Origin of the sequence: Bacillus cereus group sp. Bce019 (genome assembly GCF_051781745.1) — a bacterium.
GTDB lineage: Bacteria > Bacillota > Bacilli > Bacillales > Bacillaceae_G > Bacillus_A > Bacillus_A cereus.
The window spans coordinates 1-227,214 of the sequence record NZ_JBPWJX010000001.1; the positions used below are offsets into that span (position 1 = coordinate 1).

A 227,214-nucleotide genomic window follows, 5' to 3' on the forward strand; every position below is an offset into this window, starting at 1 on the left:
GAAAAATCGTTGATATATTGCAAGTTGTGATAGATAAATTTGAAAAATCGTTGATATATTGCAAGTTGTGATAGATATATTCGAAAAACCGTTAATATAATTTCATTTACCGATATCTATATATGGTTCACCGAAAACAAACAGGGATGTCACTCAGTTAAAAAAGTGACATCCCTGTTTTTAATTCTCTGCAGAATAAATAATATCTAAATTCCCATTTTGATCGGTTTTGAAAATCGGGGCAATTTGCTCTTCTTGCTCTTCGACTGAAACAAGTTTTCGAGCACGATCCATAATTCGAACAAGCATCGCGTAATCTTCTTCGATTGCTTGTTGTTTTTTTGTGAGTACCGCTAATTTCGTTTCAAGTTCATGATTCGTTTTTTGCAGAGAGGTGAGTTGAGCTTGTAATACATCATTTTCAGTTTGCAACTTTGCAAGTGAAGGATTGTTATGTTCTAAATTTTGTAAAAATGAAATGACATTTTGCATTGTAAGATCTTGTTTACTTGGCGTAATATCTTCTGAAAAATCGGCGTCAATTACGAGTTGTTTCGTTTTCGTGAACCGATTTTTTTCTATATTAGCTTCAGAACGTTTTAATTCTTTACGTTGTTTTTTTGCAAGCTGCACCGCATCTTCGTAATTCGGTCTTACTTCAGCATTCCATCTAAAGCCGCAAGCTGCTGAAGTCCGGTTCAACGCATCGCCAACTTCATCAAATGCTTTTATTTGTGTACTTCCGCTGCGAATATGTCGTAAAACAGTTTCTGCTAAAAGGAGATCATCTTCTTTTGTCCATGCATCTTGACGTGTTTTCATAAGCGAAGCCTCCATAATGGTGACGTTTTCGTTTATGTTACCCTTTATTTTTCGTTTTATTCGAAGTTTGTAATCTTTCATAAACAGTAGAAAGTGCTTGCTCAAATTTTCCTGTCGTTTTCGGTTTATAATATTGCTTGCTTTTTATTTTATCAGGTAAGTATTGTTGCCTTACCCAGCCGTTTGGATGGTCGTGCGGATATAAATATCCAATGCCTCTTCCAAGTGATTCTGCGCCTTTGTAATGACTATCTTTTAAATGGCTTGGAATGTCACCTGTTTGACCGTTGCGTAAATCGTGTAATGCAGCATCAAGTGCTTTATAAGCTGAATTTGATTTTGGTGATAAGCATAGCTCGATAACGGCATTTGCAAGTGGGATGCGTGCTTCTGGGAATCCAACTCGTTCAGCTGATTCAATTGCAGCTAGTGTACGTGGTCCAGCTTGTGGGCTAGCAAGTCCAATATCTTCATAAGCCATAATAAGAAGGCGTCTGCCAATGCTTTGTAAATCACCTGCTTCAATAAGGCGTGCTAAATAATGGAGTGCTGCATTTACATCACTTCCGCGCACTGATTTTTGAAATGCTGATAATACATCATAATGAGCATCGCCGCCTTTGTCGTGGACGAAGCTCTTCTTTTGTAAGCATTCTTCTGCAATCTCGAGTGTGATTTCAGCCGCTTGATCGTCTGTAGTAAAGCTAGATAATACAGCAAGCTCAAGTGCGTTATAAGCGGAACGCATATCACCACCAGAGGCGTTTGCAAAGTGATGTAGTGCTTCATCTGTTACCGTTACTGCATATTCTCCAAGCCCTTTTTCTTTATCTTCTAAAGCTCTTTTTAACCCAATTAAAATATCTTCTTCTGTTAGTGCGTGTAATTCGAAAATTTGACACCTGCTTCGAATAGCGGAGTTTATTGCATGGAATGGATTACTTGTCGTAGCACCAATTAAAGTAAGAAGTCCGCTTTCTAAGTGAGGTAATAGAAAGTCTTGCTTTGCTTTATCTAGACGGTGAACTTCATCTAAAATTAAAACGAGGTGTCGATGCATCTTCGCTTCTTGTACGACAACTTCCATATCTTTTTTATTGTGAGTAACAGCGTTCAATAGACGAAACGGGGTACCGGTACTTCCTGCAATTGCACTGGCAATGGATGTTTTTCCTGTACCTGGAGGACCGTATAAAATCATAGATTGAAAATGATTGGCTTGGACCATTCGCCATAAAATCTTTCCTTCACCAACTAAATGTTGTTGCCCAATAATTTCTTGAATATTTGTAGGGCGCATTCGATGTGCGAGTGGTTGTTTCATTTGGACCGTCTCCCTTAATATATAATCTCGTTCTATCGTATCATTTTTTTCTACGGAATTTGAAATAGGATGCTGTTTTATGGGAAAAATGAAGATTAATATTTTCATTTTTCTTTCAATTGTAATAATTTCCGAGTTTTTCAATGTGATTTTATGTTATCATTTTGATACACAAGTTGAAATTTCTTATAATACTATATTATGCTATAATTTCATAGGATTTTAAATTGTGTTCTCTTTATAAATAAGATATAACCAATAGAAGTGAAAATTTGAAAAGAGGTGCAAAATAGATGAAGATTTCAACAAAAGGCCGCTATGGCTTAACAATTATGATTGATCTTGCAAAAAAGTTTGGTGAAGGTCCGATTTCATTAAAATCAATTGCGCAGGCGCATGACTTATCCGAGCATTACTTAGAGCAATTAATTTCACCACTTCGTAACGCTCGTCTTGTAAAGAGTACGCGCGGGGCATACGGCGGATATGTATTATCTGATCAACCGGCTAACATTACAGCTGGGGATGTAATCCGTGTATTAGAGGGACCGATTAGTGTTGTAGAAATGATAGAAGAAGAAGAGCCAGCACAGCGCCAGTTATGGATGCGTGTTCGTGATGCGGTGCAAGAAGTGTTAGATAGTACAACGTTAGAAGATTTAGTACGTTATGAGGAAGAAAATCACGGGGGCTATATGTTTTACATTTAATTCCTTGTGAAACGATTTGGAAAGAAGGAGATTTAATGGAACGCATTTACTTAGATCATGCTGCGACATCTCCGACTCACCCAGAAGTGGTCGAAAAGATGATTCCATATATGACAGAAATATTCGGGAACCCGTCTAGTATTCACTTTTATGGACGTCAAACTCGCCATGCAGTAGATGAGGCGAGACGAGTGTGTGCACGCAGCATTCATGCGAATCCGAATGAAATTATATTTACGAGCGGTGGTACAGAAGCTGATAATTTAGCGCTTATCGGTGTAGCACGTGCGAACCGTCATAAAGGTAACCACATAATAACGACGCAAATTGAACATCATGCGATTTTGCATACGTGCGAATTGTTAGAGCGTGAAGGGTTTGAAGTGACATATTTACCTGTCGATGAAACAGGGCTTATTCAAGTTTCTGACATACAAAAGGCATTAACAGAAGAGACGATTCTTGTATCTGTTATGTTTGGGAATAATGAAGTAGGGACAATGCAACCAATTGTGGAAATAGGAAAGTTGCTAAAAGATCATCAAGCTTATTTCCATACAGATGCGGTACAAGCTTACGGTTTAGTAGAAATTAATGTGAAAGAGTTTGGAATTGATTTATTATCAATTTCAGCTCATAAAATTAATGGGCCAAAAGGTGTAGGGTTCTTATACGCTGGTGCAAATGTGAAATTTGAACCGTTATTAATAGGCGGAGAGCAAGAAAGAAAACGCCGTGCTGGTACGGAAAATGTGCCTAGTATTGCTGGGCTTCAGCATGCAATTCTTATAGCTGAAAAAACTCGTGAGCAAAAAAATGCCCAATATGAAGAGTTTAAAGATATAATGGTATCTGTCTTCAAAAATGAAGGCATTACTTTCGAGGTAAACGGAAACTTAGAACATCGCTTACCGCATGTACTTAATGTAAGTTTTACAGGAATGAACATTGAACCATTTCTTGTGAACTTAGACCTTGCTGGCATTGCAGTATCAAGCGGTTCTGCTTGTACAGCTGGTTCGATTGATCCATCACATGTATTAGTAGCGATGTTTGGAAAAGACTCCGATCAAATACGTTCATCCGTACGCTTTAGTTTTGGACTTGGAAATACGAAAGAGCAAATTGAAAAAGCGGCGTACGAAACAGTGAAAATCGTGAAGCGATTAACACAAAATTAGCATGGGAGGTGACATGATGAACAAACTACCTCACGAAACACGCGTTGTCATCGGAATGTCCGGTGGCGTCGATTCATCTGTAGCAGCACTTTTATTAAAAGAGCAAGGTTATGATGTAATCGGAATTTTTATGAAAAACTGGGATGATACAGATGAGAATGGTGTCTGCACAGCAACAGAAGATTACAATGATGTAATTGAAGTGTGTAACCAAATTGGTATTCCGTATTATGCAGTAAACTTTGAAAAACAATACTGGGATAAAGTATTTACGTACTTCTTAGATGAGTATCGAGCTGGTCGTACACCAAACCCAGATGTAATGTGTAATAAAGAAATTAAATTTAAAGCATTTTTAGAGCATGCAATTGCGCTTGGTGCGGATTATGTGGCAACAGGCCATTATGCACGCGTTGCTTATATGGACGGCGAATATAAAATGCTTCGCGGCGTTGATGACAATAAAGATCAAACATATTTCTTAAATCAATTAAGCCAAGAGCAATTATCAAAAACAATGTTCCCGTTAGGTGAATTAAAGAAACCGCAAATTCGTGAAATGGCGAAAGAAGCTGGCTTAGCGACAGCGGCGAAAAAAGATAGTACAGGTATTTGCTTCATTGGTGAGCGTAACTTTAAAGATTTCTTAAGTAACTACTTACCGGCACAACCAGGTGTAATGCAAACATTATCTGGTGAAGTGAAAGGGAAGCATGACGGTTTAATGTATTATACAATTGGACAACGTCATGGCCTTGGAATTGGTGGTAATGGTGATCCATGGTTTGCTGTTGGGAAAAATCTAAAAGAAAACATTTTATATGTTGATCAAGGATTCCATAACGAACTTCTATATGGTGATGAAGTTATTGCTACGAATGTAGGATGGGTAAGTAACAAAGAAAAAGAAACAGAATTTAAGTGCACGGCGAAATTCCGTTATCGTCAAGAAGACAATAAAGTAACGGTTCAAATCGTTGATGAAAATACAGTTCGTATTCTTTGTGATGAGCCAATTCGTGCAATTACACCAGGACAAGCAGTCGTTTTCTATGATGGAGATGAGTGCTTAGGCGGTGCTACAATTGATGAAGTATACCGTAGTGGTAAGAAATTGGATTATTTAGGATAAACGAGAAGCCTCTGCCGATTAGCGGTTAGAGGTTTCTTTTACATAAAGCGAATTTTCGTTCGCTTGGAAAATACATTCTTTGTTATAATTTGTTGTAGAGGTGAAGGACATGTCAAACAAACTTGAAACAGGTATTCAATATATGCAAGAAGGAAACTGGGAAGAAGCAGCTAAAAATTTTACAGAAGCAATCGAAGAAAATCCGAAAGATGCGCTTGGATACATTAATTTTGCAAATTTATTAGACGTATTAGGTGATAGCGAGCGAGCGATTTTATTTTATAAACGCGCACTAGAGTTAGATGATAAATCTGCAGCTGCCTATTATGGTTTAGGAAATGTATATTATGGCCAAGAGCAATTTACTGAGGCGAAAGCTGTATTTGAACAAGCAATGCAAGCTGGATTACAATCAGCTGATGTAACATTTATGTTAGGTATCACACATGTACAGCTTGGAAATGATCGTCTTGCACTACCATTCTTACAAAGAGCAACAGAATTAGATGAAAACGATGTAGAAGCTGTATTCCAGTGCGGACTTTGCTTCGCGCGATTAGAACATGTTCAAGAGGCGAAACCTTATTTTGAAAAGGTATTAGAAATGGATGAAGAGCATGCAGATGCGTATTACAATTTAGGTGTTGCGTACGTATTTGAGGAAAATAATGAGAAGGCTCTCGCTTTATTTAAGAAAGCAACTGAAATTCAGCCAGATCACTTTTTAGCGGGTAATGGCGTTCGTTTATTAGAGCAAGAAGCTGAATAAGATAAAAATATAGTTTAATGGGTAGTTATCCCTCATCTAAAAAGGTGGGGGATGTACTGCTCATTAAAGTGAAAATATCGGAAAGGAGAGGAAAGATGGGAAATCAACATGCAATGGATTTGTTTGAGGAAGAGAAAAAGTTTATAAAAGCGCAAGTTCTTCATACCATTTTCCACAACGAAGAAAACCTCTATTCCGTTGTCAGTATGAAAGTCATCGAAACGAATGAAACGTATGACGAAAAGAAAGTAATGATAAATGGTCATTTTCCCCGCATGCATGAAGATGAAGTGTTTACATTGACTGGTCATTTTAAGGACCATCCAAAGTATGGAAAACAATATATGGTTGAAACATTTAAAAAAGAATTGCCGCAAACAAAAGCAGGTATGGTGCAATATTTAGCGAGTGATTTATTTAAAGGGATAGGAAAGCGTACAGCTGAAAAAATTGTGGACCATCTCGGAGAACATGCTATTTCTAAAATTATGGATGACCCTGAGGCATTAAATGGTGTTGTTAATAAACAAAAGGCTCAGGAAATATATGAGACAATTGTTGAACATCAAGGATTAGAGAAAGTAATGAGCTTTTTAAATGGCTACGGTTTTGGAACGAAACTTTCTATTAAGATTTACCAGCAATATAAAGAGATGACATTAGAAGTGATTCGTAATAATCCGTATCAACTTATTGAAGAAGTGGACGGGATTGGTTTTGGAAGAGCGGATGATATAGGGCGTGCGTTAGGGATATCGGGTAATCATGACGACCGTGTACGAGCAGGATGTTTTTACACATTAGAGAATGTCTCATTACAACTTGGTCATGTTTATATGAGGAAAGATCAACTTGTAAGAGAAACGATGTCACTTTTAAACAATCAAGAAGGAAGAGTGACTGAGGAAGATATTATAGGTTGTATTGAAACGATGCAAAGTGAAGGGAAAGTCATCATAGAAGAAGAACGAGTGTATTTAGCAACGTTATTCTACTCTGAAAAAGGTGTTGTAAAGTCTATTCGCAGGCTTATGAATCAAGAAGAAACACCTTCATTTCCAGAAGCGGAAGTGTTAAAAACGTTAGGTGAAATTGAAGAACAACTGAACGTACAATATGCACCGTTTCAGCAAGAAGCAATTCAAACGGCACTTCATAAACCGATGATGTTATTAACAGGTGGACCAGGAACAGGGAAAACAACAGTTATTAAAGGGATTGTTGAAATGTATGCGTCACTTCACGGATTATCGTTAAATCCGAATGAATACAGTGATGATAATCCATTTCCAATACTATTAACAGCTCCAACAGGAAGAGCAGCGAAGCGGATGAGTGAATCGACAGGACTTCCAGCTTGCACAATTCACCGTTTACTTGGTTGGACGCCAGAAGGATCTTTCCAGCGTAATGAAACGGATCCTGTCCAAGGTAAGCTCCTTATTATCGATGAATTTTCAATGGTTGATATTTGGCTTGCAAATCAGCTATTTAAGTCGTTGCCGACGAATATTCAAGTTATCGTTGTAGGTGATGAAGATCAGTTGCCATCTGTAGGACCTGGACAAGTATTAAAAGATTTATTAAATGCAGGCGCAGTTCCGACAGTGAAGCTTACTGAAATTTATCGTCAAGCGGAAGGCTCATCAGTGATTCAACTTGCCCATGCGATAAAAAATGGAACTCTACCACCAGATTTAGCGCAAAACAAAAAAGATCGTTCGTTTATCAGCTGTACAGGGGCTCAAATTGTTGAGGTTGTGAAAAAAGTTTGCGAAAATGCTAAAACAAAAGGCTTTAGTGCAAGGGATGTTCAAGTATTAGCACCGATGTACCGCGGGCCTGCTGGTATTAATGTATTAAACGAAGCGCTGCAACAAGTATTTAATCCGAAGAGGGAAAAGAGTAAAGAAATTGCTTACGGTGATGTTGTGTACCGAAGAGGTGATAAAGTACTGCAACTCGTGAATCAGCCGGAGAGCCAAGTGTTTAATGGTGATATTGGGGAAATTGTTTCGGTGTTTTATGCAAAAGAAAACGTTGAGCAACAAGATATGATTATCGTTTCATTTGATGGAATTGAGGTAACGTATACGAAGCCCGATTTAAATCAAATTACGCATGCATATTGTTGTTCCATTCATAAATCACAAGGTAGTGAATTTCCGATTGTTATTATGCCAATCGTGAAAAGTTACAACCGTATGTTACGTCGTAATTTAATTTACACGGGCATTACAAGAAGTAAGAAGTTCCTTATTATTTGCGGGGAGGAAGCAGCTTTCCAATCTGGTGTAAATCGCCTTGATGATGCAATGCGTCAAACAACTTTAGCTAGTCGCTTGCAAGAATCACAAGGAGAAGTACAGATGGTCACAGTTAATGGCGAGGAAATGGACGTGGAAAACATTTCACCGTATGATTTCATGTAACAAGGTGAAATTATATAGTGAAACTTTCAAACGCATAGCGTTGAAAGGCTCCAGTAATGTATAAATGAATGCAGTTTGGACATAATGGCGAATAGAATCTGGGAGACTGTAAGGAGATGAAAGCCATATGTTCATTTGTCCAAATTGCAAAGGGAAAGACATTGGAAAAATAGGTGTCAACCAATTTTATTGCTGGAATTGTTATATCGAATTATCGGTTTCAAAGGGGAAAATCCATACACATCAAGTTGAGGAAGACGGTTCATTAAGCTCTCTTGATGATTTATTTGATGAGAATGAAAGAACGATCGGATAACGAAAAGGGGGATTTACTTTGAATCTACGCAATTCATTAATCGCATTAGGTGTTGGAGCTGCAGCATATCAATATGCTCGTAAACAAGATGTATTTTCAAAACGCAATATGAAAAAAGCACGTAAGATGATTAAGTCTTACTTATAATCATTTCGATAAATTGAAAAACTCCCTTGTCTACAAGGGAGTTTTTTTATGCACCCATATGCAAATAAAAAAGTCCGATCTCTGAGAAAAGATAAGATAGACCGTAGCAGCCAACGCCAAGTATTCCATACTGCCATAATTGCTTCGCTTTTTCTTTACGTGAGGAATGAATAAAGAACCCCTTCCAAATACCGAACCCGATACAAATCCATTCAAGAATCATAAAAAGTGCTGATAATCCAAGCATAAACAAAACCATAATTAGCCCTCCTGATTATATTAATTCATGCTGTATTCTCAGGGGTGGTTGTCCTTGTTATGTTATTTATATGTACGTCTTTAAAAAACAGTATGGTCCGTATGAAAAGATTTTAAAAGTTTCGCACATAACCTACCCCATTTATTTTCAAAATAAAGGTGGAGGAGGTTTTTCATGTGAAGAATCTTAAAATCATTTGGATATATCGTTTAGGATTATTGTTACTTGTTTTTCTTTGTCTGCTCGTCTTTTTAAAAATTAAGCCGCTATGGGCACCGATTATTTTTGTATTTAAAGTAGCAATCACGCCGTTTCTTATCGCGTGTTTTATTGCGTATTTATTACACCCTTTAATTGAAAAAATTCATAAGGAAGGGATGCCCCGTACACTTGCCATTTTGCTCATTTATATCCTTTTCTTTGGCGGAATTGGTTATGGGATTTATAAAGGAACACCAGTCGTTATTAAACAGTTACAAGAGATTAATGAACAATTTCCCCAGTTTACAAAGATGTACGATTTGTGGATGGATGGCGTTACAGAACAAACAGCTAATTTCCCTTCGTTCATTCATGAAAAGGTGAAACAACTTTTTGTGGGTGTGGAAACGAAGATTCAAGCGCTTTTAAATAAAGTGATGAGTACAGCTCGTGGTGTACTCGATTCATTGCTCATTATTTTCTTAATACCGTTCATTGTATTTTACATATTAAAAGATTATGGTGAGTTTTATCATATCTTTTGGAAACTAGTCCCAAGTAAATGGCGAGGTACGGGGCAAATGCTTGCGAAAGAAATTGATAAGTCACTTGGAAGCTATATTCGAGGACAGTTATTTGTTTGTTTAGTATTAGGGGGAGTATCAGCTCTTTCTTTTTGGTTTATCGGTATGAAATATCCATTATTGCTTGGCATTATTATTGGGGTAACGGATATAATCCCATACTTCGGTCCTATTTTAGGAGCGATCCCGACGTTAATGATTGCAGCAACAGTATCAACGAGTTTACTTATTAAGGCGGGGATCACGATTGCGATTTTGCAATTTGTGGAGAGTAACATTTTATCGCCTTACATCGTTGGTAAGTCACTTCGTATGCATCCCGTTATTATTATGCTTGCCTTACTAGTTGGGGGAGAGGTAGCTGGGATTGTAGGATTGCTAATATCGGTTCCGATTTTAGCAGTTATTCGCACTGTCATTGTTCATGTGAGACCGCTCTTGAAAAAAGAAGATGTGTAAGTATAGAAGCCCTCTATGTAAGAAATAGAGGGCTAATCATATATTTATTTAGAAAGTTGCTCGTGTATTTTTTGAATGAGGGAGCTCACATCATTTGTTTGAATATGTTTTATTTTTTTCCATTCGTTATCATACATAAATATAATTTGATTGTTGAAAAGACGCTTTTGTTCTTTTAGATTAGAAATTTTTGCGAAAGAGTACTCTTCAAATATTGGATTCTTACTTACATCTGGCCCATAAAAGAATAGTCTTTTGTTCGTTAAAATTAGCAATCCTGGCCTTGCGACGGAACGATAAATAAATATGTCTAATGAACATGCTGCGTAAAATAATATCGTTTCGTCAGTCGCTAATATGTTTTTAGCTTTGCTAAGTAAGGTTGTCATTGTGCTCGCTCCTTTATTTTATTAACAATAATTTAATTATAGCAAAAAAAAGTAATATTTAGAAATTTTTATAAATCATTCTTGTAAGGAGATTCCGATTTGTTAATAAACGCATAATATATGAAAAGGCTGTTAAGAATGAATAGTAGAATACCTATGATTAATAAGCAATTAATACAATATAAATAATTATCTACATTGACAAACTTAAGAGAATTCTATTATATTTAGTCATATAATACATTAAATCAATGACGGAACAAGTACGTTACAGTCCATTTCTAGAGAGAAGCTTCCACATGGCTGAAAGAAGCTTTAAATGAAGGGTAACAGAAAGCTAATCCTGAGAGCAGCTAATCACTGCCGTCTTGCCACGTTACGGCACCATGAGGTGATGAATTGATTGTTATTGTAATCAATTCATAATTAGGGTGGTATCGCGAGTTAACTCTCGTCCCTTTTATAGGGACGGGAGTTTTTTATATTTAAGGAGGAAAATACAATGAAACAACTAACAGGCGCACAAATTCGTCAAATGTTTTTAGACTTTTTCCAAGAAAAAGGACATGCAGTAGAACCTAGTGCATCACTAGTTCCGCATGAAGATCCATCTCTTCTATGGATTAATAGTGGTGTAGCTACATTAAAAAAATATTTTGATGGACGTGTAATCCCACAAAATCCACGTATTACAAATGCTCAAAAATCAATTCGTACAAACGATATTGAAAACGTAGGGAAAACAGCTCGTCACCATACATTCTTTGAAATGTTAGGAAACTTCTCAATTGGTGATTACTTCAAAGAAGAAGCAATTACATGGGCTTGGGAATTCTTAACGAGCGACAAATGGATCGGATTCGATAAAGAATTACTATCAGTTACAATCCATCCAGAAGATGAAGAAGCATTCACAATTTGGAATGAGAAAATGGGCGTTCCAAAAGAGCGTATTATTCGCTTAGAAGAAAATTTCTGGGATATCGGTGAAGGACCAAGTGGACCGAATACAGAGATTTTCTATGACCGCGGAGAAGCTTACGGTAATGACTTTAGTGACCCAGAATTATATCCAGGCGGAGAAAACGAGCGTTACTTAGAAGTATGGAACCTTGTATTCTCTCAATTTAACCATAATCCAGACGGTTCATATACACCACTTCCTAAGAAAAACATTGATACAGGGATGGGTCTAGAGCGTATGACATCTATCGTTCAAGATGTACCTACGAACTTTGATACAGACCTATTCATGCCGATGATTGGTGCAACAGAAACAATTTCTGGTGAAAAATATCGTAATGGCGATTTAGAAAAAGATATGGCATTCAAAGTAATTGCTGACCATATCCGTACAGTAACATTCGCTGTTGGTGACGGTGCTCTTCCATCTAACGAAGGCCGTGGTTATGTATTACGTCGTTTATTACGCCGCGCTGTTCGTTATTCGAAGAAATTAAACATCAACCGTCCATTTATGTTTGAATTAGTACCGGTTGTTGGAGAAGTAATGAAAGACTTCTATCCAGAAGTACTTGAAAAGAAAGATTTCATTGCGAAAGTTGTGAAGAACGAAGAAGAGCGTTTCCATGAAACACTTCATGATGGTGAAGCGATTTTAGCTGAAGTAATTGCAAAAGCAAAAGAAGAAAAAACAACTGTTATTTCTGGAGTAGATGCGTTCCGTCTATATGACACATACGGTTTCCCAATTGAATTAACAGAAGAATATGCAGAAGAAGCTGGCATGACAGTTGATCATGAAGGTTTTGAAAATGAAATGGAAAAACAACGTGAGCGTGCACGTGCTGCTCGTCAAGACGTTGATTCTATGCAAGTTCAAGGTGGTGTCCTTGGAGAAATTAAAGTAGCGAGCGAATTCGTTGGTTACGGTACAGTTGCAACAGAAAGTAACGTTGTTGCACTTGTGAAAAACGGCGAATACACAGACAGCTTACAAGCTGGTGAAGAAGGACAGTTAATTCTTGATGTAACACCATTCTATGCTGAGAGTGGTGGACAAATTGCAGACCGTGGTTACCTTCTTGCAGATGGTGTGAAAGTTCTTGTAAAAGACGTACAAAAAGCACCAAACGGCCAAAACTTGCATAAAGTTGTTGTTGAAGAAGGTACATTAACGAAAGATGCGGCTGTAAAAGCTATTATCGATACGAAAAACCGTAGTAGCGTTGTAAAAAATCATACAGCAACTCACTTACTACACCAAGCATTAAAAGACGTACTTGGAACACACGTTAACCAAGCAGGTTCTCTTGTAACTTCTGAACGTCTACGTTTTGACTTCTCTCACTTCGGTCAAGTACAAGCTGACGAATTAGAAAAAATTGAGCGTATGGTAAACGAAAAAATTTGGGAAAGTATTGATGTTGAGATTTCTCAAAAAGCAATCGAAGAAGCGAAAGAAATGGGCGCAATGGCATTATTCGGTGAAAAATACGGAGATGTTGTACGCGTTGTACAAGTTGGCGATTACAGCTTAGAGCTTTGTGGTGGTTGTCACGTTGATAATACAGCTTCTATCGGTATTTTCAAAATCGTTGCTGAGTCTGGTATTGGTGCAGGAACTCGTCGTATTGAAGCAGTAACTGGTAAGTCTGCATACGAATTAATGAACGATCAAGTAGGTTTATTAAAAGAAGCAGCAGGAAAAATGAAAACAAATCCGAAAGATATTTTAACAAGAGTTGATGGTCTATTTGCTGAAGTGAAACAACTGCAAAAAGAAAATGAATCTCTTGCTGCGAAATTAAGCAATATCGAAGCTGGAAACTTAACTGATTCTGTAATGACAGTTGATGGTGTGAATGTATTAGCAGCGAAAGTAAATGTTGCAGATATGAACAACTTACGTACGATGATGGATGATCTGAAAAATAAATTAGAGTCAGCAGTTGTTGTATTAGCGTCTGTTAATGACGATAAAGTAAACATCCTAGCAGGTGTAACGAAAGACTTAATTAGCCAAGGTTACCATGCTGGTAAACTTGTGAAAGAAGTAGCTTCTCGTTGCGGCGGTGGCGGTGGTGGCCGTCCTGATATGGCACAAGCAGGCGGTAAAAACCCAGCTCAAGTCGAAGAAGCTTTAGCATTTGTACAAGAGTACGTTAAATCTGTTTCAAAATAAAGAGATAGTAGTGTACAATGGTAGGGAGAGGAGAAGTTCTTCTCCCTATACTTACTATATAAGTGAGGTGCTTGAAATGGACGGTTTTGATAAAACAATGAAGTTTAGCATTCAAGATGAAAAACAGAGTGTCCATGTAAATGATGTACTTTTAACTGTGTATGATGCACTTCAAGAAAAAGGCTATAATCCGATTAACCAAATCGTCGGTTATTTATTAAGTGGAGACCCAGCATACATACCTCGCCATAAAGATGCACGTAGCATCATTCGCAAGCTTGAACGTGATGAGTTAATTGAAGAGCTTGTGAAGTCTTACTTGAAACATCATCGTGAGGAGTAGTTTATGCGGATATTAGGTTTAGATGTAGGTACAAAAACAGTCGGAGTTGCAATTAGCGACGAAATGGGCTGGACAGCACAAGGATTAGAAACAATTAAGATTAACGAAGAACGAGGTCACTTTGGTTTTGATCGTATTTCTGAGTTAGTAAAACAGTACAATGTGGACAAAATAGTAGTAGGTTTACCTAAAAATATGAATGGTACAATTGGCCCACGTGGCGAAGCGTGCCAACAATTTGCAGAAAACCTACGAGAGCTGTTACAATTAGACGTTGTAATGTGGGACGAGCGTTTGTCAACAATGGCAGCGGAACGTCTACTCATTTCAGCCGATGTAAGCCGTAAGAAGCGAAAGCAAGTAATTGATAAGATGGCTGCAGTCGTAATCTTACAAGGATTTTTAGATAGTAAATAAGAGGTGACCAAAATGGAAGAAAATCAAATTACAATTGTAGACGAAAAAGGTAACGAACATTTATGTGAAATTATTTTCACTTTTGACGCTGAAAAATTTGGCAAAAAATCATACGTAGTCTTCTCTCCAATCGGTGAAGTAGACGAAGATGGAGACCAAATTTATGATGCAATGGCTTATGAGCAAAATGAGGAAGAGGGCGGAACTTTACTTCCAATCGAATCTGAAGAAGAGTGGGAAATGGTACAAGAAATGTTCAACACTCTAGCTGATGAGCAAGAAGCTGAATAATAAGTACTGAAAAGATGGACGACATACAGTCCATCTTTTTTTGTATTTATATGTAAAATGAAAGATTTTTTGTCGAAACTGTGTAAGTCTTTGTAGTATAATGAGACGGATTGTAGAAAAATAAAGTGTCAATTAAAAAAGATAAGTGAATTTGTTGCGTTTTTACATCGTGCTGTATAGAAAGGTGTACATACGGTCTACAATTAAGTAAGGAGGAAATGTTTTGATAGAGAATCAAGTGAAAAAGAAGCGTAGACGCATCTTTTTATTTTCGATTATTGCACTGCTTTTAGTTTGTGGTTCAGTCTATGCGTATATTTCATCCGCATTAGGACCAGTTGATAGCGGGAATAAAAAAGAGATTGAAGTAGAAATTCCGAAAGGATCATCTACAAGTAAAATTGGAGAAATTTTAGAAGAAAAAGGCGCTGTAAAAAACGGTACAGTTTTTAGTTTTTATACAAAGGCTAAATCGAAAAGTTTACAAGCAGGTACATATTTATTAAATCCTTCAATGAATGCTGAAGATGTGATCGAACAAATGTCATCTGGCAACGTGCATCGTCCAGCTCTTTATAAAGTGACGATTAAAGAAGGGGCGCAAGTAACTGAAATTGCAGAAACGATTGCGACAGAATTAAAGTGGAATAAAGATGATGTTACGCGTCAATTAAACGATAAAGCATTTATTCAAAAAATGCAGCAAAAGTATCCGAAGTTATTAACAGATAAAATCTTTGATAGTAATATTAAATACCCATTAGAAGGTTATTTATATCCTGTAACGTATTCGTTTTATAAGAAAGATATGACGTTAGAAGAAATTGTAATTCCAATGCTTGAGAAAACAAATGCAATCATTGTTCAAAATGAGGCGAAAATGAAAGCGAAGAATTGGGATGTTCATCAGCTTTTAACATTATCTTCACTTATTGAAGAAGAGGCAACTGGTTTTACAGATCGTCAAAAGATCTCTAGTGTCTTTTATAATCGTTTAACAAAAGGTATGCCACTTCAAACGGATCCAACGGTATTATATGCACTTGGAAAGCATAAACAACGTGTATTATACGAAGATTTAAAGGTCAACTCACCGTATAATACGTATGTTGTAAAAGGATTGCCGGTAGGGCCGATCGCAAACTCTGGTAAACATTCAGTGGAAGCTGCGTTAGAACCTGCGCAAACAGATTATTATTATTTCTTAGCTGCACCAAGTGGTGAAGTGTATTATGCGAAAACATTAGAAGAGCATAATGCATTAAAGCAAAAATACATTACGAAAAAACAGTGAAATGGGGAGGGATAGCGAAAAAAGTCGCACATCCCTCTTTTTTGTGGTAAAATATATCGGGTTAAAAACTGGCAGAAGAATCGTTTTTAATATCAAAACGGGACGTACAAGCTAAGGGTAAAGCTGGCTTGTATTTTTATTGCATTCTATGTGTGAAAAGACGTCATAGAGGCACTTCTCCATGTAAATAAGGAGGACCATTTATGGAGGATGCAGTTAACGAGTACCTATTATCATTTATTGATCCGAAAGATAAATTAATTCTTGAAATGGAAGAATATGCAACAGAAAATCATGTGCCGATTATGGATCGACTTGGAATGGAATTTATGCTGCAATTTTTACGTTTAATTGGACCGAAAAGCATTTTAGAACTTGGAACAGCAATCGGTTATTCTAGTATTCGTATGATGCAAGCTATTCCAAATTCACGTATTGTGACAGTTGAGCGCAATCGTGAGAGATATGAAAAAGCACTTGAATATATAGAACGTTCCCCAGTAACAGATCGTATTTCAGTTATTTACGGTGATGCGTTAGAGACAGGTGAACAAGTAAAAGAACACGGGACATTTGACGTTATTTTTATTGATGCAGCAAAAGGACAGTATCGTCGCTTTTTTGACTTATATGAACCGTTATTAAATCCTGGTGGAGTAATTATTTCAGATAATGTTATGTACCACGGTCTTGTAACGACAAAAGAGAAAATTGAAAACAGACGTACACGTGGTTTAATCCGTCGTATTAAGACGTACAATGAGTGGCTTATGAATCATGAAGGATATGATACAACGATTTTCCCAATTGGTGATGGAGTAGCTGTTAGTAAAAAGAGAGGGTGACCAAGGTATGAAGAAACCTGAATTGTTAGTAACGCCAAGAGCGGTGGCGGATATCGAACCTCTTGCGAAAGCAGGAGCAGATGCGGTAATGATCGGTGAGCAAAAGTTTGGTTTACGTTTAGCAGGGGAGTTTTCACGTGAAGATGTAAAACAAACTGTGAAGATTGCACATGAAAATGGTGTGAAAGTATACGTAGCCATGAACGCTATGTTCCACAACGATAAAGTAGAAGAATTAACAGATTACGTTTCATTTTTAAACGAAGTAAATGTAGATGCAATTGTTTTCGGAGATCCAGCGGTATTAATGGCTGTTCGCGAAGTAGCACCAAATATGCAGTTGCACTGGAATACAGAAACGACAGCAACAAACTGGTTCACTTGTAACTACTGGGGACAAAGAGGAGCGAAGCGCGCTGTATTAGCTCGTGAGCTGAGCTTAGATGAAATTGTTGATTTAAAAGAAAATGCTGAAGTGGAACTAGAAGTACAAATTCACGGTATGACTTGTATGTTCCAATCGAAGCGTTCATTAGTAGGAAACTACTTTGAGTATCAAGGACGTAATCTTGACATTGAAAAGAAAAAATATGAAGAGAATATGTTCTTATATGACCCAGAGCGTAACAATAAATATCCAATTTATGAAGATGAAAATGGTACTCACATTATGAGTCCGAACGATATTTGTTTCATCGATGAATTAGAGGAACTAATCGAAGCTGAAGTTGATAGCTTAAAAATCGACGGTGTACTAAAAAGCTCTGAATACATTATTGAAGTAACGAAGAAATATCGTCAAGCGATTGATTTATGCGTAGAAGATCGTGATGCATATTATGACGTGAAAGATGATCTATATAAAGAAATAGAAGAAATGCAACCAGTAAATCGTCCGTTAGATACAGGATTCTTCTTTAAAGAAACGGTTTACTAAACGAGGAGGGTGTAGGAAATGACTGTACAAGAAATTTCACGAGTGATCGATGGCAAACGTGTTATTGTGAAGAAACCTGAACTGTTAATCCCTGCGGGTAACTTAGAAAAATTAAAAGTAGCTATCCATTACGGGGCAGATGCTGTATATTTAGGTGGACAAGAATTTGGTCTTCGTTCGAATGCAGGTAACTTTACGCTAGAAGAAATGGCAGAAGGCGTTGAGTTTGCAAAGAAGTATGGAGCAAAAATATACGTAACAACAAATATCTTTGCACATAATGAAAATATGGACGGGCTAGAGGAATATTTAAAAGGGATTGAAAAAGCTGGCGTAACGGGAATTATCGTTGCTGATCCGCTTATCATTGAGACTTGTAAACGCGTAGCGCCTTCTGTTGAGGTGCATTTAAGTACACAGCAATCACTATCCAACTGGAAAGCAGCACAGTATTGGAAAGAAGAAGGTTTACATCGTCTTGTATTAGCTCGTGAAGCAAGCTATGAAGAAATGAAAGAAATTAAAGAAAAAGTGGATATTGAAATTGAAGCATTCGTACATGGTGCAATGTGTATCGCATATTCAGGAAGATGCACATTAAGTAACCATATGACAGCGCGTGATTCTAATCGTGGTGGTTGTTGCCAATCTTGCCGCTGGGATTATGATTTAGTTCAAACAGTATCACAACATAAAGATGCAAAAGAGCTTCCTCTATTCCAAGAAGGAGATGCTCACTTTGCGATGAGTCCAAAAGATTTAAATTTAATTTTATCAATTCCGAAAATGATTGAAATCGGAATCGATAGCTTAAAGGTAGAAGGACGTATGAAATCAATCCATTACGTAGCGACTGTAGCAACTGTATATCGTAAAGTAATTGATGCTTATTGTGCGGATCCAGATAACTTTGAGTTTAAACAAGAATGGTTAGATGAGCTTGATAAATGTGCAAATCGTGATACAGCTCCTGCATTCTTTGAAGGGGTTCCAGGACATCAAGAGCAAATGTTTGGAAATCATAGTAAGAAAACAACGTATGATTTTGCTGGTTTAGTGTTAGATTATAATGAAGAAACGGGCATCGTAACGATTGAGCAACGTAATCATTTCAAACCAGGACATGAAGTGGAGTTCTTTGGGCCAGAAATAGAAAACTTTACGCAAACGGTGGAGAAAATTTGGGATGAGGATGGAAACGAATTAGATGCAGCGAGACATCCGTTGCAAATCGTGAAATTCAAAGTGGATCAACGAGTGTATGTGAATAATATGATGCGCAAAAGCATACTTCAATAAGAAAGAGTGATAGTCGAATGGGGACGAATAAGCCTGTTGTAATTGGAATTGCTGGTGGTTCGGGATCAGGTAAAACGAGTGTAACGAAAGCGATTTTTGACCATTTTAAAGGTCATTCTATTTTAATCTTAGAGCAAGATTATTATTACAAAGATCAAAGCCATTTACCAATGGAAGAGCGTTTAAAAACAAATTATGATCATCCGCTTGCGTTTGATAATGATCTGTTAATTGAACATTTGCAGCAGTTGCTTGCATATGAGCAAATTGATAAGCCTGTATATGACTATACATTGCATACGCGTTCAGAAGAAATTATTCCAGTTGAGCCGAAAGATGTAATCATTTTAGAAGGAATTCTTATTTTAGAAGACCCACGTCTTTGCGAGTTAATGGACATTAAATTATTCGTTGATACGGATGCTGACCTTCGTATTCTGCGTCGCATGCAGCGTGATATTAAAGAGCGCGGTCGTACGATGGATTCAGTTATTGATCAGTACGTAAATGTTGTACGTCCAATGCACAATCAATTTATTGAGCCTTCTAAGAAATTTGCGGATATTATTATCCCTGAAGGTGGACAAAACCACGTTGCAATTGATATTATGGTGACAAAAATTGCAACAATTCTTGAACAAAAAGTAAATTTGTAATAGCATAGTAAAAGATATACGGTAGGAAGGGATTTTTTCCCTTCCTATCGAATACAATGAAACATGCAACCTCATCTATATATAGGTGAGGGCATATTTATATCAACTTTCCATACATATCTTCTTTATATAAAGAAGAATTGGAAATACGGGGTTGTATGTGACAACTCCGCTAGTGCAAGGGTACTAGAAACCTCCGCTAACAATGGAAGCGGAGGAGTTTTCATATGGAACTCCTCTTTTTTTCGGGGGATTGGTATATAAAAGGAGTGGAAAATATGTCAACAGAAAAAACATATCCTATGACGCAAGAGGGTAAGCAAAAACTAGAGAACGAACTTGAGCAATTAAAAACAGTAAGACGTAAAGAAGTAGTAGAACGTATTAAAATCGCACGTAGCTTCGGAGACCTTTCTGAGAACTCTGAGTACGATGCAGCGAAAGATGAGCAAGCGTTCGTAGAAGGACGTATTACACAATTAGAAAATATGATTCGTAACGCAGTTATCATTAAAGATAATGGCGAAGTATCTACTGTTGTTACATTAGGTAAAACAGTAACATTTAAAGAATTACCAAATGGAGATGAAGAAGCGTACACAATCGTAGGTAGCGCGGAAGCTGACCCATTTGAAGGAAGAATTTCTAACGATTCTCCAATCGCAAAAAGCTTATTAGGTAAGCAAATTGGTGAGAAAGTAACAATCCAAACACCAGGCGGAGAAATGCAAGTAGAGATTGTCTCTGTAAAATAAAAAAAAAGATTCTCCTATCGGGAGAATCTTTTTTTTTATCCCGCTATTTGCCAGGCAGTAAGACCACTATCTCAAACTTCAGCGGAAGTAAAGAAGTTAGGTGGGCGTCGGACTGCTCGTAAACGCCCGCTTGGTGAGGGCTAATTAAAGTTTCACTTTATCTGTAGAATAGAAAAAATTGTGTAAACCTTAGAATGATTCGACAAAAAATGTCAAAAAAACATTTTAAACTTTGATATCATAATTGGAGAATATAGGTTTCAAAAGGGAAAAGGGGCTAATTATGAAACATAAAATCTTTACAGGATTGGTTTGTAGTATCTCTATATTAGGACTTGCTGCCTGCGGAACGAAAGAGGAAGCTACATCATCAAAGGGAGAAAAAGTGAAGCAAGAAGAAAAACAGGATATTAAAGCAACTGAGAGTTCAAAAGCCTTAGCAAATCCACAAGATAAAAAGGAATTCAATGATTTTGATGTAGCGTATCAATTAGCTATTGTGATGAAAATATTTCAAGATGTAACGATTAAGTACGATTATGCGATTGGGAATCCAGATTATTTATTGCGAGATTCGATGGATCAAAAAACAATAGATGATATGAAGAATATGTTACAAGAACAGGCGAAAAATAATGATAAAATTTTAAAAGATGAAGTGAATCAAGCATATACATATTTAAAACAATCGAAAGTAAGTAATAAAGATGACGTTCAAAAAATAATAGATGCACAAAATAATTATTTACATATTGTAGATAAGATGATTACTTGTATTGATTCTGTAACAGTTGAGAATGCAAAAGAAAAAAGAAATGAAATGGATAATTTCAGTAAGGACTATTTAAAGGTAGCGGCTAATGTAACAACTACTGTAATTGAAGTTGCTAAAAACACTGGAGTGAATGAAACTGAATTTAAATCGCTTCTTACGAAATTTTTAGAGAAGCCAAAAAAACAATAATAGCTTTATATAATATGTATTTTTATTTTGGAGCTTGTATAAATAAAATAGTACCTCGTCTAAACTACAATAGACGAGGTGTTTTTTTTATGAAAATAAAACGGAGAATTACAATTGTTTTAATTTGTTTTATGAGCGTTATGTTTTTATTGCTTTGTCGTTTAATCCAAATTCAAATTATAGATACAGAATCATTTACTGATCGCAAAATAAATTTAATAGAAAAAAGTGTTACGCAACGCACACAATCCATTACAGTAGACGATGGACGTGGGCAGTTTATAGATCGTAATGGTAAAGAAATAGGTGAGGAAAAATATCCTGTTTTAATTATTTTTCCATTTTTACAAATAAAAAATGACATGTTAGAGAAAATCGCGCATATCATTGGTGTGTCGAGACAAGAGATTAGAAGACAAATGAAAAATAACAAAAATGCATTTACACTACAAGGAGAAACTGCTCCATTTCGAGTGACACGAGAGCAGATGGAGAAGGTAAATGAATTACATGTATTAGGTATTGTAGCAGCTGAAGTGCGATTAAAACAAACTGGAGAGATAAGTCATTTAATTGGTGATGTAGGGGAGAACGAAAGGGAATTTCAAAAGCGATATGGAGAATTGAAAAAAATTTCAAAACAAACGCCGATAGGTATTTCAGGATTACAGCAATCATTTGATGAATTTCTATTGACTGATGGAGAGGCAAAAGTATTATATCAAGTAGATCGGCAAGGAGAACCAATTTTCGGAAAGCAAGCGAAATACACTTCACCAGGAAATCCATTTTATCCAGTTAGGATTCAAACTACTTTACATAAAGAGTTGCAGCAAAAAGCAGAAGAAGTGATTGAAGCAAACGAAATAAAGAAGGGGGGATTAGTATTACTTGATGTAAAGACAAATGAAATATTAGCGATGGTTAGTAAGCCGTCTTTACAAGTAAGGGATGAGAAGCTATATAAAACTACACTTGAAAATCAAATGTTAACGCCACATTTTCCAGGCTCTGTTTTTAAAACAGTAGTTGCAGCTGCAGTCATTGATCAAAAAGTAAATTTGTTTAATCGGACATTTAACTGTAATAAAGATTTATATGGTGAAAACGACCCGCAAGTTAGGATGGGTACACTTAACTTTAAAGAGAGCTTTGCTAGGAGCTGTAACAGGACATTTTCCGAGTTAGGTAACGAGCTATTACAAAAGGATAGGACGGTGTTAGAAACATACGTAGCAGCTCTAGGAGCAAATGAAAAGGTTGGATGGAAAGGTTCTGTATTTCATACACCTCATTTTGAGCAAATGCCAGAAGAGAAAGGCACTACTATTTGGGGGAATGAAGAAAATAAAAGTAATAAAAAAGCGGTAGAACAAACAGCGATTGGACAGAAAGATGTACGTATATCACCTCTAGCAATTGCAAATATGATGGCGACGATTGCGAGGAATGGAGAAAAGATGGAAGTGAAAGCTGTTGAAAAAATAGTATATAAAAATGGAGCGGATTTTTTTACATTTGAGAGCCATACGTTAAATGGAAAACAGCTTTCGTATGAAACAGTGAAAACATTACAAGAGTTATTAAGAGGCGTTGTAACAAGGGAGAAAGGAACAGGAACGGCATTCCGTTCGTTGCCACTAAGTGTCGCTGGAAAATCCGGGACAGCGCAAACGGGGAAAGGGACGAGGGTGAATCGCTGGTTTGCAGGTTATTTTCCGTATGAGAATCCAAGATATGCTTTAGTTGTTGTTGATCTAGAGACTGATAGCAAAGTGAATAAAGTTACACCTACTTTTAAAGATATGGTGGGAGCAATCTATCAATTGGAGAATGAAAAGTAATCTTGCAATTTATAGTGAAATGTCTTCATTTCATGAAAATATCATTGTAAATGTTCAACCTTTCTAGATTTAATGTTACAATAGCAAGTAGGAAAAACTGCATGGAGGTTTGGAGAATGGCAGGAGGATCAAGATTCCAACAGAAACAACAAAAACGTCGTCAAAACGGTGTTTTAAATATTGCAATCGCTATTGTATTACTATTAGTAGCTATTGTAGCATATCAATTGTTCGTTCCTAGTACGAAAGAGCAAGCATCTTCTACTGATAAGAAAGTCTCTCAACAAACAACAAAGAATGAGAAAGCTGGAAAATCAGAAGATAAAGAATCTGCTAAGAAAAAAGAAAAAGAAAAAGAGCAAGCAGAAGCTAAGAAAAAAGCTGAAGAAGAGAAGCTAAAGGCTGAAGAAGAACAGAAAAAAGCTGAAGAAGAAGCGAAAGCTAACGAGAAAGTATCAGCTGAAAAAACTGTATCTAAGGCAAAAGAGGCTTACACAAAACCTTCTTGGAAAGCTGTAGGAACAGAACAAGGTTCATCACCGGCGATGACGTTTAAACAAGGGTCATCAGATTGGAATGAGATGCAAAGTGCAATTGCTGCAGGTGTTGAGATACCGAAAGAGCAATTAGTATTCCATTTTGTTGGAAGAGACAAAACTGGAAAGAGCAAAGCTTATGGTGATGTTCAAGATAAGCAAAGTGGGAAAAGATATTATGTAAATATTGATTGGGTAGACAATGAGGGCTGGAAACCAGTACTTGTTCAAACTCTAAACTAAAAAAGAGAAGCTCCTTAGGAGCTTCTCTTTTTTGTTAACGCAATTTCTTTAATTTAAAATGAACAACCGCGCTATAATACGGTCTTTTGCTTTCAGGATCCATAACCATTTGATGAGAGATGTGATGAACTTCAAGCATAAGTGCTTTATTATTATCAATTTGTTCACTAATTTTTCGTTCTAAAGAAGCTAAGTCTCCCGCTTCAAAAAACTCTACTTTATCTTCTAACATTTCAAAGGTAAATGACATGAAGACGGCCCCTCTCCTATGTAATCAACTATAGTGTAACAAAGAAAAGAAGGAAATACCATGTACATTTCAATTGACATTTTTAGAAAGAGGGAATATCATACTGATAAAACCGATAAGAAAAAGGGGAATTTTTATGGGTACAGAATTTAATGGTTTATTTGATGAGTGGGCTCATACGTACGACTCATTTGTACAAGGCGAAGATATACAATATAAAGAAGTTTTCGCTCATTATGAGGACATTCTAGAGGATGTAGTTAACAAGTCATTTGGTAATGTATTAGAATTTGGTGTCGGTACAGGTAATTTAACAAATAAATTATTACTTGCTGGCCGCACAGTTTACGGTATAGAACCGTCGCGTGAAATGCGCATGATTGCAAAAGAGAAATTGCCAAAAGAATTTTCAATTACAGGGGGTGATTTTCTTTCGTTTGAAGTTCCAAATTCAATTGATACCATTGTAAGCACCTATGCATTTCATCATTTAACAGATGATGAAAAAAATGTAGCGATTGCGAAGTATAGTCAATTGCTAAACAAAGGTGGTAAAATAGTGTTTGCTGATACGATATTTGCAGATCAAGATGCATATGATAAAACTGTTGAAACAGCAAAAGAAAGAGGTTTCCACCAGTTAGCAAACGATTTGCAAACGGAATACTATACACGTATTCCAGTTATGCAGACTATTTTTGAAAACAATGGCTTCCATGTAACGTTCACGAGATTAAATCATTTCGTTTGGGTAATGGAGGCAACTAAGCAATAGAAAGAGGGATTAGATTGAGAATTGCTGTAATTGGAGCAATGGAAGAAGAAGTACGTATTTTACGTGACAAATTAGAACAAGCAGAGACAGAAACGGTTGCAGGTTGTGAATTTACGAAAGGGCTATTAGCAGGGCATGAAGTAATCTTGTTAAAGTCTGGTATTGGTAAAGTAAACGCAGCGATGTCAACGACAATTTTATTAGAAAAATATAAGCCTGAAAAAGTAATTAATACTGGCTCAGCTGGTGGATTCCATCATTCTCTAAACGTTGGTGATGTAGTTATTTCCACTGAAGTTCGTCACCATGACGTAGATGTAACAGCATTTAACTATGAATATGGTCAAGTACCAGGAATGCCGCCTGGATTTAAAGCTGATGAGGCGTTAGTTGCATTAGCTGAGAAATGTATGCAGGCTGAAGAAAATATTCAAGTTGTAAAAGGTATGATTGCAACAGGTGATTCATTTATGAGTGATCCGAACCGTGTTGCAGCAATTCGTGATAAATTTGAAAATCTTTATGCGGTAGAAATGGAAGCAGCAGCTGTTGCACAAGTATGCCACCAATATGAAATTCCGTTTGTTATCATTCGCGCACTTTCTGATATTGCTGGTAAAGAATCAAATGTTTCATTTGATCAGTTTTTAGATCAAGCAGCTCTTCATTCTACAAACTTTATCGTAAAAGTGTTAGAAGAGTTAAAGTAATGTAACAAAAAGGCAACTGTCTCATATAAAGAAAATACATACAGTTGCCTTTTCTTTATTGGCAAACAAGGGGGAGAACACGATGAATGTATATCGTGGAGTTCATGAGTTAATTGGTCATACACCAATTGTAGAAATTACTCGTTTTTCACTTCCAACAGGGGTCCGTTTATTTGCAAAGCTTGAATTTTATAATCCAGGCGGAAGCGTTAAGGATCGTTTAGGAAGAGAATTAATCGAAGATGCGCTAGAAAAAGGGCTTGTTACCCAGGGTGGAACAATTATTGAACCGACTGCTGGGAATACTGGTATTGGACTGGCACTTGCAGCATTAGAACATGATTTACGTGTTATTGTTTGTGTACCAGAGAAATTTAGTATTGAAAAACAAGAATTAATGAAAGCACTAGGTGCAACTGTCGTGCATACACCGACTGAGCAAGGAATGACCGGTGCAATTGCTAAAGCAAAAGAGTTAGTAAATGAAATACCGAATTCATACTCTCCAAGTCAGTTCGCAAATGAGGCAAATCCTCGTGCATATTTTAAAACATTAGGACCTGAACTGTGGGACGCATTGAATGGAGAGATTAACATATTTGTTGCTGGAGCAGGAACTGGCGGTACGTTTATGGGGACTGCATCTTACTTGAAAGAAAAAAATATAGATATTAAAACAGTTATCGTAGAGCCAGAAGGATCTATTTTAAATGGTGGTAAGGCTGGTTCACATGAGACCGAAGGAATTGGACTGGAATTTATCCCCCCATTTTTGAAGACATCTTATTTTGATGAAATTCATACGATTTCTGATCGAAATGCATTTTTACGAGTGAAAGAATTAGCGCAAAAAGAAGGACTTCTCGTTGGAAGCTCTTCAGGAGCAGCATTTCATGCGAGCTTACTTGAGGCAGAGAAGGCAGCACCAGGTACAAATATTGTAACCATTTTTCCAGATAGCAGTGAGCGCTATTTAAGTAAAGACATATACAAAGGATGGGAATAAAAAATGAGAGCAAAGACAAAGTTAATTCATGGTATTCGCATAGGAGAACCTTCAACTGGATCTGTAAACGTACCGATTTATCAAACAAGTACGTACAAACAAGAAGCAGTTGGTAAGCATCAAGGATATGAATATTCACGTACAGGTAACCCAACACGTGCAGCTTTAGAAGAAATGATTGCTGTATTAGAAAATGGGCATGCTGGATTTGCATTTGGTTCAGGAATGGCTGCTATTACAGCGACAATTATGTTGTTCTCAAAAGGTGACCACGTTATTTTAACAGATGATGTGTATGGCGGAACATACCGCGTTATTACGAAAGTATTAAACCGTTTCGGTATTGAGCATACATTTGTAGATACAACAAACTTAGAGGAAGTTGAAGAAGCGATTCGTCCAAATACGAAAGCAATTTATGTAGAAACACCAACGAACCCACTACTAAAAATTACTGATATTAAGAAAATATCTACTCTTGCTAAAGAGAAAGACTTATTAACAATTATTGATAACACATTCATGACGCCATATTGGCAGTCGCCGATTTCTTTAGGAGCAGATATTGTGCTTCATAGCGCAACGAAATATTTAGGAGGTCATAGTGACGTAGTTGCAGGTCTAGTAGTTGTAAATAGCTCACAACTAGCAGAGGATCTTCACTTTGTACAAAACTCAACAGGCGGTATTCTTGGGCCACAAGATAGCTTCTTACTACTTCGTGGTTTAAAAACGTTAGGAATTCGTATGGAAGAACATGAAACGAATTCACGCGCTATTGCTGAGTTCTTAAATAATCATCCAAAAGTAAATAAAGTATATTACCCAGGTCTTGAATCACATCAAAACCACGAATTAGCAACAGAACAAGCAAATGGATTTGGTGCTATTATCTCATTTGATGTAGATAGTGAAGAGACATTAAATAAAGTACTTGAGAAATTGCAGTACTTTACACTTGCTGAAAGTTTAGGAGCAGTAGAAAGTTTAATTTCTATTCCATCTCAAATGACACATGCATCAATCCCAGCTGATCGCCGCAAAGAATTAGGAATTACAGATACATTAATTCGTATTTCTGTCGGTATTGAAGATGGTGAAGATTTAATTGAAGATTTAGCACAAGCGTTGGCATAATAAAAAAATGCACTGCTCTATATTAGCAGTGTGTTTTTTTATTACATCATTTTGTGAAATATTTCACAAAATAGACATACACAAACGAAATGATTTCATGTATATTGAATTCAGGAAATGTTACTCACGAACAAACTTGTGAAACATTTCACAAATAATTAAATTCATGTAGGAAAGCATCTCTATTTTTTTATGTTAATAGGGACTTATTTTGACCTATAGGGACATATAAGGACCGTTATAGTAGAATAGGAGGAAATTTACATGGTAGTCAAAGAGAAAGTTGTAAATGAAATGCAGGAAGTAAAAAAGATGATTGATACGCTAGTAAATAATGGTCAACAAGCTTTACAAGCATTAGAAAGTTTTACACAAGAGGAAATTGACAACATTGTTCATGAAATGGCATTAGCAGGTGTTGATCAACATATGCCGCTAGCAAAATTGGCAGTTGAAGAAACTGGCCGTGGTGTATATGAAGACAAATGCATTAAAAATATTTTTGCCACTGAATATATTTGGCATAGTATAAAGCAAGATAAAACGGTAGGAATTATTCACGAAGATTCTCATGAAGAAATAATAGAAATCGCGGAACCTGTCGGTGTGGTAGCTGGGGTAACGCCAGTAACGAATCCAACGTCGACAACAATGTTTAAAGCGTTAATTGCGATAAAAACAAGAAATCCAATTATTTTCGCATTTCATCCTTCCGCACAAAAATGTTCTGTGGCAGCGGCGAAAACAGTATATGATGCAGCGATGAAAGCTGGTGCACCAAAACACTGTATTCAATGGATTGAAAGACCGTCTGTTGAAGCGACGAAACAATTAATGAATCATGATGGTGTAGCACTTGTTCTAGCAACTGGAGGCGCTGGTATGGTTAAATCAGCTTACTCTACTGGAAAACCAGCGTTAGGCGTTGGTCCTGGTAATGTACCGTGTTATATAGAAAAATCAGCACATGTAAAACGAGCTGTTAATGATTTAATTTTATCGAAAACATTTGATAATGGTATGATTTGTGCATCGGAACAAGCAATCATTGTCGATAAAGAAATCTATGATGATGTTAAAACAGAAATGATTGAAAACAATTGTTATTTTGTAACAGAAGAAGAAAGAAAAAAATTAGAAAAGCTTGTTATAAATGAAAATACATGTGCAGTAAATAGTGATATTGTAGGGAAATCAGCACAGTATATTGCCGATTTAGTTGGGATTACTGTTCCTGAACATACAAAAATGCTTGTAGCTGAAATTCAAGGTATCGGAGCAGCATATCCGTTATCTCGTGAGAAACTGAGTCCAGTATTAGCTTGTGTGAAGGCGAATTCATTAGAAGAAGGATTTACATATTGCGAAGAAATGTTGAACCTCGGCGGTTTAGGACATTCAGCAGTTATCCATTCTACAAATAAAGATGTGCAAAAGCAATTTGGGTTACGTATGAAAGCTTGCCGTCTCATTGTAAATGCACCTTCATCACAAGGTGGAATAGGGGATATATATAATGGATTTATTCCATCACTTACACTTGGTTGTGGTTCATACGGAAAGAATTCAGTTTCCCAAAATGTAACAGCCACTCATTTATTAAATATAAAAAGGCTGGCAAATAGAAAAAAGAATATGCAGTGGTTCAAATTGCCACCAAAAATTTATTTTGAAAAACATGCTACAGCTTATTTAGCAAATATGCCTAACATTTCACGTGCATTTATTGTAACGGACCCTGGAATGGTTGAACATGGCTATGTCGATACAGTCGCGCACTATTTAAACAAGCATGCAAATGATGTGAAAGTTGAAGTTTTCTTTGAGGTCGAACGAGATCCATCAGATGAAACTGTTTTTAAAGGTGCGGAAATGATGAGAAGCTTTAAGCCAGATGTAATTATCGCACTTGGTGGTGGTTCAGCTATGGATGCAGCAAAAGGAATGTGGTTATTCTATGAGCATCCAGAAACGACATTCTATGGTATTAAACAGAAGTTTTTAGATATAAGAAAACGTACATGTAAATATCCGGAATTAGGAAATAAGGCGCAGTTTGTTGCGATTCCAACGACATCAGGAACGGGATCAGAAGTGACACCATTTGCGGTTATTACAGATAAGAAAAATAATATAAAGTATCCGCTCGCAGATTATGAATTAACACCAGATGTAGCAATTGTTGATCCGCAATTTGTAATGACAGTACCACCACATGTAACAGCAGATACTGGTATGGATGTTTTAACACATGCAATTGAGGCGTATGTGTCTGTTATGGCAAATGACTATACAGATGGATTAGCATTAAAAGCTATTGATCTCGTATTCAAATATTTACCGAGAGCATATAAAGATGGAAATGATGAAGAAGCAAGAGAAAAAATGCATAACGCTTCTGCAATTGCAGGTATGGCATTTGCAAATGCTTTCCTCGGTATTAATCACAGCTTAGCACATAAGATTGGACCAGAATTCCATATTCCGCACGGACGCGCAAATGCCATTCTAATGCCGCACGTAGTCCGTTATAATGCTATTAAGCCAAGAAAACACGCATTGTTCCCAAAATATGAGCACTTTGTGGCAGATGAAAGATATGCACATATAGCGAGAATGCTCGGGCTTCCAGCAAGCTCGGTAGCAGAAGGGGTGGAATCACTCGTCAAAGCAATTATTGAGCTTGGAAAAAGCTTAAATATTAACATGAGTATTGCAGGACAAGGAGTAGATAAAGAGCAATTTGAAGAGGTTGTTGGAGTATTAGCAGAAAGAGCTTTTGAAGATCAATGTACAACTGCTAATCCAAAGTTGCCGCTTATTTCAGAACTGAAAGAAATTTATATGGAAGCATATAAAGGTGAATAATGATTAAAAAAGAGCCGCAGTAAAGCGGCTCTTTTTTTATTGGAAAACATCTCCCAGAATGGCTGTATTTACTGGTCTTTCAGTTTCATAGAATATGATACAGTGAAATGGAGGAGTGAGAATATAATGAAAGAATTAAAAGGAAAAATAGAAGACTATACTCGGTTCGGACAAATTCTTCTCGCTGTAAGTACATTGTTAATGGTTGGTTTGTTGATTCCGAATGGAGCAAAAGAGACAATCCAATTTTTTGTTATGATGGGGAGCGTCGTTATATTTTTAAGTTTATCGTTCTTTTTCTTTCAGCGTGTGAAAGTGATGCGTGACCAGCTAGAGGAAAATGAATGTGAATAATATTGTTAACTAGAGCGTGGCGAAAAGAAAAAATCTTTTTGTCACGCTTTTTGTTTTTTGTAGAAAAATGTATGCGTTTCGTGTTGACAATGATAATCCTTATCAATTAAAGTAGAATAGTAGTTAATGATTATCATTATCAATTAGAGGTGAAGGAATGAAAAAATCTATTACGCTATTTACAGCGATTTTATCTATTTTTTTCTTGTTAATAGGTTGCAGTGCCAAAGGGGACGAAAAAGCGTCTGCAACCAAAACAGAAAAAGGAAAAGAGAAAATCGAAATTACCGACCTATCAGGAAGAAAGGTAACATTCGATAAAGTGCCAGAAAGTTTTGCAACATTAAGTCTGGGGGACATGGATATTATTCATGCTTTAGGTGGAAAAATAGTAGGTCGCCCGGATACGAAATTAACTCTTCCAGAGGAGTTAAAGAAAGCACAAGTAATTGGGAATGCACATCAACCGAATTTTGAGCAAATTGCTAGTTTAAAGCCCGATGTACTTGTTGCTAACAATGGATTCCAAAAGAATGTGCCAACGGTTGAAGGACAAGGAACGCAAGTTATCATTTCTTCTGCGAATTCTGTACAAGATATTCAAAAGAATATTGAATTATATGGAACGGTAATGAAGAAAGAAGATAAAGCAAAAGAAATTAATCAAAAAATGAATGATCAAATGAAGAAATATGAGAAAAAGAGCGATGTGAAAGCATTGCTAGTGTATGGCGCACCAGGTACTTATTTAGCGGCATTACCAACATCTTTATCAGGTGATATTTTAGAAAAAACAGGCGGAAAAAATATTGCTTCTGATTTTCCAGAAACGAAAGAATATCCGCAATATGCACAGCTAAGTGTAGAACGTATTATTGAGGCGAATCCAGATGTGATTTATTTAATTACACACGGAGATCCAAAAAGTGTGAAAAAAGCATTCGAAGGCGAAATGATGAAAAATGAAGCGTGGAAAAATTTAGAGGCAGTAAAACAAAACCGCGTAGTTATTTTGCCACCTGATTTATTTGGATCTAATCCTGGTACAAAAGTTACAGAAGCAATGGACTTTATGTATAAAAGTATACAAGATGTAAGGAAATGATACGTATGGAAAGTAGTGAAGTAGTAAGAGAAAAGGAACATCCTTTTGCGAAAAAAAGATGGATAATAGCAGTTACTTTAGTTATATTAACAATCCTAGGTCTCTTGTACGGTCTTTTCGCAGGAAGTTTATCCTTTTCTATACGAGATATTTTAACAGGTATACAAGAGGAAGGTTCGACAGTTCATCGAATTGTATGGGATCTTCGCATACCGAGAGTGCTTATTGGGTTTATAGTAGGAACATGTTTAGCTGCATCTGGTACACTGCTACAAGGGGTTATGAGAAACCCTCTTGCAGATCCTGGTATTATCGGAGTTTCATCTGGAGCAGGCCTTGTAGCAATTGTCATCATGATTTTATTCCCACAGCATCTAGCTTTTTTACCACTAGGGGCGTTTTTAGGAGCTTTCATAACAGCGATGGTTATTTATGCTTTATCATGGCAAAAAGGGGCACCACCTTCAAGAATCGTCTTAGTAGGGGTGTCGATCAATGCATTAATTGGTGCAGCAACGTCAGCATTAATGTTATTACATAGTGACAAAGTACAATCGGTGTTACCGTGGTTAGCGGGCGGTATTGGTGGTGTAAGTTGGGCACATTTAAACATGATTATTTATTATGCAATATTCGCCATTATATTAGCTTTCTTTGGTATTAAGCATATTCGAGTGTTAATGCTTGGAGATGAAATGGCAAAGTTATTAGGACATAATGTGGAAAAAAGTCGGTTTTATTTAATCGTAGTAAGTACATTATTAGCTGGAATTGCAGTAAGTGTGTCTGGTCTTATTGGATTTGTCGGTCTTGTCGTACCACATATGCTACGTTTATTAGTTGGAAATGATTATAGATATTTGCTACCTTTATCATGCCTTGGCGGCGGGGTATTACTTGTTTTTGCGGATGCAATAGCTCGAAGTTGGTTTGACCCAATCGAATTGCCTGTTGGTATTTTACTGTCCTTCTTAGGTGGTCCGTTCTTCTTATATTTAATTCATAGAGGAGGAAAACAAAGTGATTTCCGTTAACAAAGTGTTTTACGCACACTCTGAAAGATTTCAAATGCAAAATATGAATGTACATATTAAGGCTGGAGAAATCGTTAGTTTAGTTGGTCCGAATGGATCGGGAAAATCTACTTTGCTTCGTTTAATAGCAAGGCTACTGAAACAAAGCGAAGGGGACATCATTTTAGATGGGAAAAATATTCATATGATGAAGAGTGCTGATGTAGCGAAGCAATTAGCAATGTTACCACAAATGCATGATCATCAATTAGATTTAACAGTGAAAGAACTAATTGAGTTCGGAAGAGGTCCACATAAATCATGGAGTAGCCGCTTAAATAAAGAAGATGAAGAAATTGTTGATTGGGCATTGTCTGTTACAAATCTTGAAGGGTATGAATATCGTCTTTTACATTCTTTATCAGGAGGGGAACGGCAACGTGCTTGGATTGCGATGACGTTAGCGCAACGTACAAATGTCTTATTATTGGATGAACCAACAACCTTTTTAGATATCGTTCACCAGTTGGAAGTAATGGAACTTGTGAAACGATTAAATGAGGAGTTTGGAATGACAATTATAATGGTTTTACATGACATTAACCAAGCTGCTCAATATAGCGATCGTTTACTTGTATTAAAGCGAGGAAAGATTCAGTATGATGGTATACCAGAAGAAGTACTATGCCATGAAATGTTTCAACATGTATTTGGCATAGATGTAGATATTTTTCAAGGAAGTGACAAGCCTTTTTTTACACCGAAACGAATTTCTAAAAGGGGAGAAGAGCGATGCAAACAGAAGAGCGTATTACCACGGAATTAGTAAGAGAATTTGTTATGGCAGCTCACGGGGATTTAGAGAAAGTACAAGAGCTATTGGTTGAATCACCAAGCTTACTTCACGCCTCTTATAATTGGGGTGGATCAGATTGGGAAAGTGCGTTAGGCGCATCGGCACATGTAGGTCGTAAAGATATTGCTCTTTATTTACTAGAAAAGGGTGCTCGGATGGATATTTTTGCAGCAGCTATGCTTGGTGAATTAGAAGTTGTACAAGCTATTTTAGTAGCTCAACCAGAAGCATTGCGTGCATCTGGCCCTCATGGTATTTCTCTTCTTCAACATGCACGAATGGGTGGAGAGAAATCTAAGTGTGTATATGATTATTTAGCAATACTATCTTAATGAACGAAGGAAGTTCTTATGTGCGGTAAACTTTTCACTTGAAACAATTGGAAAGTTTACCGCCCGTTAGAACGGGATAAGTATCTAGTATATTTGAAAATCCTACACCCCCCTCAATTGTAGTTTTCTTTATGCTAGTTATGATATGGATGCAGTGGACAATAGTTGTCTACTGCTTTTTTTAGTTATTTAGAATGAATATTCTGAATTTTATCGTTGGTTCATTTATCCCGCTATTTTCCAGGCAGTAAGACTCTCGCCTAAAAATTCAGTTAAAGAAAAGAAGTTAGACGGGAGATCCACTGCCCGTAAACGTCGGATTGGTAAAGGCTAATAATCAGTGGGGTGAACAAAATTCCCCACTGATTAAAGTTTCACTTTATAATAAATAGTAACATACCGTATACATACAAAACATGATCGTGAAATGAAGAATAAATTAGTGGAAAGGAGTGCCAGCATGTTTCATACAGAACGTTTACAAATTCGCAAATATACAATGGATGATTTACAGTTCTACGCTTCACTATGGGGGAACGAGAAGGTAATGCGTTATATTGGAAATGGGACATTAAAAACATATATGCAGTGTAAAAAAAGTCTGGAGGAATGGGTGATTCCTAGCTATAAAAACGGTCTCGGTTTATTTGTATTGATTGAAAAGGAAACGGGAACAAGAATTGGTCATGCAGGGCTGGTAAAGCAGAAAATAGATGGAAAAGAGGAAATTGAAATTGGTTATTGGTTACTTCCTCAGTATTGGGGAAAAGGGTATGCAAAAGAAGCGGCGGCAGCATTTCGTGACTATGGTTTCCAAGCATTACGAATGAATAAATTAATTTCTCTTATTAATCCGAATCATCCTGCCTCAATATTTGTTGCTAGAAAAACTGGGCTCAGCTACGAGAAAACAACGTCATTTCATGGAATTGATGCTCTAGTTTATTCTATTAAGCGTGTTGGATGAAAAAATTACTTTTTTAAAGGTAAATTGCATTTTTTGAAGAATGGTATATGAAAATAAAGGGAGGGGTTACATGTACATTTATCATAATGGACTTATTATTCGTGAGGGAACGAGTAGTGTACCAGCATATGCAATTAAAGCTTTATTTGAAGATGCCGGTTGGAGTAATGATAATATCCCTTCTTGGCAAATTGAAAAATTTACGATAGCATTCGAAAATTCAACATGGGCTTTCACAATTTGGGATGAGGAAGAGATGATTGCGATGGTTAGAGTCATTTCTGATGGAATTATGATTGCGAACATAGTAAATTTAGTTGTGAAGTGTGAATATAGAGGGAAGGGATTAGGTAAGAAGCTTGTAGCTCTTTGCCTGCAAAAACTTCCCCACGGTGATTGGTTTGCGCATACATCAGCGAACAATTTTGATTTTTATAGAAGCTGTGGATTTGAAGTTAGAGAGCTATCGAGAAATGGAACATGTGCGTATTATGGATATCAAGTCGCAAAAAGAGATGGTCACCGATAAATGAATGGAAAGTAAAAAAGTATAGCGAGGTAATTTTGAAACTTTTGATAATAGAGAATGGATTGAGGCCCGTTTTATGATAAAATAAAAGAAAATTCTGTTTATTATTAGGGGGATAAAAATGAGTGTAAAAGCTGGGGATGTATTTAAATATGAAAGAAGATTTACTGAGGAAGAAGTTTTTGAATTTGCAAATATTACCGGTGATAAAGGTAGACACCATGTGGAATACGATGAAAATGGAAGATTAATGGTTCATGGTTTATTGACTGCTAGCATTGGGACGAAAGTGGGAGAAGAGTTACATTACATAGCAAGAGAATTAGTAAGTGAGTTTATTAGACCAGTTTTCACAGGAGATACGATCACTTGTGAACTAACTTTAACAAATGTTGAGCAAATGGAAGGCTATAAAAAAGTTTCAATCGAGTCAGTTTATCGCAATCAGCATGAAAAGACTGTACTAGTTGGGACAAGTTATGGAATTATAAGGGGATAAAAAGAAGCCTGTTTAACAGGCTTCTTTTTTATTATTTAGTAAACACGTTTTCGATTTTCTGCATAACTAGAGATGAGTAATAATGCAGTTTCTTCTCCTATATTACGAACAATATGAGGAACGCATGCATTCCATGAGAAAGAATCACCTTCTTCTACAATTGCAATATCTTCACCGTGCTGAACTTCTAATTTTCCGCGTAATACAAGGTGACATTCTTCCCCTTCATGGGCATTTGGTGAATTTTCTTTCGGGAATCCAGTAGGGATTTCTACTAAAGATAGGCGAAGGCCCCCTTGCTCCGCAACATGTTCAATTCTTTGCTCATCTTTGCCGTATACACTGTATTTCCGTTCTTCTTTTTTGACAATTTTTAATCGATCTTTTTGCTCTAACAATAAATAGGGAAGGGGAACGTTTAAAAAATTAGAGATCGTTTCTAAAGTTGAGATAGATGGTGATGTTTTATTATTTTCAACCTGACTCATAAATCCTTTAGAAAGACCTGTTCCCTCACAAATTTGTGCGATTGTTATGCCCCTACGTTGACGAATTTCACGTATTGCAGAACCAATATTCATAAAATCAAGCTCCTTTTTGTAAACAACTATTTGTATCATAGCAAAAAAAATATATTTTTTCCCAGTGAAAATGAATTGACGAATAAAAAAAATTAGTGTATGTTTTGTAATGTGAATAAAAGTTTTGTATAAGAAAACTATAAAGGAGAGAAAGAAATGAATCAACATATTGGTAACTTAATTATTCGTATTGTGTTAGGGGTAACATTCTTCATGCACGGTTTAACAAAATTCCAATCAGGAATTGACAATATTGCAGGGTGGTTTACAAGCATTGGTTTACCAGGAGGACTTGCATACGGTGTAGCAACATTTGAATTAGTTGGAGGCCTATTATTAATTCTAGGTTTAGGTGTAAGATATATTGGATTATTATTTGCGCTTGTTATGGTTGGAGCAATCGTAAAAGTGAAATGGTCAGCTGGTTTATTGGGAGATGGAAAAAATCCTGGTTTCGAATTAGAACTTGCATTATTAGCAATGGGTGCATATTTATTTGTTGCAAAAGCTGATGGTTTTGTAGATAATTTCTTAAAAGAAAAAATGTCAAAGAAGAACTAATTTAAATGGGGGGCTAACAAGATGAGTTTTCAACTTCATCCCGATACAACACTTGATGTTGTTCATTTATACGTATCTAATGTAAAGAAATCACTAGAGTTTTATACGGAAGTACTAAGTATGAAGGTGCTAAGAGAAGAAGAAGCAGTCGTTACATTTGGGAATGAAAATGATGAACCACTTCTTATCATTGAAGAAAAGAAAGAAGCTTTTCCGAAGCAAAGAGGAAGAACAGGGTTATATCATTACGCAATTTTATTACCAAGTAGACAGGATTTAGCGAATGTTCTTCGTCATCTTGTAGAGATGGTATATCCACTACATGGCGGAGCCGATCATTACTTTAGTGAAGCTCTTTATTTAGCTGATCCAGATGGAAACGGGATTGAAATTTATCATGATCGACAAAAAGAAGTTTGGCGTGATGAGAATGGAGAACTCCCATTTGTTAGTAACCCGTTAGCAGGTGAAGAATTATTACAGCAAGGAAGTACATGGAATGGCTTTCCAGCTGGTACTGTGATGGGGCATATTCATTTTCATGTAGCTGATTTAGAGGAAGCGAAACGTTTCTATGTTGATGGTCTTGGTTTTGAAGTAACGATTCCATCTCGTAATGGAGCATTGTTCGTATCTGCAGGTGGTTATCATCACCATATCGGTTTAAATACATGGCAAGGTGAAGGGGTACCACCGCAAATGCCAGGTTCTGTTGGTTTGAAATATTTCACAGTTGTACTAGCGAATGAAAAACAAAAAGAGCAAGTATGTGAAAGCTTAAAAAATATTGGCAAGATTGCTACGTACAAAGATGGAATATTACAAGTCGAGGATCCATTTGGACATTGTATCCATTTCAAAATAAAAGGAGAAGCCTAAAAAGGCTTCTCCTTTTATTTTCTTATAATTGCGTTTTCGTTTTGTAAAAATAGTTCATCAAATTGTTTTGCAAGCTCAAAATCTAGTTTCGTTAAACCTTTTGCATTCCAAGATGACAAAGTAATAATAACTGCTTTATACTGGATAAGGATAAATGGATGGTGATTATGTTCTTCTGATAGTTTGGCGGCTTCAGAGACAAATTCGACTCCTTTTAAGTAGTCGGAAAACATATATTTTCGTTCAATCCATTTCTCATCTTTTACCATCCATTTATCTACCTTCAATAATTCCTCGTGAACTTCTTCTTCAGTTAATCTTAGCATCATTTTTCACATCCTTTACTGGAAGTAACGCAAGACCATTGTTAATAAGGCGTGTTACAGCTTCGTCAGTTGTGAAAGTAGAAAGTTGATGTAGTAATGCTGCAGATGTTTCATGCCCTTTGTTATGCTCTAAAAGTAACTCTAATACTTCAAGGCGCAGCAACCATTCTTTCGCATAAAATTTATTTAATACTTCTTGAATTGCTACTAATTGATCGATATGCGCTTCGTGTAAAATCCCCTCACTTCGAATATCTCGAACTGTTTGATACATACGTTCAAGTTCATTCAGTACAAGTGGAGCAGGAATTTCTTGAACTTCTTCATCCATTGGGAAAAATGCTGCTGCATCTGCGGCACCTGGGAATACTGAAGTGATTTGTGAGCCAACAGCCATATCAAATGCGCCCCATGAAGCATCAAATAAAACGCGGGCATTATAAGTAACTGTGCAATTGATAAAGGAAATAAGAGCAATTTTCTTATCGTTTTTTACAATATCTGTTACTGTTCCTTTTACATGAATACCACTTGCAAAAGTAAACTCAGCGATAGTTCCAATTGTAATTCCTAATGATTGTAGTTGTTCGTCTGTACAATTTTCTAATGCAATATTTTCAGTGAGTAATCCAATTGGTGTTCCAAATCCGTCACTGTGTACAGAAGTAGAATGATTTGCTAACTGTTTATTATGAAGTGCTAATGCCGTTGGCGAATTTGTTCGCATGTAAATTAATTCACCTGCATCGTTTTCAATTGTCTCGCTAAATGTACCTGTAATTTGTAATCCACTATTTAGCTCAGCTGTGGCATAGTTCTCAGAGCGAATTGCTTTTTCTAAACCTTCTTTTCCACCTGTTTTAAAGGCCATTGTTTTAGAAAATGTTTCAAGCGCATCTGTTAATTCTTCAAAGGATTCACAAACAAATAGTTGTGGTTGCATTTTTGTTACGTCATAAGTTGTCCCTATACATGCTTCGATAGAAAATGGAACCTTTTCTACAGCGTCTGTTAAGCAATGTTTGCTTTCGCCAACAGAAGAAAGGAGACCAGCACCATATATCTTTGGATCATCTATATTTCCGATCAATCCATATTCTACTGTCCACCAGAAAAGACGTGAAATTTGTTCAGCTTCTGATAAACCAGAAACTAAGTTTTGTTTTTCAATTACAGCATTTTCAGCAGCCTTAACTTCATCAGGAGTAGAAGTAGGGCTTTCTTTTACTATCGTTAATGTACGAACAGCTTCAAATGCATCATGTTCTTCTTTTGTAGAGAAAGCTTTTGCACCAATTTGCCCAAAACGTTTCACATATTTTGCATATGTAGGATCAAGTAAAATCGGTGCGTGTCCTGCGGCTTCGTGTACGATATCTGGCGCTGGTGTGTACTCGATATTTTCTACTTTCCGAATATCTGTTGCGATCGGTAGTAATCCGTGTCCTTGGAAATCGAAGAATGCTACGCCGGGAATAAGTCCGTCAATCGTTACAGCACCCCAGCCACTTGGTGCCAAACACTCATTCATTTCTTCTACTTTTGGAATTGAATCTATATTAATACCAGATGATTGTAGTCCGTTCACATAGGCTGGATGAGCAACGTCTTTTAAGAAGCTATGATTTTGTCTCATAATATAACGCCACACAGCGTGATTCACCGGTGTGTATTGATCATAATGTTGTGTGGATACGAATGGTTTTAAATGTGATGGAATTTCTGTTTTCTTTGTCATTTAGACATCCTCCTTTTTTTCAATAAAATTGAATATCGATTTCGTATAGCTTGTATCACCTCCTTTCATTTTTGTAAGCGCTTATAAAATTTTATCATAAGATTCGGAATTATTTAACATCTGTTTCTGTGAGAAATAGAAAAAGCCCCTATCGGACTTTCCGATAGGGGCGAAAGAATCGCGGTACCACCCTATTTGTAAGTGAAAATATACTTACATCTCAATTAATGATAACGGAAAAATTCCGTCTTTTCCTTCATGCATAAAAGCACTACGAAAAAGAAGCTCCAGAATTGTAATTCATACTTATATATGTGCTAATTTCCACCGACCATTAGCTCTCTGTAACAGGGATATAAGATACTACTGCGATTCTTTCAACGCGTATATATGAAATTGTGTAAGAGGATGGACGCAAAAAAGTCCCTATCGGAAAATCCGATAGGGACGATAAAAATCGCGGTACCACCCTATTTGTAAACAACTAATTGTTTACCACTCACTTTACGATAACGGAAAGATCCGTCTTTCTCTTCATGCATAAAAAGCATTACGGGAAAGAAGCTCCAGAATTGTAATTCACGCTTGTATATGTACTGATTCGCACCAACCATCAGTTCTCTGAGACAGTGATATAAGTCGCTACTAGTATTCCTTCAAAGCCGATATATAATTCGTTCAACTAAACTATGTTTTGTATTATAAAACTATATTAAAAAAATTGTCAACAAAAATTTTTTATCCCGTGTTAATGAGCAGTAAAATTCCTACCTCAAAATTCGGTTGGAGTAAAGAAGTGAGAGGGGAGATTAACTGCCCGTAACTCCCGATTGGTGAAGGCTAATAATCAGTGGGGATGAACGAAATCTCCACTGATTAAAGTTTCACTTTATTTCACTTCTAAATTAACAGTTAAATTAGAGGTATTGCCAGCTGCATCAGTTGCTACAATGTGAATAGTATTTTTTCCTTCTTGTAATTGAGTACGATCGAAATAAATGTCATAGCTTTTCTCCCAAGGGTTCAGGAATGCTTGGTCCCATACACCATTTCCGTTAATTTCATATTGCATTCTCACTGGAATACCAGGTGCTATCCAACCAGATTCTGACATCCAATCTAGTAGAATATCATCAACTTTTCCTCTAATTACGAGATTTTCTTGGTCAACTTCGTATGTTAACTTAGGTGCAGTTCGATCAAGAAATACAGCAGCTGTTTGTTTTGTTTCTCCGCCAGAATTAGAAGCAACTGCTTCGATTTGATATAGCCCGTCAGCTAAAGGAGTTCCATCGGTTTTTGTACCATTCCATTTGAAAGGTTTGTATCCAGGAGTTGCATTTTTAGCTTGATGGATAATCCCTTGATACGTTACACGTTCTTTCGTAACTAAATTTGCATGCAATGTTACATCATCCACAGGCGCAACTAAATAGTAGTTGATGAGATTATCATCTAGTACGTGGTCGCCATTTGGGCTAAAAGTAGAATTAATAATTTCAAGTCCATCGATACGTTTATAATCTTTAGGATCGATACTAAATGTGAATGGAATTCGAATTTCTTCTTTTGCCCCTTGTTCTTTTACATATACATTTCCAGTATACACACCTTGTGGTAGTGAGCTATCTACAGTGATAGTAAATGGTTTTTCGGTACTACTATTTGGTTGAATGCTAATCGATGAAGGGACAGAAGCTTTTACTTTTGTGTTTGTGTTTGCATCTAGTAACTCCACACGAGTTGAAAAACTTTTCTTTTTACTAGAAAGGTTTTGTAATGTAACATTTTGCGTCAGTTTTACTTTTCCGCTATTTGGCTTAATAAGACCAAAGCTGACATTGTTAGGTTTTACTAATACATTTGTTTGAGCTGCTTTCGGAATGTTAATTAAACCTGATCCTTGTGCCATAACAGGGTATGTATTTTCATTGACATCATGTAATGTTTTTGCATTGTTAGCAAGAGCCGCTTTCAATTGTTCTGTCGTCCAATCAGGATGCATTTGACGCAAGAGGGCAACCGCTCCAGCTACTTGCGGAGCAGCCATACTTGTTCCGTTATGCGATTCATAGCCGCCTCGCGGTACTGTACTAGTAATTTGTACTCCAGGTGCAACAACATCAGGCTTTATTAGCCAACTTCCTTGTGATGGTCCTCTTGAACTAAAGTTACCGATAAGTTCTGTTTGCTTTGGTTGTCCAATTTTTATATTTTTCTTTCGTTTTGTAATTAAAGTTTTTAATTCTTCCCCATTTGTATTTGATAATTGCATTACTGGGACAGCTAGATGTTCACGTGAAAAATATTCCGGCATCATATTAATTTCTTTTTCGCTAGAGATTAATAACACACCAAGTGCCCCAGCTTGCTTCGCTTGTTCTGCTTTTACTAATGTACTAGAAGTACCTTGTAAAATAAGTGCGAATTTCCCTTTCACATCTTGTTTTGCATAATCACTTGGATTGCCATAACCAACGTATACAAGAGGGGAATCATTTCCTATTGGAAAATCGGATTTTGATAACGGTAACCCTTGATATGTTTTGCTGGAACCAGCTACTTGGAATGTTGGAAACGGGATAGAAACCGTAGATGCTCCAACAGAAATGACACTACTTGCGTTACCGGGAGCATCAACAGACCAAGGTTTTGGTCCGTCATTTCCATTTGAAACGACAGTAGTAACACCAAGTTTCGCTGCTCGTTCTAACGTTAATGTTACAGGCTGATCAGGTACATTTAAATCCTGCCCAAGGGAGAGGTTTAACACATCTGCACCATCTTGAATCGCTCGCTCAATCCCTTGGATAATATCATCTGTTGTACCAGTTCCACCGTCATTCATTACACGATAGGCTAGAATAGAAGCGTTTGGAGCAACGCCTTTAATTTTTCCATTACCCGCAATAATTCCAGCTACATGAGTACCATGTACGTTACCATCCATTGGATCGCTATCTTCATCAACCGTGTCATATCCACCGATATAATTTGCCTTTAAGTCAGGGTGTGTATAGTCTACGCCAGAGTCGATAATGGCTACTTTCATGCCTTTTCCATCAAGCGGTTTGCCAGATGGATCTTTTAAATTCCACGCTTCAGGTGCACCAATTGTCGGTCCACCGATATTTGGTGCTTCTTCGTTAGTAGTACTTTTTGATGTTTCATGCAATTTATATGTTAAGTTCGGATAGACTGCTTTTACTTCAGGTAAAGAGGCAAGAGAGGTAATTTGATCTCCAGGAACTGAAATAGAGAATCCGGAAAATAACGTATTATACACTTCTTTAATTTTTGCACCAGGTGCTTTTTCTTTTATTTTCTTAGTCGTATCTTCTTGTGCTTTTTTTAGCTCAGCATGATAAGACTGCGCATTACTATTTTGTAAATCTGGAGCATGCTGAATATTACTTTGAGCAGCGAGAGGTGCATGTTGCAATTCTACAATTACTGATATTTCTTTTGTTGTTTTCGTTTCAACATTTTGAGCAATTTTATGTTCTCCCCACTGTTCAATCGTTGTTTTTAATTGTGGACTAAATTGCTTCTCCTTTTGTAGTGATTCAGCATGAGTGCTTAAAGCTCCAAAACTAGAAAAGACAAGCGCCATACTTAATAGTGTAGATGTAGTTTTTTTCATTGATACTCCCCCTAATAAAAAAGTGCCAATATTCAGAAATGGAATCTTACATTTTAGTTAGAACTTATACATATAAATGTTGGCTAAACTATACTTTCGACATAATTCATACCAATCCTCTATGAATTGAAAATTTCTTGGGAAATTTTTTCTGATTATGTCGAATCGATATTTTTCACATATTGTAGGAAGAAAGTGAGGAATGCTATGAGGGAAATGGAGTGATGGTATGAAAAGGCTAATAGTAAGTAGTAGTGTAGTGTTGTTTATGTTTTTATGTTCTATCACTATTACTAGTGCAGAAAATAATAGTGTGAAAGTTGCTTTTATTCGTCATCATAATCTTTGGATTAAAGTTGATGGGAAAGAAATACAGATTACAAAAGGAGAGTACATAACAGGGCCGAAGTGGTCATATGATGGGGAGTGGCTAGCGTATGTAAAAGGGAAGAAACAAAGTATTCTTGAGTTATATCGGTTGAAAGATGGAAAGAAAGTTACGCCGTTTCACTCAGAAGCATCGAATTATCAATGGTCACCAACAGAAAATATAATTGCATTTATATTTACAGGTACATTACATACATTTGATGTAGAAAAAAAGAATGCAGATTTTGAAAATGTATCGGCTGGTGTAGGAGATTATGCATGGTATCCTGATGGAAAGAAGTTTTTTGTATCCTCTGAAGCACACTTACTTCCAACAGGATGGACAGGGGCTCAGCTATATGAAGTGCAAAAAGATGCACATATGAATCCTCACAAAATGAAGCATTTGTATGCATTACCAAATGAACATGATGATTTCCTAGCATTAGTTGCAAGTGGCTTTCAGTGGTCGCCAGATCAAAAGTGGATTTCATTTTTAGCAGTACCGACAGCTTCATGGTCAGCTGATAGCAATACGCTTTGCTTAGTTCGTGCAGATGGTAGTCGTTTTGAAAAGGTAGATCAAATGTTATTAAACACACAATGGTTCAAATGGGCGCCAGCCAACAATATATTGGCCTATATTGAAGGAAGCGGGAGAGTTGCATTAGAGAATAAACATTTGAAAGTAAAAGAATTGCCAGCACTTCAGCAGAACACATTTACACCGAAAGGATATGTCGATTGGGATTTTACATGGAAGAATGATAACGTAATTATCGTTTCACGAGCAAAAGAGGGAGGGTTTGAAACTCTGCCAGAAAAAAGGCCATTCCCATCTTTATATGAGATAAATAGCACAAGCGATAAACAATATCAAATTACAAAGTCATCTAATAAGCAAGGCGATTATCATCCAATTTTCATGAAGAAGAGCAATCAATTAATATGGATACGTTCAGATCGTAAGAAAGCTAATATATGGATAGCTCATAGTGATGGAAAACATGAAAAAAAGTGGATTAAAAATGTAGATATACCAGAGTGGTATTATGAGAAATGGAATTGGGAAAATGTTATCTCGGTGAAAGAAGAATAAAAAACTGCCTAAAAGATCGTTTTAGGCAGTTTTTACTGTTATTTATGTGTTTTATTTGGCTTTTTTTTCGCTGGGTTTCCGTTCCCTTGGCGCTTTCTATTTTGTTCATCTTTTGCTTGTTTTTCATGTAGTGTATCTAAAAATTCATTCGAGTTACTCATGTTTATATCTCTCCTTTCATTTTGTCATGATTACTATAACCATTTAGGAGGATAATCATGAGTTAGAAGTTAGGCACTTAATTTTCTTCGATAATGTAAGTAAAATATTCCATACATAACAAATAGCATGAGTAAAACTTGTAACTCTACATTTGCCTTTAAAATAGCTGCGATAGGGTCTGGTAAGTACGGTGATTTATCATTTGTGCTTAAACCTAACCATTTATTTAAGAGGCTAATGGTACAAAACATAAAAACACCGGACCAGCTTGCCGTAATTGCTTTTTGTTTAATTTTTGTTTCACGTTCATCATCTGTAATCCAAGGATTAGCAGTTTTATCACTACTAAAGAAGCCGTTTATATATCCCCATATAATCATTCCAATAAAGACAATTATCCATTTCATATATGTAATTCTCCTTTCGGTGTAAAAAGTATTTTACATGTAATATTGTAATATTTTACAAACCTTCGTGTCAAACATTTTTTACATATCGGTTTTTATACAGCAGGAATAAAGAATGCAATAGGGAAGAAATATGTGTGAGGATTTTATAGTAAGAGGAGACTGAATATGAAAATCGTTTTTGTTCGGCATGGTGAAGGTGAACATACAACGGATTTACCAGAAAGTTTACAAGTGTTTGACCCACCATTGACGAGAGTAGGAAAGGCTCAAGCTAAATTACTTCAACGTGATGTACCATTACAGGAAACGGATATATTAATCGCTAGCCCTACACTTAGAACTTTACAAACGGCAGCGATATGGAGTGAGAAAGTAGCTTGTCAAAAAATCGTCCATCCATATGCATCCCCACGTATTTTTCCTTATCGAGAAGGAGCAAAAACATTACCATGTGACCACATAGTAGATCAGGGGGTAATAACAAATTTACTTCCACATTTTTCGATAGAGAAAAGTACAAATAAACAGCTATGGACGGAAGGTATAAATACTATTTCAGAGAATCGTTTTCAGCAAATCGTAGATGAATTTCTTCTTTGGTGTTGTGAGCTAGGCGCTGAAAGAATTTGCATTGTATCTCACGACGGTACAATTACAGCATATAGGCAATATTTACAGAAAGTCGTTTTAACTAGATCTGATTTTTTGCAAGAAACGGGTATATATGAAATGGATGTATCCCTTAAAATTTTGATTGAGGAGATCTAATTATAGGATGGTGGGTGTATGTTGAATGTTGCACTAGTAGTTGGTTTTAATTCGGATTTAGAGGCGCAATCAATCCGAGCATCTCTTGAATATTTTGGTGCAAGGGTTGTGACATATTGGATTGGTAGACCGAAAGATTTTGTGGAAGTTCTTTCTGGAAAGAACTTATTTAACGATATTAATTATATTATTTTTTGCTTTCATGGTGAAGAAGGGAAGTTTGTCATGGAAGAGTTAGGCGAAGAAGTATATGAACAAGATGAACCGAGAGGGTATTTTGGTACAGAAGAAATTTATAAATATGCAAAATTGCATAATACACATATTGTAAATAGCGGGTGCACGTTAGGGGAGCAAAATCTAGCAAAATCTTTTTTACATAGTGGTGCGAAATCATATATTGGATCGATTGATTATGTAGATGGAAATGCAGCACTTATGTTTACTATACGCTTATTTTATGGGGTTATTAACCATGGGAAAACGTTAGAAGAAGCCTTTCAAGAAGCGAGTTTAATTGATGAGGAGACACATACATTTCGATTCTATAATTAGTGTGAAACACGTTTATTCTATATTCGAATAAACGTGTTTCACATTTAACTCACATTTTTTTTACATTTTTTTCAATGAAAATGGTTATCACTTGTGGTATGATATGTTCAAGTTTTTACAGGTAATAAAAGTTACTATATAAACGTTAGTTTTTAATGTTTCATACGCATGTCACAGATTATTCATAATTAACGTTTGAAAAATAAGTAACTAATGTTATTATATTATCTGTAACTAACTTAATTACAACTTTAGGAGGAAGATATGGTTATTCAATTTTTAAGAGAAAACAAAGCAGTTTCTTTTGCATTAGCAGTAATTCGAGTATATCTTGGTTACACATGGTTAATGGCTGGAATCGGTAAACTACAAGGAAAAGGATTCGATGCAACAGGTTATTTGCAAGGGGCAATTGAAAAATCTAAAGGTGCACAACCGGCTGTTCAATCTTGGTGGGCATCATTCTTACAAGAATTTGCAATTCCAAATGTAGATTTGTTTAATACACTTGTAACATGGGGAGAAATTTTAGTCGGAATTGGTTTAATTGTAGGCTGTTTAACAAAAACAGCGGTCTTTTTTGGTCTTGTAATGAACTTTTCCTATATGTTTAGTGGGTCAATTGGTGTGAACCCTGAGATGGTTATCTTATCTATGTTTGTTCTTGTTTCCGGTATGAACGCTGGGAAATTTGGAATGGATGGCTTCGTTATCCCGAAAGTATTAGGATCAAAAACTCCAAAACGTCAAAAGCAAGCTGCTTAATATATGAAAACGGGTATCTCATTTTGAGATACCCGTTTATGTTATTTTTCAACTTTAATCGGATTGTTCTTAAAGAAATCTTTTACATACCCGACAAATTCTTGTGGTTCTTGGCGAAATGGTGCATGATAACCTTTTTCAATAATATGTAAAGTGCTATTTTTTAAGAATTGATGATACGTTTCTCCTTCTTTCCAGGAAACGCTACTATCATTTCTGCCCCATATAATTAAAGTTGGCTGTTTTATTTCATTTGCATTAATTTTAAGACGTCTAGGCCATAATTTCATTTTATTATAATGCTCTTCATCATTACGTTTGAATTTCACTTTGCTTTCATCATAATCTGTAATAGAAGAAACGGCATTTAAATCAGTCGACAATTGTGGTTTTGGTGAGCCTTGTTTATTAACGAATGTATGAGGGCCACCTGTAGCATCAGTTAAAATAAGGTGAGTAACTGCTTCAGGATATAAATATGTTAAATTTAGAGAAATTTCTCCCCCCATGGAATGCCCCAGTATTGCGAATGAATCATACCCTAGTTTTTTCATTAATTTATAATACAAATTTGCATGAGTTGGAAAAGAATAATAAAAATCCATTGGCTTAGATGAGCGCCCGAATCCTAAAGCATCTACAGAAATAATTGTATGATCTTTTGCTAAATCGGAGTAAATCTTTTGAAAACCATCTGATGACCCTCCAAAGCCATGAATCATAAGTAAAGGTGGTTTTTCATTACCAATCTTTTTAAAGTAAATGGTTTGACCATCTATTTCTACCATTTTTTCCTCGGTAGCTAGTTTCGCTGTCATTGTATTTTTAACTTGTTTTACTTGTTCTACTGGCTTTTCTGCTGCACTACATCCTACTAATAGTGTAAGAGTAAGACAACCTCCCATAAAATAGCTAAATCGCTTCAATTAGGTGTCTCCTTTCTAACATAACGCTGTATCTATCATAGCAAATAGCATATTACGATTTCCAGGAAGTTGGCTACCATTTTTTATCATAAGAGGTGACAGGAGCGTTTCTTGGAAATTTTCTGTTTGAAGAAATTGACGAAATGTAAATTGTGAGTGTGGAACATCAATTCGTACTATACCATTCCAACATTCACATATCTTTTTTAATAATTGGATAGCATCTTCTTCTTGCTTGGCGATAAGTGGATTGATACATAATATATTGCCCTTTTGTATGCATAATGAAAAAGCTTCTATACAGTTATTTCTTTCAATTTTAAAAGAGTATACGGCCCTTGGTAATAGCAAAGAGTAAAGTAGAGAACGATTCATACCAGTTGCAATTTGATCCAGAGAAGTAAGAGATATAAGGTCTTCTTCTTGTACTTGTTGTAAGTGAGAAGGATACGTCTTAATAGTCTGCTTTTCAAAACGATGAATCGTTGTTGCTGTTTGAAATCCACATGATGTGTATAGAGGTTCGCCAGCTTTTGTCGCAATAAGTGCAATGGGTTGTTTTGGATGAATTTGTTCCAAGCAATGATTTAGCAACATGCGCCCTAATCCGCGTCCTTGAAAATTAGGGTGAACGATTAACATACCAATGGAAGCGAAGTTACTTGGAAAGGGAAATACTCCTCCAGTCGCAATGAGTTTGTTTTCATGAATGTAACCTACAAGTGTGCCGATAGAAAGATACATTTCGAATTGTTTTTTCATAAAAATTTCATCGTGTAACCATCCAACAGATTTGCAAAGATTAAGTAATTCAAAAATAAAAGACTCATTTAGCTTTACTATTTTCATAAAGGCTCACCGCATTTCTATTTATTTTCATAAAAATAGAGTCAAAATGTAAAAAAAGAGATTTACGTTAAATGAAATCCAACTTGTTTATATTTAAATTGTAAAGGGCGGGATGATTGATACAAAAAGACAAAGTTATACAAATTATAACTGATATTTACATAAGTTAACAAAAAATTTACATACAGCTAATTTTCTCTTAATAGTCTTCCATTAAATTTGATAGTGGGAAATGAATAACCTAATTAGGGGGACAAGACAGTGAAAAAGTTTGTGAAAAAAGCATGGCCATTTGCAGTTGTGGCATCATTAGCAGTTACTTCGGTAGCAACATGGAATTTTACTCGTTCTAGTGAGGTTAATGCAGATGAGAACGGAAGCAATGCAAAGATTAAAAATGTTATCGTATTAATTGGGGATGGTATGGGCCCTTCATATATGACGGCTCACCGTTATATGAAAGATAATCCAAAAACCTTTGAAATGGAATCTACAGAATTTGATAAGCATCTTGTAGGAACACAAAAAACATACCCAGAAGATGAACATGAAAATATTACAGACTCTGCATCGGCAGCAACAGCTATGTCAGCAGGGATTAAAACATATAATGCTGCAATTGCAGTTGATAATGATAAAGCGGAAGTGAAAACAGTTCTTGAGCAAGCGAAAGAAAAAGGGAAATCAACGGGACTCGTTGCAACTTCTGAAATTACACATGCAACACCAGCTGCTTTCGGTGCGCATGACATTAGCCGTAAAAATATGGACGCAATTGCAAATGATTATTTTGATGAGAAAATTAAAGGGAAGCATAAAGTAGATGTTATGCTTGGCGGCGGCGTAAAGAACTTTGTTAGAAAAGATCGTAATCTTACAGAAGAGTTCAAGAAATCTGGTTATAGCTATGTAACGGATCGAGATCAATTGTTAAATGATAAAAATGATCAAATTCTTGGTTTATTTGCACCAGGTGGATTAGATAAAATGATTGACCGTAATGAGAAAACACCTTCATTAGAAGAAATGACTAATGCAGCAATTGAGCGTTTGAACAAAAATAAAAATGGTTTCTTCTTAATGGTGGAAGGAAGTCAAATCGACTGGGCTGGACATGATAATGATATTGTTGGTGCAATGAGTGAAATGGAAGACTTCGAAAAAGCTTTCAAAGCAGCGATTGAGTTTGCGAAAAAAGATAAAAATACGTTAGTTGTTGCAACGGCAGATCACGCTACTGGTGGATTATCTTTAGGTGCCAATGGCGAGTATAACTTTAAAGTAGATCCAATTAAAGCTGCAAAGCGTACACCAGACTTTATGGCAAATGAGATTGCAAAAGGTGCAAATGTAGAAGAAACATTGAAAAAGTATATTGATTTACAATTAACTCCAGAAGAAATTCAAGCTGTAAATGATATAGCTCCTTCAAAAGATGTAACAAAGATTGATAATGCAATTGAAGATATTTTCAATAAGCGCTCGGTTACAGGCTGGACAACGGGTGGACATACAGGGGAAGATGTGAACGTATATGCATTTGGTCCAGGTAAATACTTGTTCTCTGGCGTTCAAGAGAATACAAATATAGCGAAACGTGTCTTTGATATTGTTGGCGGCGGCGATCCGAATAAAGGAAGACGCTAATTAAGAGCGAAAGTGAGGCGAAATGCCTCACTTTTCTTTTTAGGAGTTGGGAATATGAAAAAGTTATTTAGGAAATTAAGATTCCTTTTAGTATTTGTAGTATTACTAGTTGGATGTCAACAAGAAGAGAATAATGTAGAACAAAAATCTACTACTAAAAAAACTGAGGAAAAGGTACAAATAACAAAAGAAGAAGAGAGATCTATTCAAGATGTTATTCATACATTTGTGCGAACGACGAATGAAAAAAATCTTGCAGAACATATGGAGTTATTTTCAAAGAAGATGCCTAGTGCTGAAGACTTAAAAACACAAAAAGAAGCCGCATTTCAAAAGGGAAATAAGAAAATTGAATTGGAACATATAGATATGAAAGTTAGTAAAGTAGGGTATGTTATTGTTGAAACGAAAGAAAAGGAAGTAGACGACAGTATCACTCTTCAAAAGAAAGTACAGTATGCCCTTGGAAAAGAAGAGGATAAATGGAAGATTGAAGAGGTTCGAACAATAGAGAAAAAATAACGTGAAACTTTAATAAGTGTAGGAGTGGTACTTCCCAAAATGGTAGAAAAAAGGTTCTCATTGGCGAGAACCTTTTTTTATAGTGGTAGCATAATTTGATTTGAGCATGCCTCAATATCATCAATATCTTGACGGATTGTGGCCATTTTATTATCAAGATCTTCAGCTTTCATTGCTGCATCATGTAGTTCATCTTTTAAATACTCCGGTATTTTCCCTTCATATTTATAATAAAGTTTGTGTTCTAAACTTGCCCAAAAGTCCATTGCTAGTGTACGTAACTGAATTTCTGCAAATACATCTTTTGTACCAGAATTTAGTGATAAAGGGTATTTAATAATCATGTGTAAACTTTTATATCCGTTTCGTTTTGGGTTAGCGATATAATCTTTTACTTCTATGACTTCCATATCTTCGCGTTTTTGAATGACTTCTTTCAAATGATAGATATCTTCTACGAAGCAACATGTAATACGAATACCAATAATATCTTGTAAATGTGTTTGAGCGTTTTCAACTGTTGGTAATAAGCTTTTGCGCTCTAGTTTTTTAATAATACTTTCAGGTTGTTTTAGTCTTGTTTTTATATGTTCAAACGGGTTGTAATCCTCTAGAAATTGAGCTTCCCGGTTCATAATTTCAAATTTAGTTTTTAACTCTTCTAAAGCAAATGTATATGGTAATACAAAAGCTTTCCAGTAGTTAACTGTTGATTGATTATATTCCATTTATATACACACCTTTTCCTATTTGCAAGTGAGGTCGTTATTATACTAAATACCAAATCATATAAGCGCAAGCAGCAAATGATGAGATCATAAAGCGATATTTAGTTTTCATACTTTCAACTCCTTTCGAGTAAGATTTTATATAAATAAACGTGATTGTTAATAAGTTCACTATGTACAGTTTCTATAGTAATAGATTCGTGTGAATTTCGTATGAACTAATTGTTTCAGCTTTTTGTCTTTTTTGCTGTTAATCATAATTATTATTCGGATTTAAAGTGTTTTTATTTGATTTATCTATTTGTATAAATTAATGTATATTTGAATTTATAGTTATTGAGGAGGATATATGGTGAACTTTGAAGAATTAGCAATTGCTAGACGTTCTGCAATGAAATTTATACAAGGTATAGAAATCCCTAATGAGGATTTTAAAAAAATATTTGAGTTAACTAAGCTTTCTCCATCTTGCTATAATTTGCAGCACACACATTATGTTGTAATTCGTGATCAAGAGCGAAAAGAAAGATTAAAAGAATTAGCTTTCGGTCAATATAAAGTATCGAGTGCATCAGCGGTAGTGCTCGTTTGTGGTGATAAAAAAGCATACCAAAATGTTGAAAATATTTACTTCGGTATGAAAGTTTTAAAAATGATTGATGAATGTGAATATGAAGATACAATTAGGCAAACGAAAGGTTTATATGAAGGAAAAGGAGAGCGTTTCATGGAGGATGAAGCGATTAGAAATGCTTCGTTAAGCGCGATGACTTTTATGTACGCAGCTAAATATTATGGCTATGATACATGTCCAATGATTGGTTTCGATGAAAAAGCAGTACAAAGTGAATTAAATATGCCAGAGCATGTAATACCTGTTTTAATGATTACGATAGGGAAAAGTGATACGACTAAAGTTCGTCCAAGAGGATATCGAAAGCCAATTAGTGAGTTTGTTACATACGAATCGTTTTAATAAAATTTATTTAACTATAAAAACAAGGGGATTCTAAATAGAATCTTCTTGTTTTTGCAATTGACAAATAGAATGAAGTTTTATAATATATAAATCGTAATCATTACGTTTTAGTTGCGATCTTTGAAAGAAAGGAGAATTAAATATGCGTGTAAATATTACATTAGCTTGTACGGAGTGCGGCGATCGTAATTACATTTCTAAGAAAAATAAACGAAACAATCCAGAACGCATCGAACTAAAAAAATATTGTCCACGATTAAAGCGAGTAACGTTACATCGTGAGACAAAGTAAAAGACTAGAGATATCTCTAGTCTTTTTTTGTTAATAAGTTTTAGTTTTCTTTGTTATAATTACCTTAAAATGTAATAAAGGAAGCGGTATGATGAATCAAAAAGATAAAGAAAGAAAAGAGCGAGTGGCTCATATTATTAACATTCCAGATGAATATAGTCTTGTTGTAGATGATCAAGAAGGGGTTGATGACCCGTATCATCTATTATGGTGGGAGCATAAAGAGGATCAGGAGAGAACGATACAAATTACATTGAATAGACATACTGGTAATTTAATTGAATTTAGGATAGATGATGGAAATTATTTTTCGAGTGATAAGGAAGTTATAGAGGAGAATAGGGTAAGAGAGATTGCAAATGTATTTATAAAAAAACATGTGGAAGAAGGATTAGAGTTTTATACATATGTAACTATCCAGGATGATTGGCGTGGCTGGAAAGAAATAAATTATATGCAAGAAGTAAATGGATATCCATTACCGGATACAGGATGTGTGGTGCAAGTGCATCCTTCAGGGAATGTTGTGAATTTTCATTATAACGGACGAGAAAGCATAAAAGAAAAGCCGTTATGGCCAAGTGAGATTGTTGAGGAGAATATCGTTTTAGACAACTTAAAGGCTAAACAAGATATGAGGCTTGTATTTGTAGATTTAACACATTCTTTATGTAAATATGAAAATGGAGAAGAAGTAAAAGGGTACCACCTTGTGTATGTACCAGAACCTAGTCATGTATTTATTGATGCAAGTACAGGTAAAGATTTATTTGGACCAGATCATTATAAATTACCGCCAACAGTGGCTGTTAGAAAACAAAAAAGGGGTAGCCAACAAGATGATGTATTCGATTTATTTGACTGGAATAAAGAAGGTTTTACAAAAGTAGTTGAGACGGAAAATGATGATGAAATAAGGATGAAATTTGTTCCGAAAGAGGAATTACAAAAACAGAAAGAAGAAAAGAATCCGTATTTAATGAATGAATTCTTTAACAAGCATTTACCGATGTTGAAATATAATAATTTAGTTAGCGTTACAATTGATAAATTAACCAATGAATTAACTGGTTTTATAAAACTGACAGATGATAAAGAAGTAAAGCAAATACTGTCTAGAGAGGAATGTTTACAAAAAGCACTTCAATTTTTAGAACGAGTTATTCCAGATATCAAACAATATCTGCGTCTTTGGGAGGAACGTGAAGCAGCAGAAGATGGGATTGAAAGATTTATCTTTTCTGTATATATAAATGATATTCCGGCAGAGTATAACTAATTTATGATCAACATCAATGCAGAAAATGGTGCTGTTATGCACTACTCGGGGGAGTCTAGCAACTTTATAAAAAAATTACTTACATATGAAACAACACCAAAATTAATAAAAGAAAAAGCGTTAGAAATATACAGAGCGGCTATCCGAGTTAAATTAGAATGGTTTGTAGATCATGATGCAGAGGAAACGAAATACAAACTACTGTACAAACAAACGACAGATGAAAAACATAAAGAACCTTTTGATTGTAGTCGGGAAATTCGTTATATTGATGCCCAAACTGGGAGAAAGATTTGGAGTAAGTAAAATAAAAAGAGTTATTTTTCAAAGAAAATAACTCTTTTTATTTTTATAATTTGCCTGTTCGCTTTTCAAAAGTAAATGTGATAGGAAGATTGGAATGAGAACTATCACTTTTAAATATTACTTTCCATTCTTTAGTATGGGCTTTAATTTCAAAATTAAGAAGATTTATCGCTCTACGTTTATCTATTTCTAAAAACATATTATGAATTTCTGGTTCTTGCTGTAAATTAAGAGCCTTTAGTGTGACTGTAAATGTGAAAAAATTCTGCCCTTCATATACTATTTTTGATATTTTTGTTTTTTGTGTATTTAACAGCACATAAAAACGGTCTGATGGAGTTAATTGTACAGAGTCATCAGTAATTTCATTCTCGCTATTATGAAGTTCAACTAAGAAAGATGTACTATGGGAAGAATCTTTTTTGCTTGTAATCTGTAATTCAGTAGGAATCATCGGTATTTCATAAAAGTCATTCCTTATTATGTTATTGTAATCCTCTGAAAATTTACGGACTTCTTTTGGAAAAGAGTCTTCTTGTGTACTTAAAAAAGTTTTATGTTGCTTTGGAATTTTTTTACTAAAATTTAATGTTTCTTTAAAGTAATAATTGGATCCAGTTAAAAATAAAAAACTACAAATTAATAAAAAAATTCGATACAGATTTTGAAAATGAAAGAACAATAGTATACATGTAATAATTCCAATTACATAGAAAATAAAGATAAGTAGTTCTAGTTTTGAGTGAAACAAGAAACCATAGTTATGAAAAAATTTTATTCCAGTTATAATTTGAGCTCCAAAAAATAAAGAAATTCCAAATTGAAAAAATAATAAATCAGGCCCTCTTTTAATAACAAAAGTAATGAACGAAATGAAAAGTAAAAATACTCCTAAATAAATTGTTACATTTAATAATCGTTCTAATGTAATCATGAATAATGTCCCCTTTAATAGCATATTCATATATAAATAACAATTTTATATAATTATAATATAACAATAAATTATTTTAAATGTTGGAAGTGTTGAGTTTTATAAATAAACTGTACAGACACAAACAACCTCACGCCCACATACACATAATAAAGACCACTATTTTGGCGGAGGTGAAAGGTTTGAGTCTATTCGCCGCAATTGGATATATGGTTCGAGAAGTGTTTGTCTTTGTTTCTTATGTGAAGAATAATGCGTTCCCGCAGCCGTTATCATCAGATGATGAGAGAAAGTACTTAGAGTTAATGGAGCAAGGTGATGCTCAAGCGAGAAATCTTTTAATTGAACATAATTTACGGCTTGTAGCTCATATCGTTAAAAAATTTGAGAACACAGGAGAAGATGCAGAAGATTTAATTTCAATTGGTACGATCGGGCTCATTAAAGCGATCGAGAGCTATTCTGCTGGAAAGGGAACGAAGCTTGCGACGTATGCAGCACGCTGTATTGAAAATGAAATTTTGATGCATTTACGTGTACTAAAGAAAACGAAAAAAGATGTTTCACTTCATGATCCGATCGGGCAAGATAAAGAGGGCAATGAAATATCGCTTATTGATATATTAAAATCAGAGTCTGAAGATGTAATTGATATGATTCAGCTTAGTATGGAGTTAGAAAAAATTAAAGAGTATATCGATATTTTAGACGAAAGAGAAAAAGAAGTGATTGTGAAACGTTTTGGACTTGGGCTAGATAAGGAGAAAACACAGCGGGAAATCGCTAAGGCGCTTGGTATTTCTAGAAGCTACGTATCACGGATTGAAAAGCGTGCTTTAATGAAAATGTTCCACGAGTTTGTAAGGGCAGAGAAAGAGAAAAAAGCGAAAGAGTAAAGTGTATTAGAAGCAGCCATATTTAAAATGGGCTGCTTTTCTTATTGTAAATAAGAAAAGAAAACGCGTTATGCTAAGAAGAAATACATGTTCACTGTTGAAAATGACGGATTCTATCTGTAATATTAGAAGGTGCTAAATAATTTAAGAATAATACCATACTTAGTTTTCTGTATGTATAATAAGGTTGCTTTATATGATATGTGGGAATAAGAACCAATTTTACATATGATATAGAAAGAAAAGAAGGGAAAACTAAAGTTATAGACTGATTAGGGGGTTTCGCAATTTGCGACGTACATTATATCGACTTATGATAGAACTTACAAATGGTCGCTTTACTTCTTATATATTACGTAAATTTGCACAATCTCGTTTGAGCTCTATCATTATTCCATCGTATGCGAAAGTTTTTCAAATTAATCAAGATGAGATGGAAAAGGGTTTGAAGGAATATAGAACATTGCATGAATTATTTACGCGTAAGCTAAAAGAAGGAAAGCGTAGTATTGATACAGATGCATCGAGTATCGTTAGTCCTGTTGATGGTGTTTTTGCAGATCATGGTCCTATTGAGGATACAAAAACATTTTATATTAAAGGAAAGCGCTATTCAATTGTGGATATGCTAGGTAATGAAGAACGTGCAACGCGATATGCAGGCGGTACATATATGGTAATTTATTTGAGTCCAAGTCATTATCATCGCATTCATAGTCCGCTTTCTGGTTCTGTGACTGAAAGATTTGTACTCGGTAGAAAATCATATCCGGTAAATGCAGCTGGTATGGAATACGGGAAAGAACCACTGTCAAAAAATTATCGTTCTGTTACAGAAGTAAGCAGTGATGGCGAGCATATGGCTCTTGTAAAAGTAGGGGCCATGTTTGTTAATAGTATTGAGCTTTTACATGAGAGAGACACTGTTCAAAAAGGTGAAGAAATGGCATACTTTACATTTGGTTCAACAGTTGTGTTATTGTTTGAAAAAGATATGATAGAAGTAGTGCAGGAATTAAAGAGTGGACAAGAGCTTCGTCTTGGTGAAAAAATAGCTACTCGCTTAGCTCATAAATAAAGAAAAGCTTTTATAACCGTAAGTAAGAGTTATGGGCAAAGATACTTAATGATGAAATCCCCTAGATGGGAGTACTTGTTTATTCGAGAGCCATCGTAGGATGGCTCTTTTTACAGGGCATCCAATAAATTATCCTTTAACTGTTTAATTGGTAAGGGCTGATTAAACTTTCACTTTATATGTAATCAAGATGATTTGACAAGCTTGTCCTCTAATGAGCGTCTAATGATTTCTTGTTTTATAAGTAAAATGAAGTCGGGATTTAATTTTAGTTCTTTTGCTTTATAATAAGACTCAGTGAGTAACTCAGTGGATAACTGTTCCATATGTTTTGTTTTCAAGGTGAGTCACCTCCTAATAATATAAGGATTGATTCGTTGATGCATTTAATGTACCAAAAAAATATGACAGTCACAAACGAGTGGTTATCCACATACCTAGGTGGATAAAGTGTGTATAGTTTGTTAGTAAATTCCAAATTAACTGAAAAATTAATGTGGAAAATGTGTACAATTTTATCCACAGGTTATATATCGAAAAATGTTGTCGAAAAATTTTATGAAAAATCCTCAAAGAGGTGAAAGAAATTGAAACTATTTTTACCAAATGAATATGTGAAAAATGTATATCATGTTCAACCAGAAGATTTAAAAAAACGTGGGATTAAAGGCGTTATTACTGACTTAGATAACACTTTAATTGAATGGGATCGTCCCAATGCAACACCGCAACTTGAAAAATGGTTCTTGGAAATGAAAGAGCAAGGCATTCAAGTAACGGTCGTTTCAAATAATAATGAGCAACGTGTAAAAGATTTTGCTGATCCATTAGGTATTCCATTTATTCATAGTGCACGTAAACCATTTGTTCGCGCATTTAAGCGTGCGATACAAGAGATGCGTTTGCAGCCAGATGAAGTTGTAGTAATTGGAGATCAGTTACTGACGGACGTGCTTGGTGGCAACCGAGTAGGCCTTCATACAATTTTAGTTGTACCGGTAGCACAAACGGACGGATTAGTAACGCGCTTTAATCGAAAAATTGAACGAAGAATTATGAAAAATATGAAGAAAAAAGGTTTAATTAACTGGGAGGAATAAAGTTTGACTGAAACAATTAAATGTATTGGTTGCGGTGTAGAAATTCAAACAGAAAATAAAAACGAAGTGGGGTATGCTCCTGCCTCATCTTTAGAGAAAGAACAAGTTATTTGTCAACGTTGTTTTCGCTTGAAGCATTACAATGAAATTCAAGATGTATCGTTAACAGATGATGACTTCCTACGCATTTTAAATGGAATTGGAAAATCAGATGCATTAGTAGTCAAAATTGTAGATATTTTTGATTTTAATGGTAGCTGGTTACCTGGCTTACATCGTTTCGTAGGGAATAATAAAGTATTACTTGTTGGAAATAAAGCTGATTTAATTCCAAAGTCAGTAAAACATGATAAAGTAAAACATTGGATGCGCTATAGTGCAAAGCAGCTAGGATTAAAACCAGAAGATGTCTTTTTAATTAGTGCAGCGAAGGGACAAGGAATCGCTGAACTAGCAGATGCTATTGAGTATTATCGCGGCGGCAAAGATGTTTATGTTGTTGGATGTACGAATGTAGGGAAATCGACATTTATTAATCGTATGATTAAAGAATTTAGTGATGAGACTGAAAATGTAATTACAACATCTCATTTCCCAGGAACAACACTTGATTTAATTGATATTCCATTGGATGAAGAGTCTTCTTTATATGATACGCCAGGTATTATTAACCACCACCAAATGGCTCATTATGTTGGAAAGCAAAGCTTAAAGCTTATTACACCAACAAAAGAAATTAAGCCGATGGTATTCCAATTAAATGAAGAACAAACGTTATTCTTTAGTGGATTGGCACGTTTTGATTATGTAAGTGGTGGTCGTCGTGCATTTACTTGTCACTTCTCGAATCGCTTAACAATCCATCGTACAAAGCTTGAGAAAGCAGATGAATTATATAAAAATCATGCCGGGGATTTACTAAGCCCACCAACGCCAGAAGAATTAGCAAATATGCCTGAGCTAGTGAAATACGAATTTAATATTCGTGAACCTAAAACGGATGTTGTATTCTCTGGATTAGGATGGGTTACTGTGAACGAACCAGGAGCAAAAATTGTTGCACACGTACCAAAAGGAGTAAGTGTTTCACTACGTAAATCTTTAATTTAATATGGAGAGGGATTTATGAAACAATTATATGGTGTAATCGGAAATCCAATTGGACATTCATTATCACCCGTTATGCATAACGATGCATTTGAACACTTGAATATGGATGCCCATTATCATGCGTTCCTTGTTGAAGAGGAATTGCTAGGGGAAGCAGTAAGAGGTTTAAAAGCATTAGGTATTTCAGGATTTAATGTAACAACTCCGCACAAGGTTGCTATTATGGAGTATTTGGATGAGATTGACCCATTGGCAAGGAAAATCGGTGCAGTAAATACAGTGGTTCATAAGGATGGAAGATTAATTGGCTATAACACAGACGGGATTGGTTTTGTTCGAGCGCTGCAGTCAATTAGTAATGAACCACTTCAAGGGAAACGTATTTTGTTACTTGGTTCAGGTGGTGCTAGCCGAGCTATTTATTTTTCTCTTGCTGATGTAGGTGTAAAAGAGATTGATGTAGCCAATCGTACAGTAGATAAGGCGAAGGAACTTATTGCTGCACGTACGGCCGATGTTAATTCTGTTGCTTTGTCGTTAGAAAAAGCGACGGAAGAACAAGGAAATTATGATATTATCATTCAGACGACAACGATAGGTATGCATCCACACGTAGAACATACGCCATTACAAATTTGTTCGTTAAAAAAAGGAACGATTGTATCAGATATAATTTATAATCCATTTGAAACGAAAATTTTATGTGAGGCAAAAGAGCAAGGTGCAATCATTCAAAATGGTATTGATATGTTTGTTTATCAAGGAGCACTTGCATTTGAAATGTGGACAGGACGCACGCCAAATATCGAGAGAATGAAACAATTAGTTATAGAAAAGCTTGGAGGCTAACATATATGTTAACAGGAAAACAAAAAAGATTTTTACGTGCACAAGCACATCATTTAACACCAATTTTTCAAGTAGGAAAAGGCGGAGTAAATGAAAATATGATTAAACAAATCGCAGATACTTTAGAAGCTCGTGAGTTATTTAAAGTAAGTGTATTACAAAACTGTGAATTTGATCGCCGTGAGGTTGCGGAAGAACTTGCAAAAGGTGCACGTGCTGAAATCGTTCAAGTAATTGGAAGCACAATTGTTTTATACAAAGAATCAAGAGAAAATAAACAAATTAAGCTTCCTCGATAAAAAGACTAGCATGCGCTATTTTTATCGTTTATGCGTAATGATGTAGAGAGCGAAACCAATTGAACTTTTATTAATAGCAACTCTCTTCATTCCTAACCGAGGAGAGTTGCTGTATGTAAAAGGAAGGGGCGTTTCTTTTGAGAAAAATTGGCATCATTGGCGGTACATTTGATCCGCCTCACTATGGACATTTGCTAATTGCAAATGAAGTATATCACGCTTTGAACTTGGAAGAAGTATGGTTCTTGCCAAACCAGATTCCGCCACATAAACAAGGGCGGAATATTACAAGTGTAGAAAGTCGTTTACATATGTTAGAGCTCGCGACTGAGGCAGAAGAGCACTTTTCTATTTGTTTAGAAGAGCTAAGTAGGAAGGGCCCATCTTATACGTATGACACTATGTTACAATTGACGAAGAAGTATCCGGATGTGCAGTTTCACTTTATTATTGGTGGGGATATGGTTGAGTATTTACCGAAGTGGTATAACATTGAAGCTTTACTTAATCTTGTAACGTTTGTTGGAGTTGCAAGACCTGGGTATACATTGCATACACCATATAAGATTACTACAGTGGAAATTCCGGAATTTGCAGTTTCTTCATCCTTATTACGTGAGAGATATAAGGAGAAGAAAACGTGTAAATATTTACTTCCCGAAAAAGTACAGGTATATATCGAGAGGAATGGGTTGTATGAATCGTGAGAATGCACTGCATATTGTCAAACAACAAATGCATGAAAAACGTTATATACACACAATTGGTGTAATGGAGACAGCGATTGAGCTTGCTAAGTTATACGGTGTGGACGAAAAAAAAGCAGAGATGGCAGCTATATTCCATGATTATGCGAAATGTAGAGCAATTTCAGAGATGGAAGAGATTATTAAACGTGAAGATTTGCCGAAAGATTTACTTTGCTATAACAAAGAGTTATGGCATGCACCTGTTGGGGCATACTTAGTAGAAAAAGAAGTAGGCATTACGGATTCTGAAATTTTGCAAGCTATTACATATCATACAAGTGGTCATGAGAATATGACGATGTTAGATAAAGTGATTTATGTAGCTGATTACATTGAACCTGGGCGAAAGTTTCCAGGAGTGGAAGAGGCTCGTAAACTCGCATATACGGATATAAATCAAGCTTTATTATTTGCGTTAAAGAGAACAATTCAATTTTTAATGGAAAAAGATCAGACGATTTATCCATTAACATTCCAAACATACAATGCAGTTATCAAGGAGGAAATGAGTAAATGAACGATAAAGATTTATTAGTATTAGCGGCAAAAGCAGCTGATGATAAGAGAGCAGAAGATATGGTTGTCCTAAATATGCAAGGTATTTCACCAATTGCAGATTATTTCATTATTTGTCACGGAAATTCAGACAAACAAGTGCAAGCAATTGCACGTGAAATTAAATCAAAAGCACATGAGTTCCAAATCGACGTACAACGTATGGAAGGGTTTGACGAAGCACGTTGGGTATTAGTTGATCTTGGAGATGTAGTTGCTCATGTATTCCATAAAGATGAGCGTAATCACTATAATTTAGAGCGTCTATGGGGCGATGTGCCACGTGAAGATATTACAGAAGAGTTAGGCCAATGAAATACGAACAATTTGCATTGTTGTACGACGAACTAATGAATGATGTCCCTTATGATAAATGGGTGGAATTTACAGAGGAAAGTTTACAGCAGGCAGATATGAAAGAGGCAAAAATTCTTGATGTAGCATGCGGTACGGGTAATGTAACCCTGCCGCTTGTGCAAAAGGGTTACGATTTAATAGGTGTCGATCTTTCAGAAGAAATGTTAACAGTCGCTCAGCAAAAACTAGGAGGAGAGGGATACTTTATTCCTTTTTATCAACAAGACATGCGAGAGCTTGATGTTCCAGGTGAGTTTGATTGTGTAACCATCTTTTGTGATTCATTAAATTATGTATTGCAAGAAGATGGAGTACAAGAAACATTTAGAAGAGTATTTCACCATTTACGTCAAGATGGTTTGTTTTTATTTGATGTACATTCTTTATATAAAATACATCATGTATTTCAAAATGAAACGTATACAGTGAATGGAGAAGAAATATCTCTTATTTGGAATTGCTTCCCTGGTGAAGAATCAAATAGTGTAGAGCATGATTTAACATTCTTTGTTCAAGATCCGGAAGAAGATGTGTACCATCGGTTTGACGAATGTCACGTGCAACGTGCATATCAAGTGGAAGAGTTAACGAAATGGCTTGAAGAAGCAGGTTTTACAGTGCTTCGTGTAACAGGTGATTTTGAGCGACTTGAAGTTACAGAACAAACAGAGCGTATTTTCTTCATGGCGAAGAAAAACGGATAAAACAAAAGCAACCGAGAAGGTTGCTTTTGTTTTATAAAGAAGATGTATTTTTAGTTCTAGCATAATCTGAAGATTGTATGCGTAAAGTGTGGGAATAGTAGTTGAAGTGAAAATGTATTGTAAAAAAGTAAGTATTTATAAAAAGGATTTGGAATGAAAATGACGTATTTATTATGTGTGTTTATTGAATTGCTGATCAACGCATTCTAAATCTTCATCAAATTTTTCATGTGTTCGCTCGATTAACTTATGGAACATATCTCCAACGTGCTCTTCTAAAACCCGAATGCCTTCCCCAGTAACGCCGCCTTTCACGCAAACCTTTTCTTGTAAGGTAGGTAATGTGAAGATTTCTTTTTCAAGTAATTTCCCCATCCCCACGACCATTTCACTTACTAAAGTAGTAGCCTCTTCGTGTGTAATATTTGTTTTATCTACAGCAGCGTTAATGAAGCATTGTAGTAAATAACTAAAGAAAGCAGGACCGCAACTTGCTATATCAGATGAAACGCGCGTTATATCTTCTTCTATTACAAGAGGTGTAGAAATGTTTTTGAATAGACGAAGTAGTTTTTGTTGCCATTCTTCAGAGCAATTATCTCCAAATGTAAATAGTGAGGCGCCAGAGAGCGCGCGATTTGTGATACTTGGAATGATACGCGCGACGTGGCAAGGTACGAGAGTCTCTAATTGTGATGGAGATATTGGACTTGTAATAGAAACTAAGCACGTTTCATCAGAAAAATGTTCAGCGTATTTTTTTAGGATAGGGTATATATCTATCGGCTTGACACAAATAAAAATAAGTTGTGATTGTTCGATTACTTCCGGGATTGTTTTTGCTATATGAACAGAAGGGTATTTTTCTTTTATATGATATGCTTTTGCAGGCGTCCGATTAATGATTGTAAGGCACGAAGGTTTGACAGCACGGGTTTCTAAAAATGCATCGATTAGTATATTCCCCATGTTTCCTGTCCCTATAATTCCTATGTTCAAAGTTTCATCCCTCCTTCGTAACAGCTTTCTCCTAAACAATATGAATGATGTTATAAATTTATGATTAGAGGTGTAAAATGATGTGGGATTTTCCGAAAAAGTGGTTAGGTTTAGTAGCTATTATTGGAACTTTACTTTTTCTTGTTTTTTGGAAAACGAATCAGAGTGTAGAACGAATGCCTATTACAATGAATGTACAAGAGAAGGAAATCGAAAAAAAGGGTAAACCGAAAATATCGGATACAAAGGAACAGAAAAGAACAATTATAATTGATGTGAAAGGAGCGGTTAGTAAAGAAGGGGTATATGAAATGAAGGAAGGAGATCGCGTAAAGGATGCGGTTCAAAAGGCTGGTGGTTTTTTATCAGAAGTAGATATGAAAAAAGTGAATTTAGCACAAATTGTACAAGATCAAATGCTTCTTTATATACCGAGTAAAAATGAATCAGAACAAGGGGTGCTTACTTCTTCTAAGGAAGATGGCAAGATTCGAATAAATACAGCGGCGAAAGAACAACTAGAAAAAATTACAGGGATTGGCTCTCGAAAGGCAGAAAGTATTTTGAAATATCGAGAAGAACATGGTCCGTTTCAGAAAATAGAAGATTTATTAGAGATTGATGGGATTGGTGCGAAGTCTCTTGAAAAGATAAAAGATCAAATTATTATTCCGTAAAAGATTGACGAAGTTTTTCTTCTTTCGCTACACTACAAGTAGACAAAAAAGTAGGTGAAAAATATGGAACGAATTTCATGGGATCAATATTTTATGACGCAAAGCCATCTACTATCTTTGCGTAGTACATGTACAAGGCTTGCGGTAGGAGCGACAATCGTTCGCGATAAACGAATTATTGCTGGTGGATATAATGGTTCAATTAAAGGTGGCGTACATTGTATAGATGATGGTTGTTACGTAATCGATAATCATTGTGTTCGGACAATTCATGCCGAAATGAATGCTTTATTACAATGTGCCAAGTTTGGTGCGAAAACAGAGGAAGCAGAAATTTACGTTACGCATTTCCCTTGTTTACAATGTTGTAAGGCAATTATTCAAAGTGGTATTACAGCGGTTTATTATGCGCAGGATTATAAAAATCATCCATACGCCATAGAGTTATTTGAACAAGCGAATGTAACAGTGAAACACGTTCCGCTAGAATATGATATTGCTGCATTAGAGGATCAAAAACGTTATACAGAGTTGAAAGAATTATTTGTGTCTTTAGAAAAAGATAATTTATCAATGGAAGAATTACAGCATGTATTCACGAAAGCAAAAATGATGCTATAAGGAGTGAGTATAAGTTGCAAGAACAATGGGGGTATGTTGCAATCTCGTTTATAATAGGGATTGCAATTGCCTTTTCCTCGTCACTTTTATTGATAGTTTTTTGCCTCTTTTTAAATGTTTCCTTCTGTTTATATCGCACTTCGCGTAAAACCTTCATTTTTTGTATTGTAGCGTGCTTTAGTAGCGTTATATACACTTCCTATGTTCAAGTGTGGAATAAGCCTCTAGGGAAGCCCTATGCAGTTACAAGAGGGGTTATACAAAACACACCGCTTGTTAATGGGGATCGCCTATCTTTTCAATTTGAAGATCAGAATAAAAATATAGTGCAGTTAAGTTATAGAATAAAATCAGCTTTGGAAAAGAAAAAAATGCAACAATTATACGCAGGGATATCATGTGTATTCGAGGGTGAGAGGAAAGAACCGGAAACAGCTCGGAATTTTCATGGTTTTAATTACCGTGATTATTTATACAAGCAACATATTCATTTCACATTTGAGGCTACATATATTTCTGAATGCTATAAAACATCACTGTCGCTCACGCAATGGATTCTTCTTTTAAGGCAACAAGCAATCTCGAAAGTTACAGAAATGTTTCCAGAGCAATCAGGTGCTTTTATGAATGCATTACTCTTTGGTGATAGACAACAAATGACGTTTGAAGTGGAAGAGCAATATCAACAATTTGGTCTTGTACATTTGTTAGCAATTTCAGGTTCACACATTGTATTGTTGATGGTGATAGTATATTTTATTTTGCTAAGAAGCGGTGCGACGAGGGAGGTAGCAACAATTTGCCTTATCATTTGTATTCCTTTGTATATGGTTTTAGCAGGGGCTTCACCCTCTGTTATAAGAGCTTCTATAACAGGGGTTTTGATGTTGATTGCTTTTATGTGCTCGATTCGTTTATCTAGTTTAGATGCTTTAAGTGTAACAGCTATATGTATGCTTATATATGACCCTTATCTTGTTTTTAATATTGGATTTCAGTTTTCTTTTGTAGGTAGCTTCGCTTTACTTTTGTCTGCTCCGTTATTGTTAGGGAGTAGCAACGGAGTAATCCGAAATTCTATTTATATTTCTATCATTTCACAGCTCGTTAGTACTCCGATTTTGTTATATCACTTTGGTTATTTTTCTCCATATAGCATTCTCCTCAATCTCTTATACGTTCCGTTTTTATCTATCATTGTATTACCATGTAGCATTATTATTTTACTGTGTATGCCAATTGTCCCGTTTCTCGCAAAAGGATTTGCGGATGTATTATCAATAGGCTTGAGTATGTCTAATGATTTTCTAAGTTATTGTGAAAGTTTACCATTTACCCAGCTTAACTTCGGGGAAACGCCCTTCAATCTTGTAGCTGTATATTGCGCGAGTATTGTCAGTATATTGATGGTTTGGGAAAGAAGAGCGCCGAAAAAAATGGTTTGTATAGTTGCGAGTGTATTTCTTTTTATTAGCACATGTCATTATGTATATCCATATTTTAGAGGAAGCGGAAGTGTAACATTTATTGATGTTGGACAAGGTGATGCAATATTAATTCGCCTTCCGTATGATAAAGGGATTTATCTTATTGATACAGGTGGAACGCTTCGTGTGAATAAGGAAGAATGGCAACAAAAAAAGCATGAATTTTCTGTTGGGAATGATGTTTTAATACCCTTTTTACAAAAAGAAGGTATTAAAACAATTGATAAATTAATCGTAACGCATGGAGATGCAGATCATATAGGTGCTGCGCAAGAATTATTATCATATATACCTGTAAAAGAAGTGGTATTTGGCCGAAAGGGAAAAGATGCAGTATTAGAAAAAGTAGTCAAGAAACAGGCATTAGAAAAGGAAATGAAAATAACTGAAGTGGGGGAAGGGGCGAGTTGGAGTGTAAATGAAGCGGAATTTTTCGTTTTAGCTCCAAAAGGAAAAGAAAAAAGCGAAAATAACGCTTCAATTGTAATATGGGCAAAATTTGGAGGGTTGAAGTGGCTATTTACAGGCGATTTGGAAGAAGAAGGGGAAAAGATTTTAGTAGAGGCATATTCAGATTTACAAGTGGATGTTTTAAAAGTTGCTCATCATGGGAGTAATACGTCATCTATAGAGCCTTTTTTGAACGTCATACAGCCTCGTGTAGCGATTATATCTGTTGGTAAGCAGAATAGGTATGGACACCCGCATAAAGAAGTGATAGAGCGTTTTGAGAAGATGGGGAGTGAGATATGGCGCACGGACAAGCAAGGTGCTATTTCCTATGTTTTTAAAGGGGAAAATGGAACCTTTAAAAGTAAAATCACATATGATAAAACACATAATAGATGAAAAAGAGAAGACTGCCATGAAGTGGCAGTCTTTAAGAACCGATAAATTTAATAACAGTTGCAATGATGAAAAGTGTTGCGAAAAAACCAAATGAGACGATAAATCCTACCCCTGAATCAATAGCGTCATTGCGTTTACTTTGAACGTTTTGTTCAAAATCATTCATTTAGAATCCCTCCCCAACATTCCACTTTAGTATAAAATATTGTCAGAAAAAAATCTACAATTTCCATATGAAGAGAAAACGAGCTTTTTTGCTACTTTTAAATCATGAAGTAATGTGAGTTTTTCGTTTCCAAGCATGTTAACAGTTGGCACTTATACTCAAATTTTTATTGCGAATAATAAAGGGAAGGTGATTACCGCACACCAATAAGAAACCCGGGGCTTATTGCGTGGCGTTTAATATAAATAAAGGGACGGGTTATAAAGCCTGTTCCTTTGTACTTGTAAAACAAAAGCTAGGGCATTAGTATAAATATATATTGCCAAGTTAGGGAGTAGGAAAAAGTATGAGTGATATACATAAAAAAATTAAAAAGAAACAGTTTGCTCCGTTATATTTACTATATGGAACGGAAGCTTTTTTTATAAATGAAACGATAAAGCTTATTACGACAGAAGCACTTGAAGAAGAAGATCGAGAGTTTAATGTTGTGACATACGATTTAGAAGAAGCGTATTTAGAAGATGTGGTTGAGGATGCGCGTACGCTTCCTTTCTTCGGAGAACGGAAAGTACTGTTAATAAAATCACCGCTATTTTTGACTTCGCAAAAAGAAAAGTTAGAGCAAAATATAAAAATTTTAGAAGAATACATTGGTGAACCTTCTCCATTTTCTATTCTTGTTTTTGTTGCGCCTTACGAAAAACTTGATGAGCGAAAAAAAATTACAAAACTATTAAAGAAAACAGCAGATGTAGTAGAAGCAAATGCGATGCAAATACAGGATGTTCAGAAGTGGATTGTTGCTCGTGCAGATGAAGTGCATGTGCATATTGATAACGCGGCTGTTAGTTTGTTGCTAGAGCTTGTGGGAAGTAATGTAACAATGTTGGCGAAGGAAATGGACAAGTTAACGTTATACGTTGGTATGGGCGGAGAGATTACGACGAAACTTGTTGCAGAGCTTGTACCAAAATCCGTTGAGCAAAATGTATTCGCTTTGACAGAAAAAGTGGTGAAAAAAGATATTGCAGGTGCAATGCAAATTTTGGATGGATTATTTACGCAGCAGGAAGAGCCGATTAAATTGCTTGCGTTATTAGTGAGTCAATTCCGCTTGTTGTATCAAGTGAAAGAGCTACAGCAACGTGGTTATGGACAAAATCAAATTGCGTCTCATATTGGTGTACATCCGTATCGCGTGAAGTTGGCAATGAATCAAACGAAGTTTTTCTCTTTTGAAGAATTAAAAAAAGTGATTATAGAATTAGCGGAAGCTGATTATAGTATGAAGACGGGAAAGATGGATAAGAAACTTGTGCTCGAGTTTTTCTTAATGCGATTAAATCATATGTGATGATACAAAAAAGTTCATGTACTAAGTACATGAACTTTTTTGTATATAAAAAAACGATCCAAATGGATCGTTTTTTAAACGCCTTACGCGTTTACTTGTTTCGCTAAGCGAGATTTTTGACGAGCTGCAGCGTTTTGGTGGATAAGACCTTTACGAGCTGCTTTGTCAAGTTTTTTAGAAGCAGTTTTGAAAGCTTCTTTAGCATTTTCAAGATCGTTATTAGTAACTAAAGCTTCTACAGTTTTAACAGCAGAACGCATGTCAGACTTGATAGAAGCGTTATGTGCACGACGCTCTTCGCTAAGTTTAGCGCGTTTGATAGCAGATTTGATGTTTGCCATACTTTTCACCTCCCTGGTGCAATCGAATGACTCGATTCTTACATAGAACAAGTGATATTCTATCAAACGGTGAAGAGAATTGCAATAGTATATCCATGAAATTTCACGTAAAGGAAAGAATGACCTTATATAACTTTGGGAAATCTAACGATATTTACTATGAATTACGGAGGAGATACGATGAAAGAACCATTAGATTTAAGTAAATATAGCATTAGAACTGACCTTGCTGTAGAAGCCCATCAAATGTTGCAAGAAAGCCAAGAGGAACAAAAAGGGATACAGGGAGTTATTGTAAAAGAGAGAGAAGAAGAGGGGACTATAATTACAAAAGTAACAATTGATGAAGCTGCCTCTGAAGCGATGGGTAAAAAGCCTGGAAATTATTTAACGCTTGAAGTTCAAGGTATACGTCAGCAAGATACAGAACTTCAACAAAAAGTGGAGCGTATTTTTGCAAAAGAATTTTCTAATTTCTTAGAAGAGGTTGGCGTTACAAAAGAAGCAAGCTGTTTAATTGTAGGTCTTGGGAATTGGAATGTAACACCAGATGCTCTTGGACCGATAGTTGTGGAAAATGTATTAGTAACGAGACATTTGTTTCAATTACAGCCTGAAAGTGTAGAAGAAGGGTTTAGGCCTGTTAGTGCAATTCGGCCGGGGGTAATGGGAATTACAGGGATCGAAACGAGCGATGTTATTTATGGGATTATTGAGAAGACGAACCCGGACTTTGTAATTGCGATTGACGCATTAGCTGCCCGTTCTATTGAACGAGTAAATAGCACGATACAAATTTCTGATACTGGAATTCATCCCGGATCGGGGGTTGGGAATAAACGTAAAGAACTAAGTAAAGACACATTAGGTATCCCTGTAATCGCGATTGGTGTTCCGACTGTGGTCGATGCTGTTTCGATTACAAGTGATACGATTGATTTTATTTTGAAACATTTCGGCCGAGAGATGAAAGAAGGAAATAAACCTTCACGCTCTTTGTTACCAGCGGGATTTTCATTTGGAGAAAAGAAAAAATTAACAGAAGAAGATATGCCGGATGAAAAGAGCAGAAATATGTTTTTAGGTGCTGTTGGTACGTTGGAAGAAGAAGAAAAAAGAAGGCTGATTTATGAAGTGCTATCTCCTCTTGGTCATAATTTAATGGTAACCCCAAAAGAAGTAGATACTTTTATTGAGGATATGGCGAATGTAATAGCGAGTGGTTTAAATGCGGCGCTGCATCATCAAATTGATCAAGATAATACGGGAGCATATACACATTGAGGGGAACAGATGATTATCGTTTGAGTCGCTTTACGCTTTTGTGTATATGTAGTGTGGCTTTATGTTTACTTATGATGATAGCAGGAGTGGCACTTGCTAATCATGGTTTGAAAAGTATGAAAGGCTATCAGCAACTGTCATATGAACAAATAGCTCATATGACAGGGACAGAAAGTACAGGTGCTGAATCAGAAATTTTGGGTAGCTCGTTTTCGGCCTCAGAAAAACAACAACAGTTAGAACGTTTAAGAAGTTTTAATGTTGTAGAAGGAATTGGGATGGCAGTAGCAAGTGTAGCTTATGAAATGACGAAGTTCGGAACGGATATCGTTGTTGGGAAAATAAAAGGAATTTTTAGCTAAGAGTAACATGGGAGGCGGTTGTTTTACTGGTTTGTAAGACAGCCGTTTTAAAATTTGAAAAGGGTTTGTCTCTTATGGTTTATTCGCATAAGATATAGATAGAATGATTTGTATCGTAAGCAGCACGAGTTTTCATTGAATCTTTGTTGCTCTATTGATATAATCAGTGCTAGTGTATATTGGCGAGACTATTAGGAGTTGAGAACATAGATGAATAAAGAAGAAAGAGCAAAAAGACAGTCCAAAATTCGTAATTTCTCTATTATTGCTCATATTGACCACGGAAAATCAACGTTAGCAGACCGTATTTTAGAGAAAACAAACGCGTTAACACAACGTGAAATGAAAGCTCAGTTGCTTGACTCTATGGATTTAGAGCGTGAGCGTGGTATTACAATCAAATTAAACGCAGTACAATTAAACTATAAAGCAAAAGATGGTGAAGAGTATATTCTTCATTTAATTGATACACCAGGACACGTCGACTTTACGTACGAAGTATCTCGTAGTTTAGCGGCTTGTGAAGGCGCGATTCTTGTAGTAGATGCAGCGCAAGGTATTGAAGCGCAAACGTTAGCAAACGTATACTTAGCGCTTGATAATAATTTAGAAATTTTACCAGTTATTAATAAAATCGACTTACCGAGTGCGGATCCAGAACGTGTACGTCAAGAGGTAGAAGATGTAATTGGTTTAGATGCATCAGAAGCGGTACTTGCTTCTGCGAAAGCTGGAATTGGTATTGAAGAAATTTTAGAACAAATTGTTGAAAAAGTACCAGCTCCGTCGGGTGATTCAGAAGAGCCATTACAATGTATGATTTTCGACTCTTTATATGATCCGTACCGCGGTGTAATTGCTTATATCCGTGTTGTAAATGGAACAGTAAAAGTTGGCGATAAAGTACGTATGATGGCAACGGGTAAAGAATTTGAAGTAACAGAAGTAGGTGTATTTACACCGAAAACTACGCAACGTGACGAGTTAACAGTAGGTGATGTAGGTTTCTTAGCAGCATCGATTAAAAATGTTGGTGACACACGTGTTGGTGATACGATTACACATGCGAAACGTCCAGCTGCAGAGCCGTTAGCAGGTTACCGTAAGTTAAACCCGATGGTATTCTGTGGTCTGTATCCAATTGACTCTGCTCGTTATAACGATTTACGTGATGCATTAGAAAAATTAGAGTTAAACGATTCTGCTCTTGAGTTTGAACCAGAAACATCTCAAGCGCTAGGATTTGGTTTCCGTTGTGGTTTCTTAGGGCTTCTTCACATGGAAATCATTCAAGAACGTATTGAACGTGAATTTAAGATTGACTTAATTACAACAGCGCCAAGCGTTATTTATAAAGTTTATTTAACTAACGGTGAAGATGTTATTGTTGATAACCCATCTAATATGCCAGATCCACAGTCTATCGATCGTGTAGAAGAGCCGTTTGTGAAGGCTTCAATTATGGTTCCGAATGACTATGTTGGAGCTGTAATGGAGATTTGCCAAGGTAAACGTGGAACGTTTATTGATATGCAATATTTAGATGAAACGCGTGTTACATTAACATATGAAATCCCGTTATCAGAAATCGTATATGACTTCTTCGATCAATTGAAATCAAATACGAAAGGGTATGCATCATTTGACTACGAGTTAATTGGCTATAAGCCATCTAAACTTGTGAAAATGGATATTCTTTTAAATAATGAACAAGTGGATGCTTTATCATTTATCGTACACCGTGATTCAGCGTATGACCGTGGTAAAGTAATCGTAGAGAAATTAAAAGAATTAATTCCGAGACAACAGTTCGAAGTGCCAATTCAGGCGACTATCGGAAATAAAGTTGTAGCACGTTCTACAATTAAAGCGATGCGTAAAAACGTACTTGCAAAATGTTACGGCGGTGACATTTCTCGTAAGCGTAAACTTCTTGATAAGCAAAAAGAAGGTAAAAAACGTATGAAGTCTGTTGGCTCTGTAGAAGTACCGCAAGAGGCATTCATGGCTGTACTGAAAATGGATGACAACTAATATTTGAAATAAAAAAGAAGTCGTTTGTGCGGCTTCTTTTTTCTGTATAATTACTTTTTAGACATCTGAGCAGCTCTCATTTACAATAATGAGAGAGCTTTTTAGTTCATATAGAGTTAGGAGATTGTTAATGTCCGAAAATATTCGAAAAGATATTCAAGATAAAATACAAAATGGTAATTTTAATTGTGAAAAGGAATTGACGCTTTCTATTATTAGTGGAAAGTGGAAAGTTGTGATACTGTGGCATCTTGGTGTGGAAGGGCCGCATCGTTTCAGTGAATTACAACGGTTATTCCCAAGCATTTCTCATAAAGTTTTGTCGAACCAATTAAAAGAGTTAATGGAAGATGGGATTGTTGATCGGACAGTATATCCCGAAATTCCTCCTCGCGTTGAGTATTATATGACGGAACTAGGCATGTCACTTTTACCGATCGTTGAAATGATGTATGATTGGGGAAAAATGCGAATGGAACAAATTCGTAATACGTTAGAGAAGTAGAGAACCCTCCGGAGTGCGGAGGTTTTCTTTTTAGAAAGGTAGGAGTTATATTTGGTACAAGCTGCATACATTCATATTCCGTTTTGTCAGCACATTTGTCACTATTGTGATTTTAATAAAGTGTTTATTGAACGCCAACCGGTTGATCAATATTTAGATTATTTAGAGAAGGAAATAATAAATACGGTTCAAAAAGTTCCATTTGATAGTATGAAAACGATTTTTGTGGGTGGGGGAACTCCGACAGCGTTAAATATGGAACAGACAAAAAAATTACTCGAGATTATTAATCGTCATTTGCGTCCGTTCGCCCCGAATTGTGAATTAACATTTGAAGCGAATCCAGGAGATTTACCGAAAGAGAAGTTGAATGTACTGCTAGAAGGTGGAGTGAATCGAATTAGTTTTGGTGTGCAAACGTTCCGTGATGAACTGCTTGAGAAAATTGGGCGCAAGCATACGAGGGAAGATGCATTCCTAGCGATTCGAGAAGCACAGGAAGTTGGCTTTAAAAATATTAATGTAGATATTATTTATGCTTTGCCAGGACAGACGATAGAAGATGTAAAAGAAACATTAGATATTGCTTTTACGCTTGGTGTACAACATTTCTCGGCATATTCATTAATTGTGGAACCAAAAACAGTGTTTTATAACTTAATGAACAAAGGGAAATTGCGTCTTCCGGGTGAAGACCATGAAGCGAAAATGTATGAAATAGTAATGGATGAAATGGAGAAACACGGTTATAACCAGTATGAAATTAGTAATTTCTCAAAAGGTGACAATAAAAGTAGACATAATCTCACATACTGGAATAATGAAGAGTATTATGGATTTGGAGCTGGAGCTCATAGTTATGTGAACGGGGAACGTATTCAAAATGTAGGTCCCCTGAAGCAATATTTTAATAAAATTGATGAAACAGGATTTCCATATTTAGATGTTCACAAAGTGACGGAGAAAGAAAGAATGGAAGAAGAGCTGTTCTTAGGGCTTCGAAAAACAAAAGGTGTTTCTAAAACGGCGTTCCGCAATAAATTTAATGTAGAGATGGATCAAGTTTTCACGAAGCAGTTACAAAGCAACCAAGAGAAGGGATTGCTTGAAGAGGAAGATGGACATGTGCGTTTAACGCGAAAAGGAAAATTATTAGGGAATGAAGTATTCCAATCATTTTTGATTGACTAATTAAATGTTCCATAGGCGTGAAAAAGTTTCATTATTTCGTGACGTTTCCGTTGACAATTGAATGTCAATTTTGGTAAGTTATTAATAGATTTAGCACTCAAAGACAAAGAGTGCTAACAGAGGTGATGATGAGATGCTTACGGAACGTCAGCTCTTAATTTTACAAACAATTATTGATGACTTTATTGGATCAGCGCAGCCCGTTGGGTCTAGAACGTTGGCTAAAAAAGATGAAATTACATTTAGTTCAGCTACTATTCGAAATGAAATGGCGGACTTAGAAGAATTAGGTTTTATTGAAAAAACGCACAGTTCTTCTGGACGTGTTCCTTCTGAGAAAGGTTACCGATTTTATGTAGACCATCTTTTAGCGCCGCAAAACTTACCGAACGCTGAAATTGTACAAATTAAAGATTTATTTGCCGAAAGAATTTTTGAAGCGGAAAAAATTGCACAGCAATCTGCTCAAATTTTATCAGAACTTACGAATTATACGGCCATTGTTCTTGGACCGAAGTTAAGTACAAATAAACTTAAAAATGTACAAATTGTGCCGCTTGATCGTCAAACTGCAGTCGCTATTATTGTAACCGATACAGGGCATGTACAAAGTAAAACGATTACCGTTCCGGAATCTGTTGATTTATCAGATTTAGAAAAAATGGTTAATATTTTAAATGAAAAGCTATCTGGCGTACCGATGGAAGAACTTCATAATAAAATCTTTAAAGAGATTGTTACAGTTTTACGTGGGTATGTTCATAATTACGATAGTGCAATAAAAATGTTGGATGGTACATTTCAAGTTCCTTTATCGGAAAAGATATACTTTGGAGGAAAAGCAAATATGCTTTCGCAGCCAGAGTTCCATGACATTCAAAAGGTTAGATCTTTACTTACCATGATTGATAATGAAGCCGAATTTTATGACATTTTACGTCATAAACAAGTCGGGATTCAAGTGAAAATTGGTAGGGAAAACTCTTCGACGGCTATGGAGGATTGTAGTTTAATTTCTGCAACATATTCAATCGGCGAAGAGCAACTTGGAACAATTGCTATTTTAGGTCCTACGAGAATGCAATACTCTCGTGTAATTAGTTTGTTACAGTTATTTACGAGACAATTTACTGATGGGCTTAAAAAGTAAATGAGAGTAATACATTCGCTCAAGTGATGAAATTTTCATTGCTGTGTGTAATATATAATGCTTAGGTAATCATGCTATGCATGATACCTAATACCTTTTAAGGAGGTGAATATTGTGGAAGAGCGTAACGAACAAGTGGTAGAAGAAGTAAAAGAAGCGCAAGTTGAAGAAGCTGTCACGCCAGAAAACAGTGAAGAAACTGTAGAAGAAAAAAGTGAGGCTGCTCTTTTACAAGAAAAAGTAGATGAGTTACAAGCGAAACTAACGGAAACGGAAGGTCGCACATTACGTCTACAAGCTGATTTTGAAAATTATAAGCGCCGTGTCCAAATGGATAAACAGGCTGCTGAAAAATATAGAGCACAAAGTCTAGTTTCAGACATCTTGCCAGCTCTTGATAATTTTGAAAGAGCAATGCAAGTGGAAGCGACTGATGAGCAAACGAAATCCTTGTTACAAGGTATGGAAATGGTGCATCGTCAATTGTTAGAAGCGCTGACTAAAGAAGGTGTGGAAGTGATTGAAGCTGTTGGTAAACAGTTTGATCCTAATGAACACCAAGCTATTATGCAAGTGGAAGATAGTGAATTTGAATCAAACGCGGTTGTGGAAGAATTCCAAAAAGGTTATAAATTAAAAGACCGTGTGATTCGCCCATCAATGGTAAAAGTAAATCAATAATTTACATAAAACTAGGAGGATTCGCCATGAGTAAAATTATCGGTATTGACTTAGGTACAACAAACTCTTGTGTAGCTGTTATGGAAGGTGGAGAACCAAAGGTTATCCCAAATCCAGAAGGAAACCGTACAACACCTTCTGTTGTAGCTTTCAAAAATGAAGAACGTCAAGTTGGGGAAGTTGCAAAGCGCCAAGCAATTACAAACCCAAATACAATCATGTCTGTTAAACGTCATATGGGTACAGACTACAAAGTAGAAGTTGAAGGTAAAGATTATACACCTCAAGAAATTTCTGCAATCATTTTACAAAACTTAAAAGCTTCTGCTGAAGCATACTTAGGTGAAACAGTAACGAAAGCTGTTATTACAGTACCTGCATACTTCAACGATGCAGAGCGTCAAGCAACGAAAGATGCTGGTCGTATCGCTGGTTTAGAAGTTGAGCGTATCATTAACGAGCCAACAGCAGCAGCACTTGCTTACGGTTTAGAAAAACAAGACGAAGAACAAAAAATCTTAGTATATGACTTAGGTGGCGGTACATTTGACGTATCTATCCTTGAGTTAGCAGACGGCACATTCGAAGTTATTTCAACTGCTGGTGACAACCGTCTTGGTGGCGATGACTTTGACCAAGTTATCATCGATCACTTAGTAGCTGAGTTCAAAAAAGAAAATAACATTGATTTAAGCCAAGATAAAATGGCGCTTCAACGCTTGAAAGATGCAGCTGAAAAAGCGAAAAAAGATCTTTCTGGTGTAACACAAACTCAAATTTCATTACCATTCATTAGTGCTGGAGCTGCTGGTCCATTACACTTAGAATTAACGTTAACAAGAGCGAAATTCGAAGAGCTTTCAGCAGGTCTTGTTGAAAGAACATTAGAGCCAACTCGTCGTGCATTAAAAGACGCTGGTTTTGCTCCAAGCGAATTAGATAAAGTTATTCTTGTTGGTGGATCTACTCGTATCCCAGCTGTACAAGAAGCTATTAAACGTGAAACTGGTAAAGAGCCATATAAAGGTGTAAACCCTGATGAAGTTGTAGCATTAGGTGCTGCAGTTCAAGGTGGCGTACTTACTGGAGATGTAGAAGGCGTTCTATTATTAGACGTAACTCCACTTTCTTTAGGTATTGAAACTATGGGTGGCGTGTTCACGAAATTAATTGAGCGTAACACTACAATTCCAACAAGTAAGTCACAAGTATTCTCGACAGCTGCTGATAATCAACCAGCAGTAGACATTCACGTATTACAAGGTGAGCGTCCAATGTCAGCTGACAACAAAACGTTAGGTCGTTTCCAATTAACTGACCTTCCACCAGCACCACGTGGTATTCCACAAATCGAAGTAACATTCGATATTGATGCGAACGGTATCGTTAACGTACGTGCGAAAGACTTAGGAACAAGCAAAGAGCAAGCTATTACAATCCAATCTTCTTCAGGTCTTTCTGATGAAGAAGTAGAACGTATGGTACAAGAAGCGGAAGCAAATGCTGACGCTGACCAAAAACGTAAGGAAGAAGTTGAACTTCGTAACGAAGCTGACCAACTTGTATTCCAAACAGACAAAGTTGTAAAAGATTTAGAAGGTAAAGTAGATGCAGCTGAAGTTGCAAAAGCAACAGAAGCGAAAGAAGCATTACAAGCTGCAATTGAGAAAAACGAGCTTGAAGAAATTCGTGCGAAAAAAGATGCTTTACAAGAAATCGTACAACAATTAACTGTTAAATTATACGAGCAAGCTCAAGCAGCTGCTGGTCAAGCAGAAGGTGCGCAAGGTGCACAAGACGCTGGCGCGAAGAAAGACAATGTAGTTGACGCTGAGTTTGAAGAAGTAAAAGAAGACAAGTAATTCAACTGTAAACATAATAAGTAAGATGACAAAAAGTCAAAGTCAAGCGTGCCTTGACTTTGGCTTTTTTCACGAATGAGAAGCGATGTGTGAGGATCTTAAGTTTTTCGCTTTGCATACTGTAAGTGAGGAAACTTTGTTGCAAAGCACTTTCTTTCGGTGTTAAAATTACGTTTATGTGAAAGATTCGGGGGTTGTAAATTTATGAGTAAACGAGACTATTATGAGGTCCTTGGACTTAGCAAGGGCGCTTCAACAGATGAAATAAAAAAAGCGTATCGTCGTTTGGCTAAAAAATACCATCCAGACGTAAGCAAAGAAGAAAATGCAATTGAAAAGTTTAAAGAAGTACAAGAAGCATACGAAGTGTTAAGTGATGATCAAAAGCGTGCGCAGTACGATCAATTTGGTCATGCTGGTGCAAATCAAGGATTCGGTGGATTTGGCGGCGGAGGAGACTTCGGCGGTGGCTTCGGTTTTGAAGATATATTTAGTTCTTTCTTTGGCGGTGGCGGCGGCAGACGTCGTGATCCAAATGCTCCGCGCCAAGGCGCTGACTTACAATATCAAGTCACTTTAGATTTTGAAGAAGCTATTTTTGGTAAGGAATTAAATGTGGAAATTCCAGTAGAAGATCCATGTGATACTTGTAAAGGTAGTGGAGCAAAACCAGGAACTTCAAAAGAAACATGTAAACATTGTTCAGGTTCTGGTCAAGTGAGTGTTGAACAAAACACACCGTTTGGTCGTATCGTAAACCGTCAAGCTTGTGGTCATTGTTCAGGAACTGGACAAATTATTAAAGAAAAATGTACGACATGTCACGGTTCAGGTAAAGTTCGTAAACGTAAAAAAATTAATGTTAAAATTCCAGCGGGTATTGATAATGGTCAACAAATTCGTGTGTCTGGAAAAGGTGAAGCCGGCGTAAATGGCGGACCAGCAGGAGACTTATATGTTGTTGTTCATGTAAGAAATCATGAATTCTTCGAGCGTGAAGGAGACCACATTATTTGCGAAATGCCATTAACATTTGCACAAATGGCACTTGGTGCTGAAGTGGAAGTCCCTACTGTTCATGGTAAAGTGAAGCTGAAAATCCCAGCAGGAACACAAACTGGAACAGAGTTCCGCTTAAAAGGAAAAGGTGCTCCGAACGTACGTGGATACGGTCAAGGAGATCAATATGTAGTCGTTCGTGTTGTTGTACCGACGAAATTGACTTCACAGCAAAAAGATTTATTACGTGAATTTGCAGGACAAGAAGAGCAGGATGATAGTTTATTCGGAAAGCTTAAACGTGCTTTCAAAGGGGAATAATGGAAATAAAAAATGGAGTTGGTAAATTGTGAAATGGTCAGAAATTAGTATTCATACAACAGAAGAAGCAGTAGAAGCTGTCTCTCATATTTTACATGAAGCTGGTGCTAGCGGAGTTGCGATTGAGGATCCAGCGGAGTTAACGAAAGAGCGCGAGCAACAATATGGTGAAATTTATGCATTGAATCCAGATGAATATCCGGCGGAAGGTGTATTAATAAAAGCATATTTCCCGCAAACCGATTCTTTACATGAAACGATTGCAGGTGTAAAATCATCTATTGATGCGCTTCCATCTTACGACATCGAAATTGGTACTGGAAATATTACCGTTAACGAAGTCAATGAAGAAGATTGGGCTACTGCTTGGAAAAAATATTACCATCCAGTACAAATTTCTGATACATTCACAATCGTACCGACTTGGGAAGAATATACACCATCTTCTCCTGATGAAAAAATCATTGAATTAGACCCGGGTATGGCGTTTGGTACAGGAACTCATCCAACAACAACGATGTGTATCCGTGCTTTAGAAAAAACAGTACAGCCAGGTGACGCTATTATTGATGTAGGAACAGGTTCTGGTGTACTTAGTATTGCAGCAGCAAAATTAGGTGCGTCTTCTGTTCAAGCGTATGATTTAGATCCGGTTGCGGTTGAAAGTGCAGAAATGAATGTACGTTTAAATAAAACAGATGATATCGTGTCTGTTGGACAAAATAGTCTTTTAGAAGGTATTGAAGGTCCTGTTGATTTAATCGTAGCTAACTTATTAGCAGAAATTATTCTATTATTCCCTGAAGATGCAGCAAGAGTTGTGAAGTCAGGTGGATTATTTATTACATCGGGCATTATTGCTGCGAAGGAAAAAGTAATTTCTGAGGCGCTAGAAAAAGCTGGATTTACAATTGAAGAAGTGTTACGAATGGAAGATTGGGTAGCAATTATTGCACGAAATGCGTAATATAGATTTTAGTCTATAATGAAAAGGGGAGTCTCTCACTATAAGGTGAGGGACTTGCCGTTTGTTATATGAAAAATGATAACGTTTCGTTCTTTTCGTAAGTGTTGACTTACGAAAGGAACGAAACTCTACTAAGGTGATTATATGCAACGTTATTTTGTAGAAGAGAAATATGTAAATGAGACAAGTATTCGCATTGTAGGTGATGACGTACATCATATCGCAAGAGTGATGCGTATGTCAGCTGGTGATCATATTTATTGCTGTGTAAATGGAAAAACAGCAGTATGTTCAATTGATGAAATTACCAGTGAATTTATTAATACGGCTATTGTAGAATGGGTAGAGGCGTCAAGTGAACTTCCTGTTTTCGTGACGATTGCAAGTGGACTGCCAAAAGGAGACAAGCTAGAGTTAATTTTTCAAAAAGGAACTGAGCTTGGGGCAGCTGCATTCTTACCATTTCAAGCATCTCGCTCTATCGTAAAATGGGATGCGAAAAAAGCTGATAAAAAAGTTGAGCGTTTAAGAAAAATTGTGAAAGAAGCTGCGGAACAATCACATAGAAGTGAAATTCCAGAAGTACATGCTCCGGCATCATTTAAGCAATTGCTTTCAATGAGTAGTGAGTATGATGTTTGTCTTGTTGCTTACGAAGAGGAAGCAAAACAAGGCGAGAAATCTAATTTTGCGAAAGCTTTAACGACAATGAAACCAGGTCAAAAGCTATTGATTGTATTTGGCCCAGAAGGCGGTTTAGCTGAGGAAGAGATTACAGCGCTTCGTGAACATAAATTTGTACCATGTAGTTTAGGACCAAGAATTTTAAGAACAGAAACGGCGCCGTTATACGCGTTAAGTGCTGCTTCGTATCATTTTGAATTGATGGGGTGATGATCAATGTCAACTGTTGCGTTCCATACGTTAGGTTGTAAAGTAAACCACTATGAAACAGAAGCCATTTGGCAATTGTTTAAACAAGGTGGTTATGAAAGAACAGAATATGAAAAGAAAGCTGATGTATATGTTATTAACACATGTACAGTAACGAATACTGGGGACAAAAAAAGCCGTCAAGTAATCAGACGTGCTGTGCGTCAAAATCCAGATGCAGTTATTTGTGTAACGGGATGTTATGCACAAACATCTCCAGCTGAAATTATGGCGATCCCGGGTGTGGATATTGTAGTTGGTACACAGGATCGTGAAAAGATGTTAGGTTACATCGAAGAATTCCGTAAAGAGCGTCAACCAATTAATGCTGTCCGCAATATTATGAAAACACGTGTGTACGAAGAACTTGATGTACCTTATTTCACGGATCGTACACGTGCGTCTTTAAAAATACAAGAGGGTTGCAATAACTTCTGTACATTCTGTATCATTCCTTGGGCGCGCGGTTTAATGCGTTCTCGTGATGGAAAAGAAGTTATTAAACAAGCGCAACAATTAGTGGATGCAGGCTATAAAGAAATCGTATTAACGGGTATTCATACAGGTGGATACGGCGAAGACATAAAAGATTATAACTTAGCTGGATTACTTCGTGATATGGAAGCGGAAGTAGGCGGATTAAAACGTCTTCGTATTTCTTCTATTGAAGCGAGTCAAATTTCAGATGAAGTAATTGAAGTGTTAGATAAATCTGAAGTAGTTGTACGCCACTTGCATATTCCGTTGCAATCTGGCTCTAATACTGTATTAAAACGTATGCGTCGTAAATATACGATGGAATTCTTCCAAGAGCGTTTAGATCGTTTGAAAGAAGCGTTACCAGGCCTTGCGATTACATCTGACGTAATCGTTGGTTTCCCAGGTGAAACAGAAGAAGAATTCATGGAAACATACAATTTCATTAAAGAGAACCGCTTCTCTGAGTTACATGTGTTCCCTTACTCAAAACGTACAGGAACACCTGCAGCGCGCATGGAAGATCAAGTTCCTGAAGATGTGAAGAACGATCGTGTTCATCGTTTAATTGAGCTATCTAATCAATTAGCGAAAGAGTACGCATCAGCGTTTGAAGGTGAAGTGCTTGAAATCATTCCGGAAGAGCAATTTAAAGAGGGCGACCGTGAAGGGTTATATGTAGGTTATACAGATAACTACTTGAAAATTGTATTTGAAGGATCAGAAGAATTAATTGGTAAGCTAGTGAAAGTGAAAATTACGAAAGCTGGTTATCCATATAACGAAGCGCAATTTGTTCGTGTTCTTGAAGATGATGTGAAAAAAGAATCAGCTAGCGCATAAAAAGAGCGTGCAACCGGAAACGGTTTGCATGCTTTCTTTATTTGAAGCGGTTAAGTAATAGAAGGTGGGGAGGCGTTTCATGCATCCCTGTATGAAAAAAGATGAAATGATAAAAATATAGTTGTCTTCATCAGTGAAGGATACTAGTTATTTGCATAACTTTTGAAAAGGAAATGCTTCTATTCTTCTTTTATTCTGCCAAATAGTTGACCTGAAGTGATAAAATGTATTATAATCGTAAAAGACATGCTGAAGAAGTGTTTCTTTTTGCATGCTGAAGTTAGTATGTAAGTGTGATGTTTCGGAGGGAGGGAAAGAGAATGTCAAAAACAGTCGTTCGTAAAAACGAGTCTTTGGAGGATGCACTTCGCCGTTTTAAAAGATCGGTTTCTAAAACTGGTACACTTGCTGAAGCAAGAAAGCGCGAGTTTTATGAAAAACCAAGTGTAAAACGTAAGAAGAAATCTGAAGCGGCAAGAAAGCGTAAATTCTAAGAGAGGGTGTAAGTTATGAGTCTTCTCGGTCGTTTAAACGATGATATGAAACAAGCGATGAAGAATAAACAAAAAGAAAAATTAACCGTTATTCGTATGGTTAAGGCTGCTTTACAAAATGAAGGTATTAAACTGCAACATACTCTTACTGAAGAAGAGGAAATAACAGTTTTAGCTCGTGAAGTAAAACAGTATAAGGACTCCCTCCTTGAATTTAAAAAAGCTGGTCGTGAAGACCTTGTTAATAAACTGCAAAGTGAAATTCAGATTTTAAGCGCATATTTGCCAGAGCAATTAACTGAAGAAGAACTAGTTGATGTAATCAAGCAAGTTATTTCTGAAGTTGGTGCGACTTCTAAAGCAGATATGGGTAAGGTGATGACTGCTGTTATGCCGAAAGTAAAAGGTAAAACAGACGGATCACTTGTGAATAAGCTGGTTATCCAGCTATTAGCATAAAAAAACGTCTCATTTCGTATGAGACGTTTTTTTATTGTTCTTATTAAGGAGAAACGCTATATTGCTTAAAAAGCGTTTCTGTAAGTGATAAAAACCCCTCTAGTTAAAGTTTCAATTTATTATTTCCTTGTATAATTCCGATTCTACACCTATTCTTACTTCCTTGACTAAAACTTCTTTCGCGAATAAAAGCTAAGTACCGAGCCTTCTGAAACTCAGATTGAAGTTTTATAGCTTGCTCTTCAGTATAATCCTCAAAGGTAACGAAAGAGATTCTAACTATTTTAGATTTTGCATCAGTTGCATAAAATGGCTGGATATTACTGTCGGTAACTTGTTTTATAACATTCAAAATTTCTTGACCAAAGCCGATTTCCTTTCGTATTTCCTCATTTATTAATTCATTTTTTAATGAACCCTAATATTTTTTGAAATTCATATAACAACCATCTATAAAATATTCTTACTTACAACGTAACATTCAGAGCGGGGAAATTTTCTTTTTTGAATTTTATCCCGCATTAACAGGCAGCCCGATTGGTGAGGGTTGATTAAAGTTTTACTTTATCTCAGTTGTCCAATAAATGACAACTACTTATTCTATGGTCAGTATGTCAAGTCCAGGACGAATTATAACAGTTTTTTTCAAGTTTCCAATTTCTCGCTAGGCTCAATTTCTTAATGTAACTTGTACTGATATCCTGTAGGGGCGCATATTCTTGTATTAATACTTCTATTATTAAAGGCAACATCCTCTGATCCATCATTGTCCTGACAAATATGATTTCATATAGCGACTGTTTTAATTAACATGATATGAACTCTTACAGAATATAGTTATGTTAGTGAAGTCGTTATAACACGATAGGCACTTGTGAAGAAATACATATATATATATGGGATGAGGAGGGGGTCTTTCGAGATGAAGAAATTAGAACAAATGAAAAATTGGTTAACAAAACAAGTAGACCTACCAGTGGATGTATTAATGGATCTGCCTCGGATTACTCTTGTTGGGCAAATACATATTTATATAGAAAATCATCGGGGGTTATTAGTGTTTTCAGATAAAGAAGTGCGCTTGCTTTTAAAACATGGTCAATTATTAATTAAAGGACAATCCTTTGTTATTAAAACGATTCTTCCAGAAGAGCTTTTACTCGAAGGGGTAATTGAGCAAGTAACATTTTTAGAAAATGAAAAAAAAGGTGATTGAAGTGAAACTTCCATTTGTGAAGTTTTTCTTCTTTATCCTGTAAAAGTTCCGTTTATAGAGACTGATTACAGTTTTACTCTGTTTCATTTTAGTACGAGCTATTTTAATGCTTCAAATAAAAAGTAGTATATCTACTTTTAGAAAGGTAGTGAAGGTGGTAAATGAAAAATAAATGGTTTATAAAGTGGCTTGGATATGTAAAAGTGAGAATTGAAGGTAGAGGAGCGGAACGGTTTGTTAATGAATGTGTACGGAGGAATTTATTAGTTTGGGATGTTAAAAAGATAGCTGATGAAACGTTAGTTTTTTGCATGTTGTTACGCGATGTGAAAAAAATAAAACCAATTTATAGAAAAAATGAATGTAAATTATATTTTATTGGACGTTATGGTTTTCCTTTTTGGAATAAACGTTTAATTAAAAACAGTGGATTTTTAATTGGTTTTTTAATTTTCTTTTTTGGTGTGATTGCAATGTCAAATATGGTTTGGAAAATTGAAATTACAGGAGCTAAACCTGAAACAGAATATATATTGATGAAAGAATTGGATAAAATGGGTATTAAAAAAGGGAAACTACAATTTCAAATGCCGAATGTAGAAGATGTACAACGCCATTTGACAGATAATATTAATGCCATTACTTGGGCGGGACTAGAAGTAAGGGGAACGACTTATCATTTTAAAATTGTTGAAAAAAACGAACCGAAGAAAGAAAAGGAACAAAGGCCGCAAAATTTAGTAGCAAAAAAAGAAGCGATTATTACAAAAACGTTTGTAGAAGTTGGAAAGCCGGTTGTACTGAAAAATGATCATGTAGAAAAAGGACAGATTCTCGTATCGGGAATATATGGTAATGAGAAAAGTCCGACGATTGTTTCAGCGAAAGGTATTGTATATGGCGAAACGTGGTATACATCTAAGGTGGATGTCCCGTTAAAGACGCAATTCCAAGTGTATACTGGTAATGTATACAATGAACATTTTCTTAAATTCGGGGATACGAAAATAAAAATATGGGGATTTCAGCATGATAAGTATAAACGCTCTCGTACTGAAAGTGTAAAGCATGATGTGAAATTATTTGGTTTTACACTGCCGATTGCATATGAAAAAGATGTTGTGAGAGAAGAGGAAGAAGCGAATCGAGAATATACAGAAAAGCAAGCGCTGAAAGTAGCGAAGGAGATGGCCGAAAAAGAACTAAAGAAAAAATTGGATGAACATGCTATGATTGTAAGTGATAAGATTTTGAGTAAAGAGGTTGAGGCGGATCAACTAAAAGTCACATTGCATTATACTGTGGTTGAAAATATTGCAGAGCCACAACCAATATCCGAATCCGATATTCAAGGAGACTGAGTAATGGCAGAACAATTAGTAGAAATGAACCAACAATTGGAAAATGCTAACGAAGCAATCGCTCTTTTTGGAGTTAATGATGCGCATTTAAAAGTAATTGAACGAGAACTGAATGTATCGATCGTAACTAGAGGAGAAACTGTTCATGTATCTGGGGCAGTTGAAACGGTGGCACTCGTAGAAAAAATCTTACAGCAATTACTTGTTGTAATTCGTAAAAGTATATCAATTTCAGAGAGAGATGTTGCGTATGCTATTCAGCTTGCACAACAAGGGAAAATTGCTCAATTTGAAGAGTTATATGAGGAAGAAATTTTCAAGACTGCAAAAGGTAAAGCCATTCGTGTAAAAACAATGGGGCAAAGAAGATATATTCATGCGATGAAGAAGAATGATATTGTCTTTGGGATAGGGCCTGCAGGAACTGGAAAAACATATTTAGCTGTAGTAATGGCTGTGAGGGCTTTAAAACAAGGATATGTAAAGAAAATTATTTTAACAAGACCTGCTGTAGAAGCTGGAGAAAATTTAGGTTTTTTACCAGGGGATTTGAAAGAGAAGGTAGATCCATACTTACGCCCGTTATATGATGCTTTACATGATATTCTTGGACAAGAATATACGCAGCGTATGATGGAGCGAGGAGTAATTGAAATAGCTCCGCTTGCTTATATGAGGGGGCGTACGCTTGATGATTCATTTGTTATTTTAGATGAGGCTCAAAATACAACGGGTGCTCAAATAAAAATGTTTTTAACAAGATTAGGTTTTAGTTCTAAAATGGTTATTACAGGGGACCCTTCACAAGTAGACTTGCCAAAAGGGGTAAAATCAGGGCTATCTATAGCTGCTAATATTTTATCTGGTGTATCAGGTCTGTCATTTATTACATTAGAACAAACGGACGTTGTGAGACATCCATTGGTGCAACGTATTATTGAGGCATATGATAAAATGGAATGATCCTATTTGTCAGGATCATTTCTTTTTGTATGATAAGGTTGGCGAACGTCATATTTTTTACTATCATGAAAGATAAGGAAAATAAACTATTGGTACTAGTGTATAAAATATTGCCTCAAAGTATCGTTTGGTAGAAGAAATGAAAGCTATAAATAGTTTCACTTTATTTCTGGAGAGGAGAAGGTATTGAAATCATGTCAAGATCTCAAGAAATTTCTAAGTGGTTTCGTAATTTACAACATTCGAAAAAACTAAGTTGGATTTCTTACGTTGTGTTAGGAGCAGTGCTGTTTTTTGCGCTTATGAATAATGTAAAACCAGAACAATTAGATGTTAATATGTATTCTATTGCGAAAAAGACAATCCATTCTCCTATAAAAATTGAAGATAAAGTTACAACGGATAAAAAGAAAAAAGAAGCCGCTACAAAAGTTGAAGATCAATATACATATAAAAGTGAGTATAAACAAAACAAAGTTGATATTGTGAATGACGTCTTTGCTAAAGTGGATGAAGTGGTGCAAGAGATTAAAGCTGTTGGACCGGATGATCAAAAAAAGATGACTGATGCTGAGAAAGTGGACAAGTTAAAAAAGAAACTACCCGCTGACTTAACGAAAGAGTTATCTGATTCAAACTTACTGAATTTGATTAATGCAGATCCGAGCCAATTAGTATTAGCGAAAGATGCTGCGGTCACAGCGATTAATAGTATCATGACTGAGCATATTAAAATGGACGAATTGAAAGATGCGAAAGAACGATATGTAAGTGAGATGAATAGTGTTAATGTTGATAATGGTTTGAAAGAATCAATTAAGGCGCTAGGAAGATATGCAATTTCAGCTAACTATTTTTATGACCCAATCTTAACGAAAGAGAAGAGAAAAGCAGAGGAAGATTTAGTTCCACCTGTTTATATTCTTCAAGGTCAAGTTCTTGTTAGAGAAGGTGAAACAATTTCAAGTGATGTGTATAATCAGTTGAAATTAGTTGGTTTGTTAGAAAAAGGGAACGGTTTTCAACCTTATGTTGGATTAGCGGTACTCATTGGTGTGTTACTATACTTTATGCATAAACAATTTGAATTATTTTTAAAGAGAAAAAGAGAAGATAGACCGTATGTTTTAGCGTATATTACAATTTTGTCTATCACAATCGTCTTAATGAAAATCATTAGTTTGTTTCAAAAACTTGAATACGCAGGGATTGCATATGTTGTCCCAGTTGCGATGGGAACAATACTTGTAAAACTAATGATTGGTGATCGATTTGTCTTTTTAACGAGTATGATTTTTTCTGTATGCGGAAGTATTATGTTTAATGAAGGAGTAACGAGTACATTAAATTATAGTGTAGGGATTTACGTATTGTTAAGTTCGTTATCGGTTAGTATTTTTTTGCGAGAAAAAAATCGTCGTACAATGATTTTACAAGCTGGTATACTCGTTTCTGTATTAAATGTAGTCGTATTGGCGGCGCTTTTATTATTACGTAATGGGAATTTTTCGCCTCTTGAAATTGGTACGCAATTATTAATGGCTTCACTTTCAGGGATTATATCATCCGTTTTGGCTATGGGGATTTTACCATATTTAGAAAGTGGACTTGGAATCGTATCAAGTATGAAGCTTATGGAACTATCAAGTCCAAATCATCCGCTTTTACGCAGAATTTTGTTAGAAGCGCCAGGGACATATCATCATAGTGTAATGGTAGCGAATCTTTCTGAGGCTGCTTGTGAAGCAGTTGGGGCAAATGGTGTATTAGCGCGTGTAGGGGCATATTATCATGATGTAGGAAAAACAGTACAACCGCAATTCTTTATTGAAAACCAAATGGGAATTAAAAACCCACATGATAAATTAGATCCTGTAACGAGTAAAGATATTATAATTGCTCACGTAACGGATGGAGTAAGAATGCTCGAAGAATATCATATTCCACAAGAAATTATTGATATCGCTGGGCAACATCACGGTACAACGTTACTGAAATATTTTTATTATAAAGCTATTAAAGAAGATAAAGAAAAATATACAGAAGAGATGTTCCGTTATCCAGGTTCAAAAGCAACTTCGAAAGAATCGGCAATTGTTGGTATTGCTGATAGTGTAGAAGCTGCGGTACGTTCTATGAATCACCCAACGCCAGAACAAATTAATAATTTGGTGCAAAGTATTATTAAAGATCGACTGCAAGACGGTCAATTTAGTGAATGTGATTTGACGTTTAAGGAACTACAAATCGTTGGAAAAACGTTGTGTGAAACGTTAAATGGTATTTTCCATTCGCGTATTACATATCCGGAACCTCCGGAAGAAAAGGAGAAAGAATGAGTTTGTTAATTGATTTTATTGATGAAACAGAAGAAGTAAAAGAAGAGTATATGAGTTTAATTCGTGAAGTGTTAGAAAAAGCAGCTCAAATGGAAAATATTGAGGATGGTGCGGAGGTATCGGTGACATTTGTAGATAATGAGCGCATTAGAGAAATTAATCGTGATTACCGAGATAAAGATCAACCTACAGATGTAATATCCTTTGCCATGGAAGAGATGGGAGAAGGAGAAATGGAGATTGTTGGTGCAGAGATGCCGCGCATGTTAGGGGATCTTATTATCTCTATTCCAAGGGCGAAAGAGCAAGCTGAAGAGTACGGACATTCTTTCGATCGTGAACTTGGATTTTTGGCGTTACATGGCTTTTTACATTTACTTGGTTATGATCACATGACAGAAGAAGATGAAAAAGAAATGTTCGGAAGACAAAAAGAAATTTTAGAAGCTTTTGGATTAGGACGATGAAAAAAGGAAAACTTATAGATAGTTTTGGATATGCTATAGCTGGTATATTCTTTTGTTTTCGTCATGAACGAAATATGAAAATCCATTATTTAGCCGCAGTCATTGTTATATGCTGCGGCTTTTATTTCCATATTACGAAAATAGAGTGGATGATATTACTTATTGTAATAGGGAGTGTAATGAGTTTAGAGATGGTAAATACGGCTGTGGAAAAAACGGTAGATTTAGCGACTGCCGATATTCATCCGTTTGCAAAAATTGCAAAGGATGTTGCGGCAGGAGCGGTTTTATTGTTTGCAATTATAGCTGTTATAATTGGTGCTATTATCTTTTTACCGTATATGGTATAGTTGCATTCCGAAGCTTTTATTAAGCTTTGGAAGTGCTGTAAGGGCCTTTAATGAGAGAGTGTATCTCTTCATAGCTGTGAACAGGAAGGATGCGGGAATATGAATAGTAAACAATTAATTCTAGAAGCAATCGAAGCGCGTAAACAAGCGTACGTACCATATTCTAAATTTCAAGTAGGTGCAGCATTATTAACGCGCGGTGGAAAAGTATATCGTGGATGTAATGTTGAGAATGCATCATATGGCTTATGTAATTGTGCTGAAAGAACAGCTTTATTTAAGGCGGTTTCTGAAGGAGATAAAGAATTTGTAGCCATTGCGGTTGTAGCAGATACAAAGCGCCCAGTACCTCCTTGTGGAGCATGTCGACAAGTTATGGTAGAATTATGTAAACAGGATACGAAAGTATACTTATCAAACTTACATGGTGACGTTCAAGAGACGACAGTCGGAGAATTGTTACCAGGAGCATTTTTAGCGGAGGATTTACATGAATAGAAAAGGTTATAAATCAGGTTTTGTCTCTATTATTGGCAGACCGAATGTTGGAAAATCTACATTTTTAAACCGTATTATTGGCCAGAAAATTGCTATTATGAGTGATAAGCCACAAACGACTCGTAATAAAATTCAAGGTGTATATACAGAAAATGATGCACAAGTTATTTTCATTGATACACCAGGAATACATAAACCTAAACATAAATTAGGCGACTTCATGGTAAAGATGGCGCAAACGACATTAAAAGAAGTTGATATTGTTCTGTTTATGGTTAATGCAGTTGAAGGATTTGGTCGTGGTGAGGAATTCATCATTGAGAAATTAAAAGAAACGAAACAACCAGTATTTTTAGTCATTAATAAAATTGACCAACTTCATCCAGAGCAATTACTAGAGTTAATTGATCAATATCGTAAACTACATGAATTTGCAGAGATTGTACCAATTTCTGCGTTAGACGGTAATAATGTGGACGCTTTAATTGGAACAATTAAAAAGTATTTACCAGAAGGACCACAATACTATCCAGAGAATCAAGTAACGGATCATCCGGAGAGATTTATTATTGCAGAGCTTATTCGTGAGAAAGTACTACATTTAACACGTGAAGAAGTGCCGCATTCTGTGGCTGTTGTTATCGATGCGATTCAAAAGCGTGAGGGCGGGGCAGTTTATATAAATGCAACGATTGTTGTTGAACGTGCATCACAAAAAGGAATCATTATTGGAAAACAAGGAAAAATGTTAAAAGAAGTTGGTAAGCGAGCTCGTTTTGATATTGAAGCGCTACTTGGTTCTAAAGTATTTTTAGAAGTATGGGTAAAAGTGCAAAAAGATTGGCGTAATAAAATGTCTCAGCTTCGTGACCTAGGTTTCCGCGAGGATGAGTACTAAAATAGAGTAAAGTTGTAATCAGTGGATGGTTGGTTCATCCACTGATTATTGGTTTTTATGAACTTTGATAAATTAGGAAAAATTTTTCTCACATGAAAATGGACAAAATGGGTCAATTTAATAACAACAAAGGAAATTGGTTTATAGGCTACGCTTATTGAGAAAGGTGGATTCTTATGCTAGATTTTACCTGGAAGTTTTTCTCCAAAACAGGAAGCATTGAAACGTACTTGCTTTTGAAAGAAATGGAAAAAGACGTAAACGATGAGATGGATCAACATGAAGAGGAGCTAGCGCATCTAGACTCTCCAATTTCTTGACCCGTTTTGTTCAAACCTTGGATGGTGACGAACATGTTTCAAAAAGTTGAGGGCATCGTTATCCGTACGACAGATTACGGAGAAACGAACAAAATTGTTACAATATTCTCAAGAGAACTTGGTAAGGTAAGTGCAATGGCAAGAGGGGCAAAAAAACCGAAAAGCCGATTAGCATCTGTGTCGCAATTAATGACACATGGCCATTTTCTAATTCAAATGGGATCTGGGCTTGGAACATTGCAACAAGGCGAGATTATTTCAACTATGAAAGAAATTCGCGAGGATATATTTTTAACTGCTTATGCATCATTTATTGTTGAGTTAACTGATAAAGCAACAGAAGATAAAAAACATAATCCGTATTTATTTGAAATGTTATATCAAACGTTGCATTATATGTGTGAGGGTGTTGATCCAGAAGTATTATCATTAATTTATCAAACGAAAATGCTTCCGGTATTAGGGATGCGCCCGTACTTTGATACATGTGCGATTTGTCATCAAGAAACAGACTTTGTCGCCTTCTCCGTAAGGGAAGGCGGTTTTCTGTGCTCACGTCATGCAGAGCAAGACCCATATCGTATACCGGTAGGAGAAGCTGTTCATAAATTATTACGCCTTTTCTTCCATTTCGATTTACATAGGCTCGGAAATGTATCGGTAAAGGATAGCACAAAAAAACAAATGCGTTTAGTATTGAATACATATTATGATGAATATTGCGGAATTTATTTGAAATCAAGACGTTTTTTAGAACAACTTGATAAGTTTCAAATATAATTTTGGGCCGTATACGGTCCTTTTTACATACTTTCTTTTTCGAATAGCATATTTAGTATATAATATTTAAGAGATAGTATAACTTTTTTCGTTGTGCATTAAAGGTGGTGATTATCATAGAGCTGAATAAACGGCAAGAACATATCATTCAGATTGTAAAAGATCACGGTCCTATTACAGGGGAATCAATTGCAGCGCAATTGGGTCTAACACGTGCGACGCTAAGACCAGACTTAGCAATTTTAACGATGGCTGGTTATTTAGAAGCACGTCCACGCGTAGGTTATTTTTATACGGGTAAAACTGGGGGGCAGCTATTATCTGAAGCTGTTAAGAAAATTAAAGTACAAGATTATCAATCTAGACCGGTTGTAATTGATAAAAATGTTTCCGTATACGATGCAATTTGTACGATGTTTTTAGAGGACGTTGGTACATTGTTCGTTGTAGATCAGATGACTCTATTAGTTGGTGTTGTGTCTCGTAAAGATTTATTAAGAGCGAGCTTAGGAAAGCAGGATTTAACCTCTCTTCCGGTTAATATTATCATGACAAGGATGCCAAACATTGCGATGTGTCGTAGAGAGGATTCTTTATATGATATTGCGATGGAATTAATAGAAAGACAGATTGATGCAATGCCAGTTGTAAAAGATACGAAACAAGGTTTAGAAGTGATTGGGCGAATTACAAAAACAAATATTACACGTGCGTTTGTAAATTTAGTAAATAACGAATAAGTGTAATTTGTTTAAAGTGAGGTAATGTAATGGATAATAAAATCGTATATGTCGTATCTGACTCTGTAGGGGAAACGGCTGATTTGGTTGTTCGAGCAGCAATGGGGCAATTCCCGTTTGCTCCTGATATTAGACGTGTACCGTATGTAGAAGATACAGGGACATTAAAAGAAGTGATTTCGATTGCTAAGAGTAATCAAGCACTTATATGTTTTACGTTAGTTAAGCCTGATATGCGCCAGTATTTAGTAACAGAGGCTGCAAAAGAAGGGGTAGAGGCATACGATATTATCGGCCCTCTTATTGATCAAATTGAAGAAATTACGGGGCAAGTGCCGAGATATGAGCCAGGTGTTGTCCGTAGGTTAGATGAAGAATACTTTAAAAAGATTGAAGCGATTGAGTTTGCTGTGAAGTATGATGACGGCAGAGATGCACGAGGTATTTTAAAAGCAGATATCGTGTTGATTGGTGTTTCGCGTACATCAAAAACACCACTTTCCCAATATTTAGCTCATAACAAACGCTTGAAAGTTGCGAATGTACCACTCGTGCCAGAAGTTGACCCACCTGAAGAACTATATCAAGTGGCAAAAGAAAAATGTTTCGGTTTGAAAATTACGCCAGATAAGTTAAATCATATTCGAAAAGAACGATTAAAATCACTTGGATTGAGTGATGGAGCAACATATGCAAATATTAATCGTATTCAAGAAGAAATTGATCACTTTGAGGAAGTAATTAGTAAAATAAATTGCCAAGTAATCGATGTATCGAATAAAGCGATTGAAGAAACAGCAAATATTATTGTGAATGCAGTGCAAAACCAAAAAATGTTTTAGCACATTTACCAAAGGTGAATGTGCTTTTTTCGCTCGTGTGAAATATGATACCTATGGATTTTGTAATAGATTGTAGTGTAATGGTTATACTTATACTCCTTTGTCTTTTAGTATATTCAAGGTGTGAGTTTGTCATCCTGAAATGTAAGATGAAAAAATAAAGGGATATGTAGCGTAGTTGAAGAAAATATATTATAATAAAAAATTGTGATAAAAACCTATATTTTACGTTTAGACTTTAATTTTTCAGAATAAACTAGGGATAGGATTTACGAAAAAGACATGTAATTACGTTAAATCGACAAAATCTATACAAGAAAACGCACATTATGGAAGGATTCACAGAAGGGATGTAGAATACAGAAATATGCAAAACATCAACAACATATTAGTTGGTGTAGATGTATATCCCGTGAAGGCTGAAATTGTGCAAGTTGGAGCGGAATTTCATGTCGGAATTTTGTTTGTCGCATCATATGCTCATCCTTTAAGGAAATAGCAAGGCAATTGGATCATTGTAGATACTGAACAAAATGGAGTTGATTGTTATATGGATCAACATGAAAAAGTTACAGATCTCAAGATCAAACAGTATATGTGGCTTGCTACTCTTCTTGGAAAAAGGTGTATATGTATTGTTTCTAAGAGATACATTTGTAACAGATGAGCAAATGTATACAATTTTATATAGCAAGTATGTATATGCGATTTATGCAGATAAAGGACCTATAGGAAAGGTTCAAAATCGTTTATACAATGTAATCGGCAACACTTTCTAACAAGTTTAGAAAAATATTGTCGAATTATAAAGGAATTTTTTAATTTATATCGAATACAAAATACGACACGGAGATGGAGTTATGGGGAACAGAATTCCCGAAGAAGTTGTTGAACAGATTCGGACATCATCCGATATTGTAGAAGTCATTGGTGAATACGTTCAACTTAGAAAACAGGGGCGTAACTATTTCGGCCTTTGTCCATTTCATGGTGAGAATTCTCCTTCATTCTCTGTTTCATCTGATAAGCAAATTTTTCATTGCTTCGGATGTGGAGAAGGTGGAAATGTATTTTCCTTTCTAATGAAAATGGAAGGACTGGCTTTTACCGAGGCTGTTCAAAAGCTAGGCGAAAGAAATGGAATTGCGGTTGCAGAGTACACATCAGGACAAGGACAACAAGAAGACATATCTGATGACACTGTCATCATGCAACAAGCTCATGAATTATTGAAAAAGTATTATCATCATTTATTAGTAAATACGGAAGAGGGAAATGAAGCACTTTCATATTTATTAAACCGTGGTATTACGAAAGAGATGATTGAGAAGTTTGAAATTGGTTATGCATCACCTGCTTGGGATGCGGCGACGAAAATTTTACAAAAAAGAGGTTTATCGCTGTCTAGTATGGAACAAGCTGGCCTTCTAATAAGAAGTGAGAAGGATGGTAGTCATTACGATCGCTTCCGTGGAAGAGTTATGTTCCCGATCTATACGTTACAAGGTAAGGTGATAGCGTTTAGTGGAAGGGCGTTAGGGGATGACACTCCGAAATATTTAAATAGCCCTGAAACACCGATTTTTCACAAAAGTAAATTGTTGTATAACTTCCATCAAGCAAGACCGTTTATTAGAAAGCGTGGGCAAGTGGTTCTTTTTGAAGGATATGCCGATGTACTAGCTGCGGTAAAAAGTGGTGTGGAAGAAGCTGTTGCGACAATGGGAACAGCTTTAACTGAAGAACAAGCAAAACTTCTGCGACGTAACGTTGAAACTGTTGTTCTTTGCTATGATGGTGATAAAGCAGGGCGAGAAGCGACGATGAAAGCAGGGCAATTATTGCTAAAAGTTGGTTGCCAAGTGAAAGTCACATCCTTGCCAGATAAGCTTGATCCTGATGAATATGTGCAACAATATGGGACTACCGCTTTTGAAAATCTTGTGAAATCAAGTGTGAGTTTTGTTGGTTTTAAAATAAATTATTTGCGTTTAGGGAAAAATTTGCAAGATGAGTCTGGCAAAGAAGAATATGTGAAAAGTGTTTTAAAAGAGTTATCGTTGTTACAAGATGCGATGCAGGCAGAGTCATATTTGAAGTCATTATCGCAAGAATTTTCGTATTCAATGGAAACACTTTTGAATCAATTGCACCAATATCGCAAAGAACAAAAGGTACAGCAAAAACAAATAAAGCAGGTTGCTAAACCGTCTCAAGTCGTTCAAACAAAACCGAAGTTAACAGGTTTTGAAAGAGCGGAAAGAGAAATTATTTACCATATGTTGCAAAGTGCAGAAGTAGCTGTTCGTATGGAATCCCATATAGAAGATTTTCATACAGAAGAACATAAAGGGATTTTATATGAACTATACGCATATTATGAAAAGGGAAATGAACCTTCAGTCGGAACATTTTTAAGTTGGCTCTCTGATGAAAAGTTGAAAAATATTATCACTGATATTTCGACGGATGAATTTATTAATCCAGAATACACAGAAGAAGTGTTGCAAGGCCATTTGGAGACGCTTAGGCGGCATCAGGAAAAACTTGAAAAGATGGAGATCATCTTTAAAGTGAAACAAATGGAAAAAACAGATCCTGTAGAGGCTGCTAAATATTATGTAGCATATTTACAAAATCAAAAAGCGAGAAAATAGCTTTTTTGATAAAGTTTTAGTATAATGAATGTTTGTATCTCGCGTAAGGAGGGGAACAGATGGCTGACAAACCAGCTCGTTCTAAACAAATTGAAACTGAAATGACCCTTGAGCAAGTGAAAGAACAACTCACTGAGCTCGGAAAAAAACGTGGCGTTCTTACATATGAAGAGATTGCAGAACGCATGAATGGATTTGAAATTGAATCCGATCAAATGGATGAATACTATGAATATTTAGGTGAACAAGGCATTGACTTAGTTGGTGATAATGACAACGAAGAAGGCCCTAATAATCGCCAAATTTCAAAAACAGAAGAAGAGTTTGACCTCAATGATTTAAGTGTACCACCAGGGGTTAAAATCAACGATCCTGTTCGTATGTATTTAAAAGAAATTGGTCGTGTAGACTTACTATCTGCAGAAGAAGAAATTCGACTTGCAACGCGTATTGAAGAAGGCGATGAAGAAGCGAAACGTCGTCTTGCAGAAGCAAACTTACGTCTTGTAGTAAGTATTGCAAAGCGCTATGTAGGCCGTGGTATGCTTTTCTTAGACTTAATTCAAGAAGGTAATATGGGTCTAATTAAAGCTGTTGAAAAGTTCGATTATCGTAAAGGTTTCAAATTTAGTACGTATGCAACTTGGTGGATTCGCCAAGCTATTACACGTGCCATTGCAGACCAAGCGCGAACAATTCGTATTCCAGTCCATATGGTTGAAACGATTAACAAGTTAATTCGTGTACAACGCCAATTATTACAAGATTTAGGTCGTGAACCGTCTCCTGAAGAGATTGGTGAAGAAATGGATCTTGCTCCAGAAAAAGTACGTGAAATCTTAAAAATTGCACAGGAGCCAGTTTCTCTTGAAACACCAATTGGTGAAGAAGATGACTCCCATTTAGGTGACTTTATTGAAGACCAAGAAGCAACATCGCCTGCGGACCATGCAGCCTATGAATTGCTAAAAGAACAATTAGAAGATGTGTTAGATACGCTAACAGATCGTGAAGAAAATGTTCTACGTCTTCGTTTCGGTTTAGATGATGGACGAACTCGTACGCTTGAAGAAGTTGGGAAAGTATTTGGCGTAACAAGAGAGCGTATCCGTCAAATTGAAGCAAAAGCACTTCGCAAATTAAGACATCCAAGCCGTAGTAAGCGTCTTAAGGATTTCTTAGAATAGGTTATTTTTTAAGTTTACTTCACCATTGTGAAGTAAACTTTTTTATTTTGTTAATTTTTGTTAAAATTTAGCTATCGGCAACGATTACAATTTCTTGTAATTTATTTTACAGAATTGTCTTTTGATTTGCAAATGCTCATTTTTCGATTTTTCGATTAATTTTGTTTATTCTATACAAAAATATATGTAGAAAAGCGAAAAATATGATGAGAAACGTTAATAATTATCGAAATAATAAGCGATATGACAATAAAAAACAATAAACTGAATTTATGGAATATTTTTAACAAGTGGTAGTTTACTCTTTTCTGATAGAGCGTTTTCAAGTACAATGGAAATGACTGAATCATCTAACTATTTAGGGGTATAGAGGGGGGAGAAGAGATATGAAACGTAATCCGCTGATTCCGTTCGCTCTTATTGCAGCATTGGGTATTATCGTTATGTTTGTATTTTCATTTCAGGGGCTAAATAAATCTAAAGAGTTAGCTGATGCAAAAAATGGCGGGAAGCCAGCACAAACGGCATCAAAACCAGAAGATATTGTGAAGCAAAGCTGTACGAGCTGCCATGGTGATCAGTTACAAGGGGCAGTTGGACCTAACTTGCAAAAAATTGGTGGGAAACTTTCAAAGGATGAAATTAAAGAAATTCTTTCGAAAGGAAAAGGCAATATGCCTGCCAATATAGTTCCAGCTGATCAAGCCGCTAAAGTAGCTGATTGGTTATCGAAGAAAAAATAAAGTTCCGTATGACAAGCCTTTTGCTTATGCAAAGGGCTTGTTTTTCTATATTTTCTAAAATACGATGAATGATAGAGCAGTGAATTGTTGTTATGGGCTTGCAACAACTACTATAAATTCATTATCATGGAGACAGACTGACAAGAGAAGGAGTAATGGAAATACATGAATGAAGTAAAGCTTTCAAAACGATTAGAAGAAGTTGTACGTGAAATACCAGTAGGATCTACAGTCGCTGATATTGGATCGGATCATGCGTATTTACCGTGTTATACAATTATAAATAATATTGCTACAAAAGCAGTTGCAGGAGAGGTCGTAGATGGACCATTTCGCTCTGCGCAAGCAACTGTAGCTGAAAGTGGTTTACAAGATAAAGTAGATGTGCGTAAAGGGAATGGATTAGCTGTTATCGCACCAGGAGAAGTAGATGTAATTACAGTTGCCGGAATGGGCGGAGCGTTAATTCGTGACATTTTAGAAAGTGGTAAAGAAAAATTAGAAGGTGTAACACGTTTAATTTTACAGCCTAATATTGCAGCGCATCATATTCGTGAATGGTTTATTGAGAATGGTTGGGAGCTTATCCATGAAAAAATCGTAAAAGAAGATGGGAAAATTTACGAAATTTTAGTAGGGGAGCGAGGAAATGTTGCAGCGCCTTACTCTGAAAATAAACAAGCTGAATTGTTTATGGGACCATTTTTAATAACAGAAAAAAGTGAAGCCTTCGTTGAAAAATGGGAAGGAGAATTAAAAAACTTCCAAAATATTTTAAAACAGTTAGAACGTGCAGCTGATTCTGAAGAAACAAAAGCGAAGCGTGGGGAAGTAGAAGCGAAAATGAAAATGATAGGGGAGGTTTTATCATGAGTAAAATTCCAAATGGCCATGAAATTATTTCTTTATTTGAAAGTATGTATCCGAAGCATTTGGCGATGGAAGGAGATAAGATTGGCCTGCAGATTGGAGCGCTTAATAAACCCGTGCGGCACGTATTGATTGCGTTAGATGTAACGGAAGAAGTTGTGGATGAAACAATTCAATTAGGGGCAAATGTCATTATTGCTCATCATCCTTTAATTTTTAACCCGTTAAAAGCGATTCATACAGATAAGGCGTATGGGAAAATTATTGAAAAGTGTATTAAAAATGATATTGCAATCTATGCAGCGCATACAAATGTGGATGTTGCTAAGGGCGGGGTAAATGATTTACTTGCTGAGGCGTTAGGATTGCAAAATACAGAAGTTTTGGCACCGACATATGCAGAAGAAATGAAAAAAGTTGTTGTGTTTGTGCCAGTCACTCATGCAGAAGAAGTAAGGAAAGCATTAGGAGACGCAGGTGCTGGTCATATCGGCAATTATAGCCACTGTACGTTTAGTAGCGAGGGTACAGGCACATTTGTACCTCAAGAGGGGACAAATCCTTATATCGGGGAAACTGGACAGTTAGAACGTGTAGAAGAAGTGCGAATCGAAACGATTATTCCAGCTTCATTACAGCGGAAAGTGATTAAAGCAATGGTAACGGCGCACCCTTATGAAGAAGTAGCATACGATGTGTATCCGCTTGATAATAAAGGTGAAACGTTAGGCCTAGGAAAAATAGGATACTTACAAGAAGAAATGACGCTTGGTCAATTTGCAGAACATGTGAAACAATCATTAGACGTGAAGGGCGCAAGAGTTGTCGGTAAGTTAGACGATAAAGTGCGTAAAGTAGCTGTACTTGGTGGAGATGGTAATAAATATATAAACCAAGCGAAATTTAAAGGAGCAGATGTATATGTAACTGGTGACATGTACTATCATGTTGCTCATGATGCGATGATGCTCGGTTTAAATATAGTTGACCCAGGACATAATGTTGAAAAAGTAATGAAACAAGGTGTACAAAAGCAATTACAAGAAAAAGTGGATGCAAAGAAACTCAATGTACACATTCATGCTTCGCAGTTACATACAGATCCATTTATATTTGTATAAGAAAAATAAAAACCGTTGCTCATGCAAGCAACGGTTTTTATTATTGTTCTTTTTTCACTTTCACGCGAGGTAATATTTTTTGTAACGGTACTTTTCGAACTCTTTCCCATGTAGCGGGATTCATTGGGTTATATTGCTCTAAGAAAGCGATAACTTCTTTCGTAATTGGCGTTGGAGTAGAAGCACCTGCTGTAACAGCTACGTTTTCTACACCTTGTAGCCACTCTAATTGAATTTCGCTTACATCAGCAACTCGATATGCTTTTGTACCCGCGATTTCTTGTGATACTTGTGCTAAGCGATTTGAATTGTTACTTTTCGGATCACCAACAACAATTGTTAAGTCTGCAACATCAGCTTGTTTAGCGACAGCTTCTTGGCGAACTTGAGTTGCTAAACAAATTTCTTTATGGAATTCTGCTGTTGGGAATTTTTTTTGAATGTCCTCCATTAAATGTTGAACATCCCATTGACTCATCGTTGTTTGATTTGTTACTAAAATTTTATCTGTTGGGATTTCTAATGTTTTTAAATCATCGGCTCTTTCGATAAGGTGAACGATGTCAGGTGCAATACCAACTGCACCTTCTGGCTCTGGATGATTTTTTTTACCGATATAAATGACATGATACCCTTCCGCTTTCTTAGCTTCGATAAGGTCATGCGTCTTGGTAACATCTGGGCAAGTAGCATCGATTGTTGTTAAACCTTTTTCTTTTGCGCGTTGTTTAACTTCTGGAGAAACACCGTGTGCAGTGAAAATAACAGTACCAGAATCAATTTTATCTAAAATTTCTAAGCGACTTGGACCGTCTAATGTGATGATTCCATCTTCTTCAAAAGCGTCTGTAACATGTTTATTGTGAACAATCATACCTAAAATATAAATGGGTCTCGGCAATGATTTATCTAATGCGGCGTTACGTGCAATTACCATTGCATCGACAACACCGTAGCAATAACCACGAGGGGAAATTTTAACAATTTTCATATGAGTAATCCTCTCCTTCTAAACAAGGGATACTTTTGTGCATAGTCTTTTACATTATAAAGGAGGAGTGGATAGAAAACAAAGGATTGTTACACATATAGTTTTGGTTTTGTTGCTGTTTGTTGAACTGGTTCTTTCGGTAACTCTTTTTCTATTACAGGTTCAATCACTATTTTCTTTCGTTTTCGTTTCTTTTTTTGAGGTGCAGGAGGCGGACTTTCTACTTCAACTGGCTCTGTTACATTTTCCGTTTGATTTTCTTCCGTGCTTTTTCCAGAGGTGAGGATTTTAACAATGCTTGGTAGACTACGCATAATAGGACCGTACTGTTCGACGACAGGACCTACAGATTGAACGACTTGGGATACTTTTTCGATGTTATTTATCATATTAGTTGGATTCGAAATTAAGTTCGAAAAAAAACTGCCGATGCCACTGCTTGCTGTTGCCGCAGTTGTAGTTGAGCCGCCGCGCGTTTCAGTTGATTCATACATTTGAGGCGGTATCATTTGCTCAGGATATTGCTGCATGTATGGTTGATATTGTGGATGTTGCTGCGGATATTGCTGATGATATTGCTGCGGTGGTGGTTGCTGATGCATCATCGGTTGCCCTTCCATTTGTCGGTAAGGTGGAACCATTTGCATAAAAGGCTCGGTTGGATCGTGTTTTTTAAAAAGCTTAGCAAGAAAACCTTTCTTTTTTTGTGCCATTGGTGGTAGTTGTGGAATTGGATATGGTGTATAAGGTTGCTGCCCTGGATTCGGATACATTTGCCTTGTAGGGGATTTCGGAAACATGTGAGAAATCCTCCTTTCTTCAGTTAGGTATATACACATACAATATGCAATAAAAGGGAAGAAGGTTAGTTTTTGAAGTGAAAACCTAAACTAAAGATGGATTTTACTTGTAGATTTCGATATAATGTAGACTTGACTGATTTGTGCGCGCAGTAGAAATTTTAGAAAGAAGGTGTAACTTATGACACAACAAACTTTTACACAGTATGATTTTAAACCATTTTTAATAGATGCAGTTCGTGAACTACGCTTTACAGAGCCGACAGGAATTCAGCAGAAAATTTTCCCGGTCGTGAAAAAAGGTGTAAGTGTAATTGGACAATCCCAAACAGGTTCTGGGAAAACACATGCATACTTACTTCCTACATTAAACAGAATTAATGCAAGTCGTGAAGAAGTACAACTTGTTATTACAGCGCCTACTCGTGAGTTAGCACAACAAATTTACGAAGAAATCGTGAAATTAACAAAGTTTTGTGCGGAAGACCAAATGATTACAGCACGTTGTTTAATTGGTGGAACTGATAAACAACGTTCAATTGAGAAATTGAAAAAACAACCTCATATCGTAGTTGGGACACCAGGACGTATTAAAGACTTAGTTGAAGAACAAGCATTATTTGTTCATAAAGCAAATACGATTATTGTCGATGAAGCAGACTTAATGCTTGATATGGGATTCATTCATGATGTAGACAAAATTGCAGCACGCATGCCTAAAAACTTGCAAATGTTAGTTTTCTCTGCAACAATTCCTCAAAAACTAAAACCGTTTCTGAAGAAATATATGGAGAATCCAGAGCATATTCATATCAATCCAAAACAAGTTGCAGCTGGAAACATTGAACACTATTTAGTGCCTTCTAAACATCGTAATAAAATTGATTTAGTGCATAAAATGCTACTTCAATTTAAACCGTATTTAGCAGTTGTTTTCACGAATACGAAAAAGATGGCAGACCAAGTTGCTGATGGATTAATGGAACGTGGCTTAAAAGTTGGACGAATTCACGGGGATTTATCACCACGTGATCGTAAAAAAATGATGAAACAAATTCGTGACCTTGAATTCCAATATATTGTTGCGACTGATTTAGCAGCACGTGGTATTGATATTGAAGGGATTAGCCATGTTATTAACTATGAGTTACCATCAGATTTAGATTTCTTCGTTCACCGCGTTGGAAGAACAGCACGTGCGGGGCATTCTGGTATTGCAGTGACGATTTATGATCCAGCAAACGAAGAAGCGTTAGATAGCTTAGAAAAACAACGTCATATCGAGTTTAAACATGTAGATTTACGTGGAGATGAGTGGGCAGATTTAGGTGAGCGTCGTCGTCGTAAGAGCCGTAAAAAACCAAATGACGAACTTGATGTTATGGCAACGAAAGTTATTAAAAAACCGAAAAAAGTAAAACCAAACTATAAACGTAAACTTGCAACAGAACGTGACAAAGTGAAGAGAAAATATAGCAATAAAAAAAGATAAGGGGTTTCCCTTATCTTTTTTTAATCCCGGTAATTTAAATGAAGAGTATAGTCTGTCTAAATAGTCATATGAATTTGTGTAGTGCGTCTTTTGTGAACAAACAATTCACTACATATTTCTACAAATTATGCTATCATTATATCTATTGTATATTGAAGAGGTGATTGTATGTTAAAGATTGGATCTCATGTTTCTATGAGTGGTAAGAAAATGTTATTAGCAGCAAGTGAAGAGGCTGTTTCATACGGTGCAACAACGTTTATGATTTATACAGGTGCACCGCAAAATACACGAAGAAAACCAATTGAAGAATTGAACATAGAAGCAGGAAGAAAACATATGGAGCTGAACGGAATTGAGGAAATTATCGTCCATGCGCCGTATATTATTAATGTTGGGAATACAACGAAGCCAGAAACATTCCAATTAGGCGTAGACTTTCTTCGCATGGAAATTGAAAGAACATCGGCATTAGGTGTAGCGAAACAAATTGTTCTTCACCCAGGAGCGCACGTTGGTGCTGGAGCAGATGCTGGTATTCAACAAATTATTAAAGGGCTTAATGAAGTATTAACGCCAGAACAGACGGTTAACATTGCGTTAGAGACGATGGCAGGAAAAGGAACAGAATGCGGTCGTAGCTTTGAAGAAATTGCGAAGATTATTGATGGTGTAAAATATAATGAAAAGCTATCTGTATGCTTTGATACGTGTCATACGCACGATGCAGGATATGATATTGTAAATGACTTTGACGGTGTATTAAACGAATTTGATAAGATTGTTGGTATAGATCGTTTACAAGTACTTCATATTAATGATAGTAAAAATGTACGCGGAGCAGGAAAAGACCGTCATGAAAACATTGGATTTGGTCACATTGGGTATAAAGCATTGCATCACATTGTACATCATCCACAGTTAATGCATGTACCAAAAATTCTTGAAACACCGTATGTAGGGGAAGATAAAAAAGATAAGAAGCCACCATATAAATTGGAAATCGAAATGCTGAAAAACGGCACTTTTGATGAAGGGCTTCTTGAAAAAATTAAAGCGCAATAAGGAGGGGAAATCCCCTCCTTATTTTAGTAGTTGCTGAAATAATGTATTTACTTGTTGGGCAGTGGCAGGGGAAGTTACTTTTGCGATCTGTTTTAAGAGCTCTAGTCGCTCGTTGTTATCGTAAATATTAATATTTTTACCCTTCATAAGTAAAACGATTTGGTCAGCTTGTGCGGCTGTAATAGGAACTTCGTATTCTTTGCTATATTTTAATAACTCTTTTGTAGAAATATGATTTAATTTTTTATTAACAATTTGTTTAATGAGGTTCATCTTATTATCCTCCTTCACGCGTTCTTCTATCGAAATATATGAGCATGTAGCTTGTACATATTCGTATGGAGTTTCTTTTTTTATGAGGAAAAGAAGCGTATGTTATAATATAAGGACGAAACTACAGAAAAAGAGTACAGGGAGGGCTTATGGAGCAAAAGCAACATCGAAAAGAAAGTGTTATTCATCTCATTTATCGTTTAGTTATGATTATTTTTGGAGCAGCATGCGCGGCGGTGGCGATTGAACTATTTTTAATGCCAAATAAAATTATTGATGGTGGAATTATTGGTATTTCTCTTATATTAGATTATCTTACTCCTAACATTTGGTGGTTAAGTTTTTCTACTTTAGTCGTTGTTCTCAATATCCCATTTATGTATTCCGGTTATAAGCAAATTGGAAAAACATTTATGTTATCTTCGACATTTGGTATTGTAGCGTTAGCTTTCATTGAGTCAACGTTACATGCGGTGCCACCATTTACAACAGAACCTATTTTAGCGACAGTGTTTGGTGGGCTTATTTTAGGTCTTGGTGTAGGACTTGTAATTCGTCATGGTGGGTCGTTAGATGGAACTGAAATTATGGGGATTTTATTAACGAAGAAACTACCGTTCTCTGTTGGTGAATTCGTAATGTTTGTGAACTTATTTATTTTTGCATGGGCAGCATTTGTGTTTGGTGTGGAACAAGCGATGTATTCTGTTATGACGTACTATATCGCATTTAAAACAATCGATACAGTAATTCAAGGGCTAGATGAAACGAAGGCGGTTTTAATTGTATCTGATCAATATGAGGAAGTATCAAACGCGATTTTGCATCGTCTTGGCCGTGGAACGACAAAGCTTGTAGCAAAAGGTGGTTACACGGATAAAGAAAAAGAAGTTATTTATGCAGTTGTAACGCGTCTAGAAGTGACGAAATTAAAGTCAATTGTGCATGAAATTGATGAAAATGCGTTTGTTACGATTATGAGCACGCAAGAGACAAATGGTGGTAAGTTTAAATCGGCTATTCACTAAAAGTTTATAGGAATATTTTTTGAAAGCAGAGAATTTTTCTCTGCTTTTTGTTATAATAGTAAGGTTTCTTGAAAAAATAGATATATTTTAGGTAGATTGGTTTACAACTATAATAAGCTGTACTATAATTCAAATAGATATAAATCGGAATCATTCTGAATTAAAATAGGTGAGATGCTATGAATAATATATTAGAAATTGAAGGTTTAACATTCCGATATGAAGATCGGAATGTGTTAGAAAATATTAATTTGCAAGTTCCGAAGGGAGCTTTTTTAGGTTTAGTGGGACCGAATGGTTCAGGTAAATCAACTTTACTTAAGTGTTTATTAGGCGTTTTAAAGCCAAAAGAAGGAAGCATACGCGTGTTTGGCGTTGATAGTAAGAAGTTTAAGGAATGGAACAAAGTTGGTTATGTATCCCAAAAGGCAAATAGTTTCAATTCTGGTTTTCCAGCAACTGTTTCTGAAGTTGTCTCAATGGGACTTGTTTCGAAAAAAGGGCTTTTTCGCTTTTTTACAAAAGAGGATAAAAAAAAGGTAGAAAAAGCAATTGCTGATGTAGGGATGAGTGAATTTCAAGGTCGTAACATTGGAGAGCTTTCTGGTGGACAGCAACAGCGTGTATTTATTGCTCGTGCGCTCGTTAGTGATCCTGAATTGCTTATTTTGGACGAGCCTACTGTTGGAATCGATGTGAAAAATGTGGAAAGTTTTTACGAAATATTAGAGGATTTAAACAAAAGGCTCGGGATCACATTAATTCTTGTTACTCATGATATGGGAGCTGTTACTGAAAAAGTAACACATGTTGCATGCCTAAACCAACATCTACATTTCCATGGAAATGTAGAGAAGTTCCGAGAGTTAGAAGATGCAGAAATGTCCGTCTTATATGGACATCATGTTCATCGTTTAGAACACGAACATGAGCATCACGGGAGGATATAATGATACAAGATTTTTTACAATATGACTTTTTACGTAATTCTTTATACGCAGGTATTTTAATTGGACTTGTTGCACCGCTAATTGGTGTGTTTGTTGTTATTCGTCGTTTATCTCTTATTGCGGATGCATTAAGTCACGTGACGTTATCGGGTATTGCAGCAAGTTTATTACTTGAAAAAACCATTTTTACAGGTGGATTTTTAAACCCCTTATATATGGGGATGATTTTCTCGATTGGTGGAGCGCTACTAATCGAAAAGTTACGAACTGTATATAAGCACTATCAAGAATTAGCAATTCCAATTATCCTTTCGGCAGGGATGGGGGTTGGAGTTATTTTCATTTCACTTGCAAATGGATTTAACACAGACTTATTTAGTTATTTATTTGGTAGTGTCAGTGCTGTAACAAGTACAGATTTAATTATTATTGGGATTGTAGCAATTGTTGTTGTTGCGACAATTATTTTATTATATAAAGAGCTGTTTCTATTATCATTTGATGAGGAATACGCAGTATCAACTGGTTTAAGAGCGAAATGGATTCACTTTATTTTCATTATATTAGTTGCTCTTGTCATTGCAGTATCAATGCGTGTAGTGGGGGTTCTTCTCGTATCATCATTAATGACATTACCAGTTGCAGCAAGTATTCGTATTGCTAAAGGATTTAAACAAACAATTTTCTTTTCCATTTTATTTGGTGAAATTGCAGTAATTGGTGGAATGTTTGCTTCGTATCAACTTGATCTAGCGCCAGGTGGTACAATTGTTATGATAGCAGTTCTTATTTTAATCGGTGCGATTTTATGGAAGAAGAAAAAAACTGCATAAAGTAGGGATAGGTATGAATCTAACAGAAGCTTTACGCCTAATGAAAGAAAAAGGATATAAACATACTGGAAAAAGAGAAGAGATGCTCAGATTATTTGCAGCACATAATCGTTATTTAACTGCGAAAGACGTTTTAGAACATATGAAAGACGATTATCCAGGGCTTAGTTTTGATACGATTTATCGTAACTTAACAGTTTTTGCTGAGATTGGTGTTTTAGAACAAACGGAATTAAATGGCGAAAAACATTTTCGTTTTACTTGTTCTATTATGGAACATCATCATCATTTTATTTGTTTGGATTGTGGGGGGACGAAAGAGATTACTTCCTGCCCAATGGATTTTATGAATAAAGATTTTACTGGTTATGAAGTAACGGGTCATAAGTTTGAAATATATGGTCGTTGTCCAAAATGTGCAAAGTAAAAGCTCGTCGGTTATGTAACTGACGAGCTTTTTTACGTAGAAAAGAAGGTTGCTCACAAATATTGTGGCAACCTTCTTTTTATTGTTCTTGTGTCTCTTTTTCTTTTTCTCGTTCAGCAGCCATTTCAGCAGCAATTACGTCGATTTCTTTTTTCAGTTCTTCTACCATTATTTCTTCTGGTACTTTACGAACGACTTGCCCTTTACGGAATAATAATCCCTCTCCACGTGCACCGGCAATACCGATATCAGCTTCACGAGCTTCACCAGGGCCATTTACAGCGCAACCAAGTACTGCAACTTTAATTGGTACTTGAAGTGTAGAGATGTATTCTTCCACTTCGTTAGCAATGCTAATCAAATCGATTTCAATACGACCACAAGTTGGACAAGAGATAAGTGTTGCTGCATTAGACGCAAGACCGAATGATTTTAATAATTCGCGAGCAACTTTTACTTCTTCAACTGGATCAGCACTTAATGAAATACGTAGTGTATTTCCGATGCCTTTATTTAAGATTGCTCCAAGACCAGCAGCACTTTTTACAGTTCCGGCAAACAATGTTCCAGATTCTGTAATACCTAAATGTAATGGATAATCAAAAGCACGAGCAGCTTTCTCGTATGCTTCGATTGCTAAGTTAACATCAGAGGCTTTCATAGATACGATAATATCATGGAAATCTAAGTCCTCTAAAATTTTAATATGATGCAAGGCGCTCTCAACCATACCATCTGCAGTTGGGTACCCGTACTTTTCTAAAATGTGTCGCTCTAATGAACCAGCGTTTACACCGATACGGATTGGAATACCGCGCTCTTTTGCTGCATTTACAACAGCTTCTACTTTATGGCGACGACCAATATTACCTGGATTGATACGTACTTTATCGATGCCACCTTCAATTGCTTTTAAAGCAAGGCGATAATCAAAATGAATATCAGCAACAAGTGGAATGTTGATTTGTTTTTTTATATCAGCAATAGCATCTGCTGCGCGTTCATCTGGAACGGCAACGCGGACGACTTGACAGCCGGCTTCTTCTAAACGCTTGATTTCAGCAACTGTTGCTTCAACATCATGTGTTTTTGTTGTTGTCATACTTTGTATAATTAATTCATTATTACCGCCGATTGTTAAATTACCGACTTTAACTGGACGTGTTTTTGTACGATGAGTCATTTCATTCACGAATAGATCGCTCTCCTTATAAAAGAAGTTTCTTATTTAGTCCCTCATATCAATGATAGTATACGTGATATAGGGCTATAGAAACCGAAGTACTCGGTTTCACTTTTACTATTGTATCAGCGCCTTTATGTAATTGACAAGGATTAAGTGATAGCTTATTGATATAACGGGAATTTATAAGACTTTCCAATTTGTATTTTTGTAGCAGATGTACTTTTGTTTAATTGTTTAAAGTCGTCAATGACTTTTTCTATGGAAGGAATTTTTTTCTTGTTAATTTGTTCTGTAATAGAAAGAACTGTCTCACCAGTTTTTACTTCAATTGTTTTATAAGATACATCCGTTTCTTTTTCTGTTTTGTTCGCTTTATTTTGTTGACTGTCTGTGTTTTCTTTTTTAATTGTTTGAGCAGCAGTTGTTTTTTTATATGAACTTAACATCGGTAAAGTACCGATTTTTATATCGTAATAAAATATATAACCGAGAACAAGCACGAATAGGAATATACCTAATCTCTTCATATTCTTCACTCCTTTGCTAGGAATATATGCTTGTCCAAAAAAAAAATGCCTATTTAGGCATTTTTTTTCGTTCTTATTTTTCTTTCGGTTTTGGAACTTCTTTAATCGTTAAGTACAGAACAATTAAAACAACTGCGATATAGATGAATGTTGATCCAGGTACGACAATCTTACATGCATCCATAATCATAAAGAAGATTGTTGGGATTGTGTAGCTGTATGCAGTTAGTGTCCAAACTTGTTTATAGGATAGTTTACGTTGACCGCTCATAGCAGAACCGATGAACGCAAGTAAAGTCACACCTACAAAAGTGATGAATAATTGGAATAGGTACACTAAGAATCCAATAACAAATAATAAAATTGGATAAATATTATCGAATAAAGAAATAAATTCTTGTAGATCTTTTTTCTCAAGAGATGCACCTAACAAATCGTTATAAGAATACGTTTGTATTTGACCATTTCCCATAGAGACTACTTTATCTTTTAAAACAAATAAACCTGTTTTATTTTGATATTTTTCTAGGTCTGTTGAATTTGGATCAAATACGAAAAGTGCATTTCCTTCTTCTTTTTCAATAGGTTGATCAATATCGGCTTTTAGTTCGCCATTTTCAATTTTAAAATCAGGTAAATCTTTATCGATGACTTGATTTACCATGCTTACACCATCTTGGATAAAACTACCGTACAAAAAAGTTCTTGGAATAGTAGTAATTAAGCAAAGTAGCATAATATACAAAATGGTTTTACCGATTTTTTGAAAACGGAATAGCGCCATATCTTTAGGCGAGTATATGCTTTTTAAGAATTGGGTAAATATGGACATAGATTCACTTCCTTTATGTATGTATAAAATCATTGTAACGTAGTAATCTAGAGAATCTCAAGATATATTATATTTACATATAGTGGAGATAACTAAATTTCTTTTATTAACTTTCTTCTTTTAAATAAGAAAAATACAATTGACACTTTTCTTTTCTATATGGTAAATTTATCTTACATTTCTTAAAGAGCATATCCGATAGGAATTCCTCTATTTGATATGTTGTTACATACATAATTGTGGACCCTTAGCTCAGCTGGTTAGAGCAGACGGCTCATAACCGTCCGGTCGTAGGTTCGAGTCCTACAGGGTCCATATCCATTTCGCATGTTTATTATGTTAGCAGGAAGCTTCCTTGTAGAAGGAAGCTTTTTTTACGGAATATATGAGCATTTTAATTGAAAAGAAGTGGGAATTTTGCTACTTTAATGATAGCAAGACAATGTGATTTATTTGTTTGCACCCTATGGCAATTAGGGTAGAATGAAGTTGTATGTCACTTAAGTGGCAATACATAAACTGGGAGGAATATAACAATGGCAAAACACGAATTACCAAATTTACCTTATGCGTATGATGCTTTAGAGCCTCACTTTGACAAAGAAACAATGAACATCCATCATACAAAACATCACAACACGTACATTACAAACTTAAACGCTGCTTTAGAAGGTCATGCAGAATTAGCTGACAAAAGCGTAGAAGAATTAGTTGCAAACCTAAACGAAGTACCAGAAGCAATCCGTACAGCAGTACGTAACAATGGTGGCGGACATGCTAACCATACATTCTTCTGGACAATCCTATCTCCAAACGGCGGAGGACAACCTGTAGGTGAACTTGCAACTGCAATTGAAGCAAAATTCGGTAGCTTCGATGCATTCAAAGAAGAATTCGCAAAAGCTGGCGCAACTCGCTTCGGTTCTGGTTGGGCTTGGTTAGTAGTAAACAATGGTGAGTTAGAAGTAACAAGCACTCCAAACCAAGATTCTCCTTTAACTGAAGGTAAAACTCCAGTTATCGGTTTAGATGTTTGGGAGCATGCTTACTACTTAAACTACCAAAACCGTCGTCCAGACTACATCGGCGCATTCTGGAACGTTGTAGATTGGAACGCTGCTGAAAAACGTTACCAAGAAGCAAAATAATCGTAATAAATATAGAAAAAGCTAGGGGAGAGCTCCTAGCTTTTTTCTATGCTTTCCTTTTACATAATTGGGCTTGTCTTTGGAAGACTAGAACATGAAGTAAAGGAGAGTTGTGTATGAAATGGAAACATATAATTGGTGACGTTGAAGTGAATCGGGATTTAGTGTTATTGCTCCTTATAGGAGGTTTATACACGCTCGCAATTTCTTTATCGAATACGTTTGTAAATATTTATTTATGGAAACAAACACAAAATTATGTGAATCTTGGCTTGTATAATTTAGCCAGCGTGGTATTACAGCCTCTCACATTTCTTGTAGGGGGAAAATTAGCGAAACGTATCGATCGCTCGATTTTATTACGAATAGGAGTAGGGACGCTCGCAATTTTTTTTATTGTTGTCTTAGTAGCAGGGAAAAGTGCTTCTCAGTATATTTTATTAATGGGGGCTCTTTTAGGAGTAGGATACGGTTTTTACTGGTTGGCTTTTAACTTATTGACATTTGAAATTACAGAACCAGAAACAAGAGATTTCTTTAATGGGTTTCTTGGACTTCTTACATCCTTCTCTGGAATGATTGGACCAATAGCAGCAGGATACACAATTTCACGTATGGAGAAATGGAGTGGCTATACTGTTATATTCTTTCTTTCATTAGTTCTATTTGCAATTGCTGTCGTCTTAAGCTTCTTTTTATCTAAAAGAGAATGTGAAGGGCGTTATGAAATCGTGCAAGTATTGAAAGAACGACGGATTGATAAAAATTGGGGAAAGATTACACGAGCTCATTTTTTCCAAGGGTTGAGAGAAGGAACGTTTATTTTTGTCATTTCAGTATATGTTTATTTAGCAACTAATAGTGAGTTTGCATTAGGGAAATACAGTTTAGTGAACTCTGCTGTATCCTTTGTATGTTATTACTTAGTTGCTCGTATGTTAAAGAAGGAGTGGCGAAAAAAAGCAATTTTACTTGGAGGCATTATTTTATATGCTGTCGTCTTTTTAGTTATTTTCAATGTTACATACACGAAATTACTTATTTATGCGGCATGTATTGCAATTGCATATCCTATATTACTTGTTCCGTACGGATCAATGACATATGACGTAATTGGTAGAGCGAAAAATGCGAGAGAATGGCGTGTGGAATATGTCGTTGTTCGGGAGTTGTGGTTAAACGCCGGAAGAATCTGTTCCATTTTAAGTTTTTTATGTGCTGTACTATTCTTTCCACCTGAAAAAAGTTTACCTTACTTATTATGTATTTTAGGTGCTGGACATTTTCTTATTTATTTTGCAGTTAAAAATGTCAAATATGATGAGGGAAATGCGAGTAAAGCAAGTGTTGTAACGCAAGGGAACGCGCAAAATCAAACTGAACCAGAAGGTTAACTTCTCGTTTGTTTTATGCTAGAATAGAAAAAGATGTAAGACAGCAGTGAGGACACCTGTATGAAGGTGTCCCTTTCACATTACATAGCTGTTGGTAGAGGGGGTTTGTATGAGCAAGAAGCAGAAGCAAAATAAGAAAAAGACCCACGTTCCTTTTCGGTTAAACGTGCTGTTTTTCTGCGTGTTTTTAATGTTCTCCGCGGTTATTGTAAGGCTCGGATATGTACAAATTGTTCGCGGTGAAGAATATAAGAATGAAGTGGAGAAGAAAGAAAACTCAACGATAAGTAATCCTGTACCGCGTGGGAAAATATTTGACCGTTATGGGCGACCTGTAGTAGATAATGCAGCCGTTCGTACTATTACATTTACAAAAATGAAAGGATCAACTGCAGAAGATCGCTTAGAAACAGCGAAAAAGCTAGCAGATTTGATTGAAGTACCGACAGATAAATTAACAGATCGCGATAAAAAAGATTATTGGCTTGCTATGCATAAAGAGGAAGCTAAAGAAAAAATTACGAATAAAGATCGTCAAGAGTTTAAAGATAAAAAAATTGATGATAAAGAATTAGACGAGCGTCAGCGAAGTCGTGTAACAGAAGAAGAGATTAATCAATTATCCGCAAAAGATCTAGAAATACTAGCGATTAAAAGTAAGATGGACGGCGGATATGCAATGACACCTCAAGTTATTAAAAAGGATGCTACAGAAAAGGAATATTCGATTATTAGTGAAAACCTAGCAGCATTACCAGGTGTAGATACGAATGTTGATTGGGAGCGAAAATATACGTACGATGATTTATTCCGAAGTGTACTTGGTGGGGTGTCGACATCTGATGAAGGTTTACCGAGAGAAAGACTAGATTACTATCTTGTTCGTGATTATAATCGAAATGACCGAGTAGGAAAAAGTTATCTTGAGCAACAGTATGAAGATAGCCTACACGGTACGAAAGCAGAAGTTAGAAATGTTACAGATAAAAACGGTAATATTTTAGAAACGATTAATGTATCAAAAGGACAAAGTGGTAATGACCTGAACTTAACAATTGATATGGAATTACAAAAGCGCGTGGAAGATATTCTTGCGAAGAATTTAATGAGGTTTAAAGGAAGCGAACCTCTTTTAGATCGCGCATTCGTTGTAATGATGAACCCAAAAAATGGCGAAGTTTTATCTATGGCGGGGAAACAATTAGTTAACGAAGATGGTCAAACGAAAGTAAATGACTTTGCATTAGGTACCATGACAAGTTCTTATCCGATGGGATCAACTGTAAAAGGTGCAACAGTACTTACTGGATATCAAACTGGTGCGATTCAACCAGGATCGGTGCAATTGGATGAACCAATTAAATTAAAAGGTACACCTACGAAGTCGTCTTGGAAAACGATGGGATACATTAATGACCTTACAGCTTTAAAAATGTCTTCTAACGTTTATATGTTTAAAACAGCGATGAATATCGCCGGTGTTCAGTATGTGAGAGGTGGTACGTTAGATATACCTCAAAAAGCATTTGATACGATGCGTTATTATTTCGGACAGTTTGGACTTGGTGTAAAAACAGGAATTGATTTACCGAATGAATCTGCTGGTCAGATGGGTAGAAGTAGTCAACCAGGTTTCTTACTAGATTTATCAATTGGACAGTATGATACGTATACACCGCTGCAATTAGCGCAATATATTTCGACGATTGCCAATGGCGGATATCGTATGCAACCACAAGTTGTAAAAGAAATTCGTCAACCGGCAGTGAAACCGGATGAAGTTGGGAAAGTTGTTCAATCTATGGAACCGAAAGTATTAAATCGTGTTGATATGCCAGAATCGCAAATTAAACGTGTTCAAGAAGGATTTAGACAAGTTTATAATGATTCAGGTGGTACAGCTACAAAATACTTTACAGGTGCAAAATATAAAGCGGCAGGGAAGACAGGTACCGCGCAAACTGTGTATGGCGGAGATAAAGAGATTGGTAGAAAGGCAAACGGTGAACGTGTGGAAACATATAACTTAACATTAGTAGGTTATGCGCCACTTGAAGATCCAGAAGTAGCATTCTCTGTTGTCGTTCCGTGGGTACATGATGATAAGACTGGTATTAATGGATATATTGGTCGTGAAATTATGGACGCTTACTTTGATTTAAAAAACAAAGAAGTAAATGGTGAAGCTCCAAAAGATGATAAAGACAATAAAAATAAAGAGCAAGATGATGAATAAAAAAGTTGTAAAAAAGCACACTATCTGAAAAGATAGTGTGCTTTTTTTTATGGTTTATGCATATCGTGTAATAAATGTGGACAAGTATACAACTTTGAAAAAAACGCGGCCGTATAAATGATACTTGTATATGGTGGGATAGGGGATAAATATTTTATAGGGAAATCATCAGAGGAAATGAATAGCTACTACTGAATTGAAATTGTACCGTATGTTGATTTATGTGGAACTTTACAAAACTTTTACAAACAATTAAAACCGAATTAATAGTTTAGCAGTATTCTTATATCTGTAATCCTGTTATTTTTGGTTACTTCTAGGAGGAAGAACACGTGAAATGGATGCGTACACCGATTAAAGTTTTCGTATTATCAATATGGTTCCTCTGTTTTGAAATGTCTACTGCATTTGCTTTAAATGATACGGGAGAAGTTAGAGTTGATGGATCCTCAACGGTTTTTCCTATTATAGAAGCAGTAGCGGAGGAATATACAAAGGTGCATCCAGAGGTGAAAATTTCCATCAGTATTTCTGGAACTGGGGGAGGATTTAATCGTTTCAGTAAAGGAGAAGTAGATATAAATAATGCTTCGAGAGTAATGAAACAAGTCGAGAAAAATGAAATGAAGAAAAACTCTATTCAGTTCACACCTTTTGAGGTTGCTAACGACGGTCTTACGATTGTTGTGAATCGCCATAATACATGGGTAGACGATATGTCAGTAGACGATTTACGACTACTTTGGAGTGAAGATGGAAGAGAGAAGCGATGGTCACAAATTCATTCAACATGGCCACGTGAACAAGTGAAGTTTTATGCACCAGGCGTAGACTCTGGTACGTATGATTATTTTCAAAATGTCATCTTACAAAATCATCGCATTGTAAAAAAAGTCTCTTTGTCTGAAGATGATCAAGTTATTATGCAAGGGGTAATGAATGATAAACATGCCATTGCTTTTGTAGGATATGCTTATTATATGGCTAATCGAGATAAGGTGAAAGCAATAAAAGTAAATGGTGTATTTCCGACGAAAGAGACCATTCAATCAGGTAAGTATGAGCCGTTATCTAGGCCGCTACTTACTTATGTGAATAATGCATCTATCCGAAATAAAATGAATGTAGCAAACTATGTTGAGTTTATGATTCAGCATGTCGGTAACCTCGCTGAAGAGGTCGGGTATGTAAAATTAAAAAAAGAAAAATACAATGAACAGCTGCGTATGTTAACAGAAATAAAAAGGTAATGTCAGGGTGGAAAGGGGTTTTCATCTTTGGCTCATAATGACAAAAGTCAAATTACATTTTCTGTACAACATTTGATTGAAAGAAATACAAAACAAAGAAAAAAAACGCAGCGAATCAATCGAATAGTACCTTTATTACTAAAAATAATTGCTAGTGTTTCTATTGTGACGACACTTGGCATTGTTTTTACGCTCTCTAATGAAACAATCATGTTTTTTCAAAAAATATCATTATACTCCTTTTTGACGGAGAAAGAATGGTTACCATTTTTTGAAGACCCTAAATTCGGTATATTACCACTTATATGTGGAACGTTCCTTGTAACAGCAATTGCTATGTTTGTAGCAATTCCTATCGGTTTAGCGTGTGCCGTATTTTTAAGCGAATATGCTTCAAATAGTGCACGGAAAATATTAAAGCCGATGTTAGAGCTATTAGCAGGTATCCCGACAATTGTATATGGTTTTTTTGCATTAACAGTTGTTACACCGCTTTTACAAAGGATTATACCAGATTTACAGTTTTTTAATGCGATTAGTCCAGGAATCGTTATCGGATTTATGATGATGCCTACAATTGCATCTCTATCTGAAGATGCGATGAGAGCTGTGGCGAAAGGGACGAAAGAAGCTTCATTAGCACTCGGAGCGACGCGGTTTGAAATGGTAAAACAAGTGGTGTTTCCGTCCGCTTTTACAGGGATTATGGCAGCAATTATATTAGCAGCTTCTCGTGCGATTGGTGAAACGATGATTGTTGTAATTGCAGCAGGATCCACACCAAATGTATCGCTTGATCCGACACATTCTATTCAAACGTTAACAGCCTATATTGTGCAAGTAAGTTTAGGTGATGCTCCGCATGGAACGATTACGTATTACAGCATGTATGCTGTAGGCGCAACGTTATTTTTGTTTACCTTTATTATGAACATCATTTCGCAGTCAATTATGCGCCGTTTTAGGAGGATGACATAATATGCGAATGTTGAATCATAAAAAAATACAAAAAAATATGGCATCACGCTTTTTAAAAGATCGAATTTACAAATTGTTATTTTATATAGCAATTTTATTTTCAATCGTAATTTTGTTTTTGTTACTGTTTCAAATTGTTGAAAAAGGTATAAGTTATCTTTCAATAGATTTCTTTACAAATTTCGCTTCACGTAATCCGAAAGAAGCTGGTATTGCTGCAGCTTTGTCAGGGACAATATTATTTATGAGTATTGTTATACCTGTTTCTTTTATATTTGGAGTTGGAACAGCACTTTATTTAGAGCAATATGCGAAGGAATCTCTATTTAAAAAAATAATAGAGATTAATAATCAAACGTTAGCAGGAGTACCATCCGTTGTATTTGGATTGCTTGGTTTAACTATTTTTGTATATGCTCTTCATTTAGGAGAGAGTATAGTTGCAGCAGCATTGACGATGAGTCTACTCGTTTTACCAACAGTTGTTGTGGCGAGTCAAGAAGCAATTCGATCAGTACCAAGTGTTTTATTAGAGGGTTCTTACGGATTAGGTGCTACGAAGTGGCAAACGATGTATCAAATTGTATTGCCATATGCTTTCCCAGGGATTATAACGGGCTGTACGTTAGCGATATCAAGAGCAATTGGAGAGGCTGCACCACTATTAGTTATTGGGGCACTTGCGTTTGCAAATTATGTTCCATTTAGTATGTTTGATAGATTTACAGTTCTACCAATTCAAATTTTTAATTGGATGAGTAGGCCACAAGAAGAATTTCAGTATGTAGCAGCAGCTGGGATGATTGTTTTGTTAGGTTTGTTGCTATTTATCAATATATTTGTTTTATGGTTACGAAATCGAAAATAAGTTGGAAGTGGATGAAAGGGGAATTCAAATGGTAGCAACAGTAGTAAATGTACAGGTGAAAAACGAAGAGAAAATCGAGACTGCGCCAAAGAAGGTAGTATTTGATACGAAAAACTTAAATTTATGGTACGGGGAAGACCATGCTTTAAAAGATATTAATTTAAGTATTCATGAGAATGAAGTTACAGCCATTATCGGTCCAAGTGGCTGTGGTAAATCAACTTACTTAAAAACATTAAATCGCATGGTAGAGTTAGTACCGATCGTTCGAACTACAGGTGTAATTGAGTATAGAGAACGCAATATATTTGATAAATCATATCCAGTTGAAGAATTAAGAACGCATGTAGGAATGGTGTTCCAAAAGCCAAATCCATTTCCAAAATCTATTTATGAGAATGTAACATACGGTCCAAAAATCCATGGTATTCGTGACAAAAAGACATTAGATGAAATTGTTGAAAAAAGTTTACGTGGAGCAGCGATTTGGGATGAGTTAAAAGATCGTTTGCACGATAATGCATACGGTTTATCTGGTGGACAGCAACAGCGTCTATGCATCGCACGCTGCTTAGCTATTGAGCCAGACGTTATTTTAATGGATGAGCCAACATCGGCATTAGACCCAATTTCAACATTAAAAGTAGAAGAATTGATTCAAGAGCTAAAGAAAGATTTTAGTATTGTTATCGTAACGCATAATATGCAACAAGCAGCGCGTATTTCAGACAAAACAGCTTTCTTCTTAAGCGGGGAAGTTGTGGAGTATACAGATACAAACAAATTATTTACGACTCCTTCAGATAAGCGTACAGAAGATTATATTACAGGTCGCTTTGGTTGATATCGTTTCAAAGCTAAGAGCAAATGCCCTCTTAACAGAGGGCATTTCTTATTTTATCTTACTGTTAATAAAGAAGTAATACTTCTCCTTATCTTAAGGTTTATTACAAGCGTAAGAGGCTATGTAGGAGATTTACCCCGCTATTTGCGGGCAGTAAGACCCCCACCTTAAAATTTAGCGAAAGCAAAGAAGTTAGGGAGGGGATCTTGCTGCCTATCAAATCCCGATTGATGAGGGTTGATTAAAGTTTCACTTTTATATAATGGCACATAATATTGAGGGGGAAGAAAAATGGTAAGAGAACAGTTTCAAGGTGATTTAAAAGCGTTACAGCAAAAGGTGATTGAGCTTGGAGAATTAGCAAATGCGGCTTTATTGATTGCTATGGAAGGTCTGCATACAAGGGATGTAGAGAAAGCGTTAGAGGTCATTGATGGTGATTACCGCATGGATAATTTAGAAGAGGAAATAAACGATCTTGCGCTTATGCTCATTACGAAGCAGCAACCTGTAGCAAGTGACTTAAGAAGGATTTTTATTTCAATTAAAACAGCGACAGATTTAGAGCGCATTGCAGATCATGCTGTTAATATTGCAAAGGCTACAATTCGTCTTGGGGAAAAAGAAGTGGCTGTTAGTTTGCACAACCTAGATGAAATGTTTGCGGTTGCAAATGAGATGTTGCATTTAGCGTTAGAAGCATATGAACAAGAAAATTTAACTTTTGCGAAACAAATTGCTGAAATGGATGATTCCGTTGATGAAATATATGGAAAAGCAATTCGTGAGTTTATATCTTCAGTTCCGGAACAACCAGAAGCAATTACGCAAATTACACAATTATCATTTGTCGCGAGATATATTGAGCGTGTAGCAGATCATATTACAAATATTGCTGAAAATGTCTTTTATTTAGTAAAAGGAAAGCATTATTTATTGAATGAGTAGGAAAAAAAGCAGGTGATGAGAAATCACCTGCTTTTTTTAGTCAAAACATGACAAAAAAAGCTCGTTGTTTCCTTTAGTTTATGATGATAAGATGTATCATAATGTAATGGAAAAATTAGTATATATGTTTGTCGTTAATAAGTATTATTTACCAATTTATAGTAAGCGCTTTCTTGTTGTTTGAAATGTACGTTTTTATAGGTTAGAAATTTAATTATATAGTCTTCTAAATGAGGATGTGTTTAACTAATCAAGTTTATGCTGCTAGTTCATGTGGGATAGGGAATATACATATGGTATATGGAGTTACTGAACATTATATAAGTGGAGGCTGAAGTATATGAAGGGGGTTATTTTAGCTGGAGGAAAAGGAAGGCGCCTTAGACCATTAACATGTAATACTCCAAAGCCGATGTTACCATTATTAGAAAAACCAGTTTTAGAATATAATATTGAGTTATTACGCCAGCATGGTATTCGTGAAATTGCAATTACTGTTCAATATATGAGTACGACCATTAAGCAATATTTTGGTGACGGTAGTAAATGGGGAGTTAACTTGTATTATTTTGAAGACTCTCCTCCGCTTGGTACAGCAGGGAGTATTAAACAAGCAGAACAATTTTTAGATGAAACATTTGTTGTGATAAGCGGGGATGCATTAACTGACTTTCAATTATCAGAAGGAATTAGGTTTCATGAACAAAAGAAAAGAATGGTAACAATGTTTGTGAAAGAAGTAGAAAATCCACTCTCATTTGGATTGGTTGTAATGAATAAAGACCAGGAGGTTACACGATATATAGAAAAGCCGGGCTGGAATGAGGTAGTATCTAATGTTGTGAATACAGGCATATATATTATGGAGCCAGAAATCTTTTCTTACATACCGCCTAGGCAATTTTTTGATTTCAGTCATGATGTGTTTCCGTTATTGGCAAAAAAAAATGTGTTATTCGCATATTTGTCAGAAGGTTATTGGTTAGATATCGGCACATTTAATCAATATCGACAAGCACAATTTGATTTGTTAACGAAAAAGTTACAAGTACCTATTCCTTATACAGAAGTATTACCGATGGTATGGATGGGAGAAGGGGTGACGATTGGTAAAGGGACGAAAATTCATGGCCCCTCTTTTATTGGAGAAGGAGCAAAGATTGGTACAGGAGCTGTAATTGAGCCATATTCTATTATTGGGAAAAATAGTATCGTTTCAAATTATTCTCATCTTCAAAAAAGTATTGTTTTTGCAAATACCCACATTGGGAAGTATTGTGAACTATTAGAAACGACAATAGGAGAGCGTACAATAGTTGAAGATGATGTTACACTGTTTCAAAAAAGTGTTGTAGCGGATCACTGTCACATCGGAAGAAGTACGGTAATTAAGCAAAAAGGAAAACTATGGCCTTATAAGGCGATTGATAGTCATTCGATAGTAGGAGCAGCTGGTATTCAAGAAAGTGAAATGAGTGCAGGGTGGTTACAAAAAAGCCGCATTGTAGGAAGAGGGAATGTTGAAATTACTCCGCAGTTTATCGTGAAGATTGCGATGGCGTATGGTTCTCTTTTTAAAAAAGGAGAAAGTATATTAATTGGAAGTCAAGAAAATATAGAAACAACCTCTTATAAAAATTTATTTTTACATGCTATTCATGGTATAGGGATTCATACGATGGAATGTAAAGAAATGAACGAGTCACTTTTTCAATATAGTGTTCACCAGTTGCAATGTGCAGGTGGTGTTTTCATTCAAGTGGAGAATGAGAATGAGATTGTTATAAAGTTATACGGTCAAGCTGGCATGCCGTTAACGTATAAGCAGCAAAAAGAGATAGAACAAGTATATATGTCCGAATTGTTTTATTACGTGCATGAGAAAGAAATGGGGCGTAATAAGCTCGTTCATGTTTCTATGAATGAGTATATAGAAGTTATATTGGAGCATATTGATATCGAGAAAATACAGATGCAGAAGTTTCATCTTCTTATTAATAAGAGAAATGATACGTTGCAACATTTACTCATGCTCTTTCTGCAAAGACTTGGTTGTACAGTTACATGGATTTATGCAAGCGAACAAAAAGATCATGTGAAAGCTTTGATGAAATCAAGTAAAGCGAATATGGCTCTTATGTTTTCTGAGCAAGGAAATCATTTCGAGTTATACGATAAACATAGTAATATTTACCAAGGTACAGATTTGGAAGAGGTAGATATTCCAGATTTCTTACTCGAATCGACAAGAAATATTTACCCAATGTCTTTGAAGTTAGGAGAATGTTATCTTCTATTTTATACGCAGGATGAAAGAAAGTCGTTTCAAGTAAGGTGGAAGCGAGATATTTTATATCGGATTGGAAAATTATTCGAGCTAATAGCATTGCAAGGAAAAACGTTTCTCAGCATAGTAGAGCAATCACCTCCGCTCTATTTACTTTATGATGAAGTGGTATGTTCATGGAATGAAAAAGGGGAAATTATGAGGAAATTATTGGATGATATAGAAAGGAAGGGAGAAGGTATATTTGAAGGAGTACAGTTCAAATATACTGAAAAAGAGTGGTCTTATATCGTTTCTGACACAAAACAACCAAAATTTTTGGTGTATTCACATGCTAGAAACCCAGTAATAGCAAGGGAAAATATGAAAAATCTTATAGAAAAAATTAGACAATATCAAAAGGTGTAGAATTTTTATTTTAAAAGTGGTATTATAGTATAGTCTGATTTAAGTTATTAGTACTGGAGGGAAATAAGAATGCGTGTGAATATTACTCTAGCATGTACAGAATGCGGAGATCGTAACTATATCTCAAAGAAAAATAAACGTAACAACGCTGAGCGTATCGAGCTTAAAAAGTATTGCAAGCGTGACAAGAAGTCTACGTTACACCGTGAAACAAAGTAAGCAGTAGGAATATTTTCCTACTGTTTCTTTTTTTATTCGATTCCTATGTTAAAAGTGATACACTATCAGCATAGAGTAAAGTGTCACTGTAAGGGGGAGAATGTGTGAAAGCAGAGAAAGTACGTTTACGTAAACAAATAATAGAACACATGAATTCTTTATCAGAAGAACAGTATACAACTTTATCAGAACAGATTGCATTTTCGTTGTATGCGCAAAAAGAGTGGGTTGAAGCTAAAACAATTGGAATTACTCTTTCAATGGAAAATGAAGTGAATACATATCCTATTATCGAAAAAGCTTGGGAAGAAGGAAAGAAAGTTGTAGTTCCTAAGTGTAATAAAGGAACTAGAACGATGTCCTTCCGGCAAATTAATAATTTTGATCAATTAGAAACGGTGTATATGAATTTACGTGAACCGATTCCCGGGCTTACGGAAGAAGTGAATATGGATGAAATTGATCTTCAAATTGTCCCAGGCGTAGCTTATACAGAACGAGGAGAGCGAATTGGGTACGGCGGTGGCTATTATGATCGTTATCTCGTGCATTATAAAGGGAAAACGCTGTCATTAGCGTATGATTTTCAAATGGTAAAACACATTCCAGTAGAGCCATTTGATAAAAACATAGAAAAAATTATTACAGAAAAAGGAACACTGCTTATAAATAAGCTTGTATAGACAAATAAAAATTGACGAGACTTTTTCTTCTTGATTATAATAAAATATGTGAACGTTTTCTTATTATAATTTTTTATAGTAAGTGAGCATAGAGGGTGATGAAATGGTATCTATTTATGATATTCAGCAATTGCTAAAGAAATTTGGTACGATTATTTATACGGGAGATCGAATTGCAGATTTACAATTAATGCAAGATGAATTGCGTGAATTAAATCAATCACAGCTAATCGATCCACAAGACTATCAAACAGCTTTATTTTTATTGAAGCAAGAAATTCAAAAAGAGCTAAATAAGAATTAGATAAAGGTAGGTAAGCAACATGGAAGAGAAATGGTTAGTTGGTGTTGACCTTGGTGGTACAACGATTAAATTAGCATTTATTAATGTATACGGTGAAATTTTACATAAGTGGGAAATCCCTACGAATACAGGTGAGCAAGGAAAACATATTACACTTGATGTTGCGAAAGCAATTGATAAAAAGCTAGAAGAATTAGGCGAATTGAAGAGCAAATTAATTGGTATTGGTATGGGAGCTCCTGGTCCTGTACATGTGGCGTCTGGAATGATTTATGAAGCGGTTAATTTAGGATGGAAAAACTATCCGCTAAAAGATTTATTAGAAGTAGAAACAGGATTACCTGTTGTTATTGATAATGATGCAAACTTAGCAGCGCTTGGTGAAATGTGGAAAGGTGCTGGTGAAGGTGCAAAAGATTTAATCTGTATGACACTTGGTACGGGCGTTGGTGGTGGTGTAATCGCCAATGGTGAGATTGTACACGGCGTGAGTGGTGCTGCTGGTGAGATTGGACATATTACAGTCGTTACAGAAAATGCTTTCCCATGTAATTGCGGGAAGTCTGGTTGCTTAGAAACAGTAGCATCTGCGACAGGTATTGTACGTGTTGCTATGCAAAAAATACAAGAGACTAATAAAGAGAGCATGTTGCGTTCTATGTTAGCTGAAGAAGGACGTATTACATCAAAAGATGTCTTTGAAGCACTTGGACAAGGTGATGAATTAGCAGGTGAAGTAGTAGAAAAAGTAGCTTCTTATTTAGGATTAGCTGTAGCGAACCTTTCTAGTACATTGAACCCAGAGAAAATTGTTATTGGTGGAGGCGTGTCTAAAGCTGGAGATGCGCTATTAGAACCAATTCAACGCTATTTCGAGCAATACGCTTTCTCACGTGCTGTAAAGAGCACGAAGTTAGCTATTGCAACACTTGGTAATGATGCAGGTGTTATCGGAGGAGCTTGGCTTGTAAAAAAGCACAAATACGAAGCGAAGATGATATAAGTTGTGAAATATGAAAAGAGGAAGGGGGAACCCTTCCTCTTTTTGTGTAAAATCTCGATGAAGAATAAAGTGTAAACGAATTAAGCTGCTGGTGGATACCCGTTATATAGAACAGTCATGATCGTAAACCATCCGAAAACGAGTACAGTTGCAATTGCAAAGCCGCTCGCGAAAAAGTTTTTTTCACGAAGTGTTCTAAGCGTAGCAAATACAGCTAACAGAGTGACAAGTGTAAAAATAATAACAAGGCCCATACAATATCCTCCTCTGTCTACCCATTTCTTATTATGAGTTTTTGGAATATTTACTCTTTTATATTGTACATGTTTTAAAAATGATTGTCGAGATAGCATCCTTTCTTTTCCTCAGAGAAAGAAATGTTGTATCATTAAAAGTAAGTTTAACAACTGGAGGAGATTTTCATATGAAATGGATACAAATGCCGTTAGGCCCATTACAAACAAATGCTTATATTTTAATGAACGATCAAAAAGAGTGCATTATCTTTGACCCTGGTCATGAAGGTGAAAAGCTCGTTACATATTTACAAGAAGAACAATTAAAACCATTGGCTGTTTTATTAACACATGCTCACTTTGATCATATCGGTGCTGTTGATGCCGTAAGAGACGCTTTTCATATTCCTGTGTACGTACATAAAGAAGAAGCAGATTGGTTAGGAGATGCAACTGTAAACGGCTCTCAAATTTTTATGATGAACCGCAGTATTACAGCAAAACCAGCGGATCATATTATTGATGCAGAAGGTACATTAACAATTGGATCATTTAATTTTGAAATTTTTGAGACACCAGGACATTCTCCAGGAAGTATTTCTTATTATAGTAAAGAAGCGAATGCTGTATTCTCAGGAGATGTATTGTTCCAAATGAGCATTGGAAGAACAGATTTGCCTGGTGGAAGTTTTGCTGAATTAATTGGAAGTATTGAAGAGAAATTATTTGTATTACCAGATGAAACAGCGGTATTATGTGGACATGGTCCAGAAACAAGCATTGGCTTTGAAAAAGAAAATAATCCGTTTTTACAATAAGGAGTCATTATGGGAATGGAGCTCATTTTAAGAGAATGGATGGGGAAAGAAAAGGATTATTCAATTTCATATAGTACGTATATGAACCTTGTATTGTATACGGAGGGTCATGGATATTATATGAAAGAACGTGAAAAGATTGGAAGACAAGGGGATTTTTTTACAAGTAGCAATGTATCCTCTGTTTTTGCAAAAACTTTTGCTAAACTTTTTATTCGTCTTGTTGAAAATGGTGAAGTTGCTTCGAATATTTGTGAGGTTGGTGGGGGAACAGGGAAGTTTGCCTATGATGTTTTACAAGAATGGAAGCAATTATCTCCAAACACCTTTATTAATTTAAACTATTCAATGATTGAAGTGAGCCCTTTTCATAGGAAATTACAGCAGGAGAAACTTGGCTCATTTTCTAATGTATCGTACTATACCTCCTATAGTGAAATGGGAGATTCTTTCGAGGGAATTCTTTTTTCGAATGAGTTGTTTGATGCATTTCCTGTTGAAGTAATTGAGAAAAGAAATGGTATATTGTATGAAGTACGTATTACATATACAGAGGAAGGAAACCTTTCAGAAGTATGTAGGCCGTTAAATAAAAGAATTGGTCGCTATTTATTGAAATATAATATTCATATTGCTGAAGGGCAACGTTTTGAAGTACCAATTGTTATGGAGGAGTATATAAAAGAAATTTCGAAATGGTTTCAAAAAGGTATATGTATTACAGTTGATTACGGATACACAAAAGAAGAATGGATGCATCCAGCACACCGCGAAGGAAGTTTGCGAGGATATTATCAGCATAAGCTAATGCGTAACCCACTAGCGCATCCAGGTGAAATGGATCTTACTACTCATGTTCATTGGGACGAGCTAAAGGAGATGTTTAGTATGCAAGGAATGAGTGCAGTATGGCATAAGAAACAATCTGAGTTCTTGTTAGCTGCAGGGATATTAGAACAGCTTACGAGCCATCAAGATACGAATCCTTTTTCTGAAACGCAAAAACAAAATCGAGCAGTTCGTTCTATGATTTTAAATGGAGGAGTAGGGAGTTCGTTTGATGTTGTTATACATACAAAAGATATGCAACATTTACATTTGGATCGGTATGTAACAATATAAAAAACAAGACACAGTATATACTGTGTCTTGTTTTTTAATACGACTTATGTAGTATTATATATTTCCTCTCATGATATATATTTATATTAAAGATATGAGATAAAAAATATAGAATACGTTCTTTTTCTGCGATTATTAGTCCCTAACCTAATAATACACGAACGAGTTGAATGATTGTTTCATTCTCTACTTTGTAATAAATTTCCAATCCTTTTCTTTCACTAGAAACGATTTTAGCGCTTTTTAATTTTGCTAAATGCTGTGAAATTGTTGATTGTGGCATGTTTAAGCCAGTATACATTGTAGAAACGTTGCTTGGACCGCGCTCGATTAATCCTTTTACGATACATAAACGAACAGGATGAGCTAGCACTTTTAATAATTCTGCATTACTTTCATATAGTTCTAATTCTTTTTGAAAGGTTTCTAACATGTTCTTTTCCACCTCCGTGTGAGCTATTATACCATACTATACATACCAAAAATTTAAAGAAAAGAAAATAGTTGTTGCAGAAAAAAAGTCCTAAAGTAAAGAAATTGTAAGAAAAGAGACCCGGATGTAAATAAAATAGGTAAATTAGCATGTTTTTGTAAAATGACATTTTTGGGTGAAAATTTCGATGCGTTTTAAAAATTGAAAGATATAGATATATTTGTAACACAATTTTATCATGATTTTCTTATTCTTTCAAATGAATATACGAAATTTTTAAAATAATATGACAAAGGAATTATAATGATATATATAGAATATAAAACAGGTTAAAAGAAAAGAAGCTGAATGTCATTCGCTTCTTTATGGTGATAATGAAATATTTGATTACGGCTGATAAATCTTAGGATGATCAAGTCATTAGTCATTTATTCTAAAATTCATCTTTTAGCAACGTTAAAAATCTGTGATTCCATATGTTCTCATAAAAATCAATTGTCTCTTTTGCGGACATAAAAGGATTATTCAACGTAGAGGTTGTTTTCTGTCCCATAAAGTTTTCGTATCCTAGTCCGTGGGCAAACTTAATCGTTGCATCCATACAGTACTCTGTTTGGGCGCCACAAAATTCAATGCGATTTACAGATAATTGATTTAAAATTTCTTTTAAGTTTGTTTTATAAAATGAATTTGCATGTGTTTTTCTTACAAAAAAATCTTGTTCTTGAACATCTAGATCGGTATGAATAGCCCAAAGTTCTTTCTCGGGTACTAAATCATCATCACAATGTTGAACAAAAAGGATTGGTTTATTTAATTTTCTATATGAAGAAATTCTTTTATTTACTTTTTTTAGTAAGTTATGTAAATCAAATAAATGCTCCTCGCTATAACATACGCCATTTTGTAAATCGATAACGATTAAAATATCTGCACAAGTATCCATTATTTTCACCCCTTTTTATTTCTTAATATATCAATTAATCCATTATTTAGAAATAGATGATATACTTTTATTTTTTATGGACTACAAGAAAAGAAGAAATTCAAATGAATATAGCTAAACCGCATAAAAAGAAGATATGAAAACCTAATCTCATATCTTCTTTTTCTCTATGCATTTACAGGTTCTTCTACATAAGAAAGGGCATTTTCAAAATCGGATATTAAATCGTTAACATTTTCAAGACCGACTGATAACCGAAGTAATGAATTAGAGATTCCTCTTTTATCACGAGCTTCTTGCGACAGTGCTGCATGTGACATTTTTGCTGGATAAGAAAGAATTGACTCTACAGCTCCTAAACTAACTGCAAAAACAGGCAATTTTACTTTTGATAAAAATTTGCGGAGTGCATCTTCTGACTGCAAAGTAAACGATAAGACCGCTCCAGCTGATGTTGCTTGAGATTGTTGAATATCAAATCCGAGATGAGTTTGTAATCCCGGATAATAGACATTTTTTACTTTAGAGTGTTCTTGTAAATAATGTGCGATTTTATTGGCATTTTTAGCTGAATGTTCGAAGCGTACATGCAATGTTTTTAGACCGCGAAGTACGAGAGAACAATCTTGAGGTCCTAAAATAGCACCGAATGCATTTTGTAAAAATCCAAGCTTTTGAGCGAGTTCTGAATCTTTTACTACTGCTAATCCGGCAGTAACATCACTATGACCAGCAATAAATTTTGTAGCACTATGAAGAACGACATCAGCTCCAAGTTCAAGTGGTTTTTGGAATAGTGGTGTCAAAAATGTATTATCAACAAAAGTAAGAGCCCCAATAGATTTTGCGAGTTTAGAAACCTCGCGAATATCTGTCACTTTTAAAAGTGGGTTAGAAGGTGTTTCTACATAAAAGAGCTTTGTATTTGGTTTAATGTTTTGTTTTATTTCTTCTAAATTGGTCATATCAACAAATGTATGTGAAACACCGTAACGGGAGAGTACCTCAGTTATCACTCGGTAAGTGCCTCCGTACACATCTTCTGAAATGAGTACGTGATCACCTTGTGAAAGAAGGAGGAATGCAGTGGAAATCGCTGCAATGCCTGATGCAAAGGCGAATCCTTTTGTTCCGCCTTCTAATAAAGCAATGATATCTTCAAGAGCTTCACGAGTTGGATTTCCTGACCTGCTATAGTCATATTTTCCGAACGTATCTACATCAAACTGGTGAAAAGTTGATGTGTTATAAATAGGAACGTTCACAGCGCCTGTTTGCGAGTCGTGTTTATATTGGTTGTGTAGTAAGAGTGTATCTATAGAATAGCTCATATTCTTACACCTTCTTTTACGAGTTTAATTGCTTGCTTTAAGTCTTGAATTAAATCGTTACTATTTTCAATGCCAACTGAGAATCGAAGAAGACGATTGCATACGCCGTTTGCTGTTCTAATTTCTTCAGGAATATCAGCATGTGTTTGCGTTGCTGGATAAGTCATTAAACTTTCTACACCACCAAGACTTTCGGCAAATGTAATTAAGGATAAAGATTGTAAGAATGGATTAATCCAAGCTTCATCTTTAAGGCGGAATGAGATCATGCCGCCTCTTCCTGGATAAAATACATCTGTCACCCCGTCTTCATCATTTAAATACGCAACAACTGCTTTCGCATTTTCTTCATGTTGCCTCATGCGAAGCGCTAACGTTTTCATACCGCGAATTAATAACCATGAGTCAAATGGGCTTAAAACTGCACCTGATGCATTATGATAATGAGCGATTTCCTCGCAAAGTTCCTTTCCTTTTGCAACGACAAGCCCGCTTAGTACATCGTTATGTCCCCCTAAATATTTCGTTGCGCTATGAAGTACAATGTCAGCACCTTCTGTTAATGGTTGCTGTATATAAGGTGTGTAGAAAGTGTTGTCTACAATAAGGAGTAGTCCGTTCCTTTTCGCTACAGTTGCGACAGCAGCAATATCAGTAACTTGCATTAATGGATTAGTTGGAGTTTCTATGAAAATAGCCTTCGTTTCAGTTGTGATAGCTTGCTCAATTTGTTTAATAGACTGTGTATTTACGTATCTACATCGAATATTCCACTTTTTTTCATGCTCAGAAAATAATCGATACGTTCCCCCGTATAAATCTTCAGATACAATAAGTTCGTCTCCAGAGCGGAATAGAGAAAGGACGAGGAGAACAGCCGCCATCCCTGAACTACAGGCATAACCTTGTTCGCCATATTCTAAGTCTGCGATCGCCTGTTCTAAAAGACCGCGAGTTGGATTGCCAGTTCGTGAATAGTCAAAGCCAGTAGATTTACCAATTCCTTCGTGACGATAAGCGGTTGAGAAATAAACTGGTGGATTAACCGTTCCGGTTGTAGTTTCACTGCGATTTCCGATTTGTGCTAGTTTTGTTTCGATTGTTGACATGTGAAAATTCCTCCTTTTTAAATTGAAACATTAAGTGAATATAAAATAAAAAAGCCTTCTAAGAAGAAGGCTTTCGGTTTGAATAGAGTCTTCTTCTCATCTGTCAAATCTTTCACAATTTGCTGGAATTAGCACCTTATTAACAAAATGTTAATGGTTGCTGAGGCGTCACAGGGCCAGTCCCTCTACCTCTCTAGATAAGAATGTTCGTATGAAATTTTTATTATGTTTTTAACTTTACAATAAAATATAACTGAATTGCAACTTTATTTTAAATAATTTTTATTTTTCCGCAAGTGTCATTGACTTTTACTTTTGTGCATGCTAAATTTATTAAAAAATTAACAAACATTGTTAAAAGGGGAACGCATTTCCTTTTAGCTACATAAATAAAATAATAAAGACAACTCTTATTGAGAGCGGTGGAGGGAAAGGCCCTGTGAAACCCGGCAACCTTCAAACGAAATGTTTGAAACGGTGCTAATACCTGCAAAACGAATGTTTTGCATAATAAGAGGAGGAACGATTATGTCCCCCTCTTCAAAGTGAAGAGGGGGTTTTTATATTGATAGAAATGAGGGAGAGTCGTGAAATTACTAGATTTATTATCAAAAGGAATTGTAATAGGTGATGGTGCGGTTGGGACGTTATTGCATTCACATGGTTTGCAAAGTAGCTTTGAAGAATTGAATGTATCTGATCCAGACTTAATTATATCGATTCATAAACAATATGTAGCTGCTGGAGCAGATGTAATTCAAACGAATACGTATGGAGCAAATGAGGCGAAATTACGTATGTATGGTTTAGAAAATCAAGTTACAGAAATTAATAGAGCGGCAGTAAAACTGGCGAAAGCATCTGTGACAGATAAAAATGCAATTTTAGGAACAATTGGTGGTATGAAACATATCGGAGCTGTTACAACGACTGATATGGAAAGAGAGTTTATGTTACTTGAACAGGCAGGGGCTTTACTAGAAGAACAGGTTGATGGATTACTATTAGAAACTTTTTACGATGAATTTGAATTACTTCATGCCGTTAAAGTATTGCGTAAGCAAACGAATATTCCAATTGTTGCGCAATTAGCGTTACATGAAGCAGGTACGACTCAAAATGGAAATGATGTCAATGAAATATTAAAGCAACTTATAGATTACGGTGCAAATGTTGTTGGATTGAATTGTCAACTAGGGCCGCTTCATATGACGGAAGCTTTCAAAATGATATCGATTCCTCAAAATGGCTATTTATCAGCATACCCAAATGCAGGCCTCCCGAATTATGTGGATGGACGTTACGTATATGAGGGAAGCCCAGCTTATTTTGAAGCGATGACACCGAGATTTATTGAGCAAGGTATTCGGTTATTGGGTGGTTGTTGTGGTACGACTCCAGAACATATTCAAAGTATGAAGCGCGCTGTTGCGAATATTACCCCTGTAATAGAAAAAGACACGATTCAAAGGCCGAAAGTCGTTCATACGCATGAGAAACGTTCGAAGGCTCACGTCACTCTAGCAGAGAAAGCGAAAAAACAAACGACAGTTGTAGTGGAATTAGATCCACCGAAAACGTTAGATACACAGCGTTTTTTTGAAGGAGCAAGAGCGTTAAAAAGAGCGGGAGCAGATGCTATTACTCTAGCAGATAATTCATTAGCATCGCCTCGTGTTTCTAATATGGCGATGGGTGCGTTATTAACGAAGCATGATATCCCAGTATTGACGCATTTAACGTGTAGAGATCATAACGTCATTGGACTACAATCTCATTTGTTAGGTTTATCGGCGTTAGGGATGGAAGAAGTGTTAGCTTTAACTGGTGATCCAGCGCGCGTTGGTGATTTTCCCGGTGCCACTTCTGTATATGATTTATCCTCTATTGAGCTTATTAAAATGATTAAAGAAATGAACGATGGACGTTCAATTTTAGGGAAATCAATTGGACCGGCGACAAGGTTTTCTGTAGGCGGCGCATTTAATCCTCACGTGAGGCACTTAAAAGCAGCGGTTAAGCGAATGGAACGAAAAATAGATGCTGGAGCGGAGTATTTTTTAACTCAGCCAATTTACGATATCAAGTTAATTGAAGAAGTGTATGAAGCGACAAAGCATTTGGAACAACCTATTTTTATTGGAATTATGCCGTTAGTAAGTAAGCGGAATGCAGATTTTCTTCATTTTGAGGTGCCGGGTATTACTCTTCCTGAAGAAATAAGAGAGAGAATGGATGGACATGAAACGAAAGAGGCAGCAATTGAGGAAGGGATCCGCATTTCACAAGAATTGGTCGACGCAGCGATGAAATATTTTAATGGTATTTATCTTATTACACCATTTTTAAAGTATGAAATTACAGAACATCTTGTTAAATATGTAAGAGAAAAGCAAGAAGTGAAAGAAGGTATTAATTGATGAAGTGTATAGAAGAAAAATTAAAAAATAGCATTTTAATATTAGATGGTGCAATGGGGACAATGATTCAGCAAGAGGATTTAACTGCTGAAGATTTCGGAGGAGAAGAGTACGAGGGCTGTAATGAATATTTAGTGGAAACAAGACCAGACGTTATTTTAAAGATTCATAAAGCTTATATTAAAGCTGGAGCGGATATTATTGAAACAAATACATTTGGGGCAACGAATATTGTACTAAGTGATTATGATCTGTCTCATTTAGATGAAGAACTAAATGAAAAGGCAGCACTTTTGGCGAAGCAAGCTGTTAAAGAAAGCGGGAAGGAAGTATATGTTGCGGGAGCGATGGGACCAACAACGAAAGCAATTAGTGTTACAGGTGGTGTGACTTTTGAAGAATTGATTGAGGCTTATGCAAGGCAGGCACGAGGATTATTAAAAGGAGCAGTTGATGTATTACTCGTTGAGACGAGTCAAGATATGCGTAACGTGAAAGCAGCTTATATTGGAATTCAAGCCGCTTTTGAAGAACTGAAAAAGACGGTTCCTATTATGATTTCAGGAACGATTGAGCCAATGGGAACGACTCTGGCTGGGCAAACAATTGAAGCTTTTTATTTATCAGTAGAACATATGAAACCATTATCTGTTGGGTTAAACTGTGCGACTGGTCCGGAGTTTATGAGGGACCATATTCGTTCACTATCTGATTTATCGGAGTGTTACATTTCTTGTTATCCAAATGCAGGTCTTCCTGATGAAGATGGACATTACCATGAATCTCCATCTTCTCTTGCTGAAAAGGTGAAGCGATTTGCTGAAGAAGGATGGGTTAATATTATTGGTGGTTGTTGTGGCACGACACCAGAACATATAAAAGCAATGAAATCCGCGCTAGCATCTCTTAGGCCTCGTGACCATCATGAGAGAGAAGGACATGGAATTAGTGGATTAGAAGCACTGCAATATGATGAGTCTATGAGACCGTTATTTGTAGGTGAAAGAACGAATGTTATTGGGTCACGTAAATTTAAACGCTTAGTAGCAGAAGGGAAATTTGAAGAGGCTGCTGAAGTGGCAAGAGCGCAAGTGAAGAAAAATGCTCATATTATTGACATTTGTATGGCAGATCCTGATCGCGATGAAATAGAAGATATGGAAAACTTCTTAGCGGAAGTTACGAAAGTTTTAAAAGTACCGATTATGATTGATTCAACAGATGAAAATGTGATGGAGCGAGCTCTTACTTATATTCAAGGAAAAGCTGTTATTAATTCAATTAATTTAGAAGATGGAGAAGAACGATTTAAAAAAGTGACACCGCTTCTTCAGAAGTATGGTGCCGCTATAGTTGTAGGAACAATTGATGAAGACGGTATGGCGGTTAGTGCGGAACGAAAGATAGAAATTGCGAAAAGAAGCTATGAATTACTTACAAAGAAGTATGGGATACGCCCGTCAGATATTATTTTTGATGCACTTGTGTTTCCAGTAGGGACAGGTGATGAAGAATATATTGGCTCAGCGGCAGCGACTATAGAAGGAATTCGCCTTATTAAAGAAGCGTTACCAGAGTGTTTAACGATTTTAGGTGTAAGTAACATATCATTTGGTTTACCACCGGCTGGACGTGAAGTATTAAATTCAGTCTTTTTATATCATGCTACGAAAGCAGGATTAGATTACGCGATTGTGAATACGGAAAAATTAGAACGCTATGCGTCGATTCCAGAGGAAGAAAAACGCCTTGCAGATGCATTACTGTTTGAAACGACGAAAGGGACGTTAGAAGAATTTACAAACTTTTACCGAGTTGCTAAAAAGAAAGATGTCGTTGTACAAGAAACGTTAACGCTTGATGAAAGACTAGCAAATTATATTGTAGAAGGTACGAAACAAGGATTACACGAGGATTTAAGTCTTGCACTTGAAGAAGGAAGAAAACCTCTTGATATTATTAACGGTCCGCTTATGACAGGGATGGACGAGGTAGGACGACTATTTAATAATAATGAACTTATTGTTGCTGAAGTATTGCAAAGTGCCGAAAGTATGAAAGCCGCTGTAAGCTATTTAGAGCCACATATGGAATCTAGTGATAGTGCGAAAAAAGGGAAAGTATTGTTAGCAACTGTAAAAGGTGATGTGCATGATATTGGGAAAAATCTCGTTGAAATTATTTTAGCGAATAACGGATATGAGATTATTAATTTAGGAATTAATGTACGTTCGGATCGAATTGTTCAAGAAGTACAAGAAAAGAAGCCGGACATTATAGGCCTTTCAGGTTTATTAGTAAAATCAGCTCAACAAATGGTAACGACTGCTGAAGATTTAAAAGCGGCAAATATTGATGTGCCCATTGTTGTAGGTGGTGCAGCGTTAACGAGAAAGTTTACAGATAATCGGATTTCACCATCATATAAAGGACTCGTTTGTTATGCGAGTGATGCGATGACGGGGCTCGATATTATTAATAAGCTTCAAAAAGAAGAAGAGCGTGAGAAGATGAAGCAGGATAAAAAAGAACGTCATCTTCATATCGTAAAAAAAGAGGAAAAGAAAGTAGAAATTCCAGCAGTAATTGAGCCATTACCAAAATCAGAGGTTATGGTGCCTGATTCAACAAAACGAATTGTATTACGAGATGTTCCAGCCCTTCATCTCGCACCATTTCTGAATAGACAAATGCTACTTGGGCATCACCTTGGATTAAAAGGAAATGTGAAGAAGCTTTTGAAAGAGGGAGATAAGAGAGCACATGAATTAAATGATTTAATAGATGAATTATTGCAGGAAGGACAATCTTGGTTAAAGCCGAAAGCAGTGTATCAATTTTTCCCAGCGCAAAGCGACGGACAAAACATTGTAATATATGATCCAGAAGATCATACGCGTGTTATAGAGCGTTTCACATTCCCTAGACAAGGAAAGGCTCCCTATCGTACTTTAGGTGATTATTTGCGCCCAATAGGAGATGAGATGGACTATGTTGCTTTCTTATCTGTTACGGTTGGGGAAGGAGTTCGGGATATTGCTGAAGAATGGAAGGCGAAAGGTGATTACCTACGTAGTCATGCCATTCAATCGTTAGCGCTTGAATTAGCGGAAGGACTTGCTGAAAAAACACATATGCTCATTCGTGACCGCTGGGGCATTCCGGACTCACCTGAACTGACGATGGAAGAACGTTTCCGTACGAAATATAGAGGAATACGAGTGTCATTTGGTTATCCGGCGTGTCCAGAACTTGCAGATCAAGAAAAGCTATTTCGCTTAATTCATCCAGAGGAAATAGGTATTTCATTAACAGAAGGATTCATGATGGAGCCAGAAGCGTCCGTAACGGCTATGGTATTTTCTCACCCTGAGGCAAGATATTTTAGTGTATTATAGTCTAGAAGGGGGAGACGTATGAAGAAAATAGTCTTTACAGGTGGCGGTTCGGCAGGACATGTAACACCTAATTTAGCCATTATCCCATATTTACAGGAAGACAACTGGGATATCTCTTATATTGGTTCTCACCAAGGTATTGAGAAAACGATTATAGAAAAGGAAGGCATTCCCTACTATGGTATTTCGAGTGGAAAGCTACGTCGTTATTTTGATTTAAAAAATATAAAAGATCCTTTTCTTGTAATGAAGGGTGTTATGGATGCGTATGTAAGAATTCGAAAACTAAAACCAGATGTGATTTTTTCAAAAGGCGGTTTCGTATCTGTACCAGTCGTAATTGGCGGATGGCTAAATAGAGTACCAGTTTTATTACATGAATCTGATATGACGCCAGGACTAGCAAATAAAATTGCGCTTCGTTTTGCTTCGAAAATATTTGTTACATTTGAAGAAGCAGCGAAACATTTACCGAAAGAAAAAGTAATATATACGGGGTCTCCTGTACGTGAAGAAGTGCTGAAGGGAAATCGTGAAAAAGGTTTAGCGTTTTTAGGTTTTTCACGTAAAAAGCCAGTTATTACGATTATGGGAGGCAGCTTGGGCGCGAAAAAAATTAATGATACGGCTCGAGAAGCATTACCAGAACTTCTTAAAAAGTATCAAATTGTTCACCTTTGCGGAAAAGGTAACCTTGATGAAAGTTTACAAAATAAAGAAGGATATAGACAATTTGAATATGTACATGGAGAACTGCCAGATATATTAGCGGTAACAGATTTTGTTATTTCACGCGCGGGCTCCAACGCAATTTTTGAATTTTTAACATTACAAAAGCCGATGGTTTTAATTCCATTATCGAAATTTGCAAGCCGTGGAGATCAAATATTAAATGCAGAGTCCTTTGAAAGACAAGGATATGCCTCCGTATTATATGAAGAAGATGTAAATGTAAAATCTCTTATAAAGTATGTCGAAGAATTAAATCAAAATAATGAGAAGTATAAAACAGCACTAAAAAAATATAATGGAAAAGAAGCAATTAAAACAATCATTCAAAATATTTCAGAGGCATGATGAAATAATCATGCCTCTTTTAGTAGGGTGAAAGATTCCAAGAATTGATATTTTTATGTTACAATAAAGTGAAACTTTAATCAGTTGGGTGCATCCCACATCTAACTTCTTTACTGTTACTGAATTTTGAGGAGGGAGTCTTACTGCCCTCAAATAGCGGGATAACAAATGGGTTAATAGGGAAATTCCAATTAATGAGGCGTGAAAATACGAATGGATTAGGAGTGACTGTGTTGGAGCTAAGTCTCTATGAAAATACTGCACTTATTATATGCTTTGTGTTGTACGTTGGTAGTGTTATTGTTTATATTTCAAGGAAATTTTCGCAAGAAAGAGAGCTTGAAAAGTCAGAGATAACAGCTGAACTAGAAATGTTAGCTGATGAAAGTTATAAAAAACAAAAAATAAAAGAAGACCATGAAGCATCCCATCATTTAAACGCAAATAAGTTTTAAAGATGGGGATTTTTTTTGAAGTTGTTCTTTATTGTAGCTATAACAAATAACGCTAAAAAGGAGTTTCCCCATACATAATGAAGGAGTGTATATAAATGAATTTTTATATCGCCTCAGGTTTCCAAAATAAACATCTTGTACGTTCCGTAGCAAATGAACTGAAACATGCAGGATGGCACCATACATATGATTGGACCAAAAACGAAAAAGCAGCAAATGAAGAACAATTAAGAGAAATTGGTCAGGCAGAACAAAATGCTGTAAAAGAAGCGGATGTATTTTTACTTATATTAGATGGCGGAAACGGGAGCCATACAGAGTTTGGAATGGCGATTGCACTAGAGAAAACGATATATGTATATCATGCAGGAAGCCCGCTCCAAACAACGTTCTATCACTTGCCAGAAATAAATATTTTTGAAGGAGATGTAGCTGAGTTTGCATCTTATGTTATGAATCATATGAAATAATAGTAACTACCTAAAAGGTTATAAAAGTGATCTTTTGGGTACAGTGATGATAAGAAACGTATAAAAGGAGTACATAATATGAAATTAGAAAATGGATGGGAAACGAGCTTTTTAGAAGTCGTACAAAATAGTGAATTTAAGAAAGAGGCACTTCTTAGTCAATTGCTTTGTCAGGATAGTGAAGAAGTAGAAGAGCTTGTGGATGATTACGGCTACGAAGAACTTGTTGAACGTGAACATGATGATGAGTTAGCTGAAATCTTAGGAGAAGAACTTTTTAGTGAGATGGAACGCCAAGTATTCTTATCTTCAAACCCAGAAGAAAAATTGATTTCATTCGTCAATGGATTAGGTTTTCATGTGTTAGATTGGATCGTTCTTCTTGAAACAGAATTTGGCATTGATAGTGCAAACTTTACATCAGATGCTGTGAAGGTGTTAGAAAAGCGTTTCAGACAGTTTCCATACATAGAGGACAAGACAATTTTTGATATGACATTTGGAGAATCGATGGATGTATTAGAATCTGTTACAGGATTACAACTAAAGGAAAAGATGAACGTATAATGAAAAAAGAACGTGATTGGATCACGTTCTTTTTTTACATAATAATAATTTTATCATCTAGTTTTGTCTGCCCGGTAAGAAGTGCGTTTAAATATTCCACTTTTCTTATACAAGCTTGTATATGTCTTTCAATCTCTTGTAACTCTGCTTGGTGATGCGTTTCAATTGGATGAATTTGTACGTTGAATTTTTCAAATTGACTACTATATGTTATTTCTGCATAGCCGCTCATAATATCTGTTTCGTTATGAAATAAAAATTGCTTCGTTTTGTCACAGAATGATACATTCTGAAAGCCATATACTTTTAATGCTTCAATTACTTTTTTTATCATTTTTGTATTCATTTTTTTACCCTCTTTACGAAGTTCTACTTATATATTATAACATAAAAAATTACATAGAAAGCGCTTCCAAGTGTATTTTATTATAAACTTTACGTTTCAATCACAAAAATGAAACAAAGAAAAAATAATTGTAAAGAAGGAAGGACTCTTTTATTGTTTCGTCATATATATAGAGAAATAGTGCAATGAAAGGAAATTTTCCGAGGTGGAGATCGTATTTCCAATTTGAGCGCAGTAAAAGAGGTGAGAATTTTGAACTTTGATATTGTAGGACAAAAAGCATATATAAAAGATGGACCGCATCGGAACCGAATTGGAATTGTAAAGAAAAATGAGACAAAATTAGCATCGCAGTTTGCTATTGTAATTGGAGAACAAATCATTGATGTAGAGCTAAAGGATATCGTGTTAGTTGGAGTAGACGTAGGACAATTTCATAAATGGTGCGAACAAAATGGTTATTTGTGAAAAGGACGGGCTGTGAGATAATGAAATATATTTGAGGAAAGAGGATATGTTATTGTATTCTCTTTTTCTATGTTTAAGGAGGCGAAAATGAAATATAAAGAACAGGAGTTTACGTTGGAGTTAAAAGAGAACATTCAATGTATGGAGAAGGAAATAGAGCGAATATCACTTAAACTGCATAAAGAGTATTCACATTTATACATAGAAAAACACATGGAATTAGATATGGGATTTGCAAGAGAAAAAGAGAATCCCTTTGAGGTGGGTTATTATTCATCAGTTGCTATAGCTATATTAGATGAAGAAAAAGAGCTGATTGAATTTCATAATATTCCAATTTGGAAATGTGAAAGAATTTTTTTAGGAATGCCAATTCAATCAAACATTTTGGGGAGTAAGAAAGTAGGGGAACTCGCTGATGAATCTTGTTATGAGATTGAGGAAGAGTTAAAAGAGCAACTAGAAGAATACTTAGAGTGATAATTCTCAAGATAAAATCTATAAAGAGGGAACGGAATAAAAAAGACGCTAACAATTGTATGTTAGCGTCTTTTTTTCATTATGAAGCAATTTCACCAGTTTTTGTATCATCTGGATTGTACGTATCTTGATCTAATTCACCAAGCCATTTACTTGAAATAAGACCTGCTGTCATAGAGCCACTTACGTTAAGAGCTGTACGCCCCATATCGATTAATGGCTCAACCGAGATAACTAGAGCAACAATACCGATTGGTAAGTTCATTGTAGATAGTACGATTAAAGCTGCGAATGTTGCGCCGCCACCAACTCCGGCAACACCGAATGAGCTAATAGCAACAACAGCGATTAAAGTTAAAATAAATTGTGGTTGTAATGGATCAATTCCTACAGTTGGAGCGACCATCATTGCAAGCATTGCTGGATAAATACCTGCGCAACCGTTTTGTCCGATAGATACCCCAAATGAAGCTGCGAAGTTTGCAATTCCTTCGGAAATACCAAGCTTTTCTTTTTGCGCTTCAATATTTAATGGCATCGCACCAGCACTAGAGCGAGATGTGAATGCAAATGTTAATACAGGGAACACCTTTTTTAAATATTGAATTGGATTTAAACCAGATAGCGCAATTAATAATAAGTGGATAACGAACATTACGATAAGTGCTACGTAAGACGCTAACACGAAGTTGCCAAGTTTTAAAATAGCATTTATGTCGCTACCAGCAACTGTTTTTGCCATAAGAGCTAATACGCCGTATGGAGTAAGGCGTAAAATTAATGTTACCATACGCATTACAATTGCATATACAGCATCAAGCATCTTCTTAAATAGCTCTGCTTGTTCTGGATATTTTCGTTTTACACCTATAAAGGCAATGCCGATAAAGGCTGCAAATATTACGACAGAAATTGTTGATGTTGGACGAGCGCCTGTTAAATCAAGAAACGGATTTGTAGGTAATAGCTCTAATAATTTATCTGGAATTGTTGTCTTTTCAATAGAAGTAAATCTTTCTTCAACTAGTTTCAGACGAGCAGATTCTGCATCACCTTGTTGTAGGCCGGTTGCAGATACATCAAATCCTGCACTTGCAGCGATACCGACAGCTGCAGCGATTCCTGTAGTAAGAATTAAAATACCGATAATAAGGCCACTAATTTTACCAAGGTTTTTCGTTAACTGTAATTTTGTAAATGCTGAAATAATAGATACTAAAATAAGTGGCATAACGATCATTTGAAGTAATTTTACATAACCGTTACCGATTAAGCCAAACCAAGTATTTGATTCAATAATTACTTTAGAAGTTGGCTCATAAATAAATTGTAATATAAGACCGAATAAAATTCCGACTCCTAAAGCGGTAAATACACGTTTATTAAAAGATACATGCTTACGTTGCATATAATATAATACGCCAACTAAGATGAGCATGACTGCAACGTTAATTCCGACAAGCAGTGTATTCATGTTGATTCCCCCTAATTCCAATCTGTTATATAGAATATAAGGTAATAAAACCTATAAGTCAACTAGGTAATTCCGGAATTAAAAAAAAGATGGCAAAATGCCATCTTTTAATGTCCAGCCCCAGGCACAAGTAAGAATGTCGTGTAGTATGTAAATCCTATGAAGAAAACAGTTAAATATGCCCCAAATACGTATATATACATACGCTCTGTTAATTTTAAATAGCTTAAAAGTACGAAGAAACCTGTTTGTCCTAAAAATAGTAGTGCGGCCGGTTGCATATCCCCTACGTAAAACATAACCGAGAAAATTCCAGTCCAAAAGCCGAGAACGCGAAACATGCGCTCCATGCCATCTCCCTCCTTTTCTAAAAAAAGTAAACCTCACCTCATTATAGTTTATTTTTCTTACTATTGTAAATATTCGTTCATATAAAAAGAAGCCAATTATTATTGGCTTCTTTTTATATGAAAAATTAAATTGTTAGTTTATAATTACAAGATTTACATCCATCTAATAGACTATCATTTCGAGTTAATTCCATGTTAGGGAATAGGATTTCAAAAATCCCTTTCATCATATCTCCGTGCATGTTACAAATTTCAGTTGGATGATGAAAAGCAACTTCTTTAAATGGACAATTGTGTACATCATAGAAAATTTTTGTTCCATCTACACTTAATTCAAATGCAGGTGATAAGCCAGCTGTTGAGAAAGCTTCTTTTGCAATTTGAATCTTTTGTTCCACTGTTAAAGCATCTTCACTCACATTTAAACGTTGCATATGTTGTTGCATTAATTCAGCTCCGAATTGTTTTCCTGTTTCGTATAGCGCTTTCTCACCAGCAGCACCAAGACTAAGTAAAGAATTAAATGCGATTTTTGCTAACAATTGATAATCACGGAATGGAAATTGTAATTGGATAACATCTTCAGATAAGACATACAATCTGCTCGGTCGTCCGCCTTTTCCAGTTTTCTTCGTTTCCGATTTTAGCATATGAACATCTTCTAGTTTAGATAAATGTAAACGCGCTACGTTTGGATGAATGTCAAACTCATCTGCAATTTCTTGTACCGTTACGTAACTATGTTTTTGCGAAATATATTTATAAATGTAATAACGAGTTGGGTCAGATAATACACCTGTAATTTTTAAAGCTTGTTCCATGAGGATCTCCACCTTTATCACTTTATCCAAGATAATAACATTATAATACAGATAAACATGAGTATAGGTAATTTCAGACAATAATTCGGAAATTGTTCATAATTTCACAAACATATTTTTCCTTTTTCCTCTATTGAAAATACAAAAGTCCAAATTTTTATTGCGCATGTTTTCATGCTATATACATAGTGAGGAGGGAAAAGTGATGAATGGGATTGAAATTTTTGCGAATGCAATTTTAAAAGAAGCGTGTAGGGTACAAGCGTCAGATTTACATATTGTGCCCCGGCAGAAGGATGTAGCGGTGCAACTACGTATAGGAAAAGATTTAATGACGAGACAGTGTATTGAAAAGGAGTTTGGAGAAAAACTTGTCTCACATTTCAAATTTTTAGCATCTATGGACATAGGAGAGAAACGGAAGCCACAGAATGGTTCGTTGTATTTGCAAATTGATGGACAAGAAGTGTATTTACGCCTTTCAACACTTCCAACAGTATATCAAGAAAGTCTCGTTATTCGCCTTCATTTACAAGCATCTGTTCAGCCCTTATCACATCTTTCGTTATTTCCAAGTACGGCAGCAAAACTACTCTCGTTTTTACGCTATTCACAGGGGCTACTTGTGTTTACTGGACCGACTGGATCTGGGAAGACGACGACAATGTATGCATTATTAGAGGTAATTAGAAAAAAGAAAACACGTCGCATCATTACACTTGAAGATCCGGTTGAAAAAAGAAGTGACGATGTATTACAAATTCAAATAAATGAAAAAGCGGGTCTCACATATGAAACAGGATTAAAGGCTATTTTACGTCATGATCCAGATATTATTTTAGTCGGTGAAATCCGTGATGAAGAAACAGCAAAAATAGCTATAAGAGCAAGTTTGACAGGACATTTAGTAATGACAACACTGCATACGAATGATGCGAAAGGAGCAATCATTCGCTTCATGGATTATGGTATAACGAGGCAAGAGATTGAACAGTCTTTATTGGCTGTAGCTGCACAGCGACTTGTCGAATTGAAGTGTCCGTTTTGCAGAGGAAAGTGCTCAACTTTATGTAAATCAATGAGGCAAGTAAGGCAGGCTAGCATATATGAGCTACTATATGGATATGAGTTAAAACAAGCGCTTAAAGAAGCTGGTGGAGAATGTGTTACTTACAAACATGAGACTTTAGAATCGTCAATACGAAAAGGATATGCTTTAGGTTTTTTAGAAGAAGATGTTTATGTTTAAGAAAACTTGGAGTTTAAGTGATCAAGTAGTATTGTTGAAACGTTTAGGAGAATTATTAGAAAAAGGCTACTCTCTTTTACAAGCATTAGAATTTTTACAGTTTCAATTACCTGTAGAAAAGAAAGTACAATTGCAGCGCATGATTGAGGGGTTAAAAGATGGGAAAAGTCTACACGATTCTTTTCATCAGTTAAAGTTTCATCAGGACATGTTAAGTTATTTATTTTATGCCGAGCAACATGGTGATATTTCCTTTGCTTTGCAACAAGGAAGTGCACTTCTTTATAAGAAAGATAAGTATAGGAGAGACATGATGAAAATAATGCAGTATCCTATGTTTTTGATGTTTTTTCTACTAATCATGCTTTTTATTTTTAACCTCATTTTATTACCTCAGGTTGAAATGGTTTATAGTTCGTTCGGTTCTAATACACCACTACTTACAGAACAAATTTTAAGTGCAATAAAACTGCTACCATACATTATTTTAACCGCTATTTTAACTGTTAGTATTGGATGTAGTTTATATATGTTGTATTTTAGGAAACTTCCACATATTAGACAGGTAAAAATCATGCTTCGTATTCCCCTCATCAAAACATTTCTTATTTTAAAGCATTCACATTATTTTGCTACTCAGTTGAGTGGTTTATTAAATGGTGGGCTATCAGTATGCGAAGCTTTAACAATAATGATGGAGCAAAGATATCATCCGTTCTTTAAATATGAAGCGAGCCGGATTGAAAGACAATTAATTGGAGGAGAACAGTTACAATCTATCATTGCTAAAAGTGGGTATTACGAGAAAGAACTTTCTTATGTTATTACGCATGGACAAGCAAACGGCAATTTAGGGATTGAATTAGGTGACTATAGCGATCTTATTATGGAAAAGATGGAACGGAAAATTAAACATATGTTAGTTATCATTCAGCCTATTTTATTTACATGTATTGGAGGAATCGTTGTCCTTATGTATTTAGCGATGATTATGCCGATGTTTCAAATGATGAATTCTATTTAGGGGGCATTTGTATGCAGAATGAGGAAGGATTTACTCTGTTAGAGATGCTATTAGTAATGGTTGTCATAACTATATTATTACTATTAATTATTCCGAATGTAGTTACACAGCGCTCATCGGTCCAAGGAAAAGGGTGTGCAGCTTACGTGAAATCTATAGAAGCGCAAATACAAGTATATCAATTACAACATAATAAAATTCCATCGTTAAAAGAACTGACAGATGAAAAGTATATTACAACTGATAAGTGCCCGAATGGCGAATCTATTCATATTTCAGATGATGGCGCAGTATCAATTAGGGCATTGTGAAACAACAGGGGTTTACTTTTTTAGAAATGTTACTCGTTTTATTTGCTATTTCTGTATTAAGTGTAGTTACGTATTTTAGTGTTCATTCCTTATACGAGCGACAAAAAGTTGAACAATTTTTGAGACAGTTTTCAAATGATATTTTGTATATGCAGGAATTAGCGATAAATCGTCAAAAGCACTATACATTACGTTGGCATAAAGATAGAAATATGTATGCTATAAAAGAGTCAGGTACAAAGTATTATATCGTCAAGCGGGAGTATGAAGAAGATATACAAATTGATTTGCATACGTTTCCAAATCCGATGACATATAATCCAAGTGGAAATATTAATAGAGGTGGTACGATTATAATTTCATATCAAAATTATAAATATGAAATTGTATTTCAGCTTGGAAGAGGGAGATTTACGTATCGTGAAATGTCAAAAAGGATCCATAATGGCTGAAATGATTGCATCGTTAAGTATTTTAATGATGGCTGTATCGTTACTACTACCGCAAACAGTATTAGTTATGCAAGAAAGAAAAAATATACAAATTCGTTATAAGGCATCTGGATTATTAAAAAAAGAAGCAGCTATATATATGTATGGAAATGAAGAAAAGCGAATAATAGAAAAGAATATAAATGGAATTGTGTATTACACATATTGGGGAGGCAATGAAGTTTGTACCATGTGGAGAGATGTGAAAGACAGAGTGATGGAACAATGCTTTTATGTAGGAGAAAAAATAAATTAGAATTTGGTTTTTCATTAATAGAAATGATTGTATGTCTGTTTCTATTATCAATATTTTTTTTGCTCTTTCCCCGCCTACATTTCATTGAAATGGAAAATAAACAGTCAAAAGGATTAAATGATTGGGAGTGGGATGTATTTTTAGGTCAAATGCAATTGGAGTTTCGTGAAGTATCATCTGGAGAACAGCTAGCATTTGAAAATGGAGAAAGTATTTTACGATTTCGATCGCGTAATGGGAGTGAAGTATCGTATGAAAAAGAGAATAGTCGTCTTATAAGAAAGGTAAATAGGCGCGGGAGGGAAGTTGTTTTACAAAATATTGGAACGGTTTCTTACAAACTAACACCTCATGTACTCATTATAAATGTGAAAGATACTAGCGGAAAAATATATGAAGGTGTAGTTATGCGATATAGTGAAATGGAAATGAATGTATGAGAGGGCAAAATGGGTTTACAATGCCTGGAACACTCATCTTTCTTATTTTATTAACTTCTTTTTTTATATACGAAACAAATATGTTGTTTACAGATAAAAATTTTTATATAGAAATAGAACAAAAGTTTTTACTGGATGAACTACTTAACCGATCTATTACAGATATAAAAAAAGACTTACAGCAAAAAGAAAAAGAAGGTGCATTTTTCTTTCAGTATGAAAAGGGAGAAGCGAGTGGAAATTATATCTTTGAAAATGATTTAATTCTCGTTGCGTTGCAGTGTACACTCAAACAGGAAGCTTTCTATACGGTGAGCTTTCGGTATAGAAAAAAGGATGGAAAAATAGTCGATTGGATAGAAGGATAATATGTAAAAAATACGAAGAAAAACCAGGGATTTCTATTGTAAATTGAATTGATTTTTTAGAAGAAATGGATAAATATAATGATTAAAAGTTTAAATTTTCTCAAAAAAGAGAAAGGTAGAAAGAATATGATATATTCATGCTATCCAATCATTATTTTTAGGGAGAATAGGGAAATGACAAACAACAATCAAATAGGTGAAAATAAGGAACAAACTATTTTTGATCATAAAGGAAATACGATTATGACAGAAGATAGAGAAATACACATTATTTCAAAATTCGAAGAACCTCTTATTGTCGTATTAGCAAATGTACTAAGTGATGAAGAGTGTGATAAATTGATTGAAATGTCTAAAAATAAAATGGAGCGTTCTAAAATTGGTTCATCACGTGATGTAAATGATATTCGAACAAGTAGCGGTGCATTTTTGGAAGACAATGAACTTACTTCAAAGATTGAAAAACGAATTTCATCTATCATGAATGTTCCTGCGTCGCATGGTGAAGGATTACACATTTTAAATTATGAAGTGGATCAACAATATAAAGCACACTATGATTATTTTGCGGAACATAGTAGATCAGCTGCTAACAATCGTATTAGTACGCTTGTAATGTACTTAAATGATGTAGAAGAAGGCGGGGAAACATACTTCCCGAAATTAAATCTTTCTGTACACCCTAGAAAGGGAATGGCAGTATACTTTGAGTATTTTTATCAAGATCAATCACTAAATGAGCTTACGTTACACGGAGGGGCACCTGTAACGAAAGGCGAGAAATGGATTGCAACGCAGTGGGTGAGAAGAGGTACTTATAAGTAAAAGCGAGTGTTACGTTTTGTTCTTCATAGTATAAGAACAAAACGTTTTTTTATTAAACAAAGTAGCATCTTTCGTTATAATAACAATTAATAAATGACGATTGAGAGGACAGAAAATGAAATCTATATACATAACCGGCTATATGGGAGCAGGGAAAACAACAATTGGAAAAGCATTAAGTCAAGAACTTCAAATGGATGTTGTAGATACTGATCAAAAAATCGAAGAGAAGCAAGAGAAGGCAATTCGTGATATTTTTGCCGAAGAAGGCGAAACGGCTTTTCGGGAATATGAAAGCGAAATGTTACGTTCGCTACCAGTCCATAATGTCATTATTACAACTGGTGGGGGAATTATTGAACGAGCGGAAAATCGCAAGTGGATGAAAGAGAACGGAACTGTCGTGTATTTATATTGTGATCCGCATGTAATTGCAGAAAGGCTTAGTGAAGATACGACACGTCCACTATTTCAAAAGAAAGATATAGATGCATTTGTAACGAAATTTGAATCACGCCGAGCTTATTATGAAGAGGCTCACATTCATATCGATACGACAAATAAGTCTGTAAAGCAAATTATGAATGAATTAAAGGAAAAGATTAATGTATAAAAAAGTGGACATACTAATCAAGTAGAGGTGATGATAATATGTCTACTAATGATTATGTTCGCTTTGTGACGCAGCAGTTTGTGTCGTATATGGATGCTCCAAAAGAAGATCGAAAACAAAAGAAAGAACAACGCCGTGCTGAAAAAGAGCCATTTATGAATAAGTGGTTTGGTGTTATGCCGCTGAGTGCTGCTTTGTTTTATCGAAATGTAAAAAGTAAAAGAAAAAAATCAAGTTAAATTTTAGTCATATGTCTAGCAAAATAAAGATGCCCTAGTGTCGTAATACACTAGGGCATCTTTGTTTACTGCACGGATTCTTGTTCTTCCGTAACGGCATGTATTTTATTGTTCACCCATACGAACCCTATTCCGATACAAATAGAAATACCCCATCCGACAGCGGTCATAATCGCTCTCATTTCACCGTAGCCATCTACACCAAAAACAGAGATGAAATAAATTTTTAAAAAGCTTTTTAATATAAATTGTAGCCCGAAAAATAACGTTAAATATTGCAGTGCTGGATATATACGACTATCACGATACAGCTCACGACTTTTATCACGGTCATGACCTTGCAGTGCTGCAATATCTGCTGCGAAATATAACATAAGTGGTTTTTTTATAAAAATTGTACAGATGACGATAATGCCGAGTACGATGTGATAATATGCATCATTCCACAACATTCGTTCAGCTGACCCAGATAATAAATCTACCGTTGTATTAGAAATGAGTGTAATTAAAATAAAGAACCCTGTCACGTTAAACTGTTTTTCTTTTTTAAAGGTATACAGTGTATAAATAATCCCCGGAACAGAGGAAAGTAACATCGCGTAATAAGGATCGATATAAGGTTTTGCAAATTTCCAAATGAGGAATGGGATTACGAGATAAAAGACAAGATCTAATATAGCTTTTTTATTTTGATTCATACAAAGCCTCCTTAAGTCATACATATATTTTATAATATAATTTCTGAAAATTGTATAAGGTTTAATGGGAAAAGAAAAAATATATCAATTTTCGAGGGGTTAGTAGATTGAAAAAATTGCCCCTAGCGTAGTAAGCTTTTTTAGTATACAATAAAGGAAACGCTTTCATTTTTAATTTGTTCACAAAATGGACGGAAAATCACATATTTACTATCGATATGTTGCTTTATAATGAAACTAATTAAATATACATGCATACAATATTGTGAAATAAATAACATAAATAATCTATATAAATGTAAACGTTATCAAAAGAGAGAGGTGGAGACAATGAGTAAATTTTTCTTCAATCATAATCCAGCAACAGTAGAGGATGGAAGGCTTGTTAAATATGCTGAAATTATTTATGGAGAAGGTGGCCGTTCTGTATTAGAAAATTTAATGGTGAAGGCATCTATCAGATTGCGTGATCGTTATCCGAATAAATCTGACGAGCAGATCTCGAACCTAGTAAATAAAGGCATCCATGATATGTTTCAAAAATATGTGAGCGAGTAAGAGTGGCCAATGGCTGCTCTTATTTTTTTGTATAAGGATTGTAACTCTAGCTGAAAATAAACATGTATTCTGAAAAACGTAAAAAGGAGTGGGAAAGATGAGCAATGGAATTGGACGTTCGAAAGAAAATCTTCCAACTGATGCAAATCATGTGAGCGCAAAGGATCGTGCGTATCAAAAACGCATGGCAAAGCAAAAACAACAAGAGCGTAATGAGGATAGAGAGTAACTCGAAATAAAGCTCCTTCTAAAGCAGAAGGAGCTTTATTTTGATAGAAAATGATTGGCAGTAACATAAAAGAGTCCACCGTTAATAATTTGCACTGTAATACGTGGTTCATACTGTTCTTGCAGAGCTTGTTTTTCAATTTCATAGCTCTCAGGAAGTTCGTCACTTTCTTCATAAAAACGGTTTAAAAGGTCTAAATCATGATTCCAACGCACTCTTGCTTCTTTTGCCCACGTATGGTCATCTTCTGCAATTATATTTTTTAAAGCGTCTTCTATGCGTTGTAAACCACTTTGAGGTTTAATGATGGGCGAGAGCGTAAAACAAAAATCAGGTATTTTTGGTGTAAGTTTAATGTTTGTTAATGTTTCATGAAAGTTTGCCATCATTGTTCCAGAAATGAGATGAATACCAATCGAGTGAAGGATGTCTTTTTTTCGATCACATTGATAGGAAACTTTTATATTAATACCGAGCCAAGGGTGGAGCGGTGTATGTGTTGCTCCATTATGTCTTACATCCTCATATAAACGTATGTATGAGCCTAATTCTTTTGTCGTTTGGAAAATTTGATGTAGACGTGGTGAACCGTAGTGAATAAGTTCACCATCATTTTCTTCATTTTCTGGATTTGTAATAAGAGTAAGGCGCATCGGATTCGGTACGCCTCCTGTTTTCTCAAGATAGTGCCAATAAAAAGGGCGATTCATTAATAATTTATCCATCTCAATTGTTAACTGTACATCTAATAAATGAGGAGAACGTTCTAAAATTTCACAGTTATTCGCCTCAAAGAAATTGTATAAGTAATTATGAATTTCATGTTGCTGCATAGCCTTGCACCTCAGCTTCATTTCGTTTCGCAAAGTCGATAATAGATGTTAAGTTTTCCATCTTAATTCTAATTTCACCTTCGCTTTTTGATTGCGCGAAAATTTCTTGAATGTGCGCGTCGATGTTTTTCATATTAATTCTCGTTAAAATTTCATCGAGTTCACCGATAACACGCTCGAATAAGTTGATTTTTTCATATAACAGTTTCAGAATATGTTCTTCAACAGTATGCTTTGTAGCTAAGTTATAAATATGAACATCATTCTTTTGACCGAGACGGTGAATACGTCCGATTCTTTGCTCAAGACGCATTGGATTCCATGGCAAATCATAATTGATCATATGGCTACAAAACTGTAAGTTAATGCCTTCTCCGCCAGCTTCCGTTGCAATTAACACTTGGGCACGATTTTGGAAAAGTTCCTTCATCCAATCTTTCTTCCCGCGTTTAAATCCGCCGCGGAATGGAACGGAAGAAATACCGTGTTGTTGTAAAAACCATTGTAAGTACATTTGTGACGCTCGATATTCTGTGAAAATGACGACTTTATCGTCAATTTCTTTTATAAGCTCTAGAGCTTTAGTTGCTTTCGAGTTGAAAGGAATATGATTAATTTTGTCCATTAGCACATCGATATGTGGATCTTTTATATAATGTTCATTTTCTTTCTGTCTTTTTTCTACATGCTTTTTCAATGAATAGTAAACAGCCTCACGACTACTACACGCTTCCCGTTTTAAAGTTAACGATGAGAAAGCAGATGTGAAGGCGTCTTGTCCTCGCCAATTTTCGATATCATTATATAGAGCTTGTTCTTGTTCATTAAACTCAACAAAAATTGTACGTACATGTCTCTTCGGCCAATCGATACCGGTATTATGTCGTCTATTTCGCACCATTACTTTGTTAATGAGAGCTTTTAAGTCTTCATCTGATTCGGCTGAACGATTTTTGGAAGCGTAATATTCTTCAAAGTTGGATTGATTGCCTAGATGTCCTGGCTTTAATAAAGAAACAAGGTTAAAAATTTCATCAATCTTATTTTGAACAGGAGTAGCGGTTAGTAATAAACAAAACTTCTTTTTTAATCGTTGTGCAAATTCATAGTTTTTTGTTTTATTATTTTTCAGTTTATGTGCTTCATCGATAATAATAAGGTCATATTCTAAGTTCAACACGATATCGCGATGTGGTGAACGTTTCGCAGTATCAATTGATGATACGATTACGTCAGCTTGTTCCCACGAGTAGCTTTTCTTTTGTGCTACAGCGGGAATGAAAAACTTTGTATTCAGCTCGTATGCCCATTGTGATACGAGAGAAGCTGGGACAAGTATAAGTACCTTTTTCACAAGCCCGCGGACCATGTATTCTTTCAAAATAAGTCCAGCTTCGATTGTTTTTCCAAGACCTACTTCATCTGCTAGAATCGCTTTACCATTCATTTGTTCAATTACATTTTGAGCGACTTCTAATTGATGCGGAAGCGGTGTGAAATGTGATAAATGTTTCGGTGCTTGTAGTCCATCAAAAGTAGGAACAAGTAACGATTTTTCTGTTTCATAAGCTAAGTGATATAAATCCCAGTTTGTCCAAGGACCATCTTCATCAATTCTATTTAAAAAATTGTTTTGCCACGTCCGATCTACGGAAATATCGACATTCATTACGACTCTCCCACCTTTTATAAACTAAAGTAATTATTTTTTAATGTATGATGATTTGCCTTAAAAGAAGGCATAATTATCGTTATTAAAGGCTATATGATAGACAATAATAAAGTATTAAATCTCAAAAGCTGTATTTATTGTGTTTTAACATAAAAAATTCTAAATTATTTTTTATGCTAGAATATTGATGAAATATAGCGAATGATGTTAGGATAATGGTGTGAAATGTGTGGAATCTTTCGTATTTTATCCAAGAAAGTGATTTTTTATTTACGCTTTCATAAAAAAATATAATGAGATTCCGTATATCCTATCTTTTCAGAATGAAAATGTTTAGAAAAGGGAAGCAACTTTTATTGATTTGTCAAAGCATAAGGGGGAGAGAGCATGATTACATTACAACGTACACCGTTATTTGATGTATACGCGAAGTATGGTGGAAAAACAATCGACTTCGGTGGTTGGGAATTACCAGTTCAATTTTCAAGCATTAAAGAAGAACACGAAGCTGTACGTACAGCTGCAGGTTTGTTCGATGTGTCTCATATGGGAGAAGTTGAAGTAAAAGGTGTAGATAGTTTAGCATTTTTACAACGTGTTGTTACAAATGACGTATCTACCTTAAAGGTAGGGGGCGCACAATATACAGCTATGTGCTACGAAAATGGTGGTACAGTAGATGATTTATTAATCTACAAACGTGGTGAAGAAGACTATTTATTAGTAATCAATGCATCAAATATCGAGAAAGATTACGAATGGTTAGCAAGTCATGTAATTGGCGATGCGACAGTAGTCAATGTTTCTAGTGAAGTTGCACAGCTTGCAATTCAAGGACCAAAAGCAGAAGGCATTTTACAAAAAGTTGTGTCAGAAGATTTGAAAGAAATTAAGTTCTTTAAATTTAAAAACGATATTCTTGTAGACGGAATTCCAGCACTTGTATCTCGTACAGGTTACACAGGTGAAGATGGATTCGAAATTTACTGTAAGAGTGAAGATGCTGCAAAACTTTGGGAGAAACTTCTTGAAGTTGGAGCAGAAGAGGGCTTAAAAGCATGTGGTTTAGGTGCTCGTGATACACTTCGATTTGAAGCAACATTACCACTTTATGGACAAGAATTATCAAAAGATATTACACCGATTGAGGCTGGAATTGGCTTTGCGGTAAAAACAAATAAAGAAGCAGACTTCTTTGGAAAAGCAACGTTAAAAGAGCAAAAAGAAAATGGTGCGCCTCGTAAATTAGTCGGCATCGAAGTAATCGAACGTGGAATTCCTCGTACGCATTACCCTGTATTTATTGGTGAAGAAAAAATTGGGGAAGTAACAAGTGGTACACAATCTCCAACGTTAAAGAAAAGCATTGGTTTAGCACTAATTGATGTAAAATACGCAGCAGTTGATACAGAAGTAGAAATTGAAATTCGTAATAAACGCGTCAAAGCAGTAGTTGTTCCAACACCATTTTACAAACGTTCAAAGTAACGGGGAGAGGGGTAGATTTCATGTTGCATCGTTATCTTCCAATGACAGAAGAAGACAAAAAAGAAATGTTACAAACGATCGGCGTTCAAACGATCGATGAATTATTCTCTGATATTCCAGAGAGTGTTCGTTTTAAAGGGGATTTAAAAATTAAAGAAGCAAAATCAGAGCCAGAGCTTTTAAAAGAGCTATCTCAAATGGCTAGTAAAAATGCTAACTTAAAAGAATACGCTTCTTTCTTAGGAGCAGGCGTATACGATCATTATGCTCCAGTAATTGTAGATCATGTTATTTCTCGCTCAGAATTTTATACAGCTTACACACCATACCAACCGGAAATTTCACAAGGGGAATTACAAGCAATCTTTGAATTCCAAACAATGATTTGTGAATTAACAGGAATGGATGTAGCAAACTCTTCTATGTATGACGGGGGTACAGCTTTAGCTGAAGCGGCAATGTTAGCAGCTGGCCATACTCGCAAAAAGAAAATTCTTGTATCTAGCGCGGTTCATCCAGAATCAAGAGCAGTACTTGAAACGTATGCAAAAGGTCAAAATCTTGAAGTTGTTGAAATTAATCATAAAGATGGTGTAACAGATTTAGACGTATTACAAAGTGAAGTAGATGATACAGTTGCTTGTGTAATCGTTCAATATCCAAACTTCTTCGGACAAGTTGAAAAATTAGCTGATATTGAAAAAATCGTTCATCAACAAAAATCATTATTTATCGTTTCTTCAAATCCATTATCATTAGGCGCATTAACACCACCAGGGAAATTTGGTGCTGATATTGTAATCGGTGATGCACAACCATTCGGTATTCCAACGCAGTTTGGTGGACCGCACTGTGGCTACTTTGCAACAACGAAAGCATTTATGCGTAAAATTCCAGGACGTCTTGTTGGACAAACTGTAGATTCAGATGGTAAACGTGGATTTGTATTAACGTTACAAGCACGTGAACAGCATATTCGCCGTGATAAAGCGACGTCTAATATTTGTTCAAACCAAGCGTTAAATGCATTAGCAGCTTCTGTTGCAATGACGGCACTTGGCAAACAAGGTGTGAAAGAAATGGCACGTCAAAACATTTCTAAAGCACAGTATGCAAAACGTCAATTTGAGGCGAAAGGCTTCACAGTAACATTCGCTGGACCATTCTTCAATGAGTTTGTTGTAGATTGCAAACGTCCAGTGAAAGAAGTAAACGATGCATTATTACAAAAGAATATTATCGGTGGTTACGATCTAGGCCGTGATTATAAAGAGCATGAAAACCATATGCTTGTAGCAGTAACTGAGCTTCGTACAAAAGAGGAAATTGACACACTTGTAAACGAAATGGGGGCTATCCAATGAAGAACCAAGACCAAGCACTTATCTTTGAAGTGAGTAAAGAAGGACGCATAGGATATAGCTTACCCAAATTAGATGTAGAAGAAGTGAAACTAGAAGATGTGTTTGAGAGCGATTATATTCGAGTAGAAGATGCAGAGCTACCAGAAGTATCTGAACTTGATATTATGCGCCACTATACAGCACTTTCAAACCGTAACCACGGTGTTGATTCTGGATTCTATCCACTTGGATCTTGTACGATGAAATATAATCCGAAAATTAATGAGAGTGTAGCTCGTTTCGCAGGATTTGCAAATATTCATCCACTGCAAGATGAAAAGACAGTACAAGGTGCAATGGAATTAATGTATGACTTACAAGAGCATTTAATTGAAATTACAGGTATGGATACTGTTACTTTACAACCAGCAGCTGGTGCACACGGAGAATGGACAGGTTTAATGTTAATTCGTGCATACCATGAAGCGAAGGGTGACTTTAACCGTACGAAAGTAATTGTACCTGACTCTGCTCACGGAACGAACCCGGCATCTGCAACTGTAGCTGGTTTTGAAACAATTACAGTAAAATCAAATGAAAATGGCCTTGTTGACTTAGAAGACTTAAAACGTGTTGTAAACGAAGAAACAGCAGCACTTATGTTAACAAATCCTAATACATTAGGTCTATTCGAAGAAAATATTTTAGAAATGGCAGAAATCGTCCATAATGCAGGCGGTAAGTTATACTATGATGGTGCAAACTTAAATGCGGTATTAAGCCAAGCACGCCCAGGAGATATGGGGTTTGACGTTGTGCATTTAAACCTTCATAAAACATTTACAGGTCCTCACGGCGGTGGTGGCCCAGGTTCTGGTCCAGTAGGTGTGAAAGCTGATTTAATTCCATACTTACCAAAACCGATTTTAGAAAAAACGGAAAATGGTTATCACTTCAACTACGACCGTCCAGAAGCAATTGGTCGTGTGAAGCCATTCTATGGTAACTTCGGAATTAACGTTCGTGCATACACGTATATTCGCTCTATGGGTCCAGATGGCTTGCGTGCAGTAACTGAGTATGCTGTATTAAATGCGAACTATATGATGAGAAGATTAGCGCCATTCTACGATCTTCCATTCGATAGACATTGTAAGCATGAATTTGTATTATCAGGTCGTCGTCAAAAGAAACTTGGCGTACGTACATTAGATATTGCAAAACGTCTGCTTGATTTCGGTTACCATCCACCAACAATTTACTTCCCATTAAATGTGGAAGAATGTATTATGATTGAGCCGACAGAAACAGAATCAAAAGAAACATTAGATGGTTTCATTGATAAGATGATTCAAATCGCTAAAGAAGTAGAAGAAAATCCAGAAGTTGTACAAGAAGCACCGCATACGACAGTCATTAAACGTTTAGACGAAACGATGGCTGCACGTAAACCAGTTTTACGTTATGCAAAGCCAGCTCCTGTACAAGTTTGATTAGAATAACAAAAAAAGAACTCGCTGCGGCGGGTTCTTTTTTTGTATGGAGAATTTGTCCCGCATTAACGGACAGTAAACTCCCAACTCAAAACTTAGCTGGTGCAAAGAAGCCAGGTGGGAGATAAACTGTCCGTAAATGCCCGATTGGCTCAACTAATAATCAGTGGGGATGAACAAAAATCCCCACTGATTAAAGTTTCACTTTATGCAGAAATAGTGAAGAAAATGTTAAAAAAATATGTTTTTTGTTTTCTAATGGTGTAAAGGTGTAGTTTTATAGGTAGTTTTGTTGAAAAAGTCGGTTTGATAAAAGTATTTATTTTTGTTAGAATTTTATTGAAATTAAGAAGATGTGATGAGGCAAAAATTACTCATTTTTATGTATATGTGAAAAAACGAGCAAGACGGGGGTGAAAGTGTGGGATATCGATGTTATAGAATGGTATACCATTTAGAAAATGGAGAAACAATTAAAGATGTAAAAGAATTTTGCTATCGAGACCAAGGGAAAGTGTTAGAAAGAGTAGCAAATCGTGTAATGGATAATAGAGAAGTGACGGCGATTGATAAACAAGGAACAATCATTTCAATAGCATGTGAGGACATTGTAAAGGTGGAACTTGATTACATAACAGAAAGTTAACCTTGAGTCATATCGAATTATTCGATAAAATAAACTGTTGAATGGTGAAGTGAGAAGAGAGGAGTTTATCATGGGTAGTACAAGACACTTTTATATGTTTATCTTAGCGTTTGTTCTTGTTGTCGCATTAACGATTTACTTAATCGTTGACAGCAGCTGGTACAACACGGTTCATCCGGCATTCCTTCTGTTTATGTATATAGGAATTGCAGTAGTAAGTTTCGGAATGAGAGACGAGATGTTAGATCGCTTTGAAAAGTGATACATATACGAAAGACCAACAGGAAAATGTTGGTCTTTTTTTCTTGCCAAAAATAGGATGTGTGTATATACTGTATATATAAGGTATATACAGTATATACACACACTGGAGGAAAACATGAATATTATTATTTCAAATTCTTCCCAAGACCCTATTTATGTGCAAATAAGAAAACAATTAAGCCAGCTTATTTTAAATGGTGGTTTAAAGGGTGGAGACCAATTACCGTCTATTCGTAGCTTAGCGAAGGAATTGCAAATTAGTGTAATTACAACGAAGCGTGCATACGAGGAGCTTGAAAAAGAAGGATATATAGAAACTGTTGCTGGGAAGGGGACTTATGTTTCACGTAAAAATAATGAACTATTAAAAGAACAGCGGCTACGTCTATTGGAAAGTAAGGCTGAAGAAATCGTAAAAGAAAGTAAAGTGTTGCAGCTTTCACTTGAAGAATTGCAGCAGATGATTGCGTGTTTATATAAGGGGGAATAAGAGATGTTAGAGCTAAAAAATGTTTGTAAAAGTTATGAAGGTTTCGCAGTGAAAAATATAAGTTTTACGTTACCACGCGGATATATTATGGGGTTTGTCGGACCGAATGGGGCCGGGAAAAGTACGACAATCAAAATGATTATGAATTTAATTAAAAAAGATAACGGAGATATAAAAATTTTTGGCAAGGACAATAAGAAAGCTGAAAAGGAAATAAAACAAAATATCGGCTTTGTATATGATGAAAATCATTATTACGAAGATTTAACGTGTGAACAAATGAAGCGTATTATTGCACCGTTATATAAAAAGTGGGACGAAGAGCAGTATCAATTGTATATACATAGATTGCAAGTTCCAAAGTATAAAAAAATTAAAGAGCTATCTAAAGGGATGAAAATGAAGTTTGCGATTGCTATCGCACTTTCGCACCACGCAGAGTTTATTATTATGGACGAACCGACAGCAGGGTTAGATCCAGTTGTTCGAAGTGAATTACTTGATATGTTGCAAGAAATTGTAATGGAAGATGAAGTATCCGTATTATTCTCAACGCACATTACAACAGATTTAGAGCGCATTGCAGATTATGTTACGTTCATCAATGATGGAGAAATTATATTTACTGGTGAAAAAGAAGACTTAATGGAGAACTACGTAATCGTAAAAGGAAGTAATGATTTATTAGACCGAGAAGGAAAAGAACTATTTGTTGGATTACGAAAAAATAAATTTGGTTTTGAAGGTTTAGCGAAGGATAAACAAACAATTATCGATTGGTTTGGAAATGAGGTTGTACTAGAAAAGCCTACATTAGATGACATTATCGTTTACACTGCGAAAGGGAGAGGTGCCTATGCGTCAGCTTGTATATAAAGATTTGTTCTTTTTTCGGGTAATGTGGTTAGTGAATTTTGTTATGCCTCTTTTGTTTTTTATGTTAGAGCCAAGTGGTGAATTTTTATTTCCGATGAGTTGTCTATTTATAACCCTCTCCTCCGTTATGACGTTAACCTTTATGGATGAAAGAAATAAAAGTGACATTATTATAAATAGTTTACCAGTAAGTCGGAAGGATATCATTATTGCTAGATATATTTCCTGTGCAATATTTATTGTCGGTGCCATGGTTTCAACTATGATAATTGTATTCCTTTTAAGAGGTATTGCTGTTATTGATGATATTGGTGTATACCATCCTAATTTTTATATTGAAATTCCATGGTATGTAGTGGTAAGTGGAGTGATTTATTCTGTAGTATTTGTGGCGACATTTTTTCCTAGTTATTATGGTACAAAATCAAAGGGCATGAGAAGTATAGTATCAGCGGCAGCAATGGGGATTGGTGTACTTCTTTGGATATTTATTAGTGATGGGCTGAATGAAACAACATCTTCATTCAGTGAGTGGATTATGAATCCAGTACATATTGGTGTATTTACAGTTGGAGGAATGATATTAGCTAGTGCCTATATCGCTTCTATGTTTCTTACAATTAAAATTTATGAAACACGTGATTTATAGAGAGGAGAATTCATATGCAACAGTTGATTTTGAAGGAGTTTTTTTTACAGAAGAAGATGTTTCCTTTCTATTTTTTAATCCCTATTTTATCTATTTTTAAGAATTCCGTCGAACCAATGGGGATTGCAATAGGAGTATTTATAACATGTAGTACGATTATATATATTTCTTTTTATTATGACGAGAAAAGTAAAGCAGAAAAAGTGTTAGTGAGTTTGCCTATAACGAGAAAAGAGATAATTATAGCTAAATATATTTCAAGCATATTATTTATTATGGCTGGTTTGAGTGTAACTTTTATAGTCGTAATATTAGGAAATATTTTATTGAACAGAGATATAGTTATGCCTGGGTATGCAATATTTTCAGCAATAGTAGCAACTTTGATTTATTGTGCAGTAACGATACCGACTAATTACATTGGGGGATATAAAGTTATTACTGTCTTAAATTTGATTATGCTTTTTCCTTTAATGGGTATGATTGGTCTTATGTGCAATATTTTTGGTGATAAAACAATTATGTTAAAAGTACTCCACTCTCAAGAGGCTACACTAGCAATGGGTGTTCTTAGTATTGGAGTGTTAGTAAGTATATTCATATCAATGTTCCTCTCAATGAAAATGTTTCAGGAGGCAGAGTTATAGAAGGAGCATTTTCATATTAGGAGGGGTAATACATGATCAAGCAACTAATTTTAAAAGATTTCATTATTCAATGGAAATTTTTAATTTGGTACATATTGTATCCAGTTTTCTTTTATATGGCTTTAACAGATACGGAAAATCTGTTCATCATTATGTCAGTAATTATTACAATTGGGGCAACAGTAAAAACATTTGAAGCAGATAGTAAAAATGAGAGTGAAGTTATAGTAAATAGTTTACCAATATTGAGAAAACAAATTGTGTATGCGAAATATATAGTAGCAATTATTATTCTTTTTATAAGTGTAACGGTCGGTTGTTTCACGATGGGAATGAAGAGTGGGGTTAACTTATTTGAATTTATTGAAACGACAATGGTTGCTAGTATTAGCTTTATTTTATTGTATTTAAGTTTTGTTTTACCAATATCCTTTTGGCTAGGGTATAAGAAAACCATTTTCATTACAATAGTAATATTCATGGCACCGATAGTTGTTTTAGAAGCTTTGTTTCAAATTAACTTAGAACAAATTCAACTATACAACAGCTTGTTATTCATTAGTTCCATGTGCATGTTCATAGCATCTACCTTTGTTTCAGTAAAAATATATGAAAAAAGAGAATTTTAAAAGGTGCCTTAAAAAAGGCACCTTCTTCAATAACGACAATACGAGAGCAGTAGTTTATAAAAAGAAACGCTATTTGGCACATCTTTCGGAGTATGTAATATAAAGCTGAAAACGATGATGAGAATAAGAAATAGGAAAAATAAAAATAGGATTTGCTTATGTATAGAATTTTGCATATTATTCACTCCTTTTTTTAGGTAGTATGTCCAAAAGAAAGGAGTGTATGAAAAATGTTAGGAGGGGAGAATGATGAACAAAAGAAAATGGTTATATAGAATAGGAATATTTTTATTTTCAATCGGTCTCATATTAGCAAATGTTTACTCGGATATACCACCGTTATTTCCAAGTTTACATAAAAGGGTTGGTATAAGTATTGCCATAGTTGGTCTGTTTTGTCTTATCACATCTAACTTCTACAGAAAGTCTGAATGAATATAAAAAAGGACAGTTACTCTTTTTCAGAAGTACTGTCCTTTTTTAATAACTTATTCCATAGTTTGGCGATACTCCATATAATGACGATTGCAATGGAGGCGATAATGGACCAAACAATTGATATAATTTCAATTGTCATGTTAGGAAGGAATGTGAGAATGGATAATACTTTATGAAACAATGATTCTATTATATGAAAACTTATTTGTAATAGAATGACGATACCAAGTGTGATCCATGCTAATATTTTCTTTCCTTGTTCTTTCCACATGACATTCACCTCACGTTAGCTTAATAGTTTTAAGCCAACAGCGCCGCATAGAATACAGCTTAAGAAAGCAAGACGACGCCAATCCGCTGATTCTCGGAAAATGAGAATGCCTAGAAGTGCACTTCCAGCAGTTCCGATTCCAGTCCAAATTGCGTAAGCAGTTCCCATCGGTAATGTGTTCATCGCAAGAGATAAGAAGAAGAAGCTTACGCCGAAGTTAGCGATTAAAATAACTTTTGGTGCCCAGCCTTTCTTTTCAGTGGCTACTTTCATAAAGAGTACACCAATAATTTCACAAATACCAGCTAGAATTAAAAATACCCAAGCCATTTTATGCGGCCTCCTTCGCTTCTTTTTCTTCTGTTACTCGTTTTAAACCAATTACTCCGAAGAAGATTAAACCGATTAATAAAACTTTTACGATAGAGAAAGGTTCTCCGAAGATGAAAATCTCTGTAAGAACGATTCCGCCAGCTCCGATTCCTGTAAAGACTGCGTATACAGTGCCGACAGGTAAATCTTTATAAGCTCTAAATAATAAGACGAAACTAATTGTAATTAATAGAGCAACACCAGCCCATTCAAGTGGTGCCTCTGCTTTTTTTAGTCCAATCACCCAAAATATTTCAATAATACCAGCGATGATTACATAAATCCATGCCATATGTCATTTCTCCTTCCTACCAGTCGTTAGGTAAAGGGCTTAAAAACGACGCATTGCAAAGGAGCAATCCGTCAGTTTGAAAGTCCGCGCCAAAATACTTTCCAAGAAGCGTCTAAACGTGTCTCAAAACGATTTAAACCTGCGTATAATAGTTCAACCATAAGACCGTCGAGTAAGCATAGAAAAGCCTCTAAGGCGTCTTTTACTTCAATGTTATGCAGCTCATCTTGTTCGCTTGCTCTTTTAAATACAGGGAATAAAAGTTTTCCGACGTTTTCAATGTGTACATTTGCTTTATTAATAATTTGTTCGCGAAATGCATCAGGCGGAAAATAAGAAGTTCGTAACCAAAACATTGATTCTTCACTTTCACCAAATCGTTTTGCATACCCTTTTAATAATTTTAAAAGCAATTCTTCAGTGGACGAATTGGAAAAGCTTTCGATATCGCCTGTGAAGCTCTGCAAATCTTTTTGAAGAGCAGATTCTAAGCATATGAAATATAGCTCTTCTTTTCCTTTAAAGTGTGCGTAAATCGATGGTTTTTTAATCCCAACTTCTTGAGCAATATTTGCCAATGAAGTTCCTTCATAGCCGTAGCGTGCGAAATGAGAAAGTGCTACAGCTTTAATGCGGTTTGCTGTCATTTTCATCCCCTACCTACCGTTCGTTAGGTTCATTATATGAGATGGGAAATATAAAGTCAATAGGTGAAGAGCTGAGAAAGAGCGTTATAAGTAACGCTCTTTTTAGACAGTCTCTCGCTCAATTAAATGGAATGAAAGTTCTTTTGCACTGCCGACAATTTGCTCGCTTTGGATCTGCTTATGGAATAAAGAAAAAGCATGTGAGCCCATTGCGAGACCGGGATGTTCAATTGTGGAAATTTCTAATGCCTTTGAAATTTCATGATTATCAAATCCAAGGATAGCAAGGTCTTCAGGTACTCGAATACCATGTTTTCGAGCCTCTGTTAATAAACCAGCTGCAACTTGATCGTTCGCTGTGAAAATAGCAGTTGGACGATTTTTCATATTTAAAATACGATGGAGTATTTGTGCTCCGTCCTGCATTGTATAGCATTGGTGAAAAATCCATTCAGGATGCAACGTTTTCCCTTCGTTCCGAAGTGTATCGGCGAACGCTTTTTCACGCTCCATGGAATTTACACTTGTTTTTCTTGCTAAACAAATTCCGATTTTTTCATGGCCTTTACTTAGTAAATAGGCAGTACCGAGACGGAAACCTTCATAATGATCTACGTAGATGGATGAAATAAGAGGATGCTTCATTTTTTCACATGAAATAATAGGGGCAAATTTTGCGAAAGGTTCGATTTGTTCCCAAGAGCTCGTTCGGGAGCAAATAATCATCCCATCAAATTGTTTCATTTTCATCATTTCAAGAACACGAATTTCTTCAAGGCTATCGTAATTTGTTTGGCATAAATTAATATGATATCCAGCTAATAATGCTTCGTTACCAATTCCTTCAATAATGGTACTGAAGTAGGGGAGGTTAATGAAAGGAAGCATAACGCCAATTGTATATGTTTTCCCTCTTATTAAATGGACAGCATTTATATTTTTTGCGTAGTTTAATTCTTCAACAGCATCTAGAACACGCTTACGCTTTTCTTCTTTTACGTAAGGGTGATTATTCAGGACACGAGAAACAGTTGATATCGATACACCAGCAGTTTTAGCAATTTGTTTTATATTGGCCATATGTATCACCTCTTTCCCTTATTATAAAGGGAAAATAATAAGAAAGAAAAAATCTTGACCTGAAAAGCTTTTCACAAACTATGGTATTAATAAGACTTCTTTTTATTCGCGTAACCTTTTCACTTGGGCGTAAGAATAATAGGGGTCTTTTTTGTTTGCAAAAAGTGTTGTCAAAATGTGTGAGAATAACGTGGAAAGTTTTCAAAGGTGGAGTTTGGTGACAAAGCGAATATGAAGAGAATATCAACGCTTCGTTCGTTAAGAGAGCGGTATGAAAGGGCGGAAACAAATTGAAAAAAAGAATCATTTGTTTCGTGTTTTCTAGTTTCGTGCTTAGTTCGTGTTCGTTTCAGCAAACGATGCAAGAAGAAAAACACTTTGTGGGAACAACGGGAGGAGCTATGGATCGTGTTACGGATCCTATTCCGCTAAAGGAACTTCCAAAATATTTTCCGGTGAAGTTTAAAGTTCCAACGTTTTTACCGTACGATATTACAAGTGATGTGAAGGGGGAAGTAAGAACGCTTGGGAAAAAGAACACTGTCTTAACGATTAAATATAAACAGAAAGAACCAGGTAGAAATGAGTATATTGAGTTAAATGTCGCGAACTTTCCTTATAGTTTTCCGGATCTTGTGGAAGAGAAGCGATTTCAAGAACAAATGAAACTGAATAATGGAACGTCTGCTTATTTTAAAAATAAAGATGATTATGAACGTGGTGACGAATTTGCTACGCTTATATGGAAAGAGAAAGGAATTGAATATCAACTGCTGTATCGGAATGTAGAAGAGAACGATGAAAAGGTAATCAAGCAGAATTTATTATACATTGCGAATAAGATGAAATGAAAAAACTAGCTGATTTATTCAGCTAGTTTTTTGTATGTTATTATTTCTTTTTAATTTTGCCTGTCCAAGATTTAAATCCACCTTGTAATTGGTAGAAATCTTTGTAGCCTTGTTTTTTTAAGTATTGCGCTGCACGACCTGTACGGAATCCGCTTTGGCAATATAAGTAAACAGGTTGATCTTGACGAAGTTCTTTATGGCGAAGGCGAATTTGTGATAACGGAATGTTACGTGCACCTAAAATATGCCCTGCGTTATATTCGTCTGCTTCACGAATATCGATAAGCTGTGCTTTACGGTAGCCAGCGCGAAATTCTTCTTCTGTAAGAGTTTTAATTAATTTTTTCTGATAGAAGTACATCCATACAGTGTAGCCGATAAATGCTACGATTACGGCTAATAAAATAATCCAAGTTGTTGACACGATTCTATCGCTCCCTTTTTTCTTATCCTACTTTCAATATTATAATGCCCTTATGTATTTATGCAACAGATTCATTTGCATATAAGAAGAAATTTCGTATTCTTTCACAAATTTTGTCGAATTTGGTAGACTAGAGAATGTGAAAAATAATTGGTTATATGAGGTGCAGGATGGGAAAAGAAAAATGGTGTTATATTAACTCTGGTCAATGTTCACCGGCATTTAATATGGCGTTAGATGAATGTTTATTAAATTGGCAAAGTGAAAAGAAAATGCCACCAACAATTCGTTTTTATGAATGGGAAGTACCAACATTAACAGTTGGGTATTTTCAACGTGTTGAAAAAGATATTAATATGGATGTAGTTAACGAAAAGAAATATGGATTCGTTCGTCGTCAAACAGGCGGCAGGGGTGTACTACATGACAAAGAGTTAACGTATAGTGTTATTGTGTCTGAAGATCACCCGAATATGCCGAAAACAGTTACAGAAGCGTATCGTGTTATTTCGCAAGGTTTATTAGATGGTTTTAAGGCATTAGGGCTAGAAGCATATTATGCAGTTCCAAAAACAGAAGCAGATCGTGAAAATTTAAAAAATCCACGTTCCGGCGTATGTTTTGATGCACCATCTTGGTATGAAATTGTAGTGGAAGGACGAAAAATTGCTGGTAGTGCTCAAACACGTCAAAAAGGTGTTATTCTACAGCATGGATCGATTCCATTAGAAATTGATTTAGATGAACTATATGATCTATTTTTATTCCCAAATGAACGTGTGAAGGAACGCATGAAGAGTATGTTCTCTTCTAAAGCAGTAGCAATTAATGAATTAACAGACCGTACATTTACGATAGAACAGTTAATTAAAGCGTTTGAAGTTGGCTTTGAAAAAGGATTGGATGTAGAACTTGTTCCATATGAATTAACAGAAGAACAGTTACATGAAGTTCAAACGTTAGCGAAAGAAAAGTATGAAAGTAATGAGTGGAATTATAAAAAATAAGAGATGGCAATTGCCACCTCTTATTTTTTTATAGTAAATTAAGTACTTTTTCTACTTTGATTCCTTTATCTTGTAAAGAACGAAGGCGACTTACAACGTCCATAATTTCTTTGTCAAATGTAACGCTAATACCTTGGCTTTGTAGTTCTTCTTTTAAGCTTTCAATAGAATCATCTATGTCGATGCCAAGCTCGTAATCTTGACAAACTTCAATTGTCTTTTTCACGAGTTTAACATAATTTTCTTGTAGTTTTGAATTTGTTTCAGTCAAAGCAGGCTGCTTCGATTTTGCAGGAGCAACCGGTGCTGTCTCTTGCTTTGTAACTGGAGTAGGGACTGCTTTTTTCACAGGCGCTGGAGTAGCTAGTTCTACAGCTGCTTCTACGCTTACTGGCTTCGGTGTCGGTACCGGAGTAGGCTTAGGTGCCATAGCAGGTGTTTCCACACGCGTAACAGGCTTAGGAGCAGGTGTAATTGCTTTTGGAGCTTCTACAACTACTTCTTTTTTTGGTGCTGCTTCTACCTGTGTTTCTTCTTGCTCGGCAGCTTCTTTATTTTCTTTACTCCACATAACGCGTTCAATTTCTAGAGAAACATTGTTTTTGTTCATCGCTGTTAATGTAACTTTACCAACTTCAGCGTTTCCAGTGAAATCAACAATTTTATAAATAACACTCTTGTTCCAATCCACGTTTCCGCTCAAAAATAATTCTTCGTTACATTTCGGCGTTAAGCCCTCGATTTTAATTTCTGCGTTTACACCGTTTTCACTATATACCATAATTAGCGAAGCATTTACATCTTCGTCTGCTAACATTAGTTCACGTACCATTTTGCCGGTGCGTACTTGCGTTTTCTTCTTAACTGACATCTAATTTCTCCTCTCAAAAATTCAGTAATAATAAAAAAATCGTATAACGAAAAATAATTGCTCACGAAGATTTATGATACCGATAATAAAAGCATCACGTCAACAATTAACTTTAATTATTTTGCATTTTTCTTATTTTCTTTATGAAATTTTTCAATTTGTAAAATTAGACAGAAGAAAAAACAGCCTTTTGAAGGGCTGTTAAAAATTTGATTTTTTATATAAGAATTTATATAAAGCATAAAATAGGATAGCGATTAAGGCATTTTGCCAAAAGGTTAGATGATAAATGAGATAAGGTTGCTTTTGGAAATAAATATTTAAGAATACAGCGGAACAAAATGGAGTAGCAAATGCGAATCCAAATAGAATTCTTCTTTTCCAATTCATTTTCTGATTAAAGGAGTAACGCTTTAATAAATATAAAATAAATAGTATACCTAGTATAATTATTGAAACAGACAAAGTAGTTCCAAGGATGCTAAAAGGCGGACTTGATATTGTATTGTTTTTTTCAAAGAGAAACATAAAAAATGAAATAATTGCATTTATGCCAAACTGTATAGCAAGAAGTAAGCTAATAGAAAATCCAATTAAAGAGGCTTTTTCTAACTTTGTTTGAGTTGGTAAAGCTGATATAAGTTCATCGCAATAAGATTGTAAATTATCTCCAAAGATGTCATAAGCGCTTTTATTTTCTGCTTGTGCTTCGATGAGGTGATCTAATATTTCTAGTAACAGTTCTTCCATTTGTTGCTCGGGTACGTTTGATATTCGAAGATATACTAACATATCACCATAAGCAGCCTCGTTTTCGGAAGTTAGAAGCTCACGTTTTTTATTATTCAATTCAATCATGTCTTGTGCATTCATCCCTATCACTCCCCCTGTAATAAGTTATTTACCGTAGTTGAAACCATTCCCCAGCTTTGTTTAAATTCTTTAAGTTGTTCTAATCCTTTATCGGTTATGTGATAATATTTTCGCTTTGGACCGAGTGAGGAAGCTTTTAATGTGCCTTGGATCAATTTTTCTTTTTGCATACGTAATAATAACGGATAGATGCTTCCTTCGCTTACGAATGTAAAGCCATGTTTATTTAATTTTGTGCTCAGTTCATATCCGTACACTTCTTCTTGTGAAATGATGTATAGGATGCAACCTTCTAGTACACCTTTTAACATTTGGCTGTGCATGATTTCACCACCTTTTACTCAGGTAACTTGCGTTGCAAGGTAGCTGTTATCCGGATTATAACATTCAGTAACTTGCAACGCAAGTTACTGAAGTGGAAAACTTTAATGCGTGTTAATTTTTCAACGTTTCCCATACTAACGAGAGGGAGGGAAGCACATGAAACCATTTATGCCAAAACTCGTTTACTTTGAACCAAAGGCACTTGAATATCCGCTTGGAAAAGAGCTTTATGAGAAGTTTACGAAGATGGGATTAGAAATTCGTGAAACGACATCACATAATCAAATTAGAAATTTGCCAGGAGAAAATGATTTGCAAAAGTATCGTAATGCAAAGGCTACACTTGTCGTTGGAGTAAGGAAGACGCTAAAGTTTGATACGTCAAAACCGTCAGCTGAATATGCAATTCCGCTCGCAACAGGGTGTATGGGACATTGTCATTATTGCTATTTGCAAACAACACTTGGGAGTAAGCCTTACGTTCGTGTGTATGTCAATCTTAATGAAATATTTGAGAAGGCAAAGCAATATATGGATGAAAGGGCACCTGAAATAACAAGATTTGAAGCAGCGTGTACATCAGACATTGTTGGGATTGATCATTTAACACATGCATTAAAGCGGGCGATTGAATTCATTGGAGAAAGTGAATATGGGCGCTTACGTTTCGTGACGAAATATTCGCACGTTGATCATTTATTAGATGCAAAGCATAATGGGAAAACTCGTTTCAGGTTTAGTATAAATTCACGATATGTAATTAAAAATTTTGAACCAGGGACATCGCCATTTGAGGAGCGAATTGAGGCGGCACGTAAAGTAGCAGGTGCAGGTTATCCACTTGGTTTTATAGTCGCGCCACTTTATATGCATGAAGGATGGGAAGAAGGATATCGTGAACTATTTGAGCGACTGTACAATGCGCTGAAAGATATGACGATACCAAATTTAACGTTTGAATTAATTCAGCATCGTTTTACGAAACCAGCGAAAAAGGTTATTCAAGAGCGTTATCCAAATACGAAGCTTGAAATGGATGAAGAGAAGCGGAAGTATAAATGGGGACGATATGGCATCGGAAAATATGTATATAAAAAGGATGATGCAGCAGTATTGGAAGAAACGATAAGAGGTTATATAAATGAATTTTTTCCTAATGCAGAAATACAATATTTTACTTAAGGGGGGTCTGTATGCAAATACAGATTCTTTTTTGTTTTATATATTTAGGCTCGTTTTCAACTTGTCACGTTATTCTTTCTGGTGTATCATTTTATTGATTGCTTCGTACGGAATAAGCAAAATGAACTTGGATGGAGGAAACCGATGCCTACCCCTAGTATGGAAGATTATATTGAACAAATTTATTTGTTGATTGATGAAAAGGGTTACGCCCGCGTATCTGATATTGCTGAAGCGCTTAGTGTACATCCATCCTCTGTAACAAAAATGGTGCAAAAATTAGACAAAGATGAATATCTAATTTATGAAAAATATAGAGGGCTTGTATTAACAACAAAAGGTAAAAAAATCGGAGAACGTCTCGTATATCGTCATGACTTGCTAGAGCAATTTATGCGTATTATCGGTGTGGATGAAAGTAAAATTTACAATGATGTAGAAGGAATTGAACATCATTTAAGTTGGGAAGCGATTGATCGCATTGGTGATTTAGTGCAATACTTTGAACAAGATGCATTCCGAGTGGAAACACTTCGCGGTGTTCAAAGAGCAAATGAAGAGAAAAGTAATTAAGGGGAACGTATGGCGTTTCCTTTTTTATTTCAATTCGAAAAGGATGGGAGAATTATGAAAGCAATTATTTTTGATTTTGATGGATTAATTGTGGACACAGAAACGATATGGTTTCACTCTTTCAGAGATGCTGTTCGTGAATACGGCGGGGAACTACCTTTAGAGGAATTTGCGAAATGCATTGGAACAACAGATGAGGTACTTTATACATATCTAAATGATCAATTAAAAGAGAAGTTTAACAAAAGTGTATTAAAAGAAAAAGTGGCAACTTTACATAAAGAGAAAATGAGAATACCAGAAGCTCGTGACGGGGTAAAAGAATATTTAGAAGAAGCGAAAGAAATGGGATTAAAAATCGCACTAGCTTCTAGTTCTTCTAGAGAATGGGTTATTCATTTTTTAGAAGAGCTACAAATTCGAGAATATTTTGAAGTAATTAAAACGAGAGAAGATGTTGAGAAGGTAAAACCAGATCCAGCTCTTTATCGAGTTGCAATAGAAGAATTAGGAATTAAGCCATCTGAAGCTGTTGTATTTGAAGATTCATTAAATGGATTGAGAGCAGCAGTTGCAGCGGGATTAACGTGCGTTGTGGTACCTAATGATGTGACACGGAATTTACCGTTTGAAAATCATCATCTTCGAATTGAAAGTATGAGAGAGAAAAGTTTAAAAGAAGTGCTTCAAAGTATAAAAAAAGACCGTATTTCCTAAAAGGAAGCACGGTCTTTCTTTTTGCTTTTTTTGCCTTCAATGACAGTTAAATGAGACTGTTTTCTTTTTCGTTTCAAAGTGGAAGAATTCCCTTTTTTACTTTTGTCATTAGAAGTATTTGACTTAAAGAAGGAATTGCCTAGGGGTGCTACATTTTGTTTCCCATGTTTGCGGTTCGATTGTTTTGCCGCACGCTTATATGAGCTTTGCGGATTTGCGGAACCACTGGAATTTGTAAACATCTTGTATAGCAAGTAAAAGATACCGACAACAAGTAACATGTACCCGATATTTCTTAATACACCCATGGGATTTGTAATAACAGATGAAACAAGGCCGAATATTGCCAATCCGATAATAAGCACAAATATAGCGAAAGTAAACGAACGACCGTTCATAAGGGACACCTCCTAAAAACATATATTGAAATTAGTATATTAACGATGAGGAAAGGAGTTGAACACCATTTTTAAATAATTATTGTTTGTTCTCTAGACGTAATAATTCTTCAAACGATGCAATTGCTACTTCCACTTGATCATCTGTTGGTTCTTTCGTTGTTAATAGTTGTAGCCATAATCCAGGATATCCAAGTACGCGTAATACGGGAATATCTCGTAATCGATTTGTAAATTGCAATACTTCAAAAGAAATACCAAGTACAACTGGAATTAATAAAATTCTGTTTATAACTCGTGCCCAAAGAGGATCTGTAGGGACTAGGAAATAAACGAACATTCCAATAATGACTGTAAATATAATAAAGCTACTGCCGCATCTATAATGGAGACGAGTTTGCTTTTGAACGTTTTCTACAGTCAGAGGAAGGTTATTCTCGTAAGCATTGATTACCTTATGCTCTGCACCGTGATACTGAAATACCCGCTTAATAAGTGGGGTTAAAGAAATAAAGTATATATAGCTCAATAATAGCATGAGCTTAATGACACTTTCGACAATGATTTGCCCAGTATGAGATGGGAAAATCGGTCTCGTTAATTCAGCTAATAGTGCAGGAACTGCTGTGAAAATGACTTTACCGAATATAAAAGATAAAACGCCAACAGCTGCAACTCCTAATACCATCGTTAATTTTGATTGTTCTTCTTTTTTATTTGCAATTTGTTCATCATCTTCTGGGTGGACGTCAAATCGTTCTGAAGCGAAGTTTAAATGCTTTGCTCCATTCGCACTTGCATCCACAATAGCGGCAATCCCTCGTAAAAATGGAATTTTTTTTAGGGTAGATAGTACTTTATTACGAACGCGTGGTAATCGATAAAATTCAATCGATTTATCTTTACGACGAACCGCTGTAACAGTATATTCTCTACCGCCAAACATAACTCCTTCTATGACCGCTTGCCCGCCATATATTTGTTTTGACTCTTCTGCCATGTTAACACCAACCTGTATTTGTTTCTCTCTTATGTAGAAAAAGAGGCAATTGTCATACTGGGTTCTGTCGTTTTGAAATCAGACAATCACCGAGTTTCCTTTATTTTATCGGCAAATACAAGTAGATGACAAGGGAAAATGTTATGAGAGTCGGACATTTCTTATTCTTTTTATAGACAAATTTCGCAGGATTTAAACATGCTTCAAAATAGTTTCGGGCATACTATTGAGCGGAGGTGTCGATGTGAGTCAAGAACAATTAGGAACAAGGAATTTTGTGCAGATTGGTTTGTTTGGTGGAATCTTTTGGGGCGGGATCTGGTATTTCCTTCATATATTTTCATTCACGGAGGCGGGACCGAATTATTTCCTTTTACCATTTGCGTTTGGAAGTTGGAAAGAGGGTGTATGGGGCAATGTGTTCGGAATAGTGTGTATGGGACTTCTTTCAATTTTGATCGCCTTTTTGTATAAAGCATTTTTTGCGAAGTTTGAAGGGATTATAGCGGGAATTATTTATGGGCTATTTTGGTGGGCACTACTGTTTTTGGGGATGGGTTTAATGGCTCCTGTTATTAAAAGTGCGCTCCATTTACCAAAAGAGACAATTGTGACGACAATATGTATTTTTATATTGTATGGTGTGTTTATAGCATATTCTGTTTCTTACGCAGTAAATAGCAATAAAGCAGAACAAGAAGGGCAAGAGAAGACGAACTATTCAAATAAGTAACTCCTATGTTAAAATATTGTATAGATATTTAATATTAAGGAGTTTTAAGAATATGAAAAAGTTACTCCTCGTAAACGGTCCTAACCTAAATCGCCTCGGTGTTCGTGAGGTAAATGTATATGGAAAGGGCACGCTAGCGACACTTGAAGCAGATATGAAGCAAGAAGCAGAAACAATGGGAGTGGAGTTAGAATGTTTCCAATCGAATCATGAAGGTGCCATTATCGACATTATTCATGAAGCGGAAGATATATATGAAGGGATCATTTTAAATCCGGGAGCATTTACGCATTATAGCTATGCGATTCGTGATGCCATTGCGAGCATTTCGATTCCTGTTATTGAAGTACATATTTCTAACATTCATCAGCGTGAATCGTTCCGTCATGAATCTGTGACGGCAGCTGTTTGTGCAGGTCAAATTGTAGGATTTGGTTTTTATGGCTATAAGTTAGCGTTATTTGCATTAATGGAGAAATTGAGGGAGGCATAAAGTAATGGAGAAAATTGAAAGATTACGAAGTGCATTTGATGAGGCTGGCATTGACGGTATTTTGTTAACAAATGAACATAGTCGTAGATATATGGCTAACTTCACAGGAACAGCAGGCGTTGTTCTTATTTCAAAAGATCGTGCTCAATTTATTACAGATTTCCGTTACGTCGAGCAGGCAAGTAAACAAGCGGTTGGATATGAGGTTGTACAGCACGCAGGATTGATCATTGATGAAGTGGCAAAGCAAGTGAAAGAGCTTGGAATTCAAAAACTTGGTTTTGAGCAAGATACTCTTACATATAGTTCTTATTCAGTGCATAAGGAAGCGATTGATGCTGAATTTATCCCGACTTCTGGACTTGTAGAAAAGTTACGCTTGATAAAGACTGATTCAGAGATTAAGATATTAAAGGAAGCTGCACAGATTGCAGATGCTGCCTTTGAGCATATTCTATCATTCATTCGCCCGGGAGTATCTGAAATTGAAGTGTCAAATGAACTTGAATTTTTCATGAGAAAACAAGGAGCAACATCTTCTTCGTTTGATATTATCGTTGCTTCAGGTCTTCGTTCGGCATTACCGCACGGCGTGGCATCTGAAAAAGTGATAGAAACAGGAGATTTCGTTACATTAGACTTCGGCGCTTATTACAAAGGATATTGTTCTGATATTACTCGTACGATTGCAGTCGGTGAACCATCTGATAAATTAAAAGAAATTTATAATATCGTTTTAGAAGCACAACTACGTGGTGTGAACGGTATTAAAGCTGGTTTAACAGGTCGCGAGGCTGATGCGCTAACGCGTGACTACATAACGGAAAAAGGATATGGTGAATACTTTGGACACTCTACTGGTCATGGAATCGGTCTTGAAATTCATGAAGCACCAGGTTTAGCGTTCCGTTCTGATACAGTACTTGAACCAGGTATGGCTGTAACAGTAGAACCAGGTATTTATATTCCAGGTATTGGCGGCGTACGTATTGAAGATGATATCATTGTGACAAGTGAAGGTAATGAAGTAATTACGAAATCACCAAAAGAACTTATTATTTTGTAATACACAGGAGGATTTTTTTACATGATTTCAGTAAACGATTTTCGTACAGGTTTAACAATTTCAGTGGACAATGCCCTTTGGCAAGTACTTGATTTCCAACACGTAAAGCCAGGTAAAGGTGCTGCATTCGTTCGTTCTAAACTACGTAACCTTCGCACAGGTTCTGTTCAAGAGAAAACATTCCGTGCAGGTGAGAAAGTAGAAAAAGCACACATCGAAAACCGTCGTATGCAATACTTATACGCAAGCGGTGAGTCTCACGTATTTATGGATAACGGAACTTATGAGCAAATCGAACTTGGTGAAAAACAAATCGAGCGCGAGCTTAAATTCCTAAAAGAAAACATGGAAGTAGCAATTATGACTTACCAAGGCGAAGTACTTGGTGTTGAACTTCCAAACACAGTTGAATTACAAGTTACAGAAACAGAGCCTGGTATTAAAGGTGATACTGCTTCTAACGTAACAAAACCAGCTACATTAGAAACTGGTCTTGTTGTACAAGTACCAATCTTCATTAACGAAGGCGAAATGCTTATCATCAACACTGGTGAAGGTAAATACGTTTCTCGTGCATAGTAGAAAAGCACTCGTGATAATTCACGAGTGCTTTTTTTATAGGAAATAGGGTAGATAGTAAATAGCTGTTACTATAAAACTGACTAAAACAAGTGAAAGAGTACCCATAATAGATGGAGTCAAAACAATTTGAAATGGTTTTATTTCGCCAGTCTCAACGCCAGTTAATGTTTTGCTTATTGCGTGATCTGTAATGTTATTTCTATGGTTACTCATAATAATTAACCACATAATTGCAAATATTGCTAAACTACCAAGGAAAAAGGTCTCTATAAATGACCAACCGACTAATAATGAAAAAAGATAAATAAGAGCTAATTCTACTACAACGGTTAAACTAATTTTCAATGCCTTCATATTTTTCCTCCTCATTCTGTAATTTCAACCAGTTTAAAAAATTTTCACGTGACACGACATGCAGAGAGCAAGGTGACCTTACTTCTTTCTCTAGTGCAGCGTGTTCGTCTGGAAACTTGTTTTCCACATGCAATGAAATATAGGGTAGTTTTTCTTGTGCTTTTAGTGAGCGGATATTATTCGTTTTAGCACCAGCAAATACGTAGGAAAGTTGTAAGTCTAAAAAGGCGATTTTAAAGATTTCTTTTTTAGCAGCCTCGTTATAGCCTTTTCCCCAGTATGGATAGCCAATCCAACTACCAATGTGAGATTGCTTTTTTTCATTATTAATATGTTTAAGTGTGGTGAGGCCAATTATTTCATTTTCTTCATTCACAATCATTCTCGATAAGGATTTCTTTTGACGCTCTTCTTCTATTGCGAAAAGAAGAAATGTTTTCGTGTCTTCGATGTTTTCTACCGTTATCCCCAATGCATTTTTTATATGTGGATCACTTGATAGCTCGAAAATCACATTTGTATAGCATAAATCTAGTGGTAATAAAGTGACGTGCTGCATGGTTTAAACCCCTTTTAAACTAAATGTACCATAATATACCATAAAGCAATATGAATATTCAGATTGTAATTCAGACTTTAGAGAAAAATTATGTTTTTACTTCTGAAATAGACAACCTCTGCATATGGTTGTACAAATATATTCTTTTTTAGAATACGAAGTTAGTAACTGTTACGGGAGAAGGTGGAAGAATGAAACAGTGGCTAGCGGCAATGGAAACATCCGTGCTTGTTATGGGGGCACTTCGATTATTTTCAGGTAGTGCGGAGATATTTGCTGCTTTGCTTATGCTTTATGTGAATGATGCGAAGAAAGCGTTGTTTATAAATGGTATGTTAGCGTTTGTTGGACCTACCGTATTAATTTTAACAATGACAATTGGGATAGCGAGTGTAGCAAGTGAAATTTCTTTCTTGAAGCTCTTTTTTCTAGCGCTTGGGATTTGCTGTATTTTTATCGCATTACTGAAATAGTAAGTCGAGTATAGTGGGGAGAAGCCGATGAAAGAGGTATTAGAAGTTTTACCAAAAACGATGAAGTACTTAATTGAAGAATGTAAGCAATACGATGCTTTAGAGGAAATTCGTGTTCGAATTGGAAGACCGCTAGAGTGTATTGCACACGGAAAGGTGTTTTTTTATGACTATATCACTACTGCAGAGGATGCTATTTACTTATTGAATAAATTAAGTCAATTCTCAATTTATACGATGGAAGAGGAATTAAAACGTGGGTATGTGACGCTTCGCGGAGGGCATAGAATCGGGTTAGCGGGAAAAGTCATTACAGAAAAAAGCGCAGTGAAAATGATTCGTGATGTCTCTTCCTTTAATATTCGTATTGCTCGTCAAAAAATAGGGATTGCTGAACCGCTTTTGCCATATTTGTATGAAAAAAGGTGGTTAAACACGATGGTAATTGGCCCTCCCCAAACGGGAAAAACGACACTTTTAAGAGATGTAGCACGTTGTATGAGTCAAGGGGTAAGTGCTTCGGAAATTCCTTCCTGTAAAGTGGGGATCGTTGATGAACGGTCAGAAATTGCTGGCTGTGTGAAAGGAATCCCGCAATATGATTTTGGTACCCGAGTCGATGTGTTAGACGCATGTCCAAAGGCAGAAGGAATGATGATGATGATTCGTTCTATGAGTCCTGATATTTTGATCGTAGATGAAATTGGCCGTAAAGAAGATAGTGAAGCAATTATGGAGGCTGTGCATGCAGGTGTTCAGCTTTTTATAAGCGCACACGGATTTTCCTATGAGGATGTTGTGAGACGTCCATCGCTCAAGGCAGTGCTAGAGCTTGGTATATTTGATAGGTTTGTGGAGTTGTCAAAAGCGAGGGGTCCAGGAACGGTTATGCAGGTGAAAGATAAATATGGAAAACCAGTGTTATCAAATAGAAAGGCTGAGGGCGTATGGTGAAAATATTTGGTGCAGTGTTAATCGTTGCGGTCAGCACCTTTTTCGGGTTTTCGTACGCTAAAAGATACAGTGAGAGGCCGAGGCAACTTAGGTTATTAAAATCAGCACTTCAATCATTAGAGGCAGAAATTATGTATGGACACACACCTTTATCTGAGGCTGCCGAGCGATTAGTTAAACAAATGCCAAAGCCATTAAATTGGATATTTCAAAGTTTCGCTAAAAAACTAGAAAGTGGAGAACAAACGGTAAGGGAAGCTTGGATAGATAGTTTGAAAGAGAATTGGAAGTTGACGGCTTTTCAACAAACCGAGTATGAAATACTGCAGCAATTTGGTGAAACGCTCGGGCAACATGATCGTGAATCACAACAAAAACATATTCGCTTATGTATTACACATTTGGAGAGAGAAGAAGAGGAAGCAAAAGCTTTACAACTGCAATACGAAAAAATGATTAAGAGTTTAGGGGTACTAGCAGGGCTACTAATTGTAATTTTACTGCTATAGGGGGGAGAAAGGCGATGTCCATTGATGTTGGATTAATATTTCAAATCGCCGGAATCGGCATTGTTTTAGCTTTCATTCATACTGTACTAAAAGAATTGAAGCGTGAGGATATTGCAAATTGGGTTATCCTTGTCGGTTTTGTCGTCATTTTATTTCATGTTGCATTTTTAATTAATACGCTATTCGACAAGATTAAAAGTGTCTTTCTCTTCCAGTAAAGGAGGCGGTTCGAATCGAAATTATACAAATTGTCGGATTAGGCCTCGTTGCTACGTTTTTAGCTGCTGTTTTGAACCAGCATAAATCTAGTATTACATCTTTATTTATTGTGTTCGTAGGTAGCGTGATGTTTCTTATTTTAATCGATCAAATTCATTCTATTTTACAAATGATTGAGAGAGTAGCGAGTGAAGCGAAAGTTAGTAACGTCTACGTGGAAACGTTACTAAAGATTATTGGAATTGCTTATATTGCCGAGTTTGGAGCTCAAATTACAAAAGATGCTGGGCAAGGTGCCATCGCTTCGAAAATTGAACTTGCTGGGAAAATCTTAATTCTCGTTATGGCAATTCCTATTTTGACGGTTGTAATTGAAACTATTCTCGGATTTTTACCGACGGGATAAGGGGGAGTGAATGTTGAGGAGGTTTGGAGCTAAGCTGCTATTTGCTTGCTTCCTTTTCTTTTCTTTACCGGTTGTTGTACAAGCTTCTCCTGTAGAAACAAACGTCGTTGATCAACAATTGGATAAGCTCGGAATTGAAGATGTGAAGCAATTTTGGGACGGGCTTGTTACAAAATATGGAGGCTATTTGCCAGAGAGTCAAAAAGGGAGTTTTATGGAGTTTGTAAAGGGAGAAAAAGAATTCTCTCTAAAAGAGTGGATGATAGGGTTATTAAAATATTTATTTCATGAGCTTGCAGCTAATGGAAAACTGCTTGGCACACTCATTATGCTCACAATCTTTAGTGCATTGTTGCAATCACTGCAATCCGCTTTTTCAAAAAGTAGTGTAAGTAAAATTGCTGATGCTGTTGTATATATGGTACTTATTATTTTTGCTTTAAATAGTTTTTATGTCGTTATGACATATGCAAGAGAAACGATACAAACAATGGTAGATTTCATATTAGCGCTATTGCCAATTTTATTGGCGCTTATAGCGACTGGTGGCGGGGTTGTATCTGTATCTTTCTTTCATCCGATTATCATTTTCTTAATGAATACAAGCGGGCTTCTTATGAATTATATCGTTCTACCGCTTTTATTACTGGCAACGATATTAAGTATTGTAAGTACAATGAGTGATCAATATAAAGTTACGAAATTGTCCAAGCTTCTGCAAAACGTTAGCGTTGGGATTATCGGTATTTTCTTAACGATTTTTTTAGGAGTATTATCTGTACAAGGAACAGCGACAGCCGTCGCTGATGGAATAGCTGTGAAAACTGCTAAATTTGTAACAGGAAACTTCATTCCAGTAGTTGGAAGGATGTTTACGGAAGCGGCAGATACTGTTATTAGCGCATCAGGATTATTGAAAAACACAGTCGGAATTATTGGGCTCGTCATTTTATGCTTAATTGTTGCTTTTCCTGCGATTCAAATTTTCTGTATTGCATTTATTTATAAATTCGCAGCAGCAGTATTGCAACCGGTTGGCGGCGGAGCAATTATTCAATGTTTAGACATTATTGGAAGAAGCATCATTTACGTATTTGCTTGCCTAGCTATCGTATCATTTATGTTCTTTTTAAGTATTACAATTATTATTGCTGCGGGGAATATTACACTTATGATGCGGTAGGAGGTGAAGAGTATGCAATTTGTTACAGAGTGGATCAGAAATATTATCGTTTTTTTGCTCTTAGCGACAATGCTTCATCTTATTCTTCCAAATTCGAATTTGCAAAAATACGTTAAATTCGTTGTAAGTCTTTTGTTAGTCGTATTAATTTTAACACCTCTTTTTAAACTATTGCAGACAGATGTAAATGAAGTAATTGCAAATTTTAATGAAGAAAAGTACGTAGCAGAAGGATCTGTAAAAAATTCAATAGATTCGAAGAAAAAAGAAATACAAGCTCTAACACGTGCATATAGTTTAGAAGAGATGGCTACCAAAATGAAAAAAGAAGTAGGAAAAGAGTTTGAGAAAAAGTATGGTATGACTGTCTCTGAAATACAAATAGTCGCAGCAGAAAATACAGAAGAAGTAAAGTCAGCGAAAGATATTCAATCTGTTGTTGTGACGTTGAAAGAAAAAGAACGTAGTAAAAATGATGCAATTGAAACAGTAAAGCCAATTGAAATTAACACGAAAGAGCCTCCAAAAAAAGTGGAAGAAACGAATGTAGAAATGAAAGATTTCTTTTCAAGCAGGTGGCAACTAGAGAGTAAACAAATCCAAGTTCAAATGGAAGGGAGGACAGGTAGAGTAAATGGACAATAAAGATAAAAATTCGAAGTTCTCATTTTTTCGAAACTTATTGAATGGGGATCAAAAAGAAAGCAACGAGAAGGGTAAAAAGGTAACACCTAAGTTTTTACTTGTCCTACTCATACTTGGAATTTTGCTTATGTTTTCTAGTAGTCTCTTTTCAAGTGAAAAAGAAGAAGTACCTGTATTTAAAGAACAAAAAACTCAAAACCAAGAAAAAGACGTACCAACTTTCGGACAAAAAAGTAATGATAGTATGTCAAATGTAGAAAAATATGAAAAAGCGTATGAACAAGAATTAAAAACTGCTTTAGAAGAAATAGCAGGAGTAAAAGACGTAACGATTAAAGTGAATTTAGATTCATCTGAAGAAAAAATTTTAGAAAAAAATACAGTGAAACGCTCACAAACAACAGGTGAAACAGATAAAACAGGCGGTAAGAGAGAAGTAGAGGACGAGTCTCTTGATGAAAAGACCGTCATTATACGTGAAGGGGATAAAGAAACTCCTGTTGTTTTACGAACAGAGAAGCCGAAAGTACGTGGTGTTCTTGTCGTAGCAAAGGGAGTGGATAATATACAAGTTAAAGCAATGGTAAAAGAAGCTGTGATAAGGCTGCTAGATGTACCGGCCCATCGCGTTTCAGTTTCACCGAAAAATTGATAGGGAGGAAATAAAGTGTTAAAAAAACAAACAGTTTGGTTATTAACGATGTTAAGTTTAGTTGTTGTACTATCTGTGTATTACGTGACAACTCCTGACAAAATGAATACAGCATCGCCAGCAACAGGTGAAAAGATTGGACAAGAAAAACAAGGTACTGATAAAGCGGTAACAAACGAAGCGCCTAAAGAAACTCCGAAAAAAGAAAATACAAGCAAGGAAACAACAAATAAAGAAACAGACAAAAAAGAAAATGCAAAAAAAGAAACAAGTAAAAAAGAGGGTAATGTATCAGTTCAATCAAGTGATGAGAATTTCACAGCTTTACGTATGCAAATGGAAGATCAGCGTAGTGAAGAGAAAGCAAAATTACAAGAAGTGATGAATTCTTCGAAATCTTCAGCGACAGAAAAGAGTAAAGCGAAAGATAACTTTGATGCAATCACTACAATGGAAACGAAGCAAGAATTACTTGAGACAGTAATTAAATCTCAAGGAGGATATCCAGATGCTCTTGTAAGAGCTGATGGTACTGATATTAGAGTAACGGTTAAAGCGGCAAAACATTCACAGAAAGAAGCAAATAAAATTATTCAACTTGTAAGAAGTGAAGGTGGATCAAAAGATGTAGGTGTGAAATTTGATCCACCAGCGAAATAAGTGAAACTTTAATCCGTAGGGATTTCCCTGCGGATTATTATCTTTTACTAAGCAAAAGGTATGCAAATAGTAAAATAGAGTATGTAAGTAAGCGTGTGAATAGAAAAAAGCTATCATTTTCGATAGCTTTTTTCTATTTCGTCTTTGTATTTATTTTTATTATGTTCAACTCGGAATGGAGAAACACGTTGTGAGTAAAAAATTAATGGTTCATGGTACTGATGATTACTTTTTCCGGATTTGACGTGGATGAAAAGAACGCATGCCCAAACGATTACGGCAGGTAAAAAGAGAATGAGCCATATCATATTTCCACACCTCAACACAATATATTTTCTACACTTTGAACATACTATTCTTACATGAAGGAATGATGAACGGCGTGTAAACAAAAAAATAATATTTGGTAAAAATATGTTATTGACTATAGGTGTGGTGAAGAGTGAGGAGGGAATGGCATGTTTGCTTTGTAACGTTTTGCAAAAGTAGTGAATGTTTTTTAAGAAGTGGTCTTGCCAATTTCATGTGAAACTTGGTATTATTACTAGGTATTAATTTTTTTATTGGAATAATATTTTTACAGGAATTTCGATTTATTATAAAGAAATATAAATTGGAATGTTTAAAAAATTTATCGTAAGATGGAAATAGTAAATATTTCTATTAGTTAATGAAATATATTTTCTAATAGAGTACATCGTATTTTTACAGTCAATCTAGTTTTCGTGACGAGAATCTGTAAAAACGGGACAAACAAGAGTATGGGAGTGGATTTTACATGTTTAAAATTCAAGAAGTTCGTGAATTAATTAAATTAATTGATAGCTCTAATATTGATGAATTTGAATACAAAAAAGACGGTACAACAATCAAAATGAAAAAGCGTGGTAATGAAGTTGTTGCTGTGCAAGCACCTGCAGCAAAACAAGCTATGCAACCAGTAGCGCCTGTTGAAGTTGAAACGACAGTAGCAGCAGCGCAAGCAGAAGCGCCAAAACAAGAAGAGAAGAAGGTTGTTCAAAATGAAAACCTACATAAAATCACATCACCGATGGTAGGTACATTCTATTCTTCTTCTTCGCCTGATACACCTCCATATGTAAGTGTTGGGGATAGAGTATCGAAAGATTCTATCGTATGTATTGTCGAGGCTATGAAGTTATTTAACGAAATTGATGCTGATGTAGAGGGCGAAATTGTTGAAATTCTTGTTAATAACGGACAGCTTGTTGAATATGGACAACCGCTATTTCTTGTAAAAGCGTAATAAGGGAGTCTTTGTGATGATAAAAAAAGTATTAATAGCCAATCGTGGGGAAATTGCTGTACGAATTATTCGTGCTTGTAAAGAAATGGATATTGAAACAGTTGCAATTTATTCAGAAGCAGATAAAGAGTCACTTCACGTACAGATTGCAGACGAGGCGTATTGTGTAGGACCAACGATTTCGAAAGAAAGCTATTTAAATTTGACGAACATTATTAGCGTTGCGAAGTTAACAGGCTGCGATGCTATTCATCCGGGATACGGATTTTTAGCAGAGAATGCAGATTTCGCAGAGTTATGCCGTGAATGTAACTTGATTTTTATCGGTCCAAGTCCAGAAGCTATTTCAAAGATGGGCACAAAAGACGTTGCTCGTGATACAATGAAAGAAGCAGGGGTTCCGATTGTACCAGGTTCACAAGGGATTATTAAAAATACCGAAGAAGCGATTGAGCTTGCTAATCAAATTGGATATCCAGTTATTATTAAAGCGACTGCAGGTGGCGGCGGAAAAGGTATTCGTGTTGCACGCCATGAAGAAGAGCTTATAAAAGGAATTCAAATTACACAGCAAGAAGCTAGTACCGCTTTTGGGAACCCTGGTGTATACTTAGAAAAGTACGTTGAAGATTTCCGCCATGTTGAGATTCAAATAATGGCAGATACACACGGAAATGCCATTCATTTAGGAGAGCGTGATTGTACAATTCAGCGCCGTTTGCAAAAACTATTAGAAGAAAGTCCATCACCTGCACTTGATGAAGAGATTCGCAAGCAGATGGGTGAAGCGGCAGTTAAAGCGGCGGTAGCGGTTGATTATACAGGTGCTGGTACGGTTGAGTTTATTTATGAATATAAAACGAAAACCTTTTACTTCATGGAGATGAATACGAGAATTCAGGTTGAGCATCCGGTTACTGAAATGGTAACAGGAATGGACTTAATTAAAGAACAAATTCTTGTTGCTTCAGGAGAAAAGTTATCGTTACAGCAAGAAGAAGTACAATTTAATGGTTGGGCAATTGAATGTCGAATTAATGCGGAAAACCCTGCCAAAAAATTTATGCCATCTCCAGGTAAAGTAGAAATGTACTTACCACCAGGAGGATTTGGTATTCGCGTCGATTCAGCTGTATATCCGGGATATTCAATCCCACCTTTCTATGATTCGATGGTTGCTAAATTAATTGTTCACGGAAAAACACGTGAAGAGGCAATTGCAAAAATGAAGCGCGCACTTAGTGAATTTGTCATTGAAGGCGTACATACAACAATCCCGTTCCATTTGCAATTGCTAGATCATCCTGATTTTGTAAAAGGTGAGTTTAATACGAAATTTTTGGAAGAGCATGAACTTGTGACGCAGTGATACATTAAAGGAGGTTTTTTTCATGGCTGAACATATGTTAGATATGGGTCAAGATACAACTCTTGGTAAAGTAGAAATTGCACCAGAAGTAATTGAAGTAATTGCAGGTATTGCAGCTGCTGAAGTAGAAGGTGTAGCGGCAATGCGCGGTAATTTTGCTACAGATGTTGTTGAGAAGTTAGGTAAGAAAAATCATGGTAAAGGTGTAAAGGTTGAATTAGCAAACGAAGATATTATCGTTGACCTTTATGTTGTAATGTATTTTGGTGTAGCAATTCCAGTTGTTGCACAAAAGATTCAAGACAATATTCGCCAAGCACTCTTTACAATGACAGGACTTGAGCCAAAAGAAGTGAATGTTCACATCGTTGGCGTAACATTCGAAACACAAAAAACAGAAATCGAACCAGTGTAAGAATGAAAAGGTGCCTAGTAACATAGGCATCTTTTTTATCGTTTCATTTCTTCACAAATTACAACCCTCTAATTATTATACTATTTCAAAAAATAAGAAATAAACAAGAAAATGTGTCGTTTTTCCAAAAAACGTACATTGTGATAAGATATGGAACTTGAAGTTAATCTTTTTATTATTTTTCAGCCTTGTAACCCGTGTGTGAAACGATAAATTGTGTTATTATCATTGTATTATAAGGTTGGAAAATCAATGAAAACTGTAAGAGTAAGTGAATTGACGGCTTATAAATTATAATAATATAACAAAGTATAAGGAAAGACTTGAAGCATAAAGGAGAGTTACAATGAAACGTAGGACGGCTAGAGAAAGAGCAATGCAAGCATTATACCAAATGGATATTACAGGTGAATTAGAACCGAAAGTAGCAGTGGAAAACACGCTAGATGAAGGCGAAGAAACAAATGAGTTTCTAGAGTCACTTGTAGTAGGTTTTGTAGAAAATAAAGAAGCAATCGATGAAGCGATTCGTCAAAACTTAAAAAAGTGGAAGCTTGAGCGTATTAGTATTGTTGATCGCAGTATTTTACGTGTAGCTGTGTATGAAATGAAGTACATGGAAGAAATTCCACATAACGTAACAATTAACGAAGCAATTGAAATTGCAAAAACATTTGGGGATGAGGAATCTCGTCGTTTTATTAACGGCGTTTTATCTAATATAAAAGATACACTGTAAATTCTTTAAGGGGGAATCTTAAAATGGTAGCAGTAATCATCAAAGGAAATGAAGTTGCGGAGAAAAAACGAGCACAATTAACAGAAGAAGTTGTGAAGTTGAAAGAGCAAGGTATTGTACCAGGATTAGCAGTTATTTTAGTTGGAGAAGATCCAGCATCTCGTTCTTATGTGAAAGGAAAAGAAAAAGGCTGTGAACAAGTAGGGATTTACTCAGAGCTAATTGAACTTCCTGAAACAATTACTGAGGAACGTTTGCTTGCTGAAATCGATCGCCTAAATGGCGATGACCGTATTAATGGCATATTAGTGCAATTACCTTTACCAAAACATATTGAAGAAAAAGCTATCATTGAAAGAATTTCACCAGAAAAGGATGTAGACGGATTTCACCCAATCAGCGTGGGACGCATGATGACGGGACAAGATACATTCCTTCCATGTACACCGCATGGTATTGTAGAATTAGTAAAAGAAACAAATCTTGATATTTCTGGGAAACATGTAGTAGTAATTGGAAGAAGTAATATTGTCGGTAAACCAGTGGGGCAATTGTTTTTAAATGAAAATGCAACTGTCACATATTGTCATTCTAAGACGCAAAATATGAAAGAGTTATCGAAGTTAGCTGATATTTTAATCGTAGCTGTTGGACGACCTAAAATGATAACAGTGGATTATATTAAAGAAGGAGCGGTTGTAATTGACGTTGGTGTTAACCGCTTAGAAACAGGAAAACTTTGTGGTGATGTTGACTTTGACAACGTGTTAGATGTTGCGGGTTACATTACACCTGTGCCAAAGGGTGTTGGTCCAATGACAATCACAATGCTTCTTCATAATACTGTTGAATCTGCAAAACGTGCAGGTGTCGTTTGTAAATAATTTGAGTCGGCTATGAGGAGAGAGAAATGGAGAAGCAATATTTAACCGTTACAGCGTTAACACGCTATATAAAAACAAAAATAGAATATGATCCGCATTTGCAGTCTGTTTGGTTAAAAGGTGAAATTTCCAACTTTAAAAATCATAGCCGTGGCCACATGTATTTTACATTGAAAGATGAAAATGCAAGAATCGCAGCGGTTATGTTTGCGGGCCATAATCGTAATATTAAATTCAAACCTGAAAATGGGATGAAGGTACTCGTGAAAGGGAAAATCTCTGTTTACGAGGCGAGTGGTTCTTATCAAATTTATATTCAAGATATGCAGCCTGACGGAGTCGGAAATTTACATTTAGCGTACGAACAGTTAAAAGTTCGTTTAGAAGAAGAAGGACTTTTTTCTCAAGTTTATAAAAAAGCGATTCCTCCTTACGCTAAAACAATAGGTGTGATTACGTCGCCAACAGGAGCAGCGATTCGTGATATTATAACAACGATTAAACGTCGTTATCCAATTGGGAATGTTATTGTATTTCCGGTACTTGTACAAGGGGAGTCAGCGGCTCCCTCGATTGTACAAGCGATTCGTACAGCGAATGAAATGGGAGAGATAGATGTACTAATCGTTGGTCGTGGTGGAGGTTCTATTGAGGAATTATGGGCTTTCAATGAGGAAATGGTTGCAAGAGCAATCTTTAAGAGTGAAATTCCTATTATTTCGGCAGTAGGCCATGAAACGGATTTTACAATCGCAGATTTTGTTGCAGATTTACGCGCGCCAACACCGACTGCAGCAGCTGAGCTGGCGGCACCTAACATTATAGAGTTACAAGAAAAGGTATTACAAAGAACTCTGAGATTGCAAAGAGCAATGAGAGAGTTAGTACATAAAAAAGAAGAAAAACTACAAGTGTTGCAAAAATCGTATGCGTTCCGTTATCCAAGACAAGTATATGAGCAAAAGGAAGAGCAATTAGATAGAGCGCTAGAACAGCTTGTTTTAGCGAAAGAGCGCTATATTGATAAAAAGGTGAATCAGTTAAAGCAACTTTCATTTTATTTAGAGAAGCACCACCCATCTCAAAAAATTATGCAAACGAAGGTAGCTGTTGAAACGTTGCAAAAGCAATTACAACGTGAAATGCAAACGTTACTTCAAACGAAAGAATTTTCCTTTGTAAGAGCTGCTCAAAAACTTGAAGCGTTAAGTCCGCTTAAAGTAATGATGAGAGGGTACGGGCTTGTATATGATGAAGAGAAGCAAGTGTTAAAAAGTGTGAAAGATGTAAGCCTTGGAGATGCTGTTTCAGTTCAATTACAAGATGGAATACTAGATTGTAGCGTATCAGGCATAGAGGAGCGTGAATTGAATAATGGAAAATAAATTAAGCTTTGAAGAGGCAATTTCGCAACTTGAGCATCTTGTTTCTAAGCTAGAACAAGGTGACGTACCTTTAGAAGAAGCGATTTCTTATTTTAAAGAAGGTATGGAATTATCTAAGCTTTGTGATGAGAAGCTGAAGAATGTACAAGAACAAATGGCAGTTATTCTTGGGGAAGATGGAGAGCTTGAACCGTTTACTGCTTTAGGAGATGAAGCATAGTGACGATTGCTTTTGATACTTTTTTGAAAGAAAGTAAAACTTTCGTAGAAGAAAAACTTGTAAGCTATGCAAATGAATTACAATGTCCAAATGTACTTCGTGAAGCGATGGCATATTCTTTGGAAGCGGGTGGAAAACGTCTCCGCCCGTTACTTTTGTTTGCAACATTACAAGCATTTGGGAAAGAAAGAAATCTTGGAGTAGGTGCAGCTTGTGCTCTTGAAATGATTCATACATATTCGTTAGTTCATGATGATTTACCTTGTATGGATGATGATGATTTAAGAAGAGGAAAGCCCACAAATCACAAAGTATTTGGTGAAGCGATGGCAGTTTTAGCAGGAGATGGCTTATTGACATACGCTTTTCAAGTTATTATGGCATATGAGCAAAAAGAAATTTCTGCTGAAAAAAAAGTAAGGCTTGTACTTGAACTCGCAAAAGCAGCAGGACCAGAAGGAATGGTTGGCGGACAAGTGGCAGATATGGAAGCGGAAGGGAAACGCCTTACGATTGATGAATTGGAGTACATCCATAAACATAAGACCGGAAAACTACTTGAATTTGCTGTACTTGCGGGTGCGATACTTTCTGATGCGACAGAAGAGCAAGAAGAAAAGTTGCTTACGTTTGCCAAATATATCGGCCTAGCTTTCCAAATTCGAGATGATATTTTAGATGTCGAAGGAACTGAAGAAGAGATTGGAAAACCGATTGGTAGTGATGTTTCTAATGAAAAGAGCACATATACGACGTTGTTTACTGTAGATAGAGCAAAGGATATTTTAGAAGAAACAATTGCAGAAGCAAAAGGTGCGATTAGCTCCTTGCAATTACAAGATGAATATTTACTATCTATTTGTGATTTGATTGCAAAACGTAATAACTAATATAACAGCGTTTTCATTTGTTGAGTCATTCATCATTTTATGATATAAATGTAGGAAAAGGTTTTTCTTTTCTTGTTATTGGCAAAAATATATGTAGATTACATTGCCGTTATCACTTTGTGTTAGCGGCTATTTTTTTCATCGCCTAAAGAAATATGGTTTATAATAGGATTAAGGCGCAATAGACTGGTTAATAGCGGGACAAGACGAAAAATAGAAAAGAGAATTTCTTGTTTTGTGTAAATGTTTTTTATAATATTTGACATGTTGACAGATTATGAAATGAAAGTGAGTGATCCATGTGGATCTAACGCAAATTCAAAACCCTAGTTTTTTGAAAGATATGTCTATCAGTGAACTAGAGGGATTGAGTGAGGATATTCGTAAGTTTTTAATTGAAGAGCTCTCTCAAACAGGTGGACATATTGCACCTAATTTAGGTGTAGTAGAACTCACAATTGCTCTGCACAAATTATTTGATAGCCCGCAAGATAAATTTTTATGGGATGTAGGACATCAATCCTATGTACATAAAATTTTAACTGGACGCGCGAAAGAGTTTGGCACATTAAGGCAATATCAAGGTCTATGTGGTTTCCCGAAACGTTGTGAGAGTGAGCACGATGTATGGGAAACTGGTCATAGCTCGACTTCGTTATCGGCTGCAATGGGAATGGCTCTGGCACGTGATTTAAAGAAAACGAAAGAATATGTTATACCAATTATTGGAGATGGTGCTTTAACAGGCGGAATGGCTTTAGAGGCATTGAACCATATTGGACATGAAAAAACAGACATGATTGTTATTTTGAATGATAATGAAATGTCAATTGCACCAAACGTTGGTGCGCTTCATAATGTGCTCGGTCGTTTACGTACCGCAGGAAAATATCACTGGGTAAAAGATGAATTAGAGTATATATTAAAGAAAATCCCAGCAGTTGGCGGGAAAGTGGCTGCGACAGCAGAGAAAATAAAAGATAGTCTTAAATATTTACTAGTATCCGGTGTCTTTTTCGAAGAGTTAGGCTTTACATATTTAGGTCCAGTCGATGGGCATGATTATGAAAAGTTATTCGAAACGTTGCAATATGCAAAAAAAACAAAAGGCCCAGTACTCGTTCACGTTATTACGAAAAAAGGAAAAGGTTATAAACCGGCTGAGAGTGACGTTATTGGAACTTGGCATGGAACAGGACCTTATAAAATTGAATCAGGTGACTTCGTTAAGCCGAAAGAAGTTGCACCAGCATGGAGTGCTGTCGTTAGTGAAACAGTACTTAAGCTAGCGAGAGCAGATGAGCGTATCGTAGCAATTACACCTGCAATGCCTGTTGGATCAAAACTTGAGAAATTCCAAAAAGAATTCCCAGATCGTATGATTGATGTAGGTATTGCAGAACAGCATGCTACAACAATGGCAGCAGGTATGGCAACGCAAGGAATGAAGCCATTCTTAGCGATTTATTCAACATTTTTACAAAGAGCATATGACCAAGTTGTTCATGATATATGCCGCCAAAATTTAAATGTTTTCATCGGAATAGATCGTTCGGGATTAGTAGGAGCAGATGGTGAAACGCATCAAGGCGTATTTGATATCTCATTCTTACGTCACTTGCCGAATATGGTGCTTATGATGCCGAAAGATGAAAATGAAGGGCAACATTTAGTTTATACGGCGATGCAATATGAAGATGGACCAATCGCATTGCGTTATGCGCGCGGTAATGGACTTGGCGTTCATATGGATGAAGAATTAAAGGCGATTCCAATCGGTACGTGGGAGACGTTAAAAGAGGGTACACAAGCAGCTATTTTAACGTTTGGTACGACAATACCAATGGCAATGGAAGCAGCTGAGCGTCTTGAAAAAGCTGGGGTTTCAGTGAAAGTAGTGAATGCTCGCTTTATTAAACCAATGGATGAAGCATATTTACATGATCTTCTAGGAAAGAATATACCGATTTTAACGATTGAAGAAGCTTGTTTAATCGGTGGTTTTGGAACAGGAGTAGTTGAATTTGCATCTGAAAATGGTTACCATAGTGCATTAGTTGAACGAATGGGTATTCCAGATCGCTTCATAGAGCACGGAAGTGTAACAAAATTATTAGAAGAAATTGGTTTAACGACAGATGCTGTTGTAGACCGTATTCATACAATGATTCCATCAAAACAAAAAAGGGCGTAACAAATGAGCGTAAAAAAAGAAAGAGTAGATGTACTATTAGTAGAGCGAGGACTTATAGAAACGCGTGAGAAAGCAAAGCGCGCCATTATGGCCGGACTCGTATATGCGAATGAGATGAGACTTGATAAGCCAGGAGAGAAAATCTCGCAAGATACTGAGATTACGGTGAAGGGACAAGTTATGCCGTATGTAAGTCGTGGTGGTTATAAACTTGAAAAGGCATTAGAGACATTTCATCTTGATTTACAAGATAAAGTTATGATAGATATTGGTTCATCAACTGGTGGCTTTACAGATTGCGCGCTTCAAAATGGAGCGAAATTATCTTATGCATTAGATGTAGGATACAATCAACTAGCGTGGAAATTACGTCAAGATGAGCGTGTTGTTGTAATGGAACGAACAAACTTCCGTTACGTGACACCAGCAGACTTAGAACGTGGTTTACCTCAATTTGCAAGTATTGATGTTTCATTTATATCATTAAAGCTTATACTGCCAGTTTTAAAAACAATGCTTATGCCTAACGGAGATGTAGCAGCGTTAATTAAACCGCAGTTTGAAGCTGGAAGAGAGCAAGTTGGGAAAAAAGGTATCGTTCGCGATAGAAAAGTACATGAAGCTGTTGTAGAAATGATTGTCGAGTTTGCTTTAAAAGAAGGCTATGATGTGGAAGGTTTAACATTCTCACCAATTACGGGTGGGGATGGTAATATTGAATTTTTAATTCATCTGAAATGGCATGGTGAACGTGAGAATGGCGAAAATCATTCTCCGATTTCTATAGAGCAAGTTGTTACAGAAGCGCATGAAGTTCTAAAACAAAAAGGGAAAGGGGAATAACATATGTTGTTCCTCTTTTTGCTGTAATTGTATAATGATTGTAAAAACAATTGTGTACAAGAAACGAATTATAAGTTAACATAAATAAGTGAAGTATACCAATGTTTAAACTATGGTAAGAGATAGTGTGAGGTGCAAATGTATGAATAAAGGTCAGCGCCATATTAAAATCAGGGAAATTATTGCAAACAAAGAAATTGAAACACAAGATGAATTAGTTGATATTTTACGTAATGAGGGATTTAATGTAACGCAAGCAACAGTATCGCGCGATATTAAAGAACTGCACTTAGTGAAGGTGCCATTACATGATGGGCGCTATAAATATAGCTTGCCAGCAGATCAACGATTTAACCCGTTACAAAAATTAAAACGAAATCTAGTGGATTCATTTGTAAAATTAGACACGGCAGGACATATGCTTGTGCTAAAAACATTGCCTGGTAACGCTCATTCACTTGGAGCACTTATTGATCATTTAGAGTGGGATGAGATCATCGGAACCATCTGTGGTGATGATACTTGCTTAATTATTTGCCGTACACCTGACGATACAGGTGTTGTCTCTGATCGTTTCTTAAATATGTTGTAACAAAAAATCTTGTTTGCTTTCCATCGTAAAGTGGAAAGTGAACAAGATATTTTTATTGGTTAAAAATATGAATTTTCAATTGTAATATAATATTTTGTTTGCATAAAGTTAGAAAATAGATGGATTGACCCGTAAAACAAATGTTTGGTACAATGAAGCGGGTTAGAAGAGTATATACATACAAATATATAGCATGATTATTTGAATGAAGAACTGAGAAAATCCTTTAGTAAGGGATTATTTTATAACGAGGTGAATGGGGCATTGTTATCGGAATTATCGATTAGAAACTTTGCTATTATTGAAGCATTAAATATTTCTTTTCAAAAAGGTTTAACGGTTTTAAGCGGTGAAACAGGGGCCGGAAAATCGATTATTATTGATGCAATTAGTTTACTTGTAGGTGGCCGTGGGTCAGCAGAATTTGTTCGATATGGAACAGAAAAGGCTGAGATTGAAGGGCTATTTTATGTTGAAGATGAGAAGCATCCATGTATTGAAAAGGCAGAAGAGTTAGATATAGAAATAGAAGATGGCATGATTATTTTAAAGCGTGATATTGCTGCGAACGGGAAGAGTGTATGTCGTGTAAATGGGAAACTTGTTACACTTAGCGTATTAAAAGAAATTGGGAAAACACTTGTTGATATTCATGGACAGCACGAAACGCAAGATTTAATGAATGAAGAACGACATCTGTTTATGCTTGATCACTTTGATGGGGATCGAATCGTTAAACAATTAGACATATATCAAAACGTATACGCTGACTATGAAAAATTAAAAAAACAATTGAAATCGTTAAGTGAAAATGAGCAACAAATGGCACATCGCTTAGATTTAATTCAATTTCAGCATGAAGAAATTCGCAAGGCGGATTTAAAGATGGATGAAGAAAATGAATTAACTGAGGAACGATTGCAAATTTCTAATTTTGAAAAGATTTATAAAGCGTTAGGTGATGCATATCGTTCGTTAAGTGCCGACGGACAAGGGTTAGATAATGTAAGAAGTGCAATGGGGCAAATGGAAAGTATTACACATTTAGATGAAGTGTATCAGGAGAATCATGATTCAATTGCAAATAGCTATTACTTATTAGAAGAGGTTGCCTATCAACTGAGAGAAAAGCTCGACATGATGGAATATGATCCAAATCGTTTAGATGAAATCGAAACACGTTTGAATGAAATTCGTATGCTAAAGAGAAAATATGGAAATACTGTAGAAGAGATTTTAGCGTATGCTGATAAAATTGAACAGGAAATTTTTACGATTGAAAATAAAGACGTTCATATTGAAACGACGAAGAAACAGTTGAAGGAATTAGAAAGTGTTATTCTGAAAGAAGCAACGTTGTTAAGTAATATGCGTCATGAGCTTGCAGAACACCTTACAAATGCAATTCATCAGGAATTAAAAGAATTATATATGGAAAAAACGAAATTTGAAGTGAGAATTATGAAGAGAGAAGGAAATGCAGAAGAGCCCCTTGTGGAAGGTGCGCCGGTAAGACTTACGGCGGATGGTTACGATCATGTGGAATTTTATATTTCAACGAACCCAGGAGAGCCGCTAAAACCACTTTCAAAGGTTGCTTCTGGCGGAGAGTTATCTCGTATCATTTTAGCTTTAAAAAGCATTTTTTCTAAGCATCAAGGAGTTGCATCTGTTATTTTTGATGAAGTGGATACAGGTGTAAGTGGCCGGGTCGCACAGGCTATTGCGGAAAAAATTTATCGAGTATCAGTAAACTCGCAAGTACTTTGTATTACGCACTTACCTCAAGTAGCTTCAATGGCAGATTCACATTTATTTATTCGAAAACAAGTAGCGAATGATCGGACAATTACATCAGTTACTGTTTTAACTATGGAGGATAAAGTAACTGAAATAGCTCGAATGATTTCTGGTGTGGAAATCACAGATTTAACGACGGAGCATGCGAAAGAATTACTTACGCAAGCGCATCATTTTAAACAGACAGCAGAGGCTATCCAGTAATGGATAGCTTTTTTTCTCAAATGACGATTTCTTAATTCTTCCGGTTATAAATAAAGCACTGCAAGGAGAGATTAAAAAGTGAAGCCAAGAGGCTGAATGTGGGGTAGGAGCGAGGAGAGTGAACAAGTTGAAATTAGAAAAATTTCGAAAAATAATAGGTCTTTGTCTCCTTGTTTCTTTAGTTTTTATTGGATGTTTTAAACCGCTTCGAACGTTTATTTCATCACCGAAACAACTTGTTGTTTTTGAAGGACAACAATCAGAAATATCATCATTACCAGTTTTCAAAGCTTCATCCACAAATCGTCATGTATTTACAGTGAGTTCGAATGAACAAAAACAAGGACTTATGGTAAATTCTCATCAAAATGGTGAAGCTGATATGGTATTTCAGCTTGCTGGTTTTCCAGTGAAAAAAGTAAATGTGAAAGTGTTAAAAGATTTTAAAGTGATTCCAGGTGGACAATCAATTGGTGTGAAATTAAATACAAAAGGTGTACTTGTTGTAGGCCATCATTTAATTCAAACTGAAAAAGGTAAAATATCTCCTGGTGAAACAGCAGGTGTACAAATTGGAGATATGATTACTGAAATTAATGGTAAAACAATTGAAAGAATGAGTGATGTAGCACCGTTTATTCATAATAGTGGAGAAACAGGTGAACCGCTTAATCTTGTATTGTTAAGAGATGGAAAATATATTCGTACGAAGCTAACTCCACAAAAAGACAACGGTGAATCGTCTTATCGAATTGGCTTGTATATCCGTGATTCGGCAGCTGGAATTGGAACGATGACATTTGTTCATCCAGATTCTATGAAATATGGGGCACTTGGTCATGTTATTTCTGATAATGATACGAAAAAGCCGATTCAAGTCGAAGATGGACAAATTATGCGCTCGACAGTTACATCAATTGAAAGAGGTAGTCATGGGAATCCAGGGGAGAAATTAGCAAGATTCTCACCAGACCGTGAAGTGATTGGCAATATTACAATTAATAGTCCATATGGTATTTTTGGAAAATTAAATACGAATATGAAAAACGGTATAATGGATAAAGCAATGCCTATCGCATTATCTCATCAAGTAAAAGAAGGACCGGCAAAAATATTAACAGTTATTGATCAAGATAAAGTAGAAGCGTTTGATATTGAAGTCGTTAGTACAGTGCAGCAAAAATTCCCAGCCACAAAGGGTATGGTAATAAAAGTAACAGATAAACGTCTATTAGCGAAAACGGGCGGTATCGTACAAGGAATGAGCGGAAGTCCAATTGTACAAAATGGAAAAGTAATTGGTGCTGTTACACATGTATTTGTAAATGATCCAACATCAGGATATGGTGTTCATATTGAATGGATGTTACATCAAGCTGGAATTAATATTTATGATCAAGAGAAAAAAGCGAGCTAATATATATTATTAGCTCGCTTTTTCTGTTGAAAAATTCGTTGAAATTTTGTAAAAGCTCCGCAAGAGGTGTTTTTTGTTGTAAAATAAAAGGAAAGGGTTGAACGTTTCGTTGTATTTCTATGATGGAATGTGTTGCGAAAGGGAATAAATGAACGATAAACATATTTTTTTGTGATTTTATCGGAAAGTAAGAAACTTTAAAAGGGAATTTTCACACAATTGTCGAACAATTCATGTAGCCTAGAAGGATACACATGTCGGAGAATCGATTCGGTAAGGGAGGAAAAGCTGTGGAGAAAATTAAAGTATGTCTTGTGGATGATAATAAAGAACTAGTATCAATGTTAGAGAGCTATGTAGCCGCTCAAGATGATATGGAAGTAATCGGTACTGCTTATAATGGTCAAGAGTGTTTAAACTTATTAACAGATAAGCAACCTGATGTACTCGTTTTAGACATTATTATGCCACACTTAGATGGTTTAGCTGTATTGGAGAAAATGCGACATATTGAAAGGTTAAAACAGCCTAGCGTAATTATGTTGACAGCATTTGGCCAAGAAGATGTGACGAAAAAAGCAGTTGACTTAGGTGCCTCATATTTCATATTAAAACCATTTGATATGGAGAATTTAACGAGTCATATTCGTCAAGTGAGTGGTAAAGCAAACGCTATGATTAAACGTCCACTACCATCATTCCGATCAGCAACAACAGTAGATGGAAAACCGAAAAACTTAGATGCGAGTATTACGAGTATCATTCATGAAATTGGTGTACCCGCTCATATTAAAGGATATATGTATTTACGAGAAGCAATCTCCATGGTATACAACGATATCGAATTATTAGGATCGATTACGAAAGTATTGTATCCAGATATCGCAAAGAAATATAATACAACAGCAAGCCGTGTGGAGCGCGCAATTCGTCACGCGATTGAAGTAGCTTGGAGCCGTGGGAATATTGATTCTATTTCGTCCTTATTCGGTTATACAGTATCCATGTCAAAAGCAAAACCTACGAACTCTGAGTTTATCGCAATGGTTGCGGATAAGCTGAGACTTGAACATAAAGCTAGCTGAGAGTAGAAGTAGCAATGGGTTTTCGTTTTAGTAAAACCGATGTATGCTGGAACGCTATGCTCGATGTTAATTTTAAAGCCAATAAACTTTTTAATGAAAGACCAATGAATATTATAATTCGTTGGTCTTTTTATTTTGTTGGGAAAAAGAGATTATTTGATAGTGTGGAAAATAAAACCTATTTTCAGTAATATTACATGTAAGTGAGTTTTTTATAAGGCAATAAAATAGATATAGATAGGGAGAAGGGGAATGGAAAATAAAATTTCAACTTGGCTAGGAATAGTAGCAGCTATGGGAGTTCTTGCTATTGCAGTTACATTTGGAATGTTAGAACTTGCAGATAATTCAGTAGATAAAGAAGTGAGCGCTCAAATAGATAAAAAAGAAGACCAAATAATAGTAGATAGAGAGATGGATGGGGTCTTTGTTGATGTGTATGTTACTGAAAATTCTACTGAAAGCGAAGTCATTACAGCGATGCTTCGCATGACTCATCAAAAAGTGGTGGCAGAACGAAAATCAGGCTCTATCCCAATGATTCAAAGTAATGCTAAAAAATTAAAAGAAATTATAAATAAGAGTAGCTTTGCGAAGAAAAATGAACTTTTAGCAATTGCTGATAGATGGGCGAAAAAAGATTTTAGTAAAATTGTAGAAGATCACAATTATTTCTCGGATGCTCAAGAAGATAGCGTTTGTAAAGCAACTAGAGCAATGGATGCGTTAGAAGAGCAACATTATATTTTAACTACATTCGGGGAGGAAAAAGCGAAAGAACTGTACGAATCAGGGGATGCTCCGCACGTTCAATAAAAAACAATATAAAGGGCTTCTAGTTTTTTTATGATCGTGTTTTTAGGACGCAATGGGGACTTATAAATAAATGGTCTGCTTTCTTTATGACGTGTAACAAAAAAGAAAAGATGTGATTCATTATTAAATGATGAAGGAACGGCTAAATCACATCGTAGTACATCTGTTAAAGGATTTTAGTAGGAAAGGCATCCGTGATATAATAGAAAATAATAAAAAGTCCTGCAAAACAGGACTGTATTATTCTTCGTCTTTATTTTGTTTTTCTAATTCAACTAGCTTTTGAATTAAAATGTGCTGCGGCATATGCATGAGTTGTTCAAGTGGAACACCTAGTGCTTTTGATAAGCGGACTGCAGTATCTGGAGAGATTTGTAATGGTCTCATAGAAGTACCTCCTTTTTCGTATAGTATAGCATAAGATTGGGGGAGTGAGGATGACTCTTATATTTGCACATCGTGGTGCGGCTGGAACGTACCCAGAAAATACAATGATTTCATTTGAAGCGGCTGAGTCTTTTAGAGCGGATGGAATTGAACTTGATGTTCAATTAACGAAAGATGGAAAAGTTGTCGTCATTCATGATGAAACGGTGGACCGGACAACAAATGGAAAAGGCGCGGTTCGGAATTATGTATATGAGGACTTATGCAAGTTAGATGCAAGTTATAAATTTGGTGATAAAGTAGGTTTTTGTAAAATACCACTTTTAGAAGAGGTATTAGAATGGCTTGAACAAACGAGTTTGCTACTTAATATTGAACTTAAAAATAATAAAATTCCATACAGAGGTTTAGAGGAAGAAGTTATAACGCTTGTACGGAAATTTAGTCTAGAGGATCGCGTTGTATTTTCTTCGTTTAATCACTACAGTATGAAACGGTGCCATATGATGGCTCCTGATATTCAAACAGCAATTTTATATCGCGAAGGTTTGCATAGTCCGTGGGCATACGCGAAAAAAATGGGGGCTACAGCAGTACATCCGAATTATCGTTACCTTCAAGATGCTATTGCCGAACTAACGATGGAAAGTGGTGTAGAGGTTCGCCCTTATACAATTAATGAAGAAACGCTTATGCGTAAATATTTTGATATGAATATATCGGCGATTATTACTGATTACCCTGAAACGGCAAGAACGTTAATGCCAATAAAAAAATGAGACCGCGTGTAACGGTCTCATTTTTTTATTTATAAATAGTGGGGCATTCCTATCTTCTAAAGCGAGCTTGTACTTTATTTCGTTTACGGTCTCGGTGCAAGACGAAGCCACCGAAGATATAAAACCCGAGCCCGAAGCAGAGAGCGCCGATTAAAAATTGTAACCACAGTATAGAGATTGGTGGAAATAGAATCCCGAATACAGTATCTCTCATTAACTTTATACCAAACACAGCTAATGAAATAGGGATGAGTGCTAATAGTAGAGCAACGTAACGCTGCATACATAACGCTCCTTTTCAGATTATTTCGTATATTTTAATGATGTTATACGGAAAGGGGGTTTGTCAAGAGGGTGCTGAACGAGTAAGATAAGGGTGTGAAAAAATTTGCAGAGTTACTTCGAGAGGAAGTGGAATATATGAAACAAAAAGTATTAATTGTTGGTGCAGGTGAAGGCGGGAGCGCACTGCTGAATCTGTTACAAAGTTCGAATATATTTCAAATTATAGGGATTATTGATATAAATCCGTTGGCAAAAGGACTACAAATTGCTAAGGAATACGGGATTGCAATTGGAGAAAGTGTAACTCCATTTCTTTCTATGCATATCGATGTAATATTTGATATGACAGGTGAAGATGATGTGCATAAGGTTTTATTGGAAAAAAAGAAAAAAGACACTCTTCTTATACCAGGTGATATCGCAAAAATTGTTACAGGATTAGCGCATGAGAAGGAAGGGCTAATTGGGCGATTAGAGGAACAAACGCAACAAGGAGAATTAATTTTAAATTCTACACATGACGGCATGATCGTAATTGATCGAGAGGGACAAGTTCGTCTTTTTAATAAAAGTGCAGAGCGTATTATCGGATATAAAAAAGAAGAGGCGATAGGAAAATATATTTTAGAAGTCATTCCAACTAGTAAATTACTTCGCATTATACGTACGAAACAAATAGAAGTAAATTATGAACTAACATTAGAGAATGGAAAGAAAATTATTACAACGCGTATACCGATATTAAAAGAGGGCGGAGAGGTACAAGGGGCATTTGCAATTTTTAAAGATATAACAGAAGTTGTAGATTTAGCGGAAGAAGTTACAGATTTAAAGGAAATTCAAACACTATTAGAGGCAATTATTAACTCATCTGAAGAAGCAATTTCGGTTGTGGATGAAAAAGGAAGAGGTTTAGTCATTAACCCGGCATATACGAAATTAACGGGTTTAACAGAAGAAGATATTATTGGGAAGCCTGCTACAACTGATATTGTAGAAGGCGAAAGTATGCATATGAAAGTACTTCGAACGCGTCGTGCGGTGCGCGGAATACATATGAAGATTGGGCAAAAAAAGCGCGATGTAATTGTAAACGTGGCACCAGTCATTGTGGATGGAATATTGAAAGGAAGCGTCGGCGTTATCCGTGACGTGTCGGAAATTCAAAAGTTAACAAATGAATTGAATAGAGCAAGGCAAATTATTCGCACATTAGAAGCGAAATATTCATTTGATGATATTGTCGGGAATTCAGATGAAACAACGGCAGCTATCGAACAGGCGAAGCTAGGAGCAAATACACCAGCAACAGTACTGTTACGCGGTGAATCTGGGACTGGTAAAGAATTGTTTGCACATGCAATCCATAATGGAAGTAATCGAAAATACAATAAGTTCGTCCGTGTAAACTGTGCGGCCATTTCGGAGACGTTGTTAGAAAGTGAATTATTTGGTTATGAGGAAGGGGCGTTTTCTGGAGCGAAAAGAGGCGGGAAACGTGGGTTCTTTGAGGAAGCAAATAACGGTAGTATTTTTTTAGATGAAATAGGGGAGTTGTCTGCAAATACACAAGCGAAACTCCTTCGTGTACTGCAGGAAAAAGAAATTGTAAAAGTTGGTGGAACGAAAGCGATACCTATTAATGTTCGAGTAATTGCAGCGACGCATGTGAATTTAGAAAAGGCTATTCTAGAAGGGAAGTTTAGGGAGGATTTATATTATCGATTAAATAAAATCCCAATTCAAATTCCATCTCTTCGTCAACGTAAAGGAGATATACCGACAATTGCGGACAGATTGATTCAAAAAATTAATCAAGATTACGGTCGTAATGTAGAAGGGCTCACTGATTCAGCCATTTTATATTTACAATCATACGAATGGCCAGGGAATGTGAGGGAACTTGAAAATATTCTGGGAAGAGCTATTATCTTTATGAATTATAACGAGACCTATATTGATGTACACCATTTACCGCCATTACATAACGAAGAGCAGGTGGAGTCAAAGCAATCTCATTTATTACCTGAATTAGAAGAAAAGCCACTTGAACATTTAGTGACAGAGTTTGAAGGGAATATTATTCATGAATATTTGGAGAGATTTGATGGGAATAAAACGCAAACTGCAAAAGCGTTAGGAATTTCCGTTCGAAATTTATATTACAAGCTAGAAAAGTATGACCATGCAAAAAATAGCATGCAATAAATTGCGTACCGTGCAATTTATTGCATGGTATACAAAAAGCGACAAAATAAGACAGAATATTTTGTTATTTTCCAAAGTATTGATTTTACTGCATTTTGAATGCGTTTTCATTATTGGTAAGACCACTTTTAAAAGTTGGCACGGTATTTGCTTTATAAATAGACGAGGGACGACGGAAAGGGTTGATTACAAAATATGAAGTTAGAATACTTAATTGATCAAGCAGCAGGGCAGCCTAAAAAAACTGTGGCTGTAGCAGTAGCTGAAGATCATGAAGTAATTGAAGCTGTAGCGAAAGCAATTAAATTACAGCTAGCTCAATTTCGTCTATATGGAAATCAAGAAAAAATAATGGGGATGCTACAAGAACATGGTTTACAAACTTCAGAACATGTTGAAGTGATTGCAGCAATGTCTAGTGCAGAGGCTGCAGAACTTTCTGTTAAAGCTGTGAGAAATGGTGAAGCAGACGTGCTTATGAAGGGGAACATCCCAACAGCGAATATTTTGAAGGCTGTGTTAAACAAAGAGTGGGGCCTACGTAAAGGTAGCGTACTTTCACATGTAGCGGCATTTGAAGTTCCAAATTACAATCGTCTTATTTTCGTTACAGATGCAGCGATGAACATCGCACCTGATGTAACACAAAAAGCTGCTATTATACAAAATACTGTAGAAGTTGCCCAGGCAATAGGAATCGACTTGCCAAAAGTGGCACCAATTGCAGCAGTAGAAGTTGTGAATCCAGCGATGCAGGCGACAATTGATGCAGCGATGTTAACACAAATGAATCGCCGCGGACAAATTAAAGATTGTATCGTTGATGGACCACTTGCTTTAGATAATGCAGTATCACAAATTGCAGCAGAGCATAAAGGCATAGTAAGTGATGTAGCAGGTAAGGCAGATATTTTACTCGTCCCAACGATTGAAGCTGGAAATGTGCTATATAAATCACTCGTATACTTTGCGGATGCAAAAGTAGGAGCAATGATTGCTGGCGCAAAAGCACCGATTGTTTTAACATCTCGTGCTGATTCAGCAGAAACAAAAGTATATTCATTAGCATTGGCAGTTGCGACTGCTTCAAAATAAACCAAAAAGGGTAAAACATTAGGGGGAAACGACAATGACATTAGAAATCTTCGAATACTTAGAAAAATATGATTATGAGCAAGTAGTATTTTGTCAAGATAAAGAATCTGGTTTAAAAGCAATTATTGCAATTCATGATACAACACTTGGACCGGCTCTTGGTGGAACAAGAATGTGGACATATGATTCTGAAGAAGCGGCGATTGAAGATGCATTGCGTCTTGCAAAAGGGATGACATACAAAAACGCAGCAGCTGGTTTAAACTTAGGTGGTGCGAAAACAGTAATTATCGGTGATCCTCGTAAAGATAAGAGCGAAGCAATGTTCCGTGCACTAGGACGTTATATCCAAGGACTAAACGGACGTTACATTACAGCTGAAGATGTTGGTACAACAGTAGATGATATGGATATTATCCACGAAGAAACTGACTTTGTAACAGGTATCTCACCATCATTCGGTTCTTCTGGTAACCCATCTCCAGTAACTGCATACGGTGTTTACCGTGGTATGAAAGCAGCTGCGAAAGAAGCTTTCGGCACTGACAATTTAGAAGGAAAAGTAATTGCTGTTCAAGGCGTTGGTAACGTAGCATATCACCTATGCAAACATTTACACGCTGAAGGAGCAAAATTAATCGTTACAGATATTAATAAAGAAGCTGTACAACGTGCTGTAGAAGAATTCGGTGCGTCAGCAGTTGAACCAAATGAAATTTACGGTGTTGAATGTGATATTTACGCACCATGTGCACTAGGCGCAACAGTTAATGATGAAACTATTCCACAACTTAAAGCAAAAGTAATCGCAGGTTCTGCAAATAACCAACTAAAAGAAGATCGTCATGGTGACATCATTCATGAAATGGGTATTGTATACGCACCAGATTATGTAATTAATGCAGGTGGCGTAATTAACGTAGCAGACGAATTATATGGATACAATAGAGAACGTGCACTAAAACGTGTTGAGTCTATTTATGACACGATTGCAAAAGTAATCGAAATTTCAAAACGCGATGGCATAGCAACTTATGTAGCGGCAGATCGTCTAGCTGAAGAGCGCATTGCAAGCTTGAAAAATTCTCGAAGCACTTACTTACGCAACGGTCACGATATTATTAGCCGTCGCTAATCATTCATATATAACTTTTACAAAAGGTGTGGTTACCTCTTATGAGGTTTCCACTTCCTTTTGAATTTATTAGTGGAGGTAGCAACATTGTCTGTAAATCGAATTCTTGTTATTAACCCAGGTAGTACATCCACAAAAATTGGTGTTTTTGATAATGAAAGACCCGTTCTAGAAGAAACGATTCGTCATGACGTAGAACAGATTGGGAAATATAAGAGAATTATCGACCAATATGAGTTTCGAAAAGAAACGATTTTAGAAGTTCTACATTCTCATGGTATTAACATTTCAAAATTAAACGCTGTTTGTGGGCGTGGTGGATTACTTCGTCCAATCGAAGGCGGTACGTATACAGTAAACGATGCGATGCTAGAAGATTTGAAAAATGGCTTTAGCGGTCATCACGCTTCAAACCTTGGAGGCATTTTAGCATATGAAATTGCTTCTGGATTAAACATTCCTGCATTCATTGTGGATCCTGTCGTTGTAGATGAGATGGAGCCGGTTGCTCGTATAAGTGGTATTGCTGGTATGGAACGCAAAAGTATCTTCCATGCATTAAATCAAAAAGCAGTTGCTCGTAAAGTAGCTGAACAGTTAAATCACAAATACGAGGATTTAAATTTATTAGTTACACATATGGGCGGTGGTATTACAGTTGGTGCTCATAAAAAAGGAAGAGTAATCGATGTGAATAACGGTTTAAACGGAGAAGGACCATTTAGTCCAGAGCGTGCTGGTACAGTACCAGTAGGGCAACTAGTAGAAATGTGTTTCTCGGGTGAGTATTACCGAGATGAAATGATTAAAAAGCTTGTCGGACAAGGTGGACTTGTAAGTTTAATCGGTACAAATGATGCGATTAAAGTAGAGAAAATGGTTGAAAAAGGTGATCCTGAAGCAACTCTTATTTATAAAGCGATGGCATATCAAGTTGCAAAAGAGATTGGCGGAGCTAGCGCTGTACTTCACGGGAAAATCGATGCAATCGTATTAACTGGTGGACTGGCATACAGTAAAATTCTTGTCGATGAAATAAAAGAGCGAGTGGACTGGATTGCAGATGTTATCGTACATCCAGGCGAAGATGAGTTAGAAGCGTTAGCAGAAGGAGCACTTCGTGTATTACGTGAAGAAGAAGCTCCAAAAGAATACGTTGTACGTGAAAAAGAAACGGTAGCTAGGGGTTGAGATAATGGCAAAAGAATATGATTTAGTCATCGTTGGCGGCGGTACTGGTGGATATGTTGCTGCAATTCGTGCATCACAACTAGGGTTAAAAACTGCACTAGTCGAAAAAGAAAATCTTGGTGGTACTTGTTTACACAAAGGATGTATTCCTAGTAAAGCTCTTTTACGTAGTGCGGAAGTATATGCAACTGCTAAAAAAAGCGAAGAGTTCGGAGTTATTGCGAGCAATGTAGAACTAAACTTTGCGAAAGTACAAGAGCGTAAAGAGAAGATAGTAACGCAGCTTCATAAAGGCGTTCAACATTTAATGAAACAAGGTAAAATTGATGTGTTTGAAGGTATTGGCCGTATTCTTGGCCCATCTATTTTCTCTCCGATGCCAGGGACAATTTCAGTTGAACTTGCAAGTGGAGAAGAGAATGAAATGTTAATTCCAAAAAATGTACTTATTGCAACAGGTTCTCGTCCAAATTCATTACCAGGTTTAGAATTAGACGGAGAGTACGTAATGTCTTCAGATCATGCTCTAAAAATGGAAACGCTTCCTAGTTCGATTATTATCGTTGGTGGCGGTGTAATCGGTATTGAGTGGGCATCTATGCTTGCTGACTTCGGTGTAGAAGTTACAGTATTAGAGTATGCGAAAACGATATTACCACTAGAAGATCAAGACGTTTCAAAAGAAATGCAACGTCTATTCAAGAAAAAAGGTATTAAAGTGGTAACTGGTGCAAAAGTATTACCAGAAACATTGGTAAAAGATAATGGAGTAACAATCCAAGCTGAACACAATGGTGAAAATAAAGAATTTAAAGCAGAAAAAATGCTTGTATCTGTAGGAAGACAAGCGAATACGCAAAATATTGGCTTAGAGAACACAGATATCGTTGTGGAAAAAGGATACATTCAAACAAATGAGTTTTATCAAACGAAAGAATCGCATATTTACGCAATTGGAGATGTAATCGGTGGCCTGCAACTTGCTCACGTTGCTTCTCATGAAGGAATTGCTGCAGTAGAACATATTGCAGGGAAAGAAGTTACACCAATTGATTACTCTATGGTATCAAAATGCGTATATAGCAGTCCAGAAGTTGCTTCTGTCGGTTTAACAGAACAAGAAGCAAAAGAAAAAGGCTATAAGTTAAAAGTAGGTAAGTTCTCATTCCGCGCAATCGGAAAAGCACTTGTATACGGAGAATCAGATGGTTTCGTAAAACTTGTAGTTGATGAAGAGACAAATGACATTCTTGGTGTTCATATGATTGGACCACATGTAACAGATATGATTTCTGAAGCTGGTCTTGCAAGAGTACTTGATGCAACACCTTGGGAAGTAGCACATACAATTCATCCGCATCCATCATTATCTGAGGCGATTGGTGAAGCAGCACTTGCTGTAGATGGAAGAGCGTTACACGCATAAAAATGTGGATTTAGGAGGTTATGAAAAATGGCAGAAGTAAAAGAAAAGCGCCATGAAGAGCTTGGCTTAAGTGATGAGCAAGTATTAGAAATGTTCCGTACGATGTTACTTGCACGTAAAATCGACGAACGTATGTGGTTATTAAACCGTGCTGGTAAAATTCCATTCGTAATTTCTTGTCAAGGACAAGAGGCTGCACAAGTTGGAGCGGCGTTCGCTCTTGATAGAGAGAAAGATTATGCATTACCATACTACCGTGATATGGGTGTTGTACTAGCATTTGGTATGACAGCTAAAGAGCTTATGTTGTCTGCTTTCGCGAAAGCTGGAGATCCAAACTCTGGTGGTCGTCAAATGCCTGGTCACTTCGGTCAAAAGAAAAATCGTATTGTTACAGGTTCATCTCCAGTAACAACGCAAGTACCACATGCAGTTGGTATTGCATTAGCTGGAAAAATGGAGAAGAAAGATTTAGTAACGTTCGTTACATTTGGAGAAGGTTCTTCAAACCAAGGTGACTTCCATGAAGGGGCAAACTTTGCTGGTGTACACAAACTACCTGTTATTTTTATGTGTGAAAATAACAAATATGCAATCTCTATTCCAGTTGAAAAACAATTAGCATGTAAAAACGTATCAGATCGTGCAATTGGTTATGGTATGCCTGGATATACAATAGACGGAAACGATCCGCTTGCAGTATATAAAGCTGTAAAAGAAGCAGCAGATCGCGGTCGTCGTGGTGAAGGCCCAACTTTAATTGAAACAGTATCATATCGTTTAACAGCACATTCTAGTGACGATGATGATCGTGTTTATCGTGATAAAGAAGAAGTAGAAGAAGCAAAGAAAAAAGATTCAATTATAACATTCGCGGCTTATTTAAAAGAAGCTGGTGTATTAACTGAGGAATCGGAAAAACAAATGTTAGACGAAATTATGCATATCGTAAATGAAGCAACAGAATATGCAGAAAATGCTCCGTATGCAGCACCTGAAGATGCATTGAAGCACGTATACGCAGAATAGGGGGGAACGTTTCATGGCTGTAATGTCTTATATTGATGCTATTACATTAGCAATGCGCGAAGAAATGGAACGCGATGAGAAAGTATTCGTTTTAGGAGAAGATGTTGGTAAAAAAGGTGGCGTGTTTAAAGCGACACACGGTTTGTATGATCAATTTGGTGAAGATCGTGCGCTTGATGCACCGCTTGCAGAATCTGCAATTGCTGGGGTAGCAATTGGTGCGGCAATGTATGGTATGCGTCCAATCGCTGAAATGCAGTTTGCTGATTTCATCATGCCAGCAGTAAACCAAATTGTTTCTGAGGCAGCAAAAATTCGCTATCGTTCTAATAATGATTGGACTTGTCCAGTTACAATTCGTGCACCATTTGGCGGGGGTGTTCACGGTGCATTGTATCATTCACAATCTGTAGAAGCGATGTTTGCAAACCAACCAGGTTTAAAAATCGTTATCCCTTCTACACCATATGATGCAAAAGGCTTATTAAAAGCAGCCATTCGTGATGAAGATCCAGTATTATTCTTCGAACATAAACGTGCATATCGTTTAATTAAAGGTGAAGTGCCGGAGGATGACTACGTATTACCAATCGGAAAAGCAGATGTAAAACGTGAAGGTGATGATATTACAGTTATCACGTACGGATTATGTGTTCATTTTGCTCTTCAAGCGGCTGAAAAGTTAGCACAAGATGGCATCTCTGCACACATTCTTGATTTACGTACTGTATATCCATTAGATAAAGAAGCAATCATTGAAGCAGCTTCTAAAACAGGTAAAGTTCTTCTTGTAACAGAAGACAATAAAGAAGGAAGCATTATGAGTGAAGTGGCAGCAATTATTGCTGAAAACTGTCTATTTGATTTAGATGCGCCAATCGCACGTCTTGCAGGTCCAGACGTTCCAGCAATGCCATATGCACCAACAATGGAAAAATTCTTTATGGTAAATCCAGATAAAGTTGAAAAAGCAATGCGTGAACTTGCGGAATTTTAATCGGGGGGACTATACATGGCTGTAGAAAATATTACAATGCCTCAGCTCGGGGAGAGCGTTACAGAGGGCACAATTAGTAAATGGCTCGTTAATGTTGGCGATCACGTAAACAAGTATGATCCGCTTGCAGAAGTAATGACTGATAAAGTAAATGCTGAAGTACCATCTTCTTTCACGGGGATTGTAAAAGAGTTAATCGCTGGTGAAGGTGATACGTTAGCTGTAGGTGAAGTAGTTTGTGTGATTCAAGTAGAAGGCGCAGATGAAGTAGCAGCAACAGCTGTTGAGGAAAAAACGAAAGAAGAACCAAAGGCAGAAGTAGCTACGTCTGAAAAAGCACCGAAAGTAAAACAACCAACTGATGGAAAACCACGTTTTTCACCAGCTGTGTTAAAACTTGCGGGTGAGCATAACGTTGATTTAGATCTAGTAGAAGGTACGGGAGCAAACGGCCGTATCACTCGTAAAGATATTTTAAAGCTAGTGGAATCTGGAAATATTCCGCAAGCAGGTGCGGCGAAGAAAGAGGAAGCTGTAGCGGCAGTAGTAGAAGCTCGCCCAGAAGCACCAAAAGCAGCACCAGTAGCGCAAAAAGTAGAAGCTGCGAAACCAGTTTCTGTACCTACAATGCCTGGAGATATCGAAATTCCAGTAACAGGTGTGCGTAAAGCAATCGCAGCAAACATGTTACGTAGTAAACATGAAGCACCACATGCTTGGATGATGATTGAAGTAGATGTGACAAACCTTGTGTCATACCGTAACTCAATTAAAGGTGACTTCAAGAAGCGTGAAGGCTTTAACTTAACATTCTTTGCTTTCTTCGTAAAAGCAGTAGCACAAGCATTAAAAGAGTATCCTCAAATTAATTCAATGTGGGCTGGCGATAAAATTGTTCAGAAGAAAGATATTAACCTTTCTATCGCTGTTGCAACAGAGGAAGAACTATTTGTACCAGTAATTAAGCAAGCGGACGAGAAAACAATTAAAGGTATCGCTCGTGAAATTACGGAACTTGCAGGAAAAGTACGTACGAAATCGTTAAAAGCAGACGAAATGCAAGGTGGAACATTTACAATTAATAACACAGGATCATTCGGTTCTGTTCAATCTATGGGTATTATTAATTACCCACAAGCGGCTATTTTACAAGTTGAATCAATTGTAAAGCGCCCAGTAATTATGGATAATGGTATGTTCGGTGCTCGTGACATGGTTAACTTATGTTTATCACTTGATCACCGAGTACTTGATGGTTTAATTTGTGGTAAGTTCTTAGGGCGTGTTAAAGAAATTTTAGAAAACATGTCAGAAAATAATACATCTGTATATTAATAAAAAGCTCGCTTATGCGAGCTTTTTATTATCTTATTTCTTCATCTACATCCTACTATATGTATAAATACCTTTCCCAGTAATCTTACAATAAATGATTATGTATTAGGAATTTACGAAAATACATTGCTGATATATGGTATATGGATATAAAATAAGAAAAGAATAATTTTTTTGGCAAATCTTACTGATGAAACTGTAGTATAATATATTGTATTGTATGAAAAAGAGAGTTATTCTATATAAGTGTTTTATAGATAATGTGTAATCAGTCGTCAAAACATGAAGAATGTTGACTCCTGGTTTTTTATTTTTGCCGTAACAATGTTTCAGGAGGATGTCATGAAAAGAAGTACCGAGTTTCTAAAAAGTTTAGATGTAAAATTAATTTTAATTTTGTGTGCACTATGTGTGACGAGTATAGCTGCTATATATAGCAGTCAGCAAACGGGACAGTATGGAGCTGCAAACTTTGCTATGAAACAAGGTGTTAACTACATAATTGGGGTTGTATTGTTACTTCTTGTTGCAAGCATTGATTTAGATCAGTTACAAAAATTATCTTGGCCGCTTTATATTGCTGGGTTTGCTTCACTTATTCTTTTGAAAGTATTACCACCATCAGGTTTTACACCTGAAAAATTAGGTGCAAAAAGATGGTTTGTTTTCCCAGTATTTGGACAAATTCAGCCGTCTGAGTTTTTCAAAATTGCATTGCTACTTGTAGTAGCGAGTATAGCAGTAAAACATAATGCACAGTATATGGCAAGGACATTCCAAACAGATTTAAAGCTAGTAGGTAAAATTATGCTAGTGTCACTTCCACCTATGGCGGTTGTATATAGTCAACCTGATACAGGTATGGTGTTCTTATATGCTGCTGCTATTGCATGTATTTTATTTATGTCAGGTATTCAAAAGAAATTGATAGCATTATGTACAGTTATTCCGTTGACCATATTATCTGCTTTAATATTTATTTTCTTTAAGTATCAAGATTTTTTCTATAATAATTTAGTTACTTTACTAAAACCTCACCAACAGTCGCGTATTGTAGGTTGGTTAAATCCATTTGAAAATGCAGATCAAGGTTATCAAACGCAACAATCGATTTTAGCTGTAGGTAGTGGAGGAATGGAAGGTAAAGGGTTTGGGGGAGGAAGCGTCTATATCCCAGAGAAGCATACTGACTTTATTTTCGCTACAATTGCCGAAGAAGGTGGATTTATCGTAGCAGCCTTAGTTGTCTTCTTGTTCCTATTACTACTATATCGAACAATTATTATTGGTTATTCCGCTGATAATTTATTTGGTACATTATTATGCGCTGGATCGATCGGTATATTAACAGTTCAAATATTCCAAAACATCGGTATGATCGTTGGATTAATGCCTGTAAAAGGTATTGCATTACCTTTCTTATCGTATGGGGGAAGTTCCTTATTCTCGAATATGATTATGATGGGGCTCATACTATCGGTACGGAAAACTTATAAAAAATATATGTTTTCAGTTAAGTAAAAAAAGCTGGTTCGTTTTTAAACGAACCAGCTTTTTTACATATATGCTCATAAACGTTGCAAACTAAAACAGGTTAGCAGTTTGAGACGGGTAAGGAGTGCAAAGTGATGCATATGCATATTTTTGAAGGAGCACGGCATCTTTCTAGTAGTGAATGGGTTATTCGGGCTATTATAGCATACATATTTTTAATATTAGTTGCGAAAGCGATGGGACAAAGGTCTATCGCACAACTTCGTTTTTTAGATGTTGTATTAGTGTTATTGCTTGGTGGGAATATTTCTAATGCATTGTCTGATGAAAAAGTAGGGTTACTGGGCTCGATGATTACAACGTTCATACTCGTTGTACTTCATATTATAAGCTCAGTTTTAATGCTGAAATGGGATAGATGGAGACGTTTTTTAGAGCCAGCACCTATCATTCTTATACATAATGGTTCCATTGATTTTAGCAATTTGAAAAAGGCGAGAATTACCGTGGAATATTTGTTTTCGGAACTTCGTATGCGAAATGTGAGCGATATTCAAACGATTAAATTAGCATTATGGGAAGCGAACGGTGTCGTTTCTATATTTCGGTATCCAGAATATGAAGCAGTTTCGCGGCTTGATCTTAAAGTGGCGGGAAAAAAATCTCCAGTTTCTTTTGTATTAGTAAAGGTTGGGAGGATACAGAAAGATGTTCTTGCATTATTAGGAAAAACAGAAGCGTGGGCGAGAAAATTTCTAGAGGAGAGTACAGAAGTCGAATCTATTATGTTAGCTACAGTAGATGAATCACATAAAATAAATATTTTGTTAAAAAAATGAAAAATATACGCATTTTGTCGTTTCGTACATATGATACAATAGTGTGGACAACGAAAAAGGAGGCGATACGGTGGGATATGTAGAAGAATTACGAAAAATAGTTGGTCATCGCCCTTTAATTTTAGTTGGTGCTGTTGTACTCGTTATAAATGAAAATGGATATGTTTTATTGCAGCAGCGGACAGAGCCGTACGGAAAATGGGGGCTACCTGGTGGGCTAATGGAGCTTAGTGAATCACCAGAAGAAACAGCTTATCGTGAAGTATATGAAGAGACAGGAATAAAAGTGAAGAACTTGCGACTAATCAATGTATTTTCTGGAGCGAACTACTTTACAAAATTAGCAAACGGTGATGAATTTCAATCTGTAACAACCGCCTATTATACGGGTGAATACGAAGGGGATTTTGTTATGAATAAAGAAGAAGCAGTTCAGCTTAAATTCTTTTCAGTAACAGAACTACCTGACTATATTGTAGGATCGCATAAAAAAATGATTGCTGAATATATGAAGATTATGGAAAAAAAGATATAATCATAGTGAAAGAAATACAAAAACACAGTTCTGGTTGGTAGTCCAGACGCATGATTTCATGTCAGTAACCTTCCCCTCCGGGATGTCCCGTATTTCTAATCTTTTAAAGGAGGGGCTGTCAATGGATTTGACAGTATATCACGATGGCCAATTTTTTGTTGGAATCATTACATGCAAAGAAAAAGGGAAATTGTATGGAGCGAGGTATATTTTTGGAGCGGAACCGTCAGATGAAGAAGTGCTTATGTTTGTGAATGGTTCAATTTTAGAGCATTTTCAGCACTTTGCAAAATGTGGTGTAGAAGTTAAAGAAAAACAGCGTCCTAAAAACATAAAGCGTATCATACGACAAGCAGCAAAAGAAACAAATGTTAAACGTTTTACTAAGGCGCAAGAGGCGATTAGTTTATCTTATGAATTGCATAAGCAAGAAAAGAAAGTGCAGTCTAAAGAGAAGCGAGAAGCTGAAAAAGAAAGAAGACGTTTAATTAAAGTATTAAAAGCAAAGCAAAAACATCGTGGTCATTAAAGAAAAGGTGTTAGAGCAAGAGCTCTAACACCTTTTCTATACTTAAATACAAGTAAACTTACTTGTATTTCATAAACATTAACTGGTAAGATACAAATAGGTAGTTTTAGAGGAGGGAAAAGAGTGATTAATTTTAACTTTTTTATGAATGATGTTGTCCGCCAAGCGCGTGAAGAGATTGTCTCTGCTGGATATACAGAATTGACGACGCCAGAAGCGGTAGAAGAAGCGTTTAAAAGAAATGGAACAACACTTGTAATGGTAAACTCTGTATGTGGTTGTGCAGGTGGTATTGCTCGTCCTGCTGCTGCGCATTCCGTACATTATGATAAACGTCCTAACCACCTTGTAACGGTGTTTGCAGGTCAAGATAAAGAAGCGACAGCAAGAGCGCGTGAATATTTCGAAGGGTACCCACCTTCTTCTCCATCATTTGCTTTATTAAAAGATGGAAAAATTGTAACGATGGTAGAGCGTCATGAAATTGAAGGTCATGAACCGATGCAAGTTATTGCCAAACTACAATCATATTTCGAAGAGAATTGTGAAGAACTATAAAAAATAAGAGAAAAGGCGGCACGTCCACAATCAAGTGGATGTGCCGCCTTTTTTATTTATTATTAAAATTTCTGAGATATGCATAGTTGTGTTGTTTTATGCATTTTTTTATACATAATAAACAGCATTTATATTGTTTTGTTATTTATTTTTATTTTATATATTGCATAAAAATAAAAGTGCTGATACAATACAGACATCGAATAAATATTCTATTAAACTTTTAAATATACATTATTAGGGGGAAGAAAGATGAAGAAGTTAGTATCAATATCGTTTGCACTTATTTTAATTTTAAGTATGTTCAGCGCTTGTAGTAATGGGGAATCGAAAGAAACAAAAGGAAATAAGAAAGTACTCGTAATGGGAACTTCAGCAGATTATAAACCATATGAATACGTAGAAGCTTCAAAAAGTGATGAAATTATCGGCTTTGATGTTGATGTTGCTAAATATATCGGAAAAGAACTTGGGTATGAAGTGAAAGTGAAAGATATGGATTTTGGTGGTTTATTAGCATCTCTTAGTTCAGGAAAAGTTGATTTCGTAATGGCAGGCATGACGCCAACTGCAGAGCGTAAAAATAATGTTGATTTTACAGATATTTATTTTGTTGCGAAAAATATGGTCGTTTCTAAAAAGGATTCTAACATTAAATCTGTAGAGGATTTAAAAGGGAAAAAAGTAGGGGTACAAACAGGATCTATCCAAGAAGAGAAAGCAGCAGAATTTAAAAAACAAGTAGATTTCCAAGTTGAGGGACGTGACCGTATACCAGAAATCGTACAAGAAATTAAAGCTGGTCGTTTTGACGCTGCAATTATAGAAGATACAGTTGCTAAAAATTATTTAGAGAAAATGAAAGATTTACAAGGAATTGAAATTAAAGAAGCGCCAGAAGAAGTTGGAGCAGCAATTGCCCTTCCGAAAAACAGTGATAAAACAGCTGAATTTAATAAAGTAATTAAAAAAATGCAAGAAAATGGAGAAATGGATAAATTAGTGAAGAAATGGTTTGGCAGCGGAAAATAAGCTGCCTTTCACTTTTCTGTGAGGGGAATGAAAAGAATGAACTTAGATTTTTCGGCGATTACGCCTTCGATACCATATATATTAAAAGGTTTAGAAGTTACTTTGAAAATTGTAGCAGTATCAGCTCTAGCAGGATTTATTTTAGGAACGCTATTAGCACTTTGTAAAATTGCTAGAATACGAGCATTAAATATAGCAGCAGATTTTTATACATCAATTTTTCGTGGTACACCCCTTGTATTGCAATTAATGATTATTTATTTCGGTGTCCCGCAAATAATTGGTTATGAAATACCAGCATTCTTAGCTGCTGTACTTGCATTTAGCTTGAATTCAGGTGCATACATGTCAGAAGTAATTCGTGCTGGTATTCAAGCGGTTGATAAAGGACAAACAGAAGCAGCAATGGCTTTAGGGGTACCATACGGAAAAATGATGAGAAATATTATTTTCCCTCAAGCATTAAAAAATATATTACCAGCGCTTGTGAACGAATTTGCGACACTTACGAAAGAATCGGCTGTAGTAACAGTAATAGGCGCGACTGATTTAATGCGTCGTGCTTACATCGTAGGCGGTGAGACATTTAAATATCTTGAACCATTACTTTTTGTTGGACTGATTTATTATATGTTAGTCATTATTCTTACATTAGTCGGGAAGGCAATTGAAGGGAGAATGAAGAAAAGTGATTAAAATTGAAAACCTTCATAAATCATTTGGTAAAAACGAAGTATTAAAAGGAATTACAACAACGATTGAAAAAGGGGAAGTAGTTGCAATTATAGGACCTTCTGGATCAGGAAAATCAACATTTTTACGTTGTATGAATATGTTAGAAGCACCAACGGATGGTCACATTTGGATTGGAACGGAAGAAGTAACGAATCCGAAAACGAATGTTATGCATGTTCGTGAAAATGTCGGTATGGTATTTCAACATTTTCACTTATTTCCTCATATGACTGTATTAGAAAATATTACGTATGCTCCTACCAATGTAAAAGGGGTAACGAAGCAAGAAGCTGAAAAGAAAGCTGAGAAACTTTTAGAAAAGGTTGGACTAGTAGATAAAAAAGATACGTATCCAAATCGTCTTTCGGGAGGACAAAAGCAACGTGTAGCAATTGCAAGAGCGTTAGCAATGGAACCCGAAGTTATGTTATTTGATGAACCGACATCGGCGCTAGATCCAGAGATGGTGAAAGAAGTGTTAGAAGTTATGAAATCGTTAGTTACGACAGGAATGACGATGGCTATCGTTACACATGAAATGGGCTTTGCAAAAGAAGTGGCAGATCGTGTTCTTTTCTTGGACGGAGGAAAGCTTGTAGAAGATAGTGCGCCAGAAGAATTTTTTGCAGCACCGAAAAGTGAACGTGCGCAACAATTTTTACAAAAAATATTGTAATATGAAAAGGTTATGTGAATAATAAGTAGAAAAGGATGACATTGTGTCATCCTTTTTTTATACTAGCTGTAAATACGTTTATACATATAGGAGTAATGATATGTTTAAAATTGGATACCGTACAGTAAAAACAGCAATAGGGACAGGCGCGGCAGTTTTTATTGCTCAGTTATTAGGGTTGGAATTTTATAGTTCAGCAGGTATTTTAGTTATTTTATGTGTACAAAATACGAAGCGCAAATCGCTTCAAGTGTCGTTACATCGTTTTCTAGCTTGTGTATTATCAATGGTATTCGCGTTTTGTATTTTTGAAACGATCGGCTATACACCACTTGCAATTAGCATATTGTTACTTACATTTATTCCGACTGCAGTAATGCTTAAAATTCAAGAAGGCATTGTCACGAGTTCAGTTATTGTTATGCATCTATATTCATTGAAGCAAATTACATGGCTTATAGTTGGAAATGAAATTGCTATATTAACGATAGGGATTAGCGTGGCGTTATTAGTAAATATGTATATGCCGAGTAGTGAAAATAAGCTAAAAGAGTATCAGGATAAAATAGAGAGCAATTTTAAAACGATTTTGTTTGAAATGGTTGTGTATTTACGAAATCGAGAAAGTAGTTGGAGTGGGGCAGAACTCATTGAAACCGAGAATATGTTAAATGAAGCAAGAGATTTATCGTTTAAAAAACTTGAGAATGCATTTATGCGAGAAGATGATTATTACTATCGTTATTTTAATATGCGTATGCAACAATTCGAAATTTTAGAGCGAATGATACCACTAGCAGCTTCTTTATCATGGACATATGAACAAGCTGACATGATTGCAGATGTTGTTGAAAACATTGGTAATGCTATTAGCCCTGAGAGTACTGGCGTTATTTCCTTAAGGCAGCTTCAAGAAATGAGGGAATTATTTAGAGACATGCCATTACCAGCTACACGCGAAGAATTTGAGATACGTGCGAAACTTGTTCAACTTGTGTATGAAATGGAACAATATTTACTCATTAAAAGTCGCTTTAAGGGAAAGGATAATATAAAAGAACTTATATAGAAGGTAGGAATTATCTATGCCGTATCTTCTCTCTATCATATTATGTCTTTCTTTATCGCCGATTTGGCCTCTTGGGGATAATCCACGTGCCGGAGATCCTTTTATTATTGTAAATAAAGCAACGAATAAATTAGCTTACATTGACGATGGAAAGATTCAAAAGGTTTTTCCAGTAGCGACAGGGAAAACGAATGAATTAACTCCAGAAGGAACTTTTGATGTTGTAATGAAAGCGAAGGATCCGTATTATATTGCGAAGGATATTCCAGGTGGGTCGCCAAAAAATCCACTTGGGTCAAGGTGGATTGGATTTAATGCAAGAGGAACTGATGGAAGTAAATATGGAATACATGGAACAAACCAACCGAGTTCAATTGGAAAGTATATTTCACAAGGGTGTATAAGAATGAAGAAAAACGATGTGGAATATTTGTTTGATCGCATTCCAATTGGAACGAAAGTATGGATTGTGAAATCGAAAAAATCATTTCAGCAATTGGCAAAAGAAAAAGGAGCCGTTGCATATGAAAAAGCCAACGAAAAGGTTGGCTTTTTCTATTATAATAAGTTGTCTTGACATGTGTACATAACCGTGCGTTAATGAGAATATAGAAAGATAAAATTAGATAAAGGGGTTGCTCATATGTACTTGAATCCAAAACTTTCGTATATGCAGTTTTTTATGGGATTTCTATTTGTTATTACATTCATATTGGCAACTTTTAATATATGTTCTTATCTTGTAGCGATTGTATGTATGGCATTACTTAATCTAACTTTTGTTATTGGAGCATTTCAGCAGAAACAATATACAAGTTTTGTAATAGCACTTGTAATGTCATTTTCCTTTAGTATTGTAGCGATTGTGTTTTATATAAAATAAACCATCTCGATGTCGAGATGGTTTATTTTGTCATGTGTAAAAAGTAAAAAAAGGACGAACACATCGCCCTTTTTACCAAAACATACTCGCGCCAGCAAGTAATGTTGTTACAAGCATAGAAATCAGCATCACATAAACCATAACTTTTTGAGCTTTTTTATGCATCGTTATACCTCCTTGCAAATCAGTACAATTTCATTGTAACGAGAAATGAAATTATGGACAAGGGGAGAGTGAGGACAAAATTCGGGAGGGGATTGCAAAATATAACAGGAAATTTGAGTGTGTATAGAGAATATAGTAAAAGGGTATATTGTTAATTTTTAGTTGGGCAAGCTGAAGAATGGAGATACGATGATGAAAATATACGAAACAGATCGTTTATACTTAAGGGAAATTGATGAGTCGTATGCTGAAACAGTTCTTCAATATTACGACAGAAATCGTGAATTTTTAAAAGCTTGGGAAGAGTATAGACCGGATGATTTTTTTACGCTAGATTATCAAAAGAAAAAGTTGCAAAAGGATAGAAAAGAGTTCGAAGAAGGGAAAATCATCAGACTATGGATTTTTAAAAAGGGTGATGATACGAAAATAATTGGGTGTATTTCATTTAATTTAATCGTTCGTGGCATTTATCAATCTTGTGTACTCAGTTATAAATTAGATAAAGCAGAGTTAAACAAAGGGTATACGACAGAAGCGCTTAGAAAAGCAATTCAAGTTGCTTTTGGGGAATTTCAGTTACATCGTATAGAAGCTCCGATTATGCCTCGTAATTTAGCATCTATACAAGTAGTAACGAAGATAGGTTTTCAATATGAAGGCGTGTCTAGGAAGATGTTAATGGTAAATGGCGTGTGGGAAGATCATATGCGCTGGGTATTGTTAAATGAGTAATAGAAAGCAGATGGTTATCTAGACATGTAAACCATCTGTTTTTTGTCTTGTATTTCGAAACTTTTGCGAAATTCTGTTATAATTAATAGTGTTACATACATAATGGTAGTGCAGGAGGCGCAGTCTTATGATTAATCAAGAACGTTTAGTAAATGAATTTATGGAATTAGTACAAGTAGATTCTGAAACGAAATTTGAAGCAGAAATCTGCAAAGTATTAACGAAGAAATTTACAGATTTAGGTGTAGAAGTATTTGAAGATGACACAATGGCTGTAACTGGTCATGGTGCAGGTAACTTAATTTGTACTTTACCAGCAACAAAAGATGGTGTTGATACAATTTACTTTACTTCTCATATGGATACAGTAGTTCCTGGTAATGGAATTAAGCCTTCTATTAAAGATGGATATATCGTATCAGATGGTACAACAATTTTAGGTGCGGATGATAAAGCTGGATTAGCATCAATGTTCGAAGCAATCCGTGTTTTAAAAGAGAAAAATATCCCTCATGGTAAAATAGAATTTATTATTACAGTCGGAGAAGAATCAGGTCTTGTTGGTGCAAAAGCATTAGACCGTGAGCGTATTACAGCGAAATATGGCTACGCATTAGATAGCGATGGAAAAGTTGGTGAAATCGTTGTTGCAGCTCCAACACAAGCGAAAGTGAACGCAATTATTCGCGGGAAAACAGCTCACGCTGGTGTAGCGCCGGAGAAAGGTGTATCTGCAATTACTATCGCAGCGAAAGCAATTGCGAAGATGCCACTTGGTCGCATTGACTCTGAAACGACTGCAAATATTGGACGTTTTGAAGGTGGTACACAAACGAATATCGTTTGCGATCATGTACAAATCTTTGCAGAAGCTCGTTCTTTAATTAATGAGAAAATGGAAGCACAAGTTGCGAAAATGAAAGAAGCATTTGAAACAACTGCAAAAGAAATGGGCGGTCATGCAGACGTTGAAGTAAACGTTATGTACCCAGGATTTAAATTTGCTGATGGCGATCACGTTGTAGAAGTTGCAAAACGTGCAGCTGAAAAAATTGGTCGTACACCTTCTCTTCACCAAAGTGGTGGCGGAAGTGATGCAAACGTAATTGCAGGACATGGTATCCCAACAGTTAACTTAGCGGTTGGTTATGAAGAAATTCATACAACAAACGAGAAGATTCCTGTTGAAGAATTAGCAAAAACAGCAGAATTAGTTGTTGCAATTATTGAAGAAGTAGCGAAGTAATGGAATAGAAAAAGCGTGTAAATCAATTATGATTTACACGCTTTTTATTTTGATTCGATTGCTTTGACAAGACGTATAAGCGAATATAAGAAAAACTATGGAAGTATATACGTTGTTGCTACATGTACTAGACGAGGGAATAACCCTAACGTATTCATATTGAAAATCGGAAGTAGTAAATAATTAATTGCAATGATTAATATAACTACAAGGAATGTATAGTTGAGTTTATCCCGCTATTTGCCGGACAGTAAGACCCCTACCTCAAAATTCAGCGAAAGTAAAGAAGTTAGGTGGGGGCCCTGCTGCCCGTAAAAGTCCGATTAGTGAGAGTCGATTAAAGTTTCGATTTATATCGATTATAAAAAAGAACAAGTAATTATTATAACTATTGTGCAAAATTTGATATAATAAAAGAACGAACGTTCTGATTAGGGAGTGAGTACTATGCGAGAAATGTATCCGAAAAATGGTCGTGTTATTTTACATGTAGATATGAATTGCTTTTTCGCATCTGTTGAAATTGCTCATGATCCATCATTACAAGGAAAGCCATTAGCGGTTGCTGGAAATGAAAAAGAGAGAAAAGGAATTATTATAACATGTAGTTATGAGGCGAGAGAATACGGAATACGTACGACAATGCCCCTTTGGGAAGCGAAAAGGTTATGCCCGCAATTAATTGTAAGGCGTCCTAATTTCACATTATATCGCGAAGCTTCATTTCAAATGTTTCAAGTCCTTTCTCGTTTTACAGAAAAGATACAACCAGTCTCAATAGATGAAGGATATTTAGATATTACAGATTGCTACGCACTTGGTTCGCCTCTTGAAATAGCAAAGATGATTCAACAAGCACTATTAACAGAGTTGCAGCTTCCGTGTAGTATCGGAATCGCTCCAAATCTTTTCCTAGCAAAAACAGCTTCTGATATGAAAAAACCTCTCGGTATTACCGTACTTCGAAAACGTGATGTTCCAGAAATGATTTGGCCACTTTCAGTTGAAGCAATGCATGGGATTGGAGAAAAAACAGCTGAAAAATTAAATGAAATTCATATACATACAATTGAACAGTTAGCGAAGGGAGACGAGCATATCATTCGCGCTAAAATTGGCAAGCACGGTATTGATTTACAAAAGCGTGCAAAAGGTACGGATGATAGGGAAGTGGATCCGAGTCAAATGGGCCAACATAAAAGTGTCGGTAACTCGATGACTTTTTCAAAGGATATGGATGAAGAGAAAAAATTACTTGATATGTTAGAACGGTTATCAAAATCAGTGAGTAAAAGATTACAAAAGCGAACCCTTGTCAGCTATAATATTCAAATTATGATTAAATACCATGATAGGCGAACAGTAACACGGAGTAAGCAATTGAAAAATGCAATTTGGGAAGAACGCGATATTTTTCAAGCAGCATCCCGTTTATGGAAGCAACATTGGGATGGTGATTCCGTTCGTTTACTAGGTGTTACAGCTACTGAAATAGAGTGGAAGACAGAATCGGTGAAACAATTAGATTTATTTTCATTTGAAGAGGATGCGAAAAAAGAACCACTACTTGCTGTCATTGATCAAATTAACGATAAGTATGGAACACCGATTTTACAACGAGGTAGTCAACTACTACGTAAGCAAGAGAAGTCGTTTCAACAAAAGTTAGAAAATAAGTTTATGTAGAAGGTGTCATGAAGTAGTAAAATCATGACACCTTTCCTATTATACAGGCACCAAGTGATACGAGAGCATTTGTCCGTAACCCAGCCATTCGGTGTCTCCATTGTCTTTCCATTCCAATGCAAGCTCCTACAATAATTGCTATAACTAACCTGAATACAATGTCGTACCATACCATCATGGTCACCTCCATATATAATATGTGTTATGTTTTTTAGAATGAGCGGGGGATACCCACTCATTCTTATTTTTACAACCAGCTATGAAACTTTTTAATATAAAGCTTTTTCAGGAATTGTGTTAAAAAAGCGTAGCCTAATAGTATTCCTACTAACCAAGGGAAATAGTTAAGTGGCAATGCTTGTAAACCAACGGCTGCACCAAGTGGTGAGAATGGAATATAAATCCCGATTGCCATAATAAGAGCGGTTAATAAAACGACTGGTGTTGATGCAGTGCTTTGAATAAATGGAATCTTTTGTGTTCTTATCATGTGAACAATTAAAGTTTGTGTTAACAATCCAACGACAAACCAACCGGACTGGAATAATGATTGCTCGCTCGGTGTATTTGCACCAAATACATTCCACATGACTACGTATGTGATAATATCAAATATAGAACTAATTGGGCCGATACAAATAATGAAGTTTCGTAAGTTTGCAGTATCCCATTTTCGTGGTTTTTCTAGAAACTCTTTATCCATTTTGTCCCATGGAATAGAAAGTTGTGAAATATCATAAAGTAAGTTTTGAATTAAAAGATGAATGGCAAGCATCGGTAAAAAAGGAATGAAAGCACTTGCTACTAACACGCTAAACACATTACCGAAGTTAGAGCTAGCTGTCATCTTAATATATTTTAAAATATTTCCGAATGTAGTACGTCCTTCTAAAATCCCTGCTTCTAATATAGTTAAACTTTTTTCGAGTAGAATAATATCGGAAGCTTCTTTCGCAATATCAGTAGCAGTATCAACAGATATTCCGACATCAGCTTCACGTAATGCTACAGCATCGTTAATGCCGTCTCCCATGTAACCTACAGTGTATCCATTTCCTTGTAATGCGTGTATAATACGAGATTTTTGTATGGGATTAAGCTTCGCAAATACAGTCGTTTCTTCGGCAAGTTTTGCTAATGCTTTATCTGGTAAAGAATCAATCTCGTAACCGAGGATTGGTTCGCAGATATCTAATCCAACTTCTTTACAAACCTTTCTTGTAACAATTTCGTTATCGCCAGTTAAAATTTTCACTTGTACACCATGTTTTTGTAATGCTTGAATTGCAGCTGCTGCAGATGGTTTCGGTGGATCTAAAAAGCCGATATATCCAGCGAGAATCATATCAGTTTCGTCTTTTACTGCGTACTCTGTATCATTTATTCTTCTATCTTTTTTATAAGCCACAGCAATAACCCGCATACCTTCACTATTTAGTGTCTCACTTAGTTTTTTGACATTTGAACGTATTTCCTCGGTAAGTGGAACG

General features: G+C 36.0%; 255 protein-coding genes, 1 tRNA gene, 2 pseudogenes, 2 riboswitches and 3 other annotated features (1 of these 263 only partly in view). Of the genes and pseudogenes, 201 read left to right on the plus strand and 57 right to left on the minus strand.

Annotation, left to right across the window (positions count from 1 at the left end):
- Positions 1-180: 180 nt before the first annotated feature.
- The gene (locus ACS2QP_RS00005; protein WP_000857713.1) at positions 181-822 is read right to left on the minus strand and encodes an RsfA family transcriptional regulator; all 642 of its coding nucleotides are present in this window, start codon (positions 820-822) and stop codon (positions 181-183) included.
- Positions 823-859: 37 nt separating this feature from the next.
- The gene (locus ACS2QP_RS00010; protein WP_000812943.1) at positions 860-2,146 is read right to left on the minus strand and encodes a replication-associated recombination protein A; all 1,287 of its coding nucleotides are present in this window, start codon (positions 2,144-2,146) and stop codon (positions 860-862) included.
- Between the two features lie 293 nt (positions 2,147-2,439).
- Between ACS2QP_RS00010 and cymR the strand changes: the two genes are divergently transcribed.
- The 7 genes from cymR to ACS2QP_RS00045 all read left to right on the plus strand — a co-directional run bounded on the left by cymR (position 2,440) and on the right by ACS2QP_RS00045 (position 8,833).
- A complete protein-coding gene (gene cymR / locus ACS2QP_RS00015) occupies positions 2,440-2,856 on the plus strand; it encodes a cysteine metabolism transcriptional regulator CymR (RefSeq protein ID WP_000704116.1) in 417 nt (138 codons plus the stop codon).
- Between the two features lie 35 nt (positions 2,857-2,891).
- A complete protein-coding gene (locus ACS2QP_RS00020) occupies positions 2,892-4,037 on the plus strand; it encodes a cysteine desulfurase family protein (protein WP_000439881.1) in 1,146 nt (381 codons plus the stop codon).
- A 16-nt stretch (positions 4,038-4,053) separates the two neighbouring features.
- Positions 4,054-5,169, plus strand: a complete 1,116-nt coding sequence (gene mnmA, locus ACS2QP_RS00025) for a tRNA 2-thiouridine(34) synthase MnmA (protein ID WP_001038010.1) — start codon at positions 4,054-4,056, stop codon at positions 5,167-5,169.
- A 109-nt stretch (positions 5,170-5,278) separates the two neighbouring features.
- Positions 5,279-5,938: a tetratricopeptide repeat protein gene (locus tag ACS2QP_RS00030; RefSeq protein ID WP_000066409.1), complete on the plus strand. Its 660-nt coding sequence runs from the start codon at positions 5,279-5,281 to the stop codon at positions 5,936-5,938.
- A 95-nt stretch (positions 5,939-6,033) separates the two neighbouring features.
- Positions 6,034-8,370 carry an SF1B family DNA helicase RecD2 gene (recD2, locus tag ACS2QP_RS00035; protein WP_000528082.1) on the plus strand — a complete coding sequence of 779 codons (2,337 nt, stop codon included), beginning with the start codon at positions 6,034-6,036 and terminating at the stop codon, positions 8,368-8,370.
- Positions 8,371-8,497: 127 nt separating this feature from the next.
- The gene (locus tag ACS2QP_RS00040; protein WP_000469281.1) at positions 8,498-8,686 is read left to right on the plus strand and encodes a hypothetical protein; all 189 of its coding nucleotides are present in this window, start codon (positions 8,498-8,500) and stop codon (positions 8,684-8,686) included.
- Positions 8,687-8,704: 18 nt separating this feature from the next.
- The gene (locus ACS2QP_RS00045) at positions 8,705-8,833 is read left to right on the plus strand and encodes a YrzQ family protein (RefSeq protein WP_001053553.1); all 129 of its coding nucleotides are present in this window, start codon (positions 8,705-8,707) and stop codon (positions 8,831-8,833) included.
- Between the two features lie 46 nt (positions 8,834-8,879).
- On the opposite strand, the gene ACS2QP_RS00050 is transcribed toward ACS2QP_RS00045, so the two are convergent.
- Positions 8,880-9,092 (minus strand): hypothetical protein, encoded by a 213-nt coding sequence (locus ACS2QP_RS00050; protein ID WP_000242535.1) that lies wholly within the window; start codon positions 9,090-9,092, stop codon positions 8,880-8,882.
- Positions 9,093-9,268: 176 nt separating this feature from the next.
- On the opposite strand from ACS2QP_RS00050, the gene ACS2QP_RS00055 reads away from it, so the two are divergent.
- The gene (locus ACS2QP_RS00055) at positions 9,269-10,336 is read left to right on the plus strand and encodes an AI-2E family transporter (protein WP_438882073.1); all 1,068 of its coding nucleotides are present in this window, start codon (positions 9,269-9,271) and stop codon (positions 10,334-10,336) included.
- 44 nt (positions 10,337-10,380) lie between these two features.
- On the opposite strand, the gene ACS2QP_RS00060 is transcribed toward ACS2QP_RS00055, so the two are convergent.
- Positions 10,381-10,725 carry a PH domain-containing protein gene (locus ACS2QP_RS00060; protein WP_000209577.1) on the minus strand — a complete coding sequence of 115 codons (345 nt, stop codon included), beginning with the start codon at positions 10,723-10,725 and terminating at the stop codon, positions 10,381-10,383.
- A 242-nt stretch (positions 10,726-10,967) separates the two neighbouring features.
- Positions 10,968-11,187: a binding site (T-box leader), on the plus strand.
- A gap of 40 nt (positions 11,188-11,227) precedes the next feature.
- Here ACS2QP_RS00060 and alaS point away from each other — a divergent pair.
- The 13 genes from alaS to ACS2QP_RS00125 all read left to right on the plus strand — a co-directional run bounded on the left by alaS (position 11,228) and on the right by ACS2QP_RS00125 (position 24,294).
- The gene (gene alaS, locus ACS2QP_RS00065) at positions 11,228-13,870 is read left to right on the plus strand and encodes an alanine--tRNA ligase (protein ID WP_000811825.1); all 2,643 of its coding nucleotides are present in this window, start codon (positions 11,228-11,230) and stop codon (positions 13,868-13,870) included.
- 76 nt (positions 13,871-13,946) lie between these two features.
- A complete protein-coding gene (locus ACS2QP_RS00070) occupies positions 13,947-14,213 on the plus strand; it encodes an IreB family regulatory phosphoprotein (RefSeq protein ID WP_000348590.1) in 267 nt (88 codons plus the stop codon).
- 3 nt (positions 14,214-14,216) lie between these two features.
- Positions 14,217-14,630 carry a Holliday junction resolvase RuvX gene (gene ruvX / locus ACS2QP_RS00075; RefSeq protein WP_001221193.1) on the plus strand — a complete coding sequence of 138 codons (414 nt, stop codon included), beginning with the start codon at positions 14,217-14,219 and terminating at the stop codon, positions 14,628-14,630.
- 12 nt (positions 14,631-14,642) lie between these two features.
- Positions 14,643-14,921: a DUF1292 domain-containing protein gene (locus ACS2QP_RS00080; protein WP_000392247.1), complete on the plus strand. Its 279-nt coding sequence runs from the start codon at positions 14,643-14,645 to the stop codon at positions 14,919-14,921.
- A gap of 223 nt (positions 14,922-15,144) precedes the next feature.
- Positions 15,145-16,215 (plus strand): endolytic transglycosylase MltG, encoded by a 1,071-nt coding sequence (gene mltG, locus ACS2QP_RS00085; RefSeq protein WP_438882074.1) that lies wholly within the window; start codon positions 15,145-15,147, stop codon positions 16,213-16,215.
- 203 nt (positions 16,216-16,418) lie between these two features.
- Complete coding sequence (locus ACS2QP_RS00090) at positions 16,419-17,060, plus strand: O-methyltransferase (protein ID WP_000389102.1); 642 nt, start codon at positions 16,419-16,421, stop codon at positions 17,058-17,060.
- A gap of 7 nt (positions 17,061-17,067) precedes the next feature.
- Positions 17,068-17,997: a peptidase U32 family protein gene (locus tag ACS2QP_RS00095; protein ID WP_000742801.1), complete on the plus strand. Its 930-nt coding sequence runs from the start codon at positions 17,068-17,070 to the stop codon at positions 17,995-17,997.
- Between the two features lie 18 nt (positions 17,998-18,015).
- Positions 18,016-19,296 (plus strand): peptidase U32 family protein, encoded by a 1,281-nt coding sequence (locus tag ACS2QP_RS00100; RefSeq protein ID WP_000217974.1) that lies wholly within the window; start codon positions 18,016-18,018, stop codon positions 19,294-19,296.
- Positions 19,297-19,313: 17 nt separating this feature from the next.
- Positions 19,314-19,952 (plus strand): uridine kinase, encoded by a 639-nt coding sequence (gene udk, locus ACS2QP_RS00105; RefSeq protein WP_000537078.1) that lies wholly within the window; start codon positions 19,314-19,316, stop codon positions 19,950-19,952.
- Positions 19,953-20,230: 278 nt separating this feature from the next.
- The gene (greA, locus tag ACS2QP_RS00110; RefSeq protein WP_014894880.1) at positions 20,231-20,707 is read left to right on the plus strand and encodes a transcription elongation factor GreA; all 477 of its coding nucleotides are present in this window, start codon (positions 20,231-20,233) and stop codon (positions 20,705-20,707) included.
- Positions 20,708-20,990: 283 nt separating this feature from the next.
- The gene (locus tag ACS2QP_RS00115; protein ID WP_438882075.1) at positions 20,991-21,671 is read left to right on the plus strand and encodes a hypothetical protein; all 681 of its coding nucleotides are present in this window, start codon (positions 20,991-20,993) and stop codon (positions 21,669-21,671) included.
- 89 nt (positions 21,672-21,760) lie between these two features.
- Positions 21,761-23,515 (plus strand): penicillin-binding transpeptidase domain-containing protein, encoded by a 1,755-nt coding sequence (locus ACS2QP_RS00120; protein ID WP_326263133.1) that lies wholly within the window; start codon positions 21,761-21,763, stop codon positions 23,513-23,515.
- A 116-nt stretch (positions 23,516-23,631) separates the two neighbouring features.
- Complete coding sequence (locus ACS2QP_RS00125) at positions 23,632-24,294, plus strand: YrrS family protein (protein ID WP_326263134.1); 663 nt, start codon at positions 23,632-23,634, stop codon at positions 24,292-24,294.
- A gap of 34 nt (positions 24,295-24,328) precedes the next feature.
- Here ACS2QP_RS00125 and ACS2QP_RS00130 read toward each other — a convergent pair whose 3' ends face one another.
- Positions 24,329-24,544, minus strand: a complete 216-nt coding sequence (locus tag ACS2QP_RS00130; RefSeq protein ID WP_000010984.1) for a YrzA family protein — start codon at positions 24,542-24,544, stop codon at positions 24,329-24,331.
- Positions 24,545-24,680: 136 nt separating this feature from the next.
- Here ACS2QP_RS00130 and ACS2QP_RS00135 point away from each other — a divergent pair, with 136 nt between their 5' ends.
- From ACS2QP_RS00135 to ACS2QP_RS00195, 13 genes are all read left to right on the plus strand, one after another.
- Positions 24,681-25,319: a class I SAM-dependent DNA methyltransferase gene (locus tag ACS2QP_RS00135; protein ID WP_153580698.1), complete on the plus strand. Its 639-nt coding sequence runs from the start codon at positions 24,681-24,683 to the stop codon at positions 25,317-25,319.
- A gap of 14 nt (positions 25,320-25,333) precedes the next feature.
- Complete coding sequence (gene mtnN, locus ACS2QP_RS00140) at positions 25,334-26,029, plus strand: 5'-methylthioadenosine/S-adenosylhomocysteine nucleosidase (RefSeq protein WP_001217024.1); 696 nt, start codon at positions 25,334-25,336, stop codon at positions 26,027-26,029.
- Positions 26,030-26,111: 82 nt separating this feature from the next.
- Positions 26,112-27,035, plus strand: coding sequence for an O-acetylserine dependent cystathionine beta-synthase (locus tag ACS2QP_RS00145; RefSeq protein WP_001103883.1), 924 nt, complete (start codon positions 26,112-26,114; stop codon positions 27,033-27,035).
- Between the two features lie 3 nt (positions 27,036-27,038).
- Complete coding sequence (locus ACS2QP_RS00150; RefSeq protein ID WP_058840266.1) at positions 27,039-28,172, plus strand: bifunctional cystathionine gamma-lyase/homocysteine desulfhydrase; 1,134 nt, start codon at positions 27,039-27,041, stop codon at positions 28,170-28,172.
- A 264-nt stretch (positions 28,173-28,436) separates the two neighbouring features.
- Positions 28,437-31,040, plus strand: a complete 2,604-nt coding sequence (adhE, locus tag ACS2QP_RS00155) for a bifunctional acetaldehyde-CoA/alcohol dehydrogenase (RefSeq protein WP_326263135.1) — start codon at positions 28,437-28,439, stop codon at positions 31,038-31,040.
- Between the two features lie 126 nt (positions 31,041-31,166).
- The gene (locus ACS2QP_RS00160) at positions 31,167-31,394 is read left to right on the plus strand and encodes a YrhC family protein (protein WP_098584550.1); all 228 of its coding nucleotides are present in this window, start codon (positions 31,167-31,169) and stop codon (positions 31,392-31,394) included.
- 157 nt (positions 31,395-31,551) lie between these two features.
- Positions 31,552-32,499: an ABC transporter substrate-binding protein gene (locus ACS2QP_RS00165; protein WP_438882076.1), complete on the plus strand. Its 948-nt coding sequence runs from the start codon at positions 31,552-31,554 to the stop codon at positions 32,497-32,499.
- A gap of 5 nt (positions 32,500-32,504) precedes the next feature.
- On the plus strand, positions 32,505-33,533 hold the full coding sequence (locus tag ACS2QP_RS00170) for a FecCD family ABC transporter permease (protein ID WP_002041831.1): 1,029 nt from the start codon (positions 32,505-32,507) through the stop codon (positions 33,531-33,533).
- Positions 33,520-34,338 (plus strand): ABC transporter ATP-binding protein, encoded by an 819-nt coding sequence (locus ACS2QP_RS00175; protein ID WP_326263138.1) that lies wholly within the window; start codon positions 33,520-33,522, stop codon positions 34,336-34,338. Before ACS2QP_RS00170 ends, ACS2QP_RS00175 begins: the two co-directional genes overlap by 14 nt.
- Complete coding sequence (locus tag ACS2QP_RS00180) at positions 34,305-34,700, plus strand: ankyrin repeat domain-containing protein (RefSeq protein WP_438882077.1); 396 nt, start codon at positions 34,305-34,307, stop codon at positions 34,698-34,700. Before ACS2QP_RS00175 ends, ACS2QP_RS00180 begins: the two co-directional genes overlap by 34 nt.
- A 427-nt stretch (positions 34,701-35,127) precedes the next feature.
- Complete coding sequence (locus ACS2QP_RS00185; RefSeq protein WP_004408018.1) at positions 35,128-35,667, plus strand: GNAT family N-acetyltransferase; 540 nt, start codon at positions 35,128-35,130, stop codon at positions 35,665-35,667.
- 70 nt (positions 35,668-35,737) lie between these two features.
- On the plus strand, positions 35,738-36,196 hold the full coding sequence (locus ACS2QP_RS00190; RefSeq protein ID WP_000276126.1) for a GNAT family N-acetyltransferase: 459 nt from the start codon (positions 35,738-35,740) through the stop codon (positions 36,194-36,196).
- Between the two features lie 121 nt (positions 36,197-36,317).
- Positions 36,318-36,695, plus strand: coding sequence for a MaoC/PaaZ C-terminal domain-containing protein (locus tag ACS2QP_RS00195; RefSeq protein WP_000111564.1), 378 nt, complete (start codon positions 36,318-36,320; stop codon positions 36,693-36,695).
- 35 nt (positions 36,696-36,730) lie between these two features.
- On the opposite strand, the gene ACS2QP_RS00200 is transcribed toward ACS2QP_RS00195, so the two are convergent.
- Positions 36,731-37,276: a helix-turn-helix domain-containing protein gene (locus ACS2QP_RS00200; RefSeq protein WP_001020693.1), complete on the minus strand. Its 546-nt coding sequence runs from the start codon at positions 37,274-37,276 to the stop codon at positions 36,731-36,733.
- Between the two features lie 156 nt (positions 37,277-37,432).
- Between ACS2QP_RS00200 and ACS2QP_RS00205 the strand changes: the two genes are divergently transcribed.
- Both ACS2QP_RS00205 and ACS2QP_RS00210 read left to right on the plus strand, forming a co-directional pair.
- On the plus strand, positions 37,433-37,837 hold the full coding sequence (locus ACS2QP_RS00205) for a DoxX family protein (protein ID WP_001071553.1): 405 nt from the start codon (positions 37,433-37,435) through the stop codon (positions 37,835-37,837).
- A 21-nt stretch (positions 37,838-37,858) separates the two neighbouring features.
- Positions 37,859-38,716 (plus strand): VOC family protein, encoded by an 858-nt coding sequence (locus ACS2QP_RS00210; RefSeq protein ID WP_000009849.1) that lies wholly within the window; start codon positions 37,859-37,861, stop codon positions 38,714-38,716.
- Positions 38,717-38,730: 14 nt separating this feature from the next.
- On the opposite strand, the gene ACS2QP_RS00215 is transcribed toward ACS2QP_RS00210, so the two are convergent.
- The 3 genes from ACS2QP_RS00215 to ACS2QP_RS00225 all read right to left on the minus strand — a co-directional run bounded on the left by ACS2QP_RS00215 (position 38,731) and on the right by ACS2QP_RS00225 (position 44,423).
- On the minus strand, positions 38,731-39,045 hold the full coding sequence (locus ACS2QP_RS00215) for a 4a-hydroxytetrahydrobiopterin dehydratase (RefSeq protein WP_000979538.1): 315 nt from the start codon (positions 39,043-39,045) through the stop codon (positions 38,731-38,733).
- Positions 39,026-40,780 (minus strand): aromatic amino acid hydroxylase, encoded by a 1,755-nt coding sequence (locus tag ACS2QP_RS00220; protein ID WP_119683946.1) that lies wholly within the window; start codon positions 40,778-40,780, stop codon positions 39,026-39,028. The genes ACS2QP_RS00215 and ACS2QP_RS00220 overlap by 20 nt, the downstream gene beginning before the upstream one ends.
- Before the next feature lie 162 nt (positions 40,781-40,942).
- Positions 40,943-41,170: a binding site (T-box leader), on the minus strand.
- A 50-nt stretch (positions 41,171-41,220) separates the two neighbouring features.
- Positions 41,221-41,449, minus strand: a binding site (T-box leader).
- 220 nt (positions 41,450-41,669) lie between these two features.
- Complete coding sequence (locus tag ACS2QP_RS00225) at positions 41,670-44,423, minus strand: S8 family peptidase (RefSeq protein WP_000754183.1); 2,754 nt, start codon at positions 44,421-44,423, stop codon at positions 41,670-41,672.
- 229 nt (positions 44,424-44,652) lie between these two features.
- Between ACS2QP_RS00225 and ACS2QP_RS00230 the strand changes: the two genes are divergently transcribed.
- Entirely contained in the window at positions 44,653-45,891 is a 1,239-nt protein-coding gene (locus ACS2QP_RS00230; protein WP_119683944.1) for an eIF2A-related protein, read from the plus strand.
- A gap of 38 nt (positions 45,892-45,929) precedes the next feature.
- Here the strand turns inward: ACS2QP_RS00230 and ACS2QP_RS00235 are convergent, their stop codons facing one another.
- Both ACS2QP_RS00235 and ACS2QP_RS00240 read right to left on the minus strand, forming a co-directional pair.
- Positions 45,930-46,052, minus strand: coding sequence for a DUF4023 domain-containing protein (locus ACS2QP_RS00235; RefSeq protein ID WP_000071866.1), 123 nt, complete (start codon positions 46,050-46,052; stop codon positions 45,930-45,932).
- A 69-nt stretch (positions 46,053-46,121) separates the two neighbouring features.
- Positions 46,122-46,460: a hypothetical protein gene (locus tag ACS2QP_RS00240; RefSeq protein ID WP_053563627.1), complete on the minus strand. Its 339-nt coding sequence runs from the start codon at positions 46,458-46,460 to the stop codon at positions 46,122-46,124.
- A 168-nt stretch (positions 46,461-46,628) separates the two neighbouring features.
- Here ACS2QP_RS00240 and ACS2QP_RS00245 point away from each other — a divergent pair, with 168 nt between their 5' ends.
- The 3 genes from ACS2QP_RS00245 to ACS2QP_RS00255 all read left to right on the plus strand — a co-directional run bounded on the left by ACS2QP_RS00245 (position 46,629) and on the right by ACS2QP_RS00255 (position 48,551).
- Positions 46,629-47,231 (plus strand): histidine phosphatase family protein, encoded by a 603-nt coding sequence (locus ACS2QP_RS00245; protein ID WP_332284044.1) that lies wholly within the window; start codon positions 46,629-46,631, stop codon positions 47,229-47,231.
- A gap of 18 nt (positions 47,232-47,249) precedes the next feature.
- On the plus strand, positions 47,250-47,786 hold the full coding sequence (locus ACS2QP_RS00250; RefSeq protein ID WP_000935633.1) for a hypothetical protein: 537 nt from the start codon (positions 47,250-47,252) through the stop codon (positions 47,784-47,786).
- A 264-nt stretch (positions 47,787-48,050) separates the two neighbouring features.
- Entirely contained in the window at positions 48,051-48,551 is a 501-nt protein-coding gene (locus tag ACS2QP_RS00255; RefSeq protein WP_000236592.1) for a DoxX family protein, read from the plus strand.
- A 41-nt stretch (positions 48,552-48,592) separates the two neighbouring features.
- Here the strand turns inward: ACS2QP_RS00255 and ACS2QP_RS00260 are convergent, their stop codons facing one another.
- Both ACS2QP_RS00260 and ACS2QP_RS00265 read right to left on the minus strand, forming a co-directional pair.
- Positions 48,593-49,477 (minus strand): alpha/beta fold hydrolase, encoded by an 885-nt coding sequence (locus tag ACS2QP_RS00260; protein WP_326263141.1) that lies wholly within the window; start codon positions 49,475-49,477, stop codon positions 48,593-48,595.
- 15 nt (positions 49,478-49,492) lie between these two features.
- Complete coding sequence (locus tag ACS2QP_RS00265) at positions 49,493-50,326, minus strand: GNAT family N-acetyltransferase (protein WP_000706687.1); 834 nt, start codon at positions 50,324-50,326, stop codon at positions 49,493-49,495.
- Positions 50,327-50,587: 261 nt separating this feature from the next.
- On the opposite strand from ACS2QP_RS00265, the gene ACS2QP_RS00270 reads away from it, so the two are divergent.
- Both ACS2QP_RS00270 and ACS2QP_RS00275 read left to right on the plus strand, forming a co-directional pair.
- Positions 50,588-51,973 carry an alkaline phosphatase gene (locus tag ACS2QP_RS00270; RefSeq protein ID WP_000714912.1) on the plus strand — a complete coding sequence of 462 codons (1,386 nt, stop codon included), beginning with the start codon at positions 50,588-50,590 and terminating at the stop codon, positions 51,971-51,973.
- Positions 51,974-52,027: 54 nt separating this feature from the next.
- Positions 52,028-52,495 carry a hypothetical protein gene (locus ACS2QP_RS00275; RefSeq protein ID WP_000732796.1) on the plus strand — a complete coding sequence of 156 codons (468 nt, stop codon included), beginning with the start codon at positions 52,028-52,030 and terminating at the stop codon, positions 52,493-52,495.
- Positions 52,496-52,572: 77 nt separating this feature from the next.
- On the opposite strand, the gene ACS2QP_RS00280 is transcribed toward ACS2QP_RS00275, so the two are convergent.
- On the minus strand, positions 52,573-53,223 hold the full coding sequence (locus tag ACS2QP_RS00280; protein WP_000456230.1) for a GTP pyrophosphokinase: 651 nt from the start codon (positions 53,221-53,223) through the stop codon (positions 52,573-52,575).
- 349 nt (positions 53,224-53,572) lie between these two features.
- On the opposite strand from ACS2QP_RS00280, the gene ACS2QP_RS00285 reads away from it, so the two are divergent.
- The 3 genes and pseudogenes from ACS2QP_RS00285 (at position 53,573) to ACS2QP_RS00295 (ending at position 56,079) form a co-directional block, all read left to right on the plus strand.
- Positions 53,573-54,199 carry a nitroreductase family protein gene (locus ACS2QP_RS00285; protein ID WP_048656873.1) on the plus strand — a complete coding sequence of 209 codons (627 nt, stop codon included), beginning with the start codon at positions 53,573-53,575 and terminating at the stop codon, positions 54,197-54,199.
- 145 nt (positions 54,200-54,344) lie between these two features.
- The gene (rpmG, locus tag ACS2QP_RS00290; protein ID WP_001265617.1) at positions 54,345-54,494 is read left to right on the plus strand and encodes a 50S ribosomal protein L33; all 150 of its coding nucleotides are present in this window, start codon (positions 54,345-54,347) and stop codon (positions 54,492-54,494) included.
- Positions 54,495-54,582: 88 nt separating this feature from the next.
- Positions 54,583-56,079: pseudogene (locus ACS2QP_RS00295) on the plus strand (YcdB/YcdC domain-containing protein).
- Positions 56,080-56,122: 43 nt separating this feature from the next.
- On the opposite strand, the gene ACS2QP_RS00300 reads toward ACS2QP_RS00295, so the two are convergent.
- Entirely contained in the window at positions 56,123-57,043 is a 921-nt protein-coding gene (locus tag ACS2QP_RS00300; protein WP_438882078.1) for a hypothetical protein, read from the minus strand.
- A gap of 152 nt (positions 57,044-57,195) precedes the next feature.
- Between ACS2QP_RS00300 and sigK the strand changes: the two genes are divergently transcribed.
- Complete coding sequence (sigK, locus tag ACS2QP_RS00305) at positions 57,196-57,909, plus strand: RNA polymerase sporulation sigma factor SigK (protein ID WP_000051382.1); 714 nt, start codon at positions 57,196-57,198, stop codon at positions 57,907-57,909.
- A 289-nt stretch (positions 57,910-58,198) separates the two neighbouring features.
- Positions 58,199-58,987 carry a phosphatidylserine decarboxylase gene (locus tag ACS2QP_RS00310; protein WP_017673520.1) on the plus strand — a complete coding sequence of 263 codons (789 nt, stop codon included), beginning with the start codon at positions 58,199-58,201 and terminating at the stop codon, positions 58,985-58,987.
- A gap of 185 nt (positions 58,988-59,172) precedes the next feature.
- Here ACS2QP_RS00310 and ACS2QP_RS00315 read toward each other — a convergent pair whose 3' ends face one another.
- Positions 59,173-59,328: a sporulation histidine kinase inhibitor Sda gene (locus ACS2QP_RS00315; protein ID WP_000850094.1), complete on the minus strand. Its 156-nt coding sequence runs from the start codon at positions 59,326-59,328 to the stop codon at positions 59,173-59,175.
- Positions 59,329-59,574: 246 nt separating this feature from the next.
- Here ACS2QP_RS00315 and ACS2QP_RS00320 point away from each other — a divergent pair, with 246 nt between their 5' ends.
- From ACS2QP_RS00320 to ACS2QP_RS00355, 8 genes are all read left to right on the plus strand, one after another.
- Positions 59,575-60,087: a YqeG family HAD IIIA-type phosphatase gene (locus ACS2QP_RS00320; RefSeq protein ID WP_000765314.1), complete on the plus strand. Its 513-nt coding sequence runs from the start codon at positions 59,575-59,577 to the stop codon at positions 60,085-60,087.
- A gap of 3 nt (positions 60,088-60,090) precedes the next feature.
- Positions 60,091-61,197 carry a ribosome biogenesis GTPase YqeH gene (yqeH, locus tag ACS2QP_RS00325; protein ID WP_000140799.1) on the plus strand — a complete coding sequence of 369 codons (1,107 nt, stop codon included), beginning with the start codon at positions 60,091-60,093 and terminating at the stop codon, positions 61,195-61,197.
- A 15-nt stretch (positions 61,198-61,212) separates the two neighbouring features.
- Positions 61,213-62,046 (plus strand): shikimate dehydrogenase, encoded by an 834-nt coding sequence (gene aroE, locus ACS2QP_RS00330; protein ID WP_000812076.1) that lies wholly within the window; start codon positions 61,213-61,215, stop codon positions 62,044-62,046.
- Between the two features lie 5 nt (positions 62,047-62,051).
- Positions 62,052-62,345: a ribosome assembly RNA-binding protein YhbY gene (gene yhbY, locus ACS2QP_RS00335; RefSeq protein ID WP_000955224.1), complete on the plus strand. Its 294-nt coding sequence runs from the start codon at positions 62,052-62,054 to the stop codon at positions 62,343-62,345.
- A gap of 137 nt (positions 62,346-62,482) precedes the next feature.
- Complete coding sequence (nadD, locus tag ACS2QP_RS00340; RefSeq protein WP_001226048.1) at positions 62,483-63,052, plus strand: nicotinate-nucleotide adenylyltransferase; 570 nt, start codon at positions 62,483-62,485, stop codon at positions 63,050-63,052.
- A complete protein-coding gene (gene yqeK, locus ACS2QP_RS00345) occupies positions 63,042-63,611 on the plus strand; it encodes a bis(5'-nucleosyl)-tetraphosphatase (symmetrical) YqeK (RefSeq protein WP_001078477.1) in 570 nt (189 codons plus the stop codon). Before nadD ends, yqeK begins: the two co-directional genes overlap by 11 nt.
- The gene (gene rsfS, locus ACS2QP_RS00350) at positions 63,608-63,964 is read left to right on the plus strand and encodes a ribosome silencing factor (protein ID WP_000998173.1); all 357 of its coding nucleotides are present in this window, start codon (positions 63,608-63,610) and stop codon (positions 63,962-63,964) included. Before yqeK ends, rsfS begins: the two co-directional genes overlap by 4 nt.
- Positions 63,961-64,710 carry a class I SAM-dependent methyltransferase gene (locus ACS2QP_RS00355; protein WP_000873069.1) on the plus strand — a complete coding sequence of 250 codons (750 nt, stop codon included), beginning with the start codon at positions 63,961-63,963 and terminating at the stop codon, positions 64,708-64,710. Before rsfS ends, ACS2QP_RS00355 begins: the two co-directional genes overlap by 4 nt.
- A 171-nt stretch (positions 64,711-64,881) precedes the next feature.
- On the opposite strand, the gene comER is transcribed toward ACS2QP_RS00355, so the two are convergent.
- Entirely contained in the window at positions 64,882-65,709 is an 828-nt protein-coding gene (gene comER / locus ACS2QP_RS00360; RefSeq protein WP_001020554.1) for a late competence protein ComER, read from the minus strand.
- Positions 65,710-65,786: 77 nt separating this feature from the next.
- Here comER and ACS2QP_RS00365 point away from each other — a divergent pair, with 77 nt between their 5' ends.
- The 3 genes from ACS2QP_RS00365 (at position 65,787) to ACS2QP_RS00375 (ending at position 69,343) form a co-directional block, all read left to right on the plus strand.
- Positions 65,787-66,386 carry a helix-hairpin-helix domain-containing protein gene (locus ACS2QP_RS00365; protein WP_000989932.1) on the plus strand — a complete coding sequence of 200 codons (600 nt, stop codon included), beginning with the start codon at positions 65,787-65,789 and terminating at the stop codon, positions 66,384-66,386.
- A gap of 63 nt (positions 66,387-66,449) precedes the next feature.
- A complete protein-coding gene (locus ACS2QP_RS00370; protein WP_000439770.1) occupies positions 66,450-67,007 on the plus strand; it encodes a ComE operon protein 2 in 558 nt (185 codons plus the stop codon).
- Positions 67,008-67,021: 14 nt separating this feature from the next.
- A complete protein-coding gene (locus ACS2QP_RS00375) occupies positions 67,022-69,343 on the plus strand; it encodes a DNA internalization-related competence protein ComEC/Rec2 (protein WP_438882079.1) in 2,322 nt (773 codons plus the stop codon).
- Between the two features lie 31 nt (positions 69,344-69,374).
- Here ACS2QP_RS00375 and ACS2QP_RS00380 read toward each other — a convergent pair whose 3' ends face one another.
- Positions 69,375-69,509, minus strand: coding sequence for a YqzM family protein (locus ACS2QP_RS00380; RefSeq protein ID WP_000997609.1), 135 nt, complete (start codon positions 69,507-69,509; stop codon positions 69,375-69,377).
- A 346-nt stretch (positions 69,510-69,855) separates the two neighbouring features.
- Between ACS2QP_RS00380 and holA the strand changes: the two genes are divergently transcribed.
- Positions 69,856-70,866 carry a DNA polymerase III subunit delta gene (gene holA / locus ACS2QP_RS00385; RefSeq protein WP_001279916.1) on the plus strand — a complete coding sequence of 337 codons (1,011 nt, stop codon included), beginning with the start codon at positions 69,856-69,858 and terminating at the stop codon, positions 70,864-70,866.
- An 83-nt stretch (positions 70,867-70,949) separates the two neighbouring features.
- Here the strand turns inward: holA and rpsT are convergent, their stop codons facing one another.
- Positions 70,950-71,207 (minus strand): 30S ribosomal protein S20, encoded by a 258-nt coding sequence (gene rpsT, locus ACS2QP_RS00390; RefSeq protein ID WP_001274011.1) that lies wholly within the window; start codon positions 71,205-71,207, stop codon positions 70,950-70,952.
- 180 nt (positions 71,208-71,387) lie between these two features.
- Between rpsT and gpr the strand changes: the two genes are divergently transcribed.
- From gpr to ACS2QP_RS00550, 32 genes are all read left to right on the plus strand, one after another.
- Positions 71,388-72,491 carry a GPR endopeptidase gene (gene gpr, locus ACS2QP_RS00395; RefSeq protein WP_000662618.1) on the plus strand — a complete coding sequence of 368 codons (1,104 nt, stop codon included), beginning with the start codon at positions 71,388-71,390 and terminating at the stop codon, positions 72,489-72,491.
- The gene (locus ACS2QP_RS00400; protein ID WP_001215037.1) at positions 72,488-72,853 is read left to right on the plus strand and encodes a YqxA family protein; all 366 of its coding nucleotides are present in this window, start codon (positions 72,488-72,490) and stop codon (positions 72,851-72,853) included. The genes gpr and ACS2QP_RS00400 overlap by 4 nt, the downstream gene beginning before the upstream one ends.
- A gap of 210 nt (positions 72,854-73,063) precedes the next feature.
- The gene (gene lepA, locus ACS2QP_RS00405) at positions 73,064-74,887 is read left to right on the plus strand and encodes an elongation factor 4 (protein ID WP_001030951.1); all 1,824 of its coding nucleotides are present in this window, start codon (positions 73,064-73,066) and stop codon (positions 74,885-74,887) included.
- Between the two features lie 130 nt (positions 74,888-75,017).
- Positions 75,018-75,392, plus strand: coding sequence for a winged helix-turn-helix transcriptional regulator (locus ACS2QP_RS00410; RefSeq protein ID WP_001293539.1), 375 nt, complete (start codon positions 75,018-75,020; stop codon positions 75,390-75,392).
- A 51-nt stretch (positions 75,393-75,443) separates the two neighbouring features.
- A complete protein-coding gene (hemW, locus tag ACS2QP_RS00415) occupies positions 75,444-76,583 on the plus strand; it encodes a radical SAM family heme chaperone HemW (protein WP_326263147.1) in 1,140 nt (379 codons plus the stop codon).
- A 133-nt stretch (positions 76,584-76,716) separates the two neighbouring features.
- On the plus strand, positions 76,717-77,733 hold the full coding sequence (gene hrcA / locus ACS2QP_RS00420) for a heat-inducible transcriptional repressor HrcA (RefSeq protein ID WP_000954941.1): 1,017 nt from the start codon (positions 76,717-76,719) through the stop codon (positions 77,731-77,733).
- 114 nt (positions 77,734-77,847) lie between these two features.
- Complete coding sequence (gene grpE, locus ACS2QP_RS00425; protein WP_000392711.1) at positions 77,848-78,414, plus strand: nucleotide exchange factor GrpE; 567 nt, start codon at positions 77,848-77,850, stop codon at positions 78,412-78,414.
- Between the two features lie 26 nt (positions 78,415-78,440).
- The gene (dnaK, locus tag ACS2QP_RS00430) at positions 78,441-80,276 is read left to right on the plus strand and encodes a chaperone protein DnaK (protein ID WP_000034700.1); all 1,836 of its coding nucleotides are present in this window, start codon (positions 78,441-78,443) and stop codon (positions 80,274-80,276) included.
- Between the two features lie 204 nt (positions 80,277-80,480).
- The gene (gene dnaJ / locus ACS2QP_RS00435; RefSeq protein ID WP_000043946.1) at positions 80,481-81,596 is read left to right on the plus strand and encodes a chaperone protein DnaJ; all 1,116 of its coding nucleotides are present in this window, start codon (positions 80,481-80,483) and stop codon (positions 81,594-81,596) included.
- Between the two features lie 28 nt (positions 81,597-81,624).
- Positions 81,625-82,563, plus strand: a complete 939-nt coding sequence (gene prmA / locus ACS2QP_RS00440; RefSeq protein ID WP_438882080.1) for a 50S ribosomal protein L11 methyltransferase — start codon at positions 81,625-81,627, stop codon at positions 82,561-82,563.
- A 144-nt stretch (positions 82,564-82,707) separates the two neighbouring features.
- Positions 82,708-83,457: a 16S rRNA (uracil(1498)-N(3))-methyltransferase gene (locus ACS2QP_RS00445; protein WP_065222846.1), complete on the plus strand. Its 750-nt coding sequence runs from the start codon at positions 82,708-82,710 to the stop codon at positions 83,455-83,457.
- Positions 83,458-83,463: 6 nt separating this feature from the next.
- The gene (mtaB, locus tag ACS2QP_RS00450; RefSeq protein ID WP_000108680.1) at positions 83,464-84,816 is read left to right on the plus strand and encodes a tRNA (N(6)-L-threonylcarbamoyladenosine(37)-C(2))-methylthiotransferase MtaB; all 1,353 of its coding nucleotides are present in this window, start codon (positions 83,464-83,466) and stop codon (positions 84,814-84,816) included.
- A 320-nt stretch (positions 84,817-85,136) separates the two neighbouring features.
- Positions 85,137-85,310 (plus strand): 30S ribosomal protein S21, encoded by a 174-nt coding sequence (rpsU, locus tag ACS2QP_RS00455; protein WP_000048061.1) that lies wholly within the window; start codon positions 85,137-85,139, stop codon positions 85,308-85,310.
- 15 nt (positions 85,311-85,325) lie between these two features.
- Entirely contained in the window at positions 85,326-85,769 is a 444-nt protein-coding gene (locus ACS2QP_RS00460) for a GatB/YqeY domain-containing protein (RefSeq protein WP_000054562.1), read from the plus strand.
- Between the two features lie 922 nt (positions 85,770-86,691).
- Positions 86,692-86,985 (plus strand): sporulation protein YqfC, encoded by a 294-nt coding sequence (yqfC, locus tag ACS2QP_RS00465; RefSeq protein ID WP_063537472.1) that lies wholly within the window; start codon positions 86,692-86,694, stop codon positions 86,983-86,985.
- A 161-nt stretch (positions 86,986-87,146) separates the two neighbouring features.
- Positions 87,147-88,346: a sporulation protein YqfD gene (gene yqfD, locus ACS2QP_RS00470; RefSeq protein ID WP_438882081.1), complete on the plus strand. Its 1,200-nt coding sequence runs from the start codon at positions 87,147-87,149 to the stop codon at positions 88,344-88,346.
- Positions 88,347-88,349: 3 nt separating this feature from the next.
- Positions 88,350-89,309 carry a PhoH family protein gene (locus tag ACS2QP_RS00475; RefSeq protein WP_438882082.1) on the plus strand — a complete coding sequence of 320 codons (960 nt, stop codon included), beginning with the start codon at positions 88,350-88,352 and terminating at the stop codon, positions 89,307-89,309.
- A gap of 194 nt (positions 89,310-89,503) precedes the next feature.
- Positions 89,504-91,648 (plus strand): HD family phosphohydrolase, encoded by a 2,145-nt coding sequence (locus ACS2QP_RS00480; RefSeq protein WP_000091510.1) that lies wholly within the window; start codon positions 89,504-89,506, stop codon positions 91,646-91,648.
- On the plus strand, positions 91,645-92,115 hold the full coding sequence (gene ybeY, locus ACS2QP_RS00485; protein WP_000054684.1) for an rRNA maturation RNase YbeY: 471 nt from the start codon (positions 91,645-91,647) through the stop codon (positions 92,113-92,115). The genes ACS2QP_RS00480 and ybeY overlap by 4 nt, the downstream gene beginning before the upstream one ends.
- Positions 92,112-92,465, plus strand: a complete 354-nt coding sequence (locus ACS2QP_RS00490) for a diacylglycerol kinase family protein (RefSeq protein ID WP_000715464.1) — start codon at positions 92,112-92,114, stop codon at positions 92,463-92,465. Before ybeY ends, ACS2QP_RS00490 begins: the two co-directional genes overlap by 4 nt.
- A 99-nt stretch (positions 92,466-92,564) precedes the next feature.
- On the plus strand, positions 92,565-92,963 hold the full coding sequence (locus ACS2QP_RS00495; protein ID WP_001086285.1) for a cytidine deaminase: 399 nt from the start codon (positions 92,565-92,567) through the stop codon (positions 92,961-92,963).
- Positions 92,956-93,861, plus strand: coding sequence for a GTPase Era (gene era, locus ACS2QP_RS00500; RefSeq protein ID WP_001080230.1), 906 nt, complete (start codon positions 92,956-92,958; stop codon positions 93,859-93,861). Before ACS2QP_RS00495 ends, era begins: the two co-directional genes overlap by 8 nt.
- A 176-nt stretch (positions 93,862-94,037) precedes the next feature.
- Positions 94,038-94,181, plus strand: coding sequence for a YqzL family protein (locus ACS2QP_RS00505; protein ID WP_000883924.1), 144 nt, complete (start codon positions 94,038-94,040; stop codon positions 94,179-94,181).
- A 33-nt stretch (positions 94,182-94,214) separates the two neighbouring features.
- The gene (gene recO / locus ACS2QP_RS00510; RefSeq protein WP_000487009.1) at positions 94,215-94,961 is read left to right on the plus strand and encodes a DNA repair protein RecO; all 747 of its coding nucleotides are present in this window, start codon (positions 94,215-94,217) and stop codon (positions 94,959-94,961) included.
- Positions 94,962-95,068: 107 nt separating this feature from the next.
- Complete coding sequence (locus tag ACS2QP_RS00515; RefSeq protein ID WP_000583756.1) at positions 95,069-95,701, plus strand: helix-turn-helix transcriptional regulator; 633 nt, start codon at positions 95,069-95,071, stop codon at positions 95,699-95,701.
- Between the two features lie 29 nt (positions 95,702-95,730).
- Positions 95,731-96,543 carry a pyruvate, water dikinase regulatory protein gene (locus ACS2QP_RS00520; protein WP_000368944.1) on the plus strand — a complete coding sequence of 271 codons (813 nt, stop codon included), beginning with the start codon at positions 95,731-95,733 and terminating at the stop codon, positions 96,541-96,543.
- Positions 96,544-97,103: 560 nt separating this feature from the next.
- Positions 97,104-97,322, plus strand: a complete 219-nt coding sequence (locus ACS2QP_RS00525; RefSeq protein ID WP_002164428.1) for a hypothetical protein — start codon at positions 97,104-97,106, stop codon at positions 97,320-97,322.
- An 81-nt stretch (positions 97,323-97,403) separates the two neighbouring features.
- The gene (gene dnaG / locus ACS2QP_RS00530; protein ID WP_000528221.1) at positions 97,404-99,200 is read left to right on the plus strand and encodes a DNA primase; all 1,797 of its coding nucleotides are present in this window, start codon (positions 97,404-97,406) and stop codon (positions 99,198-99,200) included.
- A gap of 59 nt (positions 99,201-99,259) precedes the next feature.
- Entirely contained in the window at positions 99,260-100,387 is a 1,128-nt protein-coding gene (gene rpoD, locus ACS2QP_RS00535; protein ID WP_000764065.1) for an RNA polymerase sigma factor RpoD, read from the plus strand.
- Between the two features lie 386 nt (positions 100,388-100,773).
- Positions 100,774-101,130 carry a cytochrome c550 gene (gene cccA, locus ACS2QP_RS00540; protein WP_000828141.1) on the plus strand — a complete coding sequence of 119 codons (357 nt, stop codon included), beginning with the start codon at positions 100,774-100,776 and terminating at the stop codon, positions 101,128-101,130.
- A 165-nt stretch (positions 101,131-101,295) separates the two neighbouring features.
- Entirely contained in the window at positions 101,296-102,003 is a 708-nt protein-coding gene (locus ACS2QP_RS00545; RefSeq protein WP_001006542.1) for a tRNA (adenine(22)-N(1))-methyltransferase, read from the plus strand.
- Positions 102,000-103,121 (plus strand): Nif3-like dinuclear metal center hexameric protein, encoded by a 1,122-nt coding sequence (locus ACS2QP_RS00550; protein ID WP_438882083.1) that lies wholly within the window; start codon positions 102,000-102,002, stop codon positions 103,119-103,121. Before ACS2QP_RS00545 ends, ACS2QP_RS00550 begins: the two co-directional genes overlap by 4 nt.
- 40 nt (positions 103,122-103,161) lie before the next feature.
- On the opposite strand, the gene ACS2QP_RS00555 is transcribed toward ACS2QP_RS00550, so the two are convergent.
- On the minus strand, positions 103,162-104,112 hold the full coding sequence (locus ACS2QP_RS00555; RefSeq protein ID WP_000706662.1) for a 4-hydroxy-3-methylbut-2-enyl diphosphate reductase: 951 nt from the start codon (positions 104,110-104,112) through the stop codon (positions 103,162-103,164).
- An 89-nt stretch (positions 104,113-104,201) separates the two neighbouring features.
- Positions 104,202-104,912, minus strand: a complete 711-nt coding sequence (vrrA, locus tag ACS2QP_RS00560) for a VrrA/YqfQ family protein (RefSeq protein ID WP_438882084.1) — start codon at positions 104,910-104,912, stop codon at positions 104,202-104,204.
- A gap of 181 nt (positions 104,913-105,093) precedes the next feature.
- Here vrrA and ACS2QP_RS00565 point away from each other — a divergent pair, with 181 nt between their 5' ends.
- Both ACS2QP_RS00565 and ACS2QP_RS00570 read left to right on the plus strand, forming a co-directional pair.
- Positions 105,094-106,404, plus strand: coding sequence for a DEAD/DEAH box helicase (locus ACS2QP_RS00565; RefSeq protein WP_000194017.1), 1,311 nt, complete (start codon positions 105,094-105,096; stop codon positions 106,402-106,404).
- Between the two features lie 168 nt (positions 106,405-106,572).
- Positions 106,573-107,469, plus strand: coding sequence for a deoxyribonuclease IV (locus ACS2QP_RS00570; protein ID WP_000912460.1), 897 nt, complete (start codon positions 106,573-106,575; stop codon positions 107,467-107,469).
- Positions 107,470-107,487: 18 nt separating this feature from the next.
- Here ACS2QP_RS00570 and ACS2QP_RS00575 read toward each other — a convergent pair whose 3' ends face one another.
- Positions 107,488-107,742 carry a DUF2624 domain-containing protein gene (locus tag ACS2QP_RS00575; protein WP_001048954.1) on the minus strand — a complete coding sequence of 85 codons (255 nt, stop codon included), beginning with the start codon at positions 107,740-107,742 and terminating at the stop codon, positions 107,488-107,490.
- Positions 107,743-107,891: 149 nt separating this feature from the next.
- Here ACS2QP_RS00575 and ACS2QP_RS00580 point away from each other — a divergent pair, with 149 nt between their 5' ends.
- From ACS2QP_RS00580 to ACS2QP_RS00595, 4 genes are all read left to right on the plus strand, one after another.
- Positions 107,892-108,770, plus strand: coding sequence for a YitT family protein (locus ACS2QP_RS00580; protein ID WP_000435963.1), 879 nt, complete (start codon positions 107,892-107,894; stop codon positions 108,768-108,770).
- A gap of 179 nt (positions 108,771-108,949) precedes the next feature.
- Positions 108,950-109,720, plus strand: coding sequence for a metal ABC transporter ATP-binding protein (locus ACS2QP_RS00585; RefSeq protein ID WP_001059662.1), 771 nt, complete (start codon positions 108,950-108,952; stop codon positions 109,718-109,720).
- Positions 109,720-110,553 carry a metal ABC transporter permease gene (locus ACS2QP_RS00590; RefSeq protein WP_000613815.1) on the plus strand — a complete coding sequence of 278 codons (834 nt, stop codon included), beginning with the start codon at positions 109,720-109,722 and terminating at the stop codon, positions 110,551-110,553. Before ACS2QP_RS00585 ends, ACS2QP_RS00590 begins: the two co-directional genes overlap by 1 nt.
- A 13-nt stretch (positions 110,554-110,566) precedes the next feature.
- On the plus strand, positions 110,567-110,980 hold the full coding sequence (locus tag ACS2QP_RS00595; RefSeq protein WP_001054516.1) for a Fur family transcriptional regulator: 414 nt from the start codon (positions 110,567-110,569) through the stop codon (positions 110,978-110,980).
- A gap of 79 nt (positions 110,981-111,059) precedes the next feature.
- On the opposite strand, the gene ispG is transcribed toward ACS2QP_RS00595, so the two are convergent.
- From ispG to yqgB, 3 genes are all read right to left on the minus strand, one after another.
- Entirely contained in the window at positions 111,060-112,163 is a 1,104-nt protein-coding gene (gene ispG, locus ACS2QP_RS00600) for a flavodoxin-dependent (E)-4-hydroxy-3-methylbut-2-enyl-diphosphate synthase (RefSeq protein ID WP_142343374.1), read from the minus strand.
- Positions 112,164-112,327: 164 nt separating this feature from the next.
- Positions 112,328-112,693 (minus strand): protein YqfZ, encoded by a 366-nt coding sequence (gene yqfZ, locus ACS2QP_RS00605; RefSeq protein ID WP_000825414.1) that lies wholly within the window; start codon positions 112,691-112,693, stop codon positions 112,328-112,330.
- Positions 112,694-112,766: 73 nt separating this feature from the next.
- Entirely contained in the window at positions 112,767-113,525 is a 759-nt protein-coding gene (yqgB, locus tag ACS2QP_RS00610; protein WP_438882085.1) for a protein YqgB, read from the minus strand.
- A 241-nt stretch (positions 113,526-113,766) separates the two neighbouring features.
- Here yqgB and ACS2QP_RS00615 point away from each other — a divergent pair.
- The 14 genes from ACS2QP_RS00615 to glcK all read left to right on the plus strand — a co-directional run bounded on the left by ACS2QP_RS00615 (position 113,767) and on the right by glcK (position 128,095).
- Positions 113,767-113,840 (plus strand) — tRNA-Ile (locus tag ACS2QP_RS00615).
- Positions 113,841-114,061: 221 nt separating this feature from the next.
- The gene (gene sodA, locus ACS2QP_RS00620) at positions 114,062-114,673 is read left to right on the plus strand and encodes a superoxide dismutase [Mn] (protein WP_001052031.1); all 612 of its coding nucleotides are present in this window, start codon (positions 114,062-114,064) and stop codon (positions 114,671-114,673) included.
- A 116-nt stretch (positions 114,674-114,789) separates the two neighbouring features.
- Positions 114,790-116,067, plus strand: a complete 1,278-nt coding sequence (locus ACS2QP_RS00625; protein ID WP_000871384.1) for an MFS transporter — start codon at positions 114,790-114,792, stop codon at positions 116,065-116,067.
- A gap of 109 nt (positions 116,068-116,176) precedes the next feature.
- Positions 116,177-118,303, plus strand: coding sequence for a peptidoglycan D,D-transpeptidase FtsI family protein (locus tag ACS2QP_RS00630; RefSeq protein WP_438882086.1), 2,127 nt, complete (start codon positions 116,177-116,179; stop codon positions 118,301-118,303).
- 332 nt (positions 118,304-118,635) lie between these two features.
- Positions 118,636-119,553, plus strand: a complete 918-nt coding sequence (locus ACS2QP_RS00635; RefSeq protein WP_438882087.1) for a PstS family phosphate ABC transporter substrate-binding protein — start codon at positions 118,636-118,638, stop codon at positions 119,551-119,553.
- Between the two features lie 27 nt (positions 119,554-119,580).
- Positions 119,581-120,531: a phosphate ABC transporter permease subunit PstC gene (pstC, locus tag ACS2QP_RS00640; protein ID WP_000940918.1), complete on the plus strand. Its 951-nt coding sequence runs from the start codon at positions 119,581-119,583 to the stop codon at positions 120,529-120,531.
- Position 120,532: 1 nt separating this feature from the next.
- Positions 120,533-121,399: a phosphate ABC transporter permease PstA gene (gene pstA, locus ACS2QP_RS00645; protein WP_001242557.1), complete on the plus strand. Its 867-nt coding sequence runs from the start codon at positions 120,533-120,535 to the stop codon at positions 121,397-121,399.
- Between the two features lie 28 nt (positions 121,400-121,427).
- Positions 121,428-122,243, plus strand: a complete 816-nt coding sequence (gene pstB / locus ACS2QP_RS00650) for a phosphate ABC transporter ATP-binding protein (protein ID WP_000226686.1) — start codon at positions 121,428-121,430, stop codon at positions 122,241-122,243.
- A gap of 291 nt (positions 122,244-122,534) precedes the next feature.
- On the plus strand, positions 122,535-123,191 hold the full coding sequence (gene phoU / locus ACS2QP_RS00655; RefSeq protein WP_000251240.1) for a phosphate signaling complex protein PhoU: 657 nt from the start codon (positions 122,535-122,537) through the stop codon (positions 123,189-123,191).
- Between the two features lie 340 nt (positions 123,192-123,531).
- Entirely contained in the window at positions 123,532-125,886 is a 2,355-nt protein-coding gene (locus ACS2QP_RS00660; protein WP_438882088.1) for a sugar phosphate nucleotidyltransferase, read from the plus strand.
- Between the two features lie 69 nt (positions 125,887-125,955).
- On the plus strand, positions 125,956-126,105 hold the full coding sequence (gene rpmG / locus ACS2QP_RS00665; RefSeq protein WP_001265616.1) for a 50S ribosomal protein L33: 150 nt from the start codon (positions 125,956-125,958) through the stop codon (positions 126,103-126,105).
- Between the two features lie 104 nt (positions 126,106-126,209).
- On the plus strand, positions 126,210-126,788 hold the full coding sequence (locus ACS2QP_RS00670) for a 5-formyltetrahydrofolate cyclo-ligase (protein WP_000642750.1): 579 nt from the start codon (positions 126,210-126,212) through the stop codon (positions 126,786-126,788).
- A gap of 103 nt (positions 126,789-126,891) precedes the next feature.
- Positions 126,892-127,092: a YqgQ family protein gene (locus tag ACS2QP_RS00675; RefSeq protein WP_000253699.1), complete on the plus strand. Its 201-nt coding sequence runs from the start codon at positions 126,892-126,894 to the stop codon at positions 127,090-127,092.
- A 19-nt stretch (positions 127,093-127,111) separates the two neighbouring features.
- Positions 127,112-128,095 carry a glucokinase gene (gene glcK, locus ACS2QP_RS00680; RefSeq protein WP_000391701.1) on the plus strand — a complete coding sequence of 328 codons (984 nt, stop codon included), beginning with the start codon at positions 127,112-127,114 and terminating at the stop codon, positions 128,093-128,095.
- Positions 128,096-128,175: 80 nt separating this feature from the next.
- Here the strand turns inward: glcK and ACS2QP_RS00685 are convergent, their stop codons facing one another.
- The gene (locus ACS2QP_RS00685; RefSeq protein WP_000524852.1) at positions 128,176-128,349 is read right to left on the minus strand and encodes a DUF2759 domain-containing protein; all 174 of its coding nucleotides are present in this window, start codon (positions 128,347-128,349) and stop codon (positions 128,176-128,178) included.
- Positions 128,350-128,519: 170 nt separating this feature from the next.
- Here ACS2QP_RS00685 and ACS2QP_RS00690 point away from each other — a divergent pair, with 170 nt between their 5' ends.
- Together ACS2QP_RS00690 and ACS2QP_RS00695 are read left to right on the plus strand one after the other, a co-directional pair.
- On the plus strand, positions 128,520-129,149 hold the full coding sequence (locus ACS2QP_RS00690; protein ID WP_000871225.1) for an MBL fold metallo-hydrolase: 630 nt from the start codon (positions 128,520-128,522) through the stop codon (positions 129,147-129,149).
- A gap of 9 nt (positions 129,150-129,158) precedes the next feature.
- Entirely contained in the window at positions 129,159-130,271 is a 1,113-nt protein-coding gene (locus ACS2QP_RS00695; RefSeq protein WP_000525150.1) for a class I SAM-dependent methyltransferase, read from the plus strand.
- Positions 130,272-130,413: 142 nt separating this feature from the next.
- Here ACS2QP_RS00695 and ACS2QP_RS00700 read toward each other — a convergent pair whose 3' ends face one another.
- From ACS2QP_RS00700 to metI, 4 genes are all read right to left on the minus strand, one after another.
- Positions 130,414-130,704 carry an ArsR/SmtB family transcription factor gene (locus ACS2QP_RS00700; protein ID WP_000894377.1) on the minus strand — a complete coding sequence of 97 codons (291 nt, stop codon included), beginning with the start codon at positions 130,702-130,704 and terminating at the stop codon, positions 130,414-130,416.
- A 433-nt stretch (positions 130,705-131,137) separates the two neighbouring features.
- A complete protein-coding gene (locus ACS2QP_RS00705) occupies positions 131,138-131,650 on the minus strand; it encodes a cysteine hydrolase family protein (protein WP_438882089.1) in 513 nt (170 codons plus the stop codon).
- A gap of 167 nt (positions 131,651-131,817) precedes the next feature.
- A complete protein-coding gene (metC, locus tag ACS2QP_RS00710; RefSeq protein ID WP_438882090.1) occupies positions 131,818-132,981 on the minus strand; it encodes a cystathionine beta-lyase in 1,164 nt (387 codons plus the stop codon).
- On the minus strand, positions 132,978-134,090 hold the full coding sequence (metI, locus tag ACS2QP_RS00715; RefSeq protein WP_017673550.1) for a cystathionine gamma-synthase/O-acetylhomoserine thiolyase: 1,113 nt from the start codon (positions 134,088-134,090) through the stop codon (positions 132,978-132,980). The genes metC and metI overlap by 4 nt, the downstream gene beginning before the upstream one ends.
- A 93-nt stretch (positions 134,091-134,183) precedes the next feature.
- Positions 134,184-134,294, minus strand: a riboswitch (SAM riboswitch).
- 203 nt (positions 134,295-134,497) lie between these two features.
- Positions 134,498-134,607, plus strand: a riboswitch (SAM riboswitch).
- A 70-nt stretch (positions 134,608-134,677) separates the two neighbouring features.
- Between metI and ACS2QP_RS00720 the strand changes: the two genes are divergently transcribed.
- The 6 genes from ACS2QP_RS00720 to ACS2QP_RS00745 all read left to right on the plus strand — a co-directional run bounded on the left by ACS2QP_RS00720 (position 134,678) and on the right by ACS2QP_RS00745 (position 142,477).
- Positions 134,678-136,510 (plus strand): bifunctional homocysteine S-methyltransferase/methylenetetrahydrofolate reductase, encoded by a 1,833-nt coding sequence (locus ACS2QP_RS00720; protein ID WP_000770352.1) that lies wholly within the window; start codon positions 134,678-134,680, stop codon positions 136,508-136,510.
- Complete coding sequence (gene metH / locus ACS2QP_RS00725) at positions 136,510-139,908, plus strand: methionine synthase (RefSeq protein WP_438882091.1); 3,399 nt, start codon at positions 136,510-136,512, stop codon at positions 139,906-139,908. The genes ACS2QP_RS00720 and metH overlap by 1 nt, the downstream gene beginning before the upstream one ends.
- Positions 139,909-139,926: 18 nt before the next feature.
- A complete protein-coding gene (gene murG, locus ACS2QP_RS00730; protein WP_119683926.1) occupies positions 139,927-140,985 on the plus strand; it encodes an undecaprenyldiphospho-muramoylpentapeptide beta-N-acetylglucosaminyltransferase in 1,059 nt (352 codons plus the stop codon).
- Positions 140,986-141,179: 194 nt separating this feature from the next.
- A complete protein-coding gene (locus ACS2QP_RS00735; protein ID WP_001250699.1) occupies positions 141,180-141,440 on the plus strand; it encodes a DUF3966 domain-containing protein in 261 nt (86 codons plus the stop codon).
- Positions 141,441-141,535: 95 nt separating this feature from the next.
- Positions 141,536-141,910 carry a nucleoside 2-deoxyribosyltransferase gene (locus ACS2QP_RS00740; protein WP_001012342.1) on the plus strand — a complete coding sequence of 125 codons (375 nt, stop codon included), beginning with the start codon at positions 141,536-141,538 and terminating at the stop codon, positions 141,908-141,910.
- Between the two features lie 78 nt (positions 141,911-141,988).
- Entirely contained in the window at positions 141,989-142,477 is a 489-nt protein-coding gene (locus ACS2QP_RS00745; protein WP_000764267.1) for a hypothetical protein, read from the plus strand.
- Between the two features lie 34 nt (positions 142,478-142,511).
- Here the strand turns inward: ACS2QP_RS00745 and ACS2QP_RS00750 are convergent, their stop codons facing one another.
- On the minus strand, positions 142,512-142,823 hold the full coding sequence (locus tag ACS2QP_RS00750) for a hypothetical protein (RefSeq protein ID WP_065222860.1): 312 nt from the start codon (positions 142,821-142,823) through the stop codon (positions 142,512-142,514).
- A 252-nt stretch (positions 142,824-143,075) separates the two neighbouring features.
- Between ACS2QP_RS00750 and ACS2QP_RS00755 the strand changes: the two genes are divergently transcribed.
- Together ACS2QP_RS00755 and ACS2QP_RS00760 are read left to right on the plus strand one after the other, a co-directional pair.
- Entirely contained in the window at positions 143,076-143,291 is a 216-nt protein-coding gene (locus ACS2QP_RS00755) for a DUF3912 family protein (RefSeq protein WP_001008326.1), read from the plus strand.
- An 87-nt stretch (positions 143,292-143,378) separates the two neighbouring features.
- Positions 143,379-143,771 (plus strand): hypothetical protein, encoded by a 393-nt coding sequence (locus ACS2QP_RS00760; RefSeq protein ID WP_063537442.1) that lies wholly within the window; start codon positions 143,379-143,381, stop codon positions 143,769-143,771.
- 79 nt (positions 143,772-143,850) lie between these two features.
- Here the strand turns inward: ACS2QP_RS00760 and ACS2QP_RS00765 are convergent, their stop codons facing one another.
- The 3 genes from ACS2QP_RS00765 to ACS2QP_RS00775 all read right to left on the minus strand — a co-directional run bounded on the left by ACS2QP_RS00765 (position 143,851) and on the right by ACS2QP_RS00775 (position 146,416).
- Positions 143,851-145,245 carry an L-cystine transporter gene (locus ACS2QP_RS00765; protein ID WP_438882092.1) on the minus strand — a complete coding sequence of 465 codons (1,395 nt, stop codon included), beginning with the start codon at positions 145,243-145,245 and terminating at the stop codon, positions 143,851-143,853.
- Positions 145,246-145,352: 107 nt separating this feature from the next.
- Complete coding sequence (locus ACS2QP_RS00770; RefSeq protein ID WP_000440716.1) at positions 145,353-145,595, minus strand: DUF2626 domain-containing protein; 243 nt, start codon at positions 145,593-145,595, stop codon at positions 145,353-145,355.
- A gap of 125 nt (positions 145,596-145,720) precedes the next feature.
- On the minus strand, positions 145,721-146,416 hold the full coding sequence (locus ACS2QP_RS00775; RefSeq protein WP_332284747.1) for a helix-turn-helix transcriptional regulator: 696 nt from the start codon (positions 146,414-146,416) through the stop codon (positions 145,721-145,723).
- Between the two features lie 205 nt (positions 146,417-146,621).
- Between ACS2QP_RS00775 and comGA the strand changes: the two genes are divergently transcribed.
- The 10 genes from comGA (at position 146,622) to ACS2QP_RS00825 (ending at position 152,232) form a co-directional block, all read left to right on the plus strand.
- The gene (gene comGA, locus ACS2QP_RS00780; protein WP_001013170.1) at positions 146,622-147,665 is read left to right on the plus strand and encodes a competence type IV pilus ATPase ComGA; all 1,044 of its coding nucleotides are present in this window, start codon (positions 146,622-146,624) and stop codon (positions 147,663-147,665) included.
- Complete coding sequence (gene comGB, locus ACS2QP_RS00785; protein ID WP_080470803.1) at positions 147,658-148,689, plus strand: competence type IV pilus assembly protein ComGB; 1,032 nt, start codon at positions 147,658-147,660, stop codon at positions 148,687-148,689. The genes comGA and comGB overlap by 8 nt, the downstream gene beginning before the upstream one ends.
- Positions 148,690-148,700: 11 nt before the next feature.
- Entirely contained in the window at positions 148,701-149,000 is a 300-nt protein-coding gene (gene comGC / locus ACS2QP_RS00790; RefSeq protein WP_001178687.1) for a competence type IV pilus major pilin ComGC, read from the plus strand.
- Positions 148,997-149,452, plus strand: a complete 456-nt coding sequence (gene comGD, locus ACS2QP_RS00795; RefSeq protein WP_326263156.1) for a competence type IV pilus minor pilin ComGD — start codon at positions 148,997-148,999, stop codon at positions 149,450-149,452. Before comGC ends, comGD begins: the two co-directional genes overlap by 4 nt.
- Positions 149,445-149,747, plus strand: coding sequence for a type II secretion system protein (locus tag ACS2QP_RS00800; protein ID WP_326263178.1), 303 nt, complete (start codon positions 149,445-149,447; stop codon positions 149,745-149,747). Before comGD ends, ACS2QP_RS00800 begins: the two co-directional genes overlap by 8 nt.
- Complete coding sequence (gene comGF, locus ACS2QP_RS00805) at positions 149,717-150,187, plus strand: competence type IV pilus minor pilin ComGF (protein ID WP_000923097.1); 471 nt, start codon at positions 149,717-149,719, stop codon at positions 150,185-150,187. The genes ACS2QP_RS00800 and comGF overlap by 31 nt, the downstream gene beginning before the upstream one ends.
- Positions 150,184-150,555, plus strand: a complete 372-nt coding sequence (comGG, locus tag ACS2QP_RS00810) for a competence type IV pilus minor pilin ComGG (protein ID WP_326263157.1) — start codon at positions 150,184-150,186, stop codon at positions 150,553-150,555. Before comGF ends, comGG begins: the two co-directional genes overlap by 4 nt.
- 174 nt (positions 150,556-150,729) lie before the next feature.
- Complete coding sequence (locus ACS2QP_RS00815; RefSeq protein WP_438882093.1) at positions 150,730-151,380, plus strand: 2OG-Fe(II) oxygenase; 651 nt, start codon at positions 150,730-150,732, stop codon at positions 151,378-151,380.
- Between the two features lie 115 nt (positions 151,381-151,495).
- Positions 151,496-151,993: a shikimate kinase gene (locus ACS2QP_RS00820; protein ID WP_119683923.1), complete on the plus strand. Its 498-nt coding sequence runs from the start codon at positions 151,496-151,498 to the stop codon at positions 151,991-151,993.
- A gap of 38 nt (positions 151,994-152,031) precedes the next feature.
- Positions 152,032-152,232: a YqzE family protein gene (locus ACS2QP_RS00825; RefSeq protein ID WP_000106083.1), complete on the plus strand. Its 201-nt coding sequence runs from the start codon at positions 152,032-152,034 to the stop codon at positions 152,230-152,232.
- 65 nt (positions 152,233-152,297) lie between these two features.
- Here ACS2QP_RS00825 and ACS2QP_RS00830 read toward each other — a convergent pair whose 3' ends face one another.
- Together ACS2QP_RS00830 and ACS2QP_RS00835 are read right to left on the minus strand one after the other, a co-directional pair.
- Positions 152,298-152,930 carry a VC0807 family protein gene (locus tag ACS2QP_RS00830; protein WP_001073111.1) on the minus strand — a complete coding sequence of 211 codons (633 nt, stop codon included), beginning with the start codon at positions 152,928-152,930 and terminating at the stop codon, positions 152,298-152,300.
- Positions 152,931-153,070: 140 nt separating this feature from the next.
- Entirely contained in the window at positions 153,071-153,187 is a 117-nt protein-coding gene (locus tag ACS2QP_RS00835) for a GTP pyrophosphokinase (RefSeq protein WP_119684216.1), read from the minus strand.
- 73 nt (positions 153,188-153,260) lie between these two features.
- On the opposite strand from ACS2QP_RS00835, the gene ACS2QP_RS00840 reads away from it, so the two are divergent.
- Together ACS2QP_RS00840 and ACS2QP_RS00845 are read left to right on the plus strand one after the other, a co-directional pair.
- On the plus strand, positions 153,261-153,488 hold the full coding sequence (locus ACS2QP_RS00840; protein ID WP_000032702.1) for a hypothetical protein: 228 nt from the start codon (positions 153,261-153,263) through the stop codon (positions 153,486-153,488).
- A gap of 97 nt (positions 153,489-153,585) precedes the next feature.
- Positions 153,586-153,717 carry a hypothetical protein gene (locus ACS2QP_RS00845; protein ID WP_000064668.1) on the plus strand — a complete coding sequence of 44 codons (132 nt, stop codon included), beginning with the start codon at positions 153,586-153,588 and terminating at the stop codon, positions 153,715-153,717.
- Positions 153,718-153,752: 35 nt separating this feature from the next.
- Here ACS2QP_RS00845 and ACS2QP_RS00850 read toward each other — a convergent pair whose 3' ends face one another.
- On the minus strand, positions 153,753-154,550 hold the full coding sequence (locus tag ACS2QP_RS00850; RefSeq protein ID WP_001183964.1) for a YqhG family protein: 798 nt from the start codon (positions 154,548-154,550) through the stop codon (positions 153,753-153,755).
- A complete protein-coding gene (locus tag ACS2QP_RS00855; protein WP_001100040.1) occupies positions 154,537-156,219 on the minus strand; it encodes a DEAD/DEAH box helicase in 1,683 nt (560 codons plus the stop codon). Before ACS2QP_RS00855 ends, ACS2QP_RS00850 begins: the two co-directional genes overlap by 14 nt.
- Positions 156,220-156,609: 390 nt before the next feature.
- On the opposite strand from ACS2QP_RS00855, the gene gcvT reads away from it, so the two are divergent.
- The 12 genes from gcvT to ACS2QP_RS00915 all read left to right on the plus strand — a co-directional run bounded on the left by gcvT (position 156,610) and on the right by ACS2QP_RS00915 (position 165,182).
- Positions 156,610-157,710, plus strand: coding sequence for a glycine cleavage system aminomethyltransferase GcvT (gene gcvT, locus ACS2QP_RS00860; RefSeq protein ID WP_000631769.1), 1,101 nt, complete (start codon positions 156,610-156,612; stop codon positions 157,708-157,710).
- A gap of 20 nt (positions 157,711-157,730) precedes the next feature.
- Positions 157,731-159,074, plus strand: coding sequence for an aminomethyl-transferring glycine dehydrogenase subunit 1 (gene gcvPA, locus ACS2QP_RS00865; protein ID WP_000903240.1), 1,344 nt, complete (start codon positions 157,731-157,733; stop codon positions 159,072-159,074).
- Positions 159,071-160,546, plus strand: coding sequence for an aminomethyl-transferring glycine dehydrogenase subunit 2 (gene gcvPB, locus ACS2QP_RS00870; protein ID WP_000795695.1), 1,476 nt, complete (start codon positions 159,071-159,073; stop codon positions 160,544-160,546). Before gcvPA ends, gcvPB begins: the two co-directional genes overlap by 4 nt.
- Complete coding sequence (locus ACS2QP_RS00875) at positions 160,543-160,674, plus strand: glycine dehydrogenase (protein ID WP_438882094.1); 132 nt, start codon at positions 160,543-160,545, stop codon at positions 160,672-160,674. The genes gcvPB and ACS2QP_RS00875 overlap by 4 nt, the downstream gene beginning before the upstream one ends.
- Before the next feature lie 314 nt (positions 160,675-160,988).
- Entirely contained in the window at positions 160,989-161,192 is a 204-nt protein-coding gene (locus ACS2QP_RS00880; protein WP_000262496.1) for a DUF3929 family protein, read from the plus strand.
- A 70-nt stretch (positions 161,193-161,262) separates the two neighbouring features.
- Positions 161,263-161,454 (plus strand): hypothetical protein, encoded by a 192-nt coding sequence (locus ACS2QP_RS00885; protein WP_000535933.1) that lies wholly within the window; start codon positions 161,263-161,265, stop codon positions 161,452-161,454.
- Between the two features lie 117 nt (positions 161,455-161,571).
- Positions 161,572-161,946 carry a GntR family transcriptional regulator gene (locus ACS2QP_RS00890; protein ID WP_001021349.1) on the plus strand — a complete coding sequence of 125 codons (375 nt, stop codon included), beginning with the start codon at positions 161,572-161,574 and terminating at the stop codon, positions 161,944-161,946.
- 3 nt (positions 161,947-161,949) lie between these two features.
- A complete protein-coding gene (locus tag ACS2QP_RS00895; RefSeq protein ID WP_326263158.1) occupies positions 161,950-162,822 on the plus strand; it encodes an ABC transporter ATP-binding protein in 873 nt (290 codons plus the stop codon).
- On the plus strand, positions 162,803-163,471 hold the full coding sequence (locus tag ACS2QP_RS00900; RefSeq protein WP_001249566.1) for an ABC-2 transporter permease: 669 nt from the start codon (positions 162,803-162,805) through the stop codon (positions 163,469-163,471). The genes ACS2QP_RS00895 and ACS2QP_RS00900 overlap by 20 nt, the downstream gene beginning before the upstream one ends.
- Positions 163,472-163,485: 14 nt before the next feature.
- A complete protein-coding gene (locus ACS2QP_RS00905; RefSeq protein WP_113303581.1) occupies positions 163,486-164,118 on the plus strand; it encodes an ABC-2 transporter permease in 633 nt (210 codons plus the stop codon).
- A 35-nt stretch (positions 164,119-164,153) separates the two neighbouring features.
- Positions 164,154-164,747, plus strand: a complete 594-nt coding sequence (locus ACS2QP_RS00910; protein ID WP_080016442.1) for an ABC-2 transporter permease — start codon at positions 164,154-164,156, stop codon at positions 164,745-164,747.
- A gap of 246 nt (positions 164,748-164,993) precedes the next feature.
- Positions 164,994-165,182 (plus strand): hypothetical protein, encoded by a 189-nt coding sequence (locus tag ACS2QP_RS00915; RefSeq protein ID WP_002164431.1) that lies wholly within the window; start codon positions 164,994-164,996, stop codon positions 165,180-165,182.
- 16 nt (positions 165,183-165,198) lie between these two features.
- On the opposite strand, the gene ACS2QP_RS00920 is transcribed toward ACS2QP_RS00915, so the two are convergent.
- From ACS2QP_RS00920 to ACS2QP_RS00940, 5 genes are all read right to left on the minus strand, one after another.
- On the minus strand, positions 165,199-165,456 hold the full coding sequence (locus ACS2QP_RS00920; RefSeq protein ID WP_326263159.1) for a DUF3975 family protein: 258 nt from the start codon (positions 165,454-165,456) through the stop codon (positions 165,199-165,201).
- Between the two features lie 15 nt (positions 165,457-165,471).
- The gene (locus ACS2QP_RS00925; RefSeq protein WP_000312623.1) at positions 165,472-165,786 is read right to left on the minus strand and encodes a DMT family transporter; all 315 of its coding nucleotides are present in this window, start codon (positions 165,784-165,786) and stop codon (positions 165,472-165,474) included.
- 1 nt (position 165,787) lies between these two features.
- Positions 165,788-166,120 carry a DMT family transporter gene (locus ACS2QP_RS00930; RefSeq protein ID WP_000312339.1) on the minus strand — a complete coding sequence of 111 codons (333 nt, stop codon included), beginning with the start codon at positions 166,118-166,120 and terminating at the stop codon, positions 165,788-165,790.
- 71 nt (positions 166,121-166,191) lie between these two features.
- On the minus strand, positions 166,192-166,773 hold the full coding sequence (locus ACS2QP_RS00935) for a TetR/AcrR family transcriptional regulator (RefSeq protein WP_002005730.1): 582 nt from the start codon (positions 166,771-166,773) through the stop codon (positions 166,192-166,194).
- Positions 166,774-166,869: 96 nt separating this feature from the next.
- A complete protein-coding gene (locus tag ACS2QP_RS00940; protein WP_001273986.1) occupies positions 166,870-167,847 on the minus strand; it encodes a LacI family DNA-binding transcriptional regulator in 978 nt (325 codons plus the stop codon).
- A gap of 314 nt (positions 167,848-168,161) precedes the next feature.
- On the opposite strand from ACS2QP_RS00940, the gene ACS2QP_RS00945 reads away from it, so the two are divergent.
- Complete coding sequence (locus ACS2QP_RS00945; RefSeq protein ID WP_033666640.1) at positions 168,162-168,698, plus strand: hypothetical protein; 537 nt, start codon at positions 168,162-168,164, stop codon at positions 168,696-168,698.
- Between the two features lie 40 nt (positions 168,699-168,738).
- Here ACS2QP_RS00945 and ACS2QP_RS00950 read toward each other — a convergent pair whose 3' ends face one another.
- Positions 168,739-169,122: a rhodanese-like domain-containing protein gene (locus ACS2QP_RS00950; protein ID WP_000108653.1), complete on the minus strand. Its 384-nt coding sequence runs from the start codon at positions 169,120-169,122 to the stop codon at positions 168,739-168,741.
- A 170-nt stretch (positions 169,123-169,292) separates the two neighbouring features.
- Here ACS2QP_RS00950 and ACS2QP_RS00955 point away from each other — a divergent pair, with 170 nt between their 5' ends.
- Positions 169,293-170,129 (plus strand): lipoate--protein ligase family protein, encoded by an 837-nt coding sequence (locus ACS2QP_RS00955; RefSeq protein WP_000514081.1) that lies wholly within the window; start codon positions 169,293-169,295, stop codon positions 170,127-170,129.
- 28 nt (positions 170,130-170,157) lie between these two features.
- Here ACS2QP_RS00955 and ACS2QP_RS00960 read toward each other — a convergent pair whose 3' ends face one another.
- From ACS2QP_RS00960 to ACS2QP_RS00970, 3 genes are all read right to left on the minus strand, one after another.
- Complete coding sequence (locus tag ACS2QP_RS00960; RefSeq protein WP_438882095.1) at positions 170,158-171,000, minus strand: hypothetical protein; 843 nt, start codon at positions 170,998-171,000, stop codon at positions 170,158-170,160.
- A gap of 201 nt (positions 171,001-171,201) precedes the next feature.
- Complete coding sequence (locus ACS2QP_RS00965) at positions 171,202-171,873, minus strand: DUF1129 family protein (protein WP_438882096.1); 672 nt, start codon at positions 171,871-171,873, stop codon at positions 171,202-171,204.
- 5 nt (positions 171,874-171,878) lie between these two features.
- The gene (locus tag ACS2QP_RS00970; RefSeq protein ID WP_438882097.1) at positions 171,879-172,196 is read right to left on the minus strand and encodes a PadR family transcriptional regulator; all 318 of its coding nucleotides are present in this window, start codon (positions 172,194-172,196) and stop codon (positions 171,879-171,881) included.
- Positions 172,197-172,353: 157 nt separating this feature from the next.
- On the opposite strand from ACS2QP_RS00970, the gene splB reads away from it, so the two are divergent.
- The 3 genes from splB to ACS2QP_RS00985 all read left to right on the plus strand — a co-directional run bounded on the left by splB (position 172,354) and on the right by ACS2QP_RS00985 (position 174,669).
- Entirely contained in the window at positions 172,354-173,379 is a 1,026-nt protein-coding gene (splB, locus tag ACS2QP_RS00975) for a spore photoproduct lyase (protein ID WP_438882098.1), read from the plus strand.
- Positions 173,380-173,523: 144 nt separating this feature from the next.
- Positions 173,524-173,952, plus strand: coding sequence for a transcriptional regulator MntR (mntR, locus tag ACS2QP_RS00980; protein WP_075677907.1), 429 nt, complete (start codon positions 173,524-173,526; stop codon positions 173,950-173,952).
- 54 nt (positions 173,953-174,006) lie between these two features.
- Complete coding sequence (locus tag ACS2QP_RS00985; RefSeq protein ID WP_025687934.1) at positions 174,007-174,669, plus strand: HAD family hydrolase; 663 nt, start codon at positions 174,007-174,009, stop codon at positions 174,667-174,669.
- Here ACS2QP_RS00985 and ACS2QP_RS00990 read toward each other — a convergent pair.
- Positions 174,666-175,067, minus strand: coding sequence for an SA1362 family protein (locus ACS2QP_RS00990; protein ID WP_438882099.1), 402 nt, complete (start codon positions 175,065-175,067; stop codon positions 174,666-174,668). The genes ACS2QP_RS00985 and ACS2QP_RS00990 overlap by 4 nt on opposite strands.
- A 79-nt stretch (positions 175,068-175,146) precedes the next feature.
- Positions 175,147-176,067 (minus strand): DUF1385 domain-containing protein, encoded by a 921-nt coding sequence (locus ACS2QP_RS00995; protein WP_000807121.1) that lies wholly within the window; start codon positions 176,065-176,067, stop codon positions 175,147-175,149.
- Between the two features lie 244 nt (positions 176,068-176,311).
- Here ACS2QP_RS00995 and ACS2QP_RS01000 point away from each other — a divergent pair, with 244 nt between their 5' ends.
- From ACS2QP_RS01000 to efp, 4 genes are read left to right on the plus strand one after another with little or no spacing between them, the layout of a single operon-like run.
- Entirely contained in the window at positions 176,312-176,800 is a 489-nt protein-coding gene (locus tag ACS2QP_RS01000; RefSeq protein ID WP_000076881.1) for a YqhR family membrane protein, read from the plus strand.
- 52 nt (positions 176,801-176,852) lie between these two features.
- On the plus strand, positions 176,853-177,293 hold the full coding sequence (gene aroQ, locus ACS2QP_RS01005; protein ID WP_000735140.1) for a type II 3-dehydroquinate dehydratase: 441 nt from the start codon (positions 176,853-176,855) through the stop codon (positions 177,291-177,293).
- A 4-nt stretch (positions 177,294-177,297) separates the two neighbouring features.
- The gene (gene pepQ / locus ACS2QP_RS01010) at positions 177,298-178,359 is read left to right on the plus strand and encodes a Xaa-Pro dipeptidase (protein WP_000411040.1); all 1,062 of its coding nucleotides are present in this window, start codon (positions 177,298-177,300) and stop codon (positions 178,357-178,359) included.
- 21 nt (positions 178,360-178,380) lie between these two features.
- Positions 178,381-178,938, plus strand: coding sequence for an elongation factor P (gene efp / locus ACS2QP_RS01015; protein ID WP_063537420.1), 558 nt, complete (start codon positions 178,381-178,383; stop codon positions 178,936-178,938).
- A 36-nt stretch (positions 178,939-178,974) separates the two neighbouring features.
- On the opposite strand, the gene ACS2QP_RS01020 is transcribed toward efp, so the two are convergent.
- The gene (locus tag ACS2QP_RS01020; RefSeq protein WP_000645572.1) at positions 178,975-179,295 is read right to left on the minus strand and encodes a hypothetical protein; all 321 of its coding nucleotides are present in this window, start codon (positions 179,293-179,295) and stop codon (positions 178,975-178,977) included.
- On the minus strand, positions 179,276-179,854 hold the full coding sequence (locus ACS2QP_RS01025) for a GNAT family N-acetyltransferase (RefSeq protein ID WP_001164986.1): 579 nt from the start codon (positions 179,852-179,854) through the stop codon (positions 179,276-179,278). Before ACS2QP_RS01025 ends, ACS2QP_RS01020 begins: the two co-directional genes overlap by 20 nt.
- A 191-nt stretch (positions 179,855-180,045) precedes the next feature.
- Here ACS2QP_RS01025 and ACS2QP_RS01030 point away from each other — a divergent pair, with 191 nt between their 5' ends.
- Genes ACS2QP_RS01030 through ACS2QP_RS01070 form a run of 9 tightly spaced genes read left to right on the plus strand, consistent with a single transcriptional unit; the run spans position 180,046 to position 185,555 of the window.
- Positions 180,046-180,327, plus strand: a complete 282-nt coding sequence (locus tag ACS2QP_RS01030; RefSeq protein ID WP_000816050.1) for a YqhV family protein — start codon at positions 180,046-180,048, stop codon at positions 180,325-180,327.
- 27 nt (positions 180,328-180,354) lie between these two features.
- Entirely contained in the window at positions 180,355-181,281 is a 927-nt protein-coding gene (gene spoIIIAA / locus ACS2QP_RS01035; protein WP_000665905.1) for a stage III sporulation protein AA, read from the plus strand.
- Complete coding sequence (gene spoIIIAB, locus ACS2QP_RS01040; protein WP_000238702.1) at positions 181,275-181,790, plus strand: stage III sporulation protein SpoIIIAB; 516 nt, start codon at positions 181,275-181,277, stop codon at positions 181,788-181,790. Before spoIIIAA ends, spoIIIAB begins: the two co-directional genes overlap by 7 nt.
- A gap of 14 nt (positions 181,791-181,804) precedes the next feature.
- On the plus strand, positions 181,805-182,008 hold the full coding sequence (gene spoIIIAC, locus ACS2QP_RS01045) for a stage III sporulation protein AC (RefSeq protein WP_000020914.1): 204 nt from the start codon (positions 181,805-181,807) through the stop codon (positions 182,006-182,008).
- Between the two features lie 23 nt (positions 182,009-182,031).
- Complete coding sequence (spoIIIAD, locus tag ACS2QP_RS01050) at positions 182,032-182,415, plus strand: stage III sporulation protein AD (RefSeq protein WP_077393170.1); 384 nt, start codon at positions 182,032-182,034, stop codon at positions 182,413-182,415.
- A 10-nt stretch (positions 182,416-182,425) separates the two neighbouring features.
- On the plus strand, positions 182,426-183,598 hold the full coding sequence (gene spoIIIAE / locus ACS2QP_RS01055; RefSeq protein ID WP_000946110.1) for a stage III sporulation protein AE: 1,173 nt from the start codon (positions 182,426-182,428) through the stop codon (positions 183,596-183,598).
- 12 nt (positions 183,599-183,610) lie between these two features.
- Complete coding sequence (spoIIIAF, locus tag ACS2QP_RS01060) at positions 183,611-184,243, plus strand: stage III sporulation protein AF (RefSeq protein WP_074789160.1); 633 nt, start codon at positions 183,611-183,613, stop codon at positions 184,241-184,243.
- Positions 184,233-184,895: a stage III sporulation protein AG gene (gene spoIIIAG, locus ACS2QP_RS01065; RefSeq protein WP_098294573.1), complete on the plus strand. Its 663-nt coding sequence runs from the start codon at positions 184,233-184,235 to the stop codon at positions 184,893-184,895. Before spoIIIAF ends, spoIIIAG begins: the two co-directional genes overlap by 11 nt.
- 15 nt (positions 184,896-184,910) lie before the next feature.
- On the plus strand, positions 184,911-185,555 hold the full coding sequence (locus ACS2QP_RS01070; RefSeq protein ID WP_000914709.1) for a SpoIIIAH-like family protein: 645 nt from the start codon (positions 184,911-184,913) through the stop codon (positions 185,553-185,555).
- Positions 185,556-185,668: 113 nt separating this feature from the next.
- On the opposite strand, the gene ACS2QP_RS01075 is transcribed toward ACS2QP_RS01070, so the two are convergent.
- Positions 185,669-185,863 carry a hypothetical protein gene (locus tag ACS2QP_RS01075; protein WP_000638001.1) on the minus strand — a complete coding sequence of 65 codons (195 nt, stop codon included), beginning with the start codon at positions 185,861-185,863 and terminating at the stop codon, positions 185,669-185,671.
- Between the two features lie 470 nt (positions 185,864-186,333).
- Between ACS2QP_RS01075 and accB the strand changes: the two genes are divergently transcribed.
- From accB to ACS2QP_RS01150, 15 genes are all read left to right on the plus strand, one after another.
- Complete coding sequence (gene accB, locus ACS2QP_RS01080; RefSeq protein ID WP_119683917.1) at positions 186,334-186,822, plus strand: acetyl-CoA carboxylase biotin carboxyl carrier protein; 489 nt, start codon at positions 186,334-186,336, stop codon at positions 186,820-186,822.
- A gap of 16 nt (positions 186,823-186,838) precedes the next feature.
- Positions 186,839-188,191: an acetyl-CoA carboxylase biotin carboxylase subunit gene (gene accC / locus ACS2QP_RS01085; protein WP_000592871.1), complete on the plus strand. Its 1,353-nt coding sequence runs from the start codon at positions 186,839-186,841 to the stop codon at positions 188,189-188,191.
- A 22-nt stretch (positions 188,192-188,213) separates the two neighbouring features.
- Positions 188,214-188,606 (plus strand): Asp23/Gls24 family envelope stress response protein, encoded by a 393-nt coding sequence (locus ACS2QP_RS01090; RefSeq protein ID WP_000807630.1) that lies wholly within the window; start codon positions 188,214-188,216, stop codon positions 188,604-188,606.
- 346 nt (positions 188,607-188,952) lie between these two features.
- Positions 188,953-189,345, plus strand: a complete 393-nt coding sequence (nusB, locus tag ACS2QP_RS01095) for a N utilization substance protein NusB (protein ID WP_000830247.1) — start codon at positions 188,953-188,955, stop codon at positions 189,343-189,345.
- Positions 189,346-189,368: 23 nt separating this feature from the next.
- A complete protein-coding gene (gene folD, locus ACS2QP_RS01100) occupies positions 189,369-190,229 on the plus strand; it encodes a bifunctional methylenetetrahydrofolate dehydrogenase/methenyltetrahydrofolate cyclohydrolase FolD (protein WP_153580655.1) in 861 nt (286 codons plus the stop codon).
- Between the two features lie 26 nt (positions 190,230-190,255).
- The gene (xseA, locus tag ACS2QP_RS01105; RefSeq protein ID WP_438882100.1) at positions 190,256-191,614 is read left to right on the plus strand and encodes an exodeoxyribonuclease VII large subunit; all 1,359 of its coding nucleotides are present in this window, start codon (positions 190,256-190,258) and stop codon (positions 191,612-191,614) included.
- Positions 191,604-191,834 carry an exodeoxyribonuclease VII small subunit gene (gene xseB / locus ACS2QP_RS01110; protein ID WP_000428423.1) on the plus strand — a complete coding sequence of 77 codons (231 nt, stop codon included), beginning with the start codon at positions 191,604-191,606 and terminating at the stop codon, positions 191,832-191,834. The genes xseA and xseB overlap by 11 nt, the downstream gene beginning before the upstream one ends.
- Positions 191,834-192,724 (plus strand): (2E,6E)-farnesyl diphosphate synthase, encoded by an 891-nt coding sequence (gene ispA, locus ACS2QP_RS01115; RefSeq protein WP_438882101.1) that lies wholly within the window; start codon positions 191,834-191,836, stop codon positions 192,722-192,724. The genes xseB and ispA overlap by 1 nt, the downstream gene beginning before the upstream one ends.
- A 301-nt stretch (positions 192,725-193,025) precedes the next feature.
- Positions 193,026-194,918, plus strand: a complete 1,893-nt coding sequence (gene dxs / locus ACS2QP_RS01120) for a 1-deoxy-D-xylulose-5-phosphate synthase (RefSeq protein ID WP_000366452.1) — start codon at positions 193,026-193,028, stop codon at positions 194,916-194,918.
- 3 nt (positions 194,919-194,921) lie between these two features.
- On the plus strand, positions 194,922-195,761 hold the full coding sequence (locus ACS2QP_RS01125; protein WP_000111875.1) for a TlyA family rRNA (cytidine-2'-O)-methyltransferase: 840 nt from the start codon (positions 194,922-194,924) through the stop codon (positions 195,759-195,761).
- Positions 195,762-195,903: 142 nt separating this feature from the next.
- Positions 195,904-196,353 carry an arginine repressor ArgR gene (gene argR, locus ACS2QP_RS01130; RefSeq protein WP_001032580.1) on the plus strand — a complete coding sequence of 150 codons (450 nt, stop codon included), beginning with the start codon at positions 195,904-195,906 and terminating at the stop codon, positions 196,351-196,353.
- A 264-nt stretch (positions 196,354-196,617) separates the two neighbouring features.
- Positions 196,618-198,357 (plus strand): DNA repair protein RecN, encoded by a 1,740-nt coding sequence (recN, locus tag ACS2QP_RS01135; RefSeq protein WP_113303288.1) that lies wholly within the window; start codon positions 196,618-196,620, stop codon positions 198,355-198,357.
- 118 nt (positions 198,358-198,475) lie between these two features.
- Entirely contained in the window at positions 198,476-199,774 is a 1,299-nt protein-coding gene (gene spoIVB / locus ACS2QP_RS01140; protein WP_002000940.1) for a SpoIVB peptidase, read from the plus strand.
- A gap of 290 nt (positions 199,775-200,064) precedes the next feature.
- Positions 200,065-200,859, plus strand: a complete 795-nt coding sequence (spo0A, locus tag ACS2QP_RS01145) for a sporulation transcription factor Spo0A (protein WP_011110369.1) — start codon at positions 200,065-200,067, stop codon at positions 200,857-200,859.
- A gap of 252 nt (positions 200,860-201,111) precedes the next feature.
- Complete coding sequence (locus ACS2QP_RS01150; RefSeq protein WP_438882102.1) at positions 201,112-201,675, plus strand: PRK06770 family protein; 564 nt, start codon at positions 201,112-201,114, stop codon at positions 201,673-201,675.
- 240 nt (positions 201,676-201,915) lie between these two features.
- Here ACS2QP_RS01150 and ACS2QP_RS01155 read toward each other — a convergent pair whose 3' ends face one another.
- Positions 201,916-202,062, minus strand: a complete 147-nt coding sequence (locus ACS2QP_RS01155; RefSeq protein WP_001247671.1) for a YycC family protein — start codon at positions 202,060-202,062, stop codon at positions 201,916-201,918.
- Positions 202,063-202,112: 50 nt separating this feature from the next.
- Between ACS2QP_RS01155 and ACS2QP_RS01160 the strand changes: the two genes are divergently transcribed.
- Entirely contained in the window at positions 202,113-202,841 is a 729-nt protein-coding gene (locus ACS2QP_RS01160; protein WP_061457699.1) for a glycerophosphodiester phosphodiesterase, read from the plus strand.
- Positions 202,842-202,890: 49 nt separating this feature from the next.
- Here the strand turns inward: ACS2QP_RS01160 and ACS2QP_RS01165 are convergent, their stop codons facing one another.
- Entirely contained in the window at positions 202,891-203,124 is a 234-nt protein-coding gene (locus tag ACS2QP_RS01165; RefSeq protein WP_001190211.1) for a DUF2627 domain-containing protein, read from the minus strand.
- A gap of 137 nt (positions 203,125-203,261) precedes the next feature.
- Here ACS2QP_RS01165 and ACS2QP_RS01170 point away from each other — a divergent pair, with 137 nt between their 5' ends.
- From ACS2QP_RS01170 to ACS2QP_RS01260, 19 genes are all read left to right on the plus strand, one after another.
- Positions 203,262-205,334 carry a sigma-54 interaction domain-containing protein gene (locus ACS2QP_RS01170; RefSeq protein ID WP_033666632.1) on the plus strand — a complete coding sequence of 691 codons (2,073 nt, stop codon included), beginning with the start codon at positions 203,262-203,264 and terminating at the stop codon, positions 205,332-205,334.
- Between the two features lie 195 nt (positions 205,335-205,529).
- On the plus strand, positions 205,530-206,429 hold the full coding sequence (gene yqiS / locus ACS2QP_RS01175) for a phosphate butyryltransferase (RefSeq protein ID WP_086386153.1): 900 nt from the start codon (positions 205,530-205,532) through the stop codon (positions 206,427-206,429).
- A gap of 34 nt (positions 206,430-206,463) precedes the next feature.
- The gene (locus ACS2QP_RS01180) at positions 206,464-207,564 is read left to right on the plus strand and encodes a leucine dehydrogenase (protein ID WP_000171355.1); all 1,101 of its coding nucleotides are present in this window, start codon (positions 206,464-206,466) and stop codon (positions 207,562-207,564) included.
- A gap of 87 nt (positions 207,565-207,651) precedes the next feature.
- The gene (gene buk, locus ACS2QP_RS01185; protein ID WP_000115780.1) at positions 207,652-208,755 is read left to right on the plus strand and encodes a butyrate kinase; all 1,104 of its coding nucleotides are present in this window, start codon (positions 207,652-207,654) and stop codon (positions 208,753-208,755) included.
- Between the two features lie 4 nt (positions 208,756-208,759).
- Entirely contained in the window at positions 208,760-210,181 is a 1,422-nt protein-coding gene (gene lpdA / locus ACS2QP_RS01190; RefSeq protein WP_001051289.1) for a dihydrolipoyl dehydrogenase, read from the plus strand.
- A 27-nt stretch (positions 210,182-210,208) separates the two neighbouring features.
- Positions 210,209-211,210 carry a 3-methyl-2-oxobutanoate dehydrogenase subunit alpha gene (gene bfmBAA, locus ACS2QP_RS01195; protein ID WP_000852551.1) on the plus strand — a complete coding sequence of 334 codons (1,002 nt, stop codon included), beginning with the start codon at positions 210,209-210,211 and terminating at the stop codon, positions 211,208-211,210.
- A 13-nt stretch (positions 211,211-211,223) separates the two neighbouring features.
- Positions 211,224-212,207 carry a 3-methyl-2-oxobutanoate dehydrogenase subunit beta gene (gene bfmBAB, locus ACS2QP_RS01200; protein ID WP_000290071.1) on the plus strand — a complete coding sequence of 328 codons (984 nt, stop codon included), beginning with the start codon at positions 211,224-211,226 and terminating at the stop codon, positions 212,205-212,207.
- Between the two features lie 15 nt (positions 212,208-212,222).
- The gene (locus ACS2QP_RS01205) at positions 212,223-213,542 is read left to right on the plus strand and encodes a dihydrolipoamide acetyltransferase family protein (protein ID WP_000257660.1); all 1,320 of its coding nucleotides are present in this window, start codon (positions 212,223-212,225) and stop codon (positions 213,540-213,542) included.
- A 342-nt stretch (positions 213,543-213,884) separates the two neighbouring features.
- On the plus strand, positions 213,885-215,063 hold the full coding sequence (locus ACS2QP_RS01210) for an FtsW/RodA/SpoVE family cell cycle protein (RefSeq protein WP_000831181.1): 1,179 nt from the start codon (positions 213,885-213,887) through the stop codon (positions 215,061-215,063).
- A 107-nt stretch (positions 215,064-215,170) separates the two neighbouring features.
- Positions 215,171-215,875 carry a DUF421 domain-containing protein gene (locus ACS2QP_RS01215; protein ID WP_326263170.1) on the plus strand — a complete coding sequence of 235 codons (705 nt, stop codon included), beginning with the start codon at positions 215,171-215,173 and terminating at the stop codon, positions 215,873-215,875.
- A 70-nt stretch (positions 215,876-215,945) separates the two neighbouring features.
- Entirely contained in the window at positions 215,946-216,410 is a 465-nt protein-coding gene (locus ACS2QP_RS01220; RefSeq protein ID WP_326263171.1) for an NUDIX hydrolase, read from the plus strand.
- A 121-nt stretch (positions 216,411-216,531) separates the two neighbouring features.
- Entirely contained in the window at positions 216,532-216,939 is a 408-nt protein-coding gene (locus ACS2QP_RS01225) for a YjdF family protein (RefSeq protein WP_153580650.1), read from the plus strand.
- A 144-nt stretch (positions 216,940-217,083) separates the two neighbouring features.
- A complete protein-coding gene (locus tag ACS2QP_RS01230) occupies positions 217,084-217,497 on the plus strand; it encodes a BrxA/BrxB family bacilliredoxin (protein ID WP_001979317.1) in 414 nt (137 codons plus the stop codon).
- 252 nt (positions 217,498-217,749) lie between these two features.
- A complete protein-coding gene (locus ACS2QP_RS01235) occupies positions 217,750-218,529 on the plus strand; it encodes a transporter substrate-binding domain-containing protein (protein ID WP_063537404.1) in 780 nt (259 codons plus the stop codon).
- 36 nt (positions 218,530-218,565) lie between these two features.
- Positions 218,566-219,225: an amino acid ABC transporter permease gene (locus tag ACS2QP_RS01240; protein WP_001046916.1), complete on the plus strand. Its 660-nt coding sequence runs from the start codon at positions 218,566-218,568 to the stop codon at positions 219,223-219,225.
- On the plus strand, positions 219,218-219,940 hold the full coding sequence (locus ACS2QP_RS01245) for an amino acid ABC transporter ATP-binding protein (RefSeq protein ID WP_000590206.1): 723 nt from the start codon (positions 219,218-219,220) through the stop codon (positions 219,938-219,940). Before ACS2QP_RS01240 ends, ACS2QP_RS01245 begins: the two co-directional genes overlap by 8 nt.
- 100 nt (positions 219,941-220,040) lie before the next feature.
- Entirely contained in the window at positions 220,041-221,009 is a 969-nt protein-coding gene (locus ACS2QP_RS01250) for an aromatic acid exporter family protein (RefSeq protein WP_000472671.1), read from the plus strand.
- A 16-nt stretch (positions 221,010-221,025) separates the two neighbouring features.
- Positions 221,026-221,586 carry a L,D-transpeptidase gene (locus tag ACS2QP_RS01255; protein ID WP_001146566.1) on the plus strand — a complete coding sequence of 187 codons (561 nt, stop codon included), beginning with the start codon at positions 221,026-221,028 and terminating at the stop codon, positions 221,584-221,586.
- Positions 221,587-221,652: 66 nt separating this feature from the next.
- A complete protein-coding gene (locus tag ACS2QP_RS01260) occupies positions 221,653-221,892 on the plus strand; it encodes a DUF3894 domain-containing protein (protein WP_000281167.1) in 240 nt (79 codons plus the stop codon).
- Between the two features lie 72 nt (positions 221,893-221,964).
- Here the strand turns inward: ACS2QP_RS01260 and prli42 are convergent, their stop codons facing one another.
- Positions 221,965-222,057 carry a stressosome-associated protein Prli42 gene (gene prli42 / locus ACS2QP_RS01265; protein WP_000549040.1) on the minus strand — a complete coding sequence of 31 codons (93 nt, stop codon included), beginning with the start codon at positions 222,055-222,057 and terminating at the stop codon, positions 221,965-221,967.
- A gap of 189 nt (positions 222,058-222,246) precedes the next feature.
- Between prli42 and ACS2QP_RS01270 the strand changes: the two genes are divergently transcribed.
- The 3 genes from ACS2QP_RS01270 (at position 222,247) to ACS2QP_RS01280 (ending at position 225,724) form a co-directional block, all read left to right on the plus strand.
- Positions 222,247-222,792 (plus strand): GNAT family N-acetyltransferase, encoded by a 546-nt coding sequence (locus ACS2QP_RS01270; RefSeq protein WP_001987197.1) that lies wholly within the window; start codon positions 222,247-222,249, stop codon positions 222,790-222,792.
- 127 nt (positions 222,793-222,919) lie between these two features.
- Positions 222,920-224,038, plus strand: coding sequence for a tripeptidase T (locus ACS2QP_RS01275; RefSeq protein WP_000609803.1), 1,119 nt, complete (start codon positions 222,920-222,922; stop codon positions 224,036-224,038).
- A gap of 447 nt (positions 224,039-224,485) precedes the next feature.
- Positions 224,486-225,724 carry a DNA polymerase IV gene (locus ACS2QP_RS01280; protein ID WP_326263172.1) on the plus strand — a complete coding sequence of 413 codons (1,239 nt, stop codon included), beginning with the start codon at positions 224,486-224,488 and terminating at the stop codon, positions 225,722-225,724.
- 40 nt (positions 225,725-225,764) lie between these two features.
- Here ACS2QP_RS01280 and ACS2QP_RS01285 read toward each other — a convergent pair.
- A pseudogene (locus ACS2QP_RS01285) lies at positions 225,765-225,899 on the minus strand (MgtC/SapB family protein); the annotation flags it as partial.
- Between the two features lie 72 nt (positions 225,900-225,971).
- Positions 225,972-227,214: the 3' portion of a magnesium-translocating P-type ATPase gene (gene mgtA / locus ACS2QP_RS01290; RefSeq protein ID WP_332284729.1), read on the minus strand. Its footprint extends 1,463 nt past the window's final position; 1,243 of the gene's 2,706 nt are visible here — the last part of the coding sequence; its start codon lies beyond the right edge, outside the window; it ends in the stop codon at positions 225,972-225,974.

What these genes read in the sequence shown, in the direction of transcription:
- ACS2QP_RS00690 (WP_000871225.1), top strand. Translation starts at nt 128,520, where the DNA reads ATGAAATGGATACAAATGCCGTTAGGCCCATTACAAACAAATGCTTAT.
- ACS2QP_RS00815 (WP_438882093.1), top strand. Translation starts at nt 150,730, where the DNA reads ATGACAAACAACAATCAAATAGGTGAAAATAAGGAACAAACTATTTTT.
- ACS2QP_RS00165 (WP_438882076.1), top strand. Translation starts at nt 31,552, where the DNA reads ATGAAAAAATCTATTACGCTATTTACAGCGATTTTATCTATTTTTTTC.
- dnaG (WP_000528221.1), top strand. Translation starts at nt 97,404, where the DNA reads ATGGGGAACAGAATTCCCGAAGAAGTTGTTGAACAGATTCGGACATCA.
- ACS2QP_RS00180 (WP_438882077.1), top strand. Translation starts at nt 34,305, where the DNA reads ATGCAAACAGAAGAGCGTATTACCACGGAATTAGTAAGAGAATTTGTT.
- splB (WP_438882098.1), top strand. Translation starts at nt 172,354, where the DNA reads ATGAAACCATTTATGCCAAAACTCGTTTACTTTGAACCAAAGGCACTT.
- ACS2QP_RS00525 (WP_002164428.1), top strand. Translation starts at nt 97,104, where the DNA reads ATGAAAAAGTTACAGATCTCAAGATCAAACAGTATATGTGGCTTGCTA.
- ACS2QP_RS00265 (WP_000706687.1), bottom strand. Translation starts at nt 50,326, where the DNA reads ATGAAAATAGTAAAGCTAAATGAGTCTTTTATTTTTGAATTACTTAAT.
- ACS2QP_RS00520 (WP_000368944.1), top strand. Translation starts at nt 95,731, where the DNA reads ATGGATAATAAAATCGTATATGTCGTATCTGACTCTGTAGGGGAAACG.
- rpmG (WP_001265616.1), top strand. Translation starts at nt 125,956, where the DNA reads ATGCGTGTGAATATTACTCTAGCATGTACAGAATGCGGAGATCGTAAC.
- spoIIIAG (WP_098294573.1), top strand. Translation starts at nt 184,233, where the DNA reads ATGGACAATAAAGATAAAAATTCGAAGTTCTCATTTTTTCGAAACTTA.
- dnaK (WP_000034700.1), top strand. Translation starts at nt 78,441, where the DNA reads ATGAGTAAAATTATCGGTATTGACTTAGGTACAACAAACTCTTGTGTA.
- ACS2QP_RS00135 (WP_153580698.1), top strand. Translation starts at nt 24,681, where the DNA reads ATGGGTACAGAATTTAATGGTTTATTTGATGAGTGGGCTCATACGTAC.
- ACS2QP_RS00545 (WP_001006542.1), top strand. Translation starts at nt 101,296, where the DNA reads ATGAATGAAGTAAAGCTTTCAAAACGATTAGAAGAAGTTGTACGTGAA.
- ACS2QP_RS00970 (WP_438882097.1), bottom strand. Translation starts at nt 172,196, where the DNA reads ATGCACAGCCAAATGTTAAAAGGTGTACTAGAAGGTTGCATCCTATAC.
- ACS2QP_RS00890 (WP_001021349.1), top strand. Translation starts at nt 161,572, where the DNA reads ATGAATATTATTATTTCAAATTCTTCCCAAGACCCTATTTATGTGCAA.
- ACS2QP_RS00120 (WP_326263133.1), top strand. Translation starts at nt 21,761, where the DNA reads ATGAAAATAAAACGGAGAATTACAATTGTTTTAATTTGTTTTATGAGC.
- ACS2QP_RS00190 (WP_000276126.1), top strand. Translation starts at nt 35,738, where the DNA reads ATGTACATTTATCATAATGGACTTATTATTCGTGAGGGAACGAGTAGT.
- yqfZ (WP_000825414.1), bottom strand. Translation starts at nt 112,693, where the DNA reads ATGAAGAGATTAGGTATATTCCTATTCGTGCTTGTTCTCGGTTATATA.
- yqfD (WP_438882081.1), top strand. Translation starts at nt 87,147, where the DNA reads ATGAAAAATAAATGGTTTATAAAGTGGCTTGGATATGTAAAAGTGAGA.
- metH (WP_438882091.1), top strand. Translation starts at nt 136,510, where the DNA reads ATGAAGTGTATAGAAGAAAAATTAAAAAATAGCATTTTAATATTAGAT.
- gcvPB (WP_000795695.1), top strand. Translation starts at nt 159,071, where the DNA reads ATGAAGAACCAAGACCAAGCACTTATCTTTGAAGTGAGTAAAGAAGGA.
- ybeY (WP_000054684.1), top strand. Translation starts at nt 91,645, where the DNA reads ATGAGTTTGTTAATTGATTTTATTGATGAAACAGAAGAAGTAAAAGAA.
- ACS2QP_RS00855 (WP_001100040.1), bottom strand. Translation starts at nt 156,219, where the DNA reads ATGAATGTCGATATTTCCGTAGATCGGACGTGGCAAAACAATTTTTTA.
- ACS2QP_RS00850 (WP_001183964.1), bottom strand. Translation starts at nt 154,550, where the DNA reads ATGCAGCAACATGAAATTCATAATTACTTATACAATTTCTTTGAGGCG.
- ACS2QP_RS01205 (WP_000257660.1), top strand. Translation starts at nt 212,223, where the DNA reads ATGGCTGTAGAAAATATTACAATGCCTCAGCTCGGGGAGAGCGTTACA.
- ispG (WP_142343374.1), bottom strand. Translation starts at nt 112,163, where the DNA reads ATGACTCATCGTACAAAAACACGTCCAGTTAAAGTCGGTAATTTAACA.
- efp (WP_063537420.1), top strand. Translation starts at nt 178,381, where the DNA reads ATGATTTCAGTAAACGATTTTCGTACAGGTTTAACAATTTCAGTGGAC.
- alaS (WP_000811825.1), top strand. Translation starts at nt 11,228, where the DNA reads ATGAAACAACTAACAGGCGCACAAATTCGTCAAATGTTTTTAGACTTT.
- udk (WP_000537078.1), top strand. Translation starts at nt 19,314, where the DNA reads ATGGGGACGAATAAGCCTGTTGTAATTGGAATTGCTGGTGGTTCGGGA.
- cccA (WP_000828141.1), top strand. Translation starts at nt 100,774, where the DNA reads ATGAAACGTAATCCGCTGATTCCGTTCGCTCTTATTGCAGCATTGGGT.
- ACS2QP_RS00010 (WP_000812943.1), bottom strand. Translation starts at nt 2,146, where the DNA reads ATGAAACAACCACTCGCACATCGAATGCGCCCTACAAATATTCAAGAA.
- rpsT (WP_001274011.1), bottom strand. Translation starts at nt 71,207, where the DNA reads ATGGCAAACATCAAATCTGCTATCAAACGCGCTAAACTTAGCGAAGAG.
- ACS2QP_RS00800 (WP_326263178.1), top strand. Translation starts at nt 149,445, where the DNA reads ATGGCTGAAATGATTGCATCGTTAAGTATTTTAATGATGGCTGTATCG.
- ACS2QP_RS01160 (WP_061457699.1), top strand. Translation starts at nt 202,113, where the DNA reads ATGACTCTTATATTTGCACATCGTGGTGCGGCTGGAACGTACCCAGAA.
- ACS2QP_RS00235 (WP_000071866.1), bottom strand. Translation starts at nt 46,052, where the DNA reads ATGAGTAACTCGAATGAATTTTTAGATACACTACATGAAAAACAAGCA.
- spoIIIAB (WP_000238702.1), top strand. Translation starts at nt 181,275, where the DNA reads ATGGTGAAAATATTTGGTGCAGTGTTAATCGTTGCGGTCAGCACCTTT.
- ACS2QP_RS00935 (WP_002005730.1), bottom strand. Translation starts at nt 166,773, where the DNA reads ATGAAAATGACAGCAAACCGCATTAAAGCTGTAGCACTTTCTCATTTC.
- comGC (WP_001178687.1), top strand. Translation starts at nt 148,701, where the DNA reads ATGCAGAATGAGGAAGGATTTACTCTGTTAGAGATGCTATTAGTAATG.
- ACS2QP_RS00195 (WP_000111564.1), top strand. Translation starts at nt 36,318, where the DNA reads ATGAGTGTAAAAGCTGGGGATGTATTTAAATATGAAAGAAGATTTACT.
- ACS2QP_RS00565 (WP_000194017.1), top strand. Translation starts at nt 105,094, where the DNA reads ATGACACAACAAACTTTTACACAGTATGATTTTAAACCATTTTTAATA.
- ACS2QP_RS00555 (WP_000706662.1), bottom strand. Translation starts at nt 104,112, where the DNA reads ATGAAAATTGTTAAAATTTCCCCTCGTGGTTATTGCTACGGTGTTGTC.
- recD2 (WP_000528082.1), top strand. Translation starts at nt 6,034, where the DNA reads ATGGGAAATCAACATGCAATGGATTTGTTTGAGGAAGAGAAAAAGTTT.
- yqfC (WP_063537472.1), top strand. Translation starts at nt 86,692, where the DNA reads ATGAAGAAATTAGAACAAATGAAAAATTGGTTAACAAAACAAGTAGAC.
- ACS2QP_RS00145 (WP_001103883.1), top strand. Translation starts at nt 26,112, where the DNA reads ATGAATGTATATCGTGGAGTTCATGAGTTAATTGGTCATACACCAATT.
- ACS2QP_RS00705 (WP_438882089.1), bottom strand. Translation starts at nt 131,650, where the DNA reads ATGGATACTTGTGCAGATATTTTAATCGTTATCGATTTACAAAATGGC.
- ACS2QP_RS00960 (WP_438882095.1), bottom strand. Translation starts at nt 171,000, where the DNA reads ATGTCAGTTAAGAAGAAAACGCAAGTACGCACCGGCAAAATGGTACGT.
- ACS2QP_RS00900 (WP_001249566.1), top strand. Translation starts at nt 162,803, where the DNA reads ATGCGTCAGCTTGTATATAAAGATTTGTTCTTTTTTCGGGTAATGTGG.
- ACS2QP_RS01165 (WP_001190211.1), bottom strand. Translation starts at nt 203,124, where the DNA reads ATGCAGCGTTACGTTGCTCTACTATTAGCACTCATCCCTATTTCATTA.
- ACS2QP_RS01270 (WP_001987197.1), top strand. Translation starts at nt 222,247, where the DNA reads ATGATGAAAATATACGAAACAGATCGTTTATACTTAAGGGAAATTGAT.
- ACS2QP_RS00185 (WP_004408018.1), top strand. Translation starts at nt 35,128, where the DNA reads ATGAAGAATAAATTAGTGGAAAGGAGTGCCAGCATGTTTCATACAGAA.
- ACS2QP_RS00365 (WP_000989932.1), top strand. Translation starts at nt 65,787, where the DNA reads ATGATGTGGGATTTTCCGAAAAAGTGGTTAGGTTTAGTAGCTATTATT.
- ACS2QP_RS01225 (WP_153580650.1), top strand. Translation starts at nt 216,532, where the DNA reads ATGGATTTGACAGTATATCACGATGGCCAATTTTTTGTTGGAATCATT.
- ACS2QP_RS00905 (WP_113303581.1), top strand. Translation starts at nt 163,486, where the DNA reads ATGCAACAGTTGATTTTGAAGGAGTTTTTTTTACAGAAGAAGATGTTT.
- ACS2QP_RS00895 (WP_326263158.1), top strand. Translation starts at nt 161,950, where the DNA reads ATGTTAGAGCTAAAAAATGTTTGTAAAAGTTATGAAGGTTTCGCAGTG.
- ACS2QP_RS00005 (WP_000857713.1), bottom strand. Translation starts at nt 822, where the DNA reads ATGAAAACACGTCAAGATGCATGGACAAAAGAAGATGATCTCCTTTTA.
- aroE (WP_000812076.1), top strand. Translation starts at nt 61,213, where the DNA reads ATGAAACAATTATATGGTGTAATCGGAAATCCAATTGGACATTCATTA.
- ACS2QP_RS00200 (WP_001020693.1), bottom strand. Translation starts at nt 37,276, where the DNA reads ATGAATATTGGTTCTGCAATACGTGAAATTCGTCAACGTAGGGGCATA.
- ACS2QP_RS00505 (WP_000883924.1), top strand. Translation starts at nt 94,038, where the DNA reads ATGCTAGATTTTACCTGGAAGTTTTTCTCCAAAACAGGAAGCATTGAA.
- ACS2QP_RS01090 (WP_000807630.1), top strand. Translation starts at nt 188,214, where the DNA reads ATGGCTGAACATATGTTAGATATGGGTCAAGATACAACTCTTGGTAAA.
- comGB (WP_080470803.1), top strand. Translation starts at nt 147,658, where the DNA reads ATGTTTAAGAAAACTTGGAGTTTAAGTGATCAAGTAGTATTGTTGAAA.
- ACS2QP_RS00770 (WP_000440716.1), bottom strand. Translation starts at nt 145,595, where the DNA reads ATGGAGCGCATGTTTCGCGTTCTCGGCTTTTGGACTGGAATTTTCTCG.
- ACS2QP_RS00230 (WP_119683944.1), top strand. Translation starts at nt 44,653, where the DNA reads ATGAAAAGGCTAATAGTAAGTAGTAGTGTAGTGTTGTTTATGTTTTTA.
- ACS2QP_RS00215 (WP_000979538.1), bottom strand. Translation starts at nt 39,045, where the DNA reads ATGATGCTAAGATTAACTGAAGAAGAAGTTCACGAGGAATTATTGAAG.
- gcvT (WP_000631769.1), top strand. Translation starts at nt 156,610, where the DNA reads ATGATTACATTACAACGTACACCGTTATTTGATGTATACGCGAAGTAT.
- hrcA (WP_000954941.1), top strand. Translation starts at nt 76,717, where the DNA reads ATGCTTACGGAACGTCAGCTCTTAATTTTACAAACAATTATTGATGAC.
- ACS2QP_RS01230 (WP_001979317.1), top strand. Translation starts at nt 217,084, where the DNA reads ATGAATGATGTTGTCCGCCAAGCGCGTGAAGAGATTGTCTCTGCTGGA.
- ACS2QP_RS01180 (WP_000171355.1), top strand. Translation starts at nt 206,464, where the DNA reads ATGACATTAGAAATCTTCGAATACTTAGAAAAATATGATTATGAGCAA.
- glcK (WP_000391701.1), top strand. Translation starts at nt 127,112, where the DNA reads ATGGAAGAGAAATGGTTAGTTGGTGTTGACCTTGGTGGTACAACGATT.
- ACS2QP_RS00080 (WP_000392247.1), top strand. Translation starts at nt 14,643, where the DNA reads ATGGAAGAAAATCAAATTACAATTGTAGACGAAAAAGGTAACGAACAT.
- ACS2QP_RS00660 (WP_438882088.1), top strand. Translation starts at nt 123,532, where the DNA reads ATGAAGGGGGTTATTTTAGCTGGAGGAAAAGGAAGGCGCCTTAGACCA.
- greA (WP_014894880.1), top strand. Translation starts at nt 20,231, where the DNA reads ATGTCAACAGAAAAAACATATCCTATGACGCAAGAGGGTAAGCAAAAA.
- ACS2QP_RS00630 (WP_438882086.1), top strand. Translation starts at nt 116,177, where the DNA reads ATGAGCAAGAAGCAGAAGCAAAATAAGAAAAAGACCCACGTTCCTTTT.
- folD (WP_153580655.1), top strand. Translation starts at nt 189,369, where the DNA reads ATGGTAGCAGTAATCATCAAAGGAAATGAAGTTGCGGAGAAAAAACGA.
- spoIIIAE (WP_000946110.1), top strand. Translation starts at nt 182,426, where the DNA reads ATGTTGAGGAGGTTTGGAGCTAAGCTGCTATTTGCTTGCTTCCTTTTC.
- ACS2QP_RS00570 (WP_000912460.1), top strand. Translation starts at nt 106,573, where the DNA reads ATGTTAAAGATTGGATCTCATGTTTCTATGAGTGGTAAGAAAATGTTA.
- pstA (WP_001242557.1), top strand. Translation starts at nt 120,533, where the DNA reads ATGCGAATGTTGAATCATAAAAAAATACAAAAAAATATGGCATCACGC.
- murG (WP_119683926.1), top strand. Translation starts at nt 139,927, where the DNA reads ATGAAGAAAATAGTCTTTACAGGTGGCGGTTCGGCAGGACATGTAACA.
- ACS2QP_RS00775 (WP_332284747.1), bottom strand. Translation starts at nt 146,416, where the DNA reads ATGGAACAAGCTTTAAAAATTACAGGTGTATTATCTGACCCAACTCGT.
- metC (WP_438882090.1), bottom strand. Translation starts at nt 132,981, where the DNA reads ATGAGCTATTCTATAGATACACTCTTACTACACAACCAATATAAACAC.
- ACS2QP_RS00460 (WP_000054562.1), top strand. Translation starts at nt 85,326, where the DNA reads ATGAGTCTTCTCGGTCGTTTAAACGATGATATGAAACAAGCGATGAAG.
- ACS2QP_RS00745 (WP_000764267.1), top strand. Translation starts at nt 141,989, where the DNA reads ATGAAATTAGAAAATGGATGGGAAACGAGCTTTTTAGAAGTCGTACAA.
- ruvX (WP_001221193.1), top strand. Translation starts at nt 14,217, where the DNA reads ATGCGGATATTAGGTTTAGATGTAGGTACAAAAACAGTCGGAGTTGCA.
- recO (WP_000487009.1), top strand. Translation starts at nt 94,215, where the DNA reads ATGTTTCAAAAAGTTGAGGGCATCGTTATCCGTACGACAGATTACGGA.
- ACS2QP_RS00750 (WP_065222860.1), bottom strand. Translation starts at nt 142,823, where the DNA reads ATGAATACAAAAATGATAAAAAAAGTAATTGAAGCATTAAAAGTATAT.
- ACS2QP_RS00150 (WP_058840266.1), top strand. Translation starts at nt 27,039, where the DNA reads ATGAGAGCAAAGACAAAGTTAATTCATGGTATTCGCATAGGAGAACCT.
- ACS2QP_RS00495 (WP_001086285.1), top strand. Translation starts at nt 92,565, where the DNA reads ATGAATAGTAAACAATTAATTCTAGAAGCAATCGAAGCGCGTAAACAA.
- ACS2QP_RS00280 (WP_000456230.1), bottom strand. Translation starts at nt 53,223, where the DNA reads ATGGAATATAATCAATCAACAGTTAACTACTGGAAAGCTTTTGTATTA.
- ACS2QP_RS00740 (WP_001012342.1), top strand. Translation starts at nt 141,536, where the DNA reads ATGAATTTTTATATCGCCTCAGGTTTCCAAAATAAACATCTTGTACGT.
- ACS2QP_RS00965 (WP_438882096.1), bottom strand. Translation starts at nt 171,873, where the DNA reads ATGAATGCACAAGACATGATTGAATTGAATAATAAAAAACGTGAGCTT.
- argR (WP_001032580.1), top strand. Translation starts at nt 195,904, where the DNA reads ATGAATAAAGGTCAGCGCCATATTAAAATCAGGGAAATTATTGCAAAC.
- ACS2QP_RS00210 (WP_000009849.1), top strand. Translation starts at nt 37,859, where the DNA reads ATGAGTTTTCAACTTCATCCCGATACAACACTTGATGTTGTTCATTTA.
- ACS2QP_RS00735 (WP_001250699.1), top strand. Translation starts at nt 141,180, where the DNA reads ATGAGGCGTGAAAATACGAATGGATTAGGAGTGACTGTGTTGGAGCTA.
- ACS2QP_RS00885 (WP_000535933.1), top strand. Translation starts at nt 161,263, where the DNA reads ATGGGTAGTACAAGACACTTTTATATGTTTATCTTAGCGTTTGTTCTT.
- ACS2QP_RS00030 (WP_000066409.1), top strand. Translation starts at nt 5,279, where the DNA reads ATGTCAAACAAACTTGAAACAGGTATTCAATATATGCAAGAAGGAAAC.
- ACS2QP_RS01075 (WP_000638001.1), bottom strand. Translation starts at nt 185,863, where the DNA reads ATGATATGGCTCATTCTCTTTTTACCTGCCGTAATCGTTTGGGCATGC.
- ACS2QP_RS00100 (WP_000217974.1), top strand. Translation starts at nt 18,016, where the DNA reads ATGACTGTACAAGAAATTTCACGAGTGATCGATGGCAAACGTGTTATT.
- ACS2QP_RS00580 (WP_000435963.1), top strand. Translation starts at nt 107,892, where the DNA reads ATGGAGCAAAAGCAACATCGAAAAGAAAGTGTTATTCATCTCATTTAT.
- ACS2QP_RS00585 (WP_001059662.1), top strand. Translation starts at nt 108,950, where the DNA reads ATGAATAATATATTAGAAATTGAAGGTTTAACATTCCGATATGAAGAT.
- ACS2QP_RS00830 (WP_001073111.1), bottom strand. Translation starts at nt 152,930, where the DNA reads ATGAATCAAAATAAAAAAGCTATATTAGATCTTGTCTTTTATCTCGTA.
- rpsU (WP_000048061.1), top strand. Translation starts at nt 85,137, where the DNA reads ATGTCAAAAACAGTCGTTCGTAAAAACGAGTCTTTGGAGGATGCACTT.
- ACS2QP_RS00220 (WP_119683946.1), bottom strand. Translation starts at nt 40,780, where the DNA reads ATGACAAAGAAAACAGAAATTCCATCACATTTAAAACCATTCGTATCC.
- mnmA (WP_001038010.1), top strand. Translation starts at nt 4,054, where the DNA reads ATGAACAAACTACCTCACGAAACACGCGTTGTCATCGGAATGTCCGGT.
- ACS2QP_RS01150 (WP_438882102.1), top strand. Translation starts at nt 201,112, where the DNA reads ATGGAAAATAAAATTTCAACTTGGCTAGGAATAGTAGCAGCTATGGGA.
- ACS2QP_RS01250 (WP_000472671.1), top strand. Translation starts at nt 220,041, where the DNA reads ATGTTTAAAATTGGATACCGTACAGTAAAAACAGCAATAGGGACAGGC.
- ACS2QP_RS00675 (WP_000253699.1), top strand. Translation starts at nt 126,892, where the DNA reads ATGGTATCTATTTATGATATTCAGCAATTGCTAAAGAAATTTGGTACG.
- ACS2QP_RS00880 (WP_000262496.1), top strand. Translation starts at nt 160,989, where the DNA reads ATGGTATACCATTTAGAAAATGGAGAAACAATTAAAGATGTAAAAGAA.
- ACS2QP_RS00840 (WP_000032702.1), top strand. Translation starts at nt 153,261, where the DNA reads ATGAGTAAATTTTTCTTCAATCATAATCCAGCAACAGTAGAGGATGGA.
- prli42 (WP_000549040.1), bottom strand. Translation starts at nt 222,057, where the DNA reads ATGCATAAAAAAGCTCAAAAAGTTATGGTTTATGTGATGCTGATTTCT.
- ACS2QP_RS00040 (WP_000469281.1), top strand. Translation starts at nt 8,498, where the DNA reads ATGTTCATTTGTCCAAATTGCAAAGGGAAAGACATTGGAAAAATAGGT.
- spoIIIAF (WP_074789160.1), top strand. Translation starts at nt 183,611, where the DNA reads ATGCAATTTGTTACAGAGTGGATCAGAAATATTATCGTTTTTTTGCTC.
- spoIIIAC (WP_000020914.1), top strand. Translation starts at nt 181,805, where the DNA reads ATGTCCATTGATGTTGGATTAATATTTCAAATCGCCGGAATCGGCATT.
- comGF (WP_000923097.1), top strand. Translation starts at nt 149,717, where the DNA reads ATGCTTTTATGTAGGAGAAAAAATAAATTAGAATTTGGTTTTTCATTA.
- metI (WP_017673550.1), bottom strand. Translation starts at nt 134,090, where the DNA reads ATGTCAACAATCGAAACAAAACTAGCACAAATCGGAAATCGCAGTGAA.
- xseB (WP_000428423.1), top strand. Translation starts at nt 191,604, where the DNA reads ATGGAAAATAAATTAAGCTTTGAAGAGGCAATTTCGCAACTTGAGCAT.
- ACS2QP_RS00765 (WP_438882092.1), bottom strand. Translation starts at nt 145,245, where the DNA reads ATGAATACACTGCTTGTCGGAATTAACGTTGCAGTCATGCTCATCTTA.
- ACS2QP_RS01240 (WP_001046916.1), top strand. Translation starts at nt 218,566, where the DNA reads ATGAACTTAGATTTTTCGGCGATTACGCCTTCGATACCATATATATTA.
- ACS2QP_RS00825 (WP_000106083.1), top strand. Translation starts at nt 152,032, where the DNA reads ATGTCTACTAATGATTATGTTCGCTTTGTGACGCAGCAGTTTGTGTCG.
- ACS2QP_RS00590 (WP_000613815.1), top strand. Translation starts at nt 109,720, where the DNA reads ATGATACAAGATTTTTTACAATATGACTTTTTACGTAATTCTTTATAC.
- ACS2QP_RS00355 (WP_000873069.1), top strand. Translation starts at nt 63,961, where the DNA reads ATGAAATACGAACAATTTGCATTGTTGTACGACGAACTAATGAATGAT.
- ACS2QP_RS00125 (WP_326263134.1), top strand. Translation starts at nt 23,632, where the DNA reads ATGGCAGGAGGATCAAGATTCCAACAGAAACAACAAAAACGTCGTCAA.
- spoIIIAA (WP_000665905.1), top strand. Translation starts at nt 180,355, where the DNA reads ATGAAAGAGGTATTAGAAGTTTTACCAAAAACGATGAAGTACTTAATT.
- ACS2QP_RS01125 (WP_000111875.1), top strand. Translation starts at nt 194,922, where the DNA reads ATGAGCGTAAAAAAAGAAAGAGTAGATGTACTATTAGTAGAGCGAGGA.
- accB (WP_119683917.1), top strand. Translation starts at nt 186,334, where the DNA reads ATGTTTAAAATTCAAGAAGTTCGTGAATTAATTAAATTAATTGATAGC.
- ACS2QP_RS00160 (WP_098584550.1), top strand. Translation starts at nt 31,167, where the DNA reads ATGAAAGAATTAAAAGGAAAAATAGAAGACTATACTCGGTTCGGACAA.
- ACS2QP_RS00475 (WP_438882082.1), top strand. Translation starts at nt 88,350, where the DNA reads ATGGCAGAACAATTAGTAGAAATGAACCAACAATTGGAAAATGCTAAC.
- bfmBAB (WP_000290071.1), top strand. Translation starts at nt 211,224, where the DNA reads ATGGCTGTAATGTCTTATATTGATGCTATTACATTAGCAATGCGCGAA.
- pstB (WP_000226686.1), top strand. Translation starts at nt 121,428, where the DNA reads ATGGTAGCAACAGTAGTAAATGTACAGGTGAAAAACGAAGAGAAAATC.
- gcvPA (WP_000903240.1), top strand. Translation starts at nt 157,731, where the DNA reads ATGTTGCATCGTTATCTTCCAATGACAGAAGAAGACAAAAAAGAAATG.
- ACS2QP_RS00925 (WP_000312623.1), bottom strand. Translation starts at nt 165,786, where the DNA reads ATGGCTTGGGTATTTTTAATTCTAGCTGGTATTTGTGAAATTATTGGT.
- ACS2QP_RS00050 (WP_000242535.1), bottom strand. Translation starts at nt 9,092, where the DNA reads ATGGTTTTGTTTATGCTTGGATTATCAGCACTTTTTATGATTCTTGAA.
- ACS2QP_RS00115 (WP_438882075.1), top strand. Translation starts at nt 20,991, where the DNA reads ATGAAACATAAAATCTTTACAGGATTGGTTTGTAGTATCTCTATATTA.
- comGA (WP_001013170.1), top strand. Translation starts at nt 146,622, where the DNA reads ATGAATGGGATTGAAATTTTTGCGAATGCAATTTTAAAAGAAGCGTGT.
- ACS2QP_RS01255 (WP_001146566.1), top strand. Translation starts at nt 221,026, where the DNA reads ATGCCGTATCTTCTCTCTATCATATTATGTCTTTCTTTATCGCCGATT.
- ACS2QP_RS00205 (WP_001071553.1), top strand. Translation starts at nt 37,433, where the DNA reads ATGAATCAACATATTGGTAACTTAATTATTCGTATTGTGTTAGGGGTA.
- ACS2QP_RS00070 (WP_000348590.1), top strand. Translation starts at nt 13,947, where the DNA reads ATGGACGGTTTTGATAAAACAATGAAGTTTAGCATTCAAGATGAAAAA.
- ACS2QP_RS00995 (WP_000807121.1), bottom strand. Translation starts at nt 176,067, where the DNA reads ATGGCAGAAGAGTCAAAACAAATATATGGCGGGCAAGCGGTCATAGAA.
- ACS2QP_RS01235 (WP_063537404.1), top strand. Translation starts at nt 217,750, where the DNA reads ATGAAGAAGTTAGTATCAATATCGTTTGCACTTATTTTAATTTTAAGT.
- ACS2QP_RS00915 (WP_002164431.1), top strand. Translation starts at nt 164,994, where the DNA reads ATGATGAACAAAAGAAAATGGTTATATAGAATAGGAATATTTTTATTT.
- ACS2QP_RS00225 (WP_000754183.1), bottom strand. Translation starts at nt 44,423, where the DNA reads ATGAAAAAAACTACATCTACACTATTAAGTATGGCGCTTGTCTTTTCT.
- yqgB (WP_438882085.1), bottom strand. Translation starts at nt 113,525, where the DNA reads ATGTCCATATTTACCCAATTCTTAAAAAGCATATACTCGCCTAAAGAT.
- ACS2QP_RS00130 (WP_000010984.1), bottom strand. Translation starts at nt 24,544, where the DNA reads ATGTCATTTACCTTTGAAATGTTAGAAGATAAAGTAGAGTTTTTTGAA.
- ACS2QP_RS01170 (WP_033666632.1), top strand. Translation starts at nt 203,262, where the DNA reads ATGAAACAAAAAGTATTAATTGTTGGTGCAGGTGAAGGCGGGAGCGCA.
- ACS2QP_RS01260 (WP_000281167.1), top strand. Translation starts at nt 221,653, where the DNA reads ATGTACTTGAATCCAAAACTTTCGTATATGCAGTTTTTTATGGGATTT.
- ACS2QP_RS01025 (WP_001164986.1), bottom strand. Translation starts at nt 179,854, where the DNA reads ATGCAGCACGTCACTTTATTACCACTAGATTTATGCTATACAAATGTG.
- ACS2QP_RS00300 (WP_438882078.1), bottom strand. Translation starts at nt 57,043, where the DNA reads ATGAATATGCTATTAAAGGGGACATTATTCATGATTACATTAGAACGA.
- vrrA (WP_438882084.1), bottom strand. Translation starts at nt 104,912, where the DNA reads ATGTTTCCGAAATCCCCTACAAGGCAAATGTATCCGAATCCAGGGCAG.
- ACS2QP_RS01155 (WP_001247671.1), bottom strand. Translation starts at nt 202,062, where the DNA reads ATGAGACCATTACAAATCTCTCCAGATACTGCAGTCCGCTTATCAAAA.
- ACS2QP_RS00020 (WP_000439881.1), top strand. Translation starts at nt 2,892, where the DNA reads ATGGAACGCATTTACTTAGATCATGCTGCGACATCTCCGACTCACCCA.
- ACS2QP_RS00920 (WP_326263159.1), bottom strand. Translation starts at nt 165,456, where the DNA reads ATGTGGAAAGAACAAGGAAAGAAAATATTAGCATGGATCACACTTGGT.
- comGG (WP_326263157.1), top strand. Translation starts at nt 150,184, where the DNA reads ATGAGAGGGCAAAATGGGTTTACAATGCCTGGAACACTCATCTTTCTT.
- cymR (WP_000704116.1), top strand. Translation starts at nt 2,440, where the DNA reads ATGAAGATTTCAACAAAAGGCCGCTATGGCTTAACAATTATGATTGAT.
- xseA (WP_438882100.1), top strand. Translation starts at nt 190,256, where the DNA reads ATGGAGAAGCAATATTTAACCGTTACAGCGTTAACACGCTATATAAAA.
- ACS2QP_RS01275 (WP_000609803.1), top strand. Translation starts at nt 222,920, where the DNA reads ATGATTAATCAAGAACGTTTAGTAAATGAATTTATGGAATTAGTACAA.
- rpoD (WP_000764065.1), top strand. Translation starts at nt 99,260, where the DNA reads ATGGCTGACAAACCAGCTCGTTCTAAACAAATTGAAACTGAAATGACC.
- accC (WP_000592871.1), top strand. Translation starts at nt 186,839, where the DNA reads ATGATAAAAAAAGTATTAATAGCCAATCGTGGGGAAATTGCTGTACGA.
- mtaB (WP_000108680.1), top strand. Translation starts at nt 83,464, where the DNA reads ATGTCAACTGTTGCGTTCCATACGTTAGGTTGTAAAGTAAACCACTAT.
- dnaJ (WP_000043946.1), top strand. Translation starts at nt 80,481, where the DNA reads ATGAGTAAACGAGACTATTATGAGGTCCTTGGACTTAGCAAGGGCGCT.
- ACS2QP_RS00380 (WP_000997609.1), bottom strand. Translation starts at nt 69,509, where the DNA reads ATGAATGATTTTGAACAAAACGTTCAAAGTAAACGCAATGACGCTATT.
- nusB (WP_000830247.1), top strand. Translation starts at nt 188,953, where the DNA reads ATGAAACGTAGGACGGCTAGAGAAAGAGCAATGCAAGCATTATACCAA.
- ACS2QP_RS00550 (WP_438882083.1), top strand. Translation starts at nt 102,000, where the DNA reads ATGAGTAAAATTCCAAATGGCCATGAAATTATTTCTTTATTTGAAAGT.
- ACS2QP_RS00255 (WP_000236592.1), top strand. Translation starts at nt 48,051, where the DNA reads ATGGTTATTCAATTTTTAAGAGAAAACAAAGCAGTTTCTTTTGCATTA.
- ACS2QP_RS00985 (WP_025687934.1), top strand. Translation starts at nt 174,007, where the DNA reads ATGAAAGCAATTATTTTTGATTTTGATGGATTAATTGTGGACACAGAA.
- ACS2QP_RS00685 (WP_000524852.1), bottom strand. Translation starts at nt 128,349, where the DNA reads ATGGGCCTTGTTATTATTTTTACACTTGTCACTCTGTTAGCTGTATTT.
- ACS2QP_RS00695 (WP_000525150.1), top strand. Translation starts at nt 129,159, where the DNA reads ATGGGAATGGAGCTCATTTTAAGAGAATGGATGGGGAAAGAAAAGGAT.
- ACS2QP_RS01020 (WP_000645572.1), bottom strand. Translation starts at nt 179,295, where the DNA reads ATGAAGGCATTGAAAATTAGTTTAACCGTTGTAGTAGAATTAGCTCTT.
- era (WP_001080230.1), top strand. Translation starts at nt 92,956, where the DNA reads ATGAATAGAAAAGGTTATAAATCAGGTTTTGTCTCTATTATTGGCAGA.
- rsfS (WP_000998173.1), top strand. Translation starts at nt 63,608, where the DNA reads ATGAACGATAAAGATTTATTAGTATTAGCGGCAAAAGCAGCTGATGAT.
- ACS2QP_RS00625 (WP_000871384.1), top strand. Translation starts at nt 114,790, where the DNA reads ATGAAATGGAAACATATAATTGGTGACGTTGAAGTGAATCGGGATTTA.
- mntR (WP_075677907.1), top strand. Translation starts at nt 173,524, where the DNA reads ATGCCTACCCCTAGTATGGAAGATTATATTGAACAAATTTATTTGTTG.
- ACS2QP_RS00095 (WP_000742801.1), top strand. Translation starts at nt 17,068, where the DNA reads ATGAAGAAACCTGAATTGTTAGTAACGCCAAGAGCGGTGGCGGATATC.
- ACS2QP_RS00575 (WP_001048954.1), bottom strand. Translation starts at nt 107,742, where the DNA reads ATGAACCTCATTAAACAAATTGTTAATAAAAAATTAAATCATATTTCT.
- ACS2QP_RS01030 (WP_000816050.1), top strand. Translation starts at nt 180,046, where the DNA reads ATGAAACAGTGGCTAGCGGCAATGGAAACATCCGTGCTTGTTATGGGG.
- ACS2QP_RS00955 (WP_000514081.1), top strand. Translation starts at nt 169,293, where the DNA reads ATGGGAAAAGAAAAATGGTGTTATATTAACTCTGGTCAATGTTCACCG.
- adhE (WP_326263135.1), top strand. Translation starts at nt 28,437, where the DNA reads ATGGTAGTCAAAGAGAAAGTTGTAAATGAAATGCAGGAAGTAAAAAAG.
- ACS2QP_RS01210 (WP_000831181.1), top strand. Translation starts at nt 213,885, where the DNA reads ATGAAAAGAAGTACCGAGTTTCTAAAAAGTTTAGATGTAAAATTAATT.
- ACS2QP_RS00835 (WP_119684216.1), bottom strand. Translation starts at nt 153,187, where the DNA reads ATGCATGTATATTTAATTAGTTTCATTATAAAGCAACATATCGATAGT.
- yqiS (WP_086386153.1), top strand. Translation starts at nt 205,530, where the DNA reads ATGAAGTTAGAATACTTAATTGATCAAGCAGCAGGGCAGCCTAAAAAA.
- yhbY (WP_000955224.1), top strand. Translation starts at nt 62,052, where the DNA reads ATGTTAACAGGAAAACAAAAAAGATTTTTACGTGCACAAGCACATCAT.
- ACS2QP_RS00370 (WP_000439770.1), top strand. Translation starts at nt 66,450, where the DNA reads ATGGAACGAATTTCATGGGATCAATATTTTATGACGCAAAGCCATCTA.
- ACS2QP_RS00245 (WP_332284044.1), top strand. Translation starts at nt 46,629, where the DNA reads ATGAAAATCGTTTTTGTTCGGCATGGTGAAGGTGAACATACAACGGAT.
- holA (WP_001279916.1), top strand. Translation starts at nt 69,856, where the DNA reads ATGAGTGATATACATAAAAAAATTAAAAAGAAACAGTTTGCTCCGTTA.
- gpr (WP_000662618.1), top strand. Translation starts at nt 71,388, where the DNA reads ATGAAAGAACCATTAGATTTAAGTAAATATAGCATTAGAACTGACCTT.
- ACS2QP_RS00820 (WP_119683923.1), top strand. Translation starts at nt 151,496, where the DNA reads ATGAAATCTATATACATAACCGGCTATATGGGAGCAGGGAAAACAACA.
- ACS2QP_RS00445 (WP_065222846.1), top strand. Translation starts at nt 82,708, where the DNA reads ATGCAACGTTATTTTGTAGAAGAGAAATATGTAAATGAGACAAGTATT.
- lepA (WP_001030951.1), top strand. Translation starts at nt 73,064, where the DNA reads ATGAATAAAGAAGAAAGAGCAAAAAGACAGTCCAAAATTCGTAATTTC.
- phoU (WP_000251240.1), top strand. Translation starts at nt 122,535, where the DNA reads ATGGTAAGAGAACAGTTTCAAGGTGATTTAAAAGCGTTACAGCAAAAG.
- pepQ (WP_000411040.1), top strand. Translation starts at nt 177,298, where the DNA reads ATGGAGAAAATTGAAAGATTACGAAGTGCATTTGATGAGGCTGGCATT.
- ACS2QP_RS00990 (WP_438882099.1), bottom strand. Translation starts at nt 175,067, where the DNA reads ATGAACGGTCGTTCGTTTACTTTCGCTATATTTGTGCTTATTATCGGA.
- ACS2QP_RS00285 (WP_048656873.1), top strand. Translation starts at nt 53,573, where the DNA reads ATGGTGAACTTTGAAGAATTAGCAATTGCTAGACGTTCTGCAATGAAA.
- ACS2QP_RS00595 (WP_001054516.1), top strand. Translation starts at nt 110,567, where the DNA reads ATGAATCTAACAGAAGCTTTACGCCTAATGAAAGAAAAAGGATATAAA.
- ACS2QP_RS00700 (WP_000894377.1), bottom strand. Translation starts at nt 130,704, where the DNA reads ATGTTAGAAACCTTTCAAAAAGAATTAGAACTATATGAAAGTAATGCA.
- ACS2QP_RS00410 (WP_001293539.1), top strand. Translation starts at nt 75,018, where the DNA reads ATGTCCGAAAATATTCGAAAAGATATTCAAGATAAAATACAAAATGGT.
- ACS2QP_RS01280 (WP_326263172.1), top strand. Translation starts at nt 224,486, where the DNA reads ATGCGAGAAATGTATCCGAAAAATGGTCGTGTTATTTTACATGTAGAT.
- ACS2QP_RS00760 (WP_063537442.1), top strand. Translation starts at nt 143,379, where the DNA reads ATGAAATATAAAGAACAGGAGTTTACGTTGGAGTTAAAAGAGAACATT.
- ACS2QP_RS00090 (WP_000389102.1), top strand. Translation starts at nt 16,419, where the DNA reads ATGGAGGATGCAGTTAACGAGTACCTATTATCATTTATTGATCCGAAA.
- ACS2QP_RS00170 (WP_002041831.1), top strand. Translation starts at nt 32,505, where the DNA reads ATGGAAAGTAGTGAAGTAGTAAGAGAAAAGGAACATCCTTTTGCGAAA.
- ACS2QP_RS00275 (WP_000732796.1), top strand. Translation starts at nt 52,028, where the DNA reads ATGAAAAAGTTATTTAGGAAATTAAGATTCCTTTTAGTATTTGTAGTA.
- ACS2QP_RS00940 (WP_001273986.1), bottom strand. Translation starts at nt 167,847, where the DNA reads ATGGCCAATATAAAACAAATTGCTAAAACTGCTGGTGTATCGATATCA.
- ACS2QP_RS00930 (WP_000312339.1), bottom strand. Translation starts at nt 166,120, where the DNA reads ATGGCATGGATTTATGTAATCATCGCTGGTATTATTGAAATATTTTGG.
- sodA (WP_001052031.1), top strand. Translation starts at nt 114,062, where the DNA reads ATGGCAAAACACGAATTACCAAATTTACCTTATGCGTATGATGCTTTA.
- ACS2QP_RS00060 (WP_000209577.1), bottom strand. Translation starts at nt 10,725, where the DNA reads ATGACAACCTTACTTAGCAAAGCTAAAAACATATTAGCGACTGACGAA.
- lpdA (WP_001051289.1), top strand. Translation starts at nt 208,760, where the DNA reads ATGGCAAAAGAATATGATTTAGTCATCGTTGGCGGCGGTACTGGTGGA.
- yqeK (WP_001078477.1), top strand. Translation starts at nt 63,042, where the DNA reads ATGAATCGTGAGAATGCACTGCATATTGTCAAACAACAAATGCATGAA.
- ACS2QP_RS01215 (WP_326263170.1), top strand. Translation starts at nt 215,171, where the DNA reads ATGCATATGCATATTTTTGAAGGAGCACGGCATCTTTCTAGTAGTGAA.
- ACS2QP_RS00250 (WP_000935633.1), top strand. Translation starts at nt 47,250, where the DNA reads ATGTTGAATGTTGCACTAGTAGTTGGTTTTAATTCGGATTTAGAGGCG.
- rpmG (WP_001265617.1), top strand. Translation starts at nt 54,345, where the DNA reads ATGCGTGTAAATATTACATTAGCTTGTACGGAGTGCGGCGATCGTAAT.
- ACS2QP_RS00240 (WP_053563627.1), bottom strand. Translation starts at nt 46,460, where the DNA reads ATGAAATGGATAATTGTCTTTATTGGAATGATTATATGGGGATATATA.
- bfmBAA (WP_000852551.1), top strand. Translation starts at nt 210,209, where the DNA reads ATGGCAGAAGTAAAAGAAAAGCGCCATGAAGAGCTTGGCTTAAGTGAT.
- aroQ (WP_000735140.1), top strand. Translation starts at nt 176,853, where the DNA reads ATGAAAAAGTTACTCCTCGTAAACGGTCCTAACCTAAATCGCCTCGGT.
- ACS2QP_RS00480 (WP_000091510.1), top strand. Translation starts at nt 89,504, where the DNA reads ATGTCAAGATCTCAAGAAATTTCTAAGTGGTTTCGTAATTTACAACAT.
- ACS2QP_RS00490 (WP_000715464.1), top strand. Translation starts at nt 92,112, where the DNA reads ATGAAAAAAGGAAAACTTATAGATAGTTTTGGATATGCTATAGCTGGT.
- ACS2QP_RS00845 (WP_000064668.1), top strand. Translation starts at nt 153,586, where the DNA reads ATGAGCAATGGAATTGGACGTTCGAAAGAAAATCTTCCAACTGATGCA.